The sequence below is a fragment of the Mesorhizobium sp. LSJC269B00 genome (genome assembly GCF_000502815.1).
In the GTDB taxonomy this organism is placed as follows: Bacteria; Pseudomonadota; Alphaproteobacteria; order Rhizobiales; family Rhizobiaceae; genus Mesorhizobium.
Window position 1 is genome coordinate 1 of record NZ_AYVN01000009.1, and the last position, 200,499, is coordinate 200,499.

Genomic DNA, 200,499 nt, shown 5'->3' on the forward strand with positions numbered 1-200,499 from the left:
GATTCGTCTTCTGCTTCTCTGCGGTGGCGGCCTCGGAGCTTGCCGACACCAGTTGACGCTTCGCATGCGCCGGCAGGTTGGGCAGCGAGATGTTCTGCGCGATCGACAGGTCAAGCAAAATGCCGGTCAGCTTGCGGTCTTCCGGAACCAGGAAAATGCCATGCGCGACCGCATCGGCCGCCGAACCCAGTACAAGCGGCTTGCCGTCGAGTTCGAGCCCACCGCCAAGCGTGCTGTCGATGCCGAAGAACACCCGCGCCAGTTCGGTGCGGCCGGAGCCGACAAGACCGGCAAGGCCGAGGATTTCACCGCGCCTGATGTCGAGGTCGACCGGCCGGGCAGGGTAGGCGGGGGTGCGGATGGCTTTGGCCGAGAGAGCCGTGGCGCCCGGCGCCCGCGCCGCCTCGGAGGCCTTCTCGCGCTCCTTCAGCATGCGGCCGATCATCAGCTTGACCATCTGGTCGTGGTTGATGGCGCTCTTCGGCAAGGTGCCGGCCAGCATGCCGTCGCGCAGCACCACGACGCGGTCGGCGACGCGCTCGACCTCATGCAGCCGGTGCGAAATGAAGATGACGCTGATGCCATCGGCCTTCAGCGCCTTGATGACGTCGAGCAGCTTGTCGGTTTCGGCAAGCGGCAGGCTCGATGTCGGCTCGTCGAGGATGACCAGCCGTGCCTTGATCGACAGCGCCTTGGCGATCTCGACCATCTGCTGCTGGGCAAGCGACAGCGAGGCAACCGGCGTATCGGCGGAAAAGTTGGCGCCGACACGCTTCAGCAGCGGCGCCACCATTTCGCGCAGCTTGGCGCGGTCGACCAATCTCAGCGGCCCGCCGCGCAACGGCTCGCGGCCGAAGAAGATATTGGCGGCAACATCGAGGTTTTCGAATAGATTGAGTTCCTGGTGGACGAAGGCGATGCCCGACCCCAGGCTGCCTTCGACGGTGAGCCCGTCATGCGCAACGCCGTCGACGGTGATGGCGCCGCTGTCCGGCCTGGTGACGCCGCCGAGGATCTTCATCAAGGTCGACTTGCCGGCGCCGTTTTCGCCGACCAAGCCGATCACCTCTCCCGGCCTGACCTCCATGGAAAAACCATCCAGCGCCACCACGCCCGGATAGGTCTTGCGCACGTTCTCGAGGCCGAGGAACGGGGTGGTTGCGACGATGGATGGGTCGGAATAATTCATCACGCCATATTTGATCAGGCTTGCCAGCAGCCGGTGGGCTACAGACTGACGGGCCTTGGCCGGCCCGTCAACACGATCGCCGGCTCAAGGCGAACCCTGAGCCGGCGCAACTGCTCGTGGTCTCAGTTTCCGGACATCGCCTTCAGATTGGCGGCATAGGTGTCGACATCGTCCTTACCGATGATCTTGGTCGGGATAATGATCAGGCCGCCTTCCGGAATGCCTGATTTGTCGCCCTTGAGATAGGCGGCCATCAGCTTCATGCCCTGATAGGCCCATTCGAAGGGCTGCTGCACGACGGTCGCCGCCACGGTGCCTTCCTTGACGCCGCCCAGCGTGATCGGATCGTCATCGAAGCCGACGACCGTGATCGAGCCGAGCTTCCCGGCGTCGCGCAGCGCTTCATAGATGCGCGGCGTGTTGTAGGAATAGAAGCCGACCATGCAGGTGATGTCGGGGCTGGCGACCAGCGCGTCCTCGACATTCTTCTTGGCGCGCGCCTGGTCGATGTCGTCGCCGCGCACGTCCACCAGTTCGATCTTGCTGCCGGCGAGGCCGTCCTTCATGCCCTGGATGCGTTCCTTGGCATTGTCGGCGCCGAGCAGGCCGACGAAGCCGAGGCACTTGCCGCCGTCCGGCATCGCCTTCTTGGCGATCTCGGCCGCCTGCTTGCCGGCGTCGACATTGGACGAGCCGATATAGGCGACGCGCTTGGTCTGCGGGGCATCGGAGTCGGTGGTGAACAGCGCCGTTTCCGACGCGATCTTGTTCAGACCGTCGGTCGAGGTCTTGGGGTCGACGGCCGAGACCATGATGCCCTTGACGCCGGCGGTCACCAGATCGTCCATCAGCCGCTGCTGGATGGCGACCGAGGACTGCTCGGGATATTTGAGTTCGAGATTGTAGTCGGGCAATTCGGCCTGCGCCTTCTTGACGCCGGCTTCGGCGGCCTTCCAGAAATCGGAAGCGCCGTTGACGACGAAGGCCAGCGTCGGTTTGTCGTCGGCGCGCGCAATGGCTGTCGCGGTCAGGCCAAGCAGCAGGGCTGCGGTGGCCACGGATGCATGTCGTATCAAGGATTTCATGTTCAACCTCCCGTTTTGGCTCAGTCGTCGGACTGAACCGATCTTGCATTCACTGACTTGCCGCTCGCGATTTGGACGCCCTCCTCCTCAGGGGTTCCCGGCGCTGAAGAATGGCGTCGTCGGTCGCGATCACGGACTTTAGAGACTCATCCCGTGCTCGTAAATAGTCTGATTTGTCTGACATATCACATGTCCGAGACCAGGCTTGCGGAGGCAAACCCCGCTCGCCATCGGGCCATTCACGTGCACTTCTCGCCGCACGGGGTCCCACCTGACCGGACACGGCGGATTGACGTTACAGCGTCGTTTTGTATTAGTAAACACTATTAGCAGAGGTCTCGCGCGGACACTCGGCGTGGCCCTAGGTCTAGTTTGCCCGAACAGGTGCAGCACGGCTTCGCGCAAGCAGATGCCTTGCAGTCCTCGAATTTCACGCGGCCCGAAGCGGCATGGCGGCGAACTTCAAAGCTGCTAATAAAGATAAACGCCTTCGACTATTTCCATTGGTCGACGGCGCCACACCATCTTGTCGGTGTGGCAGGCTTGCGACTAGACAGGCTGGGGATTGGGACGCAATGCCATGAGCGAGACGAGGGATCCGGACGACACGGCGAAGCGGCGCAAGGCGCCGGCGAGAGCCGCCAAGGGCGGCCGCGTCACCATGACCGACATCGCCAGGGCAGCCGGTTGCTCGCAGGCGACCGTCTCTTTCGTGCTCAACGATTCGCCCGGCATCCGGCTGTCGCAGCAGACGCGCGAGCGGGTGATCGACGCCGCGCGCTCGCTCGGCTACGCAGCACCCGCCTTCTCGGCGCTGCGCAAACCTGTTCCCGCCTTCGATGGACTTGACGGTGTCATCGGTTTCGCTGTCGACCAGCTGGCGACAAGCCCGGAAGCCGTTGTCGCCATCGAGGGCGCGCGCCAGGCGTCGTGGAACGCCGGCAATGTGTTGCTCGTGGCGCAGACGATGGGCGACTCCGTCATGGAGCCGCGCGCCATTGCGGCGCTCACCAGGCGCGGCATCTCGGCGCTGGTCTACATGACCATCTTCACCCGCGAGATCACGGCACCGGACTTCCTCTACGGCCTCGACATCCCGGTCATCCTGCTCAACTGCTACACGGCCGATTATGCCTTCCTGGCCGTGGTGCCGTCCGAGATCGCCGGCGGCCAGAACTCGACCCGGCATCTGATCGGCCACGGCCACCGCCGCATCGCCACCATCACCGGCGAGCCGTGGATGCAGGCCGCGCAGGACCGGCTGAAAGGCTACCGCAGGGCGCTCGCCACCGCCGACATCCCGTTCGATCCCGAACTGGTGGTCGAGGGCGACTGGTCGGCGAGCGCCGGCTATGCCGCGACCGTGAAGCTTTTGGCGCTGAAAGAGCGCCCGACCGCCATCTTCTGCCAGAACGACCGCACGGCCATCGGCTGCTACGAAGCGCTGAAGGAGGCGGGCCTGCACATCCCGCAGGACATCTCCGTCGTCGGCTATGACGACGAGGAGATCGCCCGCCATCTGTTCCCGCCGCTGACGACATCGATCCTGCCGCACATGGCGATGGGCCAATGGGCGATCGAACAGCTCGAAGTGCCGCCGCCTGCCGGCCGCGGCCGCTATCCCATCACCAAGCTGGAATGCCCGCTGGTCGAGCGGGAGTCGGTGGCAGCTGTGGCTGGATAAAGTTGAACCAGCCCATCCCGATGCAAATCGGGATGGGTCTGTTTGGTGTTTGCGCCTCAGGGCAGGGTCTATCCGGGAACGTGCCGCGGTTAGAACCGCAAGACGACAAAGGAGCGCCTGCGATAGCAGCGCCGGCGCAACCGGCCATGCCGCCAGAACGTGCGGCAGTGCCGTCTCCAGACATGCCGCCTGTGGTGGCGACGATGGTGCCATCGCCGATGCGAGATCTGCTCGACATCGCCCGGGCCTTCGTCGTCATCAAACAAATTGGCATCCTGCTTGTCGAGTTCATCGAGAATGCCGTTACCGATATTGGGAACCCCGGCCACGGCCTCGAGAGGCCGAACCGCGGTAGCAAGCGCCGCGGCCCCCGCAACGCCGAACAATGCTGTCAAGAATGATCGCCGATCCATCAAAACCTCCATCAGCAAGACAAGGCTAACATGACGAGCCTAACACAAAGCAGCTAGAGCGGGTGATACAAAAGGCCAGAGGCGAATCTTTGAGCCGGCCCAAACGGGTGACCGGACGGACGGCAGAGGCTAGCGCAATCCAGGAAAAGTGTGCGCGCTTTCCTTGGGAATTGCGTAAAAACAAACAGATAGAGCGGTTCGCCGTTTCGGCGAAATGCTCTAGCGCAAGGCCGCTACCGGGCGGCGCGCTTCCTTCGGCTCGGCGACCAAGCCATGCGAAATGCCGCCGATGAAAGCGCACAGCCTGAGCGGTTCCGCCTTTCCGCGAAACGCTGAACCGCTCGGCAAAGCTATCTCCCTAAGAAAGCCCGCCACCTTGCGGCAGCGGGCTGGCTGATAAACTGGCGCCCCACCGCAGATGCGATGCTTGCGGTACTCAGCGCCTCGCCAATATCCGGCAGAGCTCCTTCAGGTCGCGATCGTAGGTGCCCTTGCCGCTGAGCACGCTGGCGCAGCGTTTCTTCATCTTGGCGATCTGGCCGGCCGACATGGCGCTGATGGCAACCACCGCCGGTCGCGTCGGCACCGCCGGCGTGTTGGGATCCCNACCACCGCCGGTCGCGCCGGCACCGCCGGCGTGTTGGGATCCCTGGGGCTGGTGGGCGCGGTCGGCGCGCCTATGCCGACCCCGACCCCGGCCGTCACCCCATTGCCCACCCCGACACCGGCGCCGACCCCGACACCGCTGCCGACGGTTGCGCCGACGCCAACCCCGACGCCCGTGCCCACCGATGCGCCGACCCCGGCCGCAACGCCGCTGGTGCCGCCAACCGATGCGCCGACACTAGCGGTGGTGCCGCTGGTGCCGCCGACCGTTGCGCCGACATTGGCGCCCTTGCTGCCGCCGACCGATACGCCGACGCCAAGCCCGCCGCCACTGCCGCCGACCGAAACACCCACCCCACCGCTGCCGCCGATGCCCACACTGAGCCCGCCCGCGCCAGCCGGAAAGCACAAAGCTACGGTAACCGCGCCGCCGGCCAAGACCTTTGTTAAACTTTTAAAGAAACCCATAACGCCGCTCCCCGTGTTGGTTGCCTGGACGCAGGTTGAACAGCATCCGTTACAAATATGATTACGCGAGTGTAGCGTTTTTAGTTTCTGCGAGAATAGGCAGTGCTGGAAATCGTTGTTGTTGTTGCTTAATGTTGTTCGGATAGATATTTGTGGATTGGTGGGGAAAATCGAGGATTTGCGGTTAGCTAGACTCGGAACCTTAGACAGGCAGGACGAGTGCTTGCCTGCGGGAATTTACCGGGCGCATGCCTCAGGTCATCTTGCGAAGCCGCTTCCCGAGGCTGAGGTGGACAGAATGGACCCTCAAGAATGGGGCTCGTACTGCAGAAAAGGGGACGACCCAAGAAACCCGCGACGATCTCCACCGATGTCGGTCGCGTTGAGCTCGTTCCGCTGCTCGCAGTCGACGGCGTCAGCGCTACCCTTGCGGGCATACCTTCGCCCCGTTTGGCGTTTCTGCCCTTTGGATCGGATGCCGATCGTCCGCTGGCGTTTCGAATCTCTTCAACTTACGCCGAGTTTCGCAAATCCACTTTAATCCCGGCTAACGTTCGAAGGGTTCGCCAAGCGAGGCGACACCGTTCAGCCTGAGCAAGCGGCGGTCCGCCGAGATGACACCGAGCACGACGATCGTAACGAGATAGGGAAGGCTGGAAAGCAGTTGCGATGGCAAGTCCAGACCGATCGCCTGGGCGGCGAGGCTCATCAGCGAAACCGCACCGAAGAGGCAGGCACCCAGGAAGATGCGGCCAGCGAGCCACGTACCAAAGACAACGAGTGCGATCGCGATCCAGCCACGTCCGGCAATCATACCGTCCGCCCAAAGGGGCGTGTACACCGCCGCCGCATAGGCGCCGGCAAAACCCGCCATCATGCCACCAAAAGCTATGGCCGCGATACGGATAGCGATGACCGGATAGCCGATGGCATGGGCTGCCTTGGGATTCTCGCCGATTGCCCTCACGACAAGGCCGACTCTCGTATAGGCAAACATCGCCCAGATCGCAAACGTCACGGCAAGGGAAAGCCATACGACGATGTCCTGGACAAACAGCCTGCCGACTACCGGGATTTCCGAGAGGCCGGGAAAGGCAAGTTTCGGGAGCCCCTTCACCGTCAAGCTCTCGTAGCTTTTGCCGAACAGCGCCGAAAGGCCTTGGCCGAGAATGCCGATCGCAAGGCCTGTCGCGACCTGGTTTGCCCGGAATCCGAGTGCCAGCACTGCAAAGACGAGGGACAGGACGGCGCTACCGAGGCCGGCGGCAACGAACCCCAGCAGGTGTCCACCGCCGTGGTAGACGACGATGAACGCGAGCACCGCGCCGAGGGCCATCAGGCCCTCTACGCCGAGGTTAAGAACACCGGCGCGCTCGACCACCAACTCGCCGAGTGCGGCAAGGAGAAAGGGGGTTGCCGCTGCGAGCATGCCCGAAATAATGAACTCGACGGCGTTCATGGCTGGCTCAGGTGATGGGGGCGGCGCCACTCGATGCGGTAGCGCACGAAGGCCACAGCGCCGAGATAGGCGAGCAGCAAGCTGCCTTGGAAGACGCGGACGGCGGCGATCGGCAGGTTTGCCGACACCATCGCATTGTCGCCGCCGATATAGAGGACAGCCATCAAGAGCGCGGAAAAGATGATGCCGACTGGATGCAAGCCGCCGAGATAGGCGACAATGATGGCCGCATAACCGTAGCCGGTCGAGATCGAGCGCTGCAGCTGGCCGAGCGGACCCGCGACTTCCGCCGCGCCTGCCAGTCCCGCCGCCATGCCACCGATCAGAAGCGATAGCCAAATCGCACGCCCTTCGCTGAAGCCGGCGTAACCGGCCGCGCGCGGGGCAAGGCCGCCGACCTTGAGCTTATACCCCATGAAGCTTCGCTGCATGAAAACCCAGGCCACCAGCGAGAGCGCAAGTGTGATGAGCAGCGAGACGTTGACGCGGGTACCGGTGATCAGGGTCGGCACCATCGCGTCGTTCTGAAACATGACGGATTGTGGGAAATTGAAGCCGGCCGGGTCCTTCCATGGGCCGAGCAGCAGGTAGTTGAGGACTTGCGCCGCAACGAGGCTCAGCATCAAGGAGACCAGGATCTCGTTCGCATTGAGCCTGACGCGCCAGAAGGCGGTGATAGATGCCCAAAGTGCACCGCCGAGGGCACCGAGAAGCAGCATCAGCGGCCAGATCCACTGCCCGGTCGCCTGCGGAAACCAGACGGGGATCGCCGAGGCGAAAATAGCGCCCAGGATAAACTGACCCTCCGCGCCGATGTTGAACACTTTTGCGCGGAAACCGATCGCCAGCCCCTGCGCAATGAGGAGAAGAGGCCCCGCCTTCAGCAGCACCTCCGCGAACGATGCCCAGGAGAGGAACGGCTCGAGAAGCATCGCGTACAGGACGGCCGCCGGATCTCGGCCTATCAGCACATAAAGGCCCAGATTGAGGATGATCGCCATGCCAAGCGCGGCAGCCGGGGCCAGCATGGCCGCGACGAGCGAGGCATGCTCCCGGCGGACGAGCGCGGGGAGGAACGGCGCGGCCCAAACGCTCATGCAGGAACCTTCTCTGGCGAGGCATGTGCTCCGATCATGTATCTGCCGATGTCTTCGGGGCGCGTGTCCCGCGTGACCAGAGGCGGACTCAGCATTCCATGATGGAGCACCTGGATGAAATCGCAGAGTTCGAAAAGTTCCTCGAGTTCCTCGGAAATTACGAGGATCGCCACGCCCAGGTTGCGCAACGCGATGAGCCGCCTTCTGATGGCGGATGCAGCGCCAATGTCTACACCCCAGGTCGGCTGCGCCACGAAAAGCAGTTTTGGCGACAGCATCATCTCGCGACCGACGATGAATTTCTGCAAGTTGCCGCCGGACAGCGAGCCCGCTTCGGCATCCGGGCCGGAGGCGCGAACGTCGTACCGACGGATGCATTCGCTGGTGAAAGCCGTCGCTCCGGCGCTGTTGATGAGGCCGCGCCTCACGAGATCGAAAGGATGGGCGGTAAGAACGGTGTTGAGCACGAGCGACATTTCAGGGACCGCGCCACGTCCCAGCCGGTCTTCGGGCACGAAGGCGAAGCCAAATCTCCTGCGCGCGGCCGCATCGAGTGTGCCTACGTCGCGGCCCATCATATAGATCCGGTCGCGTTGTTCCTTCAGCAGCATCGCTTCGCCCGAGATGAGCGCGGCAAGTTCGCCTTGGCCATTGCCCGATATTCCGGCTATGCCAAGAATCTCGCCTGATCGTACCGTAAGGCTGATGCCGGAGAGCGGCGTGGCAAAGGGGTCGTCCGGCGTGTAGTCCATGCCGATTATTTCCAGCCGCTTCTCCCCCTCGGGCATGGCCAACGCGGGCATCACCTCCGGCATGTCGCGGCCGATCATCATGCGGGCGAGGTCGTGCGCATCATAGTCGCGTGGGTCGACGGTGCCGATAACGCGCCCTCCACGCAGAACGGTCGCCTGGTCACAGATCGTGCGAATTTCCTCCAGCTTGTGGGAGATGAACAGGATGGACACGCCGCGGTCGCGAAGGCGCCTGAGCGTGTCGAACAGCTTCTTCACCGCCTGCGGCGGCAAGACCGAGGTCGGCTCGTCGAGAATGAGCAGCTTCGGGTCCGTCATCAGGCAGCGGATGATCTCCACCCGCTGCCGTTCGCCGACCGAGAGCGCGTGCACATCGGCGAGAGGATCTACTTCAAGGCCGAAATCCTGGCCGAGGCTGCGGATGCGCCCCGCCAGCTCCGCCTTGCCGCCGGGGACGACGAGCTGGATGTTCTCGACGACAGTCAGCGTCTCGAACAGCGAGAAATGCTGAAAGACCATGCCGATGCCCCTGCGCCGTGCCTCAGCCGGCGAGGCAAGGCGCAGAGGCTCTCCGTTCCAGACGACGGTGCCTTCGTCCGGCTGTTCAACGCCATAGATGAGCTTCATCAGCGTCGATTTGCCCGCCCCATTCTCCCCGAGGATCGCATGGATCGATTGGGGCGCCACGTCCAGATCGATGGCTTCGTTAGCCCGGATCTGGCCGTAGCTCTTCGAGATGCCGCGGAGCGACAGAAGGGGCGGGGTCATGACTTACTTCGGCAGCGGTGTGGTGACACCCTTGACGTGCCAGTCCATCGCGACGATCTCGGGATCCGCTATCGTCGCACCGGCGGCGGCGGCTTCGCTGCCGTCGGCCTTGGTGATTGGACCTGTGAAGGGCGAGAAGCTGCCGTCGGCGATCTTCGCCGCCACTTCCTTGATCTTCGTCATCGTGTCGGCTGGGATATCTGAGTTCCAGTCCACGACCTCCACCACCTTTTCGGCGACGCCGAGGAAGGTGTTGGCGCCCTTGAAAGTTCCGGCGAGATGGGCATCCACGGAAGCCTTGAAGAAGGGCGACCAGTCCGTCGCGATGCAGCCGAGATATTTCTTCGGTGCATATTTCTTCATCGACGAATTGAGATTGAACGCATAGACGCCAGCCTCCTCGCAGGCCGAGATCACGGAGGGTGTGTCCTGCGCGTTCGAGAAGATCACGTCGCAGTTCTGTGCCATCAGCGCCTTGGCGGCTTCCTGTTCCTTGGCCGGGTCGAACCAGGAGTTCACCCAGACGACCGATACCTCGATATCGGGATTTACGGTCTGTGCGCCGAGCGTGAATGCGTTGATCGAGGTGATCAGCTCCGGAATGGCGAAGGCCGAGACGGAGCCGACCTTGCCGGTCTTGGAAAGAGCTGCGGCGGCTATGCCGAGCAGGTAAGTGCCCTGGAAATACTTCGCCGCGAAGGGCGAGAAATTCGGCGCGGTCTGGAAGCCGGAGGCATGCAGCACGGTGACCGCAGGATCGCGGCGGGCGATCTGTAATGCACCATTCTGGTAGCCGAATGAGCCGGCGATCAGGAACTTGTTACCGTCGGCGACGGTCTTGTTCATGATCCGGTCGGCGTCCGGCCCTTCGGCGATGTTCTCGATCACGGTGATCTTCACCTTGTCGCCGTATGCGGCCTTGACCGGCTCGAGCCCGGCGGCGAGCGCATGGCCCCAGCCGACATCGCCGACCGGCGACGGGAGCACGAGCGTGATACCGAGCGGCTCGTCGGCCGCAAAGGCGGGACGGCTGCCAAGCGCGCCGGCAAGCCCTGTCGCGGCAAGGCCCTTCATCAGAGTTCTGCGGGTCAGATAGTTCAGCATGTCAGTTCCCCTGTCTTAAGTTGTTAGAATTCCACCGCGGCAAAGGCGGCTTCCGCGTCCGCAGCAAGCCGGGCCTCGTTCAGCCCGGTAAACGCACCCTTCTCCCAGACGATGCGGCCGTTGATCATGGTCATGTCGGTGGGCATGCCGATGCCGACCTTGGCGATCAGGCTCAATGGATCGTGGCGCGTGCCGACATAATCCATGCGGCGCGTGTCGATCGCGAAGAGGTCGGCGGCCATGCCGGGCGACAGTCGGCCGATGTCATTGCGGCCCAGAAGCGCGGCCCCGCCCGTTGTCGCATAGCCGAGGAAATCGACCGGCGCAGGCACGGGATGAGCGCGCGTCGAGGCCGCCAGGCATTGCAGCATGTAGGCGGAATGGATGCAGTGCATGAGGTTGGAATTGTCGTTCGAGGCAGCACCGTCGCAGCCGAGACCGACGCGCAGGCCAAAGGCGGACATGGCGGGAATATCAGTCACCTCCGCACCCACCAGATAGACCGGCTCCGGGCAATGCGAGACACCGGTGCCGCTCGCCGCCATCAGCCGCAGTTCGTCATGCGTCAGCTCCCAGCAATGGGCATAGAAAGTGTCTCGGCCGGCAAATCCGAGGTCCTCGAGATAGTCCACCGTACGCATGCCATGGCGGGCCTCGATGATCGGGCTTTCGCCCTCGCCGACATGGGTGTGCATCCGCACCCCGCGATCACGCGCCAGCGAAACCGATTCCACGAAGGTCTCGCGGTAGCAGTTGACCGGCTGGCAGGGAGCGACCACGACCTGACGCATGCTGAAGGGACTGGTGTCGTGATAAGTGTCGATGAGGCGTGCGCAGTCGGCAATGAATTCGTCCGTGGTCTCCAGCATCTCGTCTGGAATGGTCGAGCCTTCCGATTTTGGCAGCGTGTTGCCGCCGCGGCCGGCATGGAAACGCATGCCGAGAAGATCGGCCGCTTCGAACTGCCGGTCGATGAGCCGTTTTCCGGCATGGCGCGGAAAATTGTACTGGTGGTCGAAGGCCGTCGTGCAACCGTGCTTTATCATCTCTGCCATAGCCGTGATCGAGGCGTGGTAGAAACAATCCTCGTTGAGCCGGGAGAAGATCGGATAGATCCGGTCGAGCCATTCGATGACCGACAGCTTCGTCCAGTCGAGTTCGGCACGGTTGCGCACAAAGCACTGAAAGAAGTGATGGTGCGTGTTGACGAGGCCGGGATAGACGAACCAGCCGTCGGCGTCCTGCACGATAGTACCGGCCGGCAACTCGCTTCTGTGCAGGCCTTGCCCGATTGCCTCGATCTGCGGGCCATTCGTCAGCACATCGACATTGCGCCGGACGCTCGGACCCCTGCCCTCGTCGGTGATGACCGCTGCGCAATTCTTCAGGAGATAGCCGGTCACCTCACGCCTCGTCCAGCATGGGTCGCGGTTCGGGCTTCAACTCGTGCAGCCGGTGGATACCGGGCATCTCGATGAAATTGTCGAGGCTGCGGAGCGCTCGCGACCAGAGCCGGATCGTGGGATACGAATCGAGGGAAACGCCGCCGTCGGGCGCGAGCGCGACATAGGGAAAGCAAGCAATGTCGGCAATCGTCGGCCGGTCGGAAGCGAGAAACCGGTCGCCACGCATTTTTTGTTCGAAGAGGCCGGCTTCCAGCTCACGTAGTGCCGCTATGCCATTGGCCTGAAGCGCACCGATGTCACCGGGGCGCAGCAGCATCTCATGCAGGCGCGCGCCGCCGAGGTTGGCGGTCAGCCTGTGCGAGAAGGAAAGCCATTGCTGGATGCGCGCCGTCTCCTCGGGGGCGCCGCTGCCGAGCCAGGCCGGTGCTGCCTTCGCGGCGAGATAGCCAAGCATGGCGGAAGACTCGGTCAGGATCAGGTCGCCGTCTTCAAGGATCGGGATGGAGCCTCCCGGATTAAGCGCCATAAGCTCGGGGCCACGATGCTCGGCGCCGGGATGGAAGTCGACCGGGCGGATTTCGAGCTTCACACCTGACAGCGTCGCCATCAGGCGCACCTTGTAGCAACTTGGGGAGAGGATGTAGTCGTAAAGCTTCACTGTGCCACCAATTGCGCGCCGTAGGTATAATTGTGGCGCTTCAGCCAGCGGCGATAGGCGACCGAGGTCAGGTCGGCGCGCGTCGGGATTTCCATGCCGGGATCGAGCGGCAGAAGACGCGGGATCTGGTTTTCGAGGATCGAGCGGTCCTGCAGGAAAATCGTCTGCTGGAAATGGATGAGGTCGGTCTGTGGCGTCTCGTCATCGAAAAGCGCCATCCACGGCCAGACGTCGCAGAGATCCTCGGCAAGCGGTTGGACGAATAGCGTAATGACATCCCATTCGCCCGGGCGCGGCGGGCAGGTCTTGTAGAGGACTGAGCAGGTCGGAGCCGGCACGCGGTACATGTATTCCGTCGTGATACCTCCGCTCGCGGATTTCGCCGCCTGCGGCTGGTAGAACTTCACCTGGGTCGCCCAGACCTCGTCCTCTTCCTCGCGGATCTCGACCTTGTAGTTTTCGACCTCGGTATGCGGCTCCGAGCCGAGGATGTCGGTATGGACGAAGGGGAAGTGTGCGATGTCGAGGAAGTTCTCGACGGCGCGGAGCGGCGAGCAGCGCACCCGCACCACGCCGACATCGACGAAGCGGCGCCCGGGCTGGTCTGCCTCGGGAATCGGGAAGACCGGTTTCTTCGGTTCGCCGAGCGACGACCAGATATGGCCATAGCGCACCGAAACCGGCAGCACGCGCCCGTTTTCGCCTGTCACTTTCGCCGCGCCATCGGCGTCGAGCGCAACCTTGATCGGCTCGTCCATCAGGGTGGTCTCGCGCCCATAGCGGTCGAGCCGGCTGAAAAGCCCGACCGGATACCATTCGTCGCGCATCGCATCGTCGATCATGGCACAGCCCCTTTCGCCTCGATCCCTTCGGCCATGCGCCGAAGGCTCTCGGCGGCTCGCGAGGCGGCGATGCGCTCGGACGCATCGCAATCGGCTGGAACAAGGACGTGGATCAGCGTCTCGCCGGCTTCCTGCGGGATAGGCACCAGGCGGATTGCCGGCGCGCCGGGCGCCTGCCAGACGTATCCTTCAACGGTGGCCTTCGTACCGGCAGCGACCGAGAGTGCCGAACATCCGGCGCGGGCCGTCAATGAACGGAGCGGGACGTAACCCTCAAAAAGGGGTGGCTTGCCGTCAGGCTCTCCATCAGCGACCCAGATGATCCCGCCCGCCTCTTCGACCAACCGGGTCGCAACGCGAATCGTCTCCGGCGGCGTGAGGCTGGGATGGGCAGGAATGCGCAGGCACTGACCGGCCTGCGAATAGGTCCAGCCGTGATAGATGCAGGAGAGCGCCTCGCCGCGCACGAAGCCATGGGAGAGGCGCATGCCGCGATGCGGACAGCGATCCGCCGATGCCGCCAAGCGCCCCGATTGGCTTCGCCAGAGGGCAATGGGACCGGCGGGCGTCCGCCCCGGCATTACCTGTCCTGTTGGCAGATCCTGGGAAAGGGCGACCGGCACCCAGGTGTCCGTCTTGTCGGACAGCATGACCTTACTTTCCGTACTGATACTACTGTTTCCCGACCAGAGAGATGCCGGCGCAAGGAGTTGGCGAACCGCTCGATGCGGCTGACGTATGCATAATTATTTCGCAATTGCAATATTGATTAAATTAAGTGCAAACGGAGGGTAACCACACGCAAAGCTATATGTTTTTTTGCTCGACAGGCGCGCGGTCGATCGTCTCGACCCAGACTTCAATGGGCCCAAGCGAACATCCCATCTCCATCATGTCGATCAGTTCCGCCGCACCGGCAATATCGAGTTCGATGCGATCGGTGCTTGCATGAGCGATGTGGTGCGCGAGACCGAGCTTGGCCGCATGGCGCATGATCCAGGGCAGGAAGGACGCGGGTTCGAGGTGGCCGCGAATGGTCATCCGCTCATGCAAGCGGTGTTGACTTTGCTTCATCACGAACGGAACGCGCGCCTTGGTGTCACGGTCAGCAGCATAGCGTCTGACTGAACGGGCGGAAGTGGTAATCGACGCGCCAATAACACCGAATATCGACTGATCGCCCGTGCCTAGACCCGGGCACTCATGCATGTCGCCCAGAAGTGAGCCGCGGTCCTGGGACAACGACATGCATTAAAACAAAGACTTCAAGCGCGTCGCATGGATCCGTTCAGCGTGACGCGCTTTAGGGTTATCTGAGCTATTGTAATACATCGGTAAGTGGCGCACCCGACAGGATTCGAACCTGTGACCTCTGCCTTCGGAGGGCAGCGCTCTATCCAGCTGAGCTACGGGTGCCTTCAGGGAACCTGAAAACGAACCAGCCGATAGGCCGGCCAGCCACGGCTTCTTAGCGGAAGCCGGCGCGGGCTTCAACGGGCAATTGGCGTGGCGATATTTTCGAAGCCGCCTTGCGCGGCCTGGCAAGTTCGCGTCCGCCCTGCAGCCTCAGCCCGGGACTCACCCCGCCACCTCCACCTTCGCCACCCGCCTGCGCACCCTGCGCGGCGCCCGCTTCGCCTTCTTCGCGCCGGTCAGTTCATGCATCGCGTCCAGCTGCATCTGCTGCATTTCGGCCAGCCGCGTCCATTGGCGCGAGATCAGATAGTCGAGCTTTTCGTGCAAATGGCGCACTTCCAGCTCGGCTTTCAGGTTCACCCGGTAGTCGTTGAACGAGCGCAGGCGGTCCTTGGCCTCCGTCCGTCTCTGGCTCATCATGATGATCGGCGCCTGGATGGCGGCGATACAGGAGAGCAGCAGGTTGAGCAGGATGAAGGGGTAGGGGTCGAAGGCGCTGCTCACGCCCGCGATCAAATTGATGCCGATCCACACCGCAAGCACGCTGCCGAACGAGATCAGGAACCACCAGCTGCCGCCGAAAGATCGGAAGAGCACACGTNGATCAAATTGATGCCGATCCACACCGCAAGCACGCTGCCGAACGAGATCAGGAACCACCAGCTGCCGCCGAAAGCCGCCATGTTGTCGGAGACGCGGTCGGCGAACGAGCGGTGCTCCTCGAACTCCTCTTCCGAGTTTTCCGAAATCGTGTCCTGCCTGGCGATCGATTCGACCACCTGGCGGTCGAGCTCGGAGAATTCGCCATGCTCCTGCTGCAGCAGCTCCTCCATGTAGCGCATGCGGTAGCGGCCGAGCTCCTCGCGGCTGATGCGGGCGCCGCGCGGCAGGTCCGGATGATCGGAGCGGATGCGGTCGGCCAGGCTTGGCCGCAGGTCGTCGATGCGCACCAGGTCGCGCTTGCGGAATTTGCGGCCCGATATCGCCGACGGCTTTCGCTTCGGCTTCAGGCGGCCATGGGGTTCGGAGTCCGGCACATCGGGCGCTTCCAGCGCCTCGTCGGCAACCAGCTCGGCGTCGTGGGCGGGCGGCGCCTCGAAATACTCGCCGCCGCTGTCGTTTTCATTGTCGGCCTGTTCGGATGGTTTTGGGCTCATGATGCCGGCTCCTGCTGTCGCGCCCACGATACGCCAAGGCGAGGCGGCATAGCCACTGTGGCGGTGAAGATTGGGGGCTTGTGCATGCTTGTGATGAATGCCTGCTGCAATTGCCTGTGGCAGCGCAGCCCCCCGGGGCCTCGCTCGCCTGCTGCTCGGCAACCAGACCGCCGAAGTGCTGTTGCCGACGGAGGTCGCGCCTGCTGCAGAGTTAAGATGAGGCAGCGATCCTTCACGACCCCCCTCTGTCCTGCCGGACATCTCCCCCTCAAGGGGGGAGATCAGATGTCGCCATGGCTTCGCCAAACACGAAAAAGAGGCGAGACGCCGAAGCTGCTAATCTCCCCACTTGAGGGGGAGATGGCCGGCAGGCCAGAGGGGGGTGCTGTCCCGCCGGCGTTTCAGAGTTCCTCCACCCAACGACGGGTTCTATTGCGGCGGTAAACCAGGCAACTGCGACCCCTGCGCCGGCAAACCAGGCGGCGGCAGGCCGGGCGACGCGGCCGGCTGATCTCCCGCAAACATCAGCCGCGTCTTCGTATCGGCCATGGCGGGCGACAGACTGCGCTGGATCAGCGCTTCGACATGGTCGTTGCGCTGCCTAGCGCTGTCGGCGCCCATCACCACCACGATCAGATGCCGGCCGTCGGCATTGTAGGACGTGACGATATTGTAACCGGATGCCCTGATATAGCCGGTCTTGATGCCGTCGACGCCGCGCACCCGGCCGAGCATGTCGTTGTGGCCGCGCACCAGCCGGCCGCGGAACATGAAGTCGCTTTCGGAGAAATAGTGGAACTGCTGCGGGAAGCGGGCGCGCAGCGCCATCCCCAGCGTCGCCATGTCGCGCGCCGATGTGTGCTGGCCATCGTCGGGCAGGCCGGAGGCATTGCGGAAGACGGTGCTGCTCATGCCGATCTGGCGCGCCTTGGACGTCATCATGGCGGCGAACTGGTCCTCCGAGCCGCCGAGATATTCGCCCACCGCCACCGCCACGTCATTGGCCGACTTGACCACGATCGCCCGGATCGCCGAATCGACATCGATGCTCTCGCCGCGCTTGAAGCGCAATTTGGTCGGCGGCTGCCGGGCGGCATTGTCGGAGACCGGAATCTGCGTTTCCTTCGAGACGCGGCCGGACTCCAGCGCCTCGAACAGCAGGTACAGCGTCATCATCTTGGTCAGCGACGCCGGATAGCGTTGCGCCCTCGAACTGACTTCGAACAGCGTCTTGCCACTGCCGGCATCGACGACGATGGCCGCATATTTCTCCTGCGGCGCCGGCACCGCCAGCACGCTGTCGGGCGGTGCGGTGGTGCTGCAGCCGGCCACGAAGACAAGCAGCAGGAGGGCTGCGAGAAATTTCTGGGCGGGGGAGGGGAAATGGAAATTTGGCAAGTCAAGTCCGGCGTTGCTGAGAGGGCCGGAACCTAGCCTAACCCATTTTGTTCGTCCATTTGGTTAACGGCGGAGCTGCCGATGACGCTGCCAATCTCCCCCGCAAGGGGGGAGATCAGATGTCGCTTCGGCTTCGCCAACCATCGGCGCTGAAACGGCAACCTCCCGAAATCGCCTGCTTCCTGTCCTGTTTTGCCTGCGGGGTCGCGGTGCTGCTATAGAGGCGGCAATTGCTTGGGGGATTTGACAATGACCGGTGACATCGGCGCGGCTGCGCCATCTCTTATCAGGGCTTCGCTCAGCCGCACCGGCAAATGGGCCGGCAGCGTCGCTTTCATCGGCGGCGCCGCATCCGACATCCTCAATCCGCTGGCGCCGTTCGCCGCCTATATCGCGCTGGTCGCTTCGGTTGCCGCCGCCGTCATCGCCATTGCCATCGTTCTGCGGCTGGTGCTGGCCGCCAAGGCGCTGCCGGCGCTGATCTTTGCCACCAGCGCTGCCGCCGTCGCCGGCGGCGTCTATGGCCTGCAGCAGCAGACCAATTCGCAGAACGGTGTGATCGCCGGCCTGGTGCCGGCCATCGCCCAGTTGCAGCAGCAGATGGGCATCGTCTCGGCCAGGGTGGCCAGGATCGAGCAAACGGTAACCGAGACGAAGCTGGCGGTCGACCAGGTCAAGCAATCGACCGACGCGGTGGCGAAGAAGACCGAGGAAATTGCGTCGACCCAGCAGCAGCAGGCTGAGCAGGGCGCGCAGACGCAAAAGTCGGTAGAGGCGGTCAAGCAGACGACCGAAACGCTCGCTGCCGGCCAGCAGAAACAGGCCGAGCAGGCGGATAAGCTTCAGGCGACCACCGAGCAGATCGCCGCCTCGATCGACACCATCGCCAAGGGCTTTGCCGCATTGGCCGCGCAGGGCGGGACGATCGCCGAGCCGAAGCGGCCGGACGAATTCTATCACAATGCCCGCGTCTACGAGCTTTCCGGCGACATGCTGAATGCGCGGCGCTCCTATCTCGCTTTCGCCGGTTTCGACGTCGACGCCGTCGATCCCTACACACGCTTCGCCACCCTGCTGCGCGTGCAGGACGGCAAGGCCGGCGCCCGCGAAGTGTTCGGCGCCCTGGCCGACAAGGCCAAGGCGCTGTCGATCAAGCTGGTCCATATCCTGCAGTTCGACGATGCCCAACGTCTCGACAAGCTCAACGCCTTCATCGCGGCCAATCCGGATTTCGCACCGGCCTATTACCTGCTCGCGCAGGAGTTTTCCGAGGATCGCCTCGGCGTCCAGTCGCTGTCCGACAAGCGCAGCGAGGCCGAGGCGCTGACCAGGTTCGTCTCCTATGAAAAGGAAGGCGGGCTGCTCAAATATTTCGTCGACCAGACGCAGCTCGCCGACTGGCTCGACCGCAGCCGTACCCGCCTGACGGCGCTTGGCGACGTGCTCGACCCAGCACGCTTTGCCCCGACGCTGACGCCGATGCGCTCCAATGCCGGCTGGACGATCTCCATCTCGCTGCCCGAGGCCGCGACCGGCATTTCCTGGCGCATGGGTGTGTCAGGTCCGTTCACCGACACCGGGCTGATGGCGATGAACGACCAGCGCACCGGCAAGCCGATGCCCAATCCGAGCTTCGAATTGCCCGACAGCACCACGGCCACCACCATCGGGGTCAAGTATCTCGATCTCAGGGGCCGCGAGACCGGGCCGTTCGACATAAGTTTCGATCCGGACGCAGCGCTGCAACAGGGCAACAAACAGATCCTCGACCAGTTCTGGACGTCGTGGATCGCCTTCGACGCCAGCGGCAATCACGGCCTGGTCTATTTCTCCCAGATGCTGTCATTCCGCTGCGGCATCAAGGAGGTGCGCTACAGCCTGAACGGCACGGCGCTCGACAAGGAGATCAAGCTGCCGCCTTGCGACAAGAAGGACCCCTACGCCATTCCTTATGACTACCAGCCTTACTTCAAGGTCGCCGACAACGTGATATCGATGGCGGTGCAGGTCACCTACACCGACGGCACCAAGTCGCCGGTCCGGGAGTACAAACGGCAGTAGGCGTCCACCCTTCCCCTTGTGGGGAGGGTCGATCCGCGTAGCGGATCGGGGTGGGGGTCCTTGTAGGGCGCTACCCCCGCCCCGTCGAACAATCTCCGCTTCGCGTCGAGCGCTCGCCGACCCTCCCCACAAGGGGGAGGGTAAAAATCGCCCTGATGCAAAATGCCGGTCGCTGTGCTTGCGCATCCGTCACGGAGCGGGTTTGTTCGCTGCCATCAGAATCAGCAGGTGCGCGGATGGATACGGTCACGATCAAGGCAAAGGGCATTTCGGTCACGCTCGATCTCACTGTCGGCCATATCGCCGACATGACGGTCGACAGCGATGGCCGCCAGCTGAAGCCGCTGCACCGCGCGCCCTGGATCGATGCCGGCGAGACGCTGCCGCCGGATCTGCCTCAAGGCACGGTGCGGCTGTCTGGCGATTTCCTATGCGCACCGTTTTCGGCCAGCGACATCGAAGCCGCACCGCTGCATGGCTGGCCGGCCAACAGCGCCTGGGATGTCACCGCCAGCGAAGCGACATCCGACGGCTGGCGGGCCGTCTTCCGGTTGCGCCGCACGGTGATGGGCGCGACGGTCGACAAGATCTTCACGCTCCGCAACAGTCATCCGTTCCTCTATCAGGAGCATGTCTTTTCCGGCGGTTCCGGCGCTGTCTCCGCCGCCCACCATCCGATGGCGGCGATGCGCGATGGCGGCCGGCTGGCCTTTTCGCCGAAGCGCTTTGCCGGGACACTGGGCGCACCGCTGGAGCCCGATCCGGCCCGCGGTCGCTTCAAGCTTTCCTATCCCGCCCGCTCGACCGATCTGACGCGCTTTCCAGCCACTGGCGGCGGCACGCTCGATCTCACCGACTACCGCATGGAGGATGAGCGCGAGGATTTCATCACCCTGGTCGAAGCCGATCATGACGGTCCGGGCTGGACGGCGCTGGCGCGCCGGGCCGAACAGGATCTGGTGCTGGTGCTGAAGAACCCGGCGGAGCTTCCGGTCACCATGCTGTGGTTCAGCAATGGCGGCCGCGACTACGCGCCGTGGAGCAGCCGCCATCGCGGCGTGCTCGGCATCGAGGACGGCCGCGCCGCCATCGGCCATGCCGCATCGATCGACGACAATTGGCTGAAGCGCGAAGGGGTCGCGACCGCTTTTACCCTCGGCGGCGAAGTCTCCTTCCGCCATGTCATCGGCACGCTGCCGCTGACGAGCGGCGAGCCGCCGCGCGATATCGGGACAGCCTCAGGTCACATGCGTCTCACCGGAGCCGATGGTTCGACCCGCGATGTCAGGTTCGACAGCGATTTCCTGCGGATCGGCCAGCCCGGCTGATTTTCGAACGCTGGCCCTGCCCCTCACCTGCCTGCCGGCATCCTCGACACACGGCACATGGAGCTTGTCACCGCATCGCCGCGCCAACCAGTCTGCTTGGCGCTGCGGCGGACGCATAGGGGGAGAAGTGTTACCCATCTATCGGCTGGACACCGGCAGGGCGACGAGGGGCGGCGCTGACGTGGCGGATGTCGTGAGATTGCCCAAATCGCGGTTTGAAATTTCCTCAAACTGCCGACAAGATGCAAAGCATAGCTGGAAGCGCCCAATGTCCGAAATCGCCCATCTCGCCGCCACCATCTTCAAGCGCGCCGGCAAGGCGAAACGCTTCATCGTCGCCATTGCCGGCCCGCCCGGCGCCGGCAAGTCGACGCTCTCGGCCGGGCTGCATGATCTGCTGCCGGAGGGCGCGGCTGAAGTCGTGCCGATGGACGGCTTCCACTATGACGACATCGTGCTCGACCAGCGCGGCCTGCGGCCAAGAAAGGGCGCGCCGGAGACTTTCGACTTCGCCGGCTTCGAGACGCTGTTGAAGCGCATCCGTTCGGGCGAGCCAGACATCGCCATTCCGGTGTTCGACCGCAGCATGGAATTGTCGCGCGCCGCCGCCTCCATCGTTGCCGCCGAGACCAAGTTCATCCTGGTCGAAGGCAATTACCTCCTGCTCGACGAGGAGCCGTGGTCGCGGCTGGCGCCGCTGTTCGACTTCACCATCTTTGTCGATGTGCCGCGGGCCGAACTCGAGCGCCGCCTTCTGGTGCGCTGGCACGAGCATGGCCGCTCCGACGAAGACGCCCGCGCCTGGATCGCTTCCAACGACATGCCCAACATCGATCGCGTGCTCGGCCGTCGCAGGTCCGCCGACCTGGTTGTTGGCGATCCCGCATAGTTCGCTGGACTTCGGAACGGGAACCTTAAGACTTTCAGGTCGTTATCTCTCATCGGCAATCGTGCCGCCGCGAGGGAACCGTCAGATGGCAACCAAGGCAAAAACACCCGCCAAGAGCAAGACCGCTCAACCCAAAGCCAGGCAGGCAAAGGCCACGCAGGCCAAGGCAGGCGCCGGCCCGGCAATCGCCGAGCGGTCCAAGGACGCAAAGCCGGCTTTCGGCAAAGCGGCGCCAAAGAAGGTAGAACCGGTCGCGACGGCGAAGGTGGCGGCGAAAACCGCCAAACCCAAGAAGCCGGCAAGCCGCGGCTCGATGGCCGGCGGGGCCATGCGCACGGTCAAGGCGACCGCCAATGTCGCCGCTGGTGCGGTGGCGGCGACAGCCAGGGGCGCCGCGTCGCTCGCTGCGTCCGTCATCGGCAAGGGCGGCTCGAAAAGCAAGGCCAAGGCGAAATAGACCTGGTTGCTTCGGCCGGCCGAGGTCAATTCCTGGCGGGAATGGTCAGGCCGCGCTGCACCGCGGGCCGCGCCAGCCCGCGCTCCAGCCATGCCGCGACGGTGGGGAAGTCGTCGAAGCCGACGAGTTCTCGCGCCTCGTAGAAGCCGATCAGATTGCGCACCCAGCCCAGCATCGAAATGTCGGCGATCGTATAGTCGTCGTCCATGATCCAGGTTCGACCCTTCAGCCGCGTCTCCAGCACCCCGATCAGCCGCCGCGATTCATTGCGGTAGCGATCCAGCGGCCGCTTGTCGGCGATCTCGCGTCCGGCGAATTTGTTGAAAAACCCGACCTGTCCGAAAATCGGCCCGATCGCCGCCATCTGGAAGAACACCCATTGGATGGTCTCGTAGCGCCGCGCCGGATCGGCAGGGATCAGCTTGCCGGTCTTGTCGGTGAGGTAGAGCAGGATGGCGCCGGATTCGAACAGGCCGAATGGCCTGCCGCCCGGCCCGTCGGGGTCGATGATCGCGGGTATCTTGCCGTTCGGGTTCAGCGACAGGAATTCCGGCGTCCAGCTCTGGTCCTTGCCGATATCCACCAGATGCGCCTCGTAGGGGAGGCCGAGTTCTTCCAGCGCGATCGAGACTTTCACCCCATTCGGCGTCGTCGCGGAATAGAGCTGCAGGCGGTCGGGGTGGCTGGCCGGCCAGCGCTTGGTGATCGGAAAGGCGGACAGGTCGGTCATCGAAAGCTCCGGTCGGGAATTTGGCGCGGTATCGCGCCGTCTGGCGAGTTGCGAAGGATTATCCTCGGCTTCTTTGCCGATCAACCGGTCGAAGGTGCACACACCGTCTTCGCAGTCATTCAGGGCCAGTCGCTCAGGCCAGTCGCTTGCCGTCAGACCGCCTTGAACGCCACCACGGCATTGGTGCCGCCGAAGGCAAAACCGTTGCTGATCGCCGCGCGCACCTTGCGCTCGCGCGCCACATTCGGCGTGATGTCGAGATCGCAGTCGGGGTCGGCCTGCCGGAAATTGGCCGTCGGCGGCACGATGCCTTCGCGGATCGCCATCACGCAGGCGATCATTTCCAGGCCGCCCGAGGCGCCGAGGCAATGGGCATGCATCGACTTGGTCGACGACACCGACAGCTTATAGGCATGGTCGCCGAAGACGCGCTTGATTGCCGCCGTCTCGATCTGGTCGTTGGCCTTGGTGCCGGTGCCGTGGGCGTTGAGATAGTCGACGTCCTCGGGATTGAGCCCGGCGTCCGCCAGGCAGGCGCGCATCGCCGCCGTCGGTCCCTCGACAGTCGGCGCGACGATATCGGAAGCGTCGGCGGAAAGGCCGGCTCCAGCAAATTCGGCCAGAATGGTCGCGCCGCGCGCCATGGCGTGTTCATACGTTTCCAGCACCGCCATTCCAGCACCTTCGCCGAGCGACAGGCCTTGGCGATCGGCCGAGAACGGCCGGCAGGTATCGGGCGCCAGCACCCGCAGGGCCTCCCAGCCCTTCAGGATGCCCCAAAGCAGCGGCGCGTCGGTGCCGCCGGCGACCATGACATCGGCGCGGCCGAGCCGGATCTGGTCGACCGCCGAGGCAAAGGCGTGATTGGACGAGGAGCAGGCCGAAGTGACGCCGAACACCGGCCCGCGCAGGCCGAGATTCATGCTGACATGGCCGGATGCCGCACTCGGCATCACTTTCGGCACGGTGAAGATGCCGGCCCGGTTCTTGCCGTCGACCAGGATGGCGCGATAGTTCTCCTCGATCGCCTCCCAGCCGCAGACGCCGACGCCGACAACCGCGCCCATCCGGTAGGTGGTTGCTTCAGTCGATGTCAGGCCGGCATGCTGCATGGCTTCGCGCGCGGCAATCGTCGCCAAAAGGCTGAAGCGGTCCATCGACACGGTCTGCTTGTGGCTGATGCCATGGTCGGGCAGCGTCTTGATTTCGCAGCCGACCTTGACCTTCAAATCATGCAAACCGGGATTGCTGATTTGACCGATGGCCGATCGGCCGGCCCGCATTTCGTTCCAGATTGCAGGCGCATTGGCGCCGAGCCCGCATATGCCGCCGATGCCGGTAATGACGACGCGCTTTTGCATTCAGCTCAGGCTTTTTTCGCAATCAGCGCGCGAACAGCCTCAACCATATCGCCGACATTCTTGAGATTGCTCCAGGCATCGACCGTGTTCATCTCGATCTCGATGCCGTACTGCTCCTCGAGATCGAAGATGATCTCGGTCAGTTCCAGGGAATGGATGCCAAGCGCGGTCAATTCCGTATTGGTGGTGATCTCTTCGCCACCGGGCTCCGCATGTGCCCTGATCTTGGCGATGATTTCCGTTGCCAGCTCGTCAGCCATTCGATTCCTTCCCCAATTTTATAACGTCGCGGTGCCGATTGGTTGGCGCCCCTGTTGCCTGGACTGAAATCGCCGTCGCCTTCAAAAACCCGCCAGGCGCAGCATGACCGTTCCAAAGAGGCTCCCTCTATAGAAACGGAAACGCTGTCAAGCAACAAGCTATATCAACAAGCACCATATCGACAAAGCGCCGGGAGTGCTTAACGTTAGCGCCGTGGATACGTTGCAGCATGTCTTGATCCCAGCTCTTCCGGCCCAGCGCGCGGCCGGGGCGGCCCGGCTTGCGTGCGGCGTCAGGGATGGACGCACCCGGCTTTTGCGCCTCTATCAGGACGGCTCGGCCAAAATCCGCATGCCGGCCGTTGCGGCCGATCCGCTCGAAGCCGTGCTCATCAACACCGCCGGCGGTCTGACCGGCGGCGATCGGCTCGGCTGGGAAATCGATGTCGGGCCAGGTGCCTCCGCCTCGATAACCACCCAGGCCTGCGAAAAGATCTATCGTGCCGCTAGCGACCGCGCCGAAGTTCGGGTGAAGCTCAGCGTCGGCGCGGGCGGGCGTATCGCCTGGCTGCCCCAGGAAACCATCGTCTTCGACCGCTCGGCCTTTGCCCGCACGCTCGAGGTCGAGCTTGCCGCAGGCGCCGAGGCATTGCTGCTTGAAGCCACCATATTCGGCCGCCTCGCCATGGGCGAAGAGGCCGCGCACGGCCATTTCCACGACCGTTGGCGTGTCCGCCAGGATGGTGCGCTCGTTCATGCCGAGGATTTCCGCATCGGGCCGGCTATCGCGGCGGCACTTGGCCGCCCGGCGGTCGCCGGCGGCGCCATTGCCGCTGCGACGCTGCTGATGGTCTCGCCGCAGGCCGAAGCCTTGCTCGATCCGGCCCGCGACATCGTCGGCGCCGACGGCGATGCCAGCGCCTGGAGCGTCAAAAAATCTGGCAAGCTTCTTGCGAGGCTGTTTGCCGAGGACGGCTATCAGCTGCGCAAGCGGCTGGTTCCGCTCGTCGAACTGCTCAACGGGCGGGCGGGTCTGCCCAAATTATGGTCACTCTGAGCCAAATACAGGCCAAATCCAGGAAAGCGCATGAACCTGACGCCGCGTGAAAAGGACAAGCTGCTCATCGCCATGGCGGCGATCGTGGCGCGCAAGCGGCTGGAACGCGGCGTCAAGCTCAATCACCCCGAAGCGATCGCGCTGATCACCGATTTCGTCGTCGAGGGCGCCCGCGACGGCCGCCCGGTCGCCGAACTGATGGAGGCCGGCGCCCATGTCATCACCCGCGGGCAGGTGATGGAAGGCATCGCCGAGATGATCCACGACGTGCAGGTCGAGGCGACCTTTCCCGACGGCACCAAGCTGGTGACCGTTCACGAACCGATCAGGTGAGGAGAAAACGATGCTGGAGCTGCGACCGAATTGCGAATGCTGCGACAAGGACCTGCCGCCGGAAGCGGCGGACGCGCTGATCTGCACCTTTGAATGCACCTTCTGCGCTGACTGCGCTGAACATGTGCTGGGCGGCGTCTGCCCGAACTGCGGCGGCAATTTTTCCGCACGCCCGATCCGCCCAGTGGAGAAACTGGTGAAATATCCGGCCTCGACCCAACGCGTGCTCAAGGCCGAGGGCTGCGGCCCGCGCAAGGCTGCGTGATTGTTTTCGTGACTTCGAAGGGAAGACCGATGATCTCTGCTTCAACCAAACGCACCACGCTTGCAGCGATCCTGCTGCTGGCGGCGGCGATGCCCGCCTATGCCCATGTCGGCATCGGCACGACCTCGTCCTTCGCGGCGGGCTTCGCGCATCCGCTGTCCGGCCTCGACCATATGACCGTCATGGTAGCCGTCGGCCTGTGGGCGGCGCTCAAGGGCGGCAAGGCAATCTGGGCCTGGCCGCTGGCCTTTGTCGGCGTCATGCTGGTCGGCGGCGCGCTCGGCATGCTCCACGTGCCGGTGCCTTTCGTCGAACCGGGCATCCTTGCCTCCGTCGTCGCGCTTGGCTTGCTGGTGGCGTTGGCGGTCGATCTGCCGGTCTCGGCCGGAGTCGCCATCATCGGCCTGTTCGCGCTGTTCCATGGCCATGCCCACGGCACCGAAGTGCCGGAAAATGCCGGTGGACTTGACTATATGGCCGGCTTTGCCGTTGCCACCGCACTTCTCCATGCCATGGGCATCGCTGCCGGCCTTGGCCTCGGCATGCGCTTTCGCGGGCTTGCCCGCGCCGCTGGCGCCGCTTGTGCTGCAGTCGCCGTCGGCCTGGTCTTCGGCGTTTTGTGAGGCTAACGATGATTCCCGGCGAAATCATCACGGCAAGCGGCGACATCGAGCTCAACAAGGGGCTGCCGACGGTGACGCTGAAGGTGGCCAACAGCGGCGACCGGCCGATCCAGGTCGGCAGCCACTACCATTTCTTCGAGACCAATGAGGGGTTGAAATTCGATCGCGACAAAGCGCGCGGCATGCGTCTGGACATTGCCGCCGGCACCGCGATGCGCTTCGAACCGGGACAAGAGCGGGACGTCACGCTGGTGCCGTTCGGAGGAAAACGCGAGGTCTACGGTTTTCAGCAGAAGATCATGGGCAGGCTGTGAGATCGACGGGGTCGGGCGCCCTGAGGTCAGTTCGACGGCCTGGCCGCCGCGTAGATGACGATTCTTGCCGAGCCGTCGAATTCCACCGCAAGGACGTCTTCCGTAAGCACGCGCCGCGAATCGATGGCGTTGAACAGCAAGGCGTTGGCGTCGATCTCCTTGCGCAGTTCCGCAATGTCATCCTGATGCTGTTCGACCTTGCTCTCGACCGCCGGCGGCGGGCCGCCTTCGCTGCGCGCCGCGTCGGTGAGGAAGACGATATCCACAGTATCGAGCTTGGACGTCTTGCGCACGGCGCCGATGTTCTCACGCGTCCGCTCGATCGCGGTGATGATCTTGTTGGTCTGTGGTTCCGTCCGCGCCTCCTCCTGCCGGACATCGGAGCCGACGATCCTGTTGACGGTGTCGGCCCGGTTGACGGCGTCAGCGCTTTCAAGACCTTGCGCGGCTTGCGGGCCGAAAGCTGCGAGAAATGTGCAGGCAGCAAGGCTCTGGAGCCATCTGGTGTCGGCAAAGACAGGCATTGCTCGCTCCTGGTGGACTTTTCTGTGCAACGCCGTTCGGCGCCAAAGGAACGAAACGCCTCCTGTCGGGCGAAGGTTCCCTGTGGGCTGGCGGGCCGGGTGCCGGCCCGCCAAGCGCTTCTTTCAGCTTGCCTTCTTGGTGACAAGGGTCAGCGCGCCATCGGTGGTCATGCTGGCGGCGACCACCTGTGCCGAGGTGAGCCCCTTGGCTTCGAGCGCCGACTTGATCTGCGGCGTCGCGTCGATCGAAGAGCGCAGTTTCTGCAGCCCGGCATCGCCACGCTGGGCGATCACCTGATTGACCTGCGTCTGGGTGGCCTTGGGCAATTCGCTGATATCGACGATGTTGACCTTCTGGATCGCCGGCGCCGCCGGCTGAGCGCTGGGCGCCGCCGGCTTCGGTTGCGGCGTGGGCTGCTGCTGGGCGCCGGCTACGGTTGCGGAGGCCAGCGTGGCGGCGGCTGCAAGAACGATGATTTTGCGCATGTATTTTCCTTTCATCGATTTGGCCAAGGGTTTGGCAAACGGGCGGTTTGGGGTGGCACGGCCACCTCAACGGCCAAATGGGATCAGAAGGTGTCGCCGAGCGGGTCATTGCATGACCATTGGATGGCGACGATGTGGAGTTCGGCTGCGGCCGGACTCTCGTTTGGGGAGCATTGACTGATGGCTAGAATTACCCGCGCCGCCTACGCGCAGATGTATGGCCCGACGGTCGGCGACAGAGTGCGCCTGGCCGATACCGAGCTGTTTATCGAGGTCGAAAAGGACCTCACCGTCCATGGCGAGGAGGTGAAATTCGGCGGCGGCAAGGTCATCCGCGACGGCATGGGCCAGAGCCAGGTGTCGCGCGCCGGCGGCGCGGTCGACACGGTCATCACCAACGCGCTGGTGGTCGATGCCACTGCCGGCATCTTCAAGGCCGATATAGGTCTCAGGGACGGCCGCATCGCGGCGATCGGCAAGGCCGGCAATCCCGACACGCAGGACGGTGTCACCATCATCATCGGCCCCGGTACCGAGATCATCGCCGGCGAGGGCAAGATCCTGACCGCCGGCGGCTTCGACGCGCACATCCACTTCATCTGCCCGCAGCAGATCGACGAAGCGCTGATGTCGGGCATCACCACCATGCTCGGCGGCGGCACCGGCCCGGCGCATGGCACGCTGGCCACCACCTGCACGCCGGGACCCTGGCACATGGCGCGCATGATCCAGTCCTTCGACGCTTTCCCGATGAACATCGGCCTGTCCGGCAAGGGCAATGCCTCGCTGCCGGCGGCGCTCGAGGAAATGGTGCTGGGCGGCGCCTGCTCGCTGAAGCTGCACGAGGACTGGGGCACGACGCCGGCGGCCATCGACTGCTGCCTGTCGGTTGCCGACGATTACGACGTGCAGGTGATGATCCACACCGACACGCTGAACGAATCCGGCTTCGTCGAGAACACCGTCGCCGCCATCAAGGGCCGCACCATCCACGCCTTCCACACCGAGGGTGCCGGCGGCGGCCATGCGCCTGACATCATCAAGGTTTGCGGCCTGCCCAACGTCATCCCGTCCTCGACCAACCCGACCCGGCCCTACACCGTCAACACGCTGGCCGAGCATCTCGACATGCTGATGGTCTGCCATCATCTGTCGCCGTCGATCCCCGAAGACATCGCCTTTGCCGAAAGCCGCATCCGCAAGGAAACCATCGCGGCGGAAGACATTCTGCATGACATCGGCGCCTTCTCGATCATCTCGTCGGACTCGCAGGCAATGGGCCGCGTCGGCGAGGTGGCGATCCGCACCTGGCAGACCGCCGACAAGATGAAGCGCCAGCGCGGGTCATTGCCGCAGGAGACCGGCAACAACGACAATTTCCGCGTCCGCCGCTACATCGCCAAATACACCATCAACCCGGCAATCGCGCATGGCCTTTCCAGGGACATCGGTTCGATCGCGGTCGGCAAGCGCGCCGATCTGGTGCTGTGGAACCCAGCCTTCTTCGGCGTCAAGCCCGACATGGTGCTGATCGGCGGCATGATAGCCGCAGCCCCGATGGGCGACCCAAACGCCTCTATCCCGACACCGCAGCCGATGCACTACCGCCCGATGTTCGGCGCCTATGGCAAGGCCAGGACCAACTCGTCGGTGACCTTCGTTTCGAAGGCGGCGCTGGAGTCCGGCCTGCATGGCAGGCTCGGCGTCGACAAGCAGTTCGTCGCGGTCGAAAATACCCGCGGCGGCATCGGCAAGCACTCGATGATCCTCAACGACGCCACGCCGCATATCGAGGTCGATCCCGAAACCTATGAGGTTCGCGCCGATGGCGAACTCTTGACTTGCGAGCCGGCAACCGTGCTGCCGATGGCGCAGCGGTATTTCCTGTTTTGAGGCGAGGGGCGATTTGATCGACCCGGCAAATTCCGTTGCGAGCCGGTCGGTGCCGCCGCAATATGCGGCTCAAAGAAACCGCGTAGCAGGTCATGGCCACCGAAATAGCCTCCGCCCACGATATCTTCCCGCATATCCGCATCGTCATGGGCATGGTGATCGGACTTGGCGTCGCTCGCCTGCTGTCGGGGGTGGCGCGCATCGTCCAGCATCCCGGCCAGTACAGGCTCTATCCCGTGCACCTCGGCTGGGTCGCCTCCATGCTGTTGCTGCTGGTGCACTTCTGGTGGTGGGAGTTCGGCCTCTACACCATAGAGGTCTGGACTTTCGGCAAGTACCTGTTCCTGATCTTCTACGCCATCACGCTGTTCCTGCTGTGCGCGCTGCTGTTTCCGGATTCGATGCTCGACTACACCAGCTACGAGGATTTCTTCTATTCACGCCGTGGCTGGTTCTTCGGCCTGCTGGCGACGACCTATCTGCTCGACGTCGTCGACACGCTGCTGAAGGGTCCCGAGCATTTCGCCCGCTACGGCAATGAATATCTGTTCCGAACGCCGGTTTTCGTGGTGTTGTGCATCGCCGCCATACTGGTGCGTGACCGCCGCTTCCACATCGCCTTCGTCGCCGGCACGCTGATCTATCAGATATCGTTCATCCTGCGGCTCTTCGACACCATCGTCTGAACAGTGGCTATGGTTTAGGGTCGCAGGAAAGAGGGTTCAACCATGTACAAGGCCATCGGATCGCGTGGATCCCGCGTCAGCCGCGTTCTGTGGATGCTCGAGGAACTCGGGCAGCCCTATGAATTCGTCGAGGTCAAATTGCGTTCGCCCGAAGCCTATGCGCTCAACCCGTCGGGCAAGGTGCCGATCCTGATCGATGGCGAACTGACGGTGACTGATTCGGCGGCAATCTGCGTCTATCTCGCCGACAAGCACGCCGACAAAGGCATGGGCGCCAATCCAGGTGTGGCCGGACGCGCCGAAATGGATTCCTGGATGCATTTTGCCCAGTCCGAGTTCGAAGCGCCGCTGTGGAACAAGCTGCGCCACCGCTTCCTGTTGCCGAAGGACGTGCGGGTCGATGTCGGCCCCGCCGCCGCCTACGATTTCGCCTCGGAGGCCAAGGCGCTCGACGGCCGGCTGGGGGATCGGGAGTTTGCGCTGGGCGACCGGTTTTCCGCCGTCGACGTGCTGTTGGGCGACATGGGCGGCTGGGCCCGCGCCGGAAAATTTCCGATCGAATCCGAGCGCGTCAACGCGTATTTCGACCGCGTCCTGGCGCGGCCTGCCCGTGCGAGAGCCCAGGCTAACGGTGGAGCCATGCGATGAAACTCAACCTGAACACCGACTTCACCAAGTTCCCCCGGGCCGTCTCGGTGGTGCCTGCCGGCACTGCCGGAACTACGCCGCCATCCGGCCGTGCCGTCCTGCCCCATGACGAGCGTCATTTGCGCCGCCGCGCCATCGAGCTTGCCGACGGCAGCAAGGTGCTGGTCGACCTGCCCGAACCCGTGACCTTGAACGATGGCGACCGGCTGGTGCTGGAGGATGGCGGCCAGGTCGAGATCACCGCGGCACCCGAAGAGGTCTACGACATCCGCGCCCGCCACGCCGTGCATCTGACCGAACTCGCCTGGCATATCGGCAACCGGCATCTGGCGGCTGCGATTGAGCCCAGCCGCATCCTGATTTTGCGCGACCATGTTATCAAGGCTATGCTGGAAGGGCTGGGCGCCACGGTGCGCGAAGTCTCCGAACCGTTCAAGCCGGTGCGCGGCGCCTATTCCGCCCAAGGTGCGCATGGTCATGATCATGGCCATGCGCATGCGCACGCCGAAGCGCATTCCCATGATGGACGTTCCCACGCACACAGCGAGTCGCATTCGCACAGCCATTCCCATGACGGGCATCATCACGATCATGACTGACCAGCCGTCCGGCATCGCTTTGCTGCGGCTCATGGCGTGGCTGTCGCCGGCCTTTCCGGTCGGCGGCTTTGCCTACAGCCATGGTCTCGAACGCGCCGGGCAAGACGGGCTGGTTGCCGATACCGCCAGCCTCGCCTTCTGGCTGGAGACGCTGGTCGAGATGGGCTCGGGCTGGAACGACGCCGTGCTCTTCGCGGAAAGCTGGCGCCGCGCCCGCGACGGCGGCGACCTCCATGAAGGCGACCTCCATGAAATTGCCGATCTCGCCGAAGCGCTGGCCGGCTCGCGTGAGCGCCACACCGAAACCATGCTGCAAGGCGCCGCCTTCCTGAAAGCGGCAGCGGCGTGGGCGAATCCGGTATTGGGCCGCCTGCCGGCCGAATGCGCCTACTGTGTCGCCGTCGGCGCCGTTGCCGGCGGCAACGGCATCGCGCTTCAGGACGCGATGTCGGCCTTCCTGCAGGCCTTCTTCTCCAACCTCGTCCAGGCGGCGATCCGACTCGGAATCGTCGGCCAGACGGACGCTATGGCCTTGCTCGCCGGCTTCGAGCCGTTGGCGCTGTCGACGGCCGCGCGCGCCGCCGGCTCGACATTGGACGATCTCGGCGGCTGCGCCTTCATCTCCGACATCATGGCGATGAAGCACGAGACGCAGTATTCCAGGCTGTTCCGCTCATGATCGTCCTCGCCTTCGCCCTCTCGGCCGTCCTGCTGCTGATCACCGCGCTGCATGTCTATTGGGGCCTTGGCGGCATCTGGCCGGGCAGGGACGGCGTCTCCTGCGCCCACGCCGTCGTCGGCTTTCGCGGCATCGACGAGATGCCGACGCCGTTTGCCTGTTTCGCCGTTGCCGCGTGCCTGTGCCTCGCAACCCTGTGGCCGCTGGCGCTGACCGGGGTCTTCGCCACCCCCTTTCCAAGGGAAGGCCTTGCCGCCACAGCGCTGCTCATAGGGCTGGTCTTCCTCGGCCGCGGCATTGCCGGCTTCACGCCGTGGTGGCGCCGTCTGGCGCCGGAACAGCCTTTTGCGCGGCTCGATGTCAGCTTCTATTCGCCGCTCTGCCTGTTGATCGGGCTCAGCTTCGCCATCCTCGCCATCACGGAGTTTTTCGGCATGACGGATTTTTCGCTATGACTCAGGCCAACGGTCCCCTGCGCATCGGCATCGGCGGTCCCGTCGGCTCCGGCAAGACGACGCTAACCGAAAAGCTCTGCAAGGCGCTGCGCGACGATTTCTCCATCGCCGTCGTCACCAACGACATCTACACCAAGGAAGACGCCATGATGCTGGCTCGCCTGCAGGCGCTGCCTGAGGACCGCATCGTCGGCGTGGAGACCGGCGGCTGCCCGCACACCGCCATCCGTGAGGACGCCTCGATCAATTTGCAGGCGATCGCCGAGCTGAACAGGAAATTCCCCGATCTCGACATCGTCTTCATCGAATCCGGCGGCGACAATCTTGCCGCCACCTTCTCGCCGGACCTTGCCGACCTGACCCTCTATGTCATCTCGGTTTGCCAGGGCGAGGAAATCCCCAGGAAGGGCGGGCCGGCGATCACCCGTTCCGATTTCCTGGTCATCAACAAGAGCGATCTGGCGCCCTATGTGAACGTCAACCTCGATGTCATGGAGAGCGACGCCGCCCGAATGCGGGGCAAGCGCCCGTTCGGCTTCACCGACCTGTCGCGCGGCAAGGGACTGCAGGAAGTCATCGACTTCATCGTCGAACATGGCGGGCTGCAGTCGGCCCGCTCGGCGGCCTGACCCAGTACTTACCGGTTGCTGGTCGGCATTGGGCGCGGCATTCTTGGGGAAATGGAGGATTTTTTGATGAGCATCGCCCGTTTGCAGAAAGAGCCGCTGACCAACCTGCCCTATTATGAGGAGCGCGTCGACCTCGCCGCCGCCTTCCGCTGGACGGCGCGGCTCAACATGCATGAAGCCGTGGCCAACCACTTCTCGCTGTCGGTCAACGAGGACGGCAGCAAATTCCTGATGAACCCCAACCAGGTGCATTTCTCGCGCATCAAGGCGAGCGACCTTTTGCTGATCGACGCCAACGATCCCGAGACGCTGACCGGCCCCGACGCGCCCGACCCGACTGCCTGGGGTCTGCACGGCGCCATTCACCGCAACGTGCCGCATGCGCGCTGCGCCATGCATGTGCATTCCATTCATGCCACTGTGCTTGCATCGCTGGCCGACTCGACTCTGCCGCCGATCGACCAGAACTCGGCCATGTTCTTCAACCGCCACGTCGTCGACGCCCATTATGGCGGGCTGGCCTTCGAGGAAGAGGGCGAGCGCTGCTCGCAACTGCTCACCGACCCTAAGGTCAAGGTGATGGTGATGGGCAATCACGGCGTCATGGTCATCGGCGACACCGTTGCCGACGCCTTCAACCGCATGTTCTATTTCGAACGCGCCGCCGAGACCTACATCAAGGCGCTGTGGACCGGCCGGCCGCTGCGCACGCTCTCCGACGCCATTGCCGAAAAGGCCGCCAGCGAAATGGACGACTATCCCGGCCAGGCGGAGCGTCACCTGGCCGAGCTGAAGGCGATCCTCGACGAGGAGGAGCCGGTGTACCGCAGCTGAATGAGTTCACCCTTCTCCCCGTTCACGGGGAGAAGGTCCCGGCAGGGGGATGAGGGGCAGCGCCGACGTTCATAGGCTCACTCAGAGTCCCAACTGAGCCCGCAACTCTTCCGCACTGTTGATCACGACAGCGCCCTTCGGTCCTGCCATCGGCGCTTCCGGCCAGAAGATCGTCCGCATCCCCGCGGCCAGGCCTGATGTGGCGCCGGTAACGCTGTCGTCGACGGCCACCGCGTCTGAAGGATCGACGCCGGCCAGCCACGCGGCGCGCAGGAATGGTTCGGGATGCGGCTTGCCTTCGCGCACGTCGTTTCGGCTGATCGTGCGCATGCCGGGATAGATCAGGCCGACGGCGCTCAGATTTGCATCGACGATCACCCGGTCGGAATTGGACACCACCGCCTGCTGCACGCCGAGCGCGCGCAACTCGTTGAACACTTCGATCGCGCCGGGGCGCGGCTTCAGCGTCTCGGCCATCGGCATGTAGTGATCGTATTTGCGCACGATCCAGTCGTCGAAGGGCAGGTCGAGGCCGAACTCGCTGCGCAGCATCTCGTAGACCGGTGCGGCGGCGACGCCCAGCACCCGCTCATGCAGGTCGGCCGGCGGCGTGATACCGACGCTGCGCAGCGCCGCCACCAAGGCCGCCTCGTGCAGCGGCTCGCTGTCGACCAGCGTGCCGTCCATATCCCAGAAAACCGCTTTCGGCGTCATGCGAGGCTCCTTTGCCGATCCCCTTAAAGCGTTTGTATCAGGAGATAAACCGCCGAGCCCGTCCGCTGGCGATTTTCGCTGGGTTGGTTGCCGCGCGGCGGCCGGATCGAAGCAGCAAGCAATTGTCTTCCCGATTGAACAATTGCGCGCCGACACATTCCCTGCAAGACTACGACGCTTCGCCCAAGGGCGCGCAAAGGGGCAGGGCTGGAGGCACATTTTGAATTCGCGGCAAGATGGCGGCAGCAGCAGGCTGGACGAGGCAGCGCGCGCCGGCTGGCTTTATTATGTTGCCGGCAACACCCAGGACCAGATCGCCGCCACGCTCGGCATTTCCCGGCAGACGGCGCAGCGGCTGGTGTCGCTGGCGGTGTCGGAGGGGCTGATCAAGGTTCGCGTCGATCACCCGATCGCCAATTGCCTTGATCTCGCAGCTAGACTGAAGTCACGCTTCGCGCTCGACCTCGTCGAAGTGGTGCCGAGCGATCCAACCTCATCCTCGACCACGATCGGCATTGCCGAGGCGGCCGCGGCCGAGATCGAGCGGCGGCTGCGGTCACCGACGCCCATCGTCTTGGCCATCGGCACCGGCCGCACGCTGAAGGCGGCGATCGAGCAATTGCCGCCGATGGAATGCTCGCAGCACAAGGTTGTGTCCTTGACCGGCAACATCTCGCCCGACGGTTCGGCCGCCTTCTACAACGTCATCTTCACCATGGCCGACCGGGTCAAGGCCCGCTCGTTCCCGATGCCGCTGCCGGTCATCGCCTCGTCGCCGGAAGAGCGCGAGATGCTGCTTGCCCAGCCGATGATCCAACCGACGCTGGCGCTGGCCGCGGAAGCCGACGTCACCTTTGTCGGCATCGGCGATCTCGGCCCGAAGGCGCCGCTCTACGAGGACGGTTTTATCTCGGAAAGCGAGCTGAAGGCTTTGCAAAAGGCTGGCGGCGTCGCCGAGATCGTCGGCTGGGTGTTCGACCGGGAAGGCCGCATGATCGAGGGCATCACCAACGACCGGGTATCGTCGGCAGCCTTGCCGTCACGCGAAAAGTCGCTGGTCATTGCACTCGCCATGGGCGAACGCAAATTGCCGGGCATCCTGGCCGCGGTGAACCGCCGGCTGGTCAATGGCCTCATCACCGACGAGCGGACCGCCACGGCCCTACTCGACGGCGCCTGATCTGGTGATAAAATCGGCACTGCTATTTGTGCCGTCCGCAAACATCATTTCCATCGAGGAAACCCATGTCGCGCTGCAGATGCGGCGACAACTCCCGGACGTCGACGTAGCCGCGTCGGCGGTGCACAAGCAGGGAAAATTCATGCACCAGCAGGGAAAACCAGCTCTGCGCCGGGGTCGAATGGAGCTTTTGCTGTACCGTGGTCATGATCTTCAGCCTCCGCTATGCTTGAACTTGATTGATCGTTGACACCAGATATCGGCCTGATTGCCTCTTGCCGCCAATCAAACGTCGATCACGACCCATAAGGAGGGCTTATGCCCGATCTCAAGGCACCACAGCTCGCCCAGTTGCCGCCGCTGCAGGCCATCAGGGTGTTCGAAGCCGTCGCGCGGCATCTCTCCTTCACCAAGGCCGCGCAGGAACTCGGCATGACGCAGGCCGCCGCCAGTTATCAGATCAAGCTTCTGGAAGAGCGCATCGGTTCGCCGCTGTTCCTGCGCCAGCCGCGACAGATTGTGCTGACGGAACCCGGCCAGCGCCTGGCGCCCGCCGTCAGCGAGGCGTTCAGCCTGCTCTCAAGCGCCTATTCCGCCGCGCGTGGGGGCGCCGATAGTGTGCTGTGTGTCTCGACGCTGCTGACCTTCGCCTCGAACTGGCTGGCGCAGCATCTCGGCTCCTTCCAGGTCGCGCATCCGTCGCCGGCGGTGCGCGTCGATACCTCGAACAGGGTGATCGATTTTGCCCGCGAGGACATGGACATCGCTATCCGCTCCGGCAGCGGCAAGTGGCCTGGAGTGGAGACCCATCTTTTGTTCAAGGCCGATTTCACCCCGGTGCTGAGCCCGGCACTCGCTGCCACCATAGGTGGCGTCCACGAACCCGCCGACCTGTTCAAGCTGCCCATTCTCGATCCCGGCGACATCTGGTGGCGGGAATGGTTCGCCCTTGCCGGCGTCCCGGCGGACGAACTTGCCAGGCGCACCGGCACCAGCATGGGCGCGCAGGCCTATGAGGCGAACGCGGCCATCGCCGGCCATGGTGTGGCGATCCTGACCACCGCATTGTTCAAGACCGAGCTCGCCGCCGGCCGCCTGATCCAGCCCTTCGACCTAGTCGGCGACGACGGCCACGCCTATTGGCTGGTCTACCCGACGGCGCGTCGCAACGTGCCGAAGATAAAAGCCTTCCGGGACTGGATCCTGGCCGAGATCGCCTGCGCCTGAGGGCGAGCGACTCGCGGATTGATTTCCGAGATGCAAAGCGAGCCATGGATCCGCGACGAATGCTCGCTTTCGCGGACAAACAGCTGCGATCGGGCCACCCGGTTAACCAAGCTTGACAAAAACGCTGTCGATATCACTCGCCCGGCATAGGCTTGTGCTTGTGACGACCCAATTGAGCAGGATCAATCGTCTGCAGATTGAAACAGGGTCGATCAGCCGGCTGATGAAAGTCTATCGCGTCGAAGAAATCGAAAACAACACCGTGCGCACGACGCAGGTGATCGAAGCATTTACGCCGTTTCAAGCTGCCGTGAAGGCAATCGGCCGGGAAGTTAGGCTGCGCAAGGACGAGCCCAGCTGGATCCAGGTGACGGAAGTGCTGACCAGAGCCAAGCAAACACGCGACGGCAGGGTTTTCGAATATTCCGTCGGAAGCTACCCGTCCCACGGCTGACGGGCTGGGCCCCATCGCTCCCTTGGCGCCATGATTGGGTTGCGATGGGTCGGCATCTACCCGCTCTCACATCCCGTGCAAACAGCTTCCCAAATCCGTTCAATATCCTCTACGCGCGCAACGCCGCGCTCCTCCTTGCGTGCTGCGCTGCAGCATCGAATCTGGCTTGACATAATTTATGCCAAGTGAGTAATTGCCCATTACCAAGGCAAATGCTCATCTTGGTTCATGGGAGGAATTTGATGAAACTGGGCACGCTCACCCTGGGCTTGTTGTCGGCCAGCGCTTTCGCTTTTGCCGCACACGCCGAATCCATCACCATCGCCACGGTCAACAATGGCGACATGGTCCGCATGCAAAAGCTGACGGACGACTTCACCAAGGCGAACCCCGACATCCAGCTGAACTGGGTCACGCTCGAAGAGAACGTGCTGCGCGAGCGCGTCACCACCGACATCGCAACCAAGGGCGGCCAGTATGACGTGATGACGATCGGCACCTACGAGGTTCCGATCTGGGCCAAGCAGAGCTGGCTGTTGCCGCTCGACAAGCTCGGCGACGACTATGACGCCAAGGACATCATCCCGGCCATCGCCGGCGGCCTCTCGGTCGACGGCAAGCTCTATGCCGCGCCCTTCTACGGCGAAAGCTCCTTCGTCATGTACCGCAAGGACCTGATCGAGAAGGCCGGGCTGACCATGCCCGATGCCCCGACGTGGGACTTCATCAAGCAGGCCGCCGACAAGATGACCGACCGCGCCAATGGCGTGAACGGCGTATGCCTGCGCGGCAAGGCCGGCTGGGGCGAGAACACGGCGTTCCTGACGGCCATGTCCAACTCGTTTGGCGCCCGCTGGTTCGACGAGAACTGGAAGCCGCAGTTCGACCAACCGGAATGGAAGAACACACTGCAGTTCTATGTCGACCTGATGAAGGCCGACGGTCCGGAAGGCGCTTCGTCCAACGGCTTCAACGAGAATCTGGCTCTGTTCCAGCAAGGCAAGTGCGGCATGTGGATCGACGCCACCGTGGCGGCGTCCTTCGTCTCGGATCCGAAGGCCTCGAAGGTGGCCGACAAGGTCGGTTATGCTTTGGCGCCGGACAATGGCCTCGGCAAGCGCGCCAACTGGCTCTGGGCATGGTCGCTGGCGATCCCCGCAGGCACGCAGAAGGCGGAATCCGCCCAGAAGTTCGTCTCATGGGCGACCAGCAAGCACTATGCCGAACTGGTCGCTTCCAAGGAAGGCTGGGCCAACGTTCCTCCGGGAACGCGTTCCTCGCTCTACGCCAATCCCGAGTACCAGAAGGCGGCCCCGTTCGCCAAGATGACGCTGGACTCGATCAATGCCGCCGATCCGGCGCATCCGACGGTCAAGCCGGTGCCCTATGTCGGTGTGCAGTTCGTCGCCATTCCTGAGTTCCAGGGCCTCGGCACAACCGTTGGCCAGCTGTTCTCGGCGGCGCTCGCCGGCCAGACCAGCGTAGACGACGCGCTCAAGCAGGCGCAGGACGCCGCCACGGCGACCATGACCGAAGGCGGTTATATCAAGTAAGGCTCCTCCCGGTGCCGAATGCCGGTCGCCTCCTTGGCCGGCAACGGCCGCCCGAATCCCAGTTCGGGCGGCCCCTTTCACACACCTGAAAATTTGGCTGACCTTGAAGGGTGACCGTCATGGCTACTCAGCAGACCCGTTCGCTTGCCCGCTTTATGTTGGCGCCATCCGTGGTGCTGCTGTTCGTCTGGATGATCGTGCCGCTGGCACTCACGATCTGGTTCTCCTTCCAGCAGTACAATCCGCTCAATCCGATCCGCGACGGGTTTGTCTGGTTCTCGAATTACTCGCTGTTCTATTCCAACCCGGCATTCCTGCAGTCGATCCTCAACACGCTGGTCCTGGTGGGCAGCGTGCTGCTGATCACCGTCATCGGCGGCATCATGCTGGCGCTGTTGATCGATCAGCCGATGTGGGGACAGGGGATCGTCCGCATCCTCGTCATCTCTCCGTTCTTCGTCATGCCGCCGGTGGCTGCACTTGTCTGGAAGAACATGATCATGCACCCGCAATACGGCGTCTTTGCCGACATTGCGCGCTTCTTCGGGGCTCAACCGATCGACTGGTTCGGGCAGCATCCGATGCTTGCCATCATCATCATCGTCGCCTGGCAATGGCTGCCCTTCGCAACGCTGATCCTGCTGACCGCATTGCAGTCGCTCGACGGCGAGCAGAAGGAAGCCGCCGAGATGGACGGCGCCGGCTTCGTCAGCCGCTTCATCTATCTGACGCTGCCGCACATGTCGCGCGCCATCACCGTCGTCATCCTGATCCAGACCATCTTCCTGCTGTCGGTCTATGCCGAAATCCTGGTCACCACCAATGGCGGACCCGGCTATGCCTCCACCAACCTGCCCTTCCTCGTCTACCAGAAGGCATTGCTGGAGTTCAAAATCGGCCAGGCATCGGCCGGCGGTGTCATCGCCGTCATTCTCGCCAACATCGTCGCCTTCTTCGCCATGCGCGCGGTCGGCAAGAACCTGGACAAGTAAGGGAGGATACGATGGCACGCGCAGTCACCACCCAACACAAGGTCATTGCGACAGGCGCCGCCTGGATCGTCGCGCTGCTGATCTTCTTCCCGATCCTCTACACGATCATCACCTCGTTCAAGTCGGAGCAGGAGGCCATCCAGGGCTTCGCGCTGATCCCGTCGGGGACGTTCGAGAGCTATACCGAGGTCCAGGCGCAGAGCGGCTACTTCAAGTTCTTCTTCAACTCGGTGCTGCTCTCGGTCGGCTCGACCATCCTGGCCCTGATCGTCGCGGTTCCGGCCGCCTGGTCGATGGCCTTCTCGCCGGGCAAGTGGACCAAGGACATCCTGATGTGGATGCTCTCGACCAAGATGATGCCGGCGGTTGCCGTGCTTTTCCCGATCTACCTCATCTTCCGCGATGCCGGACTGCTCGACAGCCGCATCGGCCTGATGATCATGCTGATGCTGATCAACCTGCCGATCGTGATCTGGATGCTCTACACCTACTTCCGCGAAATCCCCGGCGAGATCCTGGAAGCGGCACGCATGGACGGCGCCACCCTGTGGGGCGAGATCGTCTATGTGCTGACCCCCATGGCCGTGCCGGGCATCGCCTCGACCATGCTGCTCAACATCATCCTGGCGTGGAACGAAGCGTTCTGGACCATCCGCCTGACCACCACCGAGGCGGCGCCGCTGACGGCCTTCATCAGTTCGTTCTCAAGCCCGCAAGGCCTGTTCTGGGCCAAGCTTTCGGCGGCATCGACGCTGGCCATCGCGCCCATCCTGATCATGGGCTGGTTCAGCCAGAAGCAGCTGGTGCGCGGCCTGACCTTCGGTGCGGTAAAATAACGGACGTTGCCTGAAGCAATCCGGCCAAATAACCCCTCGGGGAGGAAACCATGGGAAACATCACGCTCAAGAACGTCTCCAAGCATTTCGGATCGACGGTCATCATTCCAGGCCTCGACCTCGTCATCGAGAATGGCGAGTTCGTCGTCTTCGTCGGGCCGTCGGGTTGCGGCAAGTCCACGTTGCTGCGCCTCATTGCCGGGCTCGAGGACACCAGCGGGGGCACCATCAACATCGATGGCCGTGACGTCACCGGCGAGGCGCCGGCCAAGCGCAAGCTGGCCATGGTGTTCCAGTCCTATGCGCTCTATCCGCATATGACGGTGGCCAAGAACATCGGCTTCCCGCTGAAGATGGCGGGCGAGGATGTGGCGACGATCGACAAGAAGGTGAAGGACGCAGCCCGGGTCCTCAACCTCACCAACTATCTCGAACGCCGGCCCGGCCAGCTCTCCGGCGGCCAGCGGCAACGCGTCGCCATCGGCCGCGCCATCGTGCGCCAGCCCTCGGCATTCCTATTCGACGAGCCGCTGTCCAACCTCGATGCCGCACTGCGCGGCACCATGCGGCTCGAAATCAGCGAGCTGCACCATCAGCTCAAGACGACGATGGTCTACGTCACCCACGACCAGATCGAAGCCATGACCATGGCCGACAAAATCGTCGTGCTCAACGCCGGCAACATCGAACAGGTCGGCTCGCCGATGGAACTCTACAAGTCGCCGAAGAACCTGTTCGTGGCGGGCTTCATCGGTTCGCCGAAAATGAACCTGATCGAAGGTGCGCCGGCGGCCAAATACAACGCCAAGACCATCGGCATTCGTCCTGAGCATATGGGGATATCGACCACCGCGGGTGACTGGAAAGCCCTTGTCGGCGTCGCCGAGCATCTGGGCTCCGACACCTTCCTGCATGTCCAGGCCGACGGCGTCGGTCCGCTGACGGTACGCGCCGATGGCGAACTGGCCGTACGCCACGGCGACACCATCTATTTGACGCCGGACAAGGTCCGCATGCATCGCTTCGGCCCCGACGGAAAGGCGCTGACGCAGTGAGACTGAAAGGCAAATCGGCGCTGATCACCGGATCCGCGCGCGGCATCGGCAGGGCTTTTGCCGAAGCCTATACGCGCGAGGGTGCCACGGTGGCCATTGCCGACATCAATCTGGCGGCTGCCGAAAACACGGCCGCCGAGATTGGCGCCAACGCCTATCCGGTCAGGCTCGACGTCAGCGACCTTGCTTCGATCCAGGCGTCGGTCAAGGCGGTCGAAACAAAGACCGGCGGCCTCGACATACTGATCAACAATGCTGCCTTGTTCGACCTGGCGCCGATCGTCGAGATCACCGAAGCGAGCTATGACAAATTGTTCTCCGTCAACGTCGCCGGCACTTTGTTCATGCTGCAGGCAGCGGCGCGTTCGATGATCGCAAGGGGCAAGGGCGGCAAGATCATCAACATCGCCAGCCAGGCAGGACGGCGCGGCGAGCCGCTGGTCGCCGTCTATTGCGCCACCAAGGCCGCGGTGATTTCGCTGACCCAGTCCGCCGGGCTCGACCTGATCAAGCACCGCATCAACGTCAATGGCATCGCGCCCGGCGTCGTCGACAGCGATATGTGGGATGAGGTCGATGCGCTGTTTGCCAAATATGAGAACCGGCCGAAGGGCGAGAAGAAGCGGCTGGTCGGCGAGGGCGTGCCCTATGGCCGCATGGGCAAGCCGGAGGACCTGACCGGCATGGCGGTCTTCCTGGCCAGCGACGACGCCGAATACATCGTCGCCCAGACCTACAATGTCGATGGCGGCCAATGGATGAGTTGATGGGCCGGGATCACGAAGGCCGCAGCCCGGCCAAAAGGGTAGAAAAATGACCGTGAAACTCTCCTCCTCGATCCTCTCGGAACTCCCCGCCAAGGTCGCCGGTCCCAGATATGATCGCTCCAGGCTCAAACCCGGTATCGTCCATTTCGGCGTCGGCAATTTCCATCGGTCGCATCAGGCGGTCTACCTCGACGATCTCTTCAATGCAGGCATCGGCCATGACTGGGCGCTGGTCGGCGCCGGGGTCTTCGAGGGCGAAAAAATCGGTCGTTCCAAGCTGCAGGAGCAGGACTGGCTGACCACCGTGGTCGAGCAGGATTCCGACCATATGAGCGCCCGCGTCACCGGCGTCATGATCGATTTCCTGACGCCCGGCGATGCGGATGCGATCATCGACCAGCTCGCCGATCCGGCGATCAAGATCGTCTCGCTGACCATCACCGAAGGCGGGTATTTCATCGATCCGGCCTCGGGAAAGTTCAACCCGACCCATCCTGATATCGTTGCCGACGCGCAGGCAGGTACGACGCCGAAGACGGTGTTCGGCCTCATCCTGGCCGGGCTGATGCGCCGCCGGGCCGACGGCATCGTGCCGTTCACCGTCATGTCCTGCGACAACATCCCTCACAATGGCCATGTCACCTCGGATGGCGTCATCGGCCTCGCCCGGCTGATCGACGAGGATCTGGCAAACTGGGTCAGCGACAATGTCGCCTTTCCCAACGGCATGGTCGACCGCATCACCCCCGCCACCTCCGACCGCGAGCGCGGCATTCTCGCCACCGAGTTCGGCCTCGAGGACAACTGGCCGGTGTTCTGCGAGCCGTTCAAGCAATGGGTGCTGGAAGACCGTTTCACCGACGGCCGCCCGCCGCTGGAAAAGGTCGGTGTGCAATTCGTGAGGGATGTCGCGCCCTATGAGCTGATGAAGATCCGCATCCTCAATGGCGGTCATGCCACGATCGCTTATCCCGCAGGGTTGATGGACATCCATTTCGTCCATGAGGCGATGCAGGAGCCGCTGGTGCGCGGCTTCCTCGCCAAGCTCGAGCATGACGAGATCATCCCGACCGTGCCGCCGGTGCCGGACACCGTGCTGGAGGATTATTACCAGCTCATCGAGCACCGCTTTTCCAACCCGAAGATCGGCGACACCATCCGCCGGCTTTGCCTCGACGGTTCCAACCGGCAGCCGAAATTCATCATCCCGACCATCGCCGACCGGCTGAAAGCCGGGAAGAGCGTTGCGGGTCTCGCGCTGGAATCGGCGCTGTGGTGCCGCTATTGCTTCGGCACCACCGACAGCGGCGCCGACATCGAAGCCAACGATCCCAGCTGGGACCGGCTGCAGGCAACCGCCAAGGCGGCGAAGGATGCGCCCGGCGCCTGGCTTGCGATGGAGGACATCTATGGCGATGTCGGCCGCTCGGCGGCGTTCGCCGAGGCCTTTGCCCATGCGCTCAACGTCTTGTGGGCGAATGGCACGCGCGCGACGCTGACGCGCTACATCTCCGGCAAGCTCTGACGCCAGCCGCAATGACGCCCGAACTGGTCATCTTCGACTGTGACGGCGTGCTGGTCGACAGCGAGGCGCTGTCGGTTTCGGCTCTGCTCGGCATGATCTCTGCCGCCGGGGGCTCGGTCAGCGAGGATGCGGCCTACGAGCATTTCCTCGGCAAGAGCATGAAGAGCGTGCGCGAGATACTTCTTCGCGATTTCACCATCGACATCACCGACGTGCACCTGACCGATATGCGCGTCGAGCTGATGCGCAAATTCCGCGAGGAGCTGAAGCCGATTCCCGGCATCAGCGACATCCTGCCGAGGCTGGGCGTGCCCTGCTGCGTCGCTTCCTCCGGCACGCTCGACCGCATTCGCTATGCGCTCGACGTTACCGGCCTGCTCGGCCTGCTCGAGCCCCATCTGTTCAGCGCTGCCATGGTCGCGCGCGGCAAGCCGGCGCCGGATCTTTTTCTCCATGCCGCCGCCGCCATGGGCGCGCATCCCGGTAATTGCATCGTAATCGAGGACAGCCCTGCCGGCATCGCGGCGGCGCGTGCGGCCGGTATGCGCGTCTTTGCTTTCACCGGCGGTTCGCACGCCGGCAACCCGGCCTTGAAAGCGCGGCTTGCGTCGAGTGAACCGGACTTTATATTCGCGGACATGCTGCAATTGCCCGATCTGATTGCAGGCTAGAGCATGATGCCGAAAAGTGTGAAGCGGTTTTCGGACGACATCATGCTCTACTTCTTTGATTTAGAGACGGATTCAGATTTCAGGTCGAACAGACCTGAAATCATCCGGCTCTAGGGAGCGAGAGTAAAAGCATCTTGACGAAAAGCTTCGTTTGCGCGGTCGATGTCGGCACCGGGAGCGCCCGCGCGGGCATTCTCGACACGTCAGGCACCTTGCTCGGCCGCGCCGAGCATCCGATCGTCATGAACCAGCCGCAGGCCGATCACGCCGAGCACAATTCGCAGGATATCTGGTCGGCTGTGTGCATCGCGGTGCGTGCCGCGCGCGAAAAGGCCGGTGTGTCAGCCGACGATATTGTCGGCATGTCGTTCGACGCCACCTGCTCGCTGGTGGTGCTGGACAGGAATGCCGGCCAGCTCAGCGTCTCGGTGACGGGCGAACGGCGCTGGGACACCATCGTCTGGCTCGACCATCGCGCCATCGCCGAGGCAGATGAATGCACCGATAGCGGCCACGCCGTACTTGACTATATCGGCGGCGTCATGTCGCCGGAAATGGCGACGCCGAAGCTGATGTGGCTGAAGCGCAATCTGCCGGGAACATGGCATGAGGCCGGCTACCTATTCGACCTTACGGATTTCCTGACCTGGAAGGCGACCGGTTCGCTGTCGCGCTCGCAATGCACGCTGACCGCCAAATGGACCTATCTGGCGCATGAGGAAACCGGCTGGCGCCGTGACTTCTTCGACAGGGTCGGGCTTGGCGATCTGTTCGAACACGGCAGCCTGCCGGAGAAGGCAAGTGCTGTCGGCGCAGACATCGGCACGCTCACGCCTGAAGCGGCGGCGGAGTTGGGCTTGAGCGAAAACTGTCGGGTCGGCGCCGGCGTCATCGATGCTTATGCCGGCGCGCTTGGCGTGCTCGGCGGCTTTGCTGGCGACGAGCAGAATATCGGCCGCCATCTGGCATTGATCGCCGGCACCTCGTCCTGCGTCATGGCCATGTCGCCCGATCCGCAGCCTTTCGCCGGCGTCTGGGGTCCATACTATGGCGCCGCACTGCCAAAGCTCTGGCTGTCGGAAGGCGGCCAGTCGGCTACCGGGGCTTTGCTCGACCACATCATCCGCTGGCATGGCGCCGGCGGCGAGCCGGATGCGGCCATGCATGCCAAGATCGCCAGGCGCGTCGCTGAACTGCGCAGCACCGAAGGCGACAAGCTGGCGGCGAGGCTGCATGTGCTGCCGGATTTCCACGGCAACCGCTCGCCGCTTGCCGACCCGCATGCCGTCGGCGTGGTCAGCGGGCTGACGCTGGATTCCTCTTTCGACAGCCTGTGCAAGCTCTATTGGCGCACGGCCGTCGGCATCGCGCTCGGCGTGCGCCATGTGCTGGAGGCGCTGAACGAGAACGGCTATCTCATAGACACGCTGCATGTCACCGGCGGCCACACCAAGAACCCGTTGCTGATGGAGCTTTATGCCGACGCCACCGGCTGCGCGGTGATCGAGCCGCTGGCCGACGAAGCCGTTCTGCTCGGCACCGGCATGGTCGCCGCCACTGCCGCTGGCCTGTTCCCGGACCTGAATGCCGCCTGCGTCGCCATGCAGCAAGGCGGCAGGGCGCGCACCTCGAACCCGACCGCGTCAGGCCGCTTCGACCGCGACTACAGGATCTTCCTCGAAATGCACCGCCAGCGGCAGGCGCTCGACGCCATCAGCTAGAGCAATTCCAGGAAAAGCGTGAAACGGTTTTCCGTCCGGAATTGCGTACCAAATCTAGGCCTCCTCTCGCCGGAGCAAGGATGCGCCGGTCGCCGCGTCGAACAGATGCACGCTCTCCTCCTCGAATGTGTAGCGCACAGGCGCGCGCAACGCCGGGCATTCGCGGGCCGATACCAACGCGCCGACCTCCTTGCCGCCGCAGGCGAACGTCACCAGCGCGTCATTGCCGTGGAACTCGATGAGGTCGGCGGTGCCTTGCAGAAGATTGATGCTCTGAGCACCGGCGGTCTTCAGGTCCGGCGGTCGGATTCCAAGCACGGCGCGATGGACGCCGCGCAGATCGAAGCCCAGGCCTTCTATGAAGAAGGTCGAGCCGCCGCCTGTCAGCGTCCAGCGTTCGTCCTTCCGCCCGACGGCCACGTCGATGAAATTCATGTTCGGCGTACCGATGAAGCCGGCGACGAACAGATTGCCCGGCTGGCGATAGATCTCGGCCGGCGAGCCGATCTGTTCGATGACGCCATCCCTGAGCAGCACTATCCGGTCGGCCAGCGTCATCGCTTCGAGCTGGTCGTGGGTGACATAGACGGTAGTGGTCTTCAGCGACTGGTGCAGGCGGGCGATTTCGACCCGCATATGGTTGCGAAGTTTGGCGTCGAGATTCGACAGCGGCTCGTCGAACAGGAACACTTTCGGCGTCTTGATCATGGCGCGCGCAATCGCCACGCGCTGCTGCTGGCCGCCGGAAAGTTCGGTCGGCTTGCGGGCGAGGTAAGGTTCGAGGCCGAGCGTCGTTGCCACCGCCTCGACCCGCTTCCGGATCTCGGCCGGGGGCACTTTCTGTCGCTTGAGCCCAAAGGCGATGTTGTCGAAGATCGTCATATGCGGGTAGAGCGCATAGTTCTGGAAAACCATGGCAATGCCGCGCTCGCCGGGCTCGAGATCGTTGACCACTTTGCCGCCGATCGACACTTCCCCGCCGCTGATATCCTCCAGTCCGGCCAGCATCCTGAGCAAGGTCGACTTGCCGCAGCCGGACGGGCCGAGGAATACGACGAATTCGTGCTCCTCGATCGAGAGATTGAGGTCGCGGATGACGGTGGTGGCGCCGTAAGCCTTGTCGACATGGGAGCAAACGATCGCGGACATGGTCAGCCCTTCTCGCCGGTAAGAAGGATTTGCAGCTTGACGTCTTGCGGCTTGCCTTGCGCCGCCCGCTCGAAGGCCTCGATGCTGTCCGAGAAATCATAAGTGCCGGTGATCAGCGGCTTGAGGTCGACCTTCCCCGAGGCGATCAGCTGCAGCGCGCGGTCGAAGATGTTGGCGTAACGGAACACCGTCTCGATGCGCACTTCCTTGGAGATCGCCGCCGGAACGTTGAGGCTGACCGGTTCGACCGGCAGTCCGACCAGCACCACCGCGCCGCCCGGCCGCACGACATCGAACAGGTCGGCGAATGCCTTCGGGCTGCCGCTCGCCTCGAACACGATATCCGCGCCCCAATTGTCGGTCGCGGCGGAGACTGCGTCGACCAGCGATTGCTCACCTATATTGACCGGCACGATGCCGGGATATTGCGCGGCAATATCGAGCTTGGGTGCGGAAAAATCGGAGATCAGCACCTTCGAGCAGCCGCCGGCCAGCGCCGCCAGCGCGATCATGATGCCGATCGGGCCGCAGCCGACGACGACGGCGACGTCGCCAGGCACGATGCGGGCGCGGCTCGCCGCCTGCATGCCGATAGCAAAGGGTTCGACCATCGCGCCTTCGGCGAAGGTGACATTGTCCGGCAGTCTGTAGGTGAAGGCGGCCGGGTGCACGGCATAGGGCGCCAGCACGCCATGCACAGGCGGCGTCGCCCAGAAGGAGACGTCAGGGTCGACATTGTAGATGCCGAGCCTGGTCGCGCGCGACGACAGGTTCGGCACGCCCGGCTCCATGCAGACGCGGTCGCCGACCTTCAGCGTGCCGACATTGGCGCCGATCTCGACGATCGTTCCCGCGGCTTCGTGGCCGAGCACCATCGGGGCCCGCACGACATAGCTGCCGATGGCGCCATGGGTGTAATAGTGCACGTCGCTGCCGCAGACGCCGACCGTGTGGATGGCGATCTTGACATCGCCCGGTCCGACGTCGAGCGGCAGCGCGATCTCGCGCAGCGACAGTTCGCCTTTTTTCTCAAGCACCAGTGCCCGCATAGGTAAGTCCTCGCATCAAGTCTTTTTTTGCCGGAAAACGGAATTCAGGAAGCCGCTGAGCACGCCGAGGAACAGCAGCGGCGGTAGCGACAACAGCACGACCGAGGCGTTGAGGATTCCCCACGGCACGTTCATGCCTTGCTGTGAAAGTTCGGAAGCGACGATCGGCAATGTCTTGGCGTTGGAACTGGACAGCATCAGCGCGATCAGGAATTCGTTCCACACCAGCACGAAGCTGAAGGCGACGGCGCCGATCAGCGAGCGCGCCGCTACCGGCAGCGCAATGCGCCAGAACACCGAGTAAGCGCCGTAGCCGTCGAGGAAAGCGGCTTCCTCGATTTCCTTAGGCACGGCCTGGAAGGCGGGAATGGCGAGCCACATGATCACCGAGATGGTGAGCAGCGAATAGGTGACGATCAGCGCCGGCAAGGTGTCGTAGAGCCCGATCTGCAGCCAGATCACCATCAGCGGAATGGCGACTGCCACCGGGGGCAGGAAGCGCAGCGACAACACGAAGAACTGGATGTCGCCAGCGAAGCGATTGGGATAGCGCGCCACCGCATAGGCTGCCGGAAGGCCGAGCATGACGCCGATCAGCACGGCGACGCCGCAGGAAATGACCGAGTTATAGAGACCGGTCATTACGCTGTCGCGGCCGATGATGTAGCTGATATTGTCGAAGGTCGGGGTAAACACCAGGCGCGGCACGCGGGTGATGATGTCGACATTGTTCTTCAGCGAATTGACCGCCGTCCAGGCGAGCGGAAACACCGCCATGAAGCCGGCGAAGGCCAGGATGATCTTGCCGATGAGGCGGCCCGGTCTCATGCGATACGGCCTCATGCGATTCGACTTCATGCCTGCACCCGCTTCCACAGCATGGTGAAGGTGATGACAGTCGCGATCATCATCAGCACCGCCATGGCCGAGGCATAGGACACCTTGCCGGATTCGATGAAGCCTTGCGAGAAGGCGTACATGTCGAGCGTCTCGGTCGCCACGCCCGGCCCGCCGCGCGTCATCACATAAATCAGGTCGAAGGAGCGCAGCGATTCGATCATCTTGACGAACATCAGGCTGATCAGCGGCGCCTTCAGCATAGGCAAGGTCACATAGGCATGGATCTGCCAGCGTTTGGCGTGGTCGAGCCGCGCCGCTTCGATCGGCTGCGGCGGCAAGGTCTCCAGAAGCTTCAGCACGATGACCGCGAAGAACAGTCCCCACTGCCAGACATCGACCGAGGCGACGGCAAACAGGGCCGTCGCTGGCTTCGAAAGCGGGTCGAAGATCAGCCCGCCGGTGATCAGCCGGTAGGGGTAGGTGGCGATGCCGTAGAGCGGATGATAGGCGAACTTCCACACGAAAGCCGCCGACACGCGCGGCAACAGCACCGGGATGATGAACAGCAGGCAGTAGATGTTGCGCAGCCGCGGCGACGCCACTTCGAACATCAGCACGCCGAGCCCGATGGCCACCATCATCGTTGTCACGACGGTGACGATTTCCCACTTCACCGAAACCCAGACCGCGTTGAGGAAACGCCGGTCGGCGAACAGGTCGATGAAGTTCGACAACCAGACCCAGGAATAGTCCGAGGAACTCAGCTCGCGGTTCTGCAGGGCGATGACGATGGCGTAGAGCGTCGGCACCATCGACAGCACCAGAAGAATGGCGAGCGTCGGAACCAGAAACGTCACGGGCAGGGAAGAGCGTCGGCGCATGGCCTATCCTCGGGCTGTGCCTTTTTGGAGAGACCCGCGGCGCACAGTCCCGGCATCCAGTCGAATGCCGTGGACCGCGCGCCGCGGGCGGGAGGATTACTTCTTCTTCACCAGCTCGTTGGCGTAGGCCTCGAGTTCGTCGAGGCCGCCCTTGACGTCGGTGCGCGTGCCGGTGACCAGCTCTTCCAGGATGATGCCCCAGCGGTCGCCGAGATCCGGCCAGCGCGGATCTTGCCAGAAGTTCACCGCCGTCACCTTGCCGGTATCGGCAAGCGCCTGGCCGAGATCGGCGCCGTAAATGTCGGCGAACTCCTTGCTGGACAGCACGCTGGTGCGGTTGAGCTCGCCGAATTGGTGCGCGTCGAGCCGGCGCTTCTCGTTCTCCTTCGACGTCGCCCAGGCGATGAACAGGCCGGCGCATTGCTTCGCGGCGTCATCGGCATTGGCCTTGGCGGCGATGGCGAGGCCGTGGCCGTAGCCGCCGCCGGTCAGTGGCGAGGGCGGCGGCAGGAAGCCGATCTTGCCGACCACTTGCGAGGTCTTCGGGTCGACCGCCATGCCCGACAGCGGCGTCGATTCGACCAAGATGGCAACCTGGCCCGAAAGGAAGGCGCCGGTCGATTCATCCCAGCTGCCGGTCTGCGTGCCGGGCGCTGAATCCTTGAACAGTTTAAGATAGGTCTCGGTCGCTTTGACCGCGGCCTCGGAGTTGAAAGCCGGCTTGTCACCGTCGAACCATTTTCCGCCATAGGCCTTGAAGAACGGCATCCAGCGCCAGACATTGGCGCCCGAGCCACGCGCGCCGCGCAGCGCGATGCCGTATATGCCCTTGTCGGGATCGGTCAGCTTCGGCACGTCGGCGATCAACTCGTCCAGCGTCTTCGGCGGCTGGATGCCGGCGGCTTCCAGAATGTCCTTGCGGTAGACCATCAGGTCGCCGCCGCCGGTCAGCGGCGCGAACCACACCTTGCCGTCATAGGTGGCGACCTTCTGCCGGCCCGGGTCGAAATCGGCGTAGTCGTAGTCAGCCGGGTAATAGTCGGTGAGCGGCACGATCCATTTCGACGAGGCGAACAGCGCGACATTGGCTTCGTCGACATAGTAGACGTTGTAGTTGCCGACCGTGGACGCATCGGCGCGCGACTTTGCCCGGCGGTCGTTCTCGTTGAGATAGTCGATCTGGAAGCTGGCGCCGGCCAGTTTCTGGAACTCGTCCTTGGACGCCTCCAGCAGCGTCAGCCCGTCACGCGGTTGCGCCAGCACCTTGACCGGCGCCGAGCAGACCGGCGCCGCCAGCGCCATGGTCGAGAGGGTCGTGGTAAGCATGAAAGCTGCGCTTATGCTCGCAGCGAGCCGAATTGGTTTCATTGATTTTCTCCTCCAGGAACAGTCGCAGGAAGCGGAAGTCTTCGGTTGCGCGATCCTCGCCATCGCCCGAGCGACAAGCCACCCATCGCCAAAATGAGGAGTTGCTAAAGGCCGCGCTAGAAGCCCCGTTGCAGCAGACCTGTACTTTTATGCATTGTGCGCTGCAAAATCCGGCCCGCCTGCACGGCCTCTGTCACATGAGTACCGATGGAGTGAGGAAGGCCGGTTTTCAGGCGCGCATCGTCATCCGCTGCTTCGACAGCTTGCGGTAGGATGACGGCGTCATCCGGTGTTTGCGCAGGAAGGCGCGGTTGAAGTTGGAGATGTTCATGTAGCCGACCTGGAAGCAGATGTCGGTGATCGGAATATCGGTGTCCGCCAGCAGCTTGCAGGCTTGCCAGAGCCGGAGCTTGGCGATGTGGTCGCTGAAACTGTTGCCGGTGTTTTTCTGGAAGAAGCGCGAAAACGTGCTTTCGCTCATCCCCGCCAGCTCCGCCGCCTCCGGCAGCTTCAGGTCCTCGGCGAAGTGCTGGAAGAGATAGGTCAGCGTGCGCTGGATGATGTCCAGCGAGGTTGCGTCGAGCGCGGGTGAGAAATCCGGCGAGGACAAAAGCTCGTATTCGTCTGTCCTGGCCAGCAGATCGACCAGTTCGAGGAAGAGGCAAAACCGGGCGAGCCCGTGCACGGTGCCCATCCGTTCCATCAGCGCAGCGCCGTCGAGCGCGGCGCGGCCATGGAAGACGATGCCGCGCAGCGATCGCTCCAGGAACGGTTCTAGTTCGCGCAGCTCCGGCAGCAGTCCCGCCGAGCCGCGCAGCCGCTGCGGATCGAATTGCAGCACGATGTCGCGTCCTTCGATCAGCTCGCCGGGTTGCACCGATGTCACCCAGTCATGCGGCAGCCCGCCGCCGACGATGCTCAGGTAGCCCGGCCCGAATTCGCCGATGTGATCGCCGACCAGCGCGACCCCGGAAGACTTCCTCAGGAGATGGATCTCGTATTCCGGATGAAAATTCCAGACATTGCGCTCCCAGGGATAGTCGTCGAGCCGCCACAGGAAACTGTCGCTCGCCTCGGTGACGATGTGCTCGAAAGCCGGCACTGTGCGAGGGATCGCGGCCGTGTTCTTTCTGCGCCTGAATGCCATCGTCTGCTCTCGGGGCGTATGAGGAAGCGACTGGTTTCGGGTAATCCGTAGCAGTCTGTCGCCCGCAAGTGAACGATGTCTGCCTCAGCGATTTCAACGCCGGCTCTCGATGATCTCGATGAAGCGGGCGAACAGCCCGGCCTGGGATTTGATGCCGAGTTTGCGGTGGATGTTGCGGCGGTGAACCTTCACCGTTCCCGGCACGATGCGCATGGCTCTTGCGACCGACTCGGTGGAATGCCCCTGCAGCACCAGATCGACGACATGCTTTTCGCGCGGGGTCAGCGACAGGCTTTCCCAAATGTGTGCGCGGTCGAACTCGTTGACTGCGGCGATCGTCTCGCCCTGCTCCGCTTCGTCCTGCTCCTCGGCCGAAAGTGCGGGCCAGCGCAACCGGGCGAAGTTGATGACCGCCGGCGCCATGTCGCGCAGCAGCCTGGCATCGGCGGTGCCGAAGGGACCCGAGGCGTGCAATCGCATCAGCGACAGCACCAGCGCATCCTTGCCGGGCAGCGGCACGAAGAAGCCGACCTCCTCGGCCAGCCTTGTCTGGCTATAGTAGGTGCGAAAATACTCGCTGGCATAGAAGCGGTCGGGCGCCAGTTCGCGCATGCGCCAGAACCCCTCCTTGCGCTCCACCGCCGCGTGATGAAATGGGTCGAGCAGATAAGGTCCTTCCTGATAGAGCGTGACGAAGACATGGCTCTCGGCCGGCGAGAAGGTTTCGAACAGCAGCGGCGGTCGCGAGGCGCCGCGGTAACCGAAGATCACGCAGTGGTCGAAGCCGACATGCTGGCTCAACCAGCCGACCATTGCCTTGCCGAACAGGTCGCCGCTCGTCTCCCGTGTCGCCGCGACAAGGGCTGCGAGCCGGCTGTATTCGTCGCTGCGGGACGCACTCAATCTATACTCCCTTAAACGAGAAAATAGATCAGATATACCACCAGCGAGGTATATACTAGACGCCATTGGCTCTGGTAGCGTCCTGGAATAGCCCTGTTGCTGGAGCCAGCACTTTGACCGCAGTGCCCGACATCGAGTTTCGCGGCGTCACCAAGCGCTATGGCGCTGTGACCGCCGTCAGCGGCATCGATCTGGCTGTGCCGCCCTCCGCCTTTGTCGCCCTTCTCGGACCGTCCGGCTGCGGCAAGACCACATGCCTGCGCATGATAGGCGGCTTCGAGCAGCCGAGCGAAGGCCAGGTGTTCATCCGTGGCCGGGACATGGCCGGCACACCGCCCTATCGTCGGCCGGTCAACATGGTGTTCCAGCAATACGCGCTGTTTCCGCATCTCGATGTCGAAGCCAATGTGTCCTACGGGCTGCGCCAGGCACGGCCGCGCCTGTCGTCGCAGGAAATCGGCTGGCGCGCCGGCGAGGCGCTCGAAATGGTGCGGCTCGCCGGCTATGGCCGCCGCAAGATCCACGAACTCTCCGGCGGCCAGCAGCAGCGCGTCGCGCTGGCGCGCGCACTGGTCAACAAGCCGGCTGTGCTTTTGCTCGACGAGCCGCTGGCAGCGCTCGACAAGAAGCTGCGCACCGACATGCAGATCGAGCTGCAGAACCTGCAGCGCGAGATCGGCATCACCTTCGTGCTGGTCACCCACGACCAGGAGGAGGCGCTGTCGATGAGCGACTTCGTCTGCGTCATGAACGGCGGCCGCATCGTACAGCTCGGGCAACCAAGCGAGATCTATGACGAGCCGGCCGACCTGTTCGTCGCCGACTTCGTCGGCAAGACCAATCTGTTGAGCGGCAAGGTTGCCGGGCATACAGGCGATCTTGTCAATGTGGCGCTGGCGGACGGAACCGTCATTGCCGCGCGCAAACGAACCGCCTTGCAGCAGGGCGAGACCGTTTCTGTTAGCCTGCGTCCTGAATCGCTAAGCCTCGGCGCCACCAAAGGCAGCCCTTTCAAGGGCATCGTACGCAACCGGATCTTCTTGGGCTCGACGGCGGAATACGCCATCGAGGTGCAGGGCATCGGAACGCTGCTGGCCAAGGCCGACCATGTGATCGGCCATGGCAACCTCTTCAAGCCGGGTGAACCCGTCGCCATCGGCTTTGCCTCCGGGACGCCGCTGGCGTTTCCGGAGACCAAGAACAACGGGACCAACCAGAGGGTAGCAAAAAATGTCGAAATCATATGGTGACGGACTGCCGATTAGCCCTGAGAACTTCGTCGACCAGCTGATGCGCCTGAAGCGCGGCTCGATCGGCCGCCGCGACTTCCTCGGCCTCACCGGCCTTGGCATCGCAACCGCGGTGATGGCGCGCGAGCTCGGCATCATGCCGACGCCGGCCTTCGCCGCCGAAAACCTCGGCGACCGCATGTCGATCGCCACCTGGCCGAACTATCACGACCCGCAGACCTTCGAGAATTTCAAGAAGGACACCGGCGTCGCCGTCGAGGTCAACGTCTTCGGCTCCAATGAGGAGATGCTTGCCAAGCTGCAGGCCGGCGCCTCGGGCTGGAGCCTGTTCGTGCCGACCAACTACACGATCTCGACCTACAAGAAACTCGGCATCATCGATCCGCTCGACATGGCCAAGCTGCCGAATTTCGACGGCACGCAGGAAGACCCGCGCTTCACTGGGGAAGGCACGATCGACGGCACGACCTACGCGGTGCCGAAGAACTGGGGCACCACGGGCTTTGCCGTCAACACCAAGAAGCTGGCTAAGCCGATGACCAGCTGGAAGGAATTCTGGGACGTCGCCATGGCTGAGGGTGATGGCCGCACCATGGTGCATGACTACCAGCTGACCACCATCGGCAACGCGCTGAAATATTACGGCTATTCCTTCAACTCGCTGAAGCAGGACGAACTCGCCAAGGCCGAGGAACTGCTGCTCAAGGTCAAGCCGCATCTGTTCGCGGTCTCTTCGGACTACCAGCCGGGCATGCGGGCGGGCGACGCCTGGATGACCATGTGCTGGACGAATGATGGCGCACAGCTGCATCGCGATATCCCGGAGATCGCCTATGTCTTGGGCAAGGAGGGCGGCGAAATCTGGACCGATTTCTACGCCATCCCGAAGGACGCGCCGAACAAGCCGGCCGGCTATGCCTTGCTCAATTATCTGATGACCCCGGAGGTTGCTGTGAAGGAGCATCTCGCCAATGGCGCGCCCTCGACCGACGCGCGGGTCAACAAACTGCTGCCCAAGGAAGTGCTCGACAATCCGATCCTTTACCCGGCGGCCGACCTGTTGACACCGCTGGAGTTTGGTGCGGCGGCGACGCTGACCGACCCCGGCCGCGCCGAACTGATGGCGCGCTTCAAGTCGGCTTGAGGCTGGCCTGACGCAAACGGAAAACCGGCGGGCCTAGGTCCGCCGGCATCGGGGCGGTTTAATGCACGGCAACAGATTTCGGCACAATTTTCTGACAGCGCTGCTGCTCGCACCGGCCACGGCGTGGCTGGTGGTGTTCCTGGTGTTGCCGTTCATCGCCATTGCCGTGTTTAGCGTCGGCGAGCGGGCGCCGGAGGGCGGCTATCAGGCCGCCTTCACGCTGGCGCAGTATGCCAATCTTCCGGCGCGGGCGACTGCTTTCTGGAACACGATGATGCTGGCGCCGGTGGGCGCGCTTGCCTGCCTGCTCGTCGCCTACCCGGTTGCCTACTACCTCGCCCTGAAGGCGCCGCAACGCTGGCGACTGATCCTGCTTGCGCTCGTCGTCATTCCCTTTTGGACCAGCCTTTTGATGCGCACCTATGCCTGGATGTACATTCTGGGCGGACGCGGCATTCCCGCACTGCTGGCCTTTGTCGGCACCGAGGATGTCAGGCTGATCAACACGCCGGGCGCCGTGCTGCTCGGCATCGTCTATGGCTATTTGCCGCTCATGATCCTGCCGATCTATGTCAGTCTTGAGCGGCTCGACCGACGGCTGCTGGAAGCCTCTGCCGATCTCGGCGCGACGCCGCTCTCGACCTTCCTAGGCGTGACGCTGAAGCTGTCGCTGCCGGGCGTCATGACCGGCTTCTCGCTGGTCATGATCCTGCTGCTTGGCGAATACCTGATCCCGACGCTGCTTGGCGGTGGCAAGGTGTTCTTCATCGGCAACGCGCTGGTCGACCTGTTCCTGCAGTCGCGCAACTGGCCGTTCGGATCGGCCATCGCCATCACCTTGGTGGCGGTTTCGGTGGTGGTGCTGATTGCCGCCAACCGCATCTCGACGCGGGTGTCGGGCGCCCGCAGGGTGGATCTGATCTGATGCGCGCCTTCGTCACAGCCGTCTTCGCCTTCCTCTATCTGCCGATTGCGTTGGTCGTGCTGTTTTCCTTCAACGCCGGCCGCCATGCCAGCGAGTTCACCGGCTTTTCGGTGCAGTGGTACGGCACGGCGCTGTCGAACCCGTTCCTGGTCGAGGCATTGAAGAACAGCCTGTTCATCGCCGCCACCAGCGCGCTTCTGGCGGCGGTGTGCGGCACGGCAGCCGCACTCGGCCTGGCGCGGGTCGGGCTCAGAACCCGCGCCGTCTTCGACGCGCTGATGGGTGCCGCGATCGTCGTTCCCGGCGTCGTCATCGGCATCTCGACGCTCGTCGCGCTGGTCCAGTTGTTTGGCGTGCTCAACCCGTTCCTCGCCTCGATCTGGCCAAACGACCAGCCGCCGCGCCTGTCGCTCGGCTATGGATCGATCATCGCCGCCCACGGCCTGTTTTCGATGGCGTTGGTGACGATAATCGTCGGCACGCGTCTCGCCAGCCTCGACCGCAACCTGGTCGAGGCCTCGAGCGATCTCTACGCCACGCCGCTGACGACGTTTCGCTCGATCGTGCTGCCGCAGATCATGCCGGCGGTGATCGCCGGCTTCCTGCTCGCCTTCACCTTCTCCTTCGACGATTTCATCGTCGCCTTCTTCGTCGCCGGCGCGCAGACGACGCTGCCGATCTATGTCTTCGCCTCGATCCGGCGCGGCGTGACGCCGGAAATCAACGCCATCGCCACCATCGTGCTCGTCGCCTCGGTTCTTCTGGTGGTGCTTGCCCAATGGCAGCTGCGCCAGCGCCAGCCGTCAAACTGAACAAGCCATCCAGCTGAAAGACAAACTCATGCTCCTCAAAGACCGCATCGCCGTGGTGACGGGCGCCGGTTCCGGCATCGGCCGCGCCGGCGCCATGATCATGGCCAGGGAAGGCGCGCTGGTGGTCATCGCCGACCGGGATAAGACCAGCGGCGAGGCGACAGCGGCGAGTATCCGCGCGGCTGGCGGGCAGGCCGAGGCCATTGTCACCGACGTCTCTGACGACGCGGCGGTAGGGCAGCTCATCACAGGCACTCTCGGCAAGTATGGCCGCATCGACATTCTGCACAATCACGCCGGCATCCAGGTCGGCGGCACGCTGACCGAGGTCGAGGTCGATGGTATGGATGCGTCCTGGCGCATCAATGTACGGGCGCAGTTTCTGGCCGCGCGGCTGGTCATGCCGGCAATGGTCGCGCAAGGCGGCGGCGTCATCCTCAACACGGCTTCGAATTCGGGCGTCTTCTACGACCGCGAGATGATCGCCTATGCCACGTCCAAACATGCCGTGGTGGCGATGACCAGGCAGATGTCGCTCGACTATGCCCGGCACAATGTGCGCGTCAACGCGCTCTGCCCCGGCTGGGTCGACACCCCCTTCAACGAACCGTTCATCGCCCAGATGGGCGGACGCGAGGCGATCGAAACCTATGTCCGCACCAAGATTCCGATGGGCCGCTGGGCGAGCGCCGAAGAGATCGCAGAAGCGATCCTGTTCCTCGTCTCCGACCGCTCATCCTTCATGACCGGCCAGGCACTGGTGATCGACGGCGGCGAAAGCATCGGCTGATCTAGAGCAATTCCAGGAAAAGTGTGTAACGGTTTTCCGTCCGGAATTGCGTAAAACAAATAAGGGCAGCCGGATAGGAGGGTTCCCGCTTCTGGCTCAATCGCCGGCTGCCCGTCCTCCCTTGCCTTCATGCCGCATTTCGTCCAATAGAACGACGCAAACGCTGCGAAACCGAAGGTTTTGCCGTTTGGAAGTGCGGCTTCCGGCCTCGTTGCCGACGCGCCGCAATCGGAAAGAGCAGGACAATGTCTGCGATCGAAGCCGGCGCTCGTGCGCCGGAAAATCTTTGGCGTCAGGAAATCAGGGCGACGCTGGCGCTGGCCTGGCCGATGGTGCTGACCAATCTCGGCCAGACCGCGATGACCGCCACCGACGTCATGATGATGGGGCGTCTGGGCGCGGACACGCTGGCCAGCGGCGCGCTTGGCGCCAATCTCTATTTCATGCCGCTGATCTTCGGCCTCGGCCTGATGCTGGCGACCTCGCCGATGATCGCCACCGAGCTTGGCCGCCGGCGCTATTCGGTGCGCGATTTGCGCCGTACCGTGCGCCAGGGCCTGTGGCTGGCGATCCTGATCTCGATCCCGATCTGGATCGTGCTGTGGCATGGCGAGGCCATTCTGCTGGCCATGGGCCAGGAGCCGGCGCTCGCCCACCAGGCCGGCATCTATCTGCGCTGGCTGGAATGGGCGGTGCTGCCGTTCTACGGCTATATCGTGCTGCGCTCGTTCATCTCGGCGCTGGAGCGGCCAGGCTGGGCGTTGGTCATCGTTTTCGTCGCCGTCGCCTGCAACGCCTTTTTCAACTGGGTGTTCATGTTCGGCAATCTCGGCGTCACCTCGATGGGCATTGCCGGTTCGGGGCTGGCGACCACGCTGTCGAGCACGCTGATGTTCTGCGGCCTGGCAGCCGTGGTGATGCTGGAGAAGAAGTTCCGCCGCTACCGCCTGTTCGGCCGCTTCTGGCGCTCCGACTGGCCGCGCTTCAAGGGTCTGCTGCGGCTCGGCATGCCGATCGCCGGCATCCTCGCCTTCGAGGTGACGATCTTCAACGCCGCAGCCCTGCTGATGGGCCTGATCGATGCGGATTCGCTCGCCGCGCACGCTATCGCAATCCAGATCGCCTCGATCTCCTTCATGGTGCCGCTCGGCCTCAACCAGGCTGTGACGGTGCGCGTCGGCCTGGCCCACGGCGCCGGCAATCCGGCCGGCGTTTCGCGCGCCGGCTGGACCGCCTTCGTCATCGGCGTCTCGTCCATGGCGCTGATGGCGCTGGTGATGGTGCTGTGGCCGCATCTGTTGATCAGCGCCTTCATCGACATGACCGATCCGGCCAATGCCAGGGTGATCGCGCTGGCCGTGTCGTTCTTGGCCTTTGCCGCGCTGTTCCAGATCTTTGACGGCGCGCAGGCCGTTGCCGCCGGCATGCTGCGCGGCCTGCACGACACCAAGGTGCCGATGATTTACGCGGCGATCGGCTATTGGGGCATCGGCCTGCCGCTCGGCGTGCTGCTCGCCTTCCATTTCGGCTTGCACGGCGTCGGCATCTGGATCGGCCTGGCGTCGGGGCTGGCCGTGGTGGCGGTGCTGCTCCTCGCGCGCTGGCTGCGGCGGGACCGCATCGCACCGCCGCTCGTCTTCAGGCATTGACGGCGAACCAAGCGGTCCGCCAACTGCCCGAAGCAGTCACTGCAGAGCAGATGTCTGGTATCGCTTTGGGCCGAAAGCTGCCGGTCGGCTTGCGACGCGCAGGTTAAATAGCGGACCATGCGAAAACGCCCCTGGCAGAGTACTTCAACGGCGGAACTCCTGAAATTGCGTCAGTCGCAATCGAGGTCTTCCCATTGTTGGAAATGGAGACCAAGGTGGCCACATGGAGCACTTAAATACGCAAACATTTGTGCTCGTGTCGACATTGATCATGGTCGGCCAAAACCTCGATCACCCGGCATTCGCCGACTCTACCATGGCGGCAGCCTTCAACCATCAGCTCGAGCTCGGCCTGCAAGGCTTTCAGGCTGCGGATACGCTGCGCAACGTCGGCGAGCCGTGCTTGGGCAATGGCGTCAGCCGTTGCACAAGGCTGTAAAGGGTTATCCTGCAAATCAAGTAGAGTGCGGATCGCTTCGATATCGAAGCCCAGTTCGCGGGAATGGCGAATAAACGCTAACCGGCGCAAGTCGCCACATTCATATTGACGGCGGTTGCCGTCACTTCGCGCTGGCGCGGCAAGCAACCCTATCTGCTCGTAATAGCGAATGGTCGGTACTTTCACGCCGCTTTGGCGGGCGGCTTCGCCAATGGTCACTCCATTCAGCATATTTCGCATGCTCCTCTAGTCGCTAGAGGATGTAGCGTCGCAGTCAAACGATACAAGAGGAATGTTATGACCGCGCTTCAAGCACAAACCCGTTATCGCGTCGAAGGCATGGATTGTGCCGGTTGCGCCACCAAAATCGATAAGGCGGTACGTCGCATCCCTGGCGTCGAAGATGTCAGCGTGTCCGTCACCGCCGGCACCATGACGGTCAGGCACACGCCCGAGAGTGACCTCGCCGAACTTGAAAAGAAGGTGACTGGCCTCGGCTACACGGTTGCCGAACTCAAGGTAAAGGGAAAGGTCGGGCTGGACGGGGCAGAGCACCATCACAATGACCACGACGATGCGGGCGACTACCATGCGGGCCATGCTCACGCCAGCCACGATCAGGTCAGCGAAAGTCAAGATGACCGCGAGGAGGGAATAGAGGGCCTTCACGGGCACGACCGCGCGCCAACCTCGGGGCCGTGGTGGAAGAGTCCCAAGGGTCGCCTGACGATCGCCAGCGGCGCGGCGCTGGTCCTTGCGTTTGCCATTCACTATGTGTGGCCGGCGTCCGGGGTGTGGGTCTTTATCGCGGCCATGCTGGTTGGCCTGGTGCCTATCGCCAAACGGGCCGTCATGGCCGCCGTCGCAGGCATTCCCTTCACCATCGAAATGCTCATGACCATAGCGGCCGTCGGTGCGGTCATTATCGGCGCCGGCCAGGAAGCTGCCACTGTGGTCTTCCTGTTCCTTGTCGGTGAGCTTCTCGAGGGCGTTGCCGCCGGAAAGGCGCGCTCGAGCATTCAAGCGCTGACCACGCTGGTCCCGAAAACGGCCTTCATTGAAAAGGGCGGCAAGACGCGCGAGGTGCCGGCCGAAAGCCTTGAAGTAGGCGCCATGATCATGGTGCGGCCGGGTGACCGGATTCCCGCCGATGGCGAGATCACCGAGGGTGAGAGCGCGATCGACGAATCCCCGGTGTCAGGCGAGAGCGTGCCGGTGCGCAAATGCGTCGGCGACAAGGTTTTCGCCGGCACCATCAATGGCGACGCTGTTTTGCGCATCAAGGTCACCGCCGTTGCCTCCGATAACACCATCGCGCGCGTCGTCAAGCTGGTCGAGGAAGCCCAGGAGAGCAAGGCGCCAACTGAGCGGTTCGTCGACCGCTTCTCGCGCTGGTACACGCCTGCTGTGGTCGGCGTGGCCGCGATGGTGGCCGTGGTTCCACCTCTCGTTTTCGGCGGCAACTGGAACGAATGGATCTACAAAGGCCTCGCCCTGTTGCTCATCGGCTGCCCCTGTGCCCTGGTCATCTCGGTCCCGGCGGCAATCGCCGCGTCGCTCTCGGCTGGCGCCAAGCGCGGCCTACTGATGAAGGGCGGGGCGGTCCTCGAGGCTCTCGGCAAGGTCACCGCCGTGGCGCTTGACAAGACCGGCACGCTCACGCTGGGCAAGCCCCAGGTCACCGACGTGGTTTCTTTCGGAAAATCGGAGGCCGAAGTGCTGCGTCTTGCTGCCGCCTTGGAGACCGGCTCAAGCCATCCGCTTGCCATCGCCATCCTCGCAAAGGCGTCTGCAGACAAGGTTCAGGCTCCGGCCGCGTCCAAAGCGCAGGCTCTAGGTGGCAAGGGGGTCAAGGCGAACGTGGAAGGCACCGAAGTTTTCCTTGCATCGCCACAGGCGGCCGAGGATACGGCGAAGCTCACTGAGGTTCAAAAGTCTCAAATCGCCGCGCTCAATGACGAAGGCAAAACCGTTTCGGTCGTCCTCGTCGACAACAAGGTGGCGGGCGCCATTGCAATGCGTGATGAACCGCGCCCGGACGCTTTCGCTGGTCTCAAGGCGCTGACGGATTCCGGCATTAAGACCATCATGCTGACGGGCGACAACAAGCGGACAGCTGCCGCGATCGGCAAGCAACTCGGCATCGAGGTCCGCGCCGCGCTACTGCCAGAAGACAAGCAGCGTATTGTCGGAGAGCTGAAGGGAGAGGGCCTCATTGTGGCCAAGGTCGGCGATGGCATCAATGACGCGCCAGCCCTTGCGGCCGCCGATGTTGGTATTGCGATGGGCGGCGGCACTGACGTGGCTCTCGAAACCGCTGATGCAGCGGTGCTGCATGGCCGTGTCGGCGACGTTGCCGCGATGATTGCGCTGTCGAAGGCGACCATGGCCAACATCAAACAGAACATAGCCATGGCCCTCGGCCTCAAGGCCGTCTTCCTCGTGACCACGGTCTTGGGAATCACCGGCCTGTGGCCGGCGATCATGGCCGATACCGGCGCGACCGTGCTGGTGACGGCCAATGCCATGCGCCTCCTGCGCTGGAAAGGGGCAGCATGACGGCGGTGCCGCACCATGTGCTAGACTTGCGAAATGGCTGGTGCACACCGGCTTCGCCGCACCAGCCATATCGCTGAAGATCAAGCAGGCCTGGGCCGGGACGGCCCGTACAGGCGACGCGATCGAGGGGTGCTGTTACAAATGATTGCGCTCAGCTCCCGTCCGACGACATCGCGCCGAGCAGCCTGCGTATATCGCCGAACCTGGCGATCGAGCCGAACACCAGTGCCGCCACCGCGACGAAGAACACGGAGACCGAAGCCATGGTCGGAGTGTAGCCGTAGCGCAGCGCGTTGAAGATCTTGATGGGCAGCGTCTCGGTGGTGAAGCCGATCGTCATATAGGCGACGATGTATTCGTTGAGCGACAAGACGAAGGCGAAGGCGTAGCCCGAGACGAGGTAGGGCAGGATCAACGGCAGCACCACGGTTTTCAGCACTGTGCGGTCGTCGGCGCCCATGGTGGCGGCGGCCTCTACCAGCGAGCGGTCGATCGAGGCAAAGCCGAGCGACAGCGTCACCAGCGGCAGCGTCACGAAGAAGATGGCGTGGCTGATGATGGCGGTGAAGAACTGGCCGAACAGCCCGACCGTCGCCCAGAAGGAGAGGAAGCCGAGCGCGGTGATGACCGGCGGCAGGATGAAGGGCGCGAGGCCCAGCACCTGAAAAATGTTCGCCCATGGCGCGATGCGCCGCCACAGGAACCAAGCCAGCGGCAGCGCGACCGCCACGGCAATGGCCGCCGAGCAGACGGCCAGCGTCACCGAATGGATCAGCGCCAGCCGCCATTCCGGATCGGTGAAGATCTGGGCGTACCAGGCGAGCGAGAAACCGACCGGCGGGAAGGAGAGCTCCTGGCGCGAATTGACCGACACGCCGGCGACGACGATCAGCGGCGCCGCCAGGAACAGCGCGACGATGGTGAAGTAGACACGGCGCAGCAAGGTCGCGGTCATAGGGCGTTCTCCCTTCGTCCGACGAGCAGTGTCAATCCGACCAGCGCCAGCGAGATCAGCACCAGGAACACCGCCATTGCGGCCGCGAACGGCATGTTGGACTGGTAGATCGCCTGGTCGGTGATCAGCACCGACAGCGTCCAGTGCTGCGGCCGTCCCAGAATCTGCGGCAGCAGGTAGGAGCCGAGGGCGAACACGAAGACCATGATCAGCGTCGCCACGATGGTGTTGCGCAATGCCGGCGCGACGACGTTGAAGAAGGCGCGGATCGGCGAGGCGCCGAGCGTGCGCGCTGCCTCGAGCAATGTCGGGTCGAGGCGCACGAGGGCGGGGTACAGCACCAGGATCGTATAGGGCAGCGCCTGGTAGACCATGCCGGTCAGCACCGCGCCAAAGGTCGGCAGCAGCGCCACCGGCTTGTCCATCAGCCCGATCGCCACGAACAAATTGGTGATGCCGGCGGTGCGCGAAAACAGCGTCGACCAGGCAAAGCCGATGATGACCTCAGACAGCGATAGCACCGATAACAGACCGACCAGCCACAGCGTCTGCACGAGGCGCGGCCGACGGGTCAAAAGGTAGGTGAAGGGGAAGGCGATGGCGACGCAGCAGACGGCGACCAGCACCGCCAGCATCAGCGAAAAGCCGAGCACGCCGCCGAAGAACACCGACAGGAAGCGGGCGTAATTGTCGAACACGAAGTCCGGCGTGTAGAAACCGGACGGGTTGCGTTTGAAGAAGCTGACCGCGATCATCGTCGAGAACGGCACGACGAAGAAGACGACCAGCATCAGCGCCGGAAAGAACAGCGGCGTGTAGTCGGCTATCGACTTCGGGGGTTCGCGTCTCATGCGCCGAGCACCACGCAGCTTGCCGGTGGCAATGTTACGCCGACCTTGGCGCCGACCGGCACGTCATGCCGCTCGCGCGGCGTCGTTACCGCAATGATGCTGGTACCGCCGACGTCGACGAAGGTCTCGATGGTGCCGCCGAGATCGCGAACGAAACTCACCTCGCCGGTAATGGCCGAGCCGCCGGGGCTGCCCAGATGCACGTCCTCCGGGCGGACCGAAACAGACGCTTTGGTCTGACCCGCCGGCATGGCAAGACCTGGAATGGCTGTGCCCAGAATGGTGGTACGCCCGGTGCTGTCGATCTCGGCCGGCAGCAGATTGGTGATGCCGATGAAGTCGGCGACGAAGGCGTCGGCCGGCTTGCGGTAGATCTCGATCGGCGGCGCCGCCTGCAGGATCCTGCCGTGGCCCATGACGACGACCAGGTCGGCCATGGTCATGGCTTCGCGCTGGTCGTGGGTGACGACGATGGTGGTGATGCCCAACCGCTGCTGCAACTGGCGCAGTTCCACCTGCATGGCCTCGCGCAGTTTGGCGTCGAGCGCCGACAGCGGCTCGTCGAGCAGGAACAGTTTCGGCGACAGCGCCAAGGCCCGTGCAATTGCCACGCGCTGGCGCTGACCGCCCGACAGTTTGGCCACCGGGCGGTCGGCAAAGCCGGTCAGATGGATGAGGCCCAGCAACTCGTCGACGCGCTTCTTCTGCTCCTCCTTCGAGGCGCCGCGAATGCGCAGCGCATAGGCGATGTTGTCGCCGACAGAGAGATGCGGAAACAGCGCCAGCGACTGGAACACCATGCCGAGATTGCGCTTGTGCGTCGGCAGCGGGGTGATGTCCTCGCCGTCGAGCACGATGGCGCCGCTGGTCGGCTCCTCCAGCCCGGCGATCATGCGCAGCAGCGTGGTCTTGCCGCAGCCCGACGGGCCGAGCAGGCACACGAACGTGCCGTGCGGCACGTTGAGCTGCACATTGTCGACGGCGGCGAAGTTGCCGAATTTTTTGGTGACGGCGTTGATGTCTAGTCCGGACATGCTCATCCCTCTCAGGCTGTGCGCTGGAGCAATTCCAGGAAAAGTGTGTAACGGTTTTCCGTCCGGAATTGCTTACAAACAAGAAAGTTGGAGTAGGTCGCCGTTTCCATGAAACGGTGAACTGCTCTAACGGGCCGCCGGAAGAGGTCCGGCGGCCGATCAGCTTTTAAGCGGATCGAACGGCTCAGCCGACGATGAGCTCGGTCCACTTCTGGTTGATCCAGTCGGCCTTCGACGTATAGAGGTCGTAGCGCGGAATGATCGGATCGATATCCGACGACACCGCGGCGAACTCTTCCGGCTTGAGATCAAGCACCTCCTTCTTCAGCGTCGGCGTGGTGCCGACCTTGCGCGACATCAGGCCCTGCATTGACGGCTGGCTCATATAGTCGATGAATGCATGCGCCTCGTCGACCTTGGTCGAGGCGCGCGACAGCACCCAATTGCCGGAGTCCTGGATGCCGCCTTCCTTCGGGAAGGTCGAGCGGACATGGAAGCCGTCGGCGACCGCGAGGCCGGTGACGTCGTGATAATACTGGCCCATCGGGATCTCGCCCGACTTCAGCGCCTGCTCGAACTGCGCCTCGTCGCGATACCACAGCCGGACATTCGGCTTGAGCTCGGCGAGCTTTTCGAACGCCTTGTTCAGTCCGTCCTCGGTGTCGAGCGCATTGGTGCCGCCCATGAAGGTCTTGGCTGTCACTTCGAGCAGGAACGAGTTCGAGGCAAGTGCCAGAAGGCCAAGCTTGTCCTCATTGGCCTTGTCCCACAGCGTCTCCCATGAGGTCGGCGCATCTTTGTAGACATCGGTGTTGGAGACCAGCGTGATCCACCAGGCGACGGCGCCGATGCCGGCGACCCGGCCATCCGGATATTTGTTGACGAAGCGCGGCAAGAGGTCGTTGTAGTGCTTGAACTTCGACGTATCGAGCGGCGTCCACAATTCGGTCGACTGGCCCTTCAGCGTCGAGGTCTGCGACATCATCGAAAGGTCGGCCGGCGCCTGGCCGGCCTTGGACGCCTGTTCGAGCTGCACCAGCCAGGCTTCGCCGGTCGGCTCGGCGACCGATTCCACTGCAATGCCGGTGGCCTTGGTGAAATCTGGGAAGACGTGCTCGTCGAAGGATTTCTTGAAATAGCCGCCATAGACGCCGACCTTCAGCGACTTGTCCTGCGCGCGCAGGATCGACGGCATGGCGAGCACGCCGGCTGTAGCGAGGCCCGCACCAAGCACGCCGCGCCGTGTCAGGGATTTTCCAATCAGTCTGTTCATCTGGTTTCTCCTCAGTTGATGCCGTTCTATTCCGGCAGGTTCCCTTCACGCACTGTCGCCGCCTGGCGTCAGTGGGCCGCCGCTCGTTGTTCGAGCGTACGGGCGTATTGCGTCAGTGGAAAGCACATGACGAAGAAGATCAGCGCCACCAGCCCGTAGACCTTGAACGGTTCGAAGGTGGCGTTGTTGATGGCGTTGGAGGTTCTGACCAGCTCCTCGAAGCCGATGATCGAGGTCAGCGCCGTCGATTTGATCAACTGCACCAGGAAGCCGACGATCGGCGCCCTTGTGATCGAGAACGCCTGCGGCAGGATGATCAGCCTGAGCTCCTGCAGACGGTGCAGGCCAAGGCTGGCGCCGGCGTCCCACTGCCCGCGCGGCAGCGCATCGACGCCGCTGCGCCAGATCTCGGCCAGATAGGCGCTGGCGAAGAAGGTCAGGCCGAGCACCGCGGCCGTCCATGGCTCGATGCGCAGGCCGAGCATCGGCAGGCCGAAGAACATCAGGAACAGCTGCATCAACAGCGGCGTTCCCTGGAACAGGGCGATGTAGCCGGAAGCGACCCGGTGGCTCCATTTATTCTCTGCGATCCTGAAGAACAGCACGATAAGCCCGACCAGCGCCCCGCCGACGAAGGCGGCCAGCGACAACAGCACCGTCCAGCGGGAGGCGAGCAGCAGATTGCGAACGATGTCCCAGAAGGTGAATTCGATCATGTGACACCTGCCCCCAACACGCGGCGCCCGCCTGTGACCAGCAGCCGGCGCAAGGCCATGGACAGGACGAGGTAGACCAGGGTCACGACGAAATAGGTTTCGAAGGACCGGAAGGTGCGGGCTTGCAGCATGTCGGCCTCATAGGTCAGCTCGCGCACGGCGATCTGCGACACCACGGCCGATTCCAGCATCATGATGACGATCTGGCTGGTCAGCGCCGGGTAGATCACCTTGAGCGCCTGCGGCAGCACGATCTTGATGAACACCTGGCGCGGTCTCAAGCCCAGTGCACGCGCTGCTTCCGTTTGTCCGCCGGGCACGGCATCGAGACCGGCGCCGACGATTTCAATGGTGTAGGCTGCCATGTTGAGCGTCATTGCCAGCATGGCGGCCAGGATCGGATCGAGCCTTATGCCGAGGCTGGGCAGGCCGAAGAAGATGAAGAACAGCTGCACCAGGAACGGCGTGTTGCGCATCACCTCGACATAGACCGCGATGGCGCGCTTCACGAATACCGGGCCGTTGCGCCGGCCGGCAGCGCCCAGGATGCTGAGCAGCGTGCCCACGAGCGTGGTCACGACGATCAACAGGATCGTCGTGGCCGCGCCGCGTGCGATGTCGCCCGCAGCACCTGGGAGCCAGGCAAAGGCCACGAGAACTCAATCCTTGAGGTTGTCGGGATTGAGCGGCGTCTTCAGCCAGGCCTTCGAGCTCTCGTCGAGCTTGCCGTCGGCCAGCATCTTGGCAACCGCATCATTGACCGCCGTCTTCAGCCGGTCCTCTTTCTTGTTGAGGCCGATATGCGAAGGCGAGGTCAAAAGCTGGAACTTCTGCTCCGGCTTCAGCGCGTCCTGCTTGGCCAGCACCTGGGCGCCGACATCATTGCCGACCACCATCAGCTGCGTCTGGCCGGAGATGAAGGCCTGGATGACGGAGTTGTAGTTGTCGAAGCGCTTGATGTCGGCCGATGCCGGCGCCGCTTCGGTCAGCGACGTATCCTCCAGCGTGCCGCGATTGACGGCGATCGACTTGTCGGCAAGGTCTTCCTTGCCTTTGACGGAGAGCGCTGCCGGACCGATGACGGCGATGTAATAGGGCGCGTAGGCGGCGGCGAAATCGATCACCTCCTCGCGCTCCTTGGAATAGCCGACGCTCATCAGGATATCGACGCGCTTGTCGGTGAGATACGGGATGCGGTTCTGGCCGGTGACGCTGACCAGATTGAGCTTCACCTTGAGTGAATCGGCGATCGCCTGCGCGACGTCGACGTCGTAACCCTTGATGCTCATATCGGCGCTGGCCGAGGAGAAGGGCGGAAAGTCGGAGAAGATGCCGACATTGATGGCGCCGGCCTTGGTGATGTCGTCGACGGCGTCGGCATTGGCCTGGGAGGCGAAGCCGAGGCCGGCGAGCATCAGCGCAGCGGCGATGGTTGATTTCATATGGATTGTCATTGGTATTCCCCTTCTGGAAGCTTGTTTGTTTTGGAAACGGCCGCCGGCTCCAGCGCGGCGGCCGCCTTTGCATGTGAAATCCGTCAGGCCCCCTTGCCGGTGATCGCCGGGCTGAACACCATCAGGCTCAGGATCTCGAACAGGACCTGGGCGCCGACATGGGCGGTGTTGGTGGTCGCGTCATATTGCGGCGCCACCTCGACGACATCGCCGCCGACAATGTTGAGACCTTTCAAGCCGCGCAGCAGTTCGAGCACCTCGCGCGTCGTCAGGCCGCCTATTTCCGGCGTGCCGGTACCCGGCGCGAAGGCCGGATCGACACTGTCGACGTCGAAGGAAATGTAGGTCGGGCCGTCGCCGACTATTCTGCGCGCCTTCTCGATGATGGCCGGAATGCCGAGACCCGTCACCTCTTCGGCATGCACGACCGTCATGCCGGATTCATAGGNCCTTCTCGATGATGGCCGGAATGCCGAGACCCGTCACCTCTTCGGCATGCACGACCGTCATGCCGGATTCATAGGTGAACTCCCACAGATACTCCGCCGAGCCGCGGATGCCGATCTGGATGGTGCGGGTGGGGTCGAGCACGCCGTCCAGCACCGCGTTGCGGAACGGTCCGCCATGATGGAACTTGGTCATGTCGAACAGCCCGCTTGTGTCGCAATGGGCGTCGATATGGATCATGCCGACCGGCGCCTTCTTGCCGACCGCCTTCAGGATCGGATGGCTGATCGAGTGGTCGCCGCCGACCGAAAGCGGCAGCACGCCGGCATCGACGATCTGGTTGGTGCGGCGCTCGATGTCTTCGTGGCTGACCTCCAGCCGGTAGCGGCTGCGGAACGGCGTATCGCCGATGTCGGCGACGCGCAGCTCATGCGTCGGCGCGCATTCCAGCACATGATTGTAAGGGCCGATGCGCTCGATGGCGCGCAGCGCCCTTGGCCCGAAGCGCGAGCCGGGCCGGTTGGTGACGCCGAGATCCATCGGCACGCCGATGATCGCCACCTGCAAATCGCCGAAATCCGGATTGTCGGCAGCGATTTCACGGTAGGGCGCGGCGAGGAAGGTCGGGATGCCGGCATAGGGCGCGAGTCGGGTGCCGCTCTTGGAGAAGATCTTGTCGGCGACCTTGCGGAACTTCGGGTCGAACATCTCGCCGCCATGGCTCTCGCCATATTTGCGGCGCAGCGCGTCGAGTTTGCCTCTGTCATAACCCATGTCGGTCTCCTCCTGCCGGGCTGGTGCATGCGGCAGCGTCTGCAAACTGACCATCATCCGGCCGGGTCGCTGTCCCGCTGGCTGCCTGTAGATTTCACGTCATTAATGCTGTTGACCTGCCAAAGTGTCCGGCAGCCGCATTGAAAAATCAATTGATATTGTTACGGTGCTGATTGTGAGAAAATCTCACAGAGTATCCGGTTGCTCATGGCCAAGCGTCTGCCCCCCTTGAATCCCTTGCGCGCCTTCGAGGCGACGGCGCGGCATGCCTCGCTGACCAAGGCGGCGAGTGAGCTCAACGTCACCCACGGCGCGATCAGCCACCAGATCAAGGCGCTCGAGCAATCACTCGGCGTAAAACTGTTCGAACGCACCGGACAGCGGGTAAAGCTCACCCCGCACGGCGCCGAATTGCTGCCGGCGGTCTCGACCGCCTTCGACGGCATCGCCGCCGCCACCCAGCGCATGACCAGGCCAGCCAGCGCCGGTACACTGTCGGTGTCCTGCGTGCCGGCGCTGCTGCTTCTATGGATGACGCCGCGGCTCGGCAGCTTCATGGCGCAATACCCCGACATCAGGCTGACGCTGATCCCGTCCAACGACCCCAAGGACATCCGCGCCCCACAGGTCGATCTCTGCGTGCTCTATGGCGACGGCAGCTGGACCGATTGCTGGATGCGCAAATGGTCGGGCCTCGAACTGTTCCCGGTGGTCAGCCCGACGTTGATCAACAACCGGCCGCTCCGCATCTGCCGGGATCTTGCTGGCCATGTCATCCTGCATGGCGATGATGGCCGCGAATGGCACACCTGGCTGGCCGCCGCCGATGGGCTCGACCTCGAACGTGGCCGCCGTCACCACCTCGGCGACGCCCGCACCGCGATCGAAGCCGCGGTGCATGGCCATGGCGTGGCGCTCGGCGATTCCGTCACAGCCAGCATGCTGCTCGCCAGGGGCCTGCTGGTGGCGCCGTTCAGCCTGTCGGTGCCGGCGGTCGACGATTTCTATGTCGTCTGCCGCAACGAGATGCGTTCAGCGCCGATCGTGCAATTGTTCGTCGACTGGCTGTTCGCCGAAAAGGAACAGGCCGACAGCCGCGCCGACGCGCCGGTGGCCGGCCGCATCGGCAGCCGCCGGAAGCGTCCGGCGCTGCGGGTGGTGGGCGCCAAGAGTTGAGGCTGGACCGGAGCGACTGCTTTTTGTCGGGCCAGCCCGGAAAGCGGGAAGCGCTTTCAAAAATTCAATGCTAATAAGCTCTTGCCAGGCAATTCCAGGAAAACTGTGCGGCGGTTTCCCGTCCGGAATTGCGTAAGAAGGACGTGAGCAGCGAAGGCGACGGCAGGACATGGCAAGAACTGATATAGCGCGGCGCGTCTACAACCACACCTGGAAGCTGGACCCGATCGTCCGCAGCCTGCTCGACACCGATTTCTACAAGCTTCTGATGCTGCAGATGATCTGGGGCATGTACCCCAAGGTCGACGCCACCTTTTCACTGATCAACCGCACCACTTCGGTGCGCCTGGCCGACGATATCGACGAAGGCGAACTGCGCGACCAGCTCGACCATGCCCGCACGCTGCGCTTCTCCAAGAAGGAGATGATCTGGCTCGGCGGTAACAATTTCTATGGCCGCAAACAGATCTTCGAGCCGGAATTCCTCGCCTGGCTGGAAGGTTTTCGGCTGCCCGACTACGAGCTCTCCAAGCGCGACGGTCAGTACGAGCTCTCCTTCAGCGGTCCCTGGATGTACACCACCCTGTGGGAAATCCCGGCGCTGGCGATCATCAATGAGCTTCGCTCCCGCGCCGCCATGCGCGCCTTCGGTCCCTTCGCGCTTGACGTGCTCTATGCACGCGCCAAGGGGAAGATGTGGGCCAAGACCGAACGCTTGAAGGCGCTGCCCGGCATCCGCATCTCCGATTTCGGCACCCGCCGCCGCCATTCCTTCCTGTGGCAGCGCTGGTGCGTCGAGGCGCTCAAAGAAGGCATTGGCGAAGCCTTCACCGGCACCTCGAACGTGCTGCTGGCGATGGACAACGACCTCGAAGCGCTCGGCACCAACGCGCATGAATTGCCGATGGTGTTTGCCGCCCTTGCCAAGTCGGAAAAGGAATTGAAGGAATCGCCCTACAAGGTGCTGCAGGACTGGCAGCGCTACTACGGCGGCAACCTGCTGATCGTGCTGCCCGACGCTTTCGGCACCGCATCCTTCCTGCGCGACGCCCCGGACTGGGTCGCCGACTGGACCGGCTTCCGCCCCGACAGCGCGCCGCCGATCGAAGGCGGCGAAAAAATCATCGACTGGTGGCGCGAGAAGGGCAAGGACCCCAGGCAGAAGCTGCTGATCTTCTCCGACGGTCTCGAGGTCGAAACCATCGAGGAGACCTACAGGCACTTCAAGGGCAAGGTGCGCATGTCCTTCGGCTGGGGCACCAACCTCACCAACGATTTCGAAGGCTGCGCGCCGACCGAAACCAACAGCCTGGATGCGATATCGCTGGTCTGCAAGGTGACGGAGGCCAATGGCCGGCCGGCGGTGAAGCTGTCGGACAATCCGGCGAAAGCGACGGGCGACAAGAAGGAGATCGAGCGCTATCTCCGGATTTTTGGGGCGAAGGACCGCGTGGAGCAGCTGGTCAAGGTTTGAGGGTCGGCGGGTGCCTTGCTGGACGAAATGGAAATCGCGATAGCGTGAGTTCCCGCCCACCCCCCTCTGTCCTGCCGGACATCTCCCCCGCAAGGGGGGAGATTGGCACCGTCGAGTACCGCGCCTCTTTCTTTACCCTTGAAAGTTGGCGAAAGCCCCGGCGACATCCAATCTCCCCCCTTGCGGGGGAGATGGCCGGCAGGCCAGAGGGGGGTGTGAAGGATCGCGTCAGGCTGACATATGTCGCCTGCTCCCCCACCCTCACACTCCTCCCCACCCCTGCCTTCGCCCACGCCTCCGACCGCGGCCACGTCCTCCTGCTTCCCACCGGCTACTACATCGCCGGCGGCGCGCTTGCCGTCGCGGTCAGCTTCCTCGTCCTCGCCCTGCTGCCACCCGCAACCCTCGACCGCTTCTGGCGCCGCCGCTTACAACTTTTCACCTTCAGCGACACCGCCCGCACAATCATCAGCCTCATCTCCTTTGCCGGCTTCGCAACGCTCATCGCCGCCGGCCTGTTCGGCAGCCGCGACCCGCTCTCCAATCCGCTGTCGCTAACCATCTGGACGCTGCTCTGGGTCGGCCTTGCCATCGCGCAAGGCCTGTTCGGCGATCTCTGGTCGTGGCTGAATCCATGGTATGGCCCGCGGCGGATCGAAAGCCGCCTGTTCAAGTTTCGTGGTCGTGAGGGACAGGAATCGCGTTTGCCTTCATGGCTCGGCTGCTGGCCGGCCGTTATCCTGTTCTTCGCCTTCGCCTGGTTCGAGCTGATCTACCCGGCGCCCGACGACCCGGCGCGGCTTGCCTATGTCGCCGGCCTCTACTGGTTGCTTACCTTCATCGCCATGCTCGCCTTCGGCTACCGCGATTGGAGCCGGCGCGGCGAATTCCTGACGGTGTTCTTCGCCATGGTGGCGCGCTTCGCCCTTGTTGAGCGCGATGAACACGGGCGGCTCGCTCTCTGCTGGCCGGGCTCAAAACTGCTCGGCGCGGCACCCCTGCCGGCAAGCGGCATCGCTTTCCTGCTGCTCAGCCTGTCATCGGTGTCCTTCGACGGCCTGTCGAAAACCTTCTTCTGGCTCGGCCTGTCCGGCATCAACCCGCTGGAATATCCCGGCCGCACCGCGCTCATCGGCATTAGCAGCTTCGGCCTCGTGCTGACCTTCGTCCTGCTCGCGGCGGCATTCCTGCTGGCCGTCATCCTCGGCCAGCGCCTCGCCGGCAGCCGACATTCCCTCCGCGAGGCCGCCGGGCTGCTGGTGTGGTCGATCGTGCCGATCGCGCTTGCCTATCATGTCGCGCACTATCTGACGGCGCTGCTGGTCGACGGCCAGTATGCGATCGCCGCTCTGTCCGACCCGTTCGCGCTGGGATGGAACCTGTTCGGCGCCGCCGACATGCAGATCGAGGCCGGCATCGTCGCCGGCGCCGACTCCGCGTGGTGGCTGTGGAACCTGCAGGCCGGCATCATCATCGCCGGCCATATGCTGGCGGTGCTCGTTGCCCATGGCCTGGCCTGGCGACTGCACCAGGTGCCATCGCGCGCCGCCCTCAGCCAGTTGCCGCTCACCATGCTGATGATTGCCTACACCATCTTCGGCCTGTGGTTGCTTGCCACGCCGACGGCCGGATGAGACAAGCTGATCAACATGCCTTTGCGGAAAGCCCGCTTGCAAGCTCTGTGCTTTGGTGATTTAGTTTGTACACATGCAATTTCTGACCCTCCTGCAAGGGAGTGGCCTTGCCTCGTTACAGACAGTCAAAACTCAAAAACAGGGGAACTGCCGTGACTGACAAGAATGGGTTTTTCGATCTCTCCAAATCCACCCTTAGCCGCCGCACCGCGCTGAAAGGTCTCGCCGCCGGCGCCGGGCTGACGCTCGCGCCCGGCTTCGTCCGCTACAGCCAGGCGCAGAGTTCGGCGCCAATCAAGATCGGCTTCCAGTCGCACCGCACCGGCATCGGCGCCGCCTATGGCCGCTGGTACGAAAAGACCAGTGCCGCCGCGGTCAAGGCGATCAACGATGCCGGCGGCATCAACGGCCGGCCGGTCGAACTGGTGATCGAGGATGACGGTACCGATCCCGGCCGTGGCGCCGAAGTGGTCGGCAAGTTCGCCACCCAGCACAAGACCGACATCGTCTTCGGCACGCTGTTCTCGCATGTCGTGATCGGCTCGGCGCCGGCCGCCGGCGAAAACAAGATCCCTTATTTCGTCGTCAGCGAAGGCCACCATGTCGCTTCGACCAAGCTCAACCGCTACGTCTTCCAGCCCGGCATCACCGATGTGAAGAGCCAGATCCAGTCGATGGCGCCATGGATCGCGGCCAATGCCGGCAAGAAGGTGACGCAGATCTTCCCGGATTTCGCCTTCGGCTACGACCATCGCGACTACCTGCCGCCGGCGCTGAAGGCGCAAGGCGCCGAGGTCATCGCCCAGATCGCCATCCCGCCGACAGAGTCGTCTTTCACGAAATACTTCCCGCAGATACCGGCCGAGACCGAAGTCATCTACCACGTGATGGTCGGCCCGGCCGTGCTCACCTTCGTCAAGGAACTCGGCGAGTTCTACGGCTCCAACCGGCCGCAGCTGTTCGGCTTCATCGATTCGCTCGAAGCCACCGACATCAACAGCCCCGGCCTCGAATTCCTGGACGGCAGCCATTTCTGGGAAGGCTCGCCGCGCTATGCCCAGGCCAATGACTCGGCCGCGCAGAAAGCCTACCGCGCCGCCGTTGGCATCGACGAAAATGGCGCTGCCGTCGGCGACCCCAAGGACGTCTCCACCGCCGCCCACATGTTCGGCTGCTGGGAGACGCTCTATGTCGTCAAGAAGGCGATGGAAGACGCCGGCTACAAGGGCCCGGAAGACCGCGCCAAGCTGGTCGAGGCGACCGAGGCGCTGACCGAATTCGCCGAAGGGCCGGAGCATCCGCAGGGGCCGAAGACCTTCAACGGCAAGATCCACCAGTGTTTTGGCATCCAGAACATCTCCAAGGTCGAAGGTGGCAAGCTGAATGTCGTCCACAAGACCAAGATCGAGGACGGGCTTTACGAGGCCGAAGGGGATTATACGACGCAGGCGCTGTGAGGCGCCTTACCCTCCCCCTTGTGGGGAGGGTCGGCACGCAAGCTTCGCACTTTTGCGAAGCTTGCGAGACGGGTGGGGGTCGCGACGGCCCGTGCCCAACCCCCACCCGACCGCTGCGCGGTCACCCTCCCCACAAGGGGAGGGTAAGGGCGCCCTGAATGCATTTCGGACCCCATCTCCTCCTCGCCGCCCTCGAAGGCCTTGTCACCTCAGCCGTGTTGGCGCTGACGGCGCTTGGGCTGTCGCTGGTGTTCGGCGTCATGCGCGTCGTCAACGTCGCCCATGGCGAGTTCTTCATGCTGGGCGCGGTGCTGGCCTGGGCGATCTCGACGGCGATACCCGGCCATCCCACGCTCGGCTTCCTGGCGGCGCTGGTGATTGCGCCGCTGATTGTCGGCGCCATTGCGCTGGTAGCCGAGCGGCTTGTGCTGCGCCGGCTCAATTACAATCCGGAAGCCACCATCGTCGCCACGATCGGCATGCTCTACATCATCCAGCAGCTGGCGTTGAGCTTCTATGGCCCGGAAGCCCGCCCGGTGGAGCCGCCCTTCAGCTACCGCATCCTTTTGCCCTGGTTCGGCTATTCCGGCTACAAGCTGTCGATCATTGCCGCTTCGGCCCTTCTGCTCATCGCCACCTGGCTGGTGCTGACGCGCACCAAGATCGGCCTCATCATGCGCGCCACCCAATATGACAGCGAGACGGCGCAGGCCTTCGGCATTCCGGTCGCCCGCGTCTATGCCGGCGTCTTCGCGCTCGGCGCCATGCTGGCGGCCATCGCCGCCGTGCTGATCGTGCCGATCAGTCAGGCGCACTACCTGATGGGGCAGGACCCGCTGCTGTTGTCTTTCATCGTCGTCATCATCGGCGGCCTCGGCTCGCTGCGCGGCACGGTCGTCGCCGCCGTGCTGATCGGCCTGTCCGACGGCATCATCTCGGTGTTCTTCTCGCCGACTTTGGCCAAGATCATAGCCACGCTGCTGGTGGCCATGGTGCTGGTGTTCAGGCCCCAAGGCCTGTTCGGGCAGGCGCCGCGATGAGCGAAGCTTCGCCGGCAAAAGCCTATGCATTGCATCTCGGCGTCATCGCGCTACTGTTTGCGCTGAGCTTCGTCCTGCCCGACTACCATCATGGCCTGCTGGCCCGCATCATGGTGCTGGCGGTGTTCGCCATGGGCTACAACATGCTGTTCGGCTATGTCGGCCTGCTCAGCCTCGGCCACGCCATGTTCTTCGCCGCCGGGCTCTATGGCGCTGGTCTCGCGGTCATCCATCTCGGCTGGAGCGTGCCTTTGGCTTTCCTCGCCGGCATCGCCTGCGGCGCGCTGCTGGCACTGGTGATCGGCCTGCTGGCGCTGCGCACCACCGGCGTCGCCTTCATGATCGTCACCATGATGTTCGCGCAGGTGTTTTACCTCGTCATCCTCTATTTCGCCGCCTGGACCGGCGGCGACCAGGGTCTGGTCGTGCCGCAGCCGGCGCGGGTTCTGGCCTTCGGCGCGACATCGCTCGACCTAACCAACCCGACCGTGCGCTACATGAGCGCGCTGGCGCTGTTCTCGGTCGTGCTGCTGATCACCCTCGCCATCGTCCGCTCCCGCTATGGCCGCGTGCTGGTCGCGGTGCGCGAGAACGAGGAGCGCACGAAAATGCTGGGCTACGACACCTTCTCCAACAAGCTGATCGCCGTCGTCGTCTCCGGCACCATCTGCGCCGCCTCGGGTGCGGCCTATGCGCTGCTGTTCGGCTATGTCGGCTCCAGCTTTGCCTCGGTGCAGTATTCCATCCTGCCGCTGCTCTGGGTGCTGCTCGGCGGCGCCGCCACGACGCTGGGCGCGCTGCTCGGCACGGTGTTCATGTACTATGTCATCGACACCGCCAGCGGCTACACCTCCGCCTATCTCCTGATCGTCGGTATTGCGCTCATCCTGCTGGTGCTGTTTTTCCCCAAAGGCATTCTGGGCACCATCCGCCAGCGCTGGCTCGGGTGGCTCCCATGATGCCGTTGCTGACCACCAAAGGCCTGGCGCGCAGTTTCGGCGGCCTGCGCGCCGTCGACGGTGTCGATTTTCAGCTGATGCCGGGCGAGATCCGCGCCGTCATCGGCCCCAATGGCGCCGGCAAAACCACCTTCGTCAGCCTGGTCAGCGGCCGCATTCAGCCATCGTCCGGCATGATCGTCTTCGACGGCGCCGACATCACCAGCCAGCCGGCCTATCTCAGGGTGCGCCGGGGCATCGCCTACACCTTCCAGATCACCAGCGTCTTCGCCAACCTCTCTGCCTACGATAATGTCGCGTTGCCGGTGCAGCGCACGCTGACCGATGGCCGCTCGAAAGGTGCGGTGCGCACGGGCGTCATGGCCGCGCTGGAACGCACCGGACTTGCCGGCCGCGCCCATATGCCGGCCGGCCAGCTTTCCTACGGCCACCAGCGCCTGCTGGAAGTCGCGATGGGCCTGGCGCTTAAGCCGCGGCTTTTGATCCTCGACGAGCCGACGCAGGGGCTGGCCGACAGCGAGATCGACAATTTCATCGGACTGGTGCGCGAGATCGCCAAGAGCGCCACCGTGCTTCTGATCGAGCACAACATGCCGGTCGTCATGCAGCTGGCCGACCGCATCACGGTCTTCAACGCCGGCAAGATCCTGGCCGAAGGCACGCCCGAACAGGTTCGCGCCAACACACAGGTGCAGGAAGCCTATCTGGGGACGGCGCCATGAGCGAAGCCCCCAAGACTGAGGCCCCCAAGACTGAGGCCCCCAAGACTGAAGCCCACGAGACTGAAGCGCTGACTATCTCCAGGCTCGACTGCTTCTATGGCGAGGTTCAGGTGCTCTATGGGCTCCACCTAGTGCTCAACAAGGGCGAGGTGCTGTGCCTGTTCGGTCGCAACGGCGCCGGCAAGACGACGACGCTGAAAGCGATCATGGGGCTGGTTCGGTCGAGCGCCGGTTCGATCCGGCTCGCCGGCAAGGAGTTGACCGGCCTGGCGGCGCATGAGGTGCCCAAGGCCGGCGTCGCCTATGTGCCCCAGGGCAGGCGGCTGTTCGCCGAGATGACGGTGGCGGAAAACATCGAGATCGGCCTGATGGCGCGCGGCAAGGGCAGAGCGACGCGCGAGAGCGTGCTCGACCTCTTCCCGCTGCTGCGCCAGCGGCTGCGGCAGCGCTCCGGCACTTTGTCCGGTGGCGAACAGCAGATGCTGGCCATGGCCCGTGCGCTTTGCCTTGAGCCGCAGGTGCTGTTGCTAGACGAGCCGACGGAGGGGCTGATGCCGTCGATGATCGCCAAGATCCGCGAGACGGTGGTCAAGCTGCGTGAGCTTGGTGTCTCCACCATTCTGGTCGAACAGCGCGTCGACGCCGTGCTGTCCGTCGCCGACCGCGTCTGCTTCATCGAGAACGGCCGCAACCGCGAGACCGTCGATGTCGAGCAATTGCGCGCCGACCCATCGGCAGTCAGGCGCTATGTCGGCGTCGGCTGATCAGCCGAAAAACAGGAACCCGGCGATCAAAAAGATCGGGATCAGCACCAGCCCTGACCATGCCATGTAGCCGAAGAAGCCCGGCATCTTCACACCGCGGTGTCGGGCGATGGCGTAGACCATGAAGTTGGGTGCATTGCCGATATAGGTGTTGGCGCCCATGAACACCGCGCCGGCCGAGATCGCGGCCAGCGTCGAGGCCGCCTCCGTCATCAGGTGCCGCGCGTCGCCGCCTGCGAGTTCGAAAAACACCAGATAGGTCGGCGCATTGTCGAGGAAGGACGACAGCCCGCCGGTCAGCCAGAAATAGGCGAGATCATTGGGCTGGCCGGTGGGTGACGTCACCAGCGCCAACAGCGGCGCCAGCGCGCCGTCATGGCCGGCGCGAAGGATGGCAATGACCGGCACGATGCAGATGAAGATGCCGGCAAACAGTTTTGCCACCTCCGCGATCGGGCCCCAGGTGAAGCCGTTGGCCTCGCGATGGCTCTTGAGGGAAAAGACAAGCGACAGCCCGGCGAGCGCCAGGATGATGGCATCGCGCACCAGGTTCTGCAGTTCGAGGCCGACGCCGAGGATGGAGAAAGTCACGCCCGGCTTCCAGGCAGCTGAAAGCAGGATCGCGGCAATGACGCCGGCCAGCAACGGCAGATTGGCCAGGCCGCGAAGGCGCACCTTCGTATCCGGCGTCGGATCCTTGATCTTCGGCGCGCCGCCTTCACGGCGATGCAGCATGATGTCGATGGCCAGGAAGACAAGCAGCACCAGGCCGCCGGTAAACAGCGTCTCGCGCCAGAGGTTCGCCGTCGTCCAGAAGAAGTCGACGCCGCGCAGGAAGCCGACGAACAATGGCGGGTCGCCCAAGGGCGTCAGCGAGCCGCCGATGTTGGACACCAGGAAGATGAAGAAGATGACGACATGGGCGTTGAACTGCCGGTTGTCGTTGGCGCGCAGCATCGGCCGGATCAGGATCATCGAGGCGCCGGTGGTGCCGATCACCGAGGCCAGCATTGCCCCGACGAGCAGCAGCCCGGCATTGACCAGCGGCGTGCCATGGATGTTGCCGGCCACAAGGATGCCGCCCGAAATGGTGTAGAGCGCGAACAGCAGGATAATGAACGACATGTATTCGGTGAGCAGCGTGTGCAGCACGGCTTCGCCGGCTACCGGAACGCCGAATGCAACCATCAGGGGGATGATCGCCAGCGCTGCCCAGCCGGCGGCGATCTTGCCGTAATGATGCTCCCAGACATGGTGGAACAGCAGCGGTCCGGTGGCGATCGACAGCAGCAGGCCGGCGAAAGGCAGCGCCCACGACAGCGACATGGCAGCATCGGGCAGGCCGCGGGCCTCGGCCGCGAAGGCCATTTGCGGAGACACAGCGGAAGCGAGTACACCTGCCGCGAAAGCCTTCCCCAACTGTGTGCAGCCCCCTCGATGCCTCACGATCCAGTCACTCCGAGATCGGGTCTTCGAGCCTCACCCCGGCATCGCGCATCCGCTTCAGCATCGCCTCGACCGAACCGTTGAGATCGATGCCGCGGCAGGCGTCGAGCCGCACCGTCGTCGTGAAGCCTTGCTTGACCGAGTCGAGGGCCGAGAAGGCGACGCAGAAGTCGGTCGCCAGACCAACCAGGGTCACGGTGCCGATGCCGCGCTCCTTTAGGTAGCCGGCGAGCCCGGTCGGCGTCTTGTGGTCGTTCTCGAAGAAGGCGGAGTAGCTGTCGATATCGAGGCGGAACCCCTTGCGGATCACCAACTCGGCCTTGGTCCAGGCGAGCCCCGAGTGAAAGTCCGAGCCGAGGCTGCCCTGGATGCAATGGTCGGGCCACAGAGTCTGCGGCCCATAGGGCATCTCGATGGCGCTGAAGGGCTGGGCACCCGGATGGCTGGAGGCAAAGCTCGAATGTCCGGCCGGGTGCCAGTCCTGCGTCAGCACGACATGCTCGGCGTGCCGAATCATATCGTTGACCAGCGGCACGATCTCGTCGCCGCCGGCAACCGCCAGCGCGCCGCCGGGGCAGAAGTCGTTTTGCAGGTCGATGACAACAAGCGCTTCGTCGGCCATGGCGCCTCTCCTCTTCTACGTCTCGAACGGGGGATCGAGTGAAATACGCCGCTGATGCGACCGGATGCTGAAACTTGACCGGATGGCCGCCTGCGTCAACCTCTGCAAGCGTAAGAAATGCTTGGCGGCCGGGTTCCCTTAAACTCCGGCTTTGACAATTTCCGCCAGCTTGATATCATTTGCATACGAATGAATTTGGCCTGATCAGACACTGGCGGGTTCGGGAAGTCCCCACCTTTGAAGGCCCCAATGGGAAGGCCGATTTTTTTTGGAAGGCAAAGCGTGATCCGTTACGCGAAACCCACCACGCTCGACGAGGCGCTCGCTCTGCTGGGCGAGGGCGCCTGGCGCGTGCTTGCCGGCGGCACCGATTTCTATCCAGCGCAGGGCGCCAAACCGTTCCGCGAGAATGTTCTCGATATTAACGGCCTGCACTCGCTGCGCGGCATTGCCGAGACCGAAACCCATTGGGTTTTGGGCGCCCGCACCACCTGGACCGACCTTGTCCGCCATCCATTGCCGGCGGCTTTCGATGCGCTGAAGCAGGCCGCGCGCGAAGTGGGCTCCCTGCAGATCCAGAATGTCGCCTCGATCGCCGGCAATCTCTGCAATGCTTCGCCTGCCGCCGATGGCGTTCCGGGACTGCTGGTGCTGGACGCCGAGGTCGAGCTGCGCTCTGCAGCCGCGACGCGTAATCTGCCGCTGCAGGAGTTCATTCTCGGCAACCGCCGCACCGCGCTGCTACCGGGCGAGCTGGTCACCGCCATCCGGGTGCCGAAGCCCAGGGCCGCTGGCACGTCGGCCTTCGTCAAGCTCGGTGCGCGGCGCTACCTCGTCATCTCCATCGCCATGGTGGCGGCGCGCCTCGTTGCCGAGAATGGCATGGTCATGGAAGCCGCTGTCGCGGTCGGGTCCTGCTCGGCCGTCGCCAGGCGGCTCGCCGCTGTCGAAGCCGTGCTGGTGGGCAAGCCTGTCGGCCCGGCACTCGCCGATGCTCTCCTGTCCGCGCCGATGGCCGAGCTCTCGCCGATTGCCGACGTGCGCGGCAGCGCCGAATACCGGCTTGACGCAGCGCGCGAGCTTGTCGCTCGCGCCGTGCTGGGGGCCTGCGGGCTGACGAACGACAACAGCATGGTGGCGGCATGAGCCACTCTGAGATGATTGAAGCCCTGCCCGACCTCGTGCCGGGCCTCGGCATCGAGCGCGCCGAGATCGCCTTCGCCGTCAATGGCGCCGCCGTCTCGGTCAATGTGCCGCCGCTGCGCCGGCTGTCGCAGGTTTTGCGCGACGAATTGCAGCTGACGGGCACCAAGGTTGGCTGCGATGCCGGCGATTGCGGCGCCTGCACGGTGCTGGTCGACGGCGACGCCGTCTGCGCCTGCCTGATGCCGGCGGCCTCCGCAGCCGGGACGTCCGTAACGACCGTCGAAGGCCTCGCCAATGGCCGGCTCTCGGCTCTGCAGGCGTCCTTCCTGGCACATGGCGCCGCGCAATGCGGCATCTGCACGCCGGCGCTGCTGGTCGCGGCAACGGCGCTGGTGGATGGCACGCCGAATCCGACCGAGACCGAGGTGCAGGATGCGCTGGGTGGCATCCTGTGCCGTTGCACCGGGTACAGAAAGATCATTGCGGCAGTGATGGATGCGGGACGGTTCGAGACGTCGACCGACGGCGCTGCCCCTCATCCGCCTGCCGGCACCTTCACCCCGTATAGTGACGGGGAGAAGGGAAGTGCTCCAGCGCCGACGCTCCCCTCTCCCCGTTCTTCACGGGAAGAGGGTAAGGGTGAGGGGCAGCGCCAACGTCATTCGTTGGAATTCAACTTTGAACGTAGAATGCCAACCACAGGGAATGCTGTAGGCGCCTCCCCGGTCCGGCTCGACGGCGTGCCAAAAGTCACCGGCGCTGAAAAATTCGGCGCCGATGCCTTTCCCGCCGATGCGCTGGCCGTGCTGGTGGTCCGCTCGCCGCATTATCATGCCGGCTTCGCCTTCGGCGACCTGGAGGGCTGGGTGAAGTCGCATCCCGGCATCGCCGGCGTCTTCACCGCCGCCGACATTCCGGGAAAAAACTGTTTCGGCGTCATCGGTCCGTTTGCCGACCAGCCGGCGCTGGCCGAAGGCTTTGCGCGGCTGCGCGGCGAGGCAGTGGCGCTGGTCGCCGGCGAGCGCGAGGCCATGCTCGATCTCGACCTCCAGGATTTCCCGGTCCGCTGGACCGAGCTGCCGCATTTTCTGCAGCCCGGCGACGCGCAGGCAGAAGGGGCGGCGCTCATCCACGCGAACCGCCCGGCCAATTTGTTGACCAAGGGCTTTGTCGAGCGCGGCGACCCCGAGGCGGCGCTTGGCGAGGCTGCCTTCACAGTGTCCGGTGCCATCGACACCTCCTATGTCGAGCACGCCTATATCGAGCCGGAAGCCGGCCATGCCTACATGGACGGCGACACGCTGGTCGTCGTCGCCTGCACCCAGGCCCCCTACATGGATCGCGACGAAACGGCGAAGGTGCTCGGTCTTGCCGTCGACAAGGTGCGCATCGTGCCGACCGCGACCGGCGGCGGCTTCGGCTCGAAACTGGACGTTTCACTGCAGCCGCTCATCGGCCTTGTGGCACTGAAAACCGGCCGGCCGGCGGCGCTTGCCTACACCCGCACCGAATCGATGATGTCGACCACCAAGCGCCACCCCGCCGAGATGAAGGCGACGATCGGCACTGACGCCGAGGGCCATGTCACCGGCATGATCTTTTCCGGCGATTTCAACACCGGCGCCTATGCCAGCTGGGGCCCGACCGTCGCCAACCGCGTGCCGGTGCATGCCTCCGGTCCCTATGCGACGCCGAATTACCGCGCCGAAGGCCGCGCCATCCACACCCACGGGCCGATTTCCGGCGCCTTCCGCGGCTTCGGCGTGCCGCAGGCGACGATCATGCAGGAGACGCTCTATGATGAGCTCGCCGGCAAGCTGGGCATGGACCGGCTCGATTTTCGGCTGAAGAACTGCCTTCGGAACGGATCCGAAACGGTTACCGGACAGCGACTGGAGTCGGGCGTCGGCATATTCGAGTGCCTCGACTCCTTGCGGCCGCATTGGGCTCGCGCGAAGGCCGACGCAGATACATTCAACAATGCCAATACGAGCAAAAAGCGCGGCGTCGGCATCGCGTCCTGCTGGTATGGCTGCGGCAACACCTCGCTGCCCAATCCGTCGACCATCCGGGTCGGTATCTCGCCAGAGGGGGAGGTCATCCTGCATCAGGGCGCCGTCGATATCGGCCAGGGCTCCAACACCGTCATTGCCCAGATCTGCGCCGACGCACTTGACCTGCCGCTGGAAAAATTCAAGCTGAGAAGCGCCGACACCGCGATCAGCCCGGACGCCGGCAAAACATCGGCCTCGCGCCAGACTTTTGTCACCGGCAAGGCGGCCGAAAAAGCCGGCCGCGCCTTGCGCGAAAAGATCCTGCGCTTTGCCAATGTCTCGGAGAACGCGGCCCTGCAATTGGACGGTCCGGTGATCGTCATTCGTGAGGGCGAAGCCACTCGGCGTATCGATCTCGCCGCGCTCGATGTCGATGCGGACAGTTTCGTCTTTCGCGCTGAGGAGACCTACGATCCGCCGACGCTGCCGCTCGATGCCAAGGGCCAGGGCAAGCCTTACGCCGTCTACGGCTATGGCGCGCAGATCGCCGAACTCGAGGTCGACCTCAAGCTCGGCACGGTGAAGCTCTTGAAAATCACCGCCGCGCACGATGTCGGCAAGGCTATCAACCCGCTGCTGGTCGAAGGCCAGATCGAAGGCGGCATCGCGCAAGGCATCGGCATGGCGCTGATGGAGGAATACATCCCCGGCCGCACCGAGAATTTGCACGACTATCTCATCCCGACCATCGGCGATGTGCCTGAGATCGAGCACATATTGATCGAGGTTCCCGATCCGGAGGGACCGTTCGGCGCCAAGGGCCTGGGCGAGCATGTGCTGATCCCGACCGCACCCGCCATCCTCAACGCCATACGCCACGCCACCGGCGTTCTCATCACCAAGGTTCCGGCGACGCCGACGCGCATCCGCGCCGCCATCCGCGAAAAAGATGGCATCCGCGACAAGGAGGCACGCCGATGAGCGAGCTTGCCGAACGCTTCGAAACCCACGATCCGGGCGAAAAGCTGGTGGCGGAAAAGATCCGCTGCGATGCCTGTCCGGTGATGTGCTACATCGCCGATGGCCGCACCGGCGCCTGCGACCGCTACGGCAATGTCGGTGGCCGCATCGTGCGTATGGACCCGCTGACCATCCTCGATCATGCGGCAGAGAGTGGCGCCGCGGTCGTGCCCTTCACCGCCGAGGGCGAGCAATGGGACGGCGAACTGGTCAACAACGGCCGCCGCTTCGTCACTGCGATCGGCGCCGGCACCACCTATCCCGACTACAAGCCGGCCCCCTTCATCGTCAGCCAGGAGGTCGAGGGCGTCGATCTGGTGACCGTGGTCACCGAAGGCATTTTTTCGTACTGCGGCGTCAAGGTGAAGATCGACACGGACCGTCATCTCGGCCCCGAAACGGCAATCGTGCGCGCGCAAGGCGAGGCGATCGGCCACGTCACGACAGGCGAGTATGGCTCGCAGATGCTGTCGCTGGGCGGCGTGCATCATCTGACCGGCGGCTCCAAGGCCGAAGGCCGGGCAACCTGTGACGCGATGCTCAGTCTGTGCAATCGCAAGCCGGTCGAACTGACCATCGATGGCGGCGCCACCATCACCGTCGAAGCCGGCAAACCACCTGTCATCGACGGCAAGCAGGAACACCGCATGCGGGTCGGCTGCGGCTCGGCCACCATCGGCATGTTCGCCACGCAATGGCGCGGCCTTGTCGACGAGGTGGTGGTGGTCGACGACCACATCACCGGCGTCGTCTCCGAGCATCAGGCCGGCAAGGTGCTGGGCTGGCAGGACACCGGCATCAAGATCATCGGCCGCCGTTCGACGCCGGGCCGCTATTTCAAGGTTTCCGAGCCCGGCCTCGGCTGGGGCGGCACCTCGATTTCCGACCCGCTGTCGATCCTCGGCGAATGGAACGCCAAGAAGGGCGCCCGCCCCGGCCTGTCGCTGCTGATGGTGTCGACCACCGGCGAGCAGTTCGCCTATTACGAGCTCGACGACGAGTTGAAGCCGGTGGAAAAACCGTTCCCCGAGCGGCTGCAGAAATCGGTCGGCCTGATCGAGGACAATTGCGAGCCGGCGCTCTGCACCGTGCTGTTCATCGGCGGCGCCGGCGGTTCGCTGCGCGCCGGCGTCACCGAAAACCCGGTCAATCTCACCCGCTCGGTGCAGGGCTTGAATACCTATGTTACCGTTGGCGGCGCGCCGGTCTATGTCTGGCCGGGCGGCGGCATCACGCTGATGGTCGACGTCATGCGCGTGCCGGAAGGCGCCTTCGGCTATGTGCCGACGCCGGCGCTGGTGGCGCCGATCGAATTCACGCTACGCCGCGACGACTATGTCAGGCTGGGCGGCTACGAGGCCGAGATACGCAGCGTCGAGGATATCGTTGCCAAAGGCGGCGAATATCTCAACCCGCGCCGCGGCTCAGGTGCCGAGGCCCACAATCCATGGCCGCCGCTGGCGCAGTTGCGCCGCGTCGGCTCGAACGGGGCCTCTTGATGCAAGGCCCGCAAGTCCACTGGCTGCAGGACGGCAAGCGGCTGCATCTCAACCACGGGCCGATCGACCTGATCGTCCAGGCCTTTGGCGAGGCGGATGAGTGTCGTGCCGCCTACGCCCAGTCGATCGAGCGCTTCCAGACGATCCTGGTCGAGTTGGTCAAGGAGCTTCCGGAACTGCGCCTCCCGGCATTTTTCCTGGCGCCACGCACCTTTGCCGGTCCGACGGCCCGCCGCATGGAAGCAGCCGTCATGCCCTTGGCGGAAAGCTTCATCACGCCGATGGCCGCCGTCGCCGGATCGGTAGCCGACGAAATGCTCTCGGCATTGCTTGCAGGCCGCAGACTCGACCGCGCCTATGTCAACAATGGCGGCGACAGCGCACTCCACATCGGCAAGGGCCAGTCGATGAACCTGGCGATCGCCGGCACCGGCAACGGCATGGCCGACCGTCTCACCATTCGCTCGGCGGACGGCGTGCGCGGCGTCGCCACGAGCGGCTGGCGCGGCCGTTCGTTCTCGCTTGGCATTGCCGACGCCGTCACCGTGCTGGCCCGCACCGGCGCCGAGGCCGATGCGGCGGCGACGCTCATTGCCAACGCCGTCGACCTGCCCGGCAATCCCGCCATCAAGCGCATTCCCGCGCACGACTTGGCGCCCGACAGCGATCTCGGCGCGCGGCTGGTGACACAAGCCGTCGGCATGCTCGCGCGTGGCGATGTGGAGCGGGCGCTGGACAATGGCCTTGCCGTCGCCGAAGATTTTCGCCGGCGCGGCCTGATTGCCGCATCGGCGCTGTTTCTAGGCGGGGAAGCGCGGATCAGTGGTTCCATGGCGCTTGCCGCGCCCAACAAAAATCCAGGGAAGGAAGTTGCCCATGCCTGAGTTTCCGATCCGCAAGATTGCGGTTCTGACCGAAGAGATTTTTCACGATGGCGGCCCGGCCGCAGCTGTGCCGCGCCGCCGCGCGGCGGCCGTGGCGCTGGTGAAGAACCCGTTCGCCGGCCGCTACGTCGAAGAATTGCAGAGCGCCATGGACGATCTGAAGCCGCTTGGCCTGCTGCTCACCGACAAGCTCATTGCCGCATTGGGCGGCGACATCAAGCAGATCGACGCCTACGGCAAGGGCACCATTGTCGGTTCGTCAGGGGAGCTGGAGCACGGCGCGCTCTGGCATGTGCCGGGCGGTTATGCCATGCGCGAGCGGCTGGGCGACGCCAAGGCGATCGTGCCGTCGGCAACCAAGGTCGGGGCGTTCGGCTCGCGGCTCGACGTGCCGCTCGGCCACACCAACGCTGCCTATGTCCGCAGCCATTTCGACGCCATGGAGGTCGGCCTCAGCGACGGGCCGCGTGCCGACGAAATCCTGTTTTGCCTCGCCATGAGCTGCGGCCCGCGCGTGCACGACCGCATGGGCGGCCTGGCTGCAGGCGACATCAAGGCCTGGGATGGCTTGCGATGAGCGGCGGTGACAATCTTCTCAAGCTGGTCGAGGCCGAAGAGCCCGACGAACATGATTACCGCCTGCAGGAGCAGGTCGGCTTCATCCTGCGCAAGGCGCATCAGCGCCATGTCTCGATCTTTGCCGCCCAGATCAGCGACCTGACGCCGCCGCAATTCGCTGCACTCGCCAAGCTGCACGATGTCGGCGAGACCTCGCAGAACCAGTTGGGAACGCTGATCGCCATGGATGCGGCGACCGTCAAGGGCGTGATCGATCGGCTGAAGGCGCGTGGCCTGGTCGACCTGACCAAGCATGAGGTCGACAAAAGGCGCCTGCTGGTCAGTCTCACGCCAGAGGGACGCGAGGCGATCGAACGGCTGATCCCGTTGGCCCGCGCCATCACCCAGGAGACACTGGCGCCGCTGACGGCCAAGGAAGCGGCCACGTTTATGCGGCTGCTAGCGAAGTTAGCCTGATTTAGGCCCGCAGCCGAGCGCCTTCAGGATCGAAGAATGGCATCGGCGCCACCACCGCGCGGGTCGGCTTGCCGTCAATGTCGATGCTGAGTTCGGTCCCGATGGCGGTGAACGGCAGCCGCAAATGCGCCGTCGCCAGAACTTTGCCTAAGGAATAGCCGTGATCGCTGTAGGTGACGACGCCGGCATCCTCGCCGTCGGCGAAAACCCTGGCATCCGTCGCGGCCGGCTTGTCACCGTCGAGAATCAGCCCGGTCCAGCGTTCGTCGAGCCCCTTGTCGCGAATTGTGAGCAATGCCTCGCGGCCGATGAACTCGCCCTTGTCGAACTTGATCCAGCGATCGAGCCCGACATGGAAGGGCGTACGGCTCTCGTCCATGTCGATGCCATGCGCCGGATAGGCCTTTTCCAGCCCGAGCGTGAACATGGCCAGCACGCCGTATGGCTTCAGGCCGAAATCGCTACCGGTCCGCATCAGCGCGTCCCAGACGGAAGTGGCCTCGTCCGCCGGCACGAACAGTTCGAAGCCGAGCTCGCCGGTCACCCCGGTGCGTGAGATCAGGACTTTGGTCTCGCCGACGCGCCCTGAAGTGAACGCCCAGCGTTTCAACTCATCGAGATCGGCATCCGAAACCAGTGCTTTCAGCAGCTCGCGTGAACGCGGCCCCTGTATCGTCGGAAAGGCGACGGCCGCCGTGATGTCGGTGACATAGGCCTTTCGCGCTTCAGCATGATGTTGCAGCCAGGGCAGCATCTTCAGCCGGTTGACCGAGCCGGTCACCAGCATGAAATGCTCAGGCGCCAGCCGGAACACGGTGAGGTCGTCCATGATGCCGCCATCGTCGCGGCAGACGGTGGAATAGCGCACCTGGCCGGGGCTCATCGCGGCCGCATCGTTGACGATGATGTGGTTGACCAGCGCCTCGGCTTCCGCCCCCTTGATGTCCATCTTCCCCATGGTGCTGAGATCCTGCACGCCGACATTCTTGCGCGTGTTCAGATGCTCGTCGGCGATGCCGGAATAAATTTTGGCCGAGACGAAGTCGCCGCCGACCCGGCCCATCGTGGCGCCGAGGCCAACGATGCTGGTGTAGAAAGGGGAGCGCCGCTCAACCAAGAAACTTCTCCGTCATCTCATGAAAACGGCAGCGCCTGATGGCGCTGCCGAGGTAGGAGCGGTGAAGGGGTTAACTTCCGTAGACGTCGAACGAGAAGTATTTGTCGTTGATTTCCTTGTACTTGCCGTTGGCACGCAGGGCGTCGATGGCGGCATTGAACTTGTCGGCCAGTTCCTTGTTGCCCTTTTGCAGGGCGATGCCGACGCCGGGGCCATGAATGGCCGGATCAGCGGTGAGCGTGCCGAGCAATTTGCAGCAGGCCCCATCGGGCTTCTTCAGCCATTCGGTCAGGATGATCGAGCCGTCCATCATCGCGTCCAGCCGGCCATTGGCCATGTCGGTGCGGGCGTCGTCGCCGGTCGGATAGGCCTTGACGGTCGAGCCGGAGTATTTCTTCTCGGCGAAATTCTGGTGGATGGTGGCGCTCTGCACACCCAGCACCTTGCCCTTCAGATCGTCAGGCGACGTGCCTGCAATGGTCGAATCCTTCGGCACGGCGATGGCCGGTGGCGTCTGGTAATATTTGTGGGTGAACTCGACCTTCTCGGCCCGTTCCGGCGTGATGGTGATGTTGATGATGGCGTCGAACTTGCCGGCCTGCAGCGCCGGAATGGAACCATCGAAATCCTGTACGGAGAATTCGCACTCGGCCTTCATCTCGGCACACAGCGCCTTGCCGAGGTCGATGTCGAAGCCGCCCAGCGTGCCGTCCGAATTGGCATAGTTGAAGGGCGGATAGGCGCCCTCGGTCCCGATCCTGAGTTTCTCGGCGGAGGCAGCACCGGTCCCAAGCAGCAGGGCGGCGGAAGCGGCAAGCACGAAACGACCGAAAAGACGCATGTTCCTGATCTCCGTTGACTAAGCAATTCCAGGGAAGGTGTTGGCGGTTTCCCGTCCGGAATTGCGCGAAAACAAGGATAGAAGTCTATGGTCTTTTGCAGGCCCCACGGAGACGGAAACGACATGCTCTGCGGCGATCACGGCGTGGCAAGCCGTCCTTCCCCAGGAATCTTACTGTGATCTAAATTACAGACCGATCATGGACATGGGCGCATGCTCAGCTGGAAGTAGACGGTCGTGGGAGGGACCTGGGGATGGACCAGCAGGAATTCGTGCAGGAAGCCGCGCAGCGGCGCATAGACGACGACATCGCCAAGCGCATCAGGGTTCACCAGGCCAACATCGAGCGGCTCGAAACCGCAAGGGAAAGTGCCGGCAATCTCGAGGCGGCCGTCGCCAACCGGCCGCTGGTGATGCTGGCGCAGGGCGATTCCTGGTTCGACTATCCGCTGACCGGGAACGGATTTCCGTTCGTCGACACCGATGTGATCGCGCAGCTGCGCCGCATCGGCTCGATGCCGCCGACCATCCTCAACCTTGCCCATCATGGCGATGCGGCGACCGACGAGATGTCGCTGCCCAAGCAGCAGCGCATGATCGCCGCCCTGCGCAACAAGGCCAACTGGCTGGACGGCAAGCCCGATGCCATCCTGTTCTCTGCCGGTGGCAACGACATTGCCGGCGACCAGTTCTGCATCTTCCTCGACTTCAATGACGGCCACGCCCCCGGGCTGAACAAGAACCGCTTCACCAAGGCGCTCGGCATGGTCGAGGCCTGCTATCTCGATTTGTTCGCGCTGCGCGACCGCGTCGCGCCAGGCGTGCCGATCTTTGGCCATTGCTATGATTTTCCGATCCCGAACGGAGCGCATCCGTCCTGTGTCGGCCCGTGGCTGAAACCGTCGCTCGATTTCTGCAACTGGACGGTCGCCAAGGGCACGGTCATCGTTCACGACGCGCTGGCGGCGTTCCGCGATGTGGTGAAGCGCCTGGCCGACGATCCCAACAACAATTTCCATCTGGTCGACACGCAGGGAACGTTGAAGGTGGCCGACTGGGCCAACGAACTGCATCCCGATCCCGCCGGCTTCAAGAAGATCGCGCAAAAATTCGCCGATGCGCTGAAGGCCAAGCTGCAGACCTGACGCGGCTCGGGCCTGTCGGCTGTCAGGTTCCGAATAGCTCTTTGGCCTGTTCAACGGTGTAGTAACCAAGCCTGATGTCTTCGGCGACCAGTTTCGGATCGCGCTCACGCGGATCGCCATAGCCGCCGCCCCCGGGCGTGCCGACACGCACGCGGTCGCCGGCCCTGAGCGCGATGTCCTGCTCCTTGGACAGATGCGGCGGTACGTGGGCTTCGCCGCCGCGGAACACGGTCACTGTGTTCACCGCGCCGTCCTTGCCGCCGAGCGCGCCTTGCGGGCCGAAACGGCCATGGTCCATGACGAAGGACGCGCGCGCCTCGCCTCGCAAGATCTCGACCTCATAGGCGAGGCCAAAACCGCCGCGCTGCTTGCCGGCGCCGCCCGAGCCTTCGCGCAAGGCATAGTGGCGGTAGAGAACCGGAAAGGCCTGCTCCATGATCTCGACCGGCGGCGATTTCGAAATGCCGATGGTCGAGCAGCCATTGGTCAGGCCGTCATGGCCTGAATTGCCGCCATAGCCGCCGCCGGAGATCTGATACATGACATAGTCGCGGCCGCGCGCCGGATCGTTGCCGCCGAGCGCGAAATTGCCGCTGGAGCCGGCGGGTGCAGCCGTCACCTTTTCCGGCAGCGCCTGCACCATCGCCGCGAACACCGCCTCGGCGATGCGCTGCGACACCTCAGCCGCGCAGCCCGAGACGGGCCGCGGGTATTTGGCATCGAGAAACGTGCCTTCTGGCCGTTTGACGATCAGCGGCTCGAAAGCCCCGGCGCTGATCGGCACATCGGGAAAGATATGGCGCATGGCGAGATAGACCGAGGATAGCGTCGTCGCCAGCACGCTGTTCATCGGCCCCGCGCAGGGTTTTGAGGAACCGGTGAAATCGAAGGTCAGCGTGTCGCCCTTCTTCTCCACCGCAAGTGCAATGGTCAGCGGCTCGTTGACCACGCCGTCCGAGTCGACAAAGGCCTTCGAGCTATAGGTGCCGTCTGGAATGGCGGAGATGTTGGCGCGCATCTGCTCGGCGGCGCGGCGACGCAGTTCGGCGATCGCCCCGACGACGGTTTCGTCCCCGTAACGATCGAGGATTCCATTGAGCCGGTCCTGACCGATCAGCAGTGCCGCGGCTTGCGCCCTTATATCGCCGATGCGCTGGTCGGCGACGCGGATGTTGGAGCAGATGATGGCGTAGATTTCGGTGTCGAGCACGCCCTTCTTGAACAGCTTGACCGGCGGCAGCCGCAGGCCTTCCTGCTCGACGGCTGTGGCGGAGGCGGAGAAGCCGCCCGGCACCGAGCCACCGATATCGGGCCAGTGGCCGGTATTCGATAGCCAGCAAAATATCTTGCCGTCGCGATAGACCGGCATGGCGAAGCGCACATCCATCAGATGCGTGCCGCCGAGATAGGGATCGTTGACGATATAGATGTCGCCCGGCTCAGGCGGCAGGCAGCGGCCGTCGGCGATCATCTCGATCACCGTCCTGGTCGAATACTGCATGACGCCGACGAACACCGGCAGGCCCTGGCTGCCTTGTGCGATCAACGAACCATCGACGGCCGAGTAGATGCCGTCGGAGCGGTCATTGGCCTCGGCGATGACAGGCGAGAAGGCAGCGCGGGAGAAAGTGAGATCCATCTCGTCGCAGACCTGCTGCAAGGCTGCCTGCAAGACCGAAAGCGTGATGGCGTCGAGCTTTTGCATCTCAGGCCTCGCCGATATCGATGATGATGTTGCCGTCGGCGTCCGATCTTGCGCGGTCGCCGGGTTCGAGCACGGTGGTCGCATCCATCTGTTCGAGGATCGCCGGCCCTTCGATGACGGCATCGGGCGGCAGCTTTTCGCGTGCGTATATCGGCGTATGGTGCCAGCGTCCTGCGTACCAGACAGGCCTTGTTTCCCGCAGCGCCTCGTCTAGCGTCTTTGTACGTCCGGCCGGGTCGATCAGCCGTGACAGGTCGATTGCCGGCCGCACGCCCGTCACCGACGTGTTGAGGTTGACCAGATTGGCGCGGATCTCCGGCAACTCGACCTTGAAGCGGGCAAAATAGGCTTTTTCGAACAGCGCCTGCAACTCCTGCCTTGTCACCGATGAAGACGGCAACGGCACGTTGATGATGTGGGTCTGGCCGACAAACTGCATGTCGGCAGAGTGCGTGACGCGGATCGTTTCCGGCTTCACCGCTTCCTTGCCGATCAGTTCCTCGCCTTCCCCGCGGTGACGTTCCAGCACCTCGCGAAGCCTGGCTTCATCGAGCACGGCGACCGGCTGGTTGATCGTGTTGACGAAGTCGTGACGCAGATCGGCCACGACGCAGCCGAGCGCATTGGTGATGCCCGGACGCGCCGGCACCAGCACACGGGGCAGGCCGAGTTCGCGCGCCAGGGCGGAGGCATGCAGCGGCCCGGCGCCACCGAAGGCGAACAGCGCGAAATCGCGCGGATCATGGCCGCGCGACACCGAGACCATGCGGATGGCGCCGGCCATCTTCATGTTGCCGAGGCGCAGCACCGCGCCCGCCGCTTCGACGCCGGAGAGGCCGGCGGCCTTGCCTATTCTGTCTTCGAAGATCCCGGTGACCCGCTCGACGGTGACCGGATTTTCGACCGCCAGCAGCTTCTTCGGCGCCAGCCGGCCCAGCACCAGATTGGCGTCGGTGATGGTCGGCTCGGCTCCACCACGACCGTAGCAGATCGGGCCGGGATTGGCGCCGGCACTTTCCGGGCCGATCTGGATCAGCCCGGCCGCATCGACCCGGGCGATGGAGCCGCCGCCGGCACCGACCGTATGCACCGCCACCATCGGCACGTGGATCGGCATCGCATATTCGATCTCGATCTCGTTGGAGACCGCCGGCTCGGCGTTGCGGATCAGCGCCACATCGGTCGAGGTGCCGCCCATGTCGTAGGTGACGAGGTTTTCAAAGCCGGCGCGCCTGCCCGTATAGGCGGCCGCGATGACACCCGAAGCCGGGCCTGACATCACGGTCTTGGCCGACTCGCGCGTGACGAAGCGGGCCGAGATCATGCCGCCATTGCCGTTCATGATCAGGAAGTCGCGGGCATAGCCCTTGGCAGCCAATTCCTTGCGCAGCCGCTCGACATAACGCTCGAGGATCGGCTGCACCGAGGCGTTCACCGCGGCGGTCACGCCGCGCTCGAATTCGCGGGCTTCCGACAGCAGCGCATGGCCAGTCGTGATGTAGCCGTTCGGCCAAAGCTCGGCGGCGATTTCGGCCGCGCGCCGCTCATGCGAAGGGTTGGCGTAGGAATGCAGGAAATGGATGACCAGGGACTCGCAGCCGGCCACGATCAGCGTCTTCACGGCGTCGCGCATCTCGGTCTCATCGAGCGGGGTGCGCACCGCGCCGGATGCTTCGACGCGCTCCGAGACTTCGAGCCGGAGATCGCGCGGGATGATCGGAACGAAGGTGCCGGTCATGCCATAGGGCTGCGGCCGTGTGCGCCGTCCCAACTCGATCACGTCGCGAAAACCGCGCGTGGTGATCATGCCGGTTTTCGCCAGCCGGCGTTCCAGAACCGCATTGGTGGTGGTGGTCGTGCCATGCACGATGAGGTCGATGCCGTCTATGGCAAAGCCGGTGGCGCCGAGCGCTGAAACCACGCCGAACGCCTGATTGTCGACCGTCGTCGGCGTCTTGGCGATATGCACCTTTCCGCCGTCATTTCCGTCGATCAAAATGAGGTCGGTGAAGGTTCCGCCAACATCGATGCCGGCAACGACGTGACCCAGGGAATCCGGTTGTTGCACCGAAAAATTCTCTTTCATTGTCGAAATCCGAAATGGCGGAACTACGAATATGCCGCAGTTTGGAAAGCTGTTTTAGCGTGGTATCTTGACACAAATATCGTTTGTATACTAATAAATTTGGGACACAAGAGCTCACTGCTTTGGAGTGTGTGAACGGCTCGCCGGGACCTGAATGGTCTGGGCGCGCAGGAAACGGTTTGGCGCCCGCACAGGCGTGGGCAAGACAGAGTTGGATTTGATGAACACCACATCCGCACTCAACACAGCCGGCGCCCGTCCGCTGCAGTTTCCGATTCCGGCCAATGTCTATGCCGAAACCGTCGTCTCGGTGAAGCATTACACCGACCGCCTGTTCTCGTTCCGCATCACCCGTCCGCATTCGCTGCGCTTCCGCTCCGGCGAGTTCGTCATGATCGGTCTGCCCAATGCCGAAAAGCCGGTGTACCGCGCCTATTCGGTCGCCAGCCCGGCCTGGGACGAGGAGCTGGAATTCTTCTCGATCAAGGTGCCGGATGGTCCGCTGACCTCCGAACTGCAGAAGATCCAGGTCGGCGACACCGTCATCATGCGCCAGAAGTCGACCGGCACGCTGGTTGTCGACGCGCTGACCCCGGCAAAGCGCCTGTTCATGATCTCGACCGGCACCGGCATCGCGCCCTTCGCCAGCCTTCTGCGCGACCCCGATACCTACGAAAAATTCAATCAGGTCATCCTGACCCACACCTGCCGCGACAATGCCGAACTGACCTATGGCCAGGAACTGGTGGCCGCGCTCGAGAACGATCCCCTGATCGGCGAACTGACCGGCGGCCGCGTCACCCTCTACAATTCGACGACCCGCGAAGAGTCGGCGCGCATGGGCCGCATCACCGCGCTGATCGGCTCCGGCAAATTCTACGACGACCTCGGCATCGAGAAGCTCAATCCGGAGACGGATCGCATCATGATCTGCGGCTCGATGCATATGCTGAAGGACGTCAAGGAAATGGCCGAAAGCCTCGGCTTCCATGAGGGCTCGCTCAGCCATCCCTCGACCTTCGTCGTCGAGCGCGCTTTCGTCGGCTGACATCAGCAGGCGCCTCGGCGCCTGCTTCTCGATTGGAATTTTGACCATGCGGTCAAAATTCAGCTGCTTTCGCCGCCTTTTTCCGCTATGACCGCTTGAAGGACTCGTGAAGCGATGCTTCACGGGCTATCTTCGGTGTGCGTCGCCTAAAGCCGCCGTGCGGTCCGGGAGCAACGACACGCACCACGACGTAAAATCGTCGAGCGAAAGGGCAGGAGATGAGCAGCACAATCCGCGAAGCCGATCTCGGCGGGTCCAAGGTCACGCCGCTGCCGGCGCGTGCCGCAGCCAACACGCCCGTTCCGCAATCGCATGGCATCGCCCGCAACACCGGCATGCGGCTCGATCTCGGCTTCATGGAATCGGTGCGCTCGGTCAATCGCTCGGCGCTGGAGCGCCGCGTCGCCAGCCTGACCAAGCGTCGTTCGATCAAGGCCGACAACCAGGCGGCATGGCTGCTGCGCGCCGTCTCCTGCATGGATTTGACGACGCTGAATTCCAACGACACCGAAGAGCGCGTCCGCCGCCTGTGCGCCAAGGCGATCAACCCGTTCCGCCGCGACATCGTCGAGGGGCTTGGCATCGAGGGCGAAAAAATCCGCCCGGCGGCGGTCTGCGTCTATCATCCATTCGTCGCGACGGCTGTTGATGCCGTGCGCGGCACCGGCATCCATGTCGCCGCCGTCTCCACCGCTTTCCCGCACGGCCTTGCGCCGCTGTCGACCCGCCTGCAGGAGATCGAGGCATCGGTGCGCGACGGCGCGGACGAGATCGACGTCGTCATCCCGCGCGGCCTGGTCTTCGGCGCCAAGTGGCAGGAGCTCTACAACGAGATCGTCTCGATGCGCGAAGCCTGCGGCGATGCGCATCTCAAGGTTATCCTCGGCACCGGCGACCTCGCCACGCTGCGCAATGTCATGCTGGCCTCGATGGTGGCGATGATGGCGGGCGCCGATTTCATCAAGACCTCGACCGGCAAGGAAAGCGTCAACGCCACGCTGCCCGTCGGCCTTGCCATGGTGCGCGCCATCCGAGCCTATTTCGAGGAGACCGGCTTTCTCATCGGCTTCAAGCCGGCCGGCGGCATCTCTACCGCCAAGGCCTCGCTCGACTGGCTGGTGCTGATGAAGGAGGAGCTCGGCCGGCCCTGGCTGGAGCCAGACCTGTTCCGCTTCGGCGCCTCGAGCCTGCTCACCGACATCGAGCGCCAGCTCGAGCACCATCTGACCGGGCATTATTCGGCCAATCACCGCCACGCGATGGCGTGAGGCGGAGAAGGCCTTGAACGTCGAGTTCCTTCGCGCCTCCCTCTGTCCTGCCGGACATCTCCCCCACTTGGGGGGAGATTGGCTAACGTCGACGATTTCGCCAATTGTCGACGTTTCAGAGCCGACAGGCGCGAAGGCTAATCTCCCTCCTTGTGGGGGAGATGTCCGGCAGGACAGAGGGGGGCGCCACAGAGCGCCTGCCAAGACGATTATCTGGAGCGCGTCATGAACATTCTCGAACGCTATCACGCCATGGAATACGGCCCGGCGCCGGAAGCCCGCACCGAGGCCGATGCCTGGCTTGCCGGACGCGATTTCGGCAAGGCGCTGTTCATCGACGGCGGCTGGAAGGCAGCAGGCGGCGGCAAGACCTTCGAGACCAGCGAACCCTCATCCGGCAAGCTGCTGGCCAAGATCTCCGATGCCGGCGCCGCCGATATCGACGCAGCCGTCGCCGCAGCCACAAGGGCCTTACCGAAATGGTCGGCATCCTCGGGCTACCAGCGCGCAAAAGTGCTTTACGCCATTGGCCGCGCGATGCAGCGTCATCAGCGCCTGTTCGCGGTGTTGGAATCCATCGACAACGGCAAGCCGATCCGCGAAAGCCGCGACATCGACGTGCCGCTGGCCATCCGCCATTTCATCCATCATGCCGGCTGGGCACAGGCGCTGGACAAGGATTTCCCAGGCCACAAGGGTGTCGGCGTCGTCGGCCAGATCATCCCATGGAATTTCCCGCTGCTGATGCTGGCCTGGAAGATTGCGCCGGCGCTCGCCGCCGGCTGCACGGTGGTGCTGAAGCCGGCCGAGTTCACGCCGCTCACCGCCATCCTGTTTGCCGAGATCTGCGAGCGTGCCGGCGTGCCCAAGGGCGTCGTCAACATCGTCCAGGGCGGGCCGGAAGCGGGCGTCGCCATCGTCAACCATCCCGGCATCCAGAAGATCGCCTTCACCGGCTCTTCGGAGGTCGGCAAGATCATCAGGAAAGCCACGGCTGGATCGGGCAAGAAGCTGTCATTGGAGCTTGGCGGCAAATCGGCCTTCATCGTCTTCGAGGACGCCGATCTCGACAGCGCCGTCGAAGGACTGGTCGACGGCATCTGGTTCAACCAGGGCCAGGTCTGCTGCGCAGGCTCGCGGCTTCTGGTGCAGGAAGGCATTGCCGACGCGTTGATCGCAAAGGTCAAGGTCAGGATGAGCCGGCTTCGCGTCGGCAGCCCGCTCGACAAGAACACCGATATCGGACCGCTGGTCGACGCCACACAGCTCGACCGCGTCAAGGGTCTGGTCGCCGAAGGCGCCAGACAGGGCGCCGTCTGCTGGCAGCCCGACGCGGTGCTGCCGTCTTCCGGCTACTACCACCTGCCGACGCTCGCCACCGGTGTTTCGCCGGCAAATATATTGGCGCAGGAAGAGGTGTTCGGCCCGGTTCTGGCCACCATGACCTTCCGCAACACCGAGGAAGCGATCGAGCTTGCCAACAACACGCGCTATGGGCTGGCAGCCTCGGTGTGGAGCGAAAACATCAATCTCGCGCTGCATGTCGCGCCGCAGCTGAAGGCCGGCGTCGTCTGGGTCAACGGCACCAACATGTTCGACGCCTCCTGCGGCTTCGGCGGCTATCGCGAAAGCGGCTTTGGCCGCGAAGGCGGCCGGGAGGGCATGTTCGAATATCTCTCTGCAAAGCTGCCGCTCGGCCCGGTGATCAAGCCGGCGACGTCATCGGCGCAACCGGTCGAGCAATCTGACGGCGGCGCCATCGACCGCACGGCAAAGCTTTTCATCGGCGGCAAGCAGGTTCGGCCTGACGGCAACTACTCGCTCGCCGTCGCCACCGCCAAGGGCAAGCTAGCTGGCGAAGTCGGTCTCGGCAGCCGCAAGGACATCCGCGACGCCGTTGCCGCCGCCCGCGCCTGCAAGGCCTGGCCGGAAGCGACCGCCTACAACCGTTCCCAGGTGCTCTACTACCTCGCCGAAAATCTGTCCGGCCGCACCGGCGAGTTCGCCGCCCGCCTCACCGAACTGACCGGCGCAAACGCCAAGGCCGCGCGGGAGGAAGTAGAACAGTCCATCGAGCGGCTCTTCCTCTATGCCGGCCTTGCCGACAAATTCGAGGGCAGGGTGCATCAGCCGCCGGCCCGCGCCGTCACGCTGGCGCTGCACGAGCCGGTCGGCGTCGTCGGCATCGTCGCCCAGGACAGCGCGCCGCTGCTCGGGTTCATCTCGCTGATGGCGCCTGCGCTTGCCATGGGCAACACCGTGGTCGCCGTGCCGTCGGAAAAATACCCGCTGCTCGCCACCGATCTCTACCAGGTGATCGAATATTCCGACGTTCCGGCCGGCGCCATCAACATCGTCACCGGCCGCACGGCGGAGCTTGCCGGCGTGCTGGCCAAGCATGACGATGTCGACGGGCTCTGGCTGTTTGCCGATGCCGACACTTGCGCCAAGGCGGAGGCCGATTCCATCGGCAATCTCAAGCGCGTCTGGACCGGCAACGGCCGCAGCCTCGACTGGGCGTCCGACGAGGCCGCCGGCGATGCCCTGCTGCGCCGCGCCGTCGAAGTGAAGAACGTCTGGGTGCCATACGGCGACTAATGCCGCCTGAAACGCGCTGTGCTTGAGCGAACCATGGCAACGTGACTCGTTGCCCGGTTGTCATACATGTTGTTGCATCAGAGCAAGCGATGTGCATTACATCGGCCGTCGCGAAGGTGATCGCGTTCGGGCTTGACGCCCGAACGTGTGTTCTTTAACCAGAAAAAACATTTGTTATTTTGGACTGATGGATTGTGCAGGCCGCATAGTCGCGCCTGTCTGTCACAGGACGCCCCGGTCAGCCGGCATTAAATCGGGCCGAGAAGTGGCCAAAGAGGGCGAGGAGAAACGCATGGCGGATCTGGCAGGCAAGGTCGTTGTCGTCACGGCGGCGGCGCAAGGCATCGGCAGGGCGAGCGCATTGGCCTTCGCCAAGGCAGGCGCCGTCGTGCACGCCACCGACATCAACGAGGCGCTGCTGGCCGAACTCGCCAAGACCTCCGGCATCAAGACCCGCAAGCTCGACGTCCTCAACGATGATGCCGTCACGTCGGGCTTCGCCGAAATCGGCCGCGTCGACGTGCTGTTCAACTGCGCCGGCTTCGTTCATTCCGGGTCCATCCTCGAGATGAAGGATGCCGATCTCGACTTCGCCTTCAACCTCAATGTCCGCGCCATGATCCGCACCATTCGGGCGGTACTGCCCGGCATGCTGGAGCGCGGCGATGGCTCGATCATCAACATGTCGTCCGTCGCCGGCGCCGGCAAGGGCGTGCCCAACCGCTTCGCCTATGGCGTCTCCAAGGCGGCCGTGATCGGTCTCACCAAGGCGGTTGCCGCGGACTATGTCGCCAAGGGCATTCGCTGCAACGCCATCTGCCCCGGCACCGTCGAGAGCCCGTCGCTGCAGGACCGCATGCATGCGCAGGGCGATTACGACGCGGCCCGCGCAGCCTTCATTGCCCGCCAGCCGATGGGCCGTCTCGGCACGCCCGAGGAAATCGCCGATCTTGCGGTTTATCTGGCCGGTGCCACGTACACCTCAGGGCAGGCCTATAATATCGACGGCGGCTGGTCGATCTGAGCAATAGCCTTGATCCGCAGGTCCAGGCTCGAACAGTTCTAAAGTCCGGCTTGCCCCAGGTCGGGTCCGATAGCCAGAGTCCGCCCAGTCATCGCTTGGCGGAGCGAGTTTTGAAAACGGCCTTGGGCCACAATTTGGAGAGCAAGATGAAACTGCTGCGCTATGGCGAGATAGGGAGCGAACGCCCCGGCCTGCTCGATGCGGATGGAACGATCCGCGATCTTTCGGGTCATGTCACCGACATTGCCGGCAAGGCGCTCGATCCGGCGTCGCTCGAGACATTGTCGAAGCTCGATCCGAACTCGCTGCCGGCGGTTTCCGGCAAGCCGCGCCTCGGCGCCTGCGTCGCAGGCACGGGCAAGTTCATCTGCATCGGCCTGAATTATTCCGACCATGCCGCCGAAACCGGCGCCACCGTGCCGCCGGAGCCGATCATCTTCATGAAGGCGAGCTCGGCCATTGTCGGCCCCGACGATGATGTGCTGATCCCGCGCGGTTCGGAAAAGACCGACTGGGAGGTTGAACTCGCCGTGGTCATCGGCAGAAAAGCCAAATACGTCAGCGAAGCCGAGGCGCTGGATTATGTCGCCGGCTATGCCGTTGCCCATGACGTGTCCGAGCGCGCCTTCCAGGCCGAGCGCCAGGGCCAGTGGACCAAGGGCAAGAGCTGCGACACGTTCGGTCCGACCGGGCCGTGGCTTGTCACCAAGGACGAGGTTGCCGATCCGCAGAACCTCAAAATGTGGCTGACGGTCAACGGCAAGACGATGCAGAACGGCTCGACCAGGACCATGGTCTACGGCGTCGCCTATCTCGTTTCCTATCTCAGCCAGTTCATGTCGCTGCATCCTGGCGACATCATCTCCACCGGCACCCCGCCCGGCGTTGGGCTGGGCATGAAGCCGCCGGTGTTCCTGAAGCCCGGCGATGTGGTGGAACTGGGCATCGAGGGGCTCGGCCAGCAGAAGCAGACCTTCAAGGCGGATGCCTAGCCGCCTCTTCCCTTAGAGCGTTTCACCGTTTGCCGGCGAAACGGTCTATCTCTTTGTTTGCCGGGCGGCTGGCGCCTCTTGTCAGCGCCAGCCCAGAGCCGGCGCGACGTGCTTCAGGATCGCCTCGATGACGTGGGCGTTGTACTCGACGCCAAGCTGGTTGGGGACGGTCAGAAGCAGCGTGTCGGCCTCGGCGATCGCTTCGTCCTCTTTCAGCTGATCGATCAGCACATCGGGCTCCGCGGCATAGGAGCGGCCGAAGACGGCAAGCTTCTCAGGCTCGATATAGCCGAAATGATCTTCGCTGCTGCCGCCGCCGAAATAGGCGCGGTCGCGGTCGTTCACCAGCGCAAAGATGCTGCGGCTGACCGACACGCGCGGCTCGCGTGTGTGGCCGGCCGCCTTCCACGCCGCGCGATAAGCGCGGATCTGTTCGGCCTGCTGGATGTGGAGCGGCTGGCCGCCCTCATCGAACTTCAGCGTCGAACTTTGCAGGTTCATGCCGAGCTTGCCCGCCCATTCGGCGGTCGCGTTGGTAGCGGCACCCCACCAGATCCGGTCGCGCAGGCCGGCCGAGAACGGCTCGAGCCGCAGCATTCCCGGAGGATTGGGGAACATCGGCCGCGGATTAGGTTGCGCGAAACCTTCGCCGCGCAGCACATTCAGGAAAACCTCGGCATGATTGCGCGCCATGTCGGCATCGCTTTTGCCGTCCTGCGGCACATAGCCGAAGTAGCGCCAGCCGTCGATCACCTGCTCCGGCGAACCGCGGCTGATGCCAAGCTGCAGCCGGCCACCGGCGATCAGGTCGGCAGCACCCGCATCCTCGGCCATATACAGCGGATTCTCATAGCGCATGTCGATGACGGCGGTGCCGATCTCGATGCGGCTGGTGCGGGCGCCGACCGCGGCCAGAAGCGGAAACGGCGAAGCGAGCTGGCGGGCAAAATGATGGACGCGGAAATAGGCGCCGTCCGCGCCCAGCTCCTCGGCGGCGACGGCCAGGTCGATCGACTGCAGCAGCGCGTCGGACGCCGAGCGCGTCTGCGATTGCAACGAGGGCGACCAATGGCCGAAGGAAAGAAAGCCGATCTTCTTCATGCGCGTATCCTGTTCTTTGATTGCAGTTGCCTACTTCGTCGCCCACGCGATTGGGTTCAATCGACACTCACACAACGCAGTGTCAATGCCGCCGGCCCTTGACGGTATCGCGACGATACCCATCGGTGCGCAAAGGACCAAGGCCATGGTCCCCGGCGATGCCTTGCGCGACCGCGTCAGCATCTGCCGCGGCGCTTTTGGGGCCAAATGAACCAACCAAAGGCGATGTACCGCAAACTCCATTCGCTTCAGAGCCCGGTTTTGAAATCTTCTCGCTCATTTAATTCTACAAAATCGGTAGGCTTAATCCGGATAGTGCGTTTGCGAGAAGGAGCCTCGGATGTCAAAAAAGCTGGTGGTGGGGTTGTCCGGCAACCTGACCCGTCCGTCCAAGACGAAGGCATTCGTCAGCCACATCGCCGGTGAGGTGGCGAGCCGGGCCGGCTCGGCTTTGAGCGTTTTCGACATCGAGGATCTCGGCCCGTCCTTTGCGCCTGCAAGACAGCTTGGCGATCTCGATCCGGCGGCGCGCGGTATTATCGAGCAGCTGCTCGGCGCCGACGTGCTGGTGGTCGGCTCCCCGACCTTCAAGGGCAGCTACACCGGGCTGTTCAAGCACTTCTTCGACCTGCTCGACCCGTCGTCGCTGCGCGGCAAGCCGATCATCCTGGCGGCAACAGGCGGCGGCGAGCGTCATTCGCTTGTCGTCGAACATCAGTTGCGGCCGTTGTTCGGCTTCTTCGAGGCGCAGACCCTGCCGACCGCGATCTACGCCTCGGACAAGGACTTTGCCGATGGCGTGCTGGTGTCCGAGACAGTCAAGGCGCGAGCCCGGCAGGCGGTCGCCGAGGCATGCCGGGTGGCGGGCGTGCCCTACAGCGTCGTCCTTGCCGCCTGAAACCACGATCCGCGACGCAATATTCCATCCCGCATAGACCAGAAGGACGCCTGCAATGACTCGAGCCAGCAAGTCCGATAGCAGGCCGCGGCAGATCAAGCTCGGCGCTTTCCTGCCCGGCGGCGGGCAGCATATCGCCGCCTGGCGTCATCCCGATGCGCCGGCCGACGGCGCCACCAATTTCGAGTTCCACAAGAAGCTGGCGCTGACCGCCGAGCGCGGCCTGTTCGACGCCTATTTCCTGGCCGACAACCTGACCGTCGGCCACGGCGCCCGCGAGGGCGGCAACGCCAAGATCGCCGGCTTCGAGCCGGTGACGCTGTTTGCGGCGCTGGCGCCGCTGACGACGCATCTCGGCTTCATCGCAACGGCGTCCACCACTTATGAGGAGCCTTACACGCTGGCGCGCAAATTCGCTTCGCTCGACCTGTTGTCGAACGGCCGCGCCGGCTGGAACGTGGTGACCTCGGCCGGCGACGAAACGGCACGCAATTTCAACCGCGACGTCCAGCCCAGCCATGCCGAGCGCTATGCCAGGGCGCATGAGCATGTCGAGACGGTCAAGGCGCTGTGGGACAGCTGGGAGGATGACGCCTTCATCCGCGACAAGCAGTCGGGCCGTTTCTACGACAAGGACAGATTGCACGACATCGACCACAAGGGCGAGCATTTCAGCGTCAAGGGTCCGCTCAACGTGCCGCGCCCGGTGCAAGGACATCCGGTTGTCGTACAAGCGGGGCAGTCGGAAGACGGCCGTGGGCTTGCCGCGCACTCGGCCGAGGTCATCTTCACGGCCCATCAGAAGCTCGAGACGGCGCAGGAATTCTACCGCGATATCAAGGCGCGCGTGGCTGAAGTCGGCCGCGATCCCGACCAGGTGCTGATCATGCCGGGCGTCGCGCCCTTCGTCGGCCGCACCGAGGACGAGGCCCGTGCCAAATACCAACAGCTTAACGACCTTATCCTGCCCGAGGACGGTGTCGCCCTGCTCAACGGGCTGGCCGGCCAGACGCTCGACATCAGGGGCTATCCGCTCGACGGCCCGTTGCCGCCGAGCAAGGAAACCGAAGGCATGAAAAGCCGCCAGGCGCTGATCCGGCAGATTGCCGACGAGCACAATTTCAGCATCCGCCAGCTTTACCAATGGGTAGCGACGGCGCGCGGCCACTACACCATCGTCGGCAGCGTCACGCAGGTCGCCGATCAGCTGGAGGAATGGTTCACCAGCGAGGCGGCCGACGGCTTCAACATCCTGCCGCCCTGGCTGCCCGGCGCGCTCGACGATTTCGTCGACCTGGTCATTCCCGAGCTGCAGCGGCGCGGCCTGTTCCGCACGGCTTACGAAGGCCGCACGCTGCGCGAGAATCTCGGTCTCAGGCGCCCGGAAAATCCATGGACCGTCGCCCGCTCGACCGTCCTTGCCGCCGAATGACCTTGGCATCGAAGGGGTGAAGCAATGACGTTGCAGCACATCGATCGGCAAATCACGGTTCGCCGCAGTGGTGGCGAAACCGGGCTCGGCACCGACTTTCTGCGCCTCGGCGGCCGGGCTGCTGTTCGCTTCCTGAAGCGCTACGGCGTGCTTGCCGGCTTCCTGGCGCTCTGGCAGGTGGCGAGCAGCGTCGGATGGGTCAACGCGGCGGTGCTGCCGCCGATCGACATGATCGTCGAAGCGCTCTGGAAGGGGCTTGCCGGCGGCAGCCTGCTCGGCGACATCGCCATCAGCCTGCAGCGCGCCGGCATCGCCTTTGCCGCAGCCGTGGCCGTCGCCATTCCGCTCGGCCTGTTCATGGGCCAGGTGCGCCCGGTCGAAACCGCGCTCGATCCGATCCTGCAGGTGTTCCGGCAGACCTCTGCACTGGCGCTCTACCCGGTGTTCATCCTGCTCTTGGGACTTGGCGAGACCTCGAAGATCTTCGTCATCTTCTGGGCGACGCTGTTTCCGCTGCTGCTCAATACCACCAGCGGCGTCAAGGAAGTCGATCCCAAGCTGCTTGAAATGGCGCGCGTCTATGGTGCGAGCCGGCTCACCGTGTTTCGCCGCGTCGTACTGCCGGGCGCCGTGCCGTCGATCTTCGTCGGCTTGCGGCTGAGCGCCACCACGGCGCTGCTGCTGCTGATCGCGTCCGAGATGATCGGTGCCAACAAGGGCATCGGCTTCCAGGTGATGAACGCGCAGTACAATTTCCAGATCCCGCTGATGTTTGCGGCAATCGTCATCCTCGCCGGGCTTGGCCTGATCGCCAACCAGGCGTTGGTCACCCTGCAGCGGCGGCTCTGTCGCTGGAGCAATCCTGTCAACTGAGCAGTCCGCCCCTCACCGTTTACCTCACAAGGACCCGATCATGAAAATCACCCGCCGTTCGCTGCTTGCCGGCGCGCCGCTTGCCGCCGGCCTCATCGCCGCCGGCCTGCCGCGCCTGGCCTTTGCGCAAGCCGCAGCCGTCAAGTTCCGCTACCTCGCCAGCCGTGGCAGCATCTCCCCGCACGAGCTGGCCGACGAGCTCGGCTACTTCAAAGGGCTCGGCGTCGAGCTGGAGAATGTCGGCTATTCCTCGGGTGGACCGGAATCGCTGTTTGCGCTGTCTTCCGGCAGCGTCGACATCGGCTCGGCCGCCACCGCAGCGGTGATCAACTCGATCTCCGGCGGCAACGACTTCGTCGCGGCGTATCCGAGCAACGGCATCAACAAGGATGTGAAGAGCGTCTTCTACGTGCTGGAAGACAGCCCGATCAAATCGATCGCCGACATTGCCGGCAAGACCATCTCGGTCAACACGCTCGGCGCTCATCTCGACTATACGGTGCGTGAGGCCCTGCACAGCGTCGGCCTGCCGCCGACCGCCGCCAACCTCATTGTCGTGCCCGGCCCGCAGCTTGAGCAGACGCTGCGCTCGCGCCAGGTCGACATTGCCGGCCTCGGCTACTGGCAGGCGACCTTTGCCGGCGCGCTGGTCGCCAACGGCGGCGTGCGCGGCGTGTTCGACGACACCCAGGTGCTCGGCGAACTCGCCGGCGGCTTCGTCGTACTCAGGCGCGACTTCATTGCCGCCAACCCGGATGCGGCGCGCAACTTCGTCGAACAGTCGGCGCGCGCCTCGGACTGGTCGCGCCAGAACCCGGACGAAGCCCGCAAGGTGCTGGCCACTATCCTCGACAAGCGCGGCGAAAACGGCGATCTCGCCCGCTACTGGACCGGCTTTGGTCTGCGCGAAGGTGCGCAGGCGACCGATCGCGACATCGACTTCTGGGTCGCCGTGCTGGAGCGAGACGGCCGTCTGGCCAAGGGCAAGCTGAAAGCCGCCGACATCCTGTACCGGCCCGGCGAAACCAAGATCAACTGAGCTTTGAAATAGCTGAGAGACAAGATGGCCGGTTCCAACCGTGGCGGAGAGGTCTCGATCCGCGACCTGTCCAAATCCTTCAGCCTCGGCGGGCGCCAGCTTGCCGTGCTGCGGACGCTCAACCTCGACATTCGTTCGGGGGAATGCCTGGTCATCGTCGGCGCCAGCGGCTCCGGCAAGACCACGCTGCTGCGTATTCTGGCCGGGCTGGAGGCGGCCGACAGCGGCGGTGTCGCGATCGACGGCCAGCCGGTGCATGGCGTCGGCGCCGAGCGTGCCGTGATCTTCCAGGAACCGCGGCTGCTGCCGTGGCTGAGCGTGCTCGGCAATGTCGCGTTCGGCCTCGAAGTGCGCGGTGTTCCCAAGAGGCAGGCCGAGGAACGCGCCCGCTTCTACGTCGCCCTGGTCGGCCTTGCCGAATTCGCCGATGCTTTTCCGAGCCAGCTTTCCGGCGGCATGGCGCAGCGCGTCGGCATCGCCCGGGCGCTCACCGTGCAGCCCGAGATCCTCCTGCTCGACGAGCCGCTGGGGGCCCTGGACGCCATGACCAAGATCGGCATGCAGGAGGAACTGGCGCGCATCTGGAGCGAGGAGAACGTCACCATGGTGATGGTCACCCACGATCTGGAGGAGGCGATCTATCTGGCTGACCGGGTGCTGATCCTGCCCAAGGAGAAAGGCGGCGCGGCGCGGTTGATCGACATCGACCTGCCACGCCCGCGCGAGCGCAGCGAGAGCCGCTTCGTGCGCTACCGTGAAGAATTGCTGCGCGAATTCGGATTGCACTGATCAAGGGAAGGGGCCAGCCGTGGCTCCCCCGGAAGATTAGCTCTCGCGATTATTGCTTGGTGAACGTGCCCGTATAGGTTCGGTCGGCAAGCCCATAGGTGACGGCCAGCGTTCCGTCCGCCTGAATGACCGCGCTGACGTCCGCGCCATTGGGAAGGCGCCGCAGTTTCAACGTGTTGCCGAAAATCTTGCCTTCGCCATCGGCCACGCCCGGTTTGTTGTCGGCGACATCGCCCCAGGCATAGGTGGCGGTGACATTGCCGCCGCGCGTAATCGTCAGCACGGCGAGCTTGCCGTCATACATCCCGTCCAGCTGTCCGCCCCATATGCCGGAAAACGCGACATATTTGGCCGGGACGCCTTCGCCGGGCGGCATAACCCGCACGGATGGATCGAGGACCGCCGCACCATCAGGAGCAGAGATCGCGGCAGGCTCCATGGGCTGAGGTGCGGGCGGCGATGATGGTTCAGGCGCCGACTGGCAGGCGACAAGCATGAATGCCGCGAAACCGAGCGTCGGAAAGAGACTGTTTGGTGGAGCCAATCGGGATCGAACCGACGACCTCTTGAATGCCATTCAAGCGCTCTCCCAACTGAGCTATGGCCCCACTCCGGCAGTCAGCCGTCGCCGTTGCCGGCGAGAGGTCCGGCGCGGGTTTCAGGACCGCGCCGTTTAGTGCAGGCGGCTTCTAACCCCGCCTTCCCTGAAGATCAAGCCTTCGAGGGCCGCTTTTTCGTCATAGCCCGTGAACGCCGCTAAATGCATGCGTTCGAAGCGTTCTTAGACTTCGTCGTCGTCGTCGCCGACGCCGATCATGTCGGCGACATCGTCGTCTTCTTCCTCTTCGTCGGCAAGGAAAGTATCGTCCTCATCGTCGCCTAGATCGACATCGTCCTCGTCGTCGCCCAGGTCGGGAAGCTCGTCGCCGGCCTTGACGTCTTCGTCGGCCTCTTCAAGCGAGACGACTTCAACGCCTTCTTCTTCCTCGGCGTCCACTTCCTTCTCGGCCACTTCCTCTTCCTCTTCGAGGGCGGCGATCTTGCCGTCCTCGAAATAGGAACGCGGATACGTCTTGCCCGTATAGGGCGAGACGACAGGGTCCTTGTTCAGGTCGTAGAATTTTCGGCCCGTTTCAGGGTCGACACGCTTTGTGCCAAGTTCGTTTTTTGCCACGTCAAGCCTCGTCAGTAAAAGAGTGGTCCCCTTAACCACAGTTTACCGCGCTGTCAAAGCGAAAAGCCGGCGTCACAAAACCAAGCACTGAAAGGCCTCGCGCCAAGCGACGACCATGGGGATGACCATTCGTGCCCGCCGTGATACGAGACCGCCGCAACAAATGAAAAGCGCCGGTGCGCCGGCATTCCGTCCAGGGAAATTCCATGTCTCACGCCGCCGCTGCCAAGCCGGCCACCGCCCGCAAATCATCCGCCCTTTCCGGCACCGCTCGCGTGCCGGGCGACAAGTCGATTTCGCACCGTTCCATGATGTTCGGCGGCCTTGCCTCCGGCGAAACCCGCGTCACCGGCCTGCTCGAAGGCGAGGATGTGATGCGCACGGCGGCCGCCATGAAGGCGATGGGCGCGCATATCGAGAAGCGCGGCGCCGAGTGGGTGATCCGCGGCACCGGCAATGGCGCGCTGCTGCAGCCGGAAGGCCCGCTCGATTTCGGCAATGCCGGTACCGGCTCCCGCCTCACAATGGGCCTCGTCGGCACTTACGACATGGAAACGACCTTCATCGGCGACGCATCGCTGTCGGGACGGCCGATGGGCCGCGTGCTCGAACCCTTGCGCCAGATGGGCGTGCAGGTGCTGAAGGCGACGCCGGGCGACCGCATGCCGATCACGCTGCATGGGCCGAAACACGCCGCACCCATTACCTACCGCGTGCCGATGGCCTCGGCGCAGGTGAAGTCGGCCGTGCTGCTGGCAGGCCTCAACACGCCCGGCATCACCACCGTGATCGAACCGGTGATGACGCGCGATCATACCGAAAAGATGCTTAGGGGATTTGGCGCCAATCTCTCGGTCGAGACCGACGAGCGCGGCGTGCGCCACATCTTCATCGAGGGCCAGGGCAAATTGACGGGGCAGACCATCGCCGTGCCCGGCGACCCCTCCTCGGCCGGCTTCCCGCTGGTCGCGGCACTGATCGTGCCGGGTTCGGACATCGTCATCGAGAACGTGCTGATGAACCCCACCCGCACCGGCCTGCTTCTAACGTTGCAGGAAATGGGCGGCCAGATCGACATCTTGAACCCGCGCAATGCCGGCGGCGAGGATGTTGCCGATCTGCGCGTGCGCTACTCCGAGCTCAAGGGCGTCACCGTGCCGCCCGAGCGGGCGCCGTCTATGATCGACGAATATCCGGTGCTGGCGGTTGCCGCGAGCTTCGCCGAGGGCGAGACGTTGATGCAGGGGCTGGAAGAGCTGCGGGTGAAGGAATCCGACCGACTGGCAGCGGTTGCCAATGGGCTGAAGCTCAACGGCGTCGACTGCGCCGAAGGCGAAGCTTCGCTCGCGGTGCGCGGAAAGCCCGGCGGCAAGGGGCTGGGCGGCCATCCCAATGGCCAGGACACGACGGTGCAGACGCATCTCGACCATCGTATCGCCATGAGCTTCCTGGTAATGGGGCTGGCAACGGAAAAGCCGGTGACCATCGACGACGCCGCCATGATCGCGACGAGTTTCCCGGAGTTCATGGGTCTGATGACGGGGCTCGGTGCGGAGATCGGGTAGGTTGATGCCAAGCGCAAAGCAAGCAGAGATGTCGGCGGGACAGCGCCCCCCTCTGTCCTGCCGGACATCTCCCCCTCAAGGGGGGAGATCGGCCGTCACAGCGGCTTTCGCCAGTTTTCGAAATTGCAGGAAAGAGTGGGGCGCAGAAGCTTCTGATCTCCCCTCTGGAGGGGGAGATGTCCGGCAGGACAGAGGGGGGCGCGAAGGATCGCGGCGTCTGTCTTTCGTGTTGGCCCGCCAATGACCTTCACCATCGCCATCGACGGTCCCGCCGGCGCCGGCAAAGGCACGCTGGCCCGACGGCTGGCCGACCACTACCGCCTCAACCTGCTCGACACCGGCCTCACCTACCGCGCCGTCGCCTATGCGTTGATCCGGCACGCGCTGCCACTCGACAATGTCTCAGCAGCCGAAACCGCCGCACGCCAGGTCGATCTGGCAAAGCTCGACCGTGCGGTGCTGTCGGCGCATGCGGTTGGCGAGGCGGCCTCGAAGGTCGCGATTTACCCTACCGTCCGGCGCATCCTGGTCGAAAAGCAGCGCGATTTCGCCAGGACACCGCCAGGCGCGGTGCTCGACGGGCGCGACATCGGCACGGTTGTGTGCCCTGACGCCGACATAAAGCTCTATGTGACGGCGAGCGCCGAAGTGCGGGCGCAGCGCCGGCTGGCCGAGATCGAAAGCATCGGCGGCACCGCCGATTTCGCCGAAATTCTTGCCGATATTGTGCGCCGCGACGAGCGCGACATGGGCCGCGCCGACTCGCCGCTGAAGCCGGCGGCGGACGCGCACTTGCTTGATACCTCCGAAATGGCTATAGAGGCCGCGTTTCTGGCGGCCAAAGCGATCATCGACGACGCCCTGGCCAAGAGAGACAAAGCCTGATCCAGGGTTTTCCCGCTCCACCGATTGCCGGAAGCGAAGAAAATACCCATATCGGGCACGAACCAGCCTGCCAGCATTCTTCATGCGCCGGAATTGCCGCTTAGGCGGCCCAGGGCTTTTGTAGCCCGGAACGCCGGCAGGCCAACGCAACGCTAACCCACGGCGCCCGTCCCGCTTCAGATGCGGGGCACTCCAGGAGAAAATATGTCAGCTGCAAATCCCACTCGCGACGATTTCGCGAGCCTGCTCGAAGAATCATTTACCACCGGTCACTCCGGCGAAGGTCAGGTCGTCAAGGGCACGATCCTGGCGATCGAAAAAGACATGGCCATCATCGATGTCGGCCTCAAGGTCGAAGGCCGCGTGCCGCTGAAGGAATTCGGCGTCAAGGGCAAGGACTCGACGCTCAAGGTCGGCGACACGGTCGAGGTCATGGTCGAGCGCATCGAAAACGCGCTGGGCGAAGCCGTCCTGTCGCGCGACAAGGCCCGCCGCGAAGAGAGCTGGGTCAAGCTCGAAGAGAAGTTCACCAAGGGTGAGCGCGTCGAAGGCGTCATCTTCAACCAGGTCAAGGGCGGCTTCACCGTCGACCTCGACGGCGCCGTGGCCTTCCTGCCGCGCAGCCAGGTCGATATCCGCCCGATCCGCGATGTCTCTCCGCTGATGCACAACCCGCAGCCCTTCGAGATCCTCAAGATGGATCGCCGCCGCGGCAACATCGTGGTGTCGCGCCGCACCGTGCTCGAGGAAAGCCGCGCCGAACAGCGTTCGGAAATCGTGCAGAACCTCGAAGAAGGCCAGGTTGTCGAAGGCGTCGTCAAGAACATCACCGATTACGGTGCGTTCGTCGACCTCGGCGGCATCGATGGCCTGCTGCATGTCACCGACATGGCATGGCGCCGCGTCAACCACCCGACCGAGATCCTCAACATCGGTCAGACGGTCAAGGTGCAGATCATCCGCATCAACCAGGAAACCCACCGCATCTCGCTCGGCATGAAGCAGCTCGAGAGCGATCCGTGGTCCGAGATCGGCACCAAGTTCCCGATCGGCAAGAAGATCAAGGGTACCGTCACCAACATCACCGACTACGGCGCGTTCGTCGAGCTGGAGCCGGGCATCGAAGGCCTCATCCACGTTTCGGAAATGTCGTGGACCAAGAAGAACGTGCACCCCGGCAAGATCCTGTCGACGACGCAGGAAGTCGACGTGGTCGTGCTCGAGGTCGATCCGGCCAAGCGCCGCATCTCGCTCGGCCTCAAGCAGACGCTCGAGAATCCGTGGCAGGCTTTTGCCGCGAGCCATCCGGTCGGCAGCCAGGTCGAGGGCGAGGTCAAGAACAAGACCGAGTTCGGCCTGTTCATCGGCCTTGAAGGCGACGTGGACGGCATGGTGCACCTCTCGGACCTCGACTGGACCCGTCCGGGCGAGCAGGTCATCGAAGAGTACAATCGCGGCGACATGGTCAAGGCGCAGGTGCTCGACGTCGACATCGACAAGGAGCGCATCTCGCTCGGCATCAAGCAGCTGGCCAAGGATACGGTCGGCGAAGCGGCGACTTCAGGCGAACTGCGCAAGAACGCGGTCGTCACCTGCGAAGTCACCGGCATCAAGGATGGCGGCCTGGAAGTGCGGCTGGTCGACAGCGGCATAGAGACCTTCATCAAGCGCAACGACCTCAGCCGTGACCGTGACGAGCAGCGCCCCGAGCGCTTCTCGGTCGGCCAGAAGCTGGACGCCCGCGTCATCGCCTTCGACAAGAAGACCCGCAAGCTGCAGGTCTCGATCAAGGCGCTGGAAATCGCCGAAGAGAAGGAAGCCGTCGCACAGTACGGCTCTACCGACTCCGGCGCTTCGCTGGGCGACATCCTTGGCGCCGCGCTGAAGAAGCAGGGCAGCTAAGCCGCTTTGCGCGCAGCGCGTAAGCCGCTTCGCGCAAGCGTAAGCCTCGGCTGCGCCTCGCGCGCAGCCTGAACAAGAAAACCCGCGGGCCGCAAGGCTCGCGGGTTTTTCATGCTCGGCTGCGCGATTGGCACTAGACTAAGACTGTGCAACCCCTTCAATTCCACACGCGCGGTTGTAGGCTCGGCCGTCGTTGCAGACGTAAACACGGAAGTCCGGCCCTTCGGGCAACGGAGAAGCATGCGGGATGAAGGTCGTCGAACTCTATCGCTATCCGGTCAAGAGCCTGCGCGGCCATGCCGTGCCGAGCGCCGACATCGAGACAATGGGCATGGAAGGCGACCGCCGCTGGATGGTCGTCGACAAGGATGGGCAGTTCCTCACCATTCGCCAGATACCTGATATGACGACGATCGACGTCGAGCATCGCGGAACGGGCATCCTGTTGAAACATGACAGGCATGGCTCGCACTTCGTCGAGGCTCCGGCTCCCGGCACCGCGCTCCGGCAAGTCAAGATCTGGAAGGATATGGCTGCCGCGCGGCCGGGCGATCCGGCCGCCGGCGCCTATCTCTCGGCTATTCTTGGCCGGCCTGTCGATCTCGTCTATTTCGACGATCCGCAAAACCGGCCGGTCGATGCGGAATTCGGCCAGCCCGGCGATTTCGTCGGCTTTGCCGACGGTTTTCCGCTGCTGATCGCCACGACAGGCTCGCTGAACCATCTGAACAGCCATCTTGCCAGGCCCATCGAGATGGCGCGGTTCCGGCCAAACATCGTCGTCGACGCAGAAGGCGCATGGCCTGAAGACAGCTGGAAGACGATCCGCATCGGCACGGTGGAGTTGCGGATCGCAAAGCCCTGCTCGCGCTGCGTCATCACCACCCGAGATCCGTTGAGCGGCGAGCAGCCGGACCCGCGCGAGCCGTTGCAGACGCTTGGCAAACTCCACCGCTCCGCCAAGGGCGGCATCATCTTCGGCCAGAATGCGATTCCCAACAACGCCGGCGCGATCGCCATCGGCGACGCAGTCGAGGTCGTGGAAGCGGGCGTCTCGAACCTGACGTAGTCGCAGGCCTTCTAATGCCGTGGAGGCGTCGGCGGACGCCATGATTGAATGGCCAACCTCCGCTGTAGACTCAGGCGAGGTCGGCAAAGGCCGCCATCGGAAGCCAAACCAAATGAGTCGCCTGCGCGGCGGAACTTCAGGCGCGGCCGTAAAGTGGCGCCAGCGTTCCGCTCATTGCCAGATTGGCCGGTGATGCCAGATAGGCGATTGCCTCGGCGGCGGCTTCGAGGCTGACCCATTTGCCGAAATCGGCATCCGGCATGTCGGCGCGGTTGGCCGGCGTATCGAGCGTCGAGGGCGCCACCGCGTTGACCAGTATGCCTTTGTGCTTCAGCTCTTCCGCCATCGCCACGGTCATCGCCGCCACTGCCGCTTTGCTCGCGGTATAGGCGACCATGCCGGCGCCTCGGCGCGGGTCGAGCCCGGCGCGTGCCGTGACATTGACGATGCGGCCCGCTGTGTTCGAGCCCAACATGGAGCGCACTGCCGCGCGGCAGCACAGAAAGGCGGTGCGGGCGTTGGTGTCCATCATTTCGGCAAAGGATGCGGATTCGATCTTCTCGACCGGGGCTGCGGCAAAGCCGCCGGCCAGATGGATGGAGGCCCACAATTCGGGGACGCTGTCATAGAAGGCATCGACCTTGGCAGGATCGGCGAGATCGACATTGTGCGCCAGCCGGACGCGATCATGGGCCGCGAAGGGGAAATGCGAGGGGGCCGACGCGTGGGCATTCGGCACATGGCAGATCGCGCCGTCCGCCAGCAATTTGCCGACGACCGCGGCACCCAGCGCCCCGGTGCCACCGGTCACCACGATATGCTTGCCCTGAACTGTTTCCGTCATCCTGGACGCTCCTGTCGTTTCTTATGATTATGTCGCTTGTCGTGCCGCGCCGACGCAGAGCGTCGCGCCTTTTGCACGATCACTCAACCGACATCTCGACATGGCAGTTGTTGCGTCTTTGCATCGCTCGAAGTCGCCGACCGCCCCCTTCTGACCCGCGCATTGACGTAAAGCGCGCGGTCAAGCGTCAGTCGATGGTGATTTCGATGACGTGCGGCAGTCTGGTTGCGCGTGCGCGTTTGAGCGCATCGGCGAGACCGGCAGTACCGGCAAGCCGTTCGGCTGATATGCCGTAGGCCTCGGCCAGCTTGCAGAAATCCGGCGGCGCCGGCGACACGCCGACCGGCTCGACGCCGACATCGAGCATCGACGTTTCGATCTCGCGATAGCATCTGTTGTTCCAGACGACGAAGATGACCGGTGCGGGTGCATCGAGCGCCGCGCCCAGCTCCGGCAAGGTGAACTGGAAGCCGCCGTCGCCGGTGAGGCAGACCACCGGCACGCCGGGCATGGCAAGGGCTGCGCCGATCGCCGCCGGTGGTCCGTAGCCGAGCGCGCCGAAACCGGTGGCGGCATTGAACCAGCCGCCTGGCCGGTCATGGTCGTAGTAAAGGTTGGCGGCGTAGATCGGCTGGGTGGAATCGCCGACGATGATGGCGCCCGGCAGCGCGTCGCGAATGGTTTCCACCGCACGCACCTGCGCGGCATAGGCCGGGCTGAGCTCGGCAAAGGCCGCCTTTCTCGACGCGGCTGCGCGGCTCTCGCCGTCCTTCGCCGCGGCATGATCAGGGTGGAGCGCGCCAAGCAGTGCGCCAAGCGCCTCCGCGCAATCGGCCTGGATGCCGACGCTCACCGGGCGGCGGGCGAGCTGGTCGGCGCCGATATCGATGCGGATCAGATTGGCGGGCAGCACGAAGCCGCCATCGCTGTAACCGTCATAGTCGGTCGGGCCGAATTCGGTGCCGGCGGCGATGACCAGATCGGCGTCTGCCATCAGCGCACGCACCGCCTTCAGGCTGGGGCTGGCCGGCACGCAAAGCGGATGTGCATGCAGCAGACCGCGCGCATTGGCGGTCTGGGCGACAGGCGCGCCGAGCCGCTCGGCCAAAAGCTGCAATGGCTGTTCGGCGCGCTTGGCGCCGCCACCGGCAAGGATCAGCGGCCGGCGCGCGGCTGCGATCAGTTTGGCTGCCTCGGCAATGGCCGCGCCATCCGGCGCCGGCGGCGCTGCATTGGTGAGCGAAGCAGCGATGCCGTCGGCCGGTTTGACCATGACGTCGGTCGGGATCTCGATATGGACGGGGCCCGGCCGCGACGACGAAAACAGCGCGAAGGCCCGCGCCAAAGCGCCAGGCAATTCGCTGGCCTCGGTGACACGCTGCGAAAACAGCGCCACCTTCTCCATCATGCCGCGCTGGTCCGGCAGTTCGTGCAGGAAGCCCAGTCCCTTTCCCAACGTCGGCATCGCGTTGACGCCCGAAATCACCAGCATCGGCACCGAATCGGCGCGCGCCTGGCCCATTGCGGTGATGGTGTTGGTCAGCCCCGGTCCGGTGATGACAAAGGCAACGCCCGGCCGGCCGCTGGCACGGGCATAGCCGTCGGCCATGAAGCCGGCGCCCTGTTCGTGACGCGGCGTGACATGGCGTATCTTTGAACGCGCCAGCCCGCGATAAAGCTCGACAGTGTGGACGCCAGGAATGCCGAAAACGGTGTCGACGCCATGCGCTTCGAGCAGCGTGATGAGGGCTTCGCCGATGGTGGTCATGGGTTCTCTCCCTTTTGCGGCGCGAGGCCGAGCTCGGCCTCTATGGCTTTGACGCCGATCGCCGCCAATTCGCCAGGCGAGAACATCTCTGCGGCCAGACAGCCTTCGATCCAGAGCCCGTCGATGATCGCGTTGATGGCAATGGCATGGCGGCGCAGTTCATTTGCGTTTGGCCTGCGCTGCTCGGCGCCGAGCACTTCGGCAACGACTGCTTCCACCTCGTTGCGAAAGCCAAGATAGCCTTCGCGGTGGGCGCGAGCCAGGCTCGGATCCGCGCCGGCGCGGCCGATGAAGGTTGCCCACAGCGAAAACACGCGTGCATCGATGATCGGCGCGTTGAGGTTGGCGGTAACGAAGGCCGCAAGGCGCTGGCGCGGCGAGGCGTCTTCCATGAGCAATGCCGCCTTCGCCCGCTCGGTCATGCGGCCCATCAGCGCCGCGTACGTTTCCTGCAGCAAGTCTTCCTTGCCGGGGAAATAGTGCCGGATCAGCCCGGCGGTGACACCGGCGCGCAGTGCGATGGTGCGCAGGCTGGCGCCCTCCAGCCCATGTTCGGCCACGCTGTCCAGGGTCGCGTCGATCAGATCCTGCCGCCGCCGCTCCTCGCCCTCGCGGCGGAACTTGCGGCGCTCATTCATTGCCGCAGGATGGGCCGCGTCAGGCATGTCGGCCCACCTTCGCAGGCGATGCAGAGGGCATCCGCCTCGAAGATTTGAACCGTGCAGCCGGCGGCTTCCATCGCGGCCCTGGTCTTGGGAAAGCCGGCGACGGCAATGACCTTGTGCGGGCTGGTCGGCAGCACGTTCAGGCTGAGGCCGTTGGACGCGGCAAACTCTTCGGCGTCGCCTTCCACCAGCCGGATGCCGCGCGCCTTCAGCAACTGATAGAACGGCGCCGGCAAAAGCGGTGAATAGACCAGGGCCAGGTCGTCGGCCAGCGGGCTGATCACCGACATCAGATGCAGGCACGCCTCCTCGCCCTGCCACAGCGGCAGATCGAAACCGTAGACGGAAATGCCGAGCGGCGTCAGCAGATTGGAAACCTGCTGTATGCCTTCCTGGTTGGAGCGCACCCCGCGCCCGATCACCAGCGTGCTGGGATCCAGCCATACGCAATCGCCGCCTTCTACCTGGCCGGGAGCCTGGACGCGGCCGAGGATGGGAATACCCAGGCGTGTGTAGGTTTCCTCATGCAGCGATGGCTCCCGGGCGCGCAATGGCTTGCCCATGGACAGGATCAGCGCGCCGCGGTCGGTCATCAGCGACGGGTCGTGGGTGAATACGGAATCCGACAGCCCGTCGGCCTTGTCATCGATCCATTCGATTTCGGCGCCGGACGCCGTCACCAGCTCAGCGAGAGCCGCGTGCTGCGCCGCCGCTTTCGCCGGGTCGAAACCCGGGCCATAGTGCCAGGTAGCCCGGTCGGCACCGCGCATGGCATTGGCCGCCGACCGCATCAGCACGCGCCGCAACGGCGCCGCCATGGATTGTGATCCGAAAGCGCTCATCAGTGCCCCTTTCAATGCCGTGTTCAAGGTGAAAAAAATGGAAAAATTTTCATCGGAGGCTATTTATACACTTGCACAATAAGGCCGCAAGTGCCGTAATGAGCGGGATTGACGGGCTCGCGCTGTTGGGTCCATGCTGAAGTCTGGAGTGGGCATTACAGCGTATGTTGATTAGCCGGATAGACGTTCGACGATCTGCCGTGGACCCTGTGGCAGAGGTTCCCCGGTGAGCGCGGCGGGAACCGCCGCAGTCCAATCCGGCAAGGCGCAGGACGGCGCCGCCGAAGCCATCCATGTCGAGAACCTGCACAAGAAATTCGGCCATCTGCATGTGCTGAAAGGCGTTTCGCTGTCGGCGCGCGACGGCGAGGTGATCGCCATTATCGGCGGCTCGGGTTCCGGCAAGTCGACGCTGCTGCGCTGCATCAACTGCCTGGAAAACCCGACCAGCGGCATCATCCGCGTCAATGGCGAGGAGATCAAACTCAAGGCCGACAGCCACGGCCACACCGTGCCCGCCGACCGCCGGCAGATCGAACGCATCCGCGCCAAGCTCGGCATGGTGTTCCAGAACTTCAACCTGTGGAGCCACATGACGCTGATCGAGAACGTCATCGAGGTTCCGGTGCATGTTCTGGGCGTAAGACGCGACGTGGCGATCAGGGAAGCCGAAAAGCTTTTGGCGCGCGTCGGCCTCGCCGAAAAGCGCGACGTCTATCCGGCCTATCTCTCCGGCGGTCAGCAGCAGCGCGCGGCGATCGCCCGCGCCCTGGCCATCAACCCGCGCGTCATGCTGTTCGACGAGCCGACCTCGGCGCTCGACCCGGAGCTGGTTGGCGAGGTGCTGAAGGTGATCGGCGACCTGGCGCACGAGGGCCGCACCATGGTGCTGGTCACGCATGAAATGAAATTCGCCCGCGAGGTCGCGACCCATGTCGTCTACCTCTGCAACGGGCTGGTCGAGGAAGAGGGGCCGCCGGAGCAGATATTCGGCGCACCGAAATCCGAAAGGCTGAAGCAGTTCATCCGCAACATCGGCTAGGAAGCCGGGACGGAAGAAAACCGGGAACCAACAACAAACTGGGAGTCGTGACATGAAGACTGTTCTGAAAACATTCGCCGCAGCGCTGCTGCTCGGCGTCGCCGCCATGGGCGTGGCCAAGGCCGATCCGGTCAAGATCGGCGTCGCCGCCGAGCCCTATCCGCCCTTCACCTCGCCGGACGCTTCCGGCAAATGGGTTGGCTGGGAAATCGAGTTCATCGACGCCGTCTGCGCCGAGGAGAAGCTCGACTGCGTCATCACGCCTGTCGCCTGGGACGGCATCATCCCGGCGCTGACGACCAAGAAGATCGACGTCATCGCCAGTTCGATGTCGATCACTGCCGAACGCGAGAAGACCATCGACTTCTCGGATAAGTACTACAACACGCCGACCGCCATCATCGGGCCGAAGGACCAGAAATTCGGCGCCACGCCGGACGATCTCAAGGGCAAAGTGCTCGGCGTGCAGGTGTCGACCACCCATTCGGCCTATGCCAAGAAGCATTTCGGGCCCACGGCCGCCGAGATCAAGGAATACCAGACGCAGGACGAAGCCAACAACGATCTGGCCGCAGGCCGCCTCGACGCCGTCCAGGCGGATTCGATCGCGCTCGACGCATTCCTGAAGTCGGACCAGGGCAAGGCCTGCTGCGATCTGAAGGGCATGGTGGCTCCGGACGATGAAGTGCTCGGACCGGGCGTGGGCGCCGGCGTGCGCAAGGAAGACACCGACCTTAAGGCCAAGATCAACGCCGGCATCAAGGCGATCCGCTCGAACGGCAAATATGACGAGATATCGAAGAAATACTTCGATTTCGACATTTACGGTGGTGGCGGCGCGCAGTCGAACTGACGATCCTCGCATGAGCTAGGGGGCATGGCGTTAGCGCCATGCCTCCCTGCCCCCGCCGGCGCTGCCGTCGGCGGTGGTTGAAGCCAGCAATCCGGGGGCGACGCTGATCGACGCACTTCTTTCGGCCTCGGCGGCCGGCATCATAGAACTTCTCTCGCCCAATCCGCCGGGCTGGGGCGGCACGCTGTTGCTTGGGCTGCTCCATTCGATCGAGATCGCGCTCGGCGCCACGGTCCTCGGTCTTCTGATCGGCACCGGTGGCGCCTTTGGCAAGCTCTATGGCGGTCCTGTCGTGCGCGACCTGCTGGCGGTTTACACCACCATCGTGCGCGCCGTGCCCGAACTGGTGCTGATCCTGCTGCTCTATTATGCCGGAACAGACCTGATCAACCAGGCGCTGACCGCTATGGGCTACCAGCGCGTCGACATCAGCGGCCTTGCCGCGGGCATCGCCGTGCTCGGCTTTGTCCAGGGCGCCTATTCGACCGAAGTGATCCGCGGCGCCATCCTGGCCATACCGCAGGGCCAGATCGAAGCCGCCCGCGCCTATGGCATGTCACCCGGGCTCATGCTGCGGCGCATCACCTTGCCGGCAATGCTGCCCTTCGCCATACCCGGGCTCGCCAATCTGTGGCTGATCGCCACCAAGGATACGGCCCTTCTGGCGGTCGTCGGCTTTTACGAACTGGCGCTGGCGACGCGGCAGGCGGCGGGCGTCACCAAAGCCTATTTCACCTTCTTTTTCGCCGCGGGCGTGCTCTATCTCATCTTGTCGCTGGTCTCCAACCTGCTCATCGGCCGCCTCGAGGCCTGGTCGCGGCGCGGTATGCCGTCGCTCAAGGATGCGCGCTGATGGCCGGAGAAGCGACCATCATCAACGCTGCCGCGCGCACGTCGCTGTGGCTNCGTCGCTCAAGGATGCGCGCTGATGGCCGGAGAAGCGACCATCATCAACGCTGCCGCGCGCACGTCGCTGTGGCTGCAGCCGCATCGCATCGTGCTGATCCTGGTCGCGATCGCGCTGGTTTTCGGCGCAGCCTTCTTCATGCGCTGGGATTGGCTGCCGCAATATTACGAAATGGGGCTTCTCGGCATCTGGCGGTCGCTGTGGATCCTGGCCGTCACCTGCTTTCTCGGCTTCCTGCTCGCCGTGCCGCTCGGGCTGGCGCAGGCCGCCGGCCCGTTCTGGCTTTCCGCTCCAGCCAGGACATTCTGCACCGTCATCAGGGGCACGCCGCTGCTGATCCAGCTGTGGCTGCTCTATTACGGGCTGGGCTCGCTGTTTCCGCAATATCCGTGGATTCGCGAATCCTGGATGTGGCCGTATCTCAGGCAAGCCTGGCCCTATGGCGTGCTGGCGTTGACCTTGTCATTCGCCGGCTATGAGGGCGAAGTGATGCGCGGCGCCTTTGCCGGCGTGCCCAAGGGGCAGCTCGAGGCAGCCCGCGCCTTCGGCATGAGCCGCTGGAAGATTTTCCGCCGCATCTGGCTGCCGCAGGCCATCTACCGGGCGCTGCCGACGCTGACCGGCGAAACCGTGCTGCAGCTGAAGTCGACGCCGCTGGTGGCGACGATCAGCGTCATCGACATCTTCGCCGTCTCGTCCAAGGTCCGGCAGGACACCTACCTCACCTACGAACCCTTGCTGCTTTTGGCGCTGATCTACATGATCATCACCGGCATACTGGTGTTTGCATTCAGCAAGATCGAGGCGCGCATACCGAACAAGGTGGGCTAGGGAATAGTGAGTAGGCAGTAGTGAGTAGTCAGCATATGACCGGGAAACCGCTTGCTTTCGCTACTCCCTACTGACTACTCCCTACTCACTCTCACCACCAATCGGGTCCACACCATGCAACTCTCTCTCGACCAGGCAACAGGGCTGTGCCGGATGGCGGCGCTCGGCGCCGGCGCCAATGAGGAGGCGGCGAGGTCGCTCACCGCCTCGATCATTGCCGCCGAGGCGGAAGGGCTTTCGACCGTCGGGCTGACCCATTTCATCGATTACCTCGAAGCGCTGGAAGCCGGCCGCATCGACGGCAATGCCGATCCCGTGATCACCAGGCCGGCGCTCGCCGTCTATCAATCCGATGCGCGTGGCGGCCTCGCCCATACCGGCTTCGACCGCACCATCGATGACCTTGCCAAGGCGGCAAAGCTGTTCGGCGTCGCCATCTTCTCGCAGAAGAACGCTTATACATGCGGCGCACTAGGCTATTTCACCGGGCGTCTGGCGCAATTGGGCTTGGTCTCCTTCGCCGCCACCAACGGGCCGGCGGTGCTGGCAGGCTCGGGCTCGGTCAAGCCGGTCTATTGCACCAACCCGATGTCGTTTGCGGCACCCGCCGCCGATGGCGCGCCGCTGGTCATCGACCAGTCGTCGAGCGCCACGGCGTTCGTCAACATCCGCAAGGCGGCCGAGGACGGCAAGAAGATCCCCGAAGGCTGGGCGCTGGACGCCAGCGGCAACCCGACCACCGATCCGGCCGCGGCCATGAAGGGCGCCATGCTGGCCTTCGGCGGCCAGCGCGGCGCCAACATCGCGCTGATGGTCGAAGTGCTGGCGGCTGGCCTGTCGGGCGCCAACTGGTCGCTCGACGCGCCCTGGTTCTCCGGCGGACCGGACAGCCCGGGAACCGGCCTGTTCGTGCTCGCCGTCGAGCCCAAGCTGCTCGACCCGGATTTCGAGCAACGCATGAAGGACCAGCTCGACCGGCTGCGCCGGCGCTTTGGCGTGCACGTGCCGGGCCGGGCGCGGGCCGAAGCGGCGGAGAAGGCGCAGGCGCGCGGCATCAACGCCCCCAAAGCCGTGGTGCAGCGCATTTCCGAATTCGCCGAGCGCTATTCGGGCTGAAGCAGTCCTGCGACAATGCGACCTGGCTGAACCTTTCTACCGATCGCAACGACCAATAGCTGCCGGGTCGGGTTTGCCCGGTCGGTGTCTTCTGTCGGATACGTCCAGGGCCCGGGCGGGCGTATGCCGTCTCAGCTTATCCGCCCGGTTGCGCACTGTCTCGACCGTTGCGTCACCCCGAAAACCCGCTTCGGCGGGGTTTTCTGCGTTCGTGCTCTGTGTGCTAAAACATGATGGCAGAAGTTAACTTTTGTTAACTTGACTTGCCGGGAACCATCGGGCGTTTGCAAGGGATCGTCACAACAACAGGAGCTACGATGTCCGCAACCACCGACGCTTCCCGCGGCAAACTTATCGTTCCGGTGTTTGGCCGCCTGTATTCGTCGCTGCATGATGGCGCCGAAACCCTTCTGCGCGTCGTCGCCGGCGGGTTTCTCACCATTCACGGCTCGCAGAAGATCACCAACCCTTTCGGCGCCGCCGAGATGGTCGAAGGCCTCGGCTTCTATCCCGGCGCGTTCTGGTCGCTGCTTTTGTCCTGCACCGAATTCTTCGGCGGCATTTTGATCGCCATCGGCCTGTTGACTCGGCCCGCCGCCTTTGCCGGCATGATCGTGCTGCTGGTCACCGTCTGGTTCCACTGGATCACTGTCGGCCAGGGCTTTTCCGGCGCTGAAAAGTCGCTGCTGTGGGCGGCGATCCTGCTGTTCTTCGTCATCCGCGGCGGCAACCGCCAGTCGGTCGACGCGCGCATCGGCAAGGCGTTCTGAAGGGTCCATAAGAGGGTGGCAGCGACGACGCGTCACCCTTTGCCTTTGGCCCAAAACGGACTATGAAACGGCTTCAGCCAAGCTTTCGAGCGCCGGAGCCAGCCATGACCGAAATCCTGCAGATCCCCAAGCTCGTGGTCGTCTTCGGCGGCTCCGGCTTCGTCGGCCGCCACATCGTGCGGGCGCTGGCCAAGCGCGGCTACCGCATCAGGGTGGCGGTGCGCCGGCCCGATCTGGCGGGACATCTGCAGCCGCTCGGCAATGTCGGCCAGATCCAGCCGGTGCAGGCTAATGTGCGCGTGCGCTGGTCGGTCGACCGCGCCGTGCAGGGCGCCGACCATGTCATCAATCTGGTCGCCATCCCGCATGAAAGCGGCCGGCAGAAATTCAACACCGTGCACGAATTCGGCGCCCGCGCCGTCGCCGAGCCGCACGCTCGGTCGGCGCAGGGCTCACCCACATCTCGGCGCTGGGCGCCGACCTCAACGCCGAATCCGACTATGCCCGCACCAAGGCGCTCGGCGAAAAGGCCGTCCTGGAGACGATCCCGGACGCCGTCATCTTCCGTCCGTCGATCAATTTCGGACCCGAGGACAGTTTCTTCAACCGCTTCGCCGACATGGCGCGCTATTCGCCGGTGCTGCCGCTGATCGGCGGCGGCCAGACCAAGTTCCAGCCGGTCTATGTCGGCGATGTCGCCGAAGCAGTGGCGCGTTCGGTCGAGGGCAAGATCAAGGGCGGCCAGATCTATGAACTCGGCGGGCCGCAAGTGCTCACCTTCAAGCAGTGCATGGAAGAGCTGCTCACCGTCATCGAGCGCAAGCGGCTCCTGGTGCCGGTGCCGTGGTGGATGGCCAATCTGCAGGCCTCGATCCTCGGCCTGCTGCCCAACCCGTTGCTGACCAAGGACCAGGTGCTGCTGCTGCGCCAGCCCAACATCGTGTCGGAGGAGGCCAACAAGGCCAACCGGAACCTTGCCGGCCTCGACATCCAGCCGCAGTCTATCGGCACAATCCTGCCCAGCTATCTCTGGCGCTTCCGCGCCGCAGGCCAGTTCCAGCGCAAGCCCGCCGGCATCGCGTAACAAGGCGTTGCGCCGTTAAACGCGCCGCGTCACCTGCATCGGCAGGCCGCCTTGCGGCTGTGTCGTCAGTTTCTGCACCGGCCACGGCTTGGTCTCGGCCGTCACGTCGAAGCGGAAGCGCGACAGCATGACGGCCAGCGCAATGATCGCCTCCTGCATGGCGAAGCTGGCGCCGATGCAGATGCGCGGACCGGCGCCGAACGGCAGATACTGGAAGCGGTCAATCTTCTCGCGGTTTCCCGGATGGAAGCGTTCGGGCATGAAGGCGTCGGGCATGTCCCACAGTTTTCTGTGGCGGTGCACGACCCAGGGCATGACCAGTACGGCCGCGCGCTTGGGGAGCACCAGATCGTTCCAGGTCTCCGTCTCGATCGGCTCGCGGTTGATCGACGGCGCCGGCGGATAAAGCCGCAGCGCCTCCTCGAAGGCGGCGCGGGTGAACGGCATTGCGTCGAGCCATTTCGTTGGGTCGGGTTCGCGCGCCAGCACGGCCTCGATCTCGCGCTCGACCTTTTCACGCTCCCACGGCGCTTCGGCGAGGCAGTAGATCGTCCAGCCCAGTGCCCGCGCGGTGGTCTCGTGGCCGGCGCCGATGAAGGTGATGATGTTGTCCTCGACTTCCGCCCGCGTCAGCCCGTCGGGGCCTTCGGCGCGCAGCAGAAGCGTCAGGAAATCCTGCGGCGCGGTGTCGGGGTCGCGCTTCAGCCGCTCCTCGCGCATCTTGACCGTATCGGTGACGATCTTGCGGAAATAGGCCATGGTCTTGCGGCCGCGGATGCGGGTCAGCCGCGGCAGCCATTCGGGCGCGCGCAACAGGTCGAGCGGATCGACACGGCCCATGGTTTCGAACAGGCGGTCGATCTCCTGCGCGAAACTGCCGGGCTCGCCCGCAATCTCGCCCGAAAACAGCGTCTCGGCCAGGATATCGTAGGTGAGCAGCGTCATGTCATGGGCGACATCGGTCATGCCGCCCTCCTCGTAGCGGGCGACGAACTGCATCGTGCGGCGCAGCATCGGCTCGGCGAAGCCGAAGATATGCCGCGGCGTGAACACCGGCGCCATCGCCTTGCGCGACCGCTTCCACACCTCGCCTTCGGCGGTCAGCAGCCCGTCGCGCAGGATCGGCCGCAGGATCATCTGGCGCACCGTCGCCATCTTGTAGTTCTTGGCGTTGTCGATCAGCACGTGGCGGATAAGGCCGGGATCGTTGGCGACGATCAGATGCCCGCCGACGCCATTCGCCGAAATCCAGGGCTCGTTGTAGGTGTGCTCGCCCCACAGTTCGAGCGGGTTGCGGTAGACGATCCGCATCATCTCCAGCGTCGAAGGCGGCGTCGTGCGCGGCTTGGGCGCCGGCGGCACGAAGGGGGCGGGCTGCGTGTCCATGAGGTGCTCCGCTGATACCTTAGATGTAGTGGCTGGCAATCCGGGCGTCCATGTGACCGAAGGGCAAACCAAAACGCTGCGGCGCCCGGTGTGCCCGACAGACGGTGTGTTCATCGGATCGTGACCGCCGGTGAAACGGTTGCGGCTTGTCCGGTTGGACACTCTGCCATAGGTGACAGTTACCAACAGCTACTGCCAATCGCCCAGGAGAGTCCGCTTGAAGCACAAGCTGAACATCATAATCGGCAGCACGCGGCCGGGCCGCGCCGGGCCGGTCTTCGCCCACTGGCTGGAGGATTTTGCCCGCGAGCACGGCAAATTCGAACCGGTGCTGACCGACATTGCCACGTTCCATCTGCCGGTTCTGGACGAGCCGCATCATCCAAAACTCGGCAAATACGAGAAGGACCATACGAAGGCCTGGTCGAAGGCAATCGACGCCGCCGACGCCTTTGTCTTCGTGGCGCCGGAATACAATTATTTCGTCGCTCCGGCGATCGTCAACGCGATCGATTATCTATCGCGCGAGTGGAAATACAAACCCGCCGCCATCTTCAGCTATGGCGGCGTTTCCGGAGGCCTGCGCGCCGCGCAGGCGCTGAAGCCGCTGCTGACCGCGGTGGGCGTCATGCCCATCTCGGAAGGCGTCGCGCTGCCGATGTATCAGAAACTGCTGGAGAGCGACGGCTCCTTCCAGGCTAGTGAGCAGGTAGAGGGTGGGACCAAGACCATGCTGGACGAGCTCTCGCGCTGGAGCGAGGCGCTGAAGCCGATGCGGGCTGCGTAACGCAGCCGGCCCCGGCTTGCTCATGCCATAAAGAGGTGGAATGGTCGGCAGGTGACTGAGCCGGGGGCGGTTCGATTTGCGCCTGTTGTTTGCCTTGCTGTTGATGCTTGCGACCACCGCCACGGCGGTGGCGGAGCGGCGCGTGGCGTTGGTCATTGCCGAGGACGACTATCGGCTGGTGCGGCCGCTCTCCAATCCGGTCAATGACGGCGAGGCGATCGAAGCGGCGCTGAAGAAGCTCGGCTTCGAAGTCGTGCTTGAGACCAATCGTGATCTCAGGCGCATGCGCCGGGCTCTCGACGATTTTCGCGAGGACGCTAAGGGCGCCGACGTGGCGCTGGTGTATTTCTCCGGCCATGGCGTCGAAATCTCCGGCGACAACCGGCTGCTGCCGGTCGATGCCGATGCCTCCTCGCTCGACCAGCTGGAGAAGACCAGCCTGCCGCTGGAGGAAGTGCGCGATGCGGTTGCCGCCACGGCGAAGGTCGGGCTGATCGTGCTCGACGCCTGCCGCAGCGATCCGTTCACAGACGGCAACGGCGACGGGCGTGGCGCCACATCGCTGATCAAGGACCTGGTGGACAAGATCAAGCCGGGCCTCGGACGCGTCGGCAAGGCGGAAAACATCCTGTTCGCCTTTTCGGCGGCGCCCGGCGAGACGGCTGCCGACGGTACCGGTGCGAATTCGCCCTTTACAGCGGCGCTGACCAAATACCTCGGCACCGACGGGCTCGAAATCCGCTCGGTGCTGACGCTGGTGCAGCAGGAGGTCTACGACCTTTCGCGCGGAAAACAGCTGCCCTACGTCGAGAGCGGGCTGCCGAAGCTGTTCTTCGCCTCGGCGGCCAAGGAACAACTGCCGGAGCGCGAGCGGCTGTTGCTTGCCATGGCCGATGTGACGCCGGAAATGCGCGGCGCGGTCGAACGGGTCGCCAGCGATGCCGACATGCCGCTGGCGCCGCTCTATGGCGCGCTGATCAGTTCCGACACCAGCCATCTCTCCGGCGAAAGCCTGAACGCCAAGCTGCGCGAGGCGGCCGACGCCTTCGTCAAGGTGCGCGGCGAGATGAAGACGCTGGCCGCCGATGACCCGAAGGTAACCGAACTGCGCCGCCAGGCCGAGGAACAGTTGGCGCTCGGCGCTTTCGATGGTGCACGCGTGATCCTCGCCAAGGCCGCCGACGTCGACAATGTCTCGCGCCAGGCGTTGAAGGCCAATTTCGTCAGCCGCACCCTGTCCGAAGCCGCGACGCGATTTCTCTCGGGCGGCGCGGCGCGCGCCACCCTGGACTATGCCACCGCCATCAAGGACTATGAAACGGTGCTGTCGCTCTACGGCGAGGCCGGGCAGACCTCTCTCAGCCTGGAACAGGCCGACCGCCAAAGCCGCACGCTGGAAGAGCTCGGCATCCTCTACACGACNGGAGTTCAGACGTGTGCTCTTCCGATCTAGTTCGCCAACATCAAGATGGCGCAAGGCGATCTGCCGGCCTCCCTGCAAAACTATGAGGCGGCCAGGGGCATGTTGCAGGGCCTGACCACAGACGTGCCGGACAAGAAGGACTGGCTCGGCGATCTCGCCATGGCCCATGATAAGATCGGCAATGTGCTGGCCACGCAAGGCGACGTGGGTGCGGCAGCCCAGGCCTACCAGCAAAGCCTGTCCATCAAGCAGCAATTGGCCGATGCCGAGCCGAACAGCGTCTATCTGCTGCGCGACCTGACCATTACCTACGACGAAATCGGCGGCCTTGCCCGCACCGCCGGCCAGCTGGATGGCGCCCAGACTGCATTCGAAGAGAGCCTGAGAATTCGGCTGGCACTGGCGCAGAACAACCCGGACGCCCCCAGGCATCAGCGCGCCGTCTCTGTCAGCTACACCAGGATCGGCGACGTCCTGCGCGAGCGTGGCGACGCTGCGGGCGCGCTCGACGCCTACAACAAGAGCCAAATAATCGCCGAAGCGCTGGTGCGCCGCGACTCAAACGACACCGATTTGAAGCGCGACCTGTCGGTCGGTTACGCCAAGATCGGCAATGCTTACGGCGACCAGAAGGACTGGCCACTCGCGTTGGAGGCCTACCAGCAAGCGCTGGCCACGGCGCGAGACCTTGCCGCCAGCGACCCAGGCAACACCGACTGGCAGCGCGACCTGTCGGTCTGTCTGGAAAAAATTGCCGGCGTGTTTGATGCCGAGGGCAATATCGCCGGTGCTTTGCAGAACTATCAGGACAGTCTCGTCATTGCCAACCGTTTGGCAAATCTCGACCCGGGCAATTCCGACTGGCAGCGCGACCTGTCGATCACGTTCGAGGAAATAGGCCTGCTGGAGACCAAGCAGCGCCACTATGAGGGCTCGAAGAAGGCCTTCGAAGCCAGCCTGGCCATCCGCCAGCGGTTGGCCCTGTCCGATCCGGACAATGCGATCTGGCAATTCGATCTGGTACAGGCCTACATCAACTATGCCTATGTGGCGAAGAATCCGAAGGCTGTGTTGTCGCAGGCGCTAGACCTGCTGGAGCTTGACCGCACAGGCAAACTGGCGCCGAGGGACAAACCCACTATCAAATATCTGCGCGGTCTTCTGGCCAAATTGAAAGCCGCGAAAAAATAGCCGGCTGCCAGCTCGGGATTCAACCCTGAAATGCCCGCAAACCTTGGAAAAACCGCCTTTTGCGCCTATATCTAGGACATCAAAGCGGCGTGATTCGAAGCCATTTTTTCGCGCTGAGCATGCGGCATCAATCAGACAGGTTTTCATGAGCGATCAAAGCGACAACGCCAACGGCGCTGAGGCCGAATACGGCGCCGATTCCATCAAGGTTTTGAAGGGGTTGGACGCTGTCCGCAAGCGGCCGGGCATGTATATCGGCGATACCGACGACGGCTCGGGCCTGCATCACATGGTCTATGAGGTGGTCGACAACGCCATCGACGAGGCGCTGGCCGGCCATGCCGACCTGGTCACGGTGACCCTCAATCCCGACGGTTCGGTCACCGTTATCGACAATGGCCGCGGCATTCCGACCGATATTCACACTGGCGAAGGCATTTCGGCGGCCGAAGTGATCATGACGCAGCTGCATGCCGGCGGCAAATTCGACCAGAATTCCTACAAGGTGTCTGGTGGTCTGCACGGCGTCGGCGTCTCGGTGGTCAACGCGTTGTCGGCCTGGCTGAAGCTGAAAATCCGCCGCAACGGCCAGATTTTCGAGATGAGCTTCACGCATGGCAATGCCGATGCGCCGCTCAAGGCCACCGGCAGCTATGAGCAGAACAAGCAGCCCGGCACCTATGAGGGCCGCAGCGGTTCCGAGATCACCTTCTTTCCGTCGTCCGAAACCTTCACCATGGTCGAATTCGACTTCGGCACGCTGGAGCATCGGCTGCGCGAGCTCGCTTTCCTGAATTCCGGCGTACGCATCATTTTGACCGATGCCCGCCATGCCGATCTCGTGCGCCACGAGCTGCACTATGATGGCGGCCTGGAAGAGTTCGTCAAATATCTCGACCGGGTCAAGAAACCGCTGATCGACAAGCCGATCGCCATCAAGGCCGAGCGCGACGGCATCACCGTCGAAGTGGCGATGTGGTGGAACGACAGCTACCACGAGAACGTGCTGGCCTTCACCAACAACATCCCGCAGCGCGATGGCGGCACCCATCTAGCCGGCTTCCGTGGCGCGCTGACGCGCCAGATCACCGGCTATGGCGAATCGTCGGGCCTGACCAAGAAGGAAAAGGTGGCGCTGATCGGCGACGACTGCCGCGAAGGCCTGACGGCGGTGCTGTCGGTCAAGGTTCCCGACCCGAAATTCTCCTCGCAGACCAAGGACAAGCTGGTCTCGTCGGAAGTCCGCCCGGTGGTCGAAGGCCTGGTCAACGAGGCGCTTGGCACCTGGCTGGAAGAACACCCGACCGAGGGCAAGGTAGTCATCGACAAGGTGATCCAGGCGGCTGCGGCGCGCGAAGCCGCGCGCAAGGCCCGCGACATCACCCGCAAAAGCTCGCTCGGCGTCACCTCGCTGCCTGGCAAGCTTGCCGACTGCCAGGAGCGCGACCCGGCGAAATCCGAAATCTTCATCGTTGAGGGTGATTCCGCCGGCGGCTCGGCCAAGGGCGGCCGTTCGCGCCAGAACCAGGCGATCCTGCCGTTGCGCGGCAAGATCCTCAATGTCGAGCGCGCCCGCTTCGACCGCATGCTCGGCTCCGAGATGATCGGCACGCTGATCACCGCGCTCGGCACCTCGATCGGCAAGGACGAGTTCAACGCCGACAAATTGCGCTACCACAAGATCATCCTGATGACCGACGCCGACGTCGACGGCGCCCATATCAGGACCTTGCTGCTCACCTTCTTCTTCCGCCAGATGCCGGAGCTGATCGAGCGCGGCCATCTCTACATCGCCCAGCCGCCGCTCTACAAAGTGACGCGCGGAAAAAGCTCGCAATACATCAAGGACGAGAGCGCCTTCGAGGAATTCCTGATCGGCTCCGGGCTGGAAGAGGCGTCGCTGACGCTTGCCTCCGGCGAGGCGCGGGCCGGACAGGATCTGCGCGGTTCCATCGATGACGCGCTGGCCGTGCGCCAGCTCATCAACGGGCTGCACACGCGCTACAACAGGGGCGTGGTCGAACAGGCGGCGATTGCCGGCGCGCTCAACGCCGACGTGTTGAACGACCTCGGCCGCGCCAACGCCATGGCCGAACGCGTCGCCCAGCGCCTCGACATCATCGCCGAGGACACCGAGCGCGGCTGGACCGGCCGGCTGTCGACCTCCAATGAGGGCGTCGGCGGCTACGTGTTCGAACGCACGGTGCGCAGCGTCAAGGAATTCGCGCAGCTCGATGCCGGGCTGATAAATTCGGCCGACGCACGCCAGCTCGACCGCTATGCCCCGCGCCTCATGGAAGTCTATGGCGAGCCGCCGGTGCTGCGCCGCAAGGATGTCTCCGAAACCATTTCGGGGCCGCTGGCGCTGCTCAACGCGGTGTTTGCGACCGGCCGCAAGGGCCTGACCATGCAGCGCTACAAGGGCCTCGGCGAGATGAATGCCGAGCAGCTCTGGGAAACCACGCTCGACCCGAATGTGCGCTCGCTGCTGCAGGTCAAGGTCAATGACGCCACCGATGCTGACAGCTTGTTTTCGCGGCTGATGGGCGACGAGGTCGAACCGCGGCGCGAATTCATCCAGGACAACGCGCTGTCGGTGGCCAATCTGGACATTTGAGGGCTGGGGGCCTTGCCGCCGGAGCTCCACTCCGGGTCAGGCCTTTGGCTCCAGCTTCCGACCAAGGTCCACCGCGTCGCGCAGCACTTGCAGATGCGAGCGCGGCGCGGTGCCCGCCGGCAGGGCGATTTCGACGCCGTTTGCCGTCGATGACCAATAAAGCGTGTGGGTGAAGATACGGCCAAGTGAGCTGCGAAGCTCGATCTGGATGTTCTCCACACCGGGGCCGAAGTTTTCCGTCATCGGACCGGAAATCGGATCGCCTGTCGCCCAGCCATTGCCGCGGTCGTAGACGTTCGTCCAGCGCGTTGCCGCAAACACCGCGCCATGATGCACCGCGCGCTGCGCCTTGCCTTGGCTGTGTCCTTCCCGGTAAAGCACGGTGCCGCCGGGGCGCCCGTCATCGGCAATCGGCGGGCAGGCCGAGAACAGGCGCTCGGCAAGGCCACGCCTGAATTCCGCGAGATCGTAGGTCACCAGGAATTCGCTGTGGGAGAGCGGACTGCCAAGCGTGACGAAATCGCTGATCTTCCAGGGCAGCGGGTGGTCGGCGTCCTTGGTCCGAAGCTGCTGGTAGAGCGCCCATTGGCCGCGCCGGAACCCGGCGAGGTCTTCAAGATTGTTTGGCCACGCTGACCCATCAGAGCCGAGCGTTGCCTTGTCGATGGCCTCGACCGCCGCCAGTTTGGCCTTGTCGCGGACCGCTTCCAGCCTTCGCGGCCGGAACTCGGCCCACAGGATCTGCAGCAAATCATAGGCGATGATCGACCCAAGGCTGTGCGAGACCAGCACGATGCGGTCGTAAGCATCGTCCTTCATCAGCGTCTTGAGCAACGTCAGGCCTCTGTCGCGGATCAGCGCACGCTTCTCGATCGTCGCCGCCTCGGCGCGCACATAAGCGGCGACGTCGCCGAAATAGGGCAGGGCGAACTGATCCACCGCCCAGATGACAAAAGAAGCGAGGGTGGTGATCATCAGGCCGGTCGTCAAGGTAACGGCCTGTTGCCAGACCGATGTTGCCAGCACGAGTGCTGCGCCCAGAATGACGATAACGATCAGAAGTGTGGCGACGTAAAGCTTGCGGGCGTCGAGCGGAATGTCGGCGGGCTTGCGCCACAACAGGTTCGTCACCCAGGCGGCCAGCCGGCCGCGCGTCGTGCCTTGCGTGATGTCGGCCCAATAAAGCTCGTAGAAATCGGTGCGGCGGCTATCGACGTCGTAGGGCGTGGTGATGCGGCGCAGCTCGTGCGATCTGGTCCGGCTGTCTGGCGTTATCCAGCTCTGGTTGATCGTGGCGCCTGGAACGGCCGGATCAGGGATGCGGGCGTAAGGCGGAGCACGGGTGGGGTCGCTGCTCCAGACCGCCTGGACGAAGCCGCGCAGCGTACCCATCGGCCGCTGCTCGCCCATGCCGTGCACGATCACCACCGCCTGGCTGGGCTGCGCCTTTTTGTAAGCCAGCGATGCGACAGTCCTGGGCATCAGCGTCTCCGTTGACGACATCCGACGGCGGGATCGCTCATGCTACCCCCCGGCTCACCGAGCCAACAATACACGGCAGCCCATGTGGAACTCCGTGAACCAATCCACAGTTTCGCAGTCGTGCCTCGGGCCGCGCGGAAAATAGTTCCGTTCCCGGCAAGCAAATCATTTCATTGCCCTTCGGAACGGAAATCGCTCAGGAACATTGTGACGACATCGATCAATTTCTCGCAGGGAGGCTCTTTATGGGACGCGGTATTTTGCTCTGGTTGCTCGGTATTCCGATCCCGATCATCATTCTCATCATGCTGTTCGTACGGTAGGAGGCGTCGATGCAGTCCACCGTATCGGCTGTCGACGTATCTGCTTCAACAGAATCCTCCGCCACGGCCGTTAGCTGGGGGCCGATCATCGCCGGCGCCTTCGCGGCCTCGACGCTGACCTTCATCCTCATGCTGCTCGGCTCAGGACTGGGGCTGACCATGGTCTCGCCATGGTCCGGCGCCAGTGCCTCGCTGACCACCTTCGCGGTGTCCGGCGCGATCTGGCTCATCATCGTGCAATGGCTGTCCTCCGGGGTCGGTGGCTATCTTGCCGGACGCCTGCGCACCAAATGGGTCGGCATCCACACCGACGAGGTCTATTTCCGTGACACCGCGCACGGCCTCCTCGCCTGGGCGCTGGCGACATTGCTGGTCGTCGGCATTCTCGGGTCGGCGCTGTCGGCAGTGCTTGGTTCAGGCGTGCAGGCGGCTTCTACTGTTGCCTCAGGCGCCGCCATGGGTGCTTCGGCCGGCGCGTCCGCCAATGCCGGCAGCGCACCGGCCGACAATGCAACGTCCTATCTTGTGGATACGCTGTTCCGTCCGGCTGATGCCGCCAGGCTCGCGGCTGCCAATCCGGACAGCGATGCGGCTGCGGCCGGGCAGGCTTCGCGCATCCTCATCGCCAGTGCGGCGGCAGGCGAAATTTCGGCTGACGACAAGACCTATCTGTCGCAGCTGGTCGCCGCCCGCACCGGGCTTTCCGAGGCTGACGCCAAGGCGCGTGTCGACGCCTTGGTGGCCAGGGTCGAGGACGCCAAGGTCAAGGCCAAGCAGGCCGCCGACGCCGCGCGGAAAGGCAGCGCCACCTTCGCCCTGCTTGGCGCCCTGTCGCTGGTTATCGGCGCCTTCATCGCCAGCGCTGCGGCAGCACTGGGCGGCAGGCAGCGGGACGACGAGGAAGCGGTTTTCCTGACCAGCCGCTAACCGGTCTTCAACATCGAAAAGCCCGGTCGAACCGGGCTTTTTTGTTTCCGATGATGGACCGACAACCTTCCACTGGAAGGTTGCGGCGGGATCAGTGATCCATGGCCTTGACGATTTCCTCGGTCATCTTCTTGGCGTCGCCGAGCAGCATCATGGTGCCGTCCTTGTAGAACAGCGTGTTGTCGATGCCGGCGTAGCCCGAGCCGAGCGAGCGCTTGACGAAGAGACAGGTGCGGGCCTTGTCGACGTCGAGGATCGGCATACCGTAGATCGGCGACGACTTGTCGTCGCGGGCGGACGGATTGGTGACATCGTTGGCGCCGATGACATAGGCAACATCGGCCTGCGCGAACTCGGAGTTGATGTCTTCCAGTTCGAACACTTCGTCATAGGGAACATTGGCTTCGGCGAGCAGCACGTTCATGTGGCCCGGCATGCGGCCTGCCACGGGGTGGATGGCGTATTTGACGTCGACGCCATTGGCCTTGAGCTTATCGGTCATTTCGCGCAGCGCGTGCTGGGCCTGGGCGACCGCCATGCCGTAGCCCGGCACGATGATGACCTTCTGTGCGTTCATCATCAGATAGGCGGCGTCGTCGGCCGAGCCCTGTTTGACCGTGCGTTCGATGCCGTCATCGGCAACCGCCGCGGTCTCGCCGCCGAAGCCGCCGAGGATGACCGAGATGAACGACCGGTTCATGCCCTTGCACATGATGTAGGACAGGATGGCGCCGGACGAGCCGACCAGCGCGCCGGTGATGATCAACGCCAGATTGCCAAGCGTGAAGCCGAGTGCCGCGGCGGCCCAGCCGGAATAAGAATTCAGCATCGAGACGACGACCGGCATGTCGGCGCCGCCGATCGGGATGATCAAGAGGACGCCGAGCGCCAGCGACGCCGCGACGATCAGCCAGAACACCAGCTTGGCCTCGGTGGTGACCAGAAGCACGATCAGCACGATCAGCGCGATGCCGAGGACCGCGTTGATGATGTGACGGCCGCCGATCATGATCGGCTTGCCCGACATGCGGCCATCGAGCTTGAGGAAGGCGATGACGGAGCCGGTGAAAGTGATGGCGCCGATGGCAACGCCAAGGCTCATCTCGATCAGCGCCTGGGCGTGGATGTCGCCATTCGTGCCGATGCCGAAACTTTCCGGCGCGTAGATGGCGGCTGCCGCCACCATGACGGCGGCAAGGCCGACCAGCGAGTGGAAGGCGGCGACCAGCTGCGGCATCGAAGTCATGGCGATGCGGCGCGCTGTAACGGCGCCGACGCCGCCGCCGATGGCCAGACCAAGCACGATCAGGCCGAAGCGCCCGGCGGACGGAGTCGCCAGCGCCAGCGTGGTGGCAATGGCAATGCCCATGCCGATCATGCCGTAGAGATTGCCTTGGCGGCTGGTGGTCGGATGCGACAGGCCGCGCAGCGCCATGATGAACAGGACGCCGGAGACGAGGTAGAGGAAGGACGCGAAGTTGGCGTTCATGGCTCTCTACCGGTCCTTCTTCTTGTACATGGCCAGCATGCGCTGGGTGACCAGGAAGCCGCCAAAGATGTTGACCGAGACCAGCATCAGCGCGACGAAGCCGAAGCCGGTGGCAATGCCGGAGGCCGAGATGCCGACGGCCAGCAGCGCGCCGACGACGATGACCGAGGAGATGGCGTTGGTGACCGCCATCAGCGGCGTGTGCAGCGCCGGCGTCACCGACCAGACGACGTAGTATCCGACGAATATCGCAAGTACGAAGATGGCGAAGCGGAAGACGAAGGGATCGATGGCGCCGCCGGACAGTGCGTGCGCGGCATCGCCCGCCGCATCGGCGCCACCGGGCGCGTTGGCCAGGTTCTGCACAGCCAGCCGGACGGCGGCACTTGCCTGGTCGAGCTGATCGAGGGCTTTCTGCAAGGTCTGATCCATCACGCGATCCCCTTCGGCTTGGCGGCGGACTTGCCGGCAGTGGCTTTGTCGGACGCCTTTTTCTGTGCAGCCTTCTTCGGCGTGGCATCAGCCACCATGGTCTCGGCCGGAATGGCCGCCGGTTCGACATGGGGCTGTTCCGCCGCCTTGGCGAAGGCCGGATGCACCACGCGGCCAGCGTCGGTCAGCATCGTCGCCTTGACCAGATCGTCTTCGCGGTTGATGGCGAGCGTCTTGCTGGTCTTGTCGACCAGCGTCTCGAGGAAGGCGAACAGGTTCTTGGCGTAGAGCAGCGAGGCCGATGCGGCGACGCGGCCGGGCACGTTGAGGTGGCCGACGATTTTCACGCCATTGGCCGTGGTCACCACCTGGCCTGCAACTGCGCCTTCGACATTGCCGCCGCGCTCGACGGCGAGGTCGACGATCACCGAGCCCGGCTTCATCGAGGCGACCATCGCCGCCGACACCAGCTTCGGCGCCGGACGGCCGGGGATCAGCGCCGTGGTGATGACGATGTCCTGCTTGGCGATGTGCTCAGCGGTGAGCGCTGCCTGCTTGGCCTGGTACTCCTTCGACATTTCCTTGGCGTAGCCGCCGGCGGTCTCGGCCGCCTTGAACTCCTCGTCCTCGACGGCGAGGAACTTTGCGCCGAGCGACGCCACCTGTTCCTTGGCGGCGGGACGAACGTCGGTGGCGGTGACGACGGCGCCGAGACGGCGCGCCGTGGCGATCGCCTGCAGGCCGGCAACGCCGACGCCCATGATGAAGATCTTCGCCGCCGGCACGGTGCCGGCCGCCGTCATCATCATCGGCAGCGCGCGGTCATACTCCGATGCGCCGTCGATCACGGCCTGGTAGCCGGCGAGATTGGCCTGCGACGACAGCACGTCCATCGACTGGGCGCGGGTGATGCGCGGCATGAATTCCATCGAGAAGGCGGTGACCCCAGCCTCGGCAAGCGCCGCGACCGCGGCATCATTGCCGTAGGGATCCATGATGGCGATGACCGCCGCACCCGATTTGTAGCCCTTCAGCTCGGCGTCGGTCGGCCGGCGCACCTTCAGCACCACATCCGCCCGGCTCGCATCCGAAGCCTTGCCGATCGCGGCGCCCGCCTTGGCGAACTCCTCATCGGGAATGCGCGACCTGGTGCCGGCGCCCGTCTCGACGGTGACGTCGAAGCCCAGCGCCGCCAGCCGCTTCACGGTATCGGGCGAGGCCGCGACACGAGGCTCGCTGGCATCGAGCTCGCGAGGGATGAAAACCGTCTGTCCCACCGCATGATCCTTTCGGCTGGAACCTGTTTGCGCAAGAGTGCGGCTTTGCGAAAGAGTGCGGCCGGATGTCCGGCTACGCCCCTGGCAAGGGTCTGAAGAGACTATCGGAGAATGAAGGCGCCGAGGGCGAGGATCAGCACGAACAGGATGGTCGCGGAGAAGAAGCCGCCTGCGAAGAAGCCGAAAGCCATGGCCAGGAGCAGGGCGCCGCAGAACAGCGAGCCGTATTTGGCCAGCGCCAGAAAGCCATGATAGGTGCGGTCATGTTCGGCATAGTCCATCTTCGCGCCCAGTTCGACAGGACCGGTCGGCGTGTGATCAGCCATAGGAATACCCCTTCGAAGACATCTTTGAGGCACATAGCGAAAAGCCGGGCCAAGAGCAATGGCGCTATTGCCGCACGACCAGTGACAACAGCCTCAAAGGAATGTTGAAAGCCGGCGATAGGGCTTGTCGCCGGCCTAACGTCGAACGTTGAGGGTTTTGCGTTTCAACCGGCTAGATGCGGAAACAGCCCGAGCAGCCCAATGACGATCAGATAGAGCGCGACGATGTAGTTGAGCAGCCGCGGCATCACCAGGATCAGCACGCCGGCAATCAGCGAGATCAGCGGGGTCAGTGCTAGCTCGGGAATATGCATGTCGGTTCCTTTCTATGGCCGCGTCGGCGTCGTCCAGAACGCGGAAGCGGCGGGAAAGCTCCAGAGTTCGCGTGCCAAATTACGCAGGCTTCAGTGGTGTCAGGCGGCTTCGCGGAAAAACTTGGCGGTGGGCAGGATGGTTAGCGGTGCGAGTTCGCCGCTCTTGGGGCGTTGGAAGAGCATGCGCTGCTCGAACGCCGTGGAGTTGAAGAACGGGAAGCGATCCAGCGTCGCCTGCATGTTTTCGGAGCACTTCGACTGGAACAGATGCACGGGAACGGTGAGACCGGGATAGATGCGCGGGGGCACCGCCTGCTCGGAACGGAAGATGCGATGATAGAAGCCGGCATGCTCTTCCTTGACCGCCGTCAGGCAATATGTCGGTTTGAAGTGGCTGCAAGCTACGACCGCAAGCCTGAGCGTCACGTAGGGCAGCACGCGCAGGCTGGTCGACCACTCGATATCGGCAGCGAAACGGCTTGGATCGACGAACGTCTCGCCAACTGCCAGCCGCCGCGCCAGCGTGTCGCCGAACACGGCGGTGCTGGGGGAAACAGGGTATTTCGCGCAGGCGTAGTGGATTCTGATGGTGCTGACCAGAACACCATCGAAGAACACGCCAAATCGGTAGGAATTGCGCAGATCGTCGAAGTCGTCCTTTACCATACGCGAGGCATCGGGCTTCACCATGCCAGCATGAAGGTAGGATTTGTAGCGAAGTCGATAGATGGCTTCCAAATCCTCGGCACCGTCGCAAAGGCGATACTCGACGTGCTCCAGGACGTCCATGATATGACGAGAAAACACCGAAGGAGACTGAGCGGTGGCCCTAGAAGCCACCAGAGGCATACCTGCTAGCTGAGTTTCCATTGTTACCCTCGTGCCGTCGCAACTAAACCATACCGGACGACCGAATGAACAAGAAGATGAAACTCTAATCGTCTGTGTTTACCGAATATTAACGTTAACAATAGGTTAACGTTTTGGCAATACACAGCTTTTTTGACGGCTTTCAAGCGCGATTTAAAGGTTGGGCTTCATGTGGTCGCGAGTTTGGCGACGGGCCGCAATTCCGCGGCGAAGGGCCAGGTCACATTGGACATCGTTTCGATGCCGGACGCGCTGAGAGCTGCGCCGAAGAGGAAGCCCTGGACGAGGTCGGGTTTCACCGAATGCACCAGGATCTTCAGCTGTTCGAACGTTTCCACACCTTCGATGGTGACGGTCAGCCCGAGCACGCGGGTCAGGTCGACGATGCCCTTCAACAAGTCGAGCGAACGCTTGTTCTGGGTCACGTCCATCAGGAACGAACGGTCGATCTTGATCTTGTCTAGCGGCAGCTTGTGGAGGTAGCTCAGGCTTGAATAGCCGGTGCCGAAATCGTCGAGCGCGATGCGCACGCCAACCTGCTTCAGTTCCTCGATATACTGGCGCGTCAGCGATTTGTCGTCGAGCAGCGCGGTTTCGGTGACTTCGATCTCGAGGCGGCCAGCGGCGAGCCCCGAAGTGGCAAGCGCGTCGCGAACCTTCTGGACGACGTCGCGGCTGCGGAAATCCTTGGCCGAAAGGTTGACCGAGACGCTGGTCTGTGCGGGCCATTTGGCGCATTCGGCGCAGGCCGCCGCGAGCACGAAGGTGCTGATCTCGGAAATGATGCCCATTTCTTCGGCCAGCGGAATGAAGACGCTGGGCGAAACCGGCCCGAGGTCGGGATGATCCCAGCGGCACAGCGCCTCGCAGCTGGCGATGCGCATGGTGTTCATCGCCACGATGGGCTGATAGACCACCCGCAAGGCCTTGCCTTCCACAGCCGTGCGCAGGTCGGCCTTCATCATCTGGCGGTTGCGGAACGCCGCATCCATCGCCGCCTCGAAGAGTCGCCAGTTGTTCTTGCCGAGTTCCTTGGCCTTGTAGAGCGCCAGATCGGCCTTGACGATCATGGCGTCGACATCGGTGTCCTCGACCCTGGACAGCACGGCGCCCGCGCTTGCCTGGATGCGCAGGCTGTGACCAGCGACATCGACTTCGCCCTGCAGATCGGCAAAGATCTGGTCGAGCAGGCCCGTCAGATGGCTTTCATCCTCGACGCGGTCGAAGAAGATCATGAACTCGTCGCCGCCGAAACGGCTGACATTGACGCCTTGCCCGGCGACGGCCGCCAGTCGCTCGGCAACGGCATAGATCAGCCCATCGCCGACCGGATGGCCAAGTGTGTCGTTGACGCTCTTGAAATCGTCTAGATCGAGCACCGCCAGCGCGCACAGCCGGTCGCGGCTGCCCGACGCCATGGCCTCGCCGACGAGCTCATGGAAATAGGCGCGGTTCGGCAGGCCGGTGAGGCTGTCATAGCGCGCCATGAAGCGGATCTTTTCTTCGGACTCGACGCGGGCGGTGACGTCCTCGAAGGTGATGACGCCGAGGTCCTGATTGCCCTCGCGGGCCGAGAACTCGTAGTGCTGGCCATTGGAGAAGGAGACCAGCACCTTGCGGTCACGGCCTTCGCGCAACGCGCGCGTCAGCTGCGCTTCGACATAGCGGCAGTCTTTCGGCGCCAGCATGCCGCCCGCAACGCCGCGCAGGAGCAGCGAATGGATCGACCGCCCGAGCAGCTGGTCGGGCGAGCGCAGCGACATCAGATGCGCTGCTTCGGCATTGCCGACCACGACCTTGCCGTCGGGTCCGAGCATGACCAGGCCATGCGACATGGTGTTGAGTGCGCGGTTGAAGCGCTGCGCGATTTGCCTCGCCTGCTTATGCCCGACCACGGCCGAGAACAGCACGTTGCGCACATGGTCGGCACTGCCCTTGATGATGAACATGAACGGGATGATGAGCAGCCCAAGCACGACACTGGGGATGTCAAACCTGAGGATAAGGGCTGCTGCGATCGGCCCGACGAAGGTTACCGCGAAGATCGTGACCATGCGGGGCGAGCCGTAGTTTCGGCCTACGACCGTGACCAGAGAGCCAAGCGTTATGGCGAGCGCTGCGATCTCGGCATACGCATCCGAGTAGACATAGATCGAAATGAAGCAGAACAGGCCCAGCATCAGCCCCTGGATGCTGCCGTTCAGGATATATTCGCGCTCCCATCGTGTCGCATCCAAGGCATCGTGGATGGAACCACCCAGGCGATGGAACCGCCGCAAGCTGAAATACCGCCAAACGCCGATGCCAAGCAGTGCTCCGGCAAGAACCAGGAAGACAGGCTGGCCGTTGCGCCAATAGACCATAAGGCTGGCGGTTGCGTGGCAAAGCGCGCCAATGACCAGCATATGCGCGTTGTCGAACAACGAGCGCACAAACTGGATATAAACATCCACAGGGATGTTATCGGTCTTTGTTCTGCCCATTACTGGCGCCCAACTGAACCACAGCCTTGGCATAGTCCCATTAAAAAACCTTTAGCTCGCGCTGAAGGGCCTGTTTTTCCGGCGCTTTTGGCTACTCAGCGGCTTGTAATGCGCTTGGCTGCACCGGCAACTTGAATCGTTCAAGAAGGCGATTTCGTTCATCCGCCGCCTTTTCGGCGCTGGCCTGCCTCACATGGCCGTAGCCGCGAATGAGCGCCGGCACCGAGGCAAGGGCGATGGCGGCCTCGATCCTGCCTGGCGCAAGTGCCTTGGCGACAAGCTCCAGATCGGCCTCATAGCGGGCCAGAAGCTGCCGCTCGATGCGCCGCTCAGTGCTGTAGCCGAACACGTCGAAGGCCGTGCCGCGCAGGCCTTTCAGCGCCGCCAGCAGGCGAAATCCCTTCATCATCCACGGGCCGAAGCTCGATTTCCTCGGCTTGCCGTCATTGCCGCGCCTGCCCATGATCGGTGGCGCCAGATGAAATTCAAGTTTGTCGTAGCTCTGGAATTGTTTTGAGAGCTCCATAGCGAAGGAGCCGTCGGTGTAGAGCCGCGCCACCTCATATTCGTCCTTGATCGCCATCAGCCTTAACAGGTTTCTGGCGGCGGCCTCGGTCACCGCGGTCGAGCCAGGCACGGCCTTGGCCTCGGCAGCACGCAAAACCGCCAGCTTCTCGGCGTAGCGCCTGCCATAGGCGGCATTCTGATAGGCAGAGAGGAAAGCGACGCGGCGGGCGATGATATCGTCCAGCGTCTTGGCGATCTCAGTGGCCTTGCCCGGCTGGGCGACCAGGCCGCGCACAAACTCCGGCTGATGCGCGGCGCGCCGGCCCCAGCGGAAGGCGGCGATGTTCATCGCCACCGCCTCGCCGTTCAATTCGATTGCTTTTTCAACGGCTTGCGCCGACAGCGGCAGCCCGCCATGCTGGAAAGCGAAGCCGAGCATGAACATGTTGGCGCCGAGCGAATTGCCGAACAATTGGGTGGCGGTGCGCGTGGCGTCGAAGAAATGCGTCTTGTCGTCGCCGGCGGCAGCGCGGATCGCCTTCTTCAGGCGCTCGATGGGCAGCGAGAAATCGGCCGAGCGGGCGAATTCGCCAGGCATGATCTCGGCAGTGTTGGCAAGGAAGATGGTATGGCCTTCGCGCACCGCGCCAAGCACCTTCTTGGCGCCGGACACGACAAGGTCGCAGCCGAGTACCAGGTCGGCCTTGCCGGCCGAAACGCGGATCGCGTGGATGTCGTCCGGCGTGCGGGCGATGCGGACATGGGTGAACACCGAACCGCCCTTCTGGGCGAGGCCGGCCATGTCGATCATGCCGCAGCCCTTGTCCTCGAGATGGGCGGCCATACCGAGCACAGCACCTATGGTGACGACGCCGGTGCCGCCGACGCCGTCGATGATCGCCGCCCAACCCTCGCTACCGAGCGGGAATTCGGCTGGCACCGGCACGCCGTCAAGCGGGTCGGAGCGCCCGGCAATGCCTTCGGCCTTCCTGATCTTGGCGCCGTGCACGGTGACGAAGGACGGGCAGAAGCCGTTGACGCAGGAGAAGTCCTTGTTGCAGCTCGACTGGTCTATTCTGCGCTTGCGGCCGAACTCGGTTTCGACCGGCTGGATCGAGACGCAGTTCGATTGCACCCCGCAATCGCCGCAGCCCTCGCAGACCAGTTCGTTGATGAAGACCCGCTTGTCGGGATCCGGGAAGGTGCCGCGCTTGCGGCGGCGGCGCTTTTCGGCGGCGCAGGTCTGGTCGTAGAGCAGCACCGAGACGCCCTTGACGTCGCGCAGCTCGCGCTGGACGAGGTCGAGGTCGTCGCGGTGGTGGATGGTGGCGCCGGAGGGGAATTCGGCCTTTCCTGCATATTTGCCCGGCTCGTCGGTGACGATGGCGATGCGCTCGACGCCTTCGGCGCGCACCTGCCTGGCGATCATGTCGACAGTCAGGCCGCCTTCATGCGGCTGGCCGCCGGTCATGGCGACGGCGTCGTTGTAGAGGATCTTGTAGGTGATGTTGGCATCGGTCGACAGCGCGAAGCGGATCGCCAGCGTGCCGGAGTGATTGTAGGTCCCGTCGCCGAGATTCTGGAAAATGTGGCCGCGCTTGGAGAATGGCGCCTGGCCGACCCATTGTGCGCCCTCGCCGCCCATGGCGGTGAAGCCGACCGTGTTGCGGTCCATCCACAGCGCCATGAAATGGCAGCCGATACCGGCGGCGGCGATCGAGCCGTCGGGCACCTTGGTCGAGGAATTGTGCGGGCAGCCGGAGCAGAAGAACGGCGTGCGCGAACCGATATCGCTGGTGTCGGCAAGCATCGCCTGGAACTGGCGCAGCTTCGCCACCTTGGCAGTGATCTCTTCCGAAGGGCCGATTGTGCGCAGGATGCGCTCGCCCAGCGCAATGGCGATCTCGTTGGGGTCGAGCGCGCCCTTGGCCGGGAACAGCCAGTCGCCGCGCTCGTCCTTCTTGCCGACGATCGCCGGCTGGGTGGCGGTGCCGTAGAGGTTTTCGCGCAGCTGCACCTCGATCAGCGAGCGCTTCTCCTCGACGACGACGATGGTGTCGAGGCCGCGGGCGAATTCGGCGATATGCTGCAGGTCGAGCGGCCAGGGGCAGCCGACCTTGAACAGGCGGATGCCGATGCGGTTGGCGGCGGCCTCGTCGACGCCGATGTCTTCCAGCGCCTGGCGGACATCGAGATAGCTCTTGCCGAGCGTGATGATCCCGAGCTTCGGCGCCCGGCCGCCCGAATAGACGATGCGGTTCAGGCCGTTGGCATGGATGAAGGCGGATGCAGCGGCGCGCTTGTATTCATGCAGCCGCTCCTCCTGGCCGAGCATGTCGATCTCATCGCGGATGTTGAGGCCGCCGGGCGGCATATCGAACTCCGGCACGACGATGTTCAGGCGCTCGAGCGCGGCATCGACGGAGGCCGTGGATTCGATGTTGTCCTTGACGCATTTGATAGCCGCCCAGGTGCCGGCGAAGCGCGACATGGCAAAGCCGTAGAGGCCGTAGTCGATGATCTCCTGAACGCCGGCCGGGTTGAGGATCGGCACCATGGTGTCGACGAACAGGAATTCGGTGGCGTGCGCATTGGTCGATGATTCGGCCATATGGTCGTCGCCCATCAGCGCAAGCACGCCGCCATGCTTCGACGATCCCGCGAGGTTGGCGTGGCGGAAAACGTCGCCGGAGCGGTCGACGCCCGGTCCCTTGCCGTACCAGACCGAAAACACCCCGTCATGCTTGCCTTCGCCCATTAATTCCGTCTGCTGAGAGCCCCAGCAGGCGGTGGCGGCAAGCTCCTCGTTGAGGCCGGGCTGGAAAACGATGTCGGCCTGCGCCAGCTGCTTTTTCGCCCGCCACAGCTGCATATCGAGGCCGCCGAGCGGCGAGCCGCGATAACCGGACACGAAGCCGGCCGTGTTGAGGCCGGCCCGGCGGTCGCGCTCGCGTTGCATCAAAAGCATGCGGATGACCGCCTGTGCGCCGGACAGGAAGATGCGCTCCTTACCAAGATCGAACTTGTCGTCGAGCGCGACGTCGTGCAGCGTCATCAGGCATTTCCTCTGCGGAGACAGCACCGGGGGCGCGCAGCCAACGTAGGAGTGAGATGGCGCAGTCTTTCTCCGCTTGCAAGGCAGGTCAAACGAAATCGAAAGTGCCAGGCAAAGCGCAACGAACGATCCGCTGCCGTCGCGTATTCGGCACGAAATCGGTCCGCGGCGGTTGTCCGGCGACCAGAAATTTCCACGCAGTCGCGCCGGGCTAAGACGCGTCAGCCTTTCGAGCAATCCGGCTTCGGCTCACCCGGCAGCTTGCCGTCGGGATGGCCGGCAAGATCGGGATTGGCCGTATAGAGCTGGTCGACCACCAGCGGCCGGTCGGGAAGGATCGACTGGTCCTCGCTCGACATCAGCGTCGTGTCGATCTTCTGCAGGAACGTGCCGTCAGGACCCCTGATGCTGATCGAAATCGCATAGGGCTTGTCCTTGACGATACAGGTCAGCGCCGGGCTTTCCAGGCTGACCTTGTCGAGCTTCGGCCAGACCTTCTGCTCGATCACCAGGGGAGGACCGCCAGCCGGATTCTGGAAGCTGGCGACCGCAACCTGGCCTTCGCCCATCGGCTGCAGGGGCCGCAGCGTCACGACATAGGTCGCCCGGGCGAGGCGGTAATTGAAGACGACGACCTTGCCGGAAACCTCGAACAGCTTGCCGTCGCCGCCGGTGTCGCGGCAGGCGCCAAGCGCAACGGCTGCAATGAGCGCAGCACCGACAAGGATCGAACGAAAAACAACCCTAGGCATTGTTGACCTCATGGGGCGCCGTGCGGCGGCGGCGATAGTGACGGCTTGCTTTCTGGCGGTTGCCGCACACAGCCATATCGCACCAAAGGCGGCTGGAATTGCGGCTCCTGTCGAAGAACAGCCAGCTGCAATTGGGACAGATCCTGAGCCTGGCGACCGTGTCGTCGCGCAGCAGCGACAAGGCCGAAACCGCCAGCGCCGCCTCGAACGCGATCGGCGTCGATGGGTCGCCGAACGGTCTACCCGGTGCGCCGATTTCGGCCAGGCTCCGGTCGAGGCCGTTGGCGCAGGCCTTGAGAAAAGCGGCGAGGTCGCCGGCGGCAAGCGCACCTTTCGACACCGCGCCGCGAAACAGGCAGTCGGTCGTCTCGCGGATCGCCAGCACCACCGGGGCGATCCTGTCCGGCGAGGTCGCCTCCAGCGGTCTGCCGCCAAGCTCGGCACCGCGAAAGCCGCTTGCGGCATCGGCGAAGCGCGCGATCTCGGCCGGATCGTCAAAACGGTCGAAGGTCTTTTCCGGATCGTTGCGCAACACCACGGTGTTGGCCGTATCGAGCGCAAGAATGCCGCCGGTGAAGCGATGTGGGGTCCAAGATACTGTCATATCAGAAATCTAACCCATAAAACGCATTTGACAAGTTAGATTCTACGATGCAAACCTTGGCGCGGGCTCCGGCGCCCGGAAAGCTGTCTATGCTCTATTTCTTCCAGCAGGTGCTGAACGGGCTGCATTCCGGCGCGCTCTATGCGCTGCTTGCCTTCGGCTACGTGCTGACCAACGGCATCCTGCACCGGACCAATCTCGCCTATGGCGCGCTGTTCGCCTTTTGCGGCCAGACGATGATCCTGACCGTGGCCTTCGGCTATCAGGTATTGTGGCTGACCTTGCTGGCGGCAGTGGTGCTCGGCGTCGTCACGGCTTTCCTTTATGCCGCGCTGATCGGCCACGTGCTGTCGCGCAGCGTCTTCGAACCGCTGGCCGACCGCACGCCCAATGCCATTGTGGTGACGACGCTCGGCATCCTGCTGGTGCTGTCGGAAGCAAGCCGTATCGCCGCCGACACGCATGATTGGTGGCTGCCGCCGATCCTGGCGCAACCCATTGTCTTCGCTCAGGATGCCGGCTTCCAGGCGACGCTGACGCTGATCCAGCTCATCGATTGCGCGGTGGTTCTGGCGGCCATCATGCTCGCTGCATGGGCGTTTGCCCGCTCGGGCTTCGGTCGCCGTTGGCGCGCCGTCTCCGACGACCCCAAAGCGGCTGCCATGTGCGGCGTGGACGTGCGCGCAGTGTTCCGGCATGCGGTGCTGTTCGGCGGTTTCTGCGCCGCGCTGGCCGGAATCATGGCCGCCCTTTACTACGGCAATGTCAGCTTCGGCTCCGGCCTCGTCTACGGGCTGAAAATCCTGTTCGTGACGGCGGTGGGCGGCTATCTCTCTCCGCCTCGGGCCGCGCTCGGTGCGGCCGCCTTCGGCATGACGGAGTCGCTATGGGCCGGCTATTTCCCGATCGAATGGCGCGATGGCTGGATGTATCTGTTCCTGGTCGCGGCACTTGTGCTGATCGGTCCCGGCCGCGACCAGCAGAAGATCGCCTGATCGCCGCATCCGCTGTCAGACTTTGGTTGCATGACGCAGCAGCCGGTCGGCACTTATCCCCTGCCTCCCGTCACGACGGCGTTGATCGCGCCCATGCCATGTTGACCCGCCGAACCACGCACGGCATACCGTTGGGCCACAGCGGCGCGACGGAAAATAGGGGAGCCGGCGAGCCTTCGACCTCAGGGAGGAAATGCATGGCAGGGCTGCTCGCTCTATCCAGAACGATCGACCGTATGAACGAGTTCATCAGCCGGTGGATATCGTGGCTGATCCTGCTGGCAATCCTGGTCAGCGCCGCCAATGCCATCATCCGCAAGGTCTTCGACGTCTCGTCGAATGCCTGGCTGGAACTGCAGTGGTACCTGTTCGGCGCCGCCTTCATGCTGGCCGCCGCCTACACGCTGAAACAGAACGACCATATCCGCATCGACATCGTCTACGGCATGTGGTCGCGCCGCGTGCAGCACTGGATCGACCTGCTCGGTCATGTCTTCTTCCTGATGCCGTTCGTGACGCTGATGGTGATCTATTTTGTCCCCTACGTGTCGCTGTCGTTCCGCAGCGGCGAAATGTCGAACAATTCCGGCGGCCTGATCATCTGGCCGGCCAAGGCAATCCTGCTCGTCGGCTTCTTCCTGCTGGCGCTGCAAGGCATCTCCGAGATCATCAAGAAGATCGCCATCATGCGCGGCGACATGGACGATCCCAATCCGTTCATCTCGGTGCACGAACAGGCCGAGCTCGAGGCTAAAGCCCTTGCTGAAGAGGCCAAGGCGCTCGCCCAGGAGGCGCGCCCATGATCGAGTTCATCGCCCAGAACATGGCGCCGATCATGTTCGCTTCGCTGATCATCTTCCTGCTGATCGGCTATCCCGTCGCTTTTTCACTCGCCGCAAACGGCCTGATGTTCTTCTTCATCGGTGTCGTGCTGTCGCCCTATTCGGGCGGCTCGATCAACCTGGCGTGGCCGCTGCTGCATGCGCTGCCCGACAATTTCTACGGCAGCCGGGTGATGTCGAACGACACGCTCTTGGCAATCCCGTTCTTCACCTTCATGGGCATCGTGCTGGAACGATCGGGCATGGCCGAGGACCTGCTCGACACGATCGGCCAGCTGTTCGGCCCGGTTCGCGGCGGCCTTGCCTATGCGGTGATTTTCGTCGGCGCGCTGCTTGCCGCTACCACGGGCGTGGTCGCGGCTTCGGTCATCGCCATGGGCCTGATCTCGCTGCCGATCATGCTGCGCTACGGCTATGACCGACGACTGGCGTCGGGCGTCATCGCGGCATCCGGCACACTCGCCCAGATCATCCCGCCGTCGCTGGTGCTGATCGTTCTGGCCGACCAGCTCGGCCGTTCGGTCGGCGACATGTATGCCGGCGCGCTGATCCCCGGCCTGGTGCTGACCGGCCTTTACACGCTCTACATCCTGACCATGTCGATCGTCCGGCCGAACTCGATGCCGGCGTTGCCGCTGGCGGCCCGCACGCTTGGCCACGGCGTGCTGTCGCTGCTCGCGGCACTGCTGGTGGCAGTCGCGGCTTCATATGCGGCCTATCGCTACCTTGCGCCGGCGCATGGCGACAATGCCGATATCCTTGGCGCCAGCATCGGGGTGATCCTGATCTATATCGTGGCGATCGCCGACAAGGGCCTGAACATCAACATGATGTCCAGGTTGGCGCAGCAGGTGATCATCGTTTTGATCCCGCCTCTGGCGCTGATCTTCCTGGTGCTGGGCACCATCTTCCTCGGCATCGCCACCCCGACGGAGGGCGGCGCCATGGGCGCGGTTGGCGCCCTGGCGATGGCGGCAATGAAGGGGCGGTTGTCGCTGGATGTCATCAAACAGGCGCTCGCGTCGACCACCAGGCTTTCCTCCTTCGTGCTGTTCATCCTGATCGGCGCGCGGGTGTTCTCGCTGACCTTCTACGGCGTCAACGGCCACGTCTGGGTCGAGCATTTGTTGACGTCGCTGCCGGGCGGCGAAGTCGGGTTCCTGATCGGCGTCAACATCCTGGTCTTCGTGCTCGCCTTCTTCCTCGATTTCTTCGAGCTCGCCTTCATCATCGTGCCGCTTTTGGCGCCGGCAGCCGATAAGCTCGGCATCGACCTGATCTGGTTCGGCGTGCTGCTCGGCGTCAACATGCAGACCTCCTTCATGCACCCGCCTTTCGGCTTTGCGCTGTTCTACCTGCGCTCTGTCGCCGCGCGCGTGCCCTATCTCGATCGCCTCACCGGCAAGCAGATCGCGCCGGTGACCACCGGCCAGATCTATTGGGGCGCCGTGCCCTTCGTCTGCATCCAGGTGATCATGATCGGGCTGACCATCGCCTTCCCGCAAATGGTCATGCGCTACAAGGGTGCGGCCGTCGATCCGGGAACGATCGAGATCAACTTGCCTGATATGCCAGGCCTTGCGCCTCTCGGCACACCACCACCAGCCAACGGTGGCCCATCACCCGCGGCGCCACCGTTGAACGATCTCTCGCAGCCGCCGAATTTCGGCCAGACGCCGCCCGCCAAGCCGGCGGCGCCGGCGACCGACCTGTCGCAGCCGCCGAACTTCAACTGATGTGTGAACACTGAGAACCTGAGTGAGGATGTCATGAGAGCCGTGCGCCTGGAAGCCGTGGGCAGCATTGCGCTACGGGAGGTCGACAAGCCTGTTGCGGGACCGCAGGACGTTCTGGTGCGCGTCGAAGCCTGCGGCGTTTGCGGCACCGACCGTCACCTCCTCCACGGCGAATTCCCTTCGAGCCCACCGGTGACGCTTGGTCACGAATTCTGCGGCATCGTCGAGGCTGTCGGTGATGCGGTTTCCGGCATCGCCATCGGTGACCGTGTTACCGGCGATCCCAACATCTTCTGCGGACGCTGCAGTCATTGTCGGGCTGGCCGGGTCAATTTGTGCAGCAATCTCAGGGCCATCGGCATCCATCGCGACGGCGGCTTCGCCGACTACGTCGTGATGCCGCAGAGCCAGGCCTTTCTTCTGCCTGCGAACCTCAAGCCAACGCATGGCGCCTTCTGCGAGCCGCTGGCCTGCTGCCTGCACGCTGTCGACCTCGCCGGAATCAGACCCGGCGCTGCCGTGGTGGTGCTTGGTGGCGGCGTCATCGGCCTGCTTACCGTGCAATTGGCGAGGCTCGCAGGAGCGGCGACCATCATCCTGTCGACGCGGCAGGCCTCCCGCCGTGCGCTCGCCGAAGAGCTCGGTGCAACGACGACGGTCGACCCAAGCGCGGTCGACCCGATCGAGGCGATCGCCGGCCCAGCCGGCCTTGTGCCCGGCGGGGCCGACGTGGTGCTCGAATGCGCCGGTGTCCCCGATACCGTCGAACAATCGATGCGGCTGGCGAAGTCCGGCGGCTCGGTGGTGATCGTCGGCGTGATGCCGCAAGGCGTGAAAGTGCCCTTCGAACCGTTCGACATCCTGTTTCGCGAGCTGAAGGTTCTCGGCTCGTTCATCAATCCCTTCACCCACAGGCGGGCGGCGGACCTTGTCGCGTCCGGCGCAATCGAGATCGACAAGCTCATCTCAAGGCAGGTCGGCCTGGAGGAAGCCGCCTCGGTGATCGCCAATCCGGCAGCGCCGGGCGAGGTCAAGGTGTTGGTGGTGCCGGGCAGGGAATGAAGGGCAGCCTCAATCCTGCGGTGTTGGCGATTGGCGAAACGGCGATGACCGCGCCCCTCTCCCCGTCACTATACGGGGAGAGGATGCCGGCAGGCAGGTGAGGTGCAGCGTCAACGCTCGGAAAAATAAGCTATAATTTCGGGGCGGCTACCAAGCCCAAGGCGATCAATCGCCGAAGTTTGCGCCGCCCCTCATCCACCTGCCGGGACCTTCTCCCAGTATAGTGACGGGGAGAAGGGACAGATCCCAGCCTACAGTTTGCCGTTGCGCTGCTGGACCATCATGAAGGTGTCGTAATTGTACTCGGCCACCTGCGCCCACAGATAGTGCTCCTTGCGGAAGCCCTTGATCGAGTCCCAGATCTTCTTGAACGGTGCGTTGGTGGCTTCCATTTCGGTGTAGACCTCATTGGCCTTCTCGAAACAGGCGGCCATGATGTCCTGGCTGAACGGGCGCAATTTCGCGCCGCCGGCCACCAGCCGCTTCACCGCCGCAGGATTGAGAAAATCGTATTTCTGCAGCATGTTGGCGTCCGCAGCCTGCGCGGCGGTGTGCACAAGCGACTTGTAGGCGGGCGACAGCTCCTCGTACTTGGCCTTGTTGAACAAGAGATGGACGGTCGGGCCGCCTTCCCACCAGCCGGGATAATAGTAGTAGGGCGCGACCTTGTAGAAGCCGAGCTTCTCGTCGTCATAGGGGCCGACCCATTCGGCGGCGTCGATCGTGCCTTTTTCCAGCGCCGGATAGATGTCGCCACCGGCGATCTGCTGCGGCACGACGCCGAGCTTCTGCACCACTTTGCCGGCAAAGCCGCCGATGCGCATCTTGAGGCCGGACAGGTCGGCGACGGTGTTGATCTCCTTGCGGAACCAGCCGCCCATCTGCACGCCGGTGTTGCCGCCGGGCAGGCCGAAAAGACCCTGCGTGGCAAGAAACTCGTTGAACAGGTCGATGCCGCCGCCATGATAGTGCCAGGCGTTCATGCCGCGCGCGTTGAGCGAGAACGGCACCGCCGCACCGAGTGCCCATGTCGGGTCCTTGCCCCAATAATAGTATGACACCGTGTGGCAGGCCTCGACAGTGCCGGCAGTGGTGGCGTCGGCGGCCTGCAGGCCGGGCACGAGTTCGCCGGAGGCGAAGACCTGGACCTGGAAATTGCCGTCCGTCGCCTCAGACAGCATCTTGGAGAAGACTTCGGCGCCGCCATAGATCGTATCGAGTGACTTGGGAAAGGATGACGCCAACCGCCACGTCACTTTCGGATTGGACTGGGCGATTGCCGGTGCGGCTAGCGTAGCGGCAGCCGCCACTGCGCCCACGCCGGTGACCCCGGCCTTGCGGATGAATGAACGACGATCCATGCAGTTCCTCCCTATTGGACCAACAACCGATATCAGGGACATCTCCTCACGTCCGGTATCGATTTGCCCGAAACAATACACGGGCAAAAGGTCGAGTCCAGCATGGTGGCGGGATTTGACGGCGGCGCTGGCGACAAATTCGCGGGCCGGCCGGCCAGCCTGCAACTATAGTCTAACGTTCGCCGCGTGGCCATGCGAGATGGCGAAACTTGCCATGGAAAAGCGCCTTCGGATCGCCTATTTTGCAGGCACAATAGCTATTCGCTTCGCGCCAAATGGAATCCGGACCCAAAATGCACCAGCCGCTCGTCGCCATATCAACCGACGTCCGTCAGTTCGACAACTACACCTGGCATGCCGTCCCGCAGCAATATATCGAGGCAGCACTTTCCGGCGCCGGCGTGTTCCCGCTTTTGGTGCCGTCATTCGGTGACCGGCTCGACTTCGACGAGCTGTTGTCTTCGGTCGACGGTGTCATGGTCACTGGCTCGAAGTCCAACGTGCATCCATCGCTCTATGGCGGCGACGCCAGCGAAGCCAACGGCCCCTACGACCCGGCGCGCGATTCCACCACGCTGCCGCTAATCCGCAAGGCGATCGAGCGCGGCGTGCCGCTGCTTGCCATCTGCCGCGGCATCCAGGAGTTGAACGTTGCGCTGGGCGGCACGCTTGGCACCGAGATCCAGGAGCGCGAAGGCTCGCTCGACCATCGCGCGCCGGTGAGCGACAACCAGGACGAACGCTTCGCCATTCACCAGACCATTTCGATCAAGCCGGGCAGCTGCCTGGCCGGCGTGTTTGGCGCCGGCGACATCAAGGTCAACTCGCTGCACCGCCAAGGCATCGACCGGCTCGGCTCGAAGCTGCAGGTCGAGGCGGTTGCCGGCGACGGCACGGTGGAGGCAGTTTCGGTGAAGGACGCCCGCGCCTTCGCCGTCGGCGTGCAATGGCACCCCGAATACTGGGTCAAGTCGGACAACAACTCGGCCAAGATCTTCCGCGCCTTCGGCGATGCGGTGCGGCTGCATGCGGCGGCGAAGGCCGGCGCGCGGGCGGCGGCGGAATAAATCCCGACGATCAATTGCCGGCGGATTGATCCCGTTCGCCGGTTGTCGCCAGCGAAAGCAGCGGCGTGGCCGGAGCGTAGGATTCGTAGCCGTCGCCATCCGCAACCGAGAAGGTGACGATCGGGTCGGTGCCGTCGGCGCTGAACGCGATCGTGCCGTCCTCGCCCTCTCGCCAGAATTTTGCCCGCTCGATCCCCGGCAGCAACCCGCGGCAGTTCGGCGCCACGGTCAACAGCGACAGGCCATCGTCAATCGCGGCGCCGCGGCTAACCGCGCAGTCGCCTTCGTCGCCATTGGCGACCAGCCTGAAGGTGGTTGCCGGCCTTGCTTCATTGGCCGAACTTTCACTGCTGCCGCCGTGAAACAGCTGAAAGCCGGCGAAAAGTGCCGCTGCCGCAATCAATGCCGGAAGTTTCGTCATCTTGCACTCCGCGCCCCCCGGCGCAGATGCAGAATGATTCCAAAGCGTTAAGCCGACGTTAACGAGTGTGGCAGACAGCCGCTCAGCTTCGTGGCTTGACTTGCGCCGTCTCCGGCACCGGGGTCAGTGGCCGGCGCTCGCTGAACCAGGATACCAGATTGTCGACGCACAGATCCGCCATGGCGCGGCGCGTGTGGTGCGAGGCCGAACCGACATGGGGCAAAAGCGAGGTGTTGGGCGCCTCCAGCAAAGCCTTGGGCACATTCGGTTCATCGGCGAAAACATCGAGCCCGGCCGCGGCGATGGTGCCGTTGGCAAGCGCTGCGGCGAGGTCTGCCTCGTCGACCGTGCTGCCACGGCCGATGTTGACGAAAACGCCGTTGGCGCCAAGCGCCGCCAGGATTTCGGCATTGACCGCCTTCTCCGTGGAAGCGCCGCCCGGCACTACGGAAATCAGCGTATCGACCGCTTCGGCAAGGCCCTTCAGCGTCGGGTGGTATTCATAAGCCAGACCTTCGACCTTGCGCCTGTTGTGGTAGGCCACCGGCAGCCCGAACGCTTCCAGCCGGCGCGCAATGGCAAGGCCGATGCGGCCCATGCCGAAAATGCCGACATGCCGACCGCGCAAGGTCAGCCGGCTCAGGGGATAGTTGCCCTTCTTCACCCAACTGCCGTCGCGCAGCCATTTCTCGGCGTTGTAAAGTTCACGCACGGTGTTGAGCAAAAGGCCGATCGTGGTGTCGGCGACCTCCTCGGTCAAAACATCGGGGGTGTTGGTGACCATGATGTTTTTCTTGGCCGCATGGCCGGCATCGACCGAATCATAGCCGACGCCGAAGGAGGCGATGAGTTCGAGGTTGGGCAATGCATCCATCAATGCCGCATTGACGCCGGCAAAGGACGCAATGGCGCGCACGTCATGGCGCATCTCCTCGGTGACCAGGGCGGGATCGGCGCGCTCTATCTTGACCCGCTTGAAGGTGCGGTCGATGCGCTCGACCGCATGGTCGTTGAAATGTCCCGGCACCAGAACGGCGACGGTCTGCAACGCATCAGTCTTGGTCATGCACGCTCCACCGGCTTGCCGGTCGACTGGCGCACATGCAGTTCCGGCTTGATCAGTTCCTGTGACGGCCGTACCGCCTGTCCGTTCAGCTTGTCGAGCAGCGCGCTGGCGGCACGGCGGCCGACCTCTCGCTGGCCATTCCAGACTGTGGTGAGCGCCGGTGTCGCGATTGCCGCCTCCTCGAGATCGTCATAGCCGGTCACCGAGATGTCGGCGCCCGGCACCAGGCCGGCGCGGGCAATGCCGTTCATCAGGCCGATGGCGACCAGATCATTCCAGCAGCAAGCGGCGGTTGGCTTGTCTTTAAGCGCCAGAAACTGTCCAGCCGCCTCGAATCCGCCCTGCTTGGTGCGCGGCCCGGCGATGCGCCAGGACGGCCTGACCTCAAGCCCGGCGGCCTCCATGGCGTTGAGATAGCCCTGGTAGCGGTCGCGCCCGGTCGAGGTCTGGTCGGTGCCGCCGATCATGGCGATGCGCTTGTGCCCGAGCGAGATCAGATGATTGGTGGCAAGTGCCGTGCCATAGGCATCGTCGCCGCGAAACACCGGCACGTCGGCGCCTTCCACGCTGCGTGCGATCAGCACCGCCGGCAGGCCGTTTTCCTCGGCCATGACGATGTCGGAGGCCGGCGTGCCGATGGCCGGGGACATGATGACGCCGTCGGCGCCGAGCTGCAGCAGCGTGTCGATGAAGGTGCGTTGCTTTTCCAGCTGGTCGTAGTGATTGGACAGGATGAAGGTCTGCCGGCTGCGATCGAGTTCGCTCTCGATCGAGCGCAGGATCTCGGCGAAGAACGGGTTCATGATGTCATGCACGACGACGCCGACAATGCCCGAGCGCGAGGTGCGCAGTGAGGCGGCGCGGCGGTTGTAGATATAACCGATGGCCCGCGCATGTTCCTTGATGCGGTCACGCGTGGCGCCGGCGACCAGCGGGCTGTCGCGCAAGGCGAGGGAGACCGTGGCCGTGGACACGCCAAGCGCATCCGCGATCGTCGAAAGCTTGATCTTTTGTGCCAGCCCTTCGCTCCCCGAGTTTTTTTAAAATTTTTTAAATGCGGCGTTATGCCATCGGATTCGGAGCAAATCAAAGTTTTTTCGCCAGCGCCTCCGCCTCGGCATCGACGGTCGTGCGATTGCGCAGCCGCAAACGGTGCTCGCGATGGATGATGTAAAGGCCGCTGGCGACGATGATGGCAGCACCCACCAGCGTCCAGCGGTCGGGGAACTGGTGGAAGATGATCCAGCCGGACAGGATCATCCAGACCATCTGCGAATAGGGGTACGGCGCCAGCGCCGTGGTAGTCGCCAGGCGGTAGGCCTGCACCAGCAGCCAGTGGCCGCCGGCGCCGAACACGCCCAGCATCACCAGTATGAACCAGTGCCAGCCATCCTGCGGCAGCCCATGCGAGAACGGCAGCATCGGCAGAAGCAGCACGGCCGGCGCCAGCGCCGAAAACAGGATCAGGCTTTCCGAGGTTTCGCTGGCTGACATCCGCCGCGTCATGATGACGTAAAAACTGTTCGACAGCATCGAGCCGAGCGCGAAAAGATGGCCGATGCCGAACACGCCGATGCCCGGCCTTGTAATGACGAGCACGCCGACAAAGCCCGACAGGATTGCCAGCCAGCGCCGCCAGCCGGCCCATTCACCAAGCAGCGGTCCGGCAAGGGCGGTGATCACCATCGGCCCGAAGAAGTAGATCGAGGTGGTCTCGGCCAGTTGAAGCGTTTTGAGCGCCATGACGTTGCACATGGTCGAGCCGAACAGCAGACCGCCGCGCAGGATGTGGGCCGGCAAATTGTTGGCGCGGAAGCGCGACGGCTCGCGCCAGCCGCGCAGGAAGACGCCGACAAGCAGGACATGGACGGTGAAGCGGGCCCAGGCGACGATCAGCGCCGAGACGCCGGCCAGCACCAGATATTTGCTCGAGGTGTCGAGAAAGGTGAAAAAGACATAGGTCGAAAGCATGAACAGCATCGCCGCGGGCGGCGTTGCGCTTTCGTCTGATTTTGCGGGAACGTTCAAATGTCAGGCCGGGCAGGGAGGATCAACGCTTAACCTTTGCGGCAATCGCCTGCGCCCGGCAAGCCAAAAGCGACTGGCACAACAGGCGTCTGAGACAGGTTCAGCGCAGGCCGATCCGATGCCAGCTAAGGCGCTTTGCGTTCCGCTGCGACGTTCTGACATCCGGTGCTTTGCCGTCGGATGCCACTTGCGCCTGGAGATGAAGCCACAACGCCTCGGCGACGGGTCCATGCGGTCGGTCGCGCCGGCGCACCGCCGCCAGGATCTCCGTCCGGCCGGGCAGATGTGCACCAGCGATCGAGATCAGCCTCCTATCCCGCAGTTCGTCCTCGATCAGCCATGCCGGCAGATGGCCCCAGGCCAGTCCGTGAAGGATCAGTTCCTTCTTCATCAGATGATCCGGCGCCGAGCACTGATGCGCACCGTCGATGAGGAAATAGCTCTCCGGCGCTGGCCGCCGCGCCGTGTCGCGGATCACGCACTGGGTGAAGGGCCGCATCTGCTCCGGCGCAATCTCGCGGCCAGGCGCGAACGGAAGGAACCCAGGCGCCACCACCGGCACGAGGGGCACCGCGCAGAGATCGATCCGCTCGAGATGCGGATCGGAAGGATCCGCGCGATGGAAGATGAGGTCAGCCGAGCCTTCCATCAACCGTTCGAGCGGACCGCCGACCGCCTCGTACTCCAGGTGCAGGCGTGTCCCGGTGCGTTCGGCAAAGAAGCCGCTGAGCATACGCAGGATTTGCGGTCGCGGGCAGAGATCACCCATGACGACACGCAGGACCGTCTCCTCGCCGCTCGCCAACTGGCCCGCATAGGTTCGCAGATGGTCGAGCTCGCGCAATGTCAGCTGCGCTCGCGCGTGAAACTCGCGGCCCGCCTCCGTCAGCCCCACCCGATATCCGCTGCGGTCGAGAAGTGTGAGCCCGAGCAACTGCTCGAGGCGTGCGACAGCGGCGAAGACGGATGGATGCGATCGGTTCAAGGCAAGGGCGGCCGCCTGGAAGCTGCCCTCGCTTGCCACGGCGTCAAAGCACCGTAGGTCGTGGAGTTTCAGACCATTCATTATCGCCAAAACCTACTGAGATTGTCCAATCATAGTAATTTTCCTGGATAATTACGAGGCCTAGGGTGGCTCATTCAAAGGGCGGCGGGAGCATCGAACTCCTTTCGCCAGGGTGAGATGAGGACCAGATGACTGACACGCTTTATTTTACGACGGGCGACGGCTGCCGGATCGCCTATCAGCTGGCGGGGGCCGGCCCTGTGCTTGTGCTCTCGAATTCCATTGCGACGAACCTGCATATGTGGGACCGGCAGCTTGCGGAATTTGCCGGATCTTTCCGGGTGCTGCGCTATGATCTGCGCGGCCACGGCAGTTCCGATGCTCCGGCCGGAGCCTATTCGCTCGATCGGCTGGGCCGCGACGTCCTTGAGTTGCTGGATGCGCTTCAGATCGCCCGCGTGCATTTCTGCGGGCTGTCGCTGGGCGGCTTCGTAGGGCAGTGGCTGGGTATCCATGCCCCGGACCGCATCGAGCGTCTCATCCTTTCCAACACCTCGCCACATCTCGGGCCGGCTTCTTACTTTGACGAGCAGATCCGTACTGTCCTTGCTGCGAGCAACATGTCGGCCGCCGCGGACATGTTCATGCACAACTGGTTTCCCGCCTCGATGCTTGCCGGCCCAAACGAAACCGTCGACGCGTTCCGCGCGATGGTCCTGGCGACGCCGCCCCAAGGTCTCGCGGGATGCTTCGCCGCCGTACGCGATTGCGATCTGCGCCGGACTGTCTCCCTCATTACCGCCCCCACTCTGGTGATCGGTGGAGAAGACGACAAGGTAACGCTGGCAAGCCACAGCGAGGCGATCGCAGCCAGCATCCCCGGCGCCACGCTTACACTGCTTCCGGGCGTCCATATGCTGAACGTCGAGCGGCCGACTGAATTCATGAGCGCCGTTACACGCTTCCTGCTGAATTAGGCGTGCATGCGGGCGCCCTTGGTGATCTTGTCGACGAGTTTCTTGTCGGCACGCAGCGCGATGCCGACGATCTTGGCGTCCTCAGGGCCGAACTCGGCGAAGACGGCGCGGTTGGCCGCATCGAAGCCGGTGGCAAACATCTCCTCGACATAGGCTGACGCCGTCACGCCCCGCTCCAGCGCCTTCCGGTGGATGGAGTTGAGCGTCGGCCCATCGGCCGAAAGCACGATGACCGGCTGGATCGACAGAGGATTGTAAAGGTTGCCGGCGCGGTCGCGGTAGGGTTCGCCGATAATGTCGCGGAATTGCGCGACGACGCCGCTGGTCAGGAAGGCCGTGACGTTGAGCTTTTGCCAGACGGCGAGATCGTCCCGCAGCACGATTGCAAATTTCGTATCGAACACCAAAATGAGGACTCCGGAGCACGCCCATGAAGGGCAGGGATAGGTGATGACGCACGATCTAGACGGTGAGGCGACACAGGGTCTTGGACGTTCGTGCGCGGATGAAGGCCGGATCGTCTCGGCGCCAGGCGGCACCGGGATCGAGCGCATCGAGGCGCATTTCCATGGCAACGCCTTCGACCTGCACCGTCATGATACACTTGCCGTCGGCGTGACGCTTTCCGGTGTGCAGCGCTTCCACTACAGGGGCACTGTCAACCACAGCCTGCCCGGCCAGGTTATCGTGCTGCATCCCGACGAAGTGCACGATGGCGGCGCCGGGACCGAGGATGGTCTGCGCTACCGGATCCTCTATCTGGAACCCTCACTGCTGCTCGACTGCCTCGACGGCGCGCCGCTGCCTTTCGTCAGGGATGCTGTGGTCAGCGATCCTGCCTTGCGTGGCACGCTGCTTTCGGCCCTGTCGCCGCTCGATGAGGAACTGGACGAGCTGTTCGTCGCCGATTTCGTTGCGGAGCTGGCGCAGCATCTGGGGCGTCATGCGGGACAGAAAGCAAAGCCGATGGGGAAGTCGGCCTCGCGTGCGGCAGCGCTGGCGCGCGGCTATCTCGAGGAGAATGCCGAGCGGTCCGTTCGTTCCGATGAGCTGGAAGCCGTCACCGGGCTCGACTGCTATGCGCTGTCACGCCATTTTCGCGCGACCTATTCCACCAGCCCGCATCGGTTCCTGCTGATGCGCCGGCTGCAAAAGGCAAGACGGATGATCGAGGTGGGCGAGCCGCTGGCCGAGATTGCCGTTGGCGCCGGCTTCAGCGACCAGAGCCATTTCAACAGGCATTTCAAGAAAGCATTCGGCCTGACGCCCGGCCGCTGGTCGACCCTGGTGCGCGGGCCTTCGGTAGCCGCCTAGGTCAGGAAGATCAATCGTCGATGTCGCCATCGTCGTCGACAAGCACCAGCTCCTCGTTCGACAAATTGGCCTCGATGCGGGCGAGCAGCTTGAACAGCGTCTTCTGTTCTTTCTTGTCGAGGCCCTTCAACGCCTGCTTCTCGGTCTTCTTCACCGACTTCTCGATGGCGTGGATGATCTCGCGGCCGGTGTCGGTGAGAAAGATATGCGCCTGGCGTGCATCCGCGGAAGAGGCGCGCTTTTCCAAAAAGCCCTGGGCCTGCAGCCGGTTGATGGTCTTGGTGATGGTCGGCGGGCGCACGCCGAGGCGGCCGGCGAGATTGCCGGGCGTCTGGCCGTCCTCGCGGTCGAGCGTCAGCATGATCTGGTCCTGGCCGGCATAGAAGCCGTGCGCCAGAAGCCGCGCCGCCAGCGCGGTCCTTGCCAGCCTTGCCGCCGAATGCAGCCGGCTCATCGTTGCAGTCTTGTCCGCCTTGGCCATGGTGATCCCTCTTCGGCCGTACCGGTGCGTGCAGCATAGACGCAGCCGGCCGGTTGGCAATCGACGATCAAAAAGATTCCGGCTTTCGAAACAGCTTTGCCGGCAAGCATTTGTGGTGCTCGAAATGGTGATGCCAGATGTTTATTTCAGTTAGATGACAAACGAGTTTCCGCCAAGGCGATTGCAACGGTTTGACGCGGCGCGGCTTAGCACAGGTCAACGAAGAGGCGTTTCCGGCAACACGTTGATGGTCGGCATCCCTCGCACTCGGCCTCTCGGGTCTACCCATCCGCTTCGTCAATCCTGGGTCAAACACCCAGGCGGTTTGCCTCGTGCAAAAGGCCGGCACACATCCTATATCAGGCCAACAATCCCTTCTTGCGGCCCGCAATTCCGTGGCCCAGCCATTTCGAGGCAAGATATGAGCGAAGCACAGACGCAAATCCCCGTGACCGTTCTCACCGGGTATCTCGGCGCCGGCAAGACGACGCTGCTCAACCGCATCCTGTCGGAAAACCATGGCAAGCGTTATGCCGTCATCGTCAATGAATTCGGCGAGATCGGCATCGACAATGATTTGATCGTGGAATCCGACGAGGAAATCTACGAAATGAACAATGGCTGCGTCTGCTGCACGGTGCGCGGCGACCTGATCCGCGTCGTCGAAGGCCTGATGCGCCGTCCCGGCCGCTTCGACGCCATCGTCGTCGAGACCACCGGCCTCGCCGATCCTGTGCCGGTGGCGCAGACCTTCTTCATGGACGACGACGTGCGCTCCAAGACCAAACTCGACGCTGTCGTGGCCCTGGTCGACGCCAAGCACCTGCCGCTCAGGTTGAAGGATTCCAAGGAAGCCGAGGACCAGATCGCGTTTGCCGATGTTGTCGTGCTGAACAAGACCGACCTTGTGACGCCCGAAGAGCTGGCCAAGGTCGAAGCGACCATCCGCGCCATCAACCCGGCGGCCAGGATTCACCGCACCACGCGCGCCGGCGTGGCGCTGTCCGAAGTGCTCGACCGCGGCGCCTTCGACCTGTCGCGCGCATTGGAAAACGATCCGCATTTTCTCGAGGCGCACGATCATGATCACGACCACCATGATCACGACCACGATCACCACGACCATGATCACGACCATCATCATCACGATCACGCGCATCCCTCCGACATCCATGACGTGACCGTGCAGTCGGTGTCGCTGCGCGGCGGCGAGATGGACCCGAAGAAATTCTTCCCGTGGATCGAGAAGATCACTCAGATGGAAGGTCCCAACATCCTGCGGCTGAAAGGCATCATCGCGCTCAAGGGCGACGACGAGCGCTATGTCATCCAGGGCGTGCACATGATCATCGAAGGCGACCACCAGCGCGCCTGGAAAGACGGCGAAAAGCATGAGAGCCGGCTGGTGTTCATCGGCCGCGAGCTTGACGCCGAGCGGCTGAAGAAGAGCTTTGACGCCTGCCAGGCGGCCTAAACGCCTCAGAGGGTTGATTTTGGCGTGATGTACACATATGATGTGTACATCACGTTGAGGAGACAATTTGTGCCGCGGCCCGCCGACAACAAGACTGAGCGCTATCAGATTCGCATTGCGCCCGCGCATAAGGCGATGATTGCACGCGCCGCTGCGTTGTCTAACCAGGATGTTGCCGACTTCATCCTCAACAGGATCGTTCCCGAGGCGCAGGCTGTTATCGAAGCGGCTGAGATTACGAAAGTATCCGATCGTGATTTTGCACGCATACTCGACCTGTTGGAAAACCCGCCGAAACCCAACGCTAAACTTCGAGCGGCGATAGCCGCCTTGCCAGATACGCTGTGACCCTTCCGTCCTGGCATGAGCAGCCCATTACTAAACAGCACGATCGGGCTTCGTTTGATTGCGGTGATACGCAAATGAACGATTTTTTGCGAAGGTTCGCGCGACAAAGCCACGAGCAGAATGCGGCAAAGACCTTTTGCGCAATAGACGATAGAGCCCCGGAGCGGATTTTGGGTTTCTACACAATTGCTCCGTCTGCCGTACCTCACGACGCCGTACCCACGGCGATGACGAAAGGGTTGGCGCGGCACGAAGTCTCTGGGTTCAAGCTTGCACGTCTTGCGACGGATCTCAGTGTTGCGGGTCACGGATTGGGTGGGCAGTTGCTTGCGGCCGCTGCGCTGCGCTGCTTACGCCTGGCTGGCGAAGGCGGCGGCATCCTGCTCATCATTGACGCCAAAAGCGAGCGGGCAGCGAGTTGGTATGCCGGCTACGGTGCAGAGTCTCTTCTAGACCAACCGCTGACGCTGATAATGCCGCTCGCGACCTTCGCGACGGAGTTGCGAACAAAGAGGCTGCTTTGATGCCTACCTTCTTGCCTTTGGCGACCGCCACCAATCCCTGGTGATTGCCGATGAGGGAAACGTCAAGTAAGTCGCCAAGACAAATTCGAAACCTCCTTCGCCCAGGAAGCCATGCCCACAGTTGCCCCCCTCGACCTGGAAGGTCACTGCCTTGCCGCCGTCTTCCTCGACAACGTGCCGCATTTTGCGCTGGCCGATGGGACAGTTCATAGGCTCGACAACGGCCACAAGGCAATTCAGGCCAATGACGGCCTGCTCTCCACGTTCCATGACGCCGCCAACGACCGCCTGATCACCGGCGGCGAGGACGGCAAGATTTTTGCTGTCACCGCAGGTGGCACCGTCGGCGAATTGGCGAGCGCCGGCAAGAAGTGGATCACCAGCGTCGCCGCCGGGCCGCAAGGCGCTATCGCCTATGCCACAGGCAAGACTGCGTTCGTGCGCTTTGCCGACGGCAAGACCAAAGAGTTTGCCCATCCGCGTTCGGTCGAGGGGCTGGCCTTCTCCCCCAAGGGCATACGCTTCGGCGTCGCCCGCTACAATGGCGCGACGCTGCATTTCCCGGCCGCCGAGGGCAAGCCGGTGGAGCTGGAATGGGCCGGTGCCCATACCGGCGTCACCTTCTCGCCGGATGGCGCCTTCCTCGTCACCACCATGCAGGAAAACGCGCTGCATGGCTGGAAGCTCGCCGACGGCAAGCACATGCGCATGACCGGCTATCCCGGCAAGGTCAAAAGCCTGTCGTGGAGCGTGAAGGGCAAATGGCTGGCGAGTTCCGGCGCGCCGGCGGCGATCGTCTGGCCGTTTTCGGGCAAGGACGGCCCGATGGGCAAGGCGCCGCTGGAGCTCGGCACGCGCGGCAACGCCATGGTGACATCGGTTGCCTGCCATCCGAGCCAGGATGTCGTCGCCGTCGGCTATGATGACGGCATGGTCATGGCGGTGCGCTTTACCGATGCCAAAGAGGTGCTGTTGCGCCGCCCGGGCAAGGGCGCCATCACCGCGATGATGTGGGATAAGGAAGAGCGCCGGGTCGCCTTCGGCAGTGCCGCCGGCGACTGCGGCGTCATCGATATCTCGGCGTGACCTATTCGGCTCCGCACGACACCTTGCCGGTCAATTCTTTCGGCTTGCCGTCCTGTTCCGTGTCGGCGGCGTTGTCGTAGACGGCAAGCGTGTACCGGCCGTCATAGACGCCCTCGTCACTGGTCTTGGTCAGGATCGTCAGTTCGACAGAGTTGAATTTATCTCCGAGCTGATGCTCGTGGTAGACGTTCAGCCGCAACTCCTTGTCGTCCAGCCAGTACTGGGTGAGGTCGGAATCCTCGAAGACGGTCTTGCGCAGACTGTCGCCTTCCGGCCGGCCAAGTATCTCGAGATCGCCGCGAAAATTGAAGGTCGGGCCGCCCATACCTCTGGTGACCCCGGCGCCGACCTCGAATTGCACCGCTTTGTCATCGACGGAACACCAGACGCCGCCCGATGCGGAAGCCGCAGCGGCCGACAAGAGTAGCGCAATAGCGCAGATGATCGTCCGCATTTTTCTCCCCAAACCACAGACCCGATCGCATTGGCGCCCGACTGCGCCGGAAGGTCAAGTCTGCCGAACTTGCTGCTGACCCAATGCAGGGCACCAACACGGCCAATTGCGGTTGCCGTCGCCAATTGGGTAGTGTGCCGGCCGAGAGGGATTTCATGCACAGCACGAACAGTTCAAAAGCATCCATCGACGGTATCAGCCGTGACCGCATCGCTGCATTGCGGACAAGCGAGGCGAACACCTTCCGCAAGGCGCGGCCGAAATCGCAGGCCAAGGTCGGTAACGGCCTGCCAGGCTTCTTCGGCGGTGTGCCGATGCACTGGATGAACGACTGGCCGACGCCATTCCCGATCCTGGTCGAAAGCGCCAAGGGCGCCGCCATCACGGACATCGACGGCAACAGGCTGGACGATTTCTGCCTCGGTGACACCGGCTCGATGTTCGGCCATTCGCCGCCGCCGGTGGCGCGCGCCATCCGCCGCCAGGCCGGGCGCGGCCTGACCTATATGCTGCCTTCGGAAGATGCGCTGGCCATCGGGCCGCTGCTCACACAGCGTTTCGGTCTGCCGTTCTGGCAGATCGCCACCACCGCCACCGACGCCAACCGCTTCGCGCTGCGCGTCGCCCGCGCCGTCACCGGCCGCGAAAAGATACTGGTCTTCAACGGCTGCTATCACGGCTCGGTCGACGAGACGATGGTCCGGATGGTCGACGGCAAGCCCGTGAATCGGCCGGGGCTGGCGGGTGAGTTTCGCGACCTGACCAAGACGGCGAAGGTCATTGAATTCAACGATGTCGCCGCGCTGCAAGCAGCGCTCAAGGACAAGGATGTCGCCTGCGTCATTGCTGAGCCGGTGCTGACCAATTCCTGCATGGTGCTGCCCGATCCGGGTTTTCACGACGCCTTGCGCAAACTGACGCGCGCGGCCGGAACGCTGCTTCTGATAGACGAGACGCACACGATTTCGACTGGACCCGGCGGCTACACCAGGAAATTCGGGCTGCAGCCCGACCTGTTCGTGCTGGGCAAGCCGATCGCCGGCGGCGTGCCGGCAAGCGTGTGGGGCATGAGCGACGAGGTCGCCTCGCGCTATGCCGACTACAATCGAACCAAGGAGCCGGGCTATTCCGGCATGGGCACGACGCTGTCGGCGAACCCGCTGCAGTTCGCAGCCATGCGCGCAACGCTCGAAGAGGTGATGACGCAGGAGAATTATGCCCGGATGGATCGCCTCGCCCTGCGGCTCGATGCCGGGCTGACCGGGGTCATCGATCGCTACAATCTGCCCTGGCATGTCGCCCGCGTCGGCGCCCGCGTCGAGTTCATCTGCGCCCCTGGCCCGCTCAGGAACGGCGCCGAAGCCGAGACTGCCCATGCGCCGGAGCTTGAGGCGGCTATCCATGTCGCGCTGGTCAACCAGGGCGTGCTGATCGCGCCCTTTCACAACATGATGCTGATCTCACCGGCCACCACCGGCGCCCAGGTCAACCGGCTGATCACCGCCTTCGCCACGGTTGCGGCAAGGCTGACGGCATGAGACAAGCTGCCAAGCCAAACTCGAGTACACTAATCATGACTTCACCTTCGGGCTCGACGCCCGCCGAGGCGCAAGCCTTTCTCGACGCCCATCCCGAAATCGAAGCCTTCGATATCGTCTTGACCGACGCCAACGGGGTCGGCCGCGGCAAGATCGTGCGCCGGCATGAGCTGAAAAGCATCTTCGAGGGCGGCCGCCACATGCCGATCTCGATCCTCGGCCTCGACATCACCGGCGAGGATGTGCACGAAACCGGGCTGATCTGGACGACTGGAGACGGCGACCTCAGGGCCTGGCCCATCCCCGGCACCCTGGTGCCGCTTTACGGCACCAACCCGCCGCGCGGCCAGCTGCTGATGGCGATGTACCATCTCGAGGGACAGCCAATGTCGTCGGACCCGCGCTTGGCGCTGGCCAGGCAGGTCGACATCTTGGCGGCCAAGGGCCTCTATCCCGCCGGCGCCTTCGAACTCGAATTTTTCCTGCTGGCCAATGAGCGCGATGCCGATGGCAAGGTGAAACCGGCGGACGCCGTGCTCGACGGCCGCCGCTCGGCCAAGACGGAAGTCTATTCCGTCGACCATCTGCACGGCATGGAGCCGTTGTTTTCCGACATCTATGCCGCGGCCAAGGCGCAAGGCATTCCGGCCGAAACGGTGATTTCCGAATACGCGCCCGGCCAGTACGAGCTGACGCTGAACTATCGCAAGGATGTCATGCGGGCGGCCGACGACCTCGTCATGTTGAAGCGGCTGGTGCGGGCGCAGGCGCGCCGCCATGGTGTCACCGCCTGCTTCATGGCCAAGCCGATCGAAAAATACGCCGGCTCCGGCATGCATTTCCATGTTTCGTTGCAGGACAAGAACGGCCGCAACGTTTTTGCCGAGGCTGGCGGCGAAAGCTGGTCGCTGCCGCTGCTGCAGGGGCTCGGCGGGCTGATCCAGACCATGGCCGAATCGATGCTGGTGTTTGCGCCGCACGCCAATTCCTGGCGGCGCTTCGTCTCGCAGTCCTATGCGCCGGTGGCGCCGACCTGGGGCGTCAACAACCGTTCGGTGGCGCTGCGCATCCCGGCGGGCGACGCCAAAAACCGGCGCATCGAGCACCGGCCGTCGGGTGTCGACGCCAATCCCTACCTGATCGCGGCAACGGTGCTGGCCGGCATCATCAAGGGTCTGGACGAAGGCCTCGACCCCGGCCCCGAAACCACTGGGAATGGCTATGAAGCCGCCGTCACGCGCACGACCATGCCGGTCGACTGGCGCGCCGCGATCGAGGCGGCGCGGGCCTCGAGCTTCCTGAAAGAGGCGCTTGGCGAGGATCTGCATCGCACCTTCGTGGCGATCAAGCAGTCGGAGTATCTGCGCGTCGCCCGCACCGTCAGCCAGCTGGATTACCACCTCTACCTCCATGAGGTCTGAGAGACCGCCTGGAACTCGGGCAGTCGTCCTGCTAGCCCGACGATCAGGCGGCGATTACTTTTTCGCCGCCTGCATCAAATGAGGTGGCGCTGCAGCCTTCAAGAACATATCATGAACGGATGAGCGCACCTACCGTCCGTGAAAAGCTGGCAATCCTGTCTGACGCCGCCAAATACGATGCTTCTTGCGCCTCGTCGGGCTCGGCGAAGAAGGATTCGCTCCAATCCGGCGGTATCGGCTCCACAGAAGGCATGGGCATCTGCCATTCCTACGCGCCGGATGGCCGCTGCATTTCGCTCCTGAAAATCCTGCTGACCAATTTCTGCATTTACGATTGCAGCTACTGCATCAACCGCTCGTCATCGAATGTGCGCCGCGCCCGCTTCAGCATCGAGGAGGTGGTGAAGCTGACCATGGATTTCTACCGGCGCAACTACATCGAGGGCCTCTTCCTGTCCTCAGGAGTCATCCGCTCCCCGGACGAGACCATGGCCGAGATGGTGGAGGTGGCGCGGCGGCTGCGGCTGGACGAAAAATTCTCCGGCTATATTCATCTGAAGACCATTCCGGAAAGCTCGGCCGAACTGGTCGAGCAGGCCGGGCTCTACGCCGACCGGCTGTCTATCAACGTCGAACTGCCGACCGATGAGGGCGTCAAGAAACTGGCGCCGGAGAAGAAGCCGGAAACGATCCGCCTTTCCATGGCGAACCTGCGCCGGAAGATGGAGGAAAAAGCCGAGCCGACGCTGAGGACCAAGAAGCGCGAACGCTTTGCGCCCGGAGGTCAGTCGACGCAGATGATCGTCGGCGCCGACAAGACATCCGACGACGGTATCTTACACTCCAGTGCGCGGCTCTATGGCAGCTACCATCTGCGGCGCGTCTATTACTCCGCCTTCAGCCCGATCCCGGATTCGTCATCGTCGCTGCCGCTGCAGAAACCGCCGCTGATGCGCGAGCACCGGCTCTATCAGGCCGACTGGCTGATGCGCTTCTACGGCTTTTCGCAGCCGGAAATCCTCGCCGGCAGCAGCGACGGCATGCTCGATCTCGCCATTGACCCCAAGCTCGCCTGGGCTTTGCGCAATCGGGCGAGGTTTCCCGTCGACATCAACCGCGCCGATCGGGAAGCGCTGCTGCGGGTTCCGGGTCTGGGCACCAAGGTGGTGGCGAAGATCCTTGAAACCCGCCGCCACCGACACATGCGGCTGGAAGATGTCGGACGGATCTGCCATTCGATCGCCAAGCTGAGGCCCTTCATCATCGCCGAAGGCTGGTCGCCGGGTAGACTGACGGACAAGACCGGCTTGCGCGACACGATCGTAAAGTCCTGCGAACAACTGTCTCTGTTTTGACCATGCAGCCGGCCCAGCTCGACCTTGCCCGATACACTGTCCGGCTAGCGAGCCAGACCGATTTCGCCGGTTGGCGCGATGCGGCACGGCGTCTGACGCTGAATGAGGTCCGGCCTGAGGATATTAGTTGGGGTGTCGGGTCCGACGCCAATGACCCTCGAGATGCCTTGCCGGCGGTGCCAGAGGGCGCGCAGCTTACCGTCCCGCGCGAGTTCATCGCCCATGCCGAAACCGCCTTCTGCCACTCCGACCCCGGCCGGTTTGCCTTTCTCTACTGGATGCTTTGGCGCCTGCGCACCGAGCCGAAACTGCTGGCGATCGCATCCGATCCCGACACCAGGCGGCTCGAAGCCATGGAAAAGGCGGTGCGGCGCGACAGCCATAAGATGCATGCCTTCGTACGCTTCCGGAAGATCGGCGACGGCGAGAACGAGCGCTACGTCGCCTGGTTCGAGCCGGAGCATTTCATTGTCGAGCGCAACGCGGATTTCTTCGTTCGGCGGTTCACCGGCATGCGCTGGACCATCCTGACGCCCTATGCCTCCGCCGACTGGAACGGCGAAAGGCTGGCCATCGGGCCGGGTGCGGCCAAGGGCGATGCACCCGATCAGGACGACACCGAGGCGTTGTGGCTGACCTATTTCGAAAACATCTTCAACCCGGCGCGGCTCAAGGTGAAGGCGATGCAGAAGGAGATGCCGAAGAAATATTGGCGGAACCTTCCCGAGGCCTCGCTCATTCCAGATCTGATCGCAGGAGCGGACGAGGCCGCTATAGCCATGATTGCCAGACAACCGACGACGCCGGCGCCGCACCACGCCAAGCTGCAGGCAAGACATTGGCCGAAGCCCGAGCCGGCCGAGGCGCCGGATGAAGACGATGCCAAGACGATTTCCGATTTGCGCGAGGCTGCAAAGGGTTGTCGTCGCTGCCCGCTCTGGCGCGACGCGACACAGACCGTGTTCGGCGAGGGGCCGGATGACGCCAAAGTGGTCTTCGTCGGCGAACAACCTGGCGATCAGGAAGATCTCGCCGGCAAACCTTTTGTCGGGCCAGCGGGCAAAGTGTTCGATGCAATTCTCGATGACGCAGGCGTCGACCGGCAAAAAGTCTACGTCACCAACGCCGTCAAGCACTTCAAGTTCGAGCCGCGCGGCAAGCGCCGCATCCACTCGAAGCCAAATACCGGCGAAGTCCAGGCCTGCCGCTGGTGGATCGGCCGGGAGCTTGAGCTGATCAAGCCGGACCTCGCCGTGGCGCTTGGGGCAACGGCGGCGTTGTCGCTGCTGGGCAAGGCCATTGCCGTGACGAAAATGCGCGGCCAGGTGATCGAGCGCGAGGACGGTTTGCGCGTGTTCATCACCATCCATCCTTCCTTCATCCTGCGTATTCATGAGCCGGCGGACAAGGAGGCAGAGCGCGAGCGGTTTCTCAGGGATATGAGAGAGGTGAAGCGGCTTATGGGGTCGTGAGATGAGCGAAAGCCTCAGCGACATCGCCATCCGCGGGCGGAGCAAGGAGGGAAGCGACGCAGCGCAGACCCGAGGATGCATGCCGCGACGTTTGCACGCTGCTACGGTGCAGAATTCTGCTCCGCTGCGCTCGACGGCTAACATCACGGAATGGACACGGGGCTTTGCGACGGAGCTTCGCTCCTGCTTCGCCCAGGGATGACGAAGCTGAGTGGCTTCAGCCAATCACCTACGGTCGTGAATCCAACGTTGGAAACTTCGGCCGCCACGGCCGAATTAACTGATCAGGATTGCCCTCAGATCATTCACATTCGTACCCGTCGGCCCCGGCACGAACAGATCGCCGATCGCGTTGAACGCCGTCCAGGCATTGTTGCCGGCCAGCATCGCCTTGGCGTCGACGCCGGCGGCACGCATGCGCGAGACGGTCGAGCCATCGGCAAAGGCGCCGGCATTGTCTTCCGAGCCATCGATGCCGTCGGTATCGGCGGCCAGTGCATGAATACCTTCCGCGCCGCTGATGCCGATGGCAAAGGCGAGCAGGAATTCGGAGTTGCGGCCGCCCTTGCCCCTTTTTCCGTCAACAGGGGCCCGCAAGGTCACGGTCGTCTCGCCGCCGGACAGGATCAGCACCGGCTTTTTGAACGGCCGGTTGCGCGTCGCCACTTCGCGCGCAATGGCTGCATGCACGCCACCGACCTCGCGCGCCTCGCCCTCGATGGAATCGGAGAGGATGACGGCTTCGATGCCCTGCCGTTTTGCCTCAGCGGCTGCCGCTTCCAGCGACACGCCAGCCGAGGCGATCAGGTGCACTTCATTGCGTGAAAAGCGCTGGTCATCCAGATCTGGCGCATCGGCCTCTGGCGAGTTGATGTGCGCCATGACGGCGTCGGGCAGTTTCATGCCGTAGGCCGCTATCGAGGCCAGCGCATCGGCGCGGTTGCCGGAGTCGGGCACGGTCGGGCCGGAGGCCACCAGCGCCGGGTTGTCGCCGGGAATGTCAGAGACAACCAGTGATACCAGTTTGGCCGGCCAGGCGGCAGCTGCCAGCCGGCCGCCCTTGATGGTCGAGAGATGCTTGCGGATTGTGTTCATCGCCGCGATCGGCGCGCCGGAGGCAAGCAGCGCCTCGTTGACGGCGATTTCGTCGGCGAGCGTCAGGCCGGCGGCAGGCGACGGCAGCAGCGCCGATCCTCCGCCCGATATCAGCGCCACTACCAGGTCGTCCGCAGTCAGCCCTTGCACCTTTTCGAGCAGGCGCCGCGACGCCTCAAGACCGGCAGCGTCCGGTACCGGATGTGCCGCCTCGATGATTTCGATGCGCTCGCATCTGGCGCCATAGCCGTAGCGGGTGACGACCAGCCCTTCGATTGGGCCATCCCACACCTTCTCGAACGCGGCCGCCATCTGCGCCGAGCCCTTGCCGGCGCCAATGACAATGGTACGGCCCTTGGGCCTGGCCGGCAGATGATCCCTGATGGTCCGTTCAGGATCGGCAGCGGCAACAGCGGCATTGAAGATCGAGATGAGAAAGGATTTGGGATCGAGCACGGTTATCCTTGGCCGTAACTGGCGGTTTTCAAAATGAGCAAACGTTGGCGCTGCCCCTCACCCTCACCCCGTGAAAGACGGGGAGAGGGGATCGCCAGCGCTCGAGCTTGTCCTTTCTCCCGTCACTATACGGGGAGAAGGTGCCGGCAGGCGGATGAGGGGCAGCGCCAACGTCACGATTTACCTTCCGGCGGCAGCGCCAATTGTGTCCGATCGAGGCCGAGATGATCGCACAGTGCATCGACGACGACGCCATGATCCTGGCGTTCCGGCAGGCCGGAGACGGCGATGACGCCAATGACGCCGGCACCCTTTACAGTCACCGGAAACCCGCCGCCGGCCAGTACGTAATCAGCAATATCCAGCCCCTCGCCGACCTTGAAGGTGCGGTCCGGTCGCTGCTGTTCCAGCACCAGACGATAGGTGCTCCTGAGGTAGCGCTTGACCACATTGATCTTGCGTCGTGCCCAGTCGGGGTTGGAGGCGTTTGAACCGGGCATCGCGGCATAAAACAGCGGCCGATCCCACAGCCTGATATCGACAATGATGGGCAGCTTTTCGGCCAGCGCCCGCTCGCGGATCGCCGCGCCGACCTTGAAGGCGACGGCCTCGTCGAAGGCCGGGAAGACCAGCGTCTCTTCCTGTTTCTGGATCAGAGCGATGTCGTCCGCGGCGGCCATTTTTGTTCTCCGAAATCATCACAAATCGTGTGTACGACAAGCTCCGCCCGGTCAAGGTCTCGTCGCGGTGGTGGTCTTGCCCCGCCAGGGTCGCCCCCCACTCCTTCGAGCTTCTCTCGACACCTCTCCCCCGATCGACGGGGTAGAGGAAGGGCGCCAAGCTGTCCGAACCGGCGCCCGTCCTCCGAAGCAAAGGCTCCCTTCCTCACCCTCGGAGGGGGATAGGTGGCGCCGCGAAGCGGCGACGGAGTGGGGGAACCACTTGGCAACCAGGCGCAATCATCATCTTGTCCCGCGCGGATGATGGGTCCTAACCGGCGATTATATCACTCTTGGCAGGCCGCCCCGCGACATAGACCTCGCGCACCGCGCGGTCGTCGCCCAGCGTCTGCAGCAGGAACAGCTCCTCCGCCAGCGTCTCCACAGTCTCCATCCTCAGCCGCATCGCCGGTGTGGCGCGGGCGTCGAGCACGGTGATATCCGCGTCGGTGCCTTCATCCAGCGTGCCGACCTTCTCCGCCATAGACAGCGCCTCGGCATTGCCACGTGTTAATTGCCAGAAGGACTGGAACGGGTTCAGCTTTTCGCCAGTCAGCGCGATCACCTTGTAGCCCTCGTCCATGGTGCGCAGCATCGAATAGTTGGTGCCGCCGCCGACATCGCTGGCCGCGGCGATGCGCAGCGGCTTGTCGCGGCGCCGAAAGCGCTGGTAATCGAACAGGCCGGAGCCGAGGAACAGGTTCGAGGTCGGGCAGAACACCGCCACCGAGCCTGAGTCCGACAGCGCATCGGCCTCGCGTTCCAAGAGATGGATGCAGTGGCCGAACAGGCTCTTTGGCCCCAGCAGGCCATACTGCTCGTAGACATCGGTGTAGTCGCGCGCCTGCGGATAGAGTTTTTGCGTGAAGGCGATTTCGGCGTGGTTTTCCGACAGATGCGTCTGCATATGCAGATCGGGATGCTCGCGGCAGAGCGCGCCCGACATCTCCAACTGTTCGGGCGAAGAGGTGATGGCGAAGCGCGGCGTGATCGCATAAAGCTGGCGGCCCTTGCCGTGCCATTCCGCAATCAGTGCCTTCGTATCGTCATAGCCGGATTGCGGCGTGTCGAGCACGCCTGCCGGCGCGTTTCGATCCATCATCACCTTGCCGGCAATGTTGAGCATGCCGCGCGCATGCGATTCGGCAAAGAACGCTTCGGCAGACGCCTTGTGCACCGAGCAGTAGGCGGCGACCGTCGTCGTGCCGTGGCGCACCATCTCGTCCAGGAACAGCCGGGCGATGCGGCGGCCATGCTGAGCGTTGGCGAATTTGGTCTCTTCGGGAAAGGTGTAGGTGTTCAGCCAGTCGAGCAGTTCGGCGCCGTAGGAGGCAATGACCTGCATCTGCGGAAAATGCGCATGCGCATCGATGAAGCCGGGCAGCAGCAGATGCGGCCGATGATCGATCTTTTTCGCACCGTCGCCCGCTTGCTTTTCGACTTCCGTGTAGCTGCCTACGGCAACGATCCGGCCGTCGCCGATCAGCAGGCCGCCATCCTCCTCATAGCGCCAGGCGGCATGGTCGTCGATGGCTTCGGGCCAGCGCAAAAAACTTAGGGTGCGGCCGCGCAGAAGTGTGGAGGTCATCCCTATTTCCCTGCGCCTTCGAACCAGGCGACCAGCAGCGCCCGTTCCTTGTCGCTGATCTGGGTGACGTTGGCGGGCGGCATGGCGTGGCTGCGCCCGGCCTGCAAATAGATTTCACGCGCATGCTCGGCAATGCCGGCGTCGGTGTCGAGCATCACGCCCTTCGGCGCATGGTAGATGCCTTCATAGACCGGCTCGGCCGTATGGCACATCGAGCAGCGGCCAAGCACGGTGTCGCGCACCGCCGGGAAATGCGACGAGGCGATATAGACTTCGGCCGCGGCGGATGCCTTGAGCTCGCCGATCAGTATTTTCGGCGCTGTCGACAGCCACATGATGATGACGAACAGCACCGCAGCCGCCATCCAGGTCCAGTGCGGGTTGCCGGCACGCTTATGCACGGTGTTGAAATAGTGCCGGATCAAGACGCCGATGATGAACACCAGCGAGGCGATGACCCAGTTGAACTCCGTCGCAAACGCCAGCGGATAGTGGTTCGACAGCATCAGGAACAGCACGGGCAGCGTCAGGTAATTGTTGTGCAGCGAGCGCTGCTTGGCGATCTTGCCGTATTTCGGGTCGGGCTTGCGGCCGGCAATCAGGTCGGCGACGACGATCTTCTGGTTTGGAATAATCACCATGAAGACATTGGCCGACATGATCGTGGCGGTGATGGCGCCCAGATGCAGGAAAGCGGCGCGGCCGGTGAACAGATGCGTCAGACCCCAGGCGATGAACACCAGCACGCCATAGAGCACCAGCATCAGTCCGGTGTCACTTTTGCCGAGCGGCGACCGGCAGAGCAGATCGTAGACTACCCAGCCGACGCCGATGGTGGCCATCGACAAAAGGATGCCGACCGGCACCGACATCGGCAGCACATTGGGGTCGATCAGGAACAAATCGGCGCCGGCATAGTAGACCACGCACAGCATGGCGAAGCCGGACAGCCAGGTGGCGTAGGATTCCCACTTGAACCAGGTCAGGTGTTCCGGCATTTCGGCCGGCGCCACCAGATATTTCTGGACGTGGTAGAAGCCGCCGCCATGCACCTGCCATTCCTCGCCGAATGCGCCGGCCGGCATGCCGGGGCGCTGGCGCAGCCCAAGGTCGAGCGCGACGAAATAGAAGGACGAGCCGATCCAGGCGATGCCGGTGACGACGTGCAGCCAGCGCACGGCGAAACTCAGCCAGTCCCAGAAAATCGCGAAATCCATCATGTGAAATCGTCCCTGCCGATCGGCTGACTTTACGGTGTGGGGCGCAAACGAAAAGAGGCGAGGTGTACGATGACTTTCAAAAAAAAATGGAAAATACTAGGCTGACCACGTACGCCGCCACATAAAGAGCCACGAATGGCCTATCTCGACAACATCGCCGTCTTCGTCCGCGTCGTCGAGCTTGGTAATCTCTCGGCGGCAGGCCGCGACATGCGCATTTCGCCGGCGGTCGCCTCCAACCGCATCAAGGAGCTGGAAAAACACCTCGGCGTGCGGCTGTTCAACCGCACGACACGGCAATTGATGCCGACGGAGCATGGCACGGTGTTCTACTCCGGCGCCAAGCAGGTGCTGGAGGCTATCACCGAGGCGGAAGCCGCGGTTTCGGCGCTTTCCGGCCAACCGCGCGGCACCATCAAGGTGACCGCACCGCTCGGCCTCGGACGGCGGCTGGTGGCGTCGGGCATTCCGGATTTCCACGACAAATACCCCGATATCGAGGTGCGGCTGAGGCTCTCCGACCACAATATCGACATCATGAAGGAAGGCATCGACGTCGCCTTCAAGCTCGGCATCATCGAGGATTCCAGCCTGCGGATGCGCGGCATCATGGAATGTGAACGCGTGCTGGTGGCGGCACCGAAATATCTCGAAGCGCGCGGCGAGCCGGTGGAGCCACAGGAGCTGATCGGCAAGAAGCACGACTGCCTGATGCTGCGCTATTCCGGGGCGCGCGAATATGTCTGGACGCTGCAGACGCCGTCCGGCCCGCAGAAATTCGAGGTGCACGGCCCCTACGACACCGACGATGGCGATGTGCTGACCGGCTGGGCGCTGTCGGGCCGCGGCATCATCAACAAGCCGCGCTTCGAGGTCGAACCCTTCATCCGCGACCGGCGGCTGCAGGTCATCCTGGCCAGCACGCCGCCAACGCCGGTGCAGTTCGCCGCCGTCTATCCGCACAAGAAGCTGCAGGATCCAAAGGTGCGGCTGTTGCTCGACTTCATGGCCGAGCGTTGCCAGCGGCTGATCAAGGATTTGCTGGCCGGCAAGTGAGGGGCTGTTGGCCCAGTCGCCAGGGTTGTCTTACAAGCAGGTGACCTTAGGTTCGCATACGCCGCCCTATGATCGATGGTCCCATGCCGACTGACCAGCAAGCCACAATGCATCTTGCCGTTTCGCTCAACATTACTTCCGGGCAGCCGCTCGGGTTCAGCGACCTGGCCGGCTTTGCCAAGCAAGCGGAAGCGGCGGGGCTGGACATGATTGTCCTCGATGATTCCGCGCCGAACAGCGCCGGGTCGAGTTCTTTCGAAGCGACGACCTTGCTGGCGGCGCTGGCGACGGTGACAAGTCGGATCGGCCTTGTCGCTGCAGCCTCGACGGTGGCTCACCAGCCGTACAATCTGGCGCGCCGTCTTGCTTCGCTCGACATCATCAGCCATGGCCGCGCCGGCTGGCACGCGACCATGGCGCAGGCGCCACGGGAAGCCGCCAATTTCAGCCGGCCGGATGGATTTTCCGACGATGTGTTCCGCCGCCGCACGCAGGAATACATCGGCATCGTTCAGCGCCTGTGGCAGGGCTGGGATGCCGACGCGCTGCTGTTCGACAAGATCGGCGGCCGCTTCCACGATCCCGAAAAAATGCACCTGCTCGACCACAAGGGCGAATGTTTCTCCGTGCGCGGGCCGCTGAACGTCGCGCGCTCGCCGCAGGATACGCCGGTGCTGGTGCTGTCCGGCCTGTCCGAGGCCGATCTGGATATGGCCGCCCGCACCGCCGATGTCGTCCTGCTGGACAGACCCACAAAGGACCCCAAGGCGCGCCATGACGATCTCAAGCGCCGCGTTGTGGCCTGCGGACGCGATCCGGGTGCGGTCAAGCTGCTGCTGAACGTTGGCGCAGATGTCGCTGCCAACGCGCTCGAAACATGGTTCAGCTCGCAAAGCTGCGACGGGTTCAACATCGCAATACCGCCTGCGGCGATTGACGGTTTCATCGGCCGCGTGCTGCCGGAATTGCAGCGCCGCGGCCTCGTCCGCCCGGATTATCCCGGCACCACCTTGCGCTCTCATCTCAGACTTGCCGGAGGAGCGCAATGACCCGCCAGATGAAGCTTGGCGCCTTCCTGTGGGCGACGGGCCACCACATCGCCGCCTGGCGTCACCCCAAGGCGCATGTTACTGCAGGCATCGACATCGATCATTACATCCAGCTGGCGCGCACGGCGGAAGCGGCGAAGTTCGACATGGTGTTCTGCGAGGACGCCGCCGGTCTGCGCGAAGCCAATGTCGGCATCGCCAGCCAGACCTCACGCTCGATCGGCTTCGAGCCGATCAGCCTGCTGTCCGCGCTCGCCGTGCAGACCAGCGGCATCGGCCTCGTTTCGACGGCGTCGACCAGCTACAACGAGCCCTACGGTCTGGCGCGCACCTTTCTGTCGCTCGATCATCTGAGTGGTGGCCGGGCTGGCTGGAACCTGGTGACGTCGGCCAGCCCCATCGAAGCCGCCAATTTCGGCGCGATGGGCCTGAAACCCCATGCCGACCGCTACGAGCGGGCGCGCGAATTCGCCGAGGTGGTATCAGGACTTTGGCAAGGCAGTGGCTTTCACGGTCACAACGGCCAGAGCTTTTCGGTGCGCGACCCGCTCGACCTGCCGCGCTCGCCGCAGGGCGCGCCGGTGATGGTGCAGGCCGGCGCCTCGGATGTCGGCCGCGACCTTGCCGCCCGCACCGCCGACGTCGTGTTCACGGCGGCGCAGACCCTCGAGGAAGCCAAGGGCTTTTACGACGACCTCAAGGGCCGTATGGCTGCCTATGGGCGTCAGCCCGACGACATCAAGATCATGCCGGGCGTCTCCCCCGTGGTGGCGGAAACCGAGGCCGAAGCGCGGGAGAAACAGGAGGAATTGCAGGCGCTGATCCCCGACGATGTCGGCGTGGCGCTGCTGTCCAGCTATCTCAGCATCTCCGATCTCGGGAGCTATCCGATCGACGGACCGATGCCCGAGCTGCCGGAGACCGAGGGAATGAAAAGCCGCCAGGCGCTGGTCATCGAACAATCGCGCCGCAACGGCCTGTCGATCCGCCAGCTTGCCCGCCATTTCGCCGGCGCACGTGGCCATTGGCGTATCGTCGGCACGCCGGCGCAGATCGCTGACGAATTGCAGGCGCGGTTCGAGGGCGGCGGCGCGGACGGCTTCAACGTCATGCCGTCATACTTCCCCGGCGAGCTCGATGCCTTTGCCACGCTGGTGGTGCCGGAACTGCAGCGGCGCGGACTGTTCCGTCGGGAATACGAAGGCAGCACCTTGCGAGATCATCTCGGCCTGAAGCGGCCTGCTTAGCCGCGCCGAAGCTTAGCCGGCCATCATCTTATGCTGGACTTCATGGTCGGCATTCGGCGCGGTGTTGTGAACGACCAGTGCCGTCATGATCTCGGCTGCCGCGAGCGCCGCGATCACCGGCGGGCGCTTGTCCCTGACGGCGTCGCCGCCGATCGGGGAGACGAGGCGGGCCAACTCAGCCTCCGTGCCATCCGCCGATTTCAGGAACCAGTTCCTGAACGTCGCTCTCTTGGTTTTCGAGCCGATCATGCCGACATAGGCCGCGTCGTCGCGCTTCAGCGCCTCGGCGACGATGAGGAAATCCAGCGCATGGTCGTGGGTGAGGATGGCGAAGGCGGTGCCGGCGGGGGCGTTTCGCACCTCGGCCTCGGGCATCGGCGTCAGCAGCGTCTCGACGGTTTCCGGCATGCCTTCCAGCGCTTCGGCCCGCGTCTCGATGACGACACCACGCACGGGAAGAAGTGCAACGGTCGAGGCCAGCGCCTGGCCGACATGGCCGCCGCCGAAGATATAGACATGCGGCAGGTGGGCTTCCTCGGCTTCTGCGGCCGCGATCAGCTCGGCAGCAAGCGCGGCATCGACGATACGGATCAAGACTTCGACGCGCCCGCCGCAGCACTGGCCGATCTCGGGACCTAGCGGCACGTCAAGCGTGGCGCGGACTTCATCGACCGCGATGCGGGCTTCTTTACCCTCCCCCTTGTGGGGAGGGTCGGTGAGCGGACGCCGCGTGGCGGCGTCCGCGAAACGGGGTGGCTTTGCACGATCGTCCGCACCCCCNCGCCGACCCTCCCCACAAGGGGGAGGGTGAAGACCCCACCATCTGCCTCGCCTTGTCGATCGCCATGTACTCGAGCTGACCGCCGCCGATCGTGCCAAAAGTCGCCGCCTGCGAGACGAGCATGAAGGCGCCCTTCTCGCGGGGGGTCGAGCCCTTGGTACTGGCCACTTCGACCAAGGCAAACCGGTCGGCGCTGGCGAGAAAAGCTCTGAGCCTTTGCACTTTCGACTTCATATTTCGCATTCCCGTACGGGAAATATAGGGTTTTTCAGTCTGAATTGCACGTTTTGCCAGAATCCAGGTCAGAGTCAGGCGCTATTCTTGGCTTCACCCTTCAGCCGTTCGATCGCCATCAGCACCCGTTCTGGTGTTGCAGGAGCGTCGAGACGCGGACAGACCTTATGATCGGCCACACTTGCCACCGCGTCCGACAGCGCATGCAGCACAGACATGCCGAGCGGGAAGGGCGGTTCGCCGACCGCCTTGGAACGGTGCACCGTCGGCTCGTTGGCCTCCGGCCAGTCGGCCAGCGTGACGTTGAATATCTTCGGCCGGTCGGACGCGAGCGGGATCTTATAGGTCGACGGCGCATGCGTGCGCAGCCGGCCCTTGCCGTCCCACCACAGCTCCTCCGTCGTCAGCCAGCCCATGCCCTGGATGAAGCCGCCCTCGATCTGGCCGAGATCGATGGCGCGGTTCAGCGAGCGGCCGGTTTCATGCAATATGTCGGTGCGCTCGACGACATATTCGCCGGTCAGCGTGTCGACCGAGACTTCCGAGCACGAGGCGCCATAGGCGAAATAATAGAACGGACGGCCCTCGCCCTTGTCACGGTTCCAGTGGATTTTCGGCGTCTTGTAAAAACCCGCCGCCGACAGTTGGATGCGGGCCATATAGGCCTGCTTGACGAGGTCGGTGAAGGCGATCTCCTGGTTGCCGATGCGCACCCGGTTGGGCAGGAAAAGCACCTGCTCGCGCGGCACCTGGTATTTTTCGGCGGCGAAGTCGGTCAGCCGTTCCTTGATCTGGCGGGCGCCGTTCTGCGCCGCCATGCCGTTGAGGTCGGTGCCGGACGACGCCGCGGTGGCCGAAGTGTTGGGCACCTTGCCGGTGGTCGTCGCGGTGATCTTGACCTGGTCGAGGTCGATCTGGAACTCTTCCGCCACCACCTGCGCCACCTTGACGTAGAGGCCTTGCCCCATCTCGGTGCCGCCGTGATTCAGATGCACCGAACCATCGGTGTAGACATGCACCAGCGCGCCGGCCTGGTTGTAGTGGGTGGCTGTGAAAGAGATGCCGAATTTGACCGGCGTCAGCGCCAGGCCGCGCTTGATGAAGCGGCTGTTGGCGTTGAAGGCCTGGATGATGCGGCGGCGCCCCGCATAGTCGGCGCTCGCCTCCAGCTCGGCGACGATGCGGTGGATGATGTTGTCCTCGACCGTCTGGTGATAAGGGGTGACGTTGCGGCCCCCGTCTTTATCACCACTGGTGCCATAAAAATTCTGCTTGCGGATTTCGAGCGGGTCCTTGCCGACGGCAAAGGCAACCTCGTCGATGACCCGTTCGGCGCCGACCATGCCCTGCGGGCCGCCGAAGCCGCGAAACGCCGTGTTCGACACGGTGTTGGTGTAAAGCGGCGCCGATTGCGCATGCACCGCCGGCCAGAAATAGGTGTTGTCGCAATGGAACAGCGCGCGGTCGGTGACCGGTCCGGACAGGTCCGAGGAAAAGCCGCAACGCGCCGCAAACATGAAATCGACGCCTAAAATGTTGCCGTCGTCGTCGAAGCCAACGTCGTAGTCGACAAGGAAATCATGGCGCTTGCCGGTGGCGATCATGTCGTCGTCGCGGTCGGGCCGGATTTTTACCGCGCGATGGTGTTTCTTGGCGGCGATCGCAGCCAATGCCGCAAACTGGTTGCCTTGCGTCTCCTTCCCGCCGAAGCCGCCACCCATGCGGCGGATTTCCACTGTGATGGCGTTGCTCGGCACGCCCAGCGCATGGCTGACCATGTGCTGGACTTCGCTCGGATGCTGGGTCGAGGAAAAGATGGTGACGTCCTGGTCTTCGCCGGGGATGGCCACGGCGATATGGCCTTCGAGATAGAAATGCTCCTGGCCGCCGATGCGCATCTTGCCCTTCAGCCGGCGCGGCGCCGCCTTGATCGCGGCAGCGGCATCGCCACGCTTCAGCGTGAGCGGCGGCGTGACCAGCTTGTCCTTGCGGGGGTCGAGATCGCCAATGTCGGTGACGAAAGGCAATGGACTGTATTCGACCTTGGCCAGCCGGGTGGCGCGGCGCGCCTGTTCGCGCGTCTTGGCAATAACGCAGAAGATCGGCTGACCATAAAACTGCACCTTGTCGTCGGCCAGCACCGGCTCGTCGTGTCGACCGGTCGGCGAAATGTCATTTTCGCCCGGAACGTCCTTGGCCGTCAGCACATCGACGACGCCCGGCGCCGCGCGCACCGCCGACAGATCCATTTTGCTGATCGTCGCATGCGTCGCCGTGGACAGGCCGAGGCAGCCATGCAGCATGCCCGCCGGTTCCGGCATATCGTCGATATAGACCGCGCTGCCGCTGACATGCTTGTGCGCGGAATCGTGGCGCTGGTCGGCGGCGACGCCACCGGAAATCTTCTGCGCCTTGAGATCTGGAGAGGCGTGCTTGTTCATCAGGCCGCCTCGTTGCGTGACACCTGGAACGGCGCCTTGCTGCCGCTGGTTTCGGCAAAAAAGCGCAGCAGCAGGTTCCTGGCCGCCAGCGCCCGGTATTCGGCCGATGCCCGCATATCGGTCAGCGGGGTGAAATCGCCGGCATATTCAGCCATGGCCGCTTCCACCGTTGTCTCCGTCCACGGCTTGCCGAGCAGCGCTTTTTCGACACCGAAAGCCCGCTTCGGGGTGGCCGCCATGCCGCCATAGGCGATGCATATATCGGCCACGGTTCCGTCCTTGGCCAGGTCGAGGAAAAAGGCGCCAAGGGCTGCGGTGATGTCCTCGTCGCGGCGCTTGGTGATCTTGTAGACGGCAAACTTTGTGCCCTTGGCCGGCACGGGAACGTGCACGGCCTGGACGAATTCGCCTGGCTGCCGGTCCTGCTTGCCATAAGCGATGAAGAAATCCTCAAGCGCGATGGTGCGCCGCTTCTTGCCGCGGCGCAGCGTCAGTTGCGCACCAAGCGCGATCAGGGGCGGCGGCGTGTCGCCGATCGGCGAGCCATTGGCGATGTTGCCGCCGATGGTGCCCATGTTTCGTACCTGTTCGCCGCCGATGCGGTCGAACAATGGCCCGAGCGCGGGGATGCGCTTGGCCAGTGTCGCGAAGGCGTCGGTGTAGGTAACGCCGGCTCCGATGGTGATGACGTCATTGTCTTCGGAGATCGCGCACAGCCCCTCGAGATTGCCGATGAAGACTACCGGTGAGATGTCGCGCATGTGCTTGGTGACCCACAGGCCGACGTCGGTCGAGCCGGCGACAACAGTGGCGTCGGGTTCCTTATCCAGTACAGCGGCGAAATCATCGGCGTTGGCCGGGACGACCAACCTCAGCTTGCCGGCGCCGATTTCGACGCGGGCACCGTCATGCATAGCCTCGAGCCTGGCGGTGATCGCCTTGCGCTCGGCCGCCAGCGGATCCTTCGCCGCCTTGCCGTAGCTGGAGATGGCACGCGCGGCGCGCATGATTGCCTCATAGCCGGTGCAGCGGCAAAGATTGCCTTGCAAGGCCTTCTCGATCGCCGCATTCGACGGGTCCGGCGACTTCATCCACAAGCCGTAGAGCGACATGACGAAGCCCGGCGTGCAGAAGCCGCATTGCGAAGCGTGGAAATCGACCATCGCCTGCTGCACCGGATGCAATTGGCCAGGCGCGCCGCGCAGATGCTCGACGGTGACGACATGGGTGCCGTCGAGCGAACCGAGGAAACGGATGCAGGCGTTGACGCTTTCATAAACCAGCTTGCCGGCGGACAATTTTCCGACCAGGACCGTGCAGGCGCCGCAATCGCCCTCGGCGCAGCCTTCCTTGGTGCCGCGCAGCGAGCGGTCGAGCCGCAGCCAGTCGAGCAAGGTCGCGTCGGGCGCCACCGACGACAGCGCGACATCCCTGCCATTGATGATGAAGCGGATCTCGTTGCGTATTGTGATCTTGGCCATGCGTCAGCTCCCCCTGTAGGTCGAGTAGCCATAAGGAGAGATAAGCAACGGCACGTGATAATGCACGGATTCCGCCATGCCGAAGCGGATCGGCACACTGTCGAGGAAGGCCGGTTCCGGCAGTTTGGTGCCCTGGCCGCGTAGATAGTCACCGGCGGCGAACACCAGTTCGTATTCGCCGAGGCGGAATTCCGCTCCTGCCAGCAGCGGCGCATCGCAGCGGCCGTCGGCATTTGTGACGATGGTCTTCAAATGTATCCGCGCGTCGCTCTCAAGATGATAAAGCGCGATCGACAGGCCCGCCGCCGGCTTGCCGGTCGCGGTGTCGAGCACATGCGTCGTCAGACGTCCGCCATCGGCTCTCGACGTTTCTGCCACTGGCGCCTCCCATTTCCGATACAGCCGAACAAAGCAGTGAATTGTGCGCCAATTAAAGGCGATGCATAAGTCCCGGTCGAGCGGAGTGGCACAAAAACACTTTCAAAAATTTCGGGGGAATGCGCGAGCAACCCTTTCGACTATCCTGATCACAACTTCCGGCAGCGTCCGGCGGGGAGGGGCAATGCGTTACTCTAGAGACATGCGCGGCTACGGAGCCAATCCGCCGGATCCGAAATGGCCGGGCGGTGCGCATGTGGCCGTCCAATTCGTCGTCAACTACGAGGAAGGCGGCGAGAACTGCGTGCTGCACGGCGACAAGGCCTCGGAAGCCTTTCTGTCGGAAATCGTCGGCGCCGCGCCCTGGGTCGGCCAGCGCCACTGGAACATGGAATCGATCTACGAATATGGCGCGCGGGCAGGCTTCTGGCGGCTGCTGCGCCTGTTCAGCGAGGCGCAAGTGCCGGTGACCTGCTACGGGGTCGCCTCAGCATTAGCCCGGTCGCCCGACCAGGTGGCGGCGATGCAGGAGGCCGGCTGGGAAATGGCCTCGCACGGGCTGAAATGGATCGACTACCGCGACCACAGCGCCGAGGACGAGCGCCGCGACCTCGAAGCGGCGATCAAGCTGCACTACGAGGTGACGGGCCAACGGCCGACCGGCTGGTACACCGGCCGCACCTCGGTCAATACGGTGCGGTTGGTGGCCGAAGAGGGCGGCTTCGACTATGTGTCGGACACTTATGACGACGAACTGCCCTACTGGTTCGAGCACAGCGGCGGCGCGCAACTCGTCATCCCCTACACGCTCGATGCCAACGACATGCGTTTCGCCACGCCGCAGGGATTCAATTCCGGCGACCAGTTCTTCGCCTATTTGAAGGACAGTTTCGACACGCTCTATGCCGAGGGCAAAGCGGGCCGGCCGCGGATGATGAATATCGGCCTGCATTGCCGCCTCGTCGCACGTCCCGGGCGGGTGGCGGCGCTGAAGCGCTTCGTCGACTATGTCAGATCGCACGACAAGGTCTGGCTGGCACGGCGCATCGATATCGCTAGGCACTGGCAGGAGAACCACCCCTACCAGCCGGCGGCGCTCAAGCCGTCGAAGATGGCGTTCGAGACCTTCGTCGACACTTTCGGCGGCGTGTTCGAACATTCGCCCTGGATCGCCGAACGTGCCTATGAGCTGGAGCTTGGGCCGGCGCATGACAGCGCCGGCGGCCTGCACAATGCGCTCTGCCGCGTCTTCCGCGCCGCCAGCGAAACCGAGCGGATCGGCGTCCTCAACGCCCATCCCGATCTCGCTGGCAAACTGGCCGAAGCGAGACGCCTCACTGCGGAATCCACACGCGAGCAGGCCTCCGCCGGCCTCGACGCGCTGACCGACAAGGAGCGCGAGCTGTTTTCCAAGCTCAACGCCGCCTACGTCACCACCTTCGGCTTTCCCTTCATCATCGCGGTGCGGGGCAAGACCAAGGAGGAGATCCTCGCCGAGTTCGAGGCGCGCATCGGCAACAGCCGTGGCGTAGAACTCGATACCGCCTGCAAACAGGTCGAGCGCATCGCGCTGCTCCGCCTGAAAGACATGCTCCCGCTCTAATGAAATGACTGAGGGGTCAGGACCCAATGGATATGATCAAGACTGACCAGAAAACCTATTATGCACCGCATGGCGGCCATCCCGGCCAAAATGAGCTTTTGACCGGCCGCGCCGTCTTCACCGAGGCCTATGCCGTCATACCGAAGGGAGTGATGCAGGACATCGTCACCAGCCCACTGCCGTTCTGGGACGAGACCAGGGCCTGGATCATCGCCAGGCCGCTTTCGGGTTTCGCCGAGACATTTTCGCAGTACATCGTCGAGATCCTGCCCGGCGGCGGCAGCGACCGGCCCGAGCCGGACGCCGGCGCCGAGGGCGTGCTGTTCGTGGTTGAGGGCGAGTTGACCGTTTCGCTGGCCGGCAAGAAGCACGTGCTGCAAGCCGGCGGTTTTGCCTTCCTGCCGCCGGACAGCGGCTGGACGGTGCGCAACGAAGGTCGCGACGCCGTGCGCTTCCACTGGATCAGGAAGGCCTATGAGGCCGTCGACGGCATCGACGCGCCGGAAGTCCTGTTCAGCAGTGACCAGCAAATGGCGCCGACGCCGATGCCCGGCACCGAGGGTCGCTGGGCGACGACCCGTTTCGTCGATCCAGCCGACATGCGCCACGACATGCACGTCACCATCGTTACGCTCGAGCCTGGCGCCGTCATCCCATTTGCCGAGACGCATGTCATGGAGCACGGGCTCTATGTCTTGGAAGGCAAGGCGGTCTACCGCCTCAACCAGGACTGGGTCGAGGTCGAGGCCGGCGACTTCATGTGGCTGCGCGCCTTCTGCCCGCAGGCCTGCTACGCGGGCGGCCCAGGCAAATTCCGCTATCTCCTTTACAAGGACGTCAACCGGCACGCCAAGCTCGGCGGGGCGGGCATTGGCGGTCGCGCGCGGTGACCCGCATCACAGCGCGGCCGCTGACCCGCGAAAGCTTTGCCGGCTTCGGCGATGTCATCGACATGGGCGGCGGCAATCACTACCCGATCAATGGCGGCAAGACCGAGCGCTACCACAATCTCGCCACCGCTGAAGCCGCGGGACCGAATGCCCGCGTGCTGATCTCGATGGCGCGCGGCACGCCTTACGACCTGCCGATGAAGCTGACCATGGTCGAGCGCCATCCCTTAGGCAGCCAGGCGTTCATCCCGCTGTCACCGCGGCCTTTCCTGGTCGTCGTCTGCCATGACGGCAAGGACGGTCCGGGCGAGCCGCACGCCTTCATCACCGCACCCGGGCAAGGCGTCAACTATCCGCGCAATCTCTGGCACGGCGTGCTGACGCCGCTCGGCGAAGCGCAGGATTTCGTCATCGTCGACCGCGGCGGTGACGGCTCCAACCTCGAAGAGTTCCATTTCTCGCACCCCTACGAAATCCATCTCCCCAACGAGACCTGAGAAATGACCGACATATCGCTGATCGACCGCCTGCTCGATGTCATCGAGCACGACATCGTGCCGAAAACGGCAGAGGCCGTGGCCCATGGGAACAAGCTGTTCGGCGCCGCCATCCTGCGGAAGGGCGACCGCTCGCTGGTGCTGGCCGAAACCAACAACGAGATGGAAAATCCGCTCTGGCATGGCGAGGTGCACTGCCTGAAGCGTTTCTATGAAATGCCGAAAGCCGAGCGCGTCGACACCAAGGACGCCATCTTCATCGCCACGCATGAGCCCTGCTCGCTCTGCCTGTCGGCGATCACCTGGACCGGCTTCGACAATTTCTACTACCTCTTCAGCCACGAGGATTCACGCGACAGCTTTGCGATCCCGCACGATCTGAAAATCCTGAAAGAGGTCTTCACTCTTGATCCCGGCGGCTACAATGCCGAGAACGCTTATTGGAAGAGTTTTTCCATTCGCAGGCTGGTGCGGGCGCTGCCCGAGGCCGAGCGCGGCCGGCTTGAGGCAAGGATCGGCAATATTTCCGCCCGCTACGACGAACTGTCCGGCGCTTATCAGGCGCGCAAGGCCGAAAACGACATTCCGCTGAACTGACGCGGATTGCCTAGCCTACCTTCGCGTTTTTCAGCACCTCGTTGATCCTGGCCTGCCAGCCCTTGCCGGTCGCCTTGAATTTACTGATGACATCCTGATCCAGACGGATGGACACGACTTGCTTAGGCTTCTCAACGGCTGGCCGGCCACGAGCACGCCTTATGCTCTCGAAAAGTTCTGGAAACACTTCCGCGAAAGGCCTGGCTTGCGCCAACTGTTCGTCTGTCGTCTCCGCATCGTCGGGATCATCAACAATTTGTCTTTGAATTTCCACTTCCTCCGCATCGGTAAGCGGTCGAACACGCGATTTAGGATTGTTCATATACTGACCTTTCCTTTCGGCTGGCACGGCGCATCGAGATCACCGAAATCGCCTCCGAACCAAGCGGCTTGAAAATCACGGCCAGGATGATCTCTCCGAATTCGCCAATCGCCTTGAACCGGTCGGCCTTGGCTGGAAGGACGGTTGAAGTCGCAAAAAACTCAATATCGAGTTCGGCAAAATCGGGACCCCGGCTGTCCAGGTTCGTCACGCGCTTTGGCTCATCCCAAACGATTTTCAGGCGAAACCATCCTCATCACGTTGGGTTCAGTTAATAAATGTAATACATTAATTATAATCCTGCAACATCAGGGCAAAACAATCGGGCTACATATCGTGGCGTCGTCGCGGCGACACCGGCCGTCGCCCGTTTGACTTCATGACATGCCCGCTTCATGCGTCACTGACATCCTGGAGCATCGCATGAAAACCATCACCGAATTTCCCCGCAAGGTCGTCGAATTCCCCGATATGGGCATCGTCATGCCGGATGGTTGCCGGCTGTCGGCGCGGGTTTGGATGCCGGAGGACGCCAGCAGCGATCCGGTGCCGGCGGTCCTCGAGCACCTGCCCTATCGCAAGCGCGACGGCACCATCTTTCGCGATCAACTGACGCATTCCTATTTTGCCGGCCACGGCTACGCCTCGATCCGCGTCGACATGCGCGGCAATGGCGATTCCGAAGGTCTGATGGACGACGAATATTCCGAGCAGGAATTGCAGGACGCCTGCGATGTGATTGCCTGGGCGGCAGCACAGCCCTGGTGCAACGGCAGTGTCGGCATGATGGGCATTTCCTGGGGTGGCTTCAACTGCCTGCAGGTGGCGGCCAAGCAGCCGCCGGCGCTGAAGGCGGTGATCAGCCTGTGCTCGACCGTCGACCGCTACGCCGACGACATCCACTACAAGGGCGGCTGCCTTTTGACGGAAAATTTCGGCTGGGCCTCGACCATGTTGTCCTATTCGTCGCGCCCGCCGGATCCGCTGATTGCGGGCGACAACCGCTGGCGCGACCTCTGGCTGACGCGGCTGGAGAACCAGTCTTTCCTTCTGCCGCTCTGGCTCAGCCATCAGCATCGCGACGCCTATTGGAAACGCGGTTCGATCTGCGAGGATTTCTCCGCGGTCAAAGCCGCCGTGCTGTCGATCGGCGGCTGGCATGACGGCTACCGCAACACGATTTCGCATCTGGTCACCAACATCCAGGCACCGGTGAAGGGCATTGTCGGGCCATGGATCCACAAATACCCGCATTATGCCGAACCCAAACCCGCCATCGGCTTCCTGCAGGAGGCGTTGCGCTGGTGGGACAGCTGGTTGAAGGGCGTCGACACCGGCGTCGAGGCCGACCCGGACTACCGCGCCTATGTCATGGACAGTGTGCGGCCGGCGCGCTGGCACCCGGAGCGGCCGGGCCGTTGGGTGGCCGAACAGGAATGGCCGTCTCCCAACATCAAGGTCGGGGCGATCGAACTCATTGCTGACGGCGTCAGGCCGGCGATCGTGGCGACCCCGCAAAGCTGCGGGCTCGCCGGCGGCGAATATTTTCCCTTCACCTTTGGCCCGGAACTGCCGGGCGACCAGCGCCCGGACGATGCGCTGTCCGTCTGCTTCGATCAGCCTGTGCTTGCCGAGACACTCGACATCGTCGGCGCGCCGGAGCTTCTCATCCGGGTGTCGTCCGATCGCCCGCAGGCGAACATCGCGGTTCGACTGTGCGACGTGCACCCCGACGGCGCCTCGGAACTGATCTCCTACGGCGTGCTCAACCTGACGCATCGTTCTTCGCACGAACAGCCGCAAGCGCTGGTGCCGGGCGAAACGGTTTCGGCGCGCGTTATTCTCGACCAGTGCGCCTACCGCGTGCCGGCCGGACACCGCCTGCGCATCGCGGTTTCCAATGCTTACTGGCCGATGATCTGGCCGTCGCCGGAGCCGGTGCGGCTCGACCTTTCAGCGGCGACGCTGAGGCTGCCGCTGCGCCCGCTCGCAAAAGCCGACGAGACCTCGTTCCAGTCTCCCGAAGGCGCAACACCCTGGGCAACCGCGACAGTTCGTGCAGCGAATTCCGAGCGTCACGTCGATTGCGATGAGAAGACCGGCATCGTCACGCTGTCGATCACGGATGATTTCGGCGAAGTGCGCGATCTCGCGCATGGGCTGGCCAATGGCAGCATTGCCCGCGAGAGCTGGACGATCCACCCCGACGACCCGCTGTCTGCCTCGGGCCGCACGCACTGGACGCAGACCTTGTCGCGAAACGGATGGTCGGTGCGCACCGAGACGTCGGCTGAAATGCGCTGCGATGCGCAAAACTTCATCGTCAGCGCCAGAATCGAAGCCTATGAGGGCGAAACGCTGGTTTTCGAACGCGATTTCGAAGAGACGATCCCGCGCGACCTGCTCTGAGCGTCCACCCGACTGGTCCAGTTGCGACGCACGATTTACGCCACGGCATGTCGCATTCCGTCTTGCTTACGGCTTTGCCTTCCGGTCAATATCCCTTTGGTAACAACAAGCAAAAAACGACCATAAGGTCGAACCAACAGAGTGAGGAACTCAAATGTCCAACGAACTCGAATATCTGAGCCGGCGCGTTGCGTCCGGCAAGCTGAGCCGTCGTGATTTCCTCGGCCGCGCCGCAGCACTCGGCGTCACAGCGCCCTTCGCCAATATGCTCCTTTCCAGTGCGGCTCGCGCGGAAGGCCCGGTCAAGGGCGGCACGCTGAAGGCCGGCCTCGTCGGCGGCGAATCCACGAACAGCCTGGACCCGGCTTTGTTCATGACGCAAGTGCCGTTCGCTTTTGGCAAGATGTGGGGCGAACTGATCGTCGAGCTGTCTCCGGAAGGCAAGCTCGAGAACCGCATCGCCGAAGAGATCGGCTCGTCGGACGACGCCAAGGTGTGGACGCTGAAAATCCGCGACGGCGTCGAATTCCACAACGGCAAGACGGTGACCGCTGAGGATGTGGCGGCAACGCTCGAGCGCCATTCTGATGAAAAGTCGAAGTCCGGCGCGCTGGGCTACATGAAGGGCATCGACAGCATCAAAGCCAGTGGCAAGGAAGTCGTCCTGACGCTGAAGGAGGCCAACGCCGACCTTCCCTATCTCCTCAGCGACTACCACCTCATTGTCCAGCCCAACGGCGGCAAGGACAAGTCGGATGCCGGCATCTCGGCAGGACCCTACAAGGTCACCACCAACGAGCCCGGCGTGCGCCATGGCGGCGAGCGCTTCGCCAATTACTGGCAGGCCGACAAGATGGGCCATGCCGACCAGATCGAGATCATCGTTATCAACGACGCGACCGCGCGCACGGCGGCCCTGCAGGGCGGCCAGGTCAACATGATCAACCGCGTCGAGCCGAAGATCGTCGACCTCATCAAGCGCGTACCGGGCGTCACCATCCGCAACCATGCCGGCCCCGGCCACTACGTCTTCATCATGCATTGCAACACCGCGCCCTTCGACAACAGCGACCTGCGCATGGCGCTGAAGCTCGCGATCGACCGCGAAGAGATGCTGAACAAGGTGCTGCGCGGCTACGGCTCGCTCGGCAACGACTTCCCGATCAATTCGTCCTATCCGCTGTTTTCCGAGATCGAGCAGCGCAAATATGATCCCGACAAGGCCAAGTTCCACTACAAGAAGTCGGGCCATGACGGCACCGTGCTGCTGCGCACCTCCGACGTCGCCTTCCCGGGCGCGGTCGACGCCTCGCAGCTCTTCCAGCAGAGCGCGGCCAAGGCCGGCATCAAGATCGAGCTCAAGCGCGAGCCCGGCGACGGCTACTGGAACGAGGTCTGGAACAAGCAGCCCTTCTGCGCCTCCTATTGGGGCGGCCGCTCGACCCAGGACCAGATGTACTCGACCGCCTATCTGTCGACCGCCGACTGGAACGACACCCGTTTCAAGCGTCCGGACTTCGACAAGCTGGTGCTGGCCGCACGCGCCGAACTCGACGAGACCAAGCGCAAGCAGATGTACCACGACATGGCCGTGCTGGTGCGCGACGAGGGCGGCCTGATCCTGCCGATGTTCAATCAGTTCATCGATGCGACAGGCGCCAAGGTCGGCGGCTGGGTAGACGATCCGCATCAGGAGCTGATGAACGGCTACGCGCTGGCGAAGTGCTGGCTCGAAGCCTGAGCCCGGCTTTGCGGATATGTCCTCACCCGTCGTGAAACTTGTGGCCCAGCGCGTTGCGCTGGGCATCGTCCTCTTGCTGGCCGTTTCGGTCCTGATCTTCGCCGGCACCCAGATCCTGCCCGGCGACGTCGCGCAAGCCATTCTCGGACAGTCGGCGACGCCGGAATCGCTCGCCAATCTGCGCGAGCAGCTCGGCCTGAATCAGCCGGCTTACATCAGGTATTTCCATTGGCTAGGCGGTGTGCTCACCGGCGATCTCGGCACGGCGATGTCGAGCGGCCAGGATATTGCCACGTCGATCAAGGGGCGGCTGTGGAACACGCTGTTCCTCGCCTTCTGGGCTGCGATCGTGGCCGTGCCGCTGGCCATCATCCTCGGCCTGATCGCCGTGCGTTACCGCAATGGCTGGGTCGACAAGCTGATCTCCGGCCTGGCGCTCGCCTCGACATCTTTCCCGGAATTCTTCATCGGCTATGTGCTCGTCTATTTCTTTGCCGTGAAGTATCAATGGTTCCCGGCCATTTCCACGGTCTATGACGGCATGCCGTTCGGTGAGCGCATGCAGGCGATCGCGCTGCCGGCCACCGCGCTGACGCTGGTTGTGCTGGCGCATATGATGCGCATGACCCGCGCGGCCATCCTCAACGTCATGCAGTCGGCCTATGTCGAGACGGCGGAACTGAAAGGCCTGTCGGCCTTCAACGTCATCCGCAAGCATGCTTTCCCCAATGCCATAGCGCCGATCATCAACGTGGTCATGCTCAACCTCGCCTACCTCATCGTCGGCGTCGTCGTGGTCGAGGTGATCTTCGTCTATCCCGGCATGGGACAATATCTGGTCGACCACGTCACCAAGCGCGACGTGCCGGTGGTGCAGGCGGTCGGCCTGGTCTTCGCCGCCGTCTATATCAGCCTCAACATCATTGCGGACATCGGGGCGATTGTCGCCAATCCGCGCCTCAGACATCCGAAATAGGCGGCGGGCATGCTCGACATCAAACGCATCCCCATCCCCGCACTGATCGGCATCGTGCTGACAGCTATGTTCGTGCTGGCGGCAGTTTTCGCACCGTTGATCGCACCGTACGGCAATGCCGAAATCGTCGGCGATGTCTGGGAACCGATGACGGCGGCACATTTGCTGGGCACCGACAATCTCGGTCGCGATCTTCTGTCGCGCATGATCTACGGCGCTCGCATCACGCTGTTCATTGCGGTGCTGGCCACCGCGCTGTCATTCTCGCTCGGCGCCATCCTCGGCTTTTCGGCGGCGGTGTTCGGCGGCTGGTTCGACACGCTGCTGTCGCGCCTTGTCGATCTGCTGATGTCGATCCCGACCTTGATCATGGCGCTCGTCGTGCTTTCGGTGCTGCCGACCAACCTGGTGACGCTGATCCTGGTGATGGGCGTCCTCGACTCGACCCGCGTCTACCGGCTGTCGCGCGCGGTGGCCGTCGACATCAACGTCATGGATTATGTCGAGGCCGCCAAGCTGCGGGGCGAAGGCAGCGGCTGGATCATCTTCCGCGAGATCCTGCCCAACGCGCTTTCGCCGCTGGTCTCGGAACTTGGCCTGCGCTTCATCTACGCGGTGCTGTTCTTGTCGACGCTGTCCTTTCTCGGGCTTGGCGTGCAACCGCCGGATGCCGACTGGGGCGGCATGGTCAAGGAGAACAAGGACGGCATCGTCTTCGGTATCGGGGCGGCACTCATTCCCGCCGCGGCGATCGCAGCACTGGCGATTTCGGTCAATCTGGTCGCCGACTGGGTGCTCAACCGCACGACAAGCCTGAAGGGAGGACGCGGGTGATGGCTGACACAAAAGCAAAGCCCGGCCTGCTGCTCGATATCCGCAATCTGCGCATCGAAGCGACAGTGTTTCCGCCCGGCGAGGCGCCGAAGAACATCGTTTTGGTCCACGATGTCTCGCTGACGCTGGAAAAGGGCAAGGTGCTCGGCCTGATCGGCGAGTCCGGCGCCGGCAAGTCGACCATCGGCCTGTCGTCGATGGGCTATGGCCGTGGCGGCGTGCGCATCACCGGCGGAGAGGTGCTGCTCAACGGCCGCGATATTCTCAAGGGCGGCAAGGAAGGTTTCCGCAAATTGCGCGGCCGCGAGGTCTGCTATGTCGCGCAGTCGGCGGCCGCGGCCTTCAATCCGGCGCACAAGCTGATGGACCAGGTGGTGGAAGCAACGCTGCTGCACGGCACGGCGACACGCGCCGAGGCCGAGAAACGTGCCGTGGCGTTGTTCAAGAAGCTCAGCCTGCCAAACCCCGAAATCATCGGCGAACGGTTCCCGCACCAGGTCTCAGGCGGCCAGTTGCAGCGCGTGATGACGGCTATGGCGCTGTGTTCGGAACCTGACCTGATCGTCTTCGACGAGCCGACCACGGCACTCGACGTGACGACGCAGATCGACGTGCTGGCGGCGATCAAGGACGCCATCCGCGACACCCATGTCGCTGCGCTCTACATTACCCACGATCTTGCCGTCGTCGCCCAGGTCTCGGACGAGATCATGGTGCTGCGCCATGGCAGGCTGGTCGAATGGGGCGGCACTCGCCAGATCATCAAGGAGCCGCGCCAGGAATACACCAATGCGCTGGTCTCGGTGCATGAGATCGAGCATGCCGAGCAGAAGCCCGGCGCCGCGCCGTTCCTGTCGGTCAAGAACGTCACCGCCGCTTACGGCGGCAGCCACGTCAAGGTGCTGAAGAACGTCTCGGTCGACATCTATCCGGGACAGACGCTGGCGGTCGTCGGCGAATCCGGCTCTGGCAAGTCGACGCTGGCGCGCGCTATCACCGGGCTGTTGCCGCCCGGGGAAGGCACCGTCACCTTCGATGGCAGGCCGCTCGCCAACCGGCTTGCCGACCGGCCGAAGGAGGATCTGCGCCAGTTGCAGATGATCTATCAGATGGCCGACGTGGCGATGAACCCGCGCCAGACCGTCGGCACCATCATCGGCCGGCCGCTGGAATTCTACTTCGGCATACGCGGCCGCGAGCGCGACAAGCGCGTCGCCGAACTGCTCGACGAGATCGAGATGGGCAAGGGCTTTCTCGATCGTTATCCGGCCGAACTCTCCGGAGGCCAGAAACAGCGCGTCTGTATCGCCCGCTCGCTCGCCGCCAAGCCCAAGCTGATCATCTGCGACGAGGTGACATCGGCGCTCGACCCGCTGGTGGCCAACGGCATTCTCAAGCTGCTGCTCAACCTGCAGCAGCACGAGAAGGTCGCCTACCTCTTTATCACTCACGATCTGGCGACGGTGAAGTCGATCGCCGATTCGATCGCGGTGATGTACCGCGGCGAGGTGGTGCGCTACGGCGCCAAGAGCAAGGTGCTGACGCCGCCCTTCGACGCCTATACCGACCTGCTGCTGTCGTCCGTTCCCGAGATGGAGATCGGCTGGCTGGAAAAGGCGATCAAGGGACGGCGCATGGCGAGCGCGGGGAATTAGTAGGGAATTCGCGGCCTTTGTCGCGAAAACTTCCTTCAACGGCAAAAGCTTTCCGGAGCCGCCCATGGCGCTCAAGACCAAACTGCTGCTCATCATTCTCGATGGCGTGCCCTACCGGAACTGGCGCCGGCTGATGGGCAATCTCGAGGGCTGGGTGCAGTCGGGCGAGGCGCAGGTGTGGAAGATGCGCTCGGTGCTGCCGTCGACCTCGGCCTGCTGCTATGCCTCGATCCACACCGGGGTTTCGCCGCAGGAGCACGGCATCCTATCCAACGAGAACCGTTTTCTCGTCAACAAGCCGGATATTTTCTCCGAGGTCAGCAAGGCCGGCGGCAAGACCGGCGCAGTGACGCATTCCTACTGGTCCGAATTCTTCCGTTCCTATCCGTTCGATCTGGTCGAGGACATGGAGTATGACGAGTCCAACGGACCGATCGCGCATGGCCGCTTCCACACCATGACCGGCTATAATGCCCGCAACCAGATGACGCCGAGCGATGTCGACCTGTTTGCGACGCTGACCATGCTGACCCGGCGCCATGCCATCGACTACGGGATCCTGCACACCTGCACGCTCGATTCGATGGGCCATCGCTTCGGCCATGACTGCCACGAAATGGACCATGCCTGCTATGCGATGGACGGCATGCTGGCAGCCTTCCTGCCGGGCTGGCGGCAAGCCGGTTACGAGGTGATCGTAACCGCCGACCACGGCCAGACAGACCGCGGCCATCATGGCGGCCGCGACGATGAAATGCAGGATTTCGCGCTGTATTATTTCGGAGCCGGCAAAGGGCCGGATCCGGACACGCTGCTTGATCAGCTGCAACTGGCGCCGACGGTGCTGAAGCGGCTGGGTGTGCCGGTGCCGGAGACCATGAAGGCTAAGCCGTTTTTGGGGTGACGGAGGTCGTCGCTACCCCCTCTCCCCGTCACTATACGGGGAGAGGGTAAGGGTGAGGGGCAGCGCAACATCAAACATAAATACCGGTTGTGTGCGTCAAGTTCTGCAAAAAGGGGCGGCCATGATGCTGGTCATGCGGCTTGGCGCAGAGCGAGCTTCTTGTGCTCGCGCAGGTCGTCCATGTTGATGTA

General features: G+C 63.6%; 182 protein-coding genes, 2 tRNA genes and 4 pseudogenes. 105 read left to right on the top strand and 83 right to left on the bottom strand.

Translation table 11 applies throughout. The features are described 5' to 3' along the window. A partial coding sequence (locus X771_RS144755; protein ID WP_023689135.1) for a sugar ABC transporter ATP-binding protein occupies nucleotides 1-1,189 on the bottom strand: 1,189 nt, incomplete at its 3' end. Between the two features lie 122 nt (nucleotides 1,190-1,311). Then, nucleotides 1,312-2,274, bottom strand: coding sequence for a sugar-binding protein (locus X771_RS144750; protein WP_023672352.1), 963 nt, complete (start codon nucleotides 2,272-2,274; stop codon nucleotides 1,312-1,314). A 580-nt stretch (nucleotides 2,275-2,854) separates the two neighbouring features. On the opposite strand from X771_RS144750, the gene X771_RS144745 reads away from it, so the two are divergent. Both X771_RS144745 and X771_RS1000000168845 read left to right on the top strand, forming a co-directional pair. Beyond that, a complete protein-coding gene (locus X771_RS144745; protein WP_031202898.1) occupies nucleotides 2,855-3,958 on the top strand; it encodes a LacI family DNA-binding transcriptional regulator in 1,104 nt (367 codons plus the stop codon). A 146-nt stretch (nucleotides 3,959-4,104) separates the two neighbouring features. Continuing rightward, the gene (locus tag X771_RS1000000168845) at nucleotides 4,105-4,359 is read left to right on the top strand and encodes a hypothetical protein (RefSeq protein ID WP_198025848.1); all 255 of its coding nucleotides are present in this window, start codon (nucleotides 4,105-4,107) and stop codon (nucleotides 4,357-4,359) included. Nucleotides 4,360-4,807: 448 nt separating this feature from the next. Here X771_RS1000000168845 and X771_RS1000000169275 read toward each other — a convergent pair whose 3' ends face one another. The 13 genes and pseudogenes from X771_RS1000000169275 to X771_RS144685 all read right to left on the bottom strand — a co-directional run bounded on the left by X771_RS1000000169275 (nucleotide 4,808) and on the right by X771_RS144685 (nucleotide 17,502). Next, nucleotides 4,808-4,957 (bottom strand): hypothetical protein, encoded by a 150-nt coding sequence (locus X771_RS1000000169275; RefSeq protein WP_155924274.1) that lies wholly within the window; start codon nucleotides 4,955-4,957, stop codon nucleotides 4,808-4,810. Between the two features lie 1,035 nt (nucleotides 4,958-5,992). Then, on the bottom strand, nucleotides 5,993-6,904 hold the full coding sequence (locus X771_RS144735) for an ABC transporter permease (RefSeq protein WP_023689141.1): 912 nt from the start codon (nucleotides 6,902-6,904) through the stop codon (nucleotides 5,993-5,995). Then, nucleotides 6,901-8,001 (bottom strand): ABC transporter permease, encoded by a 1,101-nt coding sequence (locus X771_RS144730; RefSeq protein ID WP_023689142.1) that lies wholly within the window; start codon nucleotides 7,999-8,001, stop codon nucleotides 6,901-6,903. Before X771_RS144730 ends, X771_RS144735 begins: the two co-directional genes overlap by 4 nt. Then, entirely contained in the window at nucleotides 7,998-9,521 is a 1,524-nt protein-coding gene (locus X771_RS144725; RefSeq protein WP_023689143.1) for an ABC transporter ATP-binding protein, read from the bottom strand. Before X771_RS144725 ends, X771_RS144730 begins: the two co-directional genes overlap by 4 nt. A 3-nt stretch (nucleotides 9,522-9,524) precedes the next feature. Further along, nucleotides 9,525-10,622 (bottom strand): BMP family ABC transporter substrate-binding protein, encoded by a 1,098-nt coding sequence (locus tag X771_RS144720; protein ID WP_196814159.1) that lies wholly within the window; start codon nucleotides 10,620-10,622, stop codon nucleotides 9,525-9,527. Between the two features lie 26 nt (nucleotides 10,623-10,648). Further along, nucleotides 10,649-12,028, bottom strand: coding sequence for an amidohydrolase (locus X771_RS144715; protein WP_023689144.1), 1,380 nt, complete (start codon nucleotides 12,026-12,028; stop codon nucleotides 10,649-10,651). Between the two features lies 1 nt (nucleotide 12,029). Then, nucleotides 12,030-12,689, bottom strand: coding sequence for a glutathione S-transferase family protein (locus X771_RS144710; RefSeq protein ID WP_023689145.1), 660 nt, complete (start codon nucleotides 12,687-12,689; stop codon nucleotides 12,030-12,032). Further along, complete coding sequence (locus tag X771_RS144705; protein ID WP_023689146.1) at nucleotides 12,686-13,531, bottom strand: aromatic ring-hydroxylating dioxygenase subunit alpha; 846 nt, start codon at nucleotides 13,529-13,531, stop codon at nucleotides 12,686-12,688. The genes X771_RS144710 and X771_RS144705 overlap by 4 nt, the downstream gene beginning before the upstream one ends. Then, complete coding sequence (locus X771_RS144700; protein WP_023689147.1) at nucleotides 13,528-14,181, bottom strand: Rieske 2Fe-2S domain-containing protein; 654 nt, start codon at nucleotides 14,179-14,181, stop codon at nucleotides 13,528-13,530. Before X771_RS144700 ends, X771_RS144705 begins: the two co-directional genes overlap by 4 nt. A gap of 157 nt (nucleotides 14,182-14,338) precedes the next feature. Next, on the bottom strand, nucleotides 14,339-14,605 hold the full coding sequence (locus X771_RS144695; protein ID WP_023689148.1) for an acylphosphatase: 267 nt from the start codon (nucleotides 14,603-14,605) through the stop codon (nucleotides 14,339-14,341). A gap of 265 nt (nucleotides 14,606-14,870) precedes the next feature. Then, nucleotides 14,871-14,947 (bottom strand) — tRNA-Arg (locus X771_RS144690). Between the two features lie 162 nt (nucleotides 14,948-15,109). Then, nucleotides 15,110-16,104, bottom strand: a pseudogene (locus X771_RS01000000165200) (DUF1003 domain-containing protein). A gap of 429 nt (nucleotides 16,105-16,533) precedes the next feature. After that, nucleotides 16,534-17,502, bottom strand: a complete 969-nt coding sequence (locus X771_RS144685; protein ID WP_023689149.1) for a D-alanyl-D-alanine carboxypeptidase family protein — start codon at nucleotides 17,500-17,502, stop codon at nucleotides 16,534-16,536. Between the two features lie 249 nt (nucleotides 17,503-17,751). On the opposite strand from X771_RS144685, the gene X771_RS144680 reads away from it, so the two are divergent. From X771_RS144680 to X771_RS144665, 4 genes are all read left to right on the top strand, one after another. Continuing rightward, nucleotides 17,752-19,563 (top strand): peptidase C14, encoded by a 1,812-nt coding sequence (locus X771_RS144680; protein ID WP_023689150.1) that lies wholly within the window; start codon nucleotides 17,752-17,754, stop codon nucleotides 19,561-19,563. A gap of 236 nt (nucleotides 19,564-19,799) precedes the next feature. Then, nucleotides 19,800-20,891: a hypothetical protein gene (locus tag X771_RS144675; protein ID WP_023689151.1), complete on the top strand. Its 1,092-nt coding sequence runs from the start codon at nucleotides 19,800-19,802 to the stop codon at nucleotides 20,889-20,891. 268 nt (nucleotides 20,892-21,159) lie between these two features. Continuing rightward, entirely contained in the window at nucleotides 21,160-21,780 is a 621-nt protein-coding gene (locus X771_RS144670) for a nucleoside triphosphate hydrolase (protein ID WP_023689152.1), read from the top strand. 85 nt (nucleotides 21,781-21,865) lie between these two features. Continuing rightward, on the top strand, nucleotides 21,866-22,237 hold the full coding sequence (locus tag X771_RS144665; protein WP_023671223.1) for a hypothetical protein: 372 nt from the start codon (nucleotides 21,866-21,868) through the stop codon (nucleotides 22,235-22,237). A 25-nt stretch (nucleotides 22,238-22,262) separates the two neighbouring features. On the opposite strand, the gene X771_RS144660 is transcribed toward X771_RS144665, so the two are convergent. The 3 genes from X771_RS144660 to X771_RS144650 form a co-directional block, all read right to left on the bottom strand. After that, nucleotides 22,263-22,967, bottom strand: a complete 705-nt coding sequence (locus X771_RS144660) for a glutathione S-transferase N-terminal domain-containing protein (protein WP_023671224.1) — start codon at nucleotides 22,965-22,967, stop codon at nucleotides 22,263-22,265. 152 nt (nucleotides 22,968-23,119) lie between these two features. After that, nucleotides 23,120-24,328 (bottom strand): beta-ketoacyl-[acyl-carrier-protein] synthase family protein, encoded by a 1,209-nt coding sequence (locus tag X771_RS144655; protein ID WP_023671225.1) that lies wholly within the window; start codon nucleotides 24,326-24,328, stop codon nucleotides 23,120-23,122. Nucleotides 24,329-24,333: 5 nt separating this feature from the next. Next, nucleotides 24,334-24,588: an acyl carrier protein gene (locus X771_RS144650; RefSeq protein WP_023671226.1), complete on the bottom strand. Its 255-nt coding sequence runs from the start codon at nucleotides 24,586-24,588 to the stop codon at nucleotides 24,334-24,336. Between the two features lie 235 nt (nucleotides 24,589-24,823). Here X771_RS144650 and X771_RS144645 point away from each other — a divergent pair, with 235 nt between their 5' ends. The 5 genes from X771_RS144645 to X771_RS144625 are packed head-to-tail and all read left to right on the top strand — an operon-like array spanning nucleotide 24,824 to nucleotide 27,180. Beyond that, complete coding sequence (locus X771_RS144645) at nucleotides 24,824-25,645, top strand: urease accessory protein UreD (RefSeq protein WP_081726189.1); 822 nt, start codon at nucleotides 24,824-24,826, stop codon at nucleotides 25,643-25,645. A gap of 30 nt (nucleotides 25,646-25,675) precedes the next feature. Beyond that, complete coding sequence (locus tag X771_RS144640; RefSeq protein ID WP_023689153.1) at nucleotides 25,676-25,978, top strand: urease subunit gamma; 303 nt, start codon at nucleotides 25,676-25,678, stop codon at nucleotides 25,976-25,978. A gap of 10 nt (nucleotides 25,979-25,988) precedes the next feature. Next, on the top strand, nucleotides 25,989-26,243 hold the full coding sequence (locus X771_RS144635; protein ID WP_023671229.1) for a DUF1272 domain-containing protein: 255 nt from the start codon (nucleotides 25,989-25,991) through the stop codon (nucleotides 26,241-26,243). 29 nt (nucleotides 26,244-26,272) lie between these two features. After that, nucleotides 26,273-26,866, top strand: coding sequence for a HupE/UreJ family protein (locus X771_RS144630; protein WP_023689154.1), 594 nt, complete (start codon nucleotides 26,273-26,275; stop codon nucleotides 26,864-26,866). Between the two features lie 8 nt (nucleotides 26,867-26,874). Then, nucleotides 26,875-27,180, top strand: a complete 306-nt coding sequence (locus X771_RS144625; protein ID WP_023671231.1) for an urease subunit beta — start codon at nucleotides 26,875-26,877, stop codon at nucleotides 27,178-27,180. Nucleotides 27,181-27,206: 26 nt separating this feature from the next. On the opposite strand, the gene X771_RS144620 is transcribed toward X771_RS144625, so the two are convergent. Next, a complete protein-coding gene (locus tag X771_RS144620; RefSeq protein WP_023689155.1) occupies nucleotides 27,207-27,704 on the bottom strand; it encodes a hypothetical protein in 498 nt (165 codons plus the stop codon). Nucleotides 27,705-27,827: 123 nt separating this feature from the next. Next, entirely contained in the window at nucleotides 27,828-28,190 is a 363-nt protein-coding gene (locus X771_RS144615) for a hypothetical protein (protein WP_023671233.1), read from the bottom strand. Nucleotides 28,191-28,367: 177 nt separating this feature from the next. Between X771_RS144615 and ureC the strand changes: the two genes are divergently transcribed. The 8 genes from ureC (at nucleotide 28,368) to X771_RS144575 (ending at nucleotide 34,613) form a co-directional block, all read left to right on the top strand. Next, nucleotides 28,368-30,083 carry an urease subunit alpha gene (gene ureC / locus X771_RS144610; protein ID WP_023689156.1) on the top strand — a complete coding sequence of 572 codons (1,716 nt, stop codon included), beginning with the start codon at nucleotides 28,368-28,370 and terminating at the stop codon, nucleotides 30,081-30,083. Between the two features lie 92 nt (nucleotides 30,084-30,175). Further along, entirely contained in the window at nucleotides 30,176-30,769 is a 594-nt protein-coding gene (locus X771_RS144605; RefSeq protein WP_023689157.1) for a hypothetical protein, read from the top strand. Nucleotides 30,770-30,811: 42 nt separating this feature from the next. Continuing rightward, complete coding sequence (locus X771_RS144600) at nucleotides 30,812-31,417, top strand: glutathione S-transferase family protein (protein ID WP_023683600.1); 606 nt, start codon at nucleotides 30,812-30,814, stop codon at nucleotides 31,415-31,417. Continuing rightward, entirely contained in the window at nucleotides 31,414-32,016 is a 603-nt protein-coding gene (gene ureE, locus X771_RS144595; RefSeq protein WP_023689158.1) for an urease accessory protein UreE, read from the top strand. Before X771_RS144600 ends, ureE begins: the two co-directional genes overlap by 4 nt. Next, entirely contained in the window at nucleotides 32,009-32,695 is a 687-nt protein-coding gene (locus X771_RS144590; protein ID WP_023689159.1) for an urease accessory protein UreF, read from the top strand. Before ureE ends, X771_RS144590 begins: the two co-directional genes overlap by 8 nt. Continuing rightward, nucleotides 32,692-33,150: a DUF3995 domain-containing protein gene (locus tag X771_RS144585; protein ID WP_023689160.1), complete on the top strand. Its 459-nt coding sequence runs from the start codon at nucleotides 32,692-32,694 to the stop codon at nucleotides 33,148-33,150. Before X771_RS144590 ends, X771_RS144585 begins: the two co-directional genes overlap by 4 nt. Continuing rightward, entirely contained in the window at nucleotides 33,147-33,779 is a 633-nt protein-coding gene (gene ureG, locus X771_RS144580; protein WP_023689161.1) for an urease accessory protein UreG, read from the top strand. Before X771_RS144585 ends, ureG begins: the two co-directional genes overlap by 4 nt. 66 nt (nucleotides 33,780-33,845) lie before the next feature. Next, complete coding sequence (locus X771_RS144575; RefSeq protein WP_023689162.1) at nucleotides 33,846-34,613, top strand: class II aldolase and adducin N-terminal domain-containing protein; 768 nt, start codon at nucleotides 33,846-33,848, stop codon at nucleotides 34,611-34,613. 81 nt (nucleotides 34,614-34,694) lie between these two features. On the opposite strand, the gene X771_RS144570 is transcribed toward X771_RS144575, so the two are convergent. Continuing rightward, the gene (locus tag X771_RS144570; RefSeq protein WP_023671242.1) at nucleotides 34,695-35,327 is read right to left on the bottom strand and encodes an HAD family phosphatase; all 633 of its coding nucleotides are present in this window, start codon (nucleotides 35,325-35,327) and stop codon (nucleotides 34,695-34,697) included. Nucleotides 35,328-35,547: 220 nt separating this feature from the next. Here X771_RS144570 and X771_RS144565 point away from each other — a divergent pair, with 220 nt between their 5' ends. Further along, the gene (locus X771_RS144565; RefSeq protein ID WP_023689163.1) at nucleotides 35,548-36,507 is read left to right on the top strand and encodes a sugar-binding transcriptional regulator; all 960 of its coding nucleotides are present in this window, start codon (nucleotides 35,548-35,550) and stop codon (nucleotides 36,505-36,507) included. A 22-nt stretch (nucleotides 36,508-36,529) separates the two neighbouring features. Here the strand turns inward: X771_RS144565 and X771_RS144560 are convergent, their stop codons facing one another. Next, the gene (locus X771_RS144560; RefSeq protein ID WP_023689164.1) at nucleotides 36,530-36,715 is read right to left on the bottom strand and encodes a hypothetical protein; all 186 of its coding nucleotides are present in this window, start codon (nucleotides 36,713-36,715) and stop codon (nucleotides 36,530-36,532) included. 110 nt (nucleotides 36,716-36,825) lie between these two features. On the opposite strand from X771_RS144560, the gene X771_RS144555 reads away from it, so the two are divergent. From X771_RS144555 to X771_RS144510, 10 genes are all read left to right on the top strand, one after another. Next, nucleotides 36,826-37,734 (top strand): LysR substrate-binding domain-containing protein, encoded by a 909-nt coding sequence (locus X771_RS144555; RefSeq protein ID WP_023689165.1) that lies wholly within the window; start codon nucleotides 36,826-36,828, stop codon nucleotides 37,732-37,734. 172 nt (nucleotides 37,735-37,906) lie between these two features. Further along, nucleotides 37,907-38,188 (top strand): hypothetical protein, encoded by a 282-nt coding sequence (locus tag X771_RS144550; RefSeq protein WP_023683593.1) that lies wholly within the window; start codon nucleotides 37,907-37,909, stop codon nucleotides 38,186-38,188. Between the two features lie 242 nt (nucleotides 38,189-38,430). After that, nucleotides 38,431-39,741, top strand: coding sequence for a sugar ABC transporter substrate-binding protein (locus X771_RS144545; RefSeq protein ID WP_023689167.1), 1,311 nt, complete (start codon nucleotides 38,431-38,433; stop codon nucleotides 39,739-39,741). Between the two features lie 119 nt (nucleotides 39,742-39,860). Further along, a complete protein-coding gene (locus X771_RS144540; protein WP_023671249.1) occupies nucleotides 39,861-40,733 on the top strand; it encodes a sugar ABC transporter permease in 873 nt (290 codons plus the stop codon). An 11-nt stretch (nucleotides 40,734-40,744) separates the two neighbouring features. Further along, the gene (locus X771_RS144535; RefSeq protein ID WP_023671250.1) at nucleotides 40,745-41,569 is read left to right on the top strand and encodes a carbohydrate ABC transporter permease; all 825 of its coding nucleotides are present in this window, start codon (nucleotides 40,745-40,747) and stop codon (nucleotides 41,567-41,569) included. 50 nt (nucleotides 41,570-41,619) lie between these two features. Then, the gene (locus X771_RS144530; protein ID WP_023689168.1) at nucleotides 41,620-42,624 is read left to right on the top strand and encodes an ABC transporter ATP-binding protein; all 1,005 of its coding nucleotides are present in this window, start codon (nucleotides 41,620-41,622) and stop codon (nucleotides 42,622-42,624) included. Continuing rightward, the gene (locus X771_RS144525; RefSeq protein WP_023683590.1) at nucleotides 42,621-43,391 is read left to right on the top strand and encodes an L-iditol 2-dehydrogenase; all 771 of its coding nucleotides are present in this window, start codon (nucleotides 42,621-42,623) and stop codon (nucleotides 43,389-43,391) included. Before X771_RS144530 ends, X771_RS144525 begins: the two co-directional genes overlap by 4 nt. A gap of 46 nt (nucleotides 43,392-43,437) precedes the next feature. Beyond that, nucleotides 43,438-44,916 carry a mannitol dehydrogenase family protein gene (locus X771_RS144520; protein WP_023689169.1) on the top strand — a complete coding sequence of 493 codons (1,479 nt, stop codon included), beginning with the start codon at nucleotides 43,438-43,440 and terminating at the stop codon, nucleotides 44,914-44,916. An 11-nt stretch (nucleotides 44,917-44,927) separates the two neighbouring features. Next, nucleotides 44,928-45,587: an HAD family hydrolase gene (locus X771_RS144515; RefSeq protein ID WP_023689170.1), complete on the top strand. Its 660-nt coding sequence runs from the start codon at nucleotides 44,928-44,930 to the stop codon at nucleotides 45,585-45,587. Between the two features lie 134 nt (nucleotides 45,588-45,721). Continuing rightward, a complete protein-coding gene (locus X771_RS144510) occupies nucleotides 45,722-47,308 on the top strand; it encodes an FGGY-family carbohydrate kinase (RefSeq protein ID WP_023689171.1) in 1,587 nt (528 codons plus the stop codon). Between the two features lie 54 nt (nucleotides 47,309-47,362). On the opposite strand, the gene ugpC is transcribed toward X771_RS144510, so the two are convergent. The 7 genes from ugpC to X771_RS144475 form a co-directional block, all read right to left on the bottom strand. Continuing rightward, nucleotides 47,363-48,457 (bottom strand): sn-glycerol-3-phosphate ABC transporter ATP-binding protein UgpC, encoded by a 1,095-nt coding sequence (gene ugpC, locus X771_RS144505; protein ID WP_023689172.1) that lies wholly within the window; start codon nucleotides 48,455-48,457, stop codon nucleotides 47,363-47,365. Nucleotides 48,458-48,459: 2 nt separating this feature from the next. After that, nucleotides 48,460-49,506: an NAD(P)-dependent alcohol dehydrogenase gene (locus X771_RS144500; protein WP_023689173.1), complete on the bottom strand. Its 1,047-nt coding sequence runs from the start codon at nucleotides 49,504-49,506 to the stop codon at nucleotides 48,460-48,462. Nucleotides 49,507-49,521: 15 nt separating this feature from the next. Next, on the bottom strand, nucleotides 49,522-50,334 hold the full coding sequence (locus X771_RS144495; RefSeq protein WP_023689174.1) for a carbohydrate ABC transporter permease: 813 nt from the start codon (nucleotides 50,332-50,334) through the stop codon (nucleotides 49,522-49,524). A gap of 26 nt (nucleotides 50,335-50,360) precedes the next feature. Continuing rightward, the gene (locus X771_RS144490) at nucleotides 50,361-51,227 is read right to left on the bottom strand and encodes a sugar ABC transporter permease (RefSeq protein WP_023689175.1); all 867 of its coding nucleotides are present in this window, start codon (nucleotides 51,225-51,227) and stop codon (nucleotides 50,361-50,363) included. 96 nt (nucleotides 51,228-51,323) lie between these two features. Next, a complete protein-coding gene (locus X771_RS144485; RefSeq protein WP_023689176.1) occupies nucleotides 51,324-52,595 on the bottom strand; it encodes a sugar ABC transporter substrate-binding protein in 1,272 nt (423 codons plus the stop codon). A gap of 229 nt (nucleotides 52,596-52,824) precedes the next feature. Further along, on the bottom strand, nucleotides 52,825-53,742 hold the full coding sequence (locus tag X771_RS144480) for an AraC family transcriptional regulator (protein WP_023671262.1): 918 nt from the start codon (nucleotides 53,740-53,742) through the stop codon (nucleotides 52,825-52,827). Between the two features lie 93 nt (nucleotides 53,743-53,835). Further along, entirely contained in the window at nucleotides 53,836-54,645 is an 810-nt protein-coding gene (locus tag X771_RS144475) for a LuxR C-terminal-related transcriptional regulator (RefSeq protein ID WP_023689177.1), read from the bottom strand. A 113-nt stretch (nucleotides 54,646-54,758) separates the two neighbouring features. Between X771_RS144475 and X771_RS144470 the strand changes: the two genes are divergently transcribed. The 6 genes from X771_RS144470 to X771_RS144445 all read left to right on the top strand — a co-directional run bounded on the left by X771_RS144470 (nucleotide 54,759) and on the right by X771_RS144445 (nucleotide 61,215). Continuing rightward, nucleotides 54,759-55,895, top strand: a complete 1,137-nt coding sequence (locus X771_RS144470; RefSeq protein ID WP_023689178.1) for an ABC transporter ATP-binding protein — start codon at nucleotides 54,759-54,761, stop codon at nucleotides 55,893-55,895. Beyond that, the gene (locus X771_RS144465; RefSeq protein WP_023689179.1) at nucleotides 55,876-57,039 is read left to right on the top strand and encodes a spermidine/putrescine ABC transporter substrate-binding protein; all 1,164 of its coding nucleotides are present in this window, start codon (nucleotides 55,876-55,878) and stop codon (nucleotides 57,037-57,039) included. The genes X771_RS144470 and X771_RS144465 overlap by 20 nt, the downstream gene beginning before the upstream one ends. A 61-nt stretch (nucleotides 57,040-57,100) precedes the next feature. After that, nucleotides 57,101-57,964: an ABC transporter permease gene (locus X771_RS144460; protein WP_023689180.1), complete on the top strand. Its 864-nt coding sequence runs from the start codon at nucleotides 57,101-57,103 to the stop codon at nucleotides 57,962-57,964. Further along, nucleotides 57,964-58,776 carry an ABC transporter permease gene (locus tag X771_RS144455; protein ID WP_023689181.1) on the top strand — a complete coding sequence of 271 codons (813 nt, stop codon included), beginning with the start codon at nucleotides 57,964-57,966 and terminating at the stop codon, nucleotides 58,774-58,776. The genes X771_RS144460 and X771_RS144455 overlap by 1 nt, the downstream gene beginning before the upstream one ends. Before the next feature lie 28 nt (nucleotides 58,777-58,804). Continuing rightward, nucleotides 58,805-59,566, top strand: coding sequence for a glucose 1-dehydrogenase (locus tag X771_RS144450; protein ID WP_023671268.1), 762 nt, complete (start codon nucleotides 58,805-58,807; stop codon nucleotides 59,564-59,566). 245 nt (nucleotides 59,567-59,811) lie between these two features. Next, a complete protein-coding gene (locus X771_RS144445; RefSeq protein ID WP_023689182.1) occupies nucleotides 59,812-61,215 on the top strand; it encodes an MATE family efflux transporter in 1,404 nt (467 codons plus the stop codon). A gap of 232 nt (nucleotides 61,216-61,447) precedes the next feature. Here the strand turns inward: X771_RS144445 and X771_RS1000000167015 are convergent, their stop codons facing one another. Continuing rightward, nucleotides 61,448-61,882 (bottom strand): helix-turn-helix domain-containing protein, encoded by a 435-nt coding sequence (locus X771_RS1000000167015; protein WP_156936019.1) that lies wholly within the window; start codon nucleotides 61,880-61,882, stop codon nucleotides 61,448-61,450. 69 nt (nucleotides 61,883-61,951) lie between these two features. Between X771_RS1000000167015 and X771_RS144435 the strand changes: the two genes are divergently transcribed. Then, nucleotides 61,952-64,213, top strand: a complete 2,262-nt coding sequence (locus X771_RS144435) for a heavy metal translocating P-type ATPase (RefSeq protein ID WP_023689184.1) — start codon at nucleotides 61,952-61,954, stop codon at nucleotides 64,211-64,213. 151 nt (nucleotides 64,214-64,364) lie between these two features. On the opposite strand, the gene X771_RS144430 is transcribed toward X771_RS144435, so the two are convergent. The 8 genes and pseudogenes from X771_RS144430 to X771_RS01000000165205 form a co-directional block, all read right to left on the bottom strand. Beyond that, nucleotides 64,365-65,168, bottom strand: a complete 804-nt coding sequence (locus X771_RS144430) for an ABC transporter permease (RefSeq protein WP_023671272.1) — start codon at nucleotides 65,166-65,168, stop codon at nucleotides 64,365-64,367. Next, entirely contained in the window at nucleotides 65,165-66,019 is an 855-nt protein-coding gene (locus X771_RS144425) for an ABC transporter permease (RefSeq protein WP_023689185.1), read from the bottom strand. Before X771_RS144425 ends, X771_RS144430 begins: the two co-directional genes overlap by 4 nt. Beyond that, nucleotides 66,016-67,053, bottom strand: coding sequence for an ABC transporter ATP-binding protein (locus X771_RS144420; RefSeq protein ID WP_023671274.1), 1,038 nt, complete (start codon nucleotides 67,051-67,053; stop codon nucleotides 66,016-66,018). Before X771_RS144420 ends, X771_RS144425 begins: the two co-directional genes overlap by 4 nt. Nucleotides 67,054-67,237: 184 nt before the next feature. Beyond that, a complete protein-coding gene (locus X771_RS144415) occupies nucleotides 67,238-68,317 on the bottom strand; it encodes an extracellular solute-binding protein (RefSeq protein WP_031193903.1) in 1,080 nt (359 codons plus the stop codon). 77 nt (nucleotides 68,318-68,394) lie between these two features. Further along, complete coding sequence (locus X771_RS144410) at nucleotides 68,395-69,042, bottom strand: amino acid ABC transporter permease (RefSeq protein WP_023689186.1); 648 nt, start codon at nucleotides 69,040-69,042, stop codon at nucleotides 68,395-68,397. Beyond that, nucleotides 69,039-69,695 carry an amino acid ABC transporter permease gene (locus X771_RS144405; protein ID WP_023689187.1) on the bottom strand — a complete coding sequence of 219 codons (657 nt, stop codon included), beginning with the start codon at nucleotides 69,693-69,695 and terminating at the stop codon, nucleotides 69,039-69,041. The genes X771_RS144410 and X771_RS144405 overlap by 4 nt, the downstream gene beginning before the upstream one ends. Nucleotides 69,696-69,701: 6 nt before the next feature. Then, nucleotides 69,702-70,496 carry a transporter substrate-binding domain-containing protein gene (locus X771_RS144400; protein ID WP_023689188.1) on the bottom strand — a complete coding sequence of 265 codons (795 nt, stop codon included), beginning with the start codon at nucleotides 70,494-70,496 and terminating at the stop codon, nucleotides 69,702-69,704. 83 nt (nucleotides 70,497-70,579) lie between these two features. Continuing rightward, nucleotides 70,580-71,717: pseudogene (locus X771_RS01000000165205) on the bottom strand (agmatinase). A 207-nt stretch (nucleotides 71,718-71,924) separates the two neighbouring features. Here X771_RS01000000165205 and gcvA point away from each other — a divergent pair. From gcvA to X771_RS144360, 8 genes are all read left to right on the top strand, one after another. Beyond that, nucleotides 71,925-72,893, top strand: coding sequence for a transcriptional regulator GcvA (gene gcvA, locus X771_RS144395; RefSeq protein WP_023689189.1), 969 nt, complete (start codon nucleotides 71,925-71,927; stop codon nucleotides 72,891-72,893). A gap of 169 nt (nucleotides 72,894-73,062) precedes the next feature. After that, nucleotides 73,063-74,367: a nicotinate phosphoribosyltransferase gene (gene pncB, locus X771_RS144390; RefSeq protein ID WP_023683568.1), complete on the top strand. Its 1,305-nt coding sequence runs from the start codon at nucleotides 73,063-73,065 to the stop codon at nucleotides 74,365-74,367. A 191-nt stretch (nucleotides 74,368-74,558) separates the two neighbouring features. Beyond that, nucleotides 74,559-76,001: a hypothetical protein gene (locus X771_RS144385; protein WP_023689190.1), complete on the top strand. Its 1,443-nt coding sequence runs from the start codon at nucleotides 74,559-74,561 to the stop codon at nucleotides 75,999-76,001. Nucleotides 76,002-76,153: 152 nt separating this feature from the next. Continuing rightward, entirely contained in the window at nucleotides 76,154-77,458 is a 1,305-nt protein-coding gene (locus X771_RS144380; protein WP_023689191.1) for an ABC transporter substrate-binding protein, read from the top strand. Between the two features lie 158 nt (nucleotides 77,459-77,616). Continuing rightward, nucleotides 77,617-78,498 carry a branched-chain amino acid ABC transporter permease gene (locus X771_RS144375; protein ID WP_023683565.1) on the top strand — a complete coding sequence of 294 codons (882 nt, stop codon included), beginning with the start codon at nucleotides 77,617-77,619 and terminating at the stop codon, nucleotides 78,496-78,498. Then, nucleotides 78,495-79,457: a branched-chain amino acid ABC transporter permease gene (locus tag X771_RS144370; protein WP_023689192.1), complete on the top strand. Its 963-nt coding sequence runs from the start codon at nucleotides 78,495-78,497 to the stop codon at nucleotides 79,455-79,457. The genes X771_RS144375 and X771_RS144370 overlap by 4 nt, the downstream gene beginning before the upstream one ends. Further along, nucleotides 79,454-80,179 carry an ABC transporter ATP-binding protein gene (locus tag X771_RS144365; RefSeq protein ID WP_023689193.1) on the top strand — a complete coding sequence of 242 codons (726 nt, stop codon included), beginning with the start codon at nucleotides 79,454-79,456 and terminating at the stop codon, nucleotides 80,177-80,179. Before X771_RS144370 ends, X771_RS144365 begins: the two co-directional genes overlap by 4 nt. Then, a complete protein-coding gene (locus X771_RS144360; protein ID WP_023689194.1) occupies nucleotides 80,176-80,943 on the top strand; it encodes an ABC transporter ATP-binding protein in 768 nt (255 codons plus the stop codon). The genes X771_RS144365 and X771_RS144360 overlap by 4 nt, the downstream gene beginning before the upstream one ends. On the opposite strand, the gene X771_RS144355 is transcribed toward X771_RS144360, so the two are convergent. Continuing rightward, nucleotides 80,944-82,311, bottom strand: coding sequence for a sodium:proton antiporter (locus X771_RS144355; protein WP_050587466.1), 1,368 nt, complete (start codon nucleotides 82,309-82,311; stop codon nucleotides 80,944-80,946). It abuts the gene before it with no gap. An 85-nt stretch (nucleotides 82,312-82,396) separates the two neighbouring features. Further along, nucleotides 82,397-83,011 (bottom strand): bifunctional nicotinamidase/pyrazinamidase, encoded by a 615-nt coding sequence (gene pncA / locus X771_RS144350; protein WP_023689196.1) that lies wholly within the window; start codon nucleotides 83,009-83,011, stop codon nucleotides 82,397-82,399. Nucleotides 83,012-83,293: 282 nt separating this feature from the next. Here pncA and X771_RS144345 point away from each other — a divergent pair, with 282 nt between their 5' ends. The 6 genes from X771_RS144345 to X771_RS144320 are packed head-to-tail and all read left to right on the top strand — an operon-like array spanning nucleotide 83,294 to nucleotide 90,589. Beyond that, nucleotides 83,294-84,157 (top strand): xanthine dehydrogenase family protein subunit M, encoded by an 864-nt coding sequence (locus X771_RS144345; protein ID WP_023689197.1) that lies wholly within the window; start codon nucleotides 83,294-83,296, stop codon nucleotides 84,155-84,157. An 11-nt stretch (nucleotides 84,158-84,168) separates the two neighbouring features. After that, entirely contained in the window at nucleotides 84,169-87,132 is a 2,964-nt protein-coding gene (locus X771_RS144340; RefSeq protein WP_031202905.1) for a molybdopterin-dependent oxidoreductase, read from the top strand. Beyond that, nucleotides 87,129-88,670, top strand: a complete 1,542-nt coding sequence (locus tag X771_RS144335) for a hypothetical protein (RefSeq protein WP_023683557.1) — start codon at nucleotides 87,129-87,131, stop codon at nucleotides 88,668-88,670. The genes X771_RS144340 and X771_RS144335 overlap by 4 nt, the downstream gene beginning before the upstream one ends. Further along, nucleotides 88,670-89,554: a thiamine biosynthesis protein ApbE gene (locus X771_RS144330; RefSeq protein ID WP_023671293.1), complete on the top strand. Its 885-nt coding sequence runs from the start codon at nucleotides 88,670-88,672 to the stop codon at nucleotides 89,552-89,554. The genes X771_RS144335 and X771_RS144330 overlap by 1 nt, the downstream gene beginning before the upstream one ends. After that, complete coding sequence (locus tag X771_RS144325) at nucleotides 89,547-90,131, top strand: amino acid synthesis family protein (protein WP_023689199.1); 585 nt, start codon at nucleotides 89,547-89,549, stop codon at nucleotides 90,129-90,131. Before X771_RS144330 ends, X771_RS144325 begins: the two co-directional genes overlap by 8 nt. Beyond that, a complete protein-coding gene (locus X771_RS144320; RefSeq protein ID WP_023689200.1) occupies nucleotides 90,128-90,589 on the top strand; it encodes a MarR family transcriptional regulator in 462 nt (153 codons plus the stop codon). Before X771_RS144325 ends, X771_RS144320 begins: the two co-directional genes overlap by 4 nt. A 1-nt stretch (nucleotide 90,590) precedes the next feature. Here the strand turns inward: X771_RS144320 and X771_RS144315 are convergent, their stop codons facing one another. Continuing rightward, nucleotides 90,591-91,706, bottom strand: a complete 1,116-nt coding sequence (locus X771_RS144315) for an aminomethyltransferase family protein (RefSeq protein ID WP_023689201.1) — start codon at nucleotides 91,704-91,706, stop codon at nucleotides 90,591-90,593. A 70-nt stretch (nucleotides 91,707-91,776) separates the two neighbouring features. After that, the gene (locus tag X771_RS144310) at nucleotides 91,777-92,547 is read right to left on the bottom strand and encodes an ABC transporter substrate-binding protein (RefSeq protein ID WP_023689202.1); all 771 of its coding nucleotides are present in this window, start codon (nucleotides 92,545-92,547) and stop codon (nucleotides 91,777-91,779) included. Between the two features lie 254 nt (nucleotides 92,548-92,801). Here X771_RS144310 and X771_RS144305 point away from each other — a divergent pair, with 254 nt between their 5' ends. Then, nucleotides 92,802-93,692 carry an SGNH/GDSL hydrolase family protein gene (locus X771_RS144305; protein WP_023689203.1) on the top strand — a complete coding sequence of 297 codons (891 nt, stop codon included), beginning with the start codon at nucleotides 92,802-92,804 and terminating at the stop codon, nucleotides 93,690-93,692. A gap of 22 nt (nucleotides 93,693-93,714) precedes the next feature. On the opposite strand, the gene X771_RS144300 is transcribed toward X771_RS144305, so the two are convergent. Next, nucleotides 93,715-95,397, bottom strand: a complete 1,683-nt coding sequence (locus X771_RS144300; RefSeq protein WP_023689204.1) for a hydantoinase B/oxoprolinase family protein — start codon at nucleotides 95,395-95,397, stop codon at nucleotides 93,715-93,717. A 1-nt stretch (nucleotide 95,398) separates the two neighbouring features. Next, nucleotides 95,399-97,483, bottom strand: a complete 2,085-nt coding sequence (locus tag X771_RS144295; RefSeq protein ID WP_023689205.1) for a hydantoinase/oxoprolinase family protein — start codon at nucleotides 97,481-97,483, stop codon at nucleotides 95,399-95,401. Nucleotides 97,484-97,703: 220 nt separating this feature from the next. Here X771_RS144295 and X771_RS144290 point away from each other — a divergent pair, with 220 nt between their 5' ends. The 5 genes from X771_RS144290 to X771_RS144270 all read left to right on the top strand — a co-directional run bounded on the left by X771_RS144290 (nucleotide 97,704) and on the right by X771_RS144270 (nucleotide 104,413). Then, nucleotides 97,704-98,531: a ferredoxin--NADP reductase gene (locus X771_RS144290; protein ID WP_023689206.1), complete on the top strand. Its 828-nt coding sequence runs from the start codon at nucleotides 97,704-97,706 to the stop codon at nucleotides 98,529-98,531. Nucleotides 98,532-98,749: 218 nt separating this feature from the next. Continuing rightward, nucleotides 98,750-99,799, top strand: coding sequence for a deoxyribose-phosphate aldolase (gene deoC / locus X771_RS144285; RefSeq protein ID WP_023689207.1), 1,050 nt, complete (start codon nucleotides 98,750-98,752; stop codon nucleotides 99,797-99,799). A 225-nt stretch (nucleotides 99,800-100,024) separates the two neighbouring features. After that, entirely contained in the window at nucleotides 100,025-102,397 is a 2,373-nt protein-coding gene (locus X771_RS144280; protein ID WP_023689208.1) for an aldehyde dehydrogenase family protein, read from the top strand. Between the two features lie 292 nt (nucleotides 102,398-102,689). Beyond that, the gene (locus X771_RS144275) at nucleotides 102,690-103,421 is read left to right on the top strand and encodes an SDR family oxidoreductase (RefSeq protein ID WP_023689209.1); all 732 of its coding nucleotides are present in this window, start codon (nucleotides 102,690-102,692) and stop codon (nucleotides 103,419-103,421) included. 146 nt (nucleotides 103,422-103,567) lie between these two features. Further along, complete coding sequence (locus X771_RS144270; protein WP_023689210.1) at nucleotides 103,568-104,413, top strand: fumarylacetoacetate hydrolase family protein; 846 nt, start codon at nucleotides 103,568-103,570, stop codon at nucleotides 104,411-104,413. A gap of 81 nt (nucleotides 104,414-104,494) precedes the next feature. Here the strand turns inward: X771_RS144270 and X771_RS144265 are convergent, their stop codons facing one another. Continuing rightward, entirely contained in the window at nucleotides 104,495-105,514 is a 1,020-nt protein-coding gene (locus tag X771_RS144265; protein ID WP_023689211.1) for an LLM class flavin-dependent oxidoreductase, read from the bottom strand. Between the two features lie 340 nt (nucleotides 105,515-105,854). On the opposite strand from X771_RS144265, the gene msuE reads away from it, so the two are divergent. From msuE to X771_RS144240, 5 genes are read left to right on the top strand one after another with little or no spacing between them, the layout of a single operon-like run. Beyond that, a complete protein-coding gene (gene msuE, locus X771_RS144260) occupies nucleotides 105,855-106,412 on the top strand; it encodes an FMN reductase (protein ID WP_023689213.1) in 558 nt (185 codons plus the stop codon). Between the two features lie 55 nt (nucleotides 106,413-106,467). Further along, nucleotides 106,468-107,844 carry an LLM class flavin-dependent oxidoreductase gene (locus X771_RS144255; protein WP_023689214.1) on the top strand — a complete coding sequence of 459 codons (1,377 nt, stop codon included), beginning with the start codon at nucleotides 106,468-106,470 and terminating at the stop codon, nucleotides 107,842-107,844. A gap of 24 nt (nucleotides 107,845-107,868) precedes the next feature. Then, the gene (locus X771_RS144250; RefSeq protein ID WP_023683543.1) at nucleotides 107,869-108,717 is read left to right on the top strand and encodes an ABC transporter permease; all 849 of its coding nucleotides are present in this window, start codon (nucleotides 107,869-107,871) and stop codon (nucleotides 108,715-108,717) included. A gap of 40 nt (nucleotides 108,718-108,757) precedes the next feature. Further along, the gene (locus tag X771_RS144245; RefSeq protein WP_023671310.1) at nucleotides 108,758-109,756 is read left to right on the top strand and encodes an ABC transporter substrate-binding protein; all 999 of its coding nucleotides are present in this window, start codon (nucleotides 108,758-108,760) and stop codon (nucleotides 109,754-109,756) included. Between the two features lie 24 nt (nucleotides 109,757-109,780). Next, a complete protein-coding gene (locus tag X771_RS144240) occupies nucleotides 109,781-110,545 on the top strand; it encodes an ABC transporter ATP-binding protein (protein ID WP_023671311.1) in 765 nt (254 codons plus the stop codon). A 49-nt stretch (nucleotides 110,546-110,594) separates the two neighbouring features. Here the strand turns inward: X771_RS144240 and X771_RS0134490 are convergent, their stop codons facing one another. From X771_RS0134490 to X771_RS144230, 3 genes are all read right to left on the bottom strand, one after another. Further along, nucleotides 110,595-110,930 carry a hypothetical protein gene (locus tag X771_RS0134490; protein WP_245259937.1) on the bottom strand — a complete coding sequence of 112 codons (336 nt, stop codon included), beginning with the start codon at nucleotides 110,928-110,930 and terminating at the stop codon, nucleotides 110,595-110,597. A gap of 147 nt (nucleotides 110,931-111,077) precedes the next feature. Further along, nucleotides 111,078-111,153: transfer RNA gene (locus X771_RS144235), tRNA-Ala, on the bottom strand. Between the two features lie 173 nt (nucleotides 111,154-111,326). Next, nucleotides 111,327-111,719: a TIGR02300 family protein gene (locus tag X771_RS144230; protein ID WP_023671313.1), complete on the bottom strand. Its 393-nt coding sequence runs from the start codon at nucleotides 111,717-111,719 to the stop codon at nucleotides 111,327-111,329. A gap of 206 nt (nucleotides 111,720-111,925) precedes the next feature. On the opposite strand from X771_RS144230, the gene aroA reads away from it, so the two are divergent. The 4 genes from aroA (at nucleotide 111,926) to X771_RS144210 (ending at nucleotide 117,140) form a co-directional block, all read left to right on the top strand. Then, a complete protein-coding gene (gene aroA / locus X771_RS144225; RefSeq protein WP_023671314.1) occupies nucleotides 111,926-113,284 on the top strand; it encodes a 3-phosphoshikimate 1-carboxyvinyltransferase in 1,359 nt (452 codons plus the stop codon). 240 nt (nucleotides 113,285-113,524) lie between these two features. Beyond that, the gene (gene cmk / locus X771_RS144220) at nucleotides 113,525-114,169 is read left to right on the top strand and encodes a (d)CMP kinase (protein ID WP_023671315.1); all 645 of its coding nucleotides are present in this window, start codon (nucleotides 113,525-113,527) and stop codon (nucleotides 114,167-114,169) included. A gap of 204 nt (nucleotides 114,170-114,373) precedes the next feature. Next, nucleotides 114,374-116,071, top strand: a complete 1,698-nt coding sequence (gene rpsA, locus X771_RS144215; protein ID WP_023671316.1) for a 30S ribosomal protein S1 — start codon at nucleotides 114,374-114,376, stop codon at nucleotides 116,069-116,071. 247 nt (nucleotides 116,072-116,318) lie between these two features. Beyond that, complete coding sequence (locus X771_RS144210; RefSeq protein WP_023689216.1) at nucleotides 116,319-117,140, top strand: MOSC domain-containing protein; 822 nt, start codon at nucleotides 116,319-116,321, stop codon at nucleotides 117,138-117,140. Between the two features lie 136 nt (nucleotides 117,141-117,276). On the opposite strand, the gene X771_RS144205 is transcribed toward X771_RS144210, so the two are convergent. The 4 genes from X771_RS144205 to X771_RS144190 form a co-directional block, all read right to left on the bottom strand. Next, entirely contained in the window at nucleotides 117,277-117,984 is a 708-nt protein-coding gene (locus X771_RS144205) for an SDR family NAD(P)-dependent oxidoreductase (RefSeq protein ID WP_023671318.1), read from the bottom strand. A 187-nt stretch (nucleotides 117,985-118,171) separates the two neighbouring features. After that, nucleotides 118,172-119,752 (bottom strand): 5-guanidino-2-oxopentanoate decarboxylase, encoded by a 1,581-nt coding sequence (locus X771_RS144200; protein ID WP_023689217.1) that lies wholly within the window; start codon nucleotides 119,750-119,752, stop codon nucleotides 118,172-118,174. Continuing rightward, a complete protein-coding gene (locus tag X771_RS144195; protein WP_023689218.1) occupies nucleotides 119,749-120,417 on the bottom strand; it encodes a TetR family transcriptional regulator C-terminal domain-containing protein in 669 nt (222 codons plus the stop codon). Before X771_RS144195 ends, X771_RS144200 begins: the two co-directional genes overlap by 4 nt. Continuing rightward, a complete protein-coding gene (locus tag X771_RS144190; RefSeq protein ID WP_023689219.1) occupies nucleotides 120,387-121,259 on the bottom strand; it encodes a dimethylarginine dimethylaminohydrolase family protein in 873 nt (290 codons plus the stop codon). The genes X771_RS144195 and X771_RS144190 overlap by 31 nt, the downstream gene beginning before the upstream one ends. Before the next feature lie 226 nt (nucleotides 121,260-121,485). Between X771_RS144190 and X771_RS144185 the strand changes: the two genes are divergently transcribed. The 7 genes and pseudogenes from X771_RS144185 to X771_RS01000000165210 all read left to right on the top strand — a co-directional run bounded on the left by X771_RS144185 (nucleotide 121,486) and on the right by X771_RS01000000165210 (nucleotide 127,862). Continuing rightward, complete coding sequence (locus X771_RS144185; protein ID WP_023689220.1) at nucleotides 121,486-122,301, top strand: ABC transporter ATP-binding protein; 816 nt, start codon at nucleotides 121,486-121,488, stop codon at nucleotides 122,299-122,301. 52 nt (nucleotides 122,302-122,353) lie between these two features. Beyond that, on the top strand, nucleotides 122,354-123,154 hold the full coding sequence (locus X771_RS144180) for a transporter substrate-binding domain-containing protein (RefSeq protein ID WP_023671323.1): 801 nt from the start codon (nucleotides 122,354-122,356) through the stop codon (nucleotides 123,152-123,154). 139 nt (nucleotides 123,155-123,293) lie between these two features. Next, nucleotides 123,294-124,007 (top strand): ABC transporter permease, encoded by a 714-nt coding sequence (locus tag X771_RS144175; RefSeq protein WP_196813869.1) that lies wholly within the window; start codon nucleotides 123,294-123,296, stop codon nucleotides 124,005-124,007. A 75-nt stretch (nucleotides 124,008-124,082) separates the two neighbouring features. Further along, nucleotides 124,083-124,892 (top strand): ABC transporter permease, encoded by an 810-nt coding sequence (locus tag X771_RS144170; protein ID WP_023689221.1) that lies wholly within the window; start codon nucleotides 124,083-124,085, stop codon nucleotides 124,890-124,892. A gap of 114 nt (nucleotides 124,893-125,006) precedes the next feature. Next, on the top strand, nucleotides 125,007-126,008 hold the full coding sequence (locus X771_RS144165) for an Ldh family oxidoreductase (protein ID WP_023689222.1): 1,002 nt from the start codon (nucleotides 125,007-125,009) through the stop codon (nucleotides 126,006-126,008). 317 nt (nucleotides 126,009-126,325) lie between these two features. After that, the gene (locus X771_RS144160) at nucleotides 126,326-126,778 is read left to right on the top strand and encodes a DoxX family protein (protein WP_023689223.1); all 453 of its coding nucleotides are present in this window, start codon (nucleotides 126,326-126,328) and stop codon (nucleotides 126,776-126,778) included. Nucleotides 126,779-126,882: 104 nt separating this feature from the next. After that, nucleotides 126,883-127,862, top strand: a pseudogene (locus tag X771_RS01000000165210) (complex I NDUFA9 subunit family protein). A gap of 15 nt (nucleotides 127,863-127,877) precedes the next feature. On the opposite strand, the gene X771_RS144155 reads toward X771_RS01000000165210, so the two are convergent. After that, complete coding sequence (locus X771_RS144155) at nucleotides 127,878-129,248, bottom strand: cytochrome P450 (protein ID WP_023689224.1); 1,371 nt, start codon at nucleotides 129,246-129,248, stop codon at nucleotides 127,878-127,880. A gap of 217 nt (nucleotides 129,249-129,465) precedes the next feature. On the opposite strand from X771_RS144155, the gene X771_RS144150 reads away from it, so the two are divergent. The 3 genes from X771_RS144150 (at nucleotide 129,466) to gyrB (ending at nucleotide 135,266) form a co-directional block, all read left to right on the top strand. Next, on the top strand, nucleotides 129,466-130,035 hold the full coding sequence (locus X771_RS144150; RefSeq protein ID WP_023689225.1) for an NADPH-dependent FMN reductase: 570 nt from the start codon (nucleotides 129,466-129,468) through the stop codon (nucleotides 130,033-130,035). 1,522 nt (nucleotides 130,036-131,557) lie between these two features. Next, on the top strand, nucleotides 131,558-132,649 hold the full coding sequence (locus X771_RS1000000169285) for a tetratricopeptide repeat protein (protein ID WP_245262704.1): 1,092 nt from the start codon (nucleotides 131,558-131,560) through the stop codon (nucleotides 132,647-132,649). 145 nt (nucleotides 132,650-132,794) lie between these two features. Next, nucleotides 132,795-135,266, top strand: a complete 2,472-nt coding sequence (gene gyrB / locus X771_RS144145) for a DNA topoisomerase (ATP-hydrolyzing) subunit B (RefSeq protein WP_023671333.1) — start codon at nucleotides 132,795-132,797, stop codon at nucleotides 135,264-135,266. 36 nt (nucleotides 135,267-135,302) lie between these two features. On the opposite strand, the gene X771_RS144140 is transcribed toward gyrB, so the two are convergent. After that, entirely contained in the window at nucleotides 135,303-136,748 is a 1,446-nt protein-coding gene (locus X771_RS144140) for a hypothetical protein (protein WP_031202906.1), read from the bottom strand. Between the two features lie 332 nt (nucleotides 136,749-137,080). Between X771_RS144140 and X771_RS144135 the strand changes: the two genes are divergently transcribed. Beyond that, complete coding sequence (locus tag X771_RS144135; protein WP_023689227.1) at nucleotides 137,081-137,998, top strand: membrane protein; 918 nt, start codon at nucleotides 137,081-137,083, stop codon at nucleotides 137,996-137,998. A gap of 91 nt (nucleotides 137,999-138,089) precedes the next feature. Here the strand turns inward: X771_RS144135 and X771_RS144130 are convergent, their stop codons facing one another. The 10 genes from X771_RS144130 to X771_RS144090 form a co-directional block, all read right to left on the bottom strand. Next, on the bottom strand, nucleotides 138,090-139,487 hold the full coding sequence (locus tag X771_RS144130) for an NAD(P)(+) transhydrogenase (Re/Si-specific) subunit beta (RefSeq protein ID WP_023689228.1): 1,398 nt from the start codon (nucleotides 139,485-139,487) through the stop codon (nucleotides 138,090-138,092). A gap of 6 nt (nucleotides 139,488-139,493) precedes the next feature. Further along, nucleotides 139,494-139,922, bottom strand: coding sequence for a proton-translocating transhydrogenase family protein (locus tag X771_RS144125; RefSeq protein ID WP_023671338.1), 429 nt, complete (start codon nucleotides 139,920-139,922; stop codon nucleotides 139,494-139,496). Then, nucleotides 139,919-141,196 (bottom strand): Re/Si-specific NAD(P)(+) transhydrogenase subunit alpha, encoded by a 1,278-nt coding sequence (locus X771_RS144120; RefSeq protein ID WP_023689229.1) that lies wholly within the window; start codon nucleotides 141,194-141,196, stop codon nucleotides 139,919-139,921. Before X771_RS144120 ends, X771_RS144125 begins: the two co-directional genes overlap by 4 nt. 101 nt (nucleotides 141,197-141,297) lie before the next feature. Beyond that, nucleotides 141,298-141,522, bottom strand: a complete 225-nt coding sequence (locus X771_RS144115) for an aa3-type cytochrome c oxidase subunit IV (RefSeq protein WP_023671340.1) — start codon at nucleotides 141,520-141,522, stop codon at nucleotides 141,298-141,300. Nucleotides 141,523-141,686: 164 nt separating this feature from the next. Then, nucleotides 141,687-141,836 carry a DUF3096 domain-containing protein gene (locus tag X771_RS1000000167030; protein WP_023671341.1) on the bottom strand — a complete coding sequence of 50 codons (150 nt, stop codon included), beginning with the start codon at nucleotides 141,834-141,836 and terminating at the stop codon, nucleotides 141,687-141,689. 99 nt (nucleotides 141,837-141,935) lie between these two features. Then, entirely contained in the window at nucleotides 141,936-142,706 is a 771-nt protein-coding gene (locus tag X771_RS144110; protein WP_023683521.1) for a hypothetical protein, read from the bottom strand. Between the two features lie 167 nt (nucleotides 142,707-142,873). Next, nucleotides 142,874-145,189, bottom strand: a complete 2,316-nt coding sequence (locus X771_RS144105) for an EAL domain-containing protein (protein ID WP_023689230.1) — start codon at nucleotides 145,187-145,189, stop codon at nucleotides 142,874-142,876. 91 nt (nucleotides 145,190-145,280) lie between these two features. Next, nucleotides 145,281-148,751: an indolepyruvate ferredoxin oxidoreductase family protein gene (locus X771_RS144100; RefSeq protein ID WP_023689231.1), complete on the bottom strand. Its 3,471-nt coding sequence runs from the start codon at nucleotides 148,749-148,751 to the stop codon at nucleotides 145,281-145,283. Between the two features lie 221 nt (nucleotides 148,752-148,972). Further along, nucleotides 148,973-149,515 carry a hypothetical protein gene (locus X771_RS144095; RefSeq protein WP_031197797.1) on the bottom strand — a complete coding sequence of 181 codons (543 nt, stop codon included), beginning with the start codon at nucleotides 149,513-149,515 and terminating at the stop codon, nucleotides 148,973-148,975. Beyond that, complete coding sequence (locus tag X771_RS144090; protein WP_023689232.1) at nucleotides 149,496-150,107, bottom strand: CGNR zinc finger domain-containing protein; 612 nt, start codon at nucleotides 150,105-150,107, stop codon at nucleotides 149,496-149,498. The genes X771_RS144095 and X771_RS144090 overlap by 20 nt, the downstream gene beginning before the upstream one ends. 89 nt (nucleotides 150,108-150,196) lie before the next feature. Here X771_RS144090 and X771_RS144085 point away from each other — a divergent pair, with 89 nt between their 5' ends. The 4 genes from X771_RS144085 to X771_RS144070 all read left to right on the top strand — a co-directional run bounded on the left by X771_RS144085 (nucleotide 150,197) and on the right by X771_RS144070 (nucleotide 154,742). Beyond that, on the top strand, nucleotides 150,197-151,102 hold the full coding sequence (locus tag X771_RS144085) for a branched-chain amino acid ABC transporter permease (RefSeq protein WP_023689233.1): 906 nt from the start codon (nucleotides 150,197-150,199) through the stop codon (nucleotides 151,100-151,102). A gap of 197 nt (nucleotides 151,103-151,299) precedes the next feature. Further along, on the top strand, nucleotides 151,300-151,905 hold the full coding sequence (locus X771_RS144080) for a TRAP transporter small permease subunit (RefSeq protein WP_023689234.1): 606 nt from the start codon (nucleotides 151,300-151,302) through the stop codon (nucleotides 151,903-151,905). After that, nucleotides 151,902-153,680, top strand: coding sequence for a TRAP transporter large permease subunit (locus X771_RS144075; protein ID WP_023689235.1), 1,779 nt, complete (start codon nucleotides 151,902-151,904; stop codon nucleotides 153,678-153,680). The genes X771_RS144080 and X771_RS144075 overlap by 4 nt, the downstream gene beginning before the upstream one ends. 33 nt (nucleotides 153,681-153,713) lie before the next feature. Further along, nucleotides 153,714-154,742, top strand: a complete 1,029-nt coding sequence (locus X771_RS144070) for a zinc-dependent alcohol dehydrogenase family protein (RefSeq protein ID WP_023689236.1) — start codon at nucleotides 153,714-153,716, stop codon at nucleotides 154,740-154,742. 251 nt (nucleotides 154,743-154,993) lie between these two features. Here the strand turns inward: X771_RS144070 and X771_RS144065 are convergent, their stop codons facing one another. Continuing rightward, the gene (locus X771_RS144065) at nucleotides 154,994-156,103 is read right to left on the bottom strand and encodes a TRAP transporter substrate-binding protein (RefSeq protein WP_023689237.1); all 1,110 of its coding nucleotides are present in this window, start codon (nucleotides 156,101-156,103) and stop codon (nucleotides 154,994-154,996) included. Nucleotides 156,104-156,396: 293 nt separating this feature from the next. On the opposite strand from X771_RS144065, the gene X771_RS144060 reads away from it, so the two are divergent. Beyond that, nucleotides 156,397-157,170, top strand: a complete 774-nt coding sequence (locus X771_RS144060) for a gamma-glutamyl-gamma-aminobutyrate hydrolase family protein (RefSeq protein WP_023671352.1) — start codon at nucleotides 156,397-156,399, stop codon at nucleotides 157,168-157,170. A gap of 10 nt (nucleotides 157,171-157,180) precedes the next feature. On the opposite strand, the gene X771_RS144055 is transcribed toward X771_RS144060, so the two are convergent. The 5 genes from X771_RS144055 to X771_RS144035 all read right to left on the bottom strand — a co-directional run bounded on the left by X771_RS144055 (nucleotide 157,181) and on the right by X771_RS144035 (nucleotide 161,751). Next, nucleotides 157,181-157,591 (bottom strand): hypothetical protein, encoded by a 411-nt coding sequence (locus tag X771_RS144055; protein ID WP_023683514.1) that lies wholly within the window; start codon nucleotides 157,589-157,591, stop codon nucleotides 157,181-157,183. An 82-nt stretch (nucleotides 157,592-157,673) separates the two neighbouring features. After that, entirely contained in the window at nucleotides 157,674-158,657 is a 984-nt protein-coding gene (locus X771_RS144050) for a 2-hydroxyacid dehydrogenase (RefSeq protein WP_023671354.1), read from the bottom strand. Continuing rightward, nucleotides 158,654-159,676: a LacI family DNA-binding transcriptional regulator gene (locus X771_RS144045; protein WP_023671355.1), complete on the bottom strand. Its 1,023-nt coding sequence runs from the start codon at nucleotides 159,674-159,676 to the stop codon at nucleotides 158,654-158,656. Before X771_RS144045 ends, X771_RS144050 begins: the two co-directional genes overlap by 4 nt. Nucleotides 159,677-159,743: 67 nt before the next feature. After that, complete coding sequence (locus tag X771_RS144040; RefSeq protein ID WP_032886143.1) at nucleotides 159,744-160,628, bottom strand: DMT family transporter; 885 nt, start codon at nucleotides 160,626-160,628, stop codon at nucleotides 159,744-159,746. 157 nt (nucleotides 160,629-160,785) lie between these two features. Then, the gene (locus X771_RS144035; RefSeq protein ID WP_023689239.1) at nucleotides 160,786-161,751 is read right to left on the bottom strand and encodes a LysR family transcriptional regulator; all 966 of its coding nucleotides are present in this window, start codon (nucleotides 161,749-161,751) and stop codon (nucleotides 160,786-160,788) included. 128 nt (nucleotides 161,752-161,879) lie between these two features. On the opposite strand from X771_RS144035, the gene X771_RS144030 reads away from it, so the two are divergent. Then, a complete protein-coding gene (locus X771_RS144030; protein WP_023689240.1) occupies nucleotides 161,880-162,668 on the top strand; it encodes an alpha/beta fold hydrolase in 789 nt (262 codons plus the stop codon). On the opposite strand, the gene X771_RS144025 is transcribed toward X771_RS144030, so the two are convergent. Beyond that, entirely contained in the window at nucleotides 162,665-163,072 is a 408-nt protein-coding gene (locus X771_RS144025; RefSeq protein ID WP_023689241.1) for a DUF2000 family protein, read from the bottom strand. The two genes, X771_RS144030 and X771_RS144025, sit on opposite strands and share 4 nt — an antisense overlap. Nucleotides 163,073-163,118: 46 nt before the next feature. On the opposite strand from X771_RS144025, the gene X771_RS144020 reads away from it, so the two are divergent. After that, nucleotides 163,119-163,982 carry an AraC family transcriptional regulator gene (locus tag X771_RS144020; protein WP_023689242.1) on the top strand — a complete coding sequence of 288 codons (864 nt, stop codon included), beginning with the start codon at nucleotides 163,119-163,121 and terminating at the stop codon, nucleotides 163,980-163,982. A gap of 10 nt (nucleotides 163,983-163,992) precedes the next feature. Here the strand turns inward: X771_RS144020 and X771_RS144015 are convergent, their stop codons facing one another. Continuing rightward, a complete protein-coding gene (locus X771_RS144015) occupies nucleotides 163,993-164,463 on the bottom strand; it encodes a MarR family winged helix-turn-helix transcriptional regulator (RefSeq protein ID WP_023671361.1) in 471 nt (156 codons plus the stop codon). Between the two features lie 421 nt (nucleotides 164,464-164,884). Here X771_RS144015 and X771_RS144010 point away from each other — a divergent pair, with 421 nt between their 5' ends. From X771_RS144010 to X771_RS143995, 4 genes are all read left to right on the top strand, one after another. Further along, nucleotides 164,885-165,937, top strand: coding sequence for a GTP-binding protein (locus X771_RS144010; protein ID WP_023689243.1), 1,053 nt, complete (start codon nucleotides 164,885-164,887; stop codon nucleotides 165,935-165,937). Nucleotides 165,938-166,006: 69 nt separating this feature from the next. Beyond that, nucleotides 166,007-166,285, top strand: a complete 279-nt coding sequence (locus tag X771_RS144005) for a DUF1778 domain-containing protein (protein ID WP_023689244.1) — start codon at nucleotides 166,007-166,009, stop codon at nucleotides 166,283-166,285. Further along, nucleotides 166,282-166,809 (top strand): hypothetical protein, encoded by a 528-nt coding sequence (locus X771_RS144000; RefSeq protein ID WP_023689245.1) that lies wholly within the window; start codon nucleotides 166,282-166,284, stop codon nucleotides 166,807-166,809. Before X771_RS144005 ends, X771_RS144000 begins: the two co-directional genes overlap by 4 nt. Nucleotides 166,810-166,920: 111 nt before the next feature. Next, on the top strand, nucleotides 166,921-167,895 hold the full coding sequence (locus tag X771_RS143995) for a WD40 repeat domain-containing protein (RefSeq protein WP_023689246.1): 975 nt from the start codon (nucleotides 166,921-166,923) through the stop codon (nucleotides 167,893-167,895). A gap of 1 nt (nucleotide 167,896) precedes the next feature. Here the strand turns inward: X771_RS143995 and X771_RS143990 are convergent, their stop codons facing one another. Then, the gene (locus X771_RS143990; RefSeq protein WP_023683507.1) at nucleotides 167,897-168,349 is read right to left on the bottom strand and encodes a hypothetical protein; all 453 of its coding nucleotides are present in this window, start codon (nucleotides 168,347-168,349) and stop codon (nucleotides 167,897-167,899) included. Nucleotides 168,350-168,504: 155 nt separating this feature from the next. Between X771_RS143990 and X771_RS143985 the strand changes: the two genes are divergently transcribed. The 4 genes from X771_RS143985 (at nucleotide 168,505) to X771_RS143970 (ending at nucleotide 174,135) form a co-directional block, all read left to right on the top strand. Next, nucleotides 168,505-169,887: an aspartate aminotransferase family protein gene (locus tag X771_RS143985; protein WP_023689247.1), complete on the top strand. Its 1,383-nt coding sequence runs from the start codon at nucleotides 168,505-168,507 to the stop codon at nucleotides 169,885-169,887. Between the two features lie 35 nt (nucleotides 169,888-169,922). After that, nucleotides 169,923-171,308, top strand: coding sequence for a glutamine synthetase family protein (locus X771_RS143980; RefSeq protein WP_023689248.1), 1,386 nt, complete (start codon nucleotides 169,923-169,925; stop codon nucleotides 171,306-171,308). Between the two features lie 119 nt (nucleotides 171,309-171,427). Continuing rightward, entirely contained in the window at nucleotides 171,428-172,663 is a 1,236-nt protein-coding gene (locus tag X771_RS143975; RefSeq protein WP_023689249.1) for a putative DNA modification/repair radical SAM protein, read from the top strand. Between the two features lie 2 nt (nucleotides 172,664-172,665). Further along, nucleotides 172,666-174,135 (top strand): UdgX family uracil-DNA binding protein, encoded by a 1,470-nt coding sequence (locus X771_RS143970; RefSeq protein ID WP_023689250.1) that lies wholly within the window; start codon nucleotides 172,666-172,668, stop codon nucleotides 174,133-174,135. Between the two features lie 276 nt (nucleotides 174,136-174,411). On the opposite strand, the gene X771_RS143965 is transcribed toward X771_RS143970, so the two are convergent. The 4 genes from X771_RS143965 to X771_RS143950 form a co-directional block, all read right to left on the bottom strand. Next, the gene (locus X771_RS143965; protein WP_023689251.1) at nucleotides 174,412-175,692 is read right to left on the bottom strand and encodes a glycerate kinase; all 1,281 of its coding nucleotides are present in this window, start codon (nucleotides 175,690-175,692) and stop codon (nucleotides 174,412-174,414) included. A 167-nt stretch (nucleotides 175,693-175,859) separates the two neighbouring features. Further along, the gene (locus tag X771_RS143960; RefSeq protein WP_023689252.1) at nucleotides 175,860-176,366 is read right to left on the bottom strand and encodes a heme-degrading domain-containing protein; all 507 of its coding nucleotides are present in this window, start codon (nucleotides 176,364-176,366) and stop codon (nucleotides 175,860-175,862) included. Between the two features lie 310 nt (nucleotides 176,367-176,676). Then, nucleotides 176,677-177,993: a guanine deaminase gene (gene guaD / locus X771_RS143955; protein ID WP_023689253.1), complete on the bottom strand. Its 1,317-nt coding sequence runs from the start codon at nucleotides 177,991-177,993 to the stop codon at nucleotides 176,677-176,679. Between the two features lie 2 nt (nucleotides 177,994-177,995). Next, on the bottom strand, nucleotides 177,996-179,213 hold the full coding sequence (locus X771_RS143950) for a urate hydroxylase PuuD (RefSeq protein WP_023689254.1): 1,218 nt from the start codon (nucleotides 179,211-179,213) through the stop codon (nucleotides 177,996-177,998). A gap of 135 nt (nucleotides 179,214-179,348) precedes the next feature. Here X771_RS143950 and X771_RS143945 point away from each other — a divergent pair, with 135 nt between their 5' ends. From X771_RS143945 to X771_RS143935, 3 genes are all read left to right on the top strand, one after another. Continuing rightward, entirely contained in the window at nucleotides 179,349-180,269 is a 921-nt protein-coding gene (locus tag X771_RS143945) for a LysR family transcriptional regulator (RefSeq protein WP_023671373.1), read from the top strand. A gap of 107 nt (nucleotides 180,270-180,376) precedes the next feature. Beyond that, complete coding sequence (locus tag X771_RS143940; protein WP_023689255.1) at nucleotides 180,377-181,318, top strand: LLM class flavin-dependent oxidoreductase; 942 nt, start codon at nucleotides 180,377-180,379, stop codon at nucleotides 181,316-181,318. Beyond that, nucleotides 181,315-182,565 carry an LLM class flavin-dependent oxidoreductase gene (locus X771_RS143935; RefSeq protein ID WP_023689256.1) on the top strand — a complete coding sequence of 417 codons (1,251 nt, stop codon included), beginning with the start codon at nucleotides 181,315-181,317 and terminating at the stop codon, nucleotides 182,563-182,565. The genes X771_RS143940 and X771_RS143935 overlap by 4 nt, the downstream gene beginning before the upstream one ends. 12 nt (nucleotides 182,566-182,577) lie before the next feature. Here X771_RS143935 and xdhC read toward each other — a convergent pair. The 4 genes and pseudogenes from xdhC to uraH all read right to left on the bottom strand — a co-directional run bounded on the left by xdhC (nucleotide 182,578) and on the right by uraH (nucleotide 187,880). Continuing rightward, nucleotides 182,578-183,580 (bottom strand): annotated as a pseudogene (gene xdhC / locus X771_RS0134510) (xanthine dehydrogenase accessory protein XdhC). 74 nt (nucleotides 183,581-183,654) lie between these two features. After that, nucleotides 183,655-186,021 carry a xanthine dehydrogenase molybdopterin binding subunit gene (gene xdhB, locus X771_RS143930; RefSeq protein ID WP_023689257.1) on the bottom strand — a complete coding sequence of 789 codons (2,367 nt, stop codon included), beginning with the start codon at nucleotides 186,019-186,021 and terminating at the stop codon, nucleotides 183,655-183,657. Next, a complete protein-coding gene (gene xdhA / locus X771_RS143925; RefSeq protein WP_023689258.1) occupies nucleotides 186,021-187,502 on the bottom strand; it encodes a xanthine dehydrogenase small subunit in 1,482 nt (493 codons plus the stop codon). The genes xdhB and xdhA overlap by 1 nt, the downstream gene beginning before the upstream one ends. 3 nt (nucleotides 187,503-187,505) lie before the next feature. Next, on the bottom strand, nucleotides 187,506-187,880 hold the full coding sequence (gene uraH / locus X771_RS143920; RefSeq protein WP_023683492.1) for a hydroxyisourate hydrolase: 375 nt from the start codon (nucleotides 187,878-187,880) through the stop codon (nucleotides 187,506-187,508). A 184-nt stretch (nucleotides 187,881-188,064) separates the two neighbouring features. Between uraH and puuE the strand changes: the two genes are divergently transcribed. From puuE to X771_RS143900, 4 genes are read left to right on the top strand one after another with little or no spacing between them, the layout of a single operon-like run. After that, nucleotides 188,065-189,483 (top strand): allantoinase PuuE, encoded by a 1,419-nt coding sequence (gene puuE, locus X771_RS143915; RefSeq protein WP_023671380.1) that lies wholly within the window; start codon nucleotides 188,065-188,067, stop codon nucleotides 189,481-189,483. Between the two features lie 26 nt (nucleotides 189,484-189,509). After that, entirely contained in the window at nucleotides 189,510-190,373 is an 864-nt protein-coding gene (locus tag X771_RS143910) for a bifunctional allantoicase/(S)-ureidoglycine aminohydrolase (RefSeq protein ID WP_023689259.1), read from the top strand. Beyond that, a complete protein-coding gene (locus tag X771_RS143905) occupies nucleotides 190,370-190,870 on the top strand; it encodes an ureidoglycolate lyase (RefSeq protein ID WP_023689260.1) in 501 nt (166 codons plus the stop codon). Before X771_RS143910 ends, X771_RS143905 begins: the two co-directional genes overlap by 4 nt. Nucleotides 190,871-190,873: 3 nt before the next feature. Further along, nucleotides 190,874-191,467, top strand: a complete 594-nt coding sequence (locus X771_RS143900; protein ID WP_023689261.1) for a nucleoside deaminase — start codon at nucleotides 190,874-190,876, stop codon at nucleotides 191,465-191,467. Nucleotides 191,468-191,477: 10 nt separating this feature from the next. Here X771_RS143900 and X771_RS143895 read toward each other — a convergent pair whose 3' ends face one another. Both X771_RS143895 and X771_RS143890 read right to left on the bottom strand, forming a co-directional pair. After that, complete coding sequence (locus X771_RS143895) at nucleotides 191,478-191,789, bottom strand: BrnA antitoxin family protein (RefSeq protein ID WP_023671384.1); 312 nt, start codon at nucleotides 191,787-191,789, stop codon at nucleotides 191,478-191,480. Continuing rightward, the gene (locus X771_RS143890) at nucleotides 191,776-192,030 is read right to left on the bottom strand and encodes a BrnT family toxin (RefSeq protein WP_023689262.1); all 255 of its coding nucleotides are present in this window, start codon (nucleotides 192,028-192,030) and stop codon (nucleotides 191,776-191,778) included. The genes X771_RS143895 and X771_RS143890 overlap by 14 nt, the downstream gene beginning before the upstream one ends. Nucleotides 192,031-192,212: 182 nt before the next feature. Between X771_RS143890 and X771_RS143885 the strand changes: the two genes are divergently transcribed. From X771_RS143885 to X771_RS143860, 6 genes are all read left to right on the top strand, one after another. After that, the gene (locus tag X771_RS143885; RefSeq protein WP_023689263.1) at nucleotides 192,213-194,198 is read left to right on the top strand and encodes a CocE/NonD family hydrolase; all 1,986 of its coding nucleotides are present in this window, start codon (nucleotides 192,213-192,215) and stop codon (nucleotides 194,196-194,198) included. Nucleotides 194,199-194,352: 154 nt separating this feature from the next. Beyond that, entirely contained in the window at nucleotides 194,353-195,939 is a 1,587-nt protein-coding gene (locus tag X771_RS143880) for an ABC transporter substrate-binding protein (protein WP_023689264.1), read from the top strand. Nucleotides 195,940-195,955: 16 nt separating this feature from the next. Then, nucleotides 195,956-196,915 carry an ABC transporter permease gene (locus X771_RS143875; RefSeq protein WP_023671388.1) on the top strand — a complete coding sequence of 320 codons (960 nt, stop codon included), beginning with the start codon at nucleotides 195,956-195,958 and terminating at the stop codon, nucleotides 196,913-196,915. A gap of 9 nt (nucleotides 196,916-196,924) precedes the next feature. Then, nucleotides 196,925-197,749 (top strand): ABC transporter permease, encoded by an 825-nt coding sequence (locus X771_RS143870; protein ID WP_023671389.1) that lies wholly within the window; start codon nucleotides 196,925-196,927, stop codon nucleotides 197,747-197,749. Further along, on the top strand, nucleotides 197,749-199,404 hold the full coding sequence (locus tag X771_RS143865; protein ID WP_023683485.1) for an ABC transporter ATP-binding protein: 1,656 nt from the start codon (nucleotides 197,749-197,751) through the stop codon (nucleotides 199,402-199,404). Before X771_RS143870 ends, X771_RS143865 begins: the two co-directional genes overlap by 1 nt. A 64-nt stretch (nucleotides 199,405-199,468) precedes the next feature. Beyond that, nucleotides 199,469-200,308, top strand: coding sequence for an alkaline phosphatase family protein (locus tag X771_RS143860; protein ID WP_023689265.1), 840 nt, complete (start codon nucleotides 199,469-199,471; stop codon nucleotides 200,306-200,308). Nucleotides 200,309-200,499: the final 191 nt, after the last annotated feature.

Coding starts and splice junctions, on each gene's coding strand:
- X771_RS144010 (WP_023689243.1), top strand. CDS start 164,885: ATGAGCGAAGCACAGACGCAAATCCCCGTGACCGTTCTCACCGGGTAT.
- ureG (WP_023689161.1), top strand. CDS start 33,147: ATGACTCAGGCCAACGGTCCCCTGCGCATCGGCATCGGCGGTCCCGTC.
- X771_RS144110 (WP_023683521.1), bottom strand. CDS start 142,706: ATGGAAACTCAGCTAGCAGGTATGCCTCTGGTGGCTTCTAGGGCCACC.
- X771_RS144485 (WP_023689176.1), bottom strand. CDS start 52,595: ATGAAACCAATTCGGCTCGCTGCGAGCATAAGCGCAGCTTTCATGCTT.
- X771_RS144065 (WP_023689237.1), bottom strand. CDS start 156,103: ATGGATCGTCGTTCATTCATCCGCAAGGCCGGGGTCACCGGCGTGGGC.
- X771_RS144320 (WP_023689200.1), top strand. CDS start 90,128: ATGAGCGGCGGTGACAATCTTCTCAAGCTGGTCGAGGCCGAAGAGCCC.
- X771_RS144365 (WP_023689193.1), top strand. CDS start 79,454: ATGATGCCGTTGCTGACCACCAAAGGCCTGGCGCGCAGTTTCGGCGGC.
- X771_RS144430 (WP_023671272.1), bottom strand. CDS start 65,168: ATGACCGCGACCTTGCTGCGCCGTGTCTACTTCACCATCGTCGCGCTG.
- X771_RS144170 (WP_023689221.1), top strand. CDS start 124,083: ATGGCCGGAGAAGCGACCATCATCAACGCTGCCGCGCGCACGTCGCTG.
- X771_RS144310 (WP_023689202.1), bottom strand. CDS start 92,547: ATGCGTCTTTTCGGTCGTTTCGTGCTTGCCGCTTCCGCCGCCCTGCTG.
- X771_RS144410 (WP_023689186.1), bottom strand. CDS start 69,042: ATGATCGAATTCACCTTCTGGGACATCGTTCGCAATCTGCTGCTCGCC.
- X771_RS144355 (WP_050587466.1), bottom strand. CDS start 82,311: ATGGCCTTCGCGGCCGAGGCCCGCGGCCTGCCCGATGCTGCCATGTCG.
- X771_RS143870 (WP_023671389.1), top strand. CDS start 196,925: ATGCTCGACATCAAACGCATCCCCATCCCCGCACTGATCGGCATCGTG.
- xdhB (WP_023689257.1), bottom strand. CDS start 186,021: ATGAACAAGCACGCCTCTCCAGATCTCAAGGCGCAGAAGATTTCCGGT.
- X771_RS144400 (WP_023689188.1), bottom strand. CDS start 70,496: ATGACAATCCATATGAAATCAACCATCGCCGCTGCGCTGATGCTCGCC.
- X771_RS144445 (WP_023689182.1), top strand. CDS start 59,812: ATGTCTGCGATCGAAGCCGGCGCTCGTGCGCCGGAAAATCTTTGGCGT.
- X771_RS144735 (WP_023689141.1), bottom strand. CDS start 6,904: ATGAACGCCGTCGAGTTCATTATTTCGGGCATGCTCGCAGCGGCAACC.
- X771_RS143970 (WP_023689250.1), top strand. CDS start 172,666: ATGCAGCCGGCCCAGCTCGACCTTGCCCGATACACTGTCCGGCTAGCG.
- X771_RS143935 (WP_023689256.1), top strand. CDS start 181,315: ATGACCCGCCAGATGAAGCTTGGCGCCTTCCTGTGGGCGACGGGCCAC.
- X771_RS144265 (WP_023689211.1), bottom strand. CDS start 105,514: ATGAAGAAGATCGGCTTTCTTTCCTTCGGCCATTGGTCGCCCTCGTTG.
- X771_RS144675 (WP_023689151.1), top strand. CDS start 19,800: ATGGATACGGTCACGATCAAGGCAAAGGGCATTTCGGTCACGCTCGAT.
- X771_RS143880 (WP_023689264.1), top strand. CDS start 194,353: ATGTCCAACGAACTCGAATATCTGAGCCGGCGCGTTGCGTCCGGCAAG.
- cmk (WP_023671315.1), top strand. CDS start 113,525: ATGACCTTCACCATCGCCATCGACGGTCCCGCCGGCGCCGGCAAAGGC.
- X771_RS144290 (WP_023689206.1), top strand. CDS start 97,704: ATGAACACCACATCCGCACTCAACACAGCCGGCGCCCGTCCGCTGCAG.
- X771_RS144140 (WP_031202906.1), bottom strand. CDS start 136,748: ATGCCCAGGACTGTCGCATCGCTGGCTTACAAAAAGGCGCAGCCCAGC.
- X771_RS144180 (WP_023671323.1), top strand. CDS start 122,354: ATGAAGACTGTTCTGAAAACATTCGCCGCAGCGCTGCTGCTCGGCGTC.
- X771_RS144670 (WP_023689152.1), top strand. CDS start 21,160: ATGTCCGAAATCGCCCATCTCGCCGCCACCATCTTCAAGCGCGCCGGC.
- X771_RS144665 (WP_023671223.1), top strand. CDS start 21,866: ATGGCAACCAAGGCAAAAACACCCGCCAAGAGCAAGACCGCTCAACCC.
- X771_RS144635 (WP_023671229.1), top strand. CDS start 25,989: ATGCTGGAGCTGCGACCGAATTGCGAATGCTGCGACAAGGACCTGCCG.
- X771_RS144460 (WP_023689180.1), top strand. CDS start 57,101: ATGCACGGCAACAGATTTCGGCACAATTTTCTGACAGCGCTGCTGCTC.
- X771_RS144015 (WP_023671361.1), bottom strand. CDS start 164,463: ATGGCCAAGGCGGACAAGACTGCAACGATGAGCCGGCTGCATTCGGCG.
- X771_RS144340 (WP_031202905.1), top strand. CDS start 84,169: ATGATTGAAGCCCTGCCCGACCTCGTGCCGGGCCTCGGCATCGAGCGC.
- X771_RS144575 (WP_023689162.1), top strand. CDS start 33,846: ATGAGCATCGCCCGTTTGCAGAAAGAGCCGCTGACCAACCTGCCCTAT.
- X771_RS144165 (WP_023689222.1), top strand. CDS start 125,007: ATGCAACTCTCTCTCGACCAGGCAACAGGGCTGTGCCGGATGGCGGCG.
- X771_RS1000000167030 (WP_023671341.1), bottom strand. CDS start 141,836: ATGCATATTCCCGAGCTAGCACTGACCCCGCTGATCTCGCTGATTGCC.
- X771_RS144130 (WP_023689228.1), bottom strand. CDS start 139,487: ATGAACGCCAACTTCGCGTCCTTCCTCTACCTCGTCTCCGGCGTCCTG.
- X771_RS143900 (WP_023689261.1), top strand. CDS start 190,874: ATGACCGACATATCGCTGATCGACCGCCTGCTCGATGTCATCGAGCAC.
- X771_RS144570 (WP_023671242.1), bottom strand. CDS start 35,327: ATGACGCCGAAAGCGGTTTTCTGGGATATGGACGGCACGCTGGTCGAC.
- X771_RS144540 (WP_023671249.1), top strand. CDS start 39,861: ATGGCTACTCAGCAGACCCGTTCGCTTGCCCGCTTTATGTTGGCGCCA.
- X771_RS144625 (WP_023671231.1), top strand. CDS start 26,875: ATGATTCCCGGCGAAATCATCACGGCAAGCGGCGACATCGAGCTCAAC.
- X771_RS144385 (WP_023689190.1), top strand. CDS start 74,559: ATGGCCGGCAGGCCAGAGGGGGGTGTGAAGGATCGCGTCAGGCTGACA.
- ugpC (WP_023689172.1), bottom strand. CDS start 48,457: ATGTCCGCGATCGTTTGCTCCCATGTCGACAAGGCTTACGGCGCCACC.
- X771_RS1000000168845 (WP_198025848.1), top strand. CDS start 4,105: ATGCCGCCAGAACGTGCGGCAGTGCCGTCTCCAGACATGCCGCCTGTG.
- X771_RS144725 (WP_023689143.1), bottom strand. CDS start 9,521: ATGACCCCGCCCCTTCTGTCGCTCCGCGGCATCTCGAAGAGCTACGGC.
- X771_RS143980 (WP_023689248.1), top strand. CDS start 169,923: ATGACTTCACCTTCGGGCTCGACGCCCGCCGAGGCGCAAGCCTTTCTC.
- X771_RS143985 (WP_023689247.1), top strand. CDS start 168,505: ATGCACAGCACGAACAGTTCAAAAGCATCCATCGACGGTATCAGCCGT.
- ureE (WP_023689158.1), top strand. CDS start 31,414: ATGAAACTCAACCTGAACACCGACTTCACCAAGTTCCCCCGGGCCGTC.
- gcvA (WP_023689189.1), top strand. CDS start 71,925: ATGGCCAAGCGTCTGCCCCCCTTGAATCCCTTGCGCGCCTTCGAGGCG.
- X771_RS143940 (WP_023689255.1), top strand. CDS start 180,377: ATGCATCTTGCCGTTTCGCTCAACATTACTTCCGGGCAGCCGCTCGGG.
- pncB (WP_023683568.1), top strand. CDS start 73,063: ATGGCAAGAACTGATATAGCGCGGCGCGTCTACAACCACACCTGGAAG.
- X771_RS143960 (WP_023689252.1), bottom strand. CDS start 176,366: ATGGCCGCCGCGGACGACATCGCTCTGATCCAGAAACAGGAAGAGACG.
- X771_RS144425 (WP_023689185.1), bottom strand. CDS start 66,019: ATGAGACGCGAACCCCCGAAGTCGATAGCCGACTACACGCCGCTGTTC.
- X771_RS144095 (WP_031197797.1), bottom strand. CDS start 149,515: ATGAGGTCAACAATGCCTAGGGTTGTTTTTCGTTCGATCCTTGTCGGT.
- X771_RS144200 (WP_023689217.1), bottom strand. CDS start 119,752: ATGACCACCATCGGCGAAGCCCTCATCACGCTGCTCGAAGCGCATGGC.
- X771_RS144705 (WP_023689146.1), bottom strand. CDS start 13,531: ATGATCGACGATGCGATGCGCGACGAATGGTATCCGGTCGGGCTTTTC.
- X771_RS144600 (WP_023683600.1), top strand. CDS start 30,812: ATGTACAAGGCCATCGGATCGCGTGGATCCCGCGTCAGCCGCGTTCTG.
- X771_RS144330 (WP_023671293.1), top strand. CDS start 88,670: ATGCAAGGCCCGCAAGTCCACTGGCTGCAGGACGGCAAGCGGCTGCAT.
- X771_RS144245 (WP_023671310.1), top strand. CDS start 108,758: ATGAAAATCACCCGCCGTTCGCTGCTTGCCGGCGCGCCGCTTGCCGCC.
- X771_RS144700 (WP_023689147.1), bottom strand. CDS start 14,181: ATGCTGTCCGACAAGACGGACACCTGGGTGCCGGTCGCCCTTTCCCAG.
- X771_RS144055 (WP_023683514.1), bottom strand. CDS start 157,591: ATGACGAAACTTCCGGCATTGATTGCGGCAGCGGCACTTTTCGCCGGC.
- X771_RS144660 (WP_023671224.1), bottom strand. CDS start 22,967: ATGACCGACCTGTCCGCCTTTCCGATCACCAAGCGCTGGCCGGCCAGC.
- aroA (WP_023671314.1), top strand. CDS start 111,926: ATGTCTCACGCCGCCGCTGCCAAGCCGGCCACCGCCCGCAAATCATCC.
- X771_RS144335 (WP_023683557.1), top strand. CDS start 87,129: ATGAGCGAGCTTGCCGAACGCTTCGAAACCCACGATCCGGGCGAAAAG.
- X771_RS1000000169285 (WP_245262704.1), top strand. CDS start 131,558: ATGTTGCAGGGCCTGACCACAGACGTGCCGGACAAGAAGGACTGGCTC.
- X771_RS144305 (WP_023689203.1), top strand. CDS start 92,802: ATGGACCAGCAGGAATTCGTGCAGGAAGCCGCGCAGCGGCGCATAGAC.
- X771_RS144155 (WP_023689224.1), bottom strand. CDS start 129,248: ATGGACACGCAGCCCGCCCCCTTCGTGCCGCCGGCGCCCAAGCCGCGC.
- X771_RS144080 (WP_023689234.1), top strand. CDS start 151,300: ATGGCAGGGCTGCTCGCTCTATCCAGAACGATCGACCGTATGAACGAG.
- X771_RS143860 (WP_023689265.1), top strand. CDS start 199,469: ATGGCGCTCAAGACCAAACTGCTGCTCATCATTCTCGATGGCGTGCCC.
- X771_RS144360 (WP_023689194.1), top strand. CDS start 80,176: ATGAGCGAAGCCCCCAAGACTGAGGCCCCCAAGACTGAGGCCCCCAAG.
- X771_RS144070 (WP_023689236.1), top strand. CDS start 153,714: ATGAGAGCCGTGCGCCTGGAAGCCGTGGGCAGCATTGCGCTACGGGAG.
- X771_RS144495 (WP_023689174.1), bottom strand. CDS start 50,334: ATGAGACCGGGCCGCCTCATCGGCAAGATCATCCTGGCCTTCGCCGGC.
- X771_RS143990 (WP_023683507.1), bottom strand. CDS start 168,349: ATGCGGACGATCATCTGCGCTATTGCGCTACTCTTGTCGGCCGCTGCG.
- X771_RS144135 (WP_023689227.1), top strand. CDS start 137,081: ATGCAGTCCACCGTATCGGCTGTCGACGTATCTGCTTCAACAGAATCC.
- X771_RS144275 (WP_023689209.1), top strand. CDS start 102,690: ATGGCGGATCTGGCAGGCAAGGTCGTTGTCGTCACGGCGGCGGCGCAA.
- X771_RS144270 (WP_023689210.1), top strand. CDS start 103,568: ATGAAACTGCTGCGCTATGGCGAGATAGGGAGCGAACGCCCCGGCCTG.
- X771_RS144020 (WP_023689242.1), top strand. CDS start 163,119: ATGACGCACGATCTAGACGGTGAGGCGACACAGGGTCTTGGACGTTCG.
- X771_RS144205 (WP_023671318.1), bottom strand. CDS start 117,984: ATGACGGAAACAGTTCAGGGCAAGCATATCGTGGTGACCGGTGGCACC.
- X771_RS143865 (WP_023683485.1), top strand. CDS start 197,749: ATGGCTGACACAAAAGCAAAGCCCGGCCTGCTGCTCGATATCCGCAAT.
- X771_RS144050 (WP_023671354.1), bottom strand. CDS start 158,657: ATGACCAAGACTGATGCGTTGCAGACCGTCGCCGTTCTGGTGCCGGGA.
- X771_RS144455 (WP_023689181.1), top strand. CDS start 57,964: ATGCGCGCCTTCGTCACAGCCGTCTTCGCCTTCCTCTATCTGCCGATT.
- X771_RS144465 (WP_023689179.1), top strand. CDS start 55,876: ATGTCGAAATCATATGGTGACGGACTGCCGATTAGCCCTGAGAACTTC.
- X771_RS144450 (WP_023671268.1), top strand. CDS start 58,805: ATGCTCCTCAAAGACCGCATCGCCGTGGTGACGGGCGCCGGTTCCGGC.
- X771_RS144420 (WP_023671274.1), bottom strand. CDS start 67,053: ATGTCCGGACTAGACATCAACGCCGTCACCAAAAAATTCGGCAACTTC.
- X771_RS143910 (WP_023689259.1), top strand. CDS start 189,510: ATGGATATGATCAAGACTGACCAGAAAACCTATTATGCACCGCATGGC.
- X771_RS144555 (WP_023689165.1), top strand. CDS start 36,826: ATGCCCGATCTCAAGGCACCACAGCTCGCCCAGTTGCCGCCGCTGCAG.
- msuE (WP_023689213.1), top strand. CDS start 105,855: ATGTCAAAAAAGCTGGTGGTGGGGTTGTCCGGCAACCTGACCCGTCCG.
- X771_RS144105 (WP_023689230.1), bottom strand. CDS start 145,189: ATGGGCAGAACAAAGACCGATAACATCCCTGTGGATGTTTATATCCAG.
- X771_RS144560 (WP_023689164.1), bottom strand. CDS start 36,715: ATGACCACGGTACAGCAAAAGCTCCATTCGACCCCGGCGCAGAGCTGG.
- X771_RS144730 (WP_023689142.1), bottom strand. CDS start 8,001: ATGAGCGTTTGGGCCGCGCCGTTCCTCCCCGCGCTCGTCCGCCGGGAG.
- X771_RS144640 (WP_023689153.1), top strand. CDS start 25,676: ATGAACCTGACGCCGCGTGAAAAGGACAAGCTGCTCATCGCCATGGCG.
- X771_RS144750 (WP_023672352.1), bottom strand. CDS start 2,274: ATGAAATCCTTGATACGACATGCATCCGTGGCCACCGCAGCCCTGCTG.
- X771_RS144160 (WP_023689223.1), top strand. CDS start 126,326: ATGTCCGCAACCACCGACGCTTCCCGCGGCAAACTTATCGTTCCGGTG.
- X771_RS143895 (WP_023671384.1), bottom strand. CDS start 191,789: ATGAACAATCCTAAATCGCGTGTTCGACCGCTTACCGATGCGGAGGAA.
- X771_RS144115 (WP_023671340.1), bottom strand. CDS start 141,522: ATGGCTGATCACACGCCGACCGGTCCTGTCGAACTGGGCGCGAAGATG.
- X771_RS144075 (WP_023689235.1), top strand. CDS start 151,902: ATGATCGAGTTCATCGCCCAGAACATGGCGCCGATCATGTTCGCTTCG.
- X771_RS143885 (WP_023689263.1), top strand. CDS start 192,213: ATGAAAACCATCACCGAATTTCCCCGCAAGGTCGTCGAATTCCCCGAT.
- X771_RS144500 (WP_023689173.1), bottom strand. CDS start 49,506: ATGCGGGCACTGGTGCTTGAGAAAAAAGGCGAACTGTCGCTGCGCGAG.
- xdhA (WP_023689258.1), bottom strand. CDS start 187,502: ATGGCCAAGATCACAATACGCAACGAGATCCGCTTCATCATCAATGGC.
- rpsA (WP_023671316.1), top strand. CDS start 114,374: ATGTCAGCTGCAAATCCCACTCGCGACGATTTCGCGAGCCTGCTCGAA.
- X771_RS144255 (WP_023689214.1), top strand. CDS start 106,468: ATGACTCGAGCCAGCAAGTCCGATAGCAGGCCGCGGCAGATCAAGCTC.
- X771_RS144585 (WP_023689160.1), top strand. CDS start 32,692: ATGATCGTCCTCGCCTTCGCCCTCTCGGCCGTCCTGCTGCTGATCACC.
- X771_RS143975 (WP_023689249.1), top strand. CDS start 171,428: ATGAGCGCACCTACCGTCCGTGAAAAGCTGGCAATCCTGTCTGACGCC.
- X771_RS144590 (WP_023689159.1), top strand. CDS start 32,009: ATGACTGACCAGCCGTCCGGCATCGCTTTGCTGCGGCTCATGGCGTGG.
- X771_RS144100 (WP_023689231.1), bottom strand. CDS start 148,751: ATGACGCTGCACGACGTCGCGCTCGACGACAAGTTCGATCTTGGTAAG.
- X771_RS144195 (WP_023689218.1), bottom strand. CDS start 120,417: ATGCCTGACGCGGCCCATCCTGCGGCAATGAATGAGCGCCGCAAGTTC.
- X771_RS144535 (WP_023671250.1), top strand. CDS start 40,745: ATGGCACGCGCAGTCACCACCCAACACAAGGTCATTGCGACAGGCGCC.
- X771_RS144435 (WP_023689184.1), top strand. CDS start 61,952: ATGACCGCGCTTCAAGCACAAACCCGTTATCGCGTCGAAGGCATGGAT.
- X771_RS144530 (WP_023689168.1), top strand. CDS start 41,620: ATGGGAAACATCACGCTCAAGAACGTCTCCAAGCATTTCGGATCGACG.
- X771_RS144085 (WP_023689233.1), top strand. CDS start 150,197: ATGCTCTATTTCTTCCAGCAGGTGCTGAACGGGCTGCATTCCGGCGCG.
- deoC (WP_023689207.1), top strand. CDS start 98,750: ATGAGCAGCACAATCCGCGAAGCCGATCTCGGCGGGTCCAAGGTCACG.
- X771_RS144030 (WP_023689240.1), top strand. CDS start 161,880: ATGACTGACACGCTTTATTTTACGACGGGCGACGGCTGCCGGATCGCC.
- X771_RS144515 (WP_023689170.1), top strand. CDS start 44,928: ATGACGCCCGAACTGGTCATCTTCGACTGTGACGGCGTGCTGGTCGAC.
- X771_RS144650 (WP_023671226.1), bottom strand. CDS start 24,588: ATGGCTGACGAGCTGGCAACGGAAATCATCGCCAAGATCAGGGCACAT.
- X771_RS144090 (WP_023689232.1), bottom strand. CDS start 150,107: ATGACAGTATCTTGGACCCCACATCGCTTCACCGGCGGCATTCTTGCG.
- X771_RS144615 (WP_023671233.1), bottom strand. CDS start 28,190: ATGCGCAAAATCATCGTTCTTGCAGCCGCCGCCACGCTGGCCTCCGCA.
- X771_RS144695 (WP_023689148.1), bottom strand. CDS start 14,605: ATGAAGCAAAGTCAACACCGCTTGCATGAGCGGATGACCATTCGCGGC.
- X771_RS144545 (WP_023689167.1), top strand. CDS start 38,431: ATGAAACTGGGCACGCTCACCCTGGGCTTGTTGTCGGCCAGCGCTTTC.
- X771_RS144745 (WP_031202898.1), top strand. CDS start 2,855: ATGAGCGAGACGAGGGATCCGGACGACACGGCGAAGCGGCGCAAGGCG.
- X771_RS144280 (WP_023689208.1), top strand. CDS start 100,025: ATGAACATTCTCGAACGCTATCACGCCATGGAATACGGCCCGGCGCCG.
- X771_RS144250 (WP_023683543.1), top strand. CDS start 107,869: ATGACGTTGCAGCACATCGATCGGCAAATCACGGTTCGCCGCAGTGGT.
- X771_RS144190 (WP_023689219.1), bottom strand. CDS start 121,259: ATGAGCGCTTTCGGATCACAATCCATGGCGGCGCCGTTGCGGCGCGTG.
- X771_RS144605 (WP_023689157.1), top strand. CDS start 30,176: ATGGCCACCGAAATAGCCTCCGCCCACGATATCTTCCCGCATATCCGC.
- X771_RS144655 (WP_023671225.1), bottom strand. CDS start 24,328: ATGCAAAAGCGCGTCGTCATTACCGGCATCGGCGGCATATGCGGGCTC.
- X771_RS144210 (WP_023689216.1), top strand. CDS start 116,319: ATGAAGGTCGTCGAACTCTATCGCTATCCGGTCAAGAGCCTGCGCGGC.
- X771_RS144325 (WP_023689199.1), top strand. CDS start 89,547: ATGCCTGAGTTTCCGATCCGCAAGATTGCGGTTCTGACCGAAGAGATT.
- X771_RS144375 (WP_023683565.1), top strand. CDS start 77,617: ATGCATTTCGGACCCCATCTCCTCCTCGCCGCCCTCGAAGGCCTTGTC.
- puuE (WP_023671380.1), top strand. CDS start 188,065: ATGCGTTACTCTAGAGACATGCGCGGCTACGGAGCCAATCCGCCGGAT.
- X771_RS144520 (WP_023689169.1), top strand. CDS start 43,438: ATGACCGTGAAACTCTCCTCCTCGATCCTCTCGGAACTCCCCGCCAAG.
- X771_RS144630 (WP_023689154.1), top strand. CDS start 26,273: ATGATCTCTGCTTCAACCAAACGCACCACGCTTGCAGCGATCCTGCTG.
- X771_RS144490 (WP_023689175.1), bottom strand. CDS start 51,227: ATGCGCCGACGCTCTTCCCTGCCCGTGACGTTTCTGGTTCCGACGCTC.
- pncA (WP_023689196.1), bottom strand. CDS start 83,011: ATGGCCGACGAAGCGCTTGTTGTCATCGACCTGCAAAACGACTTCTGC.
- X771_RS144300 (WP_023689204.1), bottom strand. CDS start 95,397: ATGCAAAAGCTCGACGCCATCACGCTTTCGGTCTTGCAGGCAGCCTTG.
- X771_RS144040 (WP_032886143.1), bottom strand. CDS start 160,628: ATGCTTTCGACCTATGTCTTTTTCACCTTTCTCGACACCTCGAGCAAA.
- X771_RS144060 (WP_023671352.1), top strand. CDS start 156,397: ATGCACCAGCCGCTCGTCGCCATATCAACCGACGTCCGTCAGTTCGAC.
- X771_RS144370 (WP_023689192.1), top strand. CDS start 78,495: ATGAGCGAAGCTTCGCCGGCAAAAGCCTATGCATTGCATCTCGGCGTC.
- X771_RS144035 (WP_023689239.1), bottom strand. CDS start 161,751: ATGAATGGTCTGAAACTCCACGACCTACGGTGCTTTGACGCCGTGGCA.
- X771_RS144295 (WP_023689205.1), bottom strand. CDS start 97,483: ATGAAAGAGAATTTTTCGGTGCAACAACCGGATTCCCTGGGTCACGTC.
- X771_RS143950 (WP_023689254.1), bottom strand. CDS start 179,213: ATGATGGATTTCGCGATTTTCTGGGACTGGCTGAGTTTCGCCGTGCGC.
- X771_RS144620 (WP_023689155.1), bottom strand. CDS start 27,704: ATGCCTGTCTTTGCCGACACCAGATGGCTCCAGAGCCTTGCTGCCTGC.
- X771_RS144480 (WP_023671262.1), bottom strand. CDS start 53,742: ATGGCATTCAGGCGCAGAAAGAACACGGCCGCGATCCCTCGCACAGTG.
- X771_RS144680 (WP_023689150.1), top strand. CDS start 17,752: ATGACCGGTGACATCGGCGCGGCTGCGCCATCTCTTATCAGGGCTTCG.
- gyrB (WP_023671333.1), top strand. CDS start 132,795: ATGAGCGATCAAAGCGACAACGCCAACGGCGCTGAGGCCGAATACGGC.
- X771_RS143945 (WP_023671373.1), top strand. CDS start 179,349: ATGGCCTATCTCGACAACATCGCCGTCTTCGTCCGCGTCGTCGAGCTT.
- X771_RS143875 (WP_023671388.1), top strand. CDS start 195,956: ATGTCCTCACCCGTCGTGAAACTTGTGGCCCAGCGCGTTGCGCTGGGC.
- X771_RS144240 (WP_023671311.1), top strand. CDS start 109,781: ATGGCCGGTTCCAACCGTGGCGGAGAGGTCTCGATCCGCGACCTGTCC.
- guaD (WP_023689253.1), bottom strand. CDS start 177,993: ATGACCTCCACACTTCTGCGCGGCCGCACCCTAAGTTTTTTGCGCTGG.
- X771_RS143995 (WP_023689246.1), top strand. CDS start 166,921: ATGCCCACAGTTGCCCCCCTCGACCTGGAAGGTCACTGCCTTGCCGCC.